The 230686-nt window shown below is 29.5% G+C and carries 183 protein-coding genes, 9 tRNA genes and 2 pseudogenes (2 of these 194 running past the window's edge); 117 read left to right on the top strand and 77 right to left on the bottom strand.

Translation table 11 applies throughout. The features are described from left to right. The 5 genes from BW723_RS10030 to BW723_RS10050 all read right to left on the bottom strand — a co-directional run. Positions 1-251 carry the 5' end (the start) of a DUF5683 domain-containing protein gene (locus BW723_RS10030; protein ID WP_068357747.1) on the bottom strand. Its footprint begins 346 nt before the window's first position, so only the first 251 of its 597 coding nucleotides appear in the window; its start codon is at positions 249-251; its stop codon lies beyond the left edge, outside the window. Further along, positions 252-1139: a ParB/RepB/Spo0J family partition protein gene (locus tag BW723_RS10035; protein WP_068357744.1), complete on the bottom strand. Its 888-nt coding sequence runs from the start codon at positions 1137-1139 to the stop codon at positions 252-254. Between the two features lie 5 nt (positions 1140-1144). Continuing rightward, positions 1145-1909 carry a ParA family protein gene (locus BW723_RS10040; protein ID WP_068357741.1) on the bottom strand — a complete coding sequence of 255 codons (765 nt, stop codon included), beginning with the start codon at positions 1907-1909 and terminating at the stop codon, positions 1145-1147. A 177-nt stretch (positions 1910-2086) separates the two neighbouring features. After that, positions 2087-3550, bottom strand: a complete 1464-nt coding sequence (locus tag BW723_RS10045; protein ID WP_068357738.1) for an aminoacyl-histidine dipeptidase — start codon at positions 3548-3550, stop codon at positions 2087-2089. Positions 3551-3641: 91 nt separating this feature from the next. Continuing rightward, the gene (locus BW723_RS10050; protein ID WP_068357735.1) at positions 3642-4274 is read right to left on the bottom strand and encodes an NAD(P)H-dependent oxidoreductase; all 633 of its coding nucleotides are present in this window, start codon (positions 4272-4274) and stop codon (positions 3642-3644) included. A gap of 107 nt (positions 4275-4381) precedes the next feature. On the opposite strand from BW723_RS10050, the gene BW723_RS10055 reads away from it, so the two are divergent. Then, positions 4382-5644, top strand: coding sequence for a DUF2851 family protein (locus tag BW723_RS10055; protein ID WP_068357732.1), 1263 nt, complete (start codon positions 4382-4384; stop codon positions 5642-5644). A 3-nt stretch (positions 5645-5647) separates the two neighbouring features. Here BW723_RS10055 and BW723_RS10060 read toward each other — a convergent pair whose 3' ends face one another. After that, positions 5648-8077: a zinc-dependent metalloprotease gene (locus BW723_RS10060; RefSeq protein ID WP_068357729.1), complete on the bottom strand. Its 2430-nt coding sequence runs from the start codon at positions 8075-8077 to the stop codon at positions 5648-5650. A 274-nt stretch (positions 8078-8351) separates the two neighbouring features. Here BW723_RS10060 and BW723_RS17720 point away from each other — a divergent pair, with 274 nt between their 5' ends. Beyond that, positions 8352-8528, top strand: a complete 177-nt coding sequence (locus BW723_RS17720; RefSeq protein WP_139059065.1) for a DUF4291 domain-containing protein — start codon at positions 8352-8354, stop codon at positions 8526-8528. A gap of 7 nt (positions 8529-8535) precedes the next feature. On the opposite strand, the gene BW723_RS10065 is transcribed toward BW723_RS17720, so the two are convergent. The 6 genes from BW723_RS10065 to uvrA all read right to left on the bottom strand — a co-directional run bounded on the left by BW723_RS10065 (position 8536) and on the right by uvrA (position 20533). Beyond that, the gene (locus BW723_RS10065; protein WP_068357726.1) at positions 8536-10989 is read right to left on the bottom strand and encodes an alpha-ketoacid dehydrogenase subunit alpha/beta; all 2454 of its coding nucleotides are present in this window, start codon (positions 10987-10989) and stop codon (positions 8536-8538) included. 269 nt (positions 10990-11258) lie between these two features. Beyond that, a complete protein-coding gene (locus tag BW723_RS10070; protein WP_068357723.1) occupies positions 11259-12914 on the bottom strand; it encodes a hypothetical protein in 1656 nt (551 codons plus the stop codon). 12 nt (positions 12915-12926) lie between these two features. After that, entirely contained in the window at positions 12927-13607 is a 681-nt protein-coding gene (locus BW723_RS10075; protein ID WP_068357720.1) for a hypothetical protein, read from the bottom strand. A gap of 81 nt (positions 13608-13688) precedes the next feature. Beyond that, positions 13689-16499, bottom strand: coding sequence for a gluzincin family metallopeptidase (locus tag BW723_RS10080; protein ID WP_068357717.1), 2811 nt, complete (start codon positions 16497-16499; stop codon positions 13689-13691). Between the two features lie 476 nt (positions 16500-16975). Further along, positions 16976-17683, bottom strand: a complete 708-nt coding sequence (locus BW723_RS10085; protein ID WP_068357714.1) for an LOG family protein — start codon at positions 17681-17683, stop codon at positions 16976-16978. 27 nt (positions 17684-17710) lie between these two features. Further along, positions 17711-20533, bottom strand: coding sequence for an excinuclease ABC subunit UvrA (gene uvrA, locus BW723_RS10090; RefSeq protein ID WP_068357712.1), 2823 nt, complete (start codon positions 20531-20533; stop codon positions 17711-17713). 226 nt (positions 20534-20759) lie between these two features. Here uvrA and BW723_RS10095 point away from each other — a divergent pair, with 226 nt between their 5' ends. The 26 genes from BW723_RS10095 to BW723_RS10220 all read left to right on the top strand — a co-directional run bounded on the left by BW723_RS10095 (position 20760) and on the right by BW723_RS10220 (position 46408). Continuing rightward, positions 20760-20987, top strand: a complete 228-nt coding sequence (locus tag BW723_RS10095; RefSeq protein WP_068357710.1) for a PspC domain-containing protein — start codon at positions 20760-20762, stop codon at positions 20985-20987. 3 nt (positions 20988-20990) lie between these two features. Next, on the top strand, positions 20991-21989 hold the full coding sequence (locus BW723_RS10100) for a potassium channel family protein (protein ID WP_068357707.1): 999 nt from the start codon (positions 20991-20993) through the stop codon (positions 21987-21989). 1 nt (position 21990) lies between these two features. Then, complete coding sequence (gene rfbD, locus BW723_RS10105; protein WP_068357704.1) at positions 21991-22890, top strand: dTDP-4-dehydrorhamnose reductase; 900 nt, start codon at positions 21991-21993, stop codon at positions 22888-22890. Between the two features lie 90 nt (positions 22891-22980). Then, positions 22981-24567, top strand: coding sequence for an alanine/glycine:cation symporter family protein (locus BW723_RS10110; protein ID WP_068357701.1), 1587 nt, complete (start codon positions 22981-22983; stop codon positions 24565-24567). A 9-nt stretch (positions 24568-24576) separates the two neighbouring features. Next, positions 24577-25488 (top strand): helix-hairpin-helix domain-containing protein, encoded by a 912-nt coding sequence (locus tag BW723_RS10115; protein ID WP_068357698.1) that lies wholly within the window; start codon positions 24577-24579, stop codon positions 25486-25488. An 18-nt stretch (positions 25489-25506) separates the two neighbouring features. Next, the gene (locus BW723_RS10120; protein ID WP_068357693.1) at positions 25507-26673 is read left to right on the top strand and encodes an acyl-CoA dehydrogenase family protein; all 1167 of its coding nucleotides are present in this window, start codon (positions 25507-25509) and stop codon (positions 26671-26673) included. 368 nt (positions 26674-27041) lie between these two features. Continuing rightward, positions 27042-27239: a 30S ribosomal protein S21 gene (gene rpsU / locus BW723_RS10125; RefSeq protein WP_015480739.1), complete on the top strand. Its 198-nt coding sequence runs from the start codon at positions 27042-27044 to the stop codon at positions 27237-27239. 195 nt (positions 27240-27434) lie between these two features. Next, the gene (locus BW723_RS10130) at positions 27435-28331 is read left to right on the top strand and encodes a tyrosine-type recombinase/integrase (protein ID WP_068357690.1); all 897 of its coding nucleotides are present in this window, start codon (positions 27435-27437) and stop codon (positions 28329-28331) included. Further along, positions 28328-28636: a ribosome hibernation-promoting factor, HPF/YfiA family gene (gene hpf / locus BW723_RS10135; protein ID WP_068357685.1), complete on the top strand. Its 309-nt coding sequence runs from the start codon at positions 28328-28330 to the stop codon at positions 28634-28636. Before BW723_RS10130 ends, hpf begins: the two co-directional genes overlap by 4 nt. A gap of 106 nt (positions 28637-28742) precedes the next feature. Further along, positions 28743-28816 (top strand) — tRNA-Thr (locus BW723_RS10140). Between the two features lie 37 nt (positions 28817-28853). Beyond that, positions 28854-28935, top strand: a tRNA-Tyr gene (locus BW723_RS10145). Positions 28936-28949: 14 nt separating this feature from the next. Next, positions 28950-29022 (top strand) — tRNA-Gly (locus BW723_RS10150). 18 nt (positions 29023-29040) lie between these two features. Then, a tRNA-Thr gene (locus BW723_RS10155) sits at positions 29041-29113 on the top strand. A gap of 60 nt (positions 29114-29173) precedes the next feature. Then, positions 29174-30361 (top strand): elongation factor Tu, encoded by a 1188-nt coding sequence (gene tuf / locus BW723_RS10160; RefSeq protein ID WP_068357682.1) that lies wholly within the window; start codon positions 29174-29176, stop codon positions 30359-30361. Between the two features lie 78 nt (positions 30362-30439). Beyond that, positions 30440-30512 (top strand) — tRNA-Trp (locus BW723_RS10165). 18 nt (positions 30513-30530) lie between these two features. Then, the gene (secE, locus tag BW723_RS10170; protein ID WP_015480735.1) at positions 30531-30719 is read left to right on the top strand and encodes a preprotein translocase subunit SecE; all 189 of its coding nucleotides are present in this window, start codon (positions 30531-30533) and stop codon (positions 30717-30719) included. 10 nt (positions 30720-30729) lie between these two features. Continuing rightward, entirely contained in the window at positions 30730-31278 is a 549-nt protein-coding gene (nusG, locus tag BW723_RS10175; RefSeq protein WP_068357679.1) for a transcription termination/antitermination protein NusG, read from the top strand. Positions 31279-31346: 68 nt separating this feature from the next. Continuing rightward, a complete protein-coding gene (gene rplK, locus BW723_RS10180; protein ID WP_068357676.1) occupies positions 31347-31784 on the top strand; it encodes a 50S ribosomal protein L11 in 438 nt (145 codons plus the stop codon). A 20-nt stretch (positions 31785-31804) separates the two neighbouring features. Beyond that, the gene (gene rplA, locus BW723_RS10185) at positions 31805-32494 is read left to right on the top strand and encodes a 50S ribosomal protein L1 (RefSeq protein ID WP_068357673.1); all 690 of its coding nucleotides are present in this window, start codon (positions 31805-31807) and stop codon (positions 32492-32494) included. A gap of 19 nt (positions 32495-32513) precedes the next feature. Then, the gene (gene rplJ, locus BW723_RS10190; protein ID WP_068357671.1) at positions 32514-33035 is read left to right on the top strand and encodes a 50S ribosomal protein L10; all 522 of its coding nucleotides are present in this window, start codon (positions 32514-32516) and stop codon (positions 33033-33035) included. Positions 33036-33081: 46 nt separating this feature from the next. Then, positions 33082-33459, top strand: a complete 378-nt coding sequence (gene rplL / locus BW723_RS10195; RefSeq protein WP_068357668.1) for a 50S ribosomal protein L7/L12 — start codon at positions 33082-33084, stop codon at positions 33457-33459. 198 nt (positions 33460-33657) lie between these two features. Further along, positions 33658-37419 (top strand): DNA-directed RNA polymerase subunit beta, encoded by a 3762-nt coding sequence (rpoB, locus tag BW723_RS10200; protein WP_068357797.1) that lies wholly within the window; start codon positions 33658-33660, stop codon positions 37417-37419. A 78-nt stretch (positions 37420-37497) separates the two neighbouring features. Continuing rightward, entirely contained in the window at positions 37498-41772 is a 4275-nt protein-coding gene (rpoC, locus tag BW723_RS10205) for a DNA-directed RNA polymerase subunit beta' (RefSeq protein WP_068357666.1), read from the top strand. 111 nt (positions 41773-41883) lie between these two features. Then, entirely contained in the window at positions 41884-42195 is a 312-nt protein-coding gene (locus tag BW723_RS10210; protein ID WP_068357663.1) for a DUF3467 domain-containing protein, read from the top strand. Positions 42196-42520: 325 nt separating this feature from the next. Then, the gene (locus tag BW723_RS10215; protein ID WP_083139598.1) at positions 42521-45364 is read left to right on the top strand and encodes a TonB-dependent receptor; all 2844 of its coding nucleotides are present in this window, start codon (positions 42521-42523) and stop codon (positions 45362-45364) included. A gap of 9 nt (positions 45365-45373) precedes the next feature. Continuing rightward, on the top strand, positions 45374-46408 hold the full coding sequence (locus BW723_RS10220) for a phytase (RefSeq protein WP_068357659.1): 1035 nt from the start codon (positions 45374-45376) through the stop codon (positions 46406-46408). Between the two features lie 59 nt (positions 46409-46467). Here BW723_RS10220 and BW723_RS10225 read toward each other — a convergent pair whose 3' ends face one another. The 3 genes from BW723_RS10225 to aroC all read right to left on the bottom strand — a co-directional run bounded on the left by BW723_RS10225 (position 46468) and on the right by aroC (position 49681). Next, positions 46468-47355: a carboxylesterase family protein gene (locus tag BW723_RS10225; protein ID WP_068357657.1), complete on the bottom strand. Its 888-nt coding sequence runs from the start codon at positions 47353-47355 to the stop codon at positions 46468-46470. Between the two features lie 16 nt (positions 47356-47371). After that, entirely contained in the window at positions 47372-48469 is a 1098-nt protein-coding gene (locus BW723_RS10230; protein ID WP_076686381.1) for a heparan-alpha-glucosaminide N-acetyltransferase domain-containing protein, read from the bottom strand. Between the two features lie 147 nt (positions 48470-48616). Then, positions 48617-49681: a chorismate synthase gene (gene aroC, locus BW723_RS10235; protein ID WP_068357654.1), complete on the bottom strand. Its 1065-nt coding sequence runs from the start codon at positions 49679-49681 to the stop codon at positions 48617-48619. 242 nt (positions 49682-49923) lie between these two features. On the opposite strand from aroC, the gene BW723_RS10240 reads away from it, so the two are divergent. Together BW723_RS10240 and BW723_RS10245 are read left to right on the top strand one after the other, a co-directional pair. After that, a tRNA-Ser gene (locus BW723_RS10240) sits at positions 49924-50008 on the top strand. A 190-nt stretch (positions 50009-50198) separates the two neighbouring features. Then, positions 50199-50522 carry a helix-turn-helix domain-containing protein gene (locus BW723_RS10245; protein WP_068357651.1) on the top strand — a complete coding sequence of 108 codons (324 nt, stop codon included), beginning with the start codon at positions 50199-50201 and terminating at the stop codon, positions 50520-50522. Here the strand turns inward: BW723_RS10245 and BW723_RS18160 are convergent. The 10 genes and pseudogenes from BW723_RS18160 to BW723_RS10290 all read right to left on the bottom strand — a co-directional run bounded on the left by BW723_RS18160 (position 50519) and on the right by BW723_RS10290 (position 64691). Further along, positions 50519-50762, bottom strand: a pseudogene (locus BW723_RS18160) (DUF6979 family protein). The gene BW723_RS10245 and the pseudogene BW723_RS18160 sit on opposite strands and share 4 nt — an antisense overlap. 262 nt (positions 50763-51024) lie before the next feature. Further along, a complete protein-coding gene (gene fsa, locus BW723_RS10250) occupies positions 51025-51678 on the bottom strand; it encodes a fructose-6-phosphate aldolase (protein WP_076686341.1) in 654 nt (217 codons plus the stop codon). 9 nt (positions 51679-51687) lie between these two features. Then, positions 51688-53724, bottom strand: coding sequence for a transketolase family protein (locus BW723_RS10255; RefSeq protein ID WP_076686383.1), 2037 nt, complete (start codon positions 53722-53724; stop codon positions 51688-51690). Positions 53725-53780: 56 nt separating this feature from the next. Continuing rightward, a complete protein-coding gene (gene xylA / locus BW723_RS10260) occupies positions 53781-55106 on the bottom strand; it encodes a xylose isomerase (RefSeq protein ID WP_068365391.1) in 1326 nt (441 codons plus the stop codon). Between the two features lie 13 nt (positions 55107-55119). Next, positions 55120-56604: a xylulokinase gene (locus tag BW723_RS10265; RefSeq protein ID WP_068365388.1), complete on the bottom strand. Its 1485-nt coding sequence runs from the start codon at positions 56602-56604 to the stop codon at positions 55120-55122. Between the two features lie 9 nt (positions 56605-56613). Continuing rightward, positions 56614-57651, bottom strand: coding sequence for a glycoside hydrolase family 43 protein (locus tag BW723_RS10270; protein ID WP_068365385.1), 1038 nt, complete (start codon positions 57649-57651; stop codon positions 56614-56616). Between the two features lie 36 nt (positions 57652-57687). Continuing rightward, entirely contained in the window at positions 57688-59121 is a 1434-nt protein-coding gene (locus BW723_RS10275; protein ID WP_068365382.1) for an MFS transporter, read from the bottom strand. Positions 59122-59153: 32 nt separating this feature from the next. After that, positions 59154-61775 carry a glycosyl hydrolase 115 family protein gene (locus BW723_RS10280; protein WP_076686385.1) on the bottom strand — a complete coding sequence of 874 codons (2622 nt, stop codon included), beginning with the start codon at positions 61773-61775 and terminating at the stop codon, positions 59154-59156. 2 nt (positions 61776-61777) lie between these two features. Beyond that, the gene (locus BW723_RS10285) at positions 61778-62899 is read right to left on the bottom strand and encodes an endo-1,4-beta-xylanase (RefSeq protein WP_068365379.1); all 1122 of its coding nucleotides are present in this window, start codon (positions 62897-62899) and stop codon (positions 61778-61780) included. 37 nt (positions 62900-62936) lie between these two features. Further along, positions 62937-64691, bottom strand: coding sequence for a glycoside hydrolase family 43 protein (locus BW723_RS10290; protein WP_068365376.1), 1755 nt, complete (start codon positions 64689-64691; stop codon positions 62937-62939). Between the two features lie 130 nt (positions 64692-64821). On the opposite strand from BW723_RS10290, the gene BW723_RS10295 reads away from it, so the two are divergent. Continuing rightward, complete coding sequence (locus BW723_RS10295) at positions 64822-65850, top strand: LacI family DNA-binding transcriptional regulator (RefSeq protein ID WP_068365373.1); 1029 nt, start codon at positions 64822-64824, stop codon at positions 65848-65850. 35 nt (positions 65851-65885) lie between these two features. Beyond that, positions 65886-66914 carry a LacI family DNA-binding transcriptional regulator gene (locus BW723_RS10300; protein ID WP_068365370.1) on the top strand — a complete coding sequence of 343 codons (1029 nt, stop codon included), beginning with the start codon at positions 65886-65888 and terminating at the stop codon, positions 66912-66914. A gap of 39 nt (positions 66915-66953) precedes the next feature. Here the strand turns inward: BW723_RS10300 and BW723_RS10305 are convergent, their stop codons facing one another. The 4 genes from BW723_RS10305 to BW723_RS10320 all read right to left on the bottom strand — a co-directional run bounded on the left by BW723_RS10305 (position 66954) and on the right by BW723_RS10320 (position 74543). After that, complete coding sequence (locus BW723_RS10305; protein ID WP_068365367.1) at positions 66954-67151, bottom strand: hypothetical protein; 198 nt, start codon at positions 67149-67151, stop codon at positions 66954-66956. A gap of 146 nt (positions 67152-67297) precedes the next feature. Further along, on the bottom strand, positions 67298-70213 hold the full coding sequence (locus tag BW723_RS10310) for a glycosyl hydrolase 115 family protein (protein WP_068365364.1): 2916 nt from the start codon (positions 70211-70213) through the stop codon (positions 67298-67300). Positions 70214-70245: 32 nt separating this feature from the next. After that, positions 70246-72204 (bottom strand): sialate O-acetylesterase, encoded by a 1959-nt coding sequence (locus BW723_RS10315; protein WP_068365361.1) that lies wholly within the window; start codon positions 72202-72204, stop codon positions 70246-70248. A gap of 68 nt (positions 72205-72272) precedes the next feature. Further along, positions 72273-74543, bottom strand: coding sequence for a glycoside hydrolase family 3 C-terminal domain-containing protein (locus tag BW723_RS10320; protein WP_083139952.1), 2271 nt, complete (start codon positions 74541-74543; stop codon positions 72273-72275). Between the two features lie 187 nt (positions 74544-74730). On the opposite strand from BW723_RS10320, the gene BW723_RS10325 reads away from it, so the two are divergent. The 10 genes from BW723_RS10325 to BW723_RS10355 all read left to right on the top strand — a co-directional run bounded on the left by BW723_RS10325 (position 74731) and on the right by BW723_RS10355 (position 86529). After that, complete coding sequence (locus BW723_RS10325) at positions 74731-76884, top strand: alpha-glucuronidase family glycosyl hydrolase (RefSeq protein WP_068365358.1); 2154 nt, start codon at positions 74731-74733, stop codon at positions 76882-76884. Between the two features lie 21 nt (positions 76885-76905). Next, positions 76906-77640: an SDR family NAD(P)-dependent oxidoreductase gene (locus tag BW723_RS10330; RefSeq protein ID WP_068365356.1), complete on the top strand. Its 735-nt coding sequence runs from the start codon at positions 76906-76908 to the stop codon at positions 77638-77640. Between the two features lie 96 nt (positions 77641-77736). Further along, entirely contained in the window at positions 77737-78048 is a 312-nt protein-coding gene (locus BW723_RS17985; RefSeq protein ID WP_237150091.1) for a mannonate dehydratase, read from the top strand. 255 nt (positions 78049-78303) lie between these two features. Continuing rightward, entirely contained in the window at positions 78304-78633 is a 330-nt protein-coding gene (locus tag BW723_RS17990) for a mannonate dehydratase (protein ID WP_226789277.1), read from the top strand. Between the two features lie 20 nt (positions 78634-78653). Continuing rightward, positions 78654-78830 carry a hypothetical protein gene (locus tag BW723_RS17995; RefSeq protein WP_226789278.1) on the top strand — a complete coding sequence of 59 codons (177 nt, stop codon included), beginning with the start codon at positions 78654-78656 and terminating at the stop codon, positions 78828-78830. A 131-nt stretch (positions 78831-78961) separates the two neighbouring features. Beyond that, positions 78962-82102 carry a SusC/RagA family TonB-linked outer membrane protein gene (locus tag BW723_RS10340; RefSeq protein WP_068365353.1) on the top strand — a complete coding sequence of 1047 codons (3141 nt, stop codon included), beginning with the start codon at positions 78962-78964 and terminating at the stop codon, positions 82100-82102. A 10-nt stretch (positions 82103-82112) separates the two neighbouring features. Beyond that, positions 82113-84029, top strand: coding sequence for a RagB/SusD family nutrient uptake outer membrane protein (locus BW723_RS10345; protein WP_068365350.1), 1917 nt, complete (start codon positions 82113-82115; stop codon positions 84027-84029). Between the two features lie 185 nt (positions 84030-84214). Further along, entirely contained in the window at positions 84215-86020 is a 1806-nt protein-coding gene (locus BW723_RS10350; RefSeq protein ID WP_068365347.1) for a carbamoyltransferase family protein, read from the top strand. Beyond that, on the top strand, positions 86021-86170 hold the full coding sequence (locus tag BW723_RS18000; protein ID WP_226789279.1) for a DUF5989 family protein: 150 nt from the start codon (positions 86021-86023) through the stop codon (positions 86168-86170). Then, complete coding sequence (locus tag BW723_RS10355; RefSeq protein WP_068365345.1) at positions 86170-86529, top strand: hypothetical protein; 360 nt, start codon at positions 86170-86172, stop codon at positions 86527-86529. The genes BW723_RS18000 and BW723_RS10355 overlap by 1 nt, the downstream gene beginning before the upstream one ends. A gap of 1 nt (position 86530) precedes the next feature. On the opposite strand, the gene BW723_RS10360 is transcribed toward BW723_RS10355, so the two are convergent. Together BW723_RS10360 and BW723_RS10375 are read right to left on the bottom strand one after the other, a co-directional pair. Next, positions 86531-88183, bottom strand: coding sequence for an SGNH/GDSL hydrolase family protein (locus tag BW723_RS10360; RefSeq protein WP_068365342.1), 1653 nt, complete (start codon positions 88181-88183; stop codon positions 86531-86533). A 1011-nt stretch (positions 88184-89194) separates the two neighbouring features. Further along, positions 89195-90658: a nucleoside hydrolase-like domain-containing protein gene (locus BW723_RS10375; RefSeq protein WP_083139949.1), complete on the bottom strand. Its 1464-nt coding sequence runs from the start codon at positions 90656-90658 to the stop codon at positions 89195-89197. Between the two features lie 125 nt (positions 90659-90783). On the opposite strand from BW723_RS10375, the gene BW723_RS10380 reads away from it, so the two are divergent. From BW723_RS10380 to BW723_RS18105, 22 genes are all read left to right on the top strand, one after another. Next, positions 90784-91554 (top strand): DeoR/GlpR family DNA-binding transcription regulator, encoded by a 771-nt coding sequence (locus BW723_RS10380; protein WP_068365333.1) that lies wholly within the window; start codon positions 90784-90786, stop codon positions 91552-91554. A 56-nt stretch (positions 91555-91610) separates the two neighbouring features. After that, on the top strand, positions 91611-93023 hold the full coding sequence (locus BW723_RS10385) for an L-fucose/L-arabinose isomerase family protein (RefSeq protein WP_068365329.1): 1413 nt from the start codon (positions 91611-91613) through the stop codon (positions 93021-93023). Between the two features lie 28 nt (positions 93024-93051). Further along, on the top strand, positions 93052-93876 hold the full coding sequence (locus tag BW723_RS10390) for a transketolase (RefSeq protein ID WP_068365328.1): 825 nt from the start codon (positions 93052-93054) through the stop codon (positions 93874-93876). Positions 93877-93879: 3 nt separating this feature from the next. Then, positions 93880-94851 carry a transketolase family protein gene (locus BW723_RS10395; RefSeq protein ID WP_068365325.1) on the top strand — a complete coding sequence of 324 codons (972 nt, stop codon included), beginning with the start codon at positions 93880-93882 and terminating at the stop codon, positions 94849-94851. 17 nt (positions 94852-94868) lie between these two features. Next, the gene (locus tag BW723_RS10400; protein ID WP_068365322.1) at positions 94869-95816 is read left to right on the top strand and encodes a D-ribose ABC transporter substrate-binding protein; all 948 of its coding nucleotides are present in this window, start codon (positions 94869-94871) and stop codon (positions 95814-95816) included. 6 nt (positions 95817-95822) lie between these two features. Next, positions 95823-96443 carry a DUF2291 domain-containing protein gene (locus BW723_RS10405; RefSeq protein ID WP_068365396.1) on the top strand — a complete coding sequence of 207 codons (621 nt, stop codon included), beginning with the start codon at positions 95823-95825 and terminating at the stop codon, positions 96441-96443. A 1-nt stretch (position 96444) separates the two neighbouring features. Beyond that, complete coding sequence (locus BW723_RS10410; RefSeq protein ID WP_068365319.1) at positions 96445-97965, top strand: sugar ABC transporter ATP-binding protein; 1521 nt, start codon at positions 96445-96447, stop codon at positions 97963-97965. Next, positions 97962-98936 (top strand): ABC transporter permease, encoded by a 975-nt coding sequence (locus tag BW723_RS10415; RefSeq protein WP_068365317.1) that lies wholly within the window; start codon positions 97962-97964, stop codon positions 98934-98936. The genes BW723_RS10410 and BW723_RS10415 overlap by 4 nt, the downstream gene beginning before the upstream one ends. Positions 98937-98947: 11 nt before the next feature. After that, positions 98948-101623: a DUF1593 domain-containing protein gene (locus BW723_RS17625; RefSeq protein WP_083139943.1), complete on the top strand. Its 2676-nt coding sequence runs from the start codon at positions 98948-98950 to the stop codon at positions 101621-101623. A gap of 4 nt (positions 101624-101627) precedes the next feature. Continuing rightward, entirely contained in the window at positions 101628-103100 is a 1473-nt protein-coding gene (locus BW723_RS10425; protein WP_068365315.1) for an FGGY-family carbohydrate kinase, read from the top strand. A gap of 111 nt (positions 103101-103211) precedes the next feature. After that, positions 103212-105506 carry a nucleoside hydrolase-like domain-containing protein gene (locus BW723_RS18005; RefSeq protein WP_083139941.1) on the top strand — a complete coding sequence of 765 codons (2295 nt, stop codon included), beginning with the start codon at positions 103212-103214 and terminating at the stop codon, positions 105504-105506. Between the two features lie 113 nt (positions 105507-105619). Next, positions 105620-106726 carry an adenylate/guanylate cyclase domain-containing protein gene (locus tag BW723_RS10435; protein WP_068365312.1) on the top strand — a complete coding sequence of 369 codons (1107 nt, stop codon included), beginning with the start codon at positions 105620-105622 and terminating at the stop codon, positions 106724-106726. Between the two features lie 192 nt (positions 106727-106918). Further along, on the top strand, positions 106919-108691 hold the full coding sequence (locus BW723_RS10440; protein WP_068365309.1) for a helix-turn-helix domain-containing protein: 1773 nt from the start codon (positions 106919-106921) through the stop codon (positions 108689-108691). Between the two features lie 199 nt (positions 108692-108890). Then, on the top strand, positions 108891-110144 hold the full coding sequence (locus BW723_RS10445) for a serine hydrolase domain-containing protein (protein ID WP_068365306.1): 1254 nt from the start codon (positions 108891-108893) through the stop codon (positions 110142-110144). 103 nt (positions 110145-110247) lie between these two features. Then, positions 110248-110892, top strand: a complete 645-nt coding sequence (locus tag BW723_RS10450; protein WP_068365303.1) for a hypothetical protein — start codon at positions 110248-110250, stop codon at positions 110890-110892. Positions 110893-110932: 40 nt separating this feature from the next. Further along, complete coding sequence (locus tag BW723_RS10455) at positions 110933-111793, top strand: SDR family oxidoreductase (RefSeq protein ID WP_068365393.1); 861 nt, start codon at positions 110933-110935, stop codon at positions 111791-111793. 128 nt (positions 111794-111921) lie between these two features. Then, positions 111922-112521, top strand: coding sequence for a hypothetical protein (locus BW723_RS10460; protein WP_068365300.1), 600 nt, complete (start codon positions 111922-111924; stop codon positions 112519-112521). 7 nt (positions 112522-112528) lie between these two features. Then, positions 112529-113398 (top strand): alpha/beta fold hydrolase, encoded by an 870-nt coding sequence (locus BW723_RS10465; protein WP_068365297.1) that lies wholly within the window; start codon positions 112529-112531, stop codon positions 113396-113398. Continuing rightward, positions 113395-114528, top strand: coding sequence for a serine hydrolase domain-containing protein (locus tag BW723_RS10470; protein WP_068365294.1), 1134 nt, complete (start codon positions 113395-113397; stop codon positions 114526-114528). Before BW723_RS10465 ends, BW723_RS10470 begins: the two co-directional genes overlap by 4 nt. Positions 114529-114574: 46 nt before the next feature. After that, positions 114575-115819 carry a S41 family peptidase gene (locus tag BW723_RS10475; RefSeq protein ID WP_068365292.1) on the top strand — a complete coding sequence of 415 codons (1245 nt, stop codon included), beginning with the start codon at positions 114575-114577 and terminating at the stop codon, positions 115817-115819. A 198-nt stretch (positions 115820-116017) separates the two neighbouring features. Further along, entirely contained in the window at positions 116018-116395 is a 378-nt protein-coding gene (locus BW723_RS18100) for a serine hydrolase (RefSeq protein WP_317197685.1), read from the top strand. Positions 116396-116433: 38 nt separating this feature from the next. Further along, positions 116434-117054, top strand: coding sequence for a serine hydrolase domain-containing protein (locus BW723_RS18105; RefSeq protein WP_317197686.1), 621 nt, complete (start codon positions 116434-116436; stop codon positions 117052-117054). A 12-nt stretch (positions 117055-117066) separates the two neighbouring features. On the opposite strand, the gene BW723_RS10485 is transcribed toward BW723_RS18105, so the two are convergent. Then, a complete protein-coding gene (locus BW723_RS10485) occupies positions 117067-117768 on the bottom strand; it encodes a response regulator (RefSeq protein ID WP_068365288.1) in 702 nt (233 codons plus the stop codon). A 1068-nt stretch (positions 117769-118836) separates the two neighbouring features. Between BW723_RS10485 and BW723_RS10490 the strand changes: the two genes are divergently transcribed. Beyond that, the gene (locus tag BW723_RS10490; protein WP_068365285.1) at positions 118837-122859 is read left to right on the top strand and encodes a chemotaxis protein CheB; all 4023 of its coding nucleotides are present in this window, start codon (positions 118837-118839) and stop codon (positions 122857-122859) included. A gap of 10 nt (positions 122860-122869) precedes the next feature. After that, complete coding sequence (locus BW723_RS10495) at positions 122870-123283, top strand: response regulator (protein ID WP_139059151.1); 414 nt, start codon at positions 122870-122872, stop codon at positions 123281-123283. A 7-nt stretch (positions 123284-123290) separates the two neighbouring features. Here BW723_RS10495 and BW723_RS10500 read toward each other — a convergent pair whose 3' ends face one another. The 5 genes from BW723_RS10500 to BW723_RS10520 form a co-directional block, all read right to left on the bottom strand. Continuing rightward, a complete protein-coding gene (locus BW723_RS10500; protein ID WP_068365279.1) occupies positions 123291-124046 on the bottom strand; it encodes a sensor histidine kinase in 756 nt (251 codons plus the stop codon). Between the two features lie 16 nt (positions 124047-124062). Beyond that, complete coding sequence (locus BW723_RS10505) at positions 124063-124641, bottom strand: CopD family protein (RefSeq protein WP_068365276.1); 579 nt, start codon at positions 124639-124641, stop codon at positions 124063-124065. Between the two features lie 279 nt (positions 124642-124920). Continuing rightward, positions 124921-125946 carry a ferrochelatase gene (gene hemH / locus BW723_RS10510; RefSeq protein WP_068365273.1) on the bottom strand — a complete coding sequence of 342 codons (1026 nt, stop codon included), beginning with the start codon at positions 125944-125946 and terminating at the stop codon, positions 124921-124923. Positions 125947-126055: 109 nt separating this feature from the next. After that, complete coding sequence (locus BW723_RS10515) at positions 126056-126565, bottom strand: TrmH family RNA methyltransferase (protein ID WP_076686387.1); 510 nt, start codon at positions 126563-126565, stop codon at positions 126056-126058. 16 nt (positions 126566-126581) lie between these two features. Continuing rightward, a complete protein-coding gene (locus BW723_RS10520; RefSeq protein WP_068365183.1) occupies positions 126582-127466 on the bottom strand; it encodes a helix-turn-helix transcriptional regulator in 885 nt (294 codons plus the stop codon). A 202-nt stretch (positions 127467-127668) separates the two neighbouring features. On the opposite strand from BW723_RS10520, the gene hemA reads away from it, so the two are divergent. The 11 genes from hemA (at position 127669) to BW723_RS10575 (ending at position 139629) form a co-directional block, all read left to right on the top strand. Continuing rightward, on the top strand, positions 127669-128904 hold the full coding sequence (gene hemA / locus BW723_RS10525; protein WP_068365179.1) for a glutamyl-tRNA reductase: 1236 nt from the start codon (positions 127669-127671) through the stop codon (positions 128902-128904). Positions 128905-128917: 13 nt separating this feature from the next. After that, the gene (hemC, locus tag BW723_RS10530; RefSeq protein WP_068365176.1) at positions 128918-130531 is read left to right on the top strand and encodes a hydroxymethylbilane synthase; all 1614 of its coding nucleotides are present in this window, start codon (positions 128918-128920) and stop codon (positions 130529-130531) included. A gap of 87 nt (positions 130532-130618) precedes the next feature. After that, positions 130619-131584, top strand: a complete 966-nt coding sequence (gene hemB, locus BW723_RS10535) for a porphobilinogen synthase (RefSeq protein WP_068365173.1) — start codon at positions 130619-130621, stop codon at positions 131582-131584. 63 nt (positions 131585-131647) lie between these two features. Next, the gene (locus tag BW723_RS10540; protein ID WP_068365170.1) at positions 131648-131950 is read left to right on the top strand and encodes a GIY-YIG nuclease family protein; all 303 of its coding nucleotides are present in this window, start codon (positions 131648-131650) and stop codon (positions 131948-131950) included. Positions 131951-132122: 172 nt separating this feature from the next. Then, positions 132123-133412 (top strand): glutamate-1-semialdehyde 2,1-aminomutase, encoded by a 1290-nt coding sequence (gene hemL, locus BW723_RS10545; RefSeq protein WP_068365167.1) that lies wholly within the window; start codon positions 132123-132125, stop codon positions 133410-133412. 110 nt (positions 133413-133522) lie between these two features. Continuing rightward, on the top strand, positions 133523-133900 hold the full coding sequence (locus BW723_RS10550) for a GxxExxY protein (protein ID WP_068365164.1): 378 nt from the start codon (positions 133523-133525) through the stop codon (positions 133898-133900). Between the two features lie 126 nt (positions 133901-134026). After that, positions 134027-135055: a uroporphyrinogen decarboxylase gene (gene hemE, locus BW723_RS10555; protein WP_068365161.1), complete on the top strand. Its 1029-nt coding sequence runs from the start codon at positions 134027-134029 to the stop codon at positions 135053-135055. A 170-nt stretch (positions 135056-135225) separates the two neighbouring features. Beyond that, complete coding sequence (locus BW723_RS10560; protein ID WP_068365158.1) at positions 135226-135711, top strand: DUF6973 domain-containing protein; 486 nt, start codon at positions 135226-135228, stop codon at positions 135709-135711. Between the two features lie 10 nt (positions 135712-135721). Then, positions 135722-136480 (top strand): EI24 domain-containing protein, encoded by a 759-nt coding sequence (locus tag BW723_RS10565; protein ID WP_068365155.1) that lies wholly within the window; start codon positions 135722-135724, stop codon positions 136478-136480. 692 nt (positions 136481-137172) lie between these two features. After that, positions 137173-138081: an oxygen-dependent coproporphyrinogen oxidase gene (gene hemF / locus BW723_RS18010; RefSeq protein ID WP_068365270.1), complete on the top strand. Its 909-nt coding sequence runs from the start codon at positions 137173-137175 to the stop codon at positions 138079-138081. 186 nt (positions 138082-138267) lie between these two features. Further along, complete coding sequence (locus BW723_RS10575; RefSeq protein ID WP_068365152.1) at positions 138268-139629, top strand: dihydrolipoamide acetyltransferase family protein; 1362 nt, start codon at positions 138268-138270, stop codon at positions 139627-139629. Between the two features lie 90 nt (positions 139630-139719). On the opposite strand, the gene BW723_RS10580 is transcribed toward BW723_RS10575, so the two are convergent. The 4 genes from BW723_RS10580 to BW723_RS10595 all read right to left on the bottom strand — a co-directional run bounded on the left by BW723_RS10580 (position 139720) and on the right by BW723_RS10595 (position 144388). Then, positions 139720-140277 carry a carboxymuconolactone decarboxylase family protein gene (locus tag BW723_RS10580; RefSeq protein WP_068365149.1) on the bottom strand — a complete coding sequence of 186 codons (558 nt, stop codon included), beginning with the start codon at positions 140275-140277 and terminating at the stop codon, positions 139720-139722. A 76-nt stretch (positions 140278-140353) separates the two neighbouring features. Beyond that, positions 140354-140917, bottom strand: a complete 564-nt coding sequence (locus tag BW723_RS10585) for a TetR/AcrR family transcriptional regulator (RefSeq protein ID WP_068365146.1) — start codon at positions 140915-140917, stop codon at positions 140354-140356. A gap of 153 nt (positions 140918-141070) precedes the next feature. Then, complete coding sequence (locus BW723_RS10590; RefSeq protein WP_068365143.1) at positions 141071-141757, bottom strand: GNAT family N-acetyltransferase; 687 nt, start codon at positions 141755-141757, stop codon at positions 141071-141073. A 66-nt stretch (positions 141758-141823) separates the two neighbouring features. Continuing rightward, entirely contained in the window at positions 141824-144388 is a 2565-nt protein-coding gene (locus tag BW723_RS10595) for an ATP-dependent Clp protease ATP-binding subunit (RefSeq protein ID WP_068365140.1), read from the bottom strand. Positions 144389-144660: 272 nt separating this feature from the next. Here BW723_RS10595 and gyrA point away from each other — a divergent pair, with 272 nt between their 5' ends. Both gyrA and BW723_RS10605 read left to right on the top strand, forming a co-directional pair. Next, a complete protein-coding gene (gene gyrA, locus BW723_RS10600) occupies positions 144661-147165 on the top strand; it encodes a DNA gyrase subunit A (protein ID WP_068365137.1) in 2505 nt (834 codons plus the stop codon). A 22-nt stretch (positions 147166-147187) separates the two neighbouring features. Further along, positions 147188-148435: a tetratricopeptide repeat protein gene (locus BW723_RS10605; RefSeq protein WP_068365134.1), complete on the top strand. Its 1248-nt coding sequence runs from the start codon at positions 147188-147190 to the stop codon at positions 148433-148435. 51 nt (positions 148436-148486) lie between these two features. On the opposite strand, the gene BW723_RS10610 is transcribed toward BW723_RS10605, so the two are convergent. Beyond that, entirely contained in the window at positions 148487-149254 is a 768-nt protein-coding gene (locus BW723_RS10610; protein ID WP_068365131.1) for a C40 family peptidase, read from the bottom strand. A gap of 14 nt (positions 149255-149268) precedes the next feature. Then, the gene (locus tag BW723_RS10615) at positions 149269-150444 is read right to left on the bottom strand and encodes an acetyl-CoA C-acyltransferase (RefSeq protein ID WP_068365128.1); all 1176 of its coding nucleotides are present in this window, start codon (positions 150442-150444) and stop codon (positions 149269-149271) included. Positions 150445-150579: 135 nt separating this feature from the next. Here BW723_RS10615 and BW723_RS10620 point away from each other — a divergent pair, with 135 nt between their 5' ends. From BW723_RS10620 to BW723_RS10635, 4 genes are all read left to right on the top strand, one after another. After that, the gene (locus BW723_RS10620; RefSeq protein ID WP_068365125.1) at positions 150580-152643 is read left to right on the top strand and encodes an HD family phosphohydrolase; all 2064 of its coding nucleotides are present in this window, start codon (positions 150580-150582) and stop codon (positions 152641-152643) included. Between the two features lie 102 nt (positions 152644-152745). Further along, positions 152746-152828, top strand: a tRNA-Ser gene (locus BW723_RS10625). Positions 152829-152840: 12 nt separating this feature from the next. Then, a tRNA-Pro gene (locus tag BW723_RS10630) sits at positions 152841-152915 on the top strand. Between the two features lie 29 nt (positions 152916-152944). Next, positions 152945-153018: transfer RNA gene (locus BW723_RS10635), tRNA-Arg, on the top strand. Between the two features lie 143 nt (positions 153019-153161). Here the strand turns inward: BW723_RS10635 and BW723_RS18110 are convergent. Next, positions 153162-153242: pseudogene (locus BW723_RS18110) on the bottom strand (transposase); the annotation flags it as partial. 177 nt (positions 153243-153419) lie between these two features. Between BW723_RS18110 and BW723_RS10640 the strand changes: the two are divergent. The 4 genes from BW723_RS10640 (at position 153420) to BW723_RS10660 (ending at position 157584) form a co-directional block, all read left to right on the top strand. Continuing rightward, entirely contained in the window at positions 153420-153638 is a 219-nt protein-coding gene (locus BW723_RS10640; RefSeq protein ID WP_068365122.1) for a hypothetical protein, read from the top strand. A 743-nt stretch (positions 153639-154381) separates the two neighbouring features. Beyond that, a complete protein-coding gene (locus BW723_RS10645) occupies positions 154382-155950 on the top strand; it encodes a sugar porter family MFS transporter (RefSeq protein WP_068365119.1) in 1569 nt (522 codons plus the stop codon). 652 nt (positions 155951-156602) lie between these two features. Then, positions 156603-156821, top strand: a complete 219-nt coding sequence (locus tag BW723_RS10655; RefSeq protein ID WP_068365113.1) for a hypothetical protein — start codon at positions 156603-156605, stop codon at positions 156819-156821. Between the two features lie 268 nt (positions 156822-157089). Further along, the gene (locus tag BW723_RS10660) at positions 157090-157584 is read left to right on the top strand and encodes a hypothetical protein (protein ID WP_068365109.1); all 495 of its coding nucleotides are present in this window, start codon (positions 157090-157092) and stop codon (positions 157582-157584) included. Between the two features lie 117 nt (positions 157585-157701). Here BW723_RS10660 and BW723_RS10665 read toward each other — a convergent pair whose 3' ends face one another. Both BW723_RS10665 and BW723_RS10670 read right to left on the bottom strand, forming a co-directional pair. Further along, positions 157702-157902, bottom strand: a complete 201-nt coding sequence (locus BW723_RS10665; RefSeq protein ID WP_068365107.1) for a hypothetical protein — start codon at positions 157900-157902, stop codon at positions 157702-157704. A 168-nt stretch (positions 157903-158070) separates the two neighbouring features. Continuing rightward, entirely contained in the window at positions 158071-158946 is an 876-nt protein-coding gene (locus BW723_RS10670) for a hypothetical protein (RefSeq protein ID WP_068365105.1), read from the bottom strand. A gap of 233 nt (positions 158947-159179) precedes the next feature. Between BW723_RS10670 and BW723_RS10675 the strand changes: the two genes are divergently transcribed. The 3 genes from BW723_RS10675 (at position 159180) to BW723_RS10685 (ending at position 163578) form a co-directional block, all read left to right on the top strand. Next, complete coding sequence (locus BW723_RS10675) at positions 159180-159671, top strand: DinB family protein (protein WP_068365267.1); 492 nt, start codon at positions 159180-159182, stop codon at positions 159669-159671. A gap of 87 nt (positions 159672-159758) precedes the next feature. Further along, on the top strand, positions 159759-160733 hold the full coding sequence (locus BW723_RS10680; RefSeq protein WP_083139921.1) for a serine hydrolase: 975 nt from the start codon (positions 159759-159761) through the stop codon (positions 160731-160733). A 22-nt stretch (positions 160734-160755) separates the two neighbouring features. Continuing rightward, positions 160756-163578 (top strand): Npt1/Npt2 family nucleotide transporter, encoded by a 2823-nt coding sequence (locus BW723_RS10685; RefSeq protein ID WP_068365103.1) that lies wholly within the window; start codon positions 160756-160758, stop codon positions 163576-163578. Positions 163579-163581: 3 nt separating this feature from the next. Here the strand turns inward: BW723_RS10685 and BW723_RS10690 are convergent, their stop codons facing one another. The 12 genes from BW723_RS10690 to rplS all read right to left on the bottom strand — a co-directional run bounded on the left by BW723_RS10690 (position 163582) and on the right by rplS (position 181343). Next, positions 163582-164898, bottom strand: coding sequence for a serine hydrolase (locus BW723_RS10690; protein ID WP_068365101.1), 1317 nt, complete (start codon positions 164896-164898; stop codon positions 163582-163584). A 2-nt stretch (positions 164899-164900) separates the two neighbouring features. Then, positions 164901-167807, bottom strand: coding sequence for a PEP/pyruvate-binding domain-containing protein (locus tag BW723_RS10695; RefSeq protein WP_068365261.1), 2907 nt, complete (start codon positions 167805-167807; stop codon positions 164901-164903). 268 nt (positions 167808-168075) lie between these two features. Continuing rightward, complete coding sequence (locus BW723_RS10700; protein ID WP_068365097.1) at positions 168076-169071, bottom strand: DUF6695 family protein; 996 nt, start codon at positions 169069-169071, stop codon at positions 168076-168078. Positions 169072-169074: 3 nt separating this feature from the next. Continuing rightward, the gene (locus BW723_RS10705; protein ID WP_068365094.1) at positions 169075-169317 is read right to left on the bottom strand and encodes a DUF6095 family protein; all 243 of its coding nucleotides are present in this window, start codon (positions 169315-169317) and stop codon (positions 169075-169077) included. Continuing rightward, positions 169314-170126 (bottom strand): N-acetylmuramic acid 6-phosphate etherase, encoded by an 813-nt coding sequence (gene murQ / locus BW723_RS10710; protein ID WP_068365091.1) that lies wholly within the window; start codon positions 170124-170126, stop codon positions 169314-169316. Before murQ ends, BW723_RS10705 begins: the two co-directional genes overlap by 4 nt. 292 nt (positions 170127-170418) lie before the next feature. Then, positions 170419-171249: a DUF4249 family protein gene (locus tag BW723_RS10715; protein WP_068365088.1), complete on the bottom strand. Its 831-nt coding sequence runs from the start codon at positions 171247-171249 to the stop codon at positions 170419-170421. 4 nt (positions 171250-171253) lie between these two features. Further along, positions 171254-173635, bottom strand: coding sequence for a TonB-dependent receptor (locus BW723_RS10720; RefSeq protein ID WP_068365086.1), 2382 nt, complete (start codon positions 173633-173635; stop codon positions 171254-171256). Positions 173636-173742: 107 nt separating this feature from the next. Then, complete coding sequence (locus BW723_RS10725) at positions 173743-175197, bottom strand: TolC family protein (RefSeq protein WP_068365083.1); 1455 nt, start codon at positions 175195-175197, stop codon at positions 173743-173745. 2 nt (positions 175198-175199) lie between these two features. Then, positions 175200-176567, bottom strand: coding sequence for an ABC transporter permease (locus BW723_RS10730; RefSeq protein ID WP_068365080.1), 1368 nt, complete (start codon positions 176565-176567; stop codon positions 175200-175202). A 7-nt stretch (positions 176568-176574) separates the two neighbouring features. Continuing rightward, entirely contained in the window at positions 176575-177822 is a 1248-nt protein-coding gene (locus BW723_RS10735) for an efflux RND transporter periplasmic adaptor subunit (protein WP_068365077.1), read from the bottom strand. Between the two features lie 96 nt (positions 177823-177918). Beyond that, positions 177919-180138: an NADP-dependent isocitrate dehydrogenase gene (locus tag BW723_RS10740; protein ID WP_068365074.1), complete on the bottom strand. Its 2220-nt coding sequence runs from the start codon at positions 180136-180138 to the stop codon at positions 177919-177921. 854 nt (positions 180139-180992) lie between these two features. Continuing rightward, positions 180993-181343 (bottom strand): 50S ribosomal protein L19, encoded by a 351-nt coding sequence (gene rplS, locus BW723_RS10745; RefSeq protein ID WP_068365071.1) that lies wholly within the window; start codon positions 181341-181343, stop codon positions 180993-180995. Between the two features lie 258 nt (positions 181344-181601). On the opposite strand from rplS, the gene BW723_RS10750 reads away from it, so the two are divergent. Further along, entirely contained in the window at positions 181602-182291 is a 690-nt protein-coding gene (locus BW723_RS10750; protein ID WP_068365068.1) for a phosphatase PAP2 family protein, read from the top strand. Next, a complete protein-coding gene (locus tag BW723_RS10755; RefSeq protein ID WP_068365065.1) occupies positions 182291-183787 on the top strand; it encodes an ArnT family glycosyltransferase in 1497 nt (498 codons plus the stop codon). Before BW723_RS10750 ends, BW723_RS10755 begins: the two co-directional genes overlap by 1 nt. On the opposite strand, the gene BW723_RS10760 is transcribed toward BW723_RS10755, so the two are convergent. The 9 genes from BW723_RS10760 to BW723_RS10800 all read right to left on the bottom strand — a co-directional run bounded on the left by BW723_RS10760 (position 183762) and on the right by BW723_RS10800 (position 193018). Continuing rightward, the gene (locus tag BW723_RS10760; protein WP_068365062.1) at positions 183762-185255 is read right to left on the bottom strand and encodes a glycosyltransferase family 39 protein; all 1494 of its coding nucleotides are present in this window, start codon (positions 185253-185255) and stop codon (positions 183762-183764) included. The two genes, BW723_RS10755 and BW723_RS10760, sit on opposite strands and share 26 nt — an antisense overlap. Further along, on the bottom strand, positions 185248-185928 hold the full coding sequence (gene trmD / locus BW723_RS10765) for a tRNA (guanosine(37)-N1)-methyltransferase TrmD (protein ID WP_068365059.1): 681 nt from the start codon (positions 185926-185928) through the stop codon (positions 185248-185250). Before trmD ends, BW723_RS10760 begins: the two co-directional genes overlap by 8 nt. Before the next feature lie 83 nt (positions 185929-186011). Continuing rightward, entirely contained in the window at positions 186012-187460 is a 1449-nt protein-coding gene (locus tag BW723_RS10770) for an energy transducer TonB (protein WP_068365056.1), read from the bottom strand. A 27-nt stretch (positions 187461-187487) separates the two neighbouring features. Next, on the bottom strand, positions 187488-188438 hold the full coding sequence (locus BW723_RS10775) for a succinylglutamate desuccinylase/aspartoacylase family protein (RefSeq protein WP_068365053.1): 951 nt from the start codon (positions 188436-188438) through the stop codon (positions 187488-187490). Then, positions 188428-189303, bottom strand: a complete 876-nt coding sequence (gene rimK / locus BW723_RS10780; RefSeq protein ID WP_068365051.1) for a 30S ribosomal protein S6--L-glutamate ligase — start codon at positions 189301-189303, stop codon at positions 188428-188430. Before rimK ends, BW723_RS10775 begins: the two co-directional genes overlap by 11 nt. Next, positions 189303-189740, bottom strand: a complete 438-nt coding sequence (locus BW723_RS10785) for an ATP-dependent zinc protease family protein (protein WP_068365048.1) — start codon at positions 189738-189740, stop codon at positions 189303-189305. Before BW723_RS10785 ends, rimK begins: the two co-directional genes overlap by 1 nt. Before the next feature lie 57 nt (positions 189741-189797). Continuing rightward, positions 189798-191354, bottom strand: a complete 1557-nt coding sequence (locus tag BW723_RS10790; RefSeq protein WP_068365045.1) for an NAD(P)/FAD-dependent oxidoreductase — start codon at positions 191352-191354, stop codon at positions 189798-189800. A gap of 13 nt (positions 191355-191367) precedes the next feature. Then, positions 191368-191742: a hypothetical protein gene (locus BW723_RS10795; RefSeq protein ID WP_068365042.1), complete on the bottom strand. Its 375-nt coding sequence runs from the start codon at positions 191740-191742 to the stop codon at positions 191368-191370. 187 nt (positions 191743-191929) lie between these two features. After that, a complete protein-coding gene (locus BW723_RS10800; protein WP_068365258.1) occupies positions 191930-193018 on the bottom strand; it encodes a M42 family metallopeptidase in 1089 nt (362 codons plus the stop codon). A gap of 133 nt (positions 193019-193151) precedes the next feature. Here BW723_RS10800 and BW723_RS10805 point away from each other — a divergent pair, with 133 nt between their 5' ends. The 11 genes from BW723_RS10805 (at position 193152) to BW723_RS10855 (ending at position 204421) form a co-directional block, all read left to right on the top strand. Then, positions 193152-194039: an ATP-binding cassette domain-containing protein gene (locus tag BW723_RS10805; RefSeq protein ID WP_068365039.1), complete on the top strand. Its 888-nt coding sequence runs from the start codon at positions 193152-193154 to the stop codon at positions 194037-194039. A 100-nt stretch (positions 194040-194139) separates the two neighbouring features. After that, a complete protein-coding gene (locus BW723_RS10810) occupies positions 194140-197796 on the top strand; it encodes an ABC transporter permease/M1 family aminopeptidase (protein ID WP_068365036.1) in 3657 nt (1218 codons plus the stop codon). Positions 197797-197948: 152 nt separating this feature from the next. After that, positions 197949-198242 (top strand): type II toxin-antitoxin system HigB family toxin, encoded by a 294-nt coding sequence (locus BW723_RS10815; protein WP_068365033.1) that lies wholly within the window; start codon positions 197949-197951, stop codon positions 198240-198242. A 1-nt stretch (position 198243) separates the two neighbouring features. Further along, complete coding sequence (locus tag BW723_RS10820; protein ID WP_068365030.1) at positions 198244-198600, top strand: helix-turn-helix domain-containing protein; 357 nt, start codon at positions 198244-198246, stop codon at positions 198598-198600. A gap of 177 nt (positions 198601-198777) precedes the next feature. Next, positions 198778-199284 (top strand): DUF6913 domain-containing protein, encoded by a 507-nt coding sequence (locus tag BW723_RS10825; RefSeq protein WP_226789182.1) that lies wholly within the window; start codon positions 198778-198780, stop codon positions 199282-199284. A gap of 97 nt (positions 199285-199381) precedes the next feature. Then, the gene (gene dapA / locus BW723_RS10830; RefSeq protein ID WP_068365025.1) at positions 199382-200257 is read left to right on the top strand and encodes a 4-hydroxy-tetrahydrodipicolinate synthase; all 876 of its coding nucleotides are present in this window, start codon (positions 199382-199384) and stop codon (positions 200255-200257) included. A gap of 270 nt (positions 200258-200527) precedes the next feature. After that, on the top strand, positions 200528-201394 hold the full coding sequence (locus BW723_RS10835) for an outer membrane protein assembly factor BamD (RefSeq protein WP_068365023.1): 867 nt from the start codon (positions 200528-200530) through the stop codon (positions 201392-201394). 8 nt (positions 201395-201402) lie between these two features. Beyond that, positions 201403-201723, top strand: coding sequence for a DNA-directed RNA polymerase subunit omega (locus BW723_RS10840; RefSeq protein ID WP_068365019.1), 321 nt, complete (start codon positions 201403-201405; stop codon positions 201721-201723). 2 nt (positions 201724-201725) lie between these two features. After that, positions 201726-202937, top strand: a complete 1212-nt coding sequence (gene coaBC, locus BW723_RS10845) for a bifunctional phosphopantothenoylcysteine decarboxylase/phosphopantothenate--cysteine ligase CoaBC (RefSeq protein ID WP_068365017.1) — start codon at positions 201726-201728, stop codon at positions 202935-202937. Positions 202938-203000: 63 nt separating this feature from the next. After that, positions 203001-203894 carry a type IX secretion system protein PorD gene (porD, locus tag BW723_RS10850; RefSeq protein ID WP_226789183.1) on the top strand — a complete coding sequence of 298 codons (894 nt, stop codon included), beginning with the start codon at positions 203001-203003 and terminating at the stop codon, positions 203892-203894. A gap of 53 nt (positions 203895-203947) precedes the next feature. Then, the gene (locus tag BW723_RS10855; RefSeq protein WP_068365014.1) at positions 203948-204421 is read left to right on the top strand and encodes a hypothetical protein; all 474 of its coding nucleotides are present in this window, start codon (positions 203948-203950) and stop codon (positions 204419-204421) included. 57 nt (positions 204422-204478) lie between these two features. On the opposite strand, the gene BW723_RS10860 is transcribed toward BW723_RS10855, so the two are convergent. Further along, complete coding sequence (locus tag BW723_RS10860) at positions 204479-204694, bottom strand: helix-turn-helix domain-containing protein (protein ID WP_068365006.1); 216 nt, start codon at positions 204692-204694, stop codon at positions 204479-204481. Positions 204695-205270: 576 nt separating this feature from the next. Between BW723_RS10860 and BW723_RS10865 the strand changes: the two genes are divergently transcribed. The 6 genes from BW723_RS10865 (at position 205271) to BW723_RS10890 (ending at position 210230) form a co-directional block, all read left to right on the top strand. Continuing rightward, positions 205271-205594, top strand: coding sequence for an outer membrane beta-barrel protein (locus BW723_RS10865; RefSeq protein WP_139059150.1), 324 nt, complete (start codon positions 205271-205273; stop codon positions 205592-205594). A 111-nt stretch (positions 205595-205705) separates the two neighbouring features. Continuing rightward, positions 205706-206032, top strand: coding sequence for a hypothetical protein (locus BW723_RS10870; protein WP_068365005.1), 327 nt, complete (start codon positions 205706-205708; stop codon positions 206030-206032). Beyond that, the gene (locus tag BW723_RS10875) at positions 206022-206327 is read left to right on the top strand and encodes a hypothetical protein (RefSeq protein ID WP_068365004.1); all 306 of its coding nucleotides are present in this window, start codon (positions 206022-206024) and stop codon (positions 206325-206327) included. Before BW723_RS10870 ends, BW723_RS10875 begins: the two co-directional genes overlap by 11 nt. Before the next feature lie 68 nt (positions 206328-206395). Continuing rightward, a complete protein-coding gene (gene recN / locus BW723_RS10880; RefSeq protein ID WP_068365001.1) occupies positions 206396-208051 on the top strand; it encodes a DNA repair protein RecN in 1656 nt (551 codons plus the stop codon). A gap of 145 nt (positions 208052-208196) precedes the next feature. Continuing rightward, positions 208197-209003 carry an enoyl-ACP reductase FabI gene (locus tag BW723_RS10885; protein WP_068364998.1) on the top strand — a complete coding sequence of 269 codons (807 nt, stop codon included), beginning with the start codon at positions 208197-208199 and terminating at the stop codon, positions 209001-209003. Positions 209004-209276: 273 nt separating this feature from the next. After that, positions 209277-210230, top strand: coding sequence for a glycosyltransferase family 2 protein (locus BW723_RS10890; RefSeq protein WP_068364995.1), 954 nt, complete (start codon positions 209277-209279; stop codon positions 210228-210230). Between the two features lie 45 nt (positions 210231-210275). On the opposite strand, the gene BW723_RS10895 is transcribed toward BW723_RS10890, so the two are convergent. Beyond that, on the bottom strand, positions 210276-213065 hold the full coding sequence (locus BW723_RS10895) for a M16 family metallopeptidase (RefSeq protein WP_068364992.1): 2790 nt from the start codon (positions 213063-213065) through the stop codon (positions 210276-210278). A gap of 159 nt (positions 213066-213224) precedes the next feature. On the opposite strand from BW723_RS10895, the gene BW723_RS10900 reads away from it, so the two are divergent. Continuing rightward, on the top strand, positions 213225-214226 hold the full coding sequence (locus BW723_RS10900) for a glycosylasparaginase (protein ID WP_068364989.1): 1002 nt from the start codon (positions 213225-213227) through the stop codon (positions 214224-214226). A gap of 204 nt (positions 214227-214430) precedes the next feature. On the opposite strand, the gene yidC is transcribed toward BW723_RS10900, so the two are convergent. Both yidC and BW723_RS10910 read right to left on the bottom strand, forming a co-directional pair. Further along, complete coding sequence (gene yidC / locus BW723_RS10905; RefSeq protein WP_068364986.1) at positions 214431-216299, bottom strand: membrane protein insertase YidC; 1869 nt, start codon at positions 216297-216299, stop codon at positions 214431-214433. Positions 216300-216440: 141 nt separating this feature from the next. After that, positions 216441-218054 (bottom strand): CTP synthase, encoded by a 1614-nt coding sequence (locus BW723_RS10910; RefSeq protein ID WP_068364983.1) that lies wholly within the window; start codon positions 218052-218054, stop codon positions 216441-216443. A gap of 146 nt (positions 218055-218200) precedes the next feature. Here BW723_RS10910 and BW723_RS10915 point away from each other — a divergent pair, with 146 nt between their 5' ends. The 4 genes from BW723_RS10915 to BW723_RS10930 all read left to right on the top strand — a co-directional run bounded on the left by BW723_RS10915 (position 218201) and on the right by BW723_RS10930 (position 223390). Continuing rightward, positions 218201-218851: a hypothetical protein gene (locus BW723_RS10915; RefSeq protein ID WP_068364980.1), complete on the top strand. Its 651-nt coding sequence runs from the start codon at positions 218201-218203 to the stop codon at positions 218849-218851. A gap of 129 nt (positions 218852-218980) precedes the next feature. After that, a complete protein-coding gene (rpmH, locus tag BW723_RS10920; RefSeq protein ID WP_026775082.1) occupies positions 218981-219142 on the top strand; it encodes a 50S ribosomal protein L34 in 162 nt (53 codons plus the stop codon). A 107-nt stretch (positions 219143-219249) separates the two neighbouring features. Then, positions 219250-222105: a carbamoyl-phosphate synthase large subunit gene (carB, locus tag BW723_RS10925; RefSeq protein ID WP_068364977.1), complete on the top strand. Its 2856-nt coding sequence runs from the start codon at positions 219250-219252 to the stop codon at positions 222103-222105. A 175-nt stretch (positions 222106-222280) separates the two neighbouring features. Next, positions 222281-223390: a tryptophan 7-halogenase gene (locus tag BW723_RS10930; RefSeq protein WP_068364974.1), complete on the top strand. Its 1110-nt coding sequence runs from the start codon at positions 222281-222283 to the stop codon at positions 223388-223390. A 3-nt stretch (positions 223391-223393) separates the two neighbouring features. Here BW723_RS10930 and mazG read toward each other — a convergent pair whose 3' ends face one another. The 4 genes from mazG to ruvX form a co-directional block, all read right to left on the bottom strand. Beyond that, entirely contained in the window at positions 223394-224173 is a 780-nt protein-coding gene (gene mazG / locus BW723_RS10935; RefSeq protein WP_068364971.1) for a nucleoside triphosphate pyrophosphohydrolase, read from the bottom strand. Positions 224174-224248: 75 nt separating this feature from the next. Continuing rightward, positions 224249-224671: a DUF5606 family protein gene (locus tag BW723_RS10940; protein WP_068364968.1), complete on the bottom strand. Its 423-nt coding sequence runs from the start codon at positions 224669-224671 to the stop codon at positions 224249-224251. Positions 224672-224698: 27 nt separating this feature from the next. Beyond that, on the bottom strand, positions 224699-225289 hold the full coding sequence (gene def / locus BW723_RS10945; protein WP_068364965.1) for a peptide deformylase: 591 nt from the start codon (positions 225287-225289) through the stop codon (positions 224699-224701). A gap of 81 nt (positions 225290-225370) precedes the next feature. Beyond that, complete coding sequence (gene ruvX / locus BW723_RS10950; RefSeq protein ID WP_068365252.1) at positions 225371-225781, bottom strand: Holliday junction resolvase RuvX; 411 nt, start codon at positions 225779-225781, stop codon at positions 225371-225373. 187 nt (positions 225782-225968) lie between these two features. Between ruvX and BW723_RS10955 the strand changes: the two genes are divergently transcribed. Together BW723_RS10955 and BW723_RS10960 are read left to right on the top strand one after the other, a co-directional pair. Beyond that, positions 225969-226784, top strand: a complete 816-nt coding sequence (locus BW723_RS10955) for a 2,3,4,5-tetrahydropyridine-2,6-dicarboxylate N-succinyltransferase (protein WP_068364962.1) — start codon at positions 225969-225971, stop codon at positions 226782-226784. Positions 226785-226798: 14 nt separating this feature from the next. Beyond that, positions 226799-227554, top strand: coding sequence for a glycosyltransferase family 2 protein (locus BW723_RS10960; RefSeq protein WP_068364960.1), 756 nt, complete (start codon positions 226799-226801; stop codon positions 227552-227554). 145 nt (positions 227555-227699) lie between these two features. On the opposite strand, the gene BW723_RS10965 is transcribed toward BW723_RS10960, so the two are convergent. Both BW723_RS10965 and BW723_RS10970 read right to left on the bottom strand, forming a co-directional pair. Further along, positions 227700-228503 carry a glycosyltransferase gene (locus tag BW723_RS10965; protein WP_068364957.1) on the bottom strand — a complete coding sequence of 268 codons (804 nt, stop codon included), beginning with the start codon at positions 228501-228503 and terminating at the stop codon, positions 227700-227702. Between the two features lie 10 nt (positions 228504-228513). Next, a complete protein-coding gene (locus BW723_RS10970) occupies positions 228514-229317 on the bottom strand; it encodes an alpha-1,2-fucosyltransferase (protein ID WP_068364954.1) in 804 nt (267 codons plus the stop codon). Positions 229318-229436: 119 nt separating this feature from the next. Between BW723_RS10970 and BW723_RS10975 the strand changes: the two genes are divergently transcribed. After that, a protein-coding gene (locus tag BW723_RS10975; RefSeq protein ID WP_068364951.1) for a CCA tRNA nucleotidyltransferase crosses the window boundary here: on the top strand, positions 229437-230686 show its 5' portion. 166 nt of this gene lie beyond the right edge of the window; 1250 of the gene's 1416 nt are visible here — the first part of the coding sequence; the start codon lies at positions 229437-229439; its stop codon lies beyond the right edge, outside the window.

A 230686-nucleotide genomic window follows, 5' to 3' on the forward strand; every position in this document is an offset into this window, starting at 1 on the left:
ATTGCCAAAGCTCCCCAAACAATTGGGGCTTTCCAATATTTTTTATTGTAAATCTGACCCATTCCAGGAAAAATAGCCGAATAAAAAGCTGCCTTAGATGGCGCTAACGGATCATATACTCCTTGCGAAGTTTTTATGTTGCCTAAAATTTTTACATCGTTAACTTTAACGTCTGTAGAATCTTTTTGAGCAAAAGAATGAACAGCATAAAATGCAATGAAAAGGATAAGTATATTTTTTTTAAAAAGCACTTACTTTAATAAGTTTTTTATTCGTTTAAAATCTTCTTCAGAATGAAAAGGAATAGAAATTTTTCCTTTTCCGTTAGACGCTACAGAAATATCTATTTTATGACCAAAAAACTCGCTAATTTCTTTTTTGCTTTCTCTAACAAAAGGAGGAATTACAATTTTCTTTTTTGGTTTAGCAATAGCTCCTGTTTTTAGGCTCTTTACCAAATCTTCTGTTTGCCTTACAGATAATTTTTCGCGTAAAACTTTCTCGTAAATTGCTAATTGATCTTCTGTATTATCAACATTAATCATTGCACGTCCATGACCCATAGAAATAAATCCATCTCGCATACCAGTTTGTAAAATAGGATCTAATTTTAACAAACGTAAATAGTTTGTAACTGTAGATCTTTTTTTACCAACTCTTGTACTTAGTTCTTCTTGTGTTAACTGAATTTCATCAATTAAGCGTTGGTAAGAAAGTGCAACTTCTATAGGATCTAAATTTTTACGTTGAATGTTTTCTACCAAGGCCATTTCTAGCATTTCTTGGTCGTTTGCCAGTCTTATGTACGCCGGTATTGTTGGGTTTCCTATTAATTTTGATGCTCTAAAACGACGCTCACCAGAAACCAATTGAAATTTATTACCTTCTAATTTACGAACTGTAATTGGTTGTATAACACCTAATTCTCTAATAGAACTCGCTAATTCTCTTAACGCTTCTTCATCAAAATAAGTTCTTGGTTGATAAGGGTTAACATCAATTAACTCTAAATCAATTTCTATAATATTACCCACAACTTTATCTGCATTCTTGTCTGATGCAGAATTAATGTTAGGTGTTTCTTGTAATAAAGCAGATAATCCTCTTCCTAAAGCCTGTTTCCTTGTTGCTTTTGCCATTATTTTTACAAATTCTTTTTTAATAATTCTTGGGCTAAATTTAAGTAATTTATTGCACCTTTACTAGTAGCATCATAGGCAATAATACTTTCTCCATAACTTGGTGCTTCTCCCAAACGTGTATTTCTTCTAATAATTGTATCAAAAACCATACTAGAAAAATGTTTTCTTACTTCATCTACTACTTGGTTAGAAAGTCTTAAACGAGAATCGAACATTGTTAATAACAAGCCTTCTATATCTAAATTAGAATTATGAATATTTTGTACGCTTTTTATGGTGTTTAATAATTTACCTAAACCTTCTAAAGCAAAATATTCGCATTGTATGGGTATTATTACAGAATCTGATGCAACTAACGAATTTAAAGTTATTAAACCTAATGATGGTGCACAATCTATTAAAATATAATCGTAATCATCTTTAATTTGTTCGATAGATTTTTTAAGCATATATTCTCTATTTTGCTTGTCTACCAATTCAATTTCAATAGCAACTAAATCTATATGTGCAGGAATAATATCTACGTTAGGCGAAGTTGTTTTAACAATAGCATCTTTTGCATCTATGGTATGTTCTAAAACTTGATAAGTTCCAAATTCAACTGTTTCTACATCAAGGCCTAAACCAGAAGAAGCATTTGCTTGCGGATCAGCATCAATTAATAAAACTTTCTTTTCTAAAACGCCAAGAGAAGCTGCTAAATTAACACTTGTGGTAGTTTTACCTACACCTCCTTTTTGATTTGCAATAGCAATTATTTTTCCCATAATAACTTTATGTTAATAAAGAGTAAAATTACATTTTTTTCTGTTTTCTGAAATTTAAAGATGTTAACAAAAAGATAAATTCGTAAATATCTGTAGTTTAATAAAATACGAATTTAATTTTACTGTTTTTAAACAATTTTACTCAAAAAAGAGATGCTTTTAATTTATTTTAAATTACTAAGCTTTTATTGGGGTATTTTTTAAAACTTCTTTTAATAGTTTCCAAAATTTTTGGGTCGATGATATTTGCGCACGTTCATCGGGTGAGTGTGCTCCTTTTATATTTGGACCAAAAGAAATCATTTCCATTTCTGGGTAATTTTGTCCTAGAATTCCGCATTCTAAACCAGCGTGACAAGCAGCTACATTTGGTTGCTCATTAAATAATTCAATATAAGTACTCTCTACCGTTTTTAAGATTGATGAATTCATATTTGGTAACCAACCAGGATAAGTGCCAGAAAAATCAACATTAAAATTGGCCAATTCAAAACAAGCTTTTAAAGAATTTGCTAAATCCCATTTATTAGTTTCTGATGATGAACGTGTTAAACATCCTATTTTAATTTCACCGTCTTTAACAATAATTCTAGCAATATTGTTTGAAGTTTCTACTAAACCATTAACATCAGGACTCATTCTATACACTCCATTTAAAGCCGCATAAATAGACTTTATAAATCCTTCTTGCGCATCAACTTCCATTACTTTTTCTGGTGATTCAACTTCCTGAAGGTCAATAGATAAGTTTTGTTCTAGTGTTGAAAACTCTACTTTTATTTTGTTGATAAGTGAAGAGGTTTCAGATAAAAAAGTTTCTTTAGAATCGCTATTTACAACAACAGTTGCAAAACTCTCTCTTGGAATTGCGTTACGTAAACTACCACCATTTACATCAGCAATTCTTAATCCATAATTTTTATAACCATCAAATAATAAACGATTCATTATTTTATTGGCATTACCTAAACCTTTTATAATATCCATTCCAGAATGACCACCATTTAAACCAGTAACCGCAATTGAAAAAGCCGTTGTGTTTTCTGGTAAGTTTTCTTCTGTATAATGTCTTTTAGCAGTAACATCTACACCACCTGCACAACCAATACCAATTTCATCATCTTCTTCTGTATCTAAGTTTAGTAAAATTTCACCTTTTAAAATACCTCCTTCTAAACCCATTGCACCAGTCATTCCAGTTTCTTCATCAATAGTAAAAAGTGCTTCAATTTCTGGATGAGGTAATTCTGTAGAAGATAAAACAGCCATAATTGCTGCAACTCCTAAACCATTATCCGCACCTAAAGTTGTACCATCTGCTTTTACCCAATCACCATCTACATACATTTTAATACCTTCTTTATCAAAATCGAAAACAGTGTCAGAATTTTTTTGATGCACCATATCAATATGTCCTTGCATTACAGTAACTTTTCTGTCTTCCATACCAGAAGTAGCAGGTTTTTTTATGATTACATTACCAACTTTGTCTACAAAAGTTTCTAGGTTTAGGCTTTTACCAAAATCAACCATAAACTGTATAATTCTTTCTTCTTTTTTTGATGGTCTTGGTACTGCATTTAAATCTGCAAAATGATTCCAAACTGATTTCGGAGCTATATTTCTAATATCTTGATTCATAAAGTTGTTGTATTAATAGTCTACAAAAGTACCAATTTTAAAGGCCAATTTAAAGTCTTCTTGTTAAAGAAGACTTTAAATTGAGTAATATTTATTTGATGTCTATAATACTATCATCAATATTTTTTCTAACTTTTTTTAAGTCTTTCATATAATCATCTTCGGCTCTAAAACCAACAGGTATAACTAAAACTGAAGTTAAGTTTTGCTTATTTAACTTTAAGACTTCATCATATTTTTCAGGAATAAAACCTTCCATTGGGCAAGCGTCTATTTTTTCGATAGCACAAACAGTTAATAAATTACCCAAAGCTATATAAGCCTGATTTTTATTCCAAATTGTTAATTCTTCTTGCGTTTTATTAGCAAGTTGATTAGTTAAAAACTCTTTAAAAGGATTGATAATTTCATCTGGAGTTTGTCTAACTTCTTGAACCAAATCAAAATAATTCTCAACCTCCATATTATCATAAATTTTAGGAATACAAATTACCAATAGGTGAGAGGCTTCTAGAACTTGAGGTTGATTCATAGAATGCAAAACCAATTCTTCTTGAATGGCTTTGTTTTGAATTACCGCTAATTTTATCGGTTGTAAGCCGTAAGAAGTTGGTGTTAAGTTAAATGCTTCTTTTAGTGTTTCTATTTGTTGGGCAGAAAGTGTTTTATTTTTATCAAATTTCTTAACAGCATATCTCCATTGTAAACTTTCTATTGTATTCATAAATTTAAAATATACAACAAAAGTAAGGTAATCATAGCTCTTAAATTAAGTTTCTATTGGTAAAATTGATGCATTTATAAATTTTTTGTACCTTGAAAATAAAAAGGATGAACGAAGATTTTTTGTATTATGTTTGGCAATACAAACTTTTTTCTAGTACAAGTTTATCTACTTCAGATGGTTTAAAAATCCATATAAAAAAGGCAGGAACTCATAATAAAAATGAAGGTCCAGATTTTTTAAACGCTCATATTGAAATAGACAATCAGCTTTGGGTTGGTAATGTAGAAATGCATTTAAAATCGTCTGATTGGTATTTGCACAAACACGAAGAAGATGCAAATTATGATGCTGTAATTCTACACGTTGTTTGGGATTATGATGCAGATATTTATATGAAAAACAACAAATCTCTGCCCACTTTAGAATTAAAAAATAGAGTTGATAAAAATATTTTAGAGAATTATAATCGTTTAATTTTTCAAAAACAAAATTGGATTCCTTGTGAAAATCAACTTGAATTCGTTGATAAATTTTTGATTGATAATTGGTTAGAACGTTTATATTTTGAACGTTTAGAGCAGAAATCAATCATTATAAAAGAATTGTTAAATGAATCAAATTATGATTTTGAAGCTGTATTATTTCAGCTTATTGCAAAGAATTTTGGTTTAAAAATAAATGGAGAAGCTTTTTTACAATTGTCAAAATCTATAGACTTTTCTGTGGTTAGAAAAGTACGGTTTAATGAAAATCAGTTAACAGCTTTGCTTTTTGGTCAGGCAGGTTTTTTAGGTGATGAAATTGAAGATAACTATCATCAAGAATTAAAAAAGGAATATGAGTATTTAAAGCATAAATATCAACTAAAATCAATTTCTAAGAATACGTTTCAGTTTTTTAGAATGCGTCCTCAAAATTTTCCTACCATTCGAATTGCACAATTGGCTGCTTTATTTTTTACACATCAAAATTTATTTTCTAGGTTGATGAACATCAGTAAAAAAGAAGAGTTTTACGAAATTTTTAATTTTGGAATTCAAGAGTTTTGGCAAACGCATTATACTTTTGTAAAGGTTTCAAAAAAATCAACTAAAAAATTAACAAAAACTTTTATCGATTTAATTTTGATAAACACCATTCTACCTTTAAAATTTGTGTATTTAAATAATAGAAACGAGTTTTTAAATGATGATTTTCTAAAACAAATAAAATCAGAAAAAAATAGTATTATTTCTAAGTTTTCTGATTTAAAAATTGAAGCTAAAAACGCAATGGAAAGTCAAGCTTTGTTAACGCTTAAAAACAACTATTGCACAAAGAAACGTTGTTTACATTGTGCAATAGGTAATAATTTATTGAGAAAATAAATTTTATTTAGCGTCTAAAATTTCTTTGATTTTAGCCATACAATCTCTGTAATGATACTTTGTAATTCTATTTACACCTCTGTTTTTTGCGATGGTTAATTGAAAGTTTAAGCTTTGCAATTCACCTCTAAGAATAGAAGAAATGTCAGAATTTTTAGTTTCTTTAGAATTTAGTAAAGTACCCATTCTATCAATTAAAGATTTCTGTAGATTACGTCTAAAAACATCAACATTTTTAGTGTAATTTGCTTCAGAAAAAATACCAGTTCTTAAATCACGAATCATACTTAAAGCATCGTAACTTTTAGGGTTTATAATTTCTGCATCAATCATTCTTTCTAATTTTGATGTGTTTAAAAGCGAATACAATTGTCTGGTTTGTAAACGTAACATTGTATTTGTATAACCACTTTCATCAATATTTGCTAAAATTTTAGGATCTAACAACCAATCTTGAGTAGCAAAAGCATTTTTTTGCAACCAAATCATAGCTTCTTTTTGCTTTTCTCTAGCTACAGGTTCGTAAACCAATCCTTCTTGTACAGGTTTTTTATTGAATTCGTAAATACCACCAATATTACCAGTAACGTGACCAACATATCTGCTCCAAACACCTAAAAGTTCTCCATATAATTCAGATAAATCTTCATAGTTATTAGTTTGATCTGATGTCCATTTAGGTAAGTTTTTTGCAACTATTTTTAAGTTTTTTACACCATAAGTAGATGCTTTTACTTGATCATTTCCAATACCTTCTGTTTGTGCTGAAGGATCAAAACGTTGTGCGCCAAATCTATAAATAGGATCATCAGCTTTTTCTTCAATCCATTTGTCTAGCGTTTTAACTTCTTGTTCTGGTGTTTTTGCTGATGGAATTTTGCGATAACCCCAATTAATTGAATAATGATCATAAGGTCCTAATTGACGTACGAATCTTATGTTTTCATCACCTGGTTGCGCTATATAATTATAACGAGCATAATCCATAATTGTAGCAGCAATTCCCATTTTTTGAGTAAATTTTCCAGAACGTAAAGAATCTACAGGATAAGCGTAACTTGCAGCCATATTATGTGGTAAACCTAATGCGTGACCAACTTCGTGAGAAATTACCATGCGCATCATTTCACCAATTTCTTCTGCAGGTGTATCTAAAGTTCTTGCAGAAGGATTTGCAGCACCAGTTTCTAATAAATATCTATTTCTGTAAGAACGTAAATGGTTGTGATACCAAATAATATCACTCTCAAGAATTTCTCCAGTTCTTGGGTCAGAAACACTTGGACCAGTTGCATTTCTTGTTGTGCTTGCAACATATCTAATAGAAGAATACCGAACATCTTCCATGCTAAATTCTGGATCTTCTTCTTTAGTAGGTGCATATTTAGCCATAATTGCATTTTTAAAACCAGCAGTTTCAAAAACTTTAGCCCAATCATCTACACCTTGTTTAATGTATTTTTTTAATTTATCTGGTGTACCAGGGTCTAAATAATATACAATTGGTTTTATAGGTTCTACCAATTCACCACGATTGTAAGCGTCAATATCTTTAGGTTCTAAACGCCATCTTCTAATATATCTTTTGTCGTCTGCTTTTAATGCCTCTGAGCTATAATCTACATTTCCAAGTGAGAAATAACCTACACGTTTGTCATATAATCTAGGCATCATTTTATCTTCTGGTAACACAATCATAGATTGATTTACACGAATTGTAATAGTGTTTGTTCTAGAATTACTTGGTGGTGCATCAGCATCAAAAGTAAAATCTTGTACAACTTCTATATTGTTAGGGTAGCTTTTTATAGAGTTGATAAAACTTCTAGAAGCATCTAATCTTTTTACTTTGTAAGTTCTTCTGTAACGTGCAGGTAATGCAGAAATTGCTTTGATATCTGATGTGAAAAATTTAGTAACATCAACCAAAACAGCTGTTGAATCTGTATTCTGAGTTTTTACATCGAAAGCGTAAATAATTGGTTCTAGGTTATTGACTTTTACAGATTTGTAAATAGGTAAAGAATCATTGGCAACTGCGTTATAAGATTTTACTTTTAATAAAATTTTATTTTGAAATTCTTCCCAAACAACAACTTGGGTATTAATTTTAGAACCAGCATTTACATAGCCACCACCTAAACCAGCAGGGATTTCTTTAATTCTAGTAACCAATAACATTTCTTTTCCTAAATGTGATTTTGGAATTTCGTAAATGAATTTGTTGTTAGTGTTGTGTACTTTAAATAAACCTTCATCTGATTTTGTTTTTGCAGTAACAAAATCTGAATATTTTGGAGTTTTACTTTTTTTAGGTGTTGCTTTTGTGGATGTTTGTTCGGTTTTTTCTTTTTTTGATTTCTTTTTTTGTGCTTTTATTTCTGTTTGAAAAGCAAATACAGAAATCATTGAAAAGAGTAATAGTTTCTTCATAAGTTATGTTAATTGGGAATTGAAACTTCTAAAGTAAGTAAAACTGGAAATAGAAACTCTTTAGGTTTTGTTAAAAAAATAATAATCTTGTTTCGATTTGTTATTTATTTAATATCTTTTTAATAAAATTGATTTTACTTATTAAGTAAATTGTATTTAAAGATAAAATTAAAAGAAAAGTAAAAATATGAACTAAAAAAAGGTAGCATTTCAATGCTTAATTTAGTGGTGATAAAATTGTTGTTTATTAATTTTATAAACTGAAAATTGCTAATTGAAAAAATATGCTAAAGATGGTATTTTAGAAATTGAAGATATTTCTAAATTTATAAAAACACAGCATCAGTTTGTAATCAATCATCAATTAGATCAATTAGTAGTTCCAGAAGAAAAACCTTTTATCCCAAGTAAAAAATCAACATTCAATCATTTAAAATTAAGTAACTTTTAAATGATTATTAATATAAACTTCTAAATTTAGTTGGATTCGATTCGTGCATAATTGCATACACTTTTTCGAAAATATCTTCAACTGAAGGTTTAGAGAAATAATCGCCATCAGTACCATAAGCAGGTCTATGTGGTTTTGATGTTAATGTAGATGGTTTACTGTCTAAATACTGATACCCGTTTTGGTTTTCTATAATTTCTTGTAAAATATAAGCAGAAGCTCCACCAGGCACATCTTCATCAACTACTAATAGTTTGTTGGTTTTAGCTAAGCTTTTTACACAATCTTTGGTTAAATCGAAAGGCAATAAACTTTGAGCATCAATTACTTCGATATCAATACCAACTTGATTTAACTCTTTGGCTGCTTCAAGAACTAAACGTAAAGTTGAACCGTAAGAAACTACAGTTAAATCTTTACCTTCTTTTACAGTTTCTACAATACCAATTGGTGTTTTAAAATCACCTAGATTAGTTGGTAATTCTTCTTTTAAACGATAACCGTTTAAACATTCTATTACCAAAGCAGGATCATCACCTTCTAGTAGCGTATTGTAAAAACCAGCAGCTTTTGTCATATTTCTTGGTACTAAAACGTGGATTCCTCTAACATTATTTATAATTCCTGCCATTGGTGAACCTGCGTGCCAAATACCTTCTAATCTATGACCACGAGTTCTAATAATTAAAGGTGCTTTTTGTTTTCCTAAAGTTCTGTATCGTAAAGTTGCTAAATCGTCACTCATAATTTGAAGTGCGTATAGCAAGTAATCTAAATATTGTATTTCTGCAATTGGTCTTAAACCTCTCATAGCCAAACCAATTCCTTGACCTATTATTGTTGCTTCTCTAATTCCTGTATCAGAAATTCTGATGTTGCCATATTTTTCTTGTAGACCTTCTAAACCTTGATTTACATCACCAATAAAACCAGCATCTTCACCAAAAATTACTACATCTTTATGTTTATTAAGAATGGCATCAAAATTATCTCTCATAATAATTCTGGCATCTACCAAGTTTTTTTCTTGAGCATAAATAGGCGCTTTGTCTAAAACCTCTAAAGCGCTTAAGTCTGTTTCACTCAATAGATGTGTAGAATATTTTTGATAAGCTTCTTTAAAAAATGATTTAATATAAATCTGAATTGCATTTTTTTCAGCCGAATTTTCATCTCTTAAATACCATAAACATTTTCTAACCGTAGATAAAACATCTTTTCTGGTTGGTTCTGATATTGCGTTTAAATCGTTTTTATATTTAGTTATAAAAGGTTTGTTAGAACTTTTAACCGCAGCTTTTTCTAGTAATTCAGACGCATCTAAACGTTCTGATTTTATTTCATTTAAAAAGGCGTTCCAAGCATTTCTTTTTGCGTTGGTTACTTCTTTTTTAGCTTCTTTTTCTAAAATGATTAAATCAGTTTCATCTTCTACAAAACGTAAAACATCTCCATTTTCTGTTTCTAGTTCAAAATCTAAAATCCATTCTCGCATTTTTACAATACAATCGTGGTTTTTTTCCCATTGTAAACGTTCTTTAGATTTATATCTCTCATGAGACCCAGAAGTAGAATGTCCTTGTGGTTGTGTTAATTCTTTTACGTGTATTAAAACAGGTATATGTTCTTCGCTAGCTAGTTTTGCTGCTTTTTGATAAACATCTACTAATTGCACATAGTCCCAACCGTTAATTACAAAAATTTCGTAACCTTTATTTTTTTTATCTCTTTGAAATCCTTTTAAAATTTCTGAAATACTCTCTTTTGTAGTTTGATGTTTTGCGTGTACAGAAATTCCGTATTCATCATCCCAAACACTCATTACCATTGGTACTTGTAAAACTCCAGCTGCATTTATGGTTTCAAAGAACAAACCTTCACTTGTACTTGCATTACCAATTGTTCCCCAAGCAATTTCGTTACCATTAATTGAGAAATTGGTGTTTTTTTGTACACTTTTTTCGTTTCTATAAATTTTTGATGCTTGTGCTAAACCTAATAAACGAGGCATTTGACCAGCAGTAGGAGAGATATCTGAACTAGAATTGTATTGCTTTGTTAGGTTTTTCCAGTTTCCATCTTCTTTTAAACTATGAGTTGCAAAGTGGCCTCCCATTTGTCTTCCTGCGGACATTGGATCTGCATTTATATCTGTATGTGCATATAAACCTGCAAAAAATTGTTGAGGAGTAAATTCACCAAGCGCCATCATAAAAGTTTGATCTCTATAATAACCAGATCTAAAATCGCCTTTTTTAAAGGCTTTTGCCATAGCTAGCTGAGGTACTTCTTTTCCATCACCAAAAATACCAAATTTTGCTTTACCAGTTAGTACTTCTCTTCTTCCTAATAAGCTACACTCTCTACTAATTCGTGCAATCTTATAGTCCTTTAACACCTCTTTTTTAAATTCGTTAAATGAAATTTCTTGAGTGTTTAAAGCGACTGTATTTTGCAACATAGTTTATAGAATTTTTATGATACAAAGATAGTTTTTTTAATTGATATTTAAAAATTTCTATTCTGATTGAGAATATGTTAATAAAGTAGTGTTTAAATTGATTTTTGTTAGTAATTATACAAATAATATCTTTTTGTTTGAATTTATAGGAATCCTCTTATGTTGAAGTAATAATTTATTTATTTTTTTGCACATAATTTTTTTGTTTTATAAGTGCAGAAAAAAAAGAGATACTATTTTCATAATATCTCTTTTTAATTTAAGTTTGATTAAAATAAACTACTACATAGATCAGTTGGAATTTGATAACTGTCATTTATATATTCAGTTTTATCAAAAGCAATAGTTTGATAAAAGTATTGGCCATTAAAATAAGTCCTGAATTCGTAATCTTGATTTAAATTAATATTTCGTAGAGTAATTCTCCCATTATATACATAGCCCATATATTTCCAATAAGTATAACCATAATAGCTTTTTGTTTTCATATAAAGTGGTATAGTTGGGGCTAAAATTTTTCCATTACATTCACCTTTATAATCTACTGTTACATTTACTGGTAAAGGAGGTAGTTTTGCTACAATGCTTGAAACATCTATATTAACAGATCCTACAGTACAAAGATTAAAGGCTTCTGATCTAAATAATATTTCACCCTTGTCATATCTGCTAGATCCGCTATAAACAATCATTTGAATTTTTCTATTTGCAGGTGCATTATTCATATCAAAAGTCTGACCATCATACCAAGAAAATACTTTTCCAGAATATGGAGATATAGGTTGGTTTCCATTTTCATAAAAGAAATCACTAAATAATGTATAACCATTAGAGTTACTTACCCCAGTCATAGCAATATTTATTTTAGCAACACCTTGATAATAATTTGTACATCTTGTTCCTTTATAATCTAGGTTGTACCAAGATAAATGTGTTGTTGTATACTCTACTATTAAATTACCATTATCAGCTTTTACTACACCATCAGTATGATAATCCCATTCACCATTATCTTTACTGTATGACCAAATTGGAATAATGTCTCCTGCTTTTATAGTTACGCCTGTATCTGGGTTAATAAAATTTGAATCTATTTGCATTTTAATAATTATTGGCTGAGAAAAGTTTTTAACTTCTTTATTACCTATAACCATATCTATTGAAGCAAAACCAGCAGTTATAAAATAAGCATCATTTACACTATCACCATTTTCATCTGTAATTTCAGTAGGCATAAATCCTCCAGGAAAAGAGGCTAAAGATTCAGAATCGCTGCTATTAAAATGAACCAATTCACTTTCAATTTCTGAACCAGAAATATCATTACCATCTATATCCTTAAAAACTGTACCAGATTTAATTGTTATTTCTGTATTAGTACCAGCTTTAGTTCCTGTTGTTTCAAATGTGAAATCTTCTGTTAAGGTGTTATTCGCCAAGGTTTTTGTAGCTTTTATATAATCAATACCGGGAGCAGTATTTAATTTATTAACTACGTTGGCACTGATTGAGGCAATTGAATCTGTTGGAGATAAAACTACAGGAATTGTTGTTGTTAAGTAATTGTTTCCTGTAATTTTAACCATAAATTCTACAGTTTCGTTACTTACGTTTTTATTTGGGTTAACAGCGAGTGCAATTGTACCTCCTACTACTTTTGCGGTACTTACATTATTACCAGCATCAGTAACAATTTTGTCTGCATCTTTTCCCATAATTTCGACTTGTAATACATTGTCACCTTCTAGGTTTAATTGGTCTACAGGGTCAAAAACTTCTACAATAACTTGTTGTTTAAATATAGAGTTTTTAATAATGATGTCAAAATCGTCTGTAATTTCATCAAGTCCTTTACAAGACATGATGATTGTGATTGCTACTGCAATAAATGCAATGGCTCTTATTAGTAATTTTCTTGTTTTCATAGTGTTTGTTTTTTAAAATTTGTATGCAATTCTTATTTGTATTCTTGGAATAAATTTAAAATCTTCTAAAGATTCTTGTAGGTTTTCTTTTTGTGATGCTGTGTTTTCTAGTAAGTTTGAGGCAGTAAGATCAATTTTTGGTGATGAAGTAATGTATGAGCCAAACTCAATACCAAATCCTAATCTGTTTTTAGGTATTGCTCTACCAAATCCTATACCTACATAAGGTGCAGTGTCTGTCCAAGTGATATCTGCAATAATTTCTCCTGCATCTTCATTGGTAATTACTACTTCTCCAAAAACAACATCTTCATTGTAGGTTACAACTCCGTTTAAGTTTACTTTATTAAGTATACCTAAACCTGCTGTAAGTTTAAAAGAAGAATTTTTAAAAGGCAAATATTCTATACCAATATCTACAATAGATACTTCTAGATTTGCTAAGATGTCTACTAAGTCACTTTTAATTTCGACATCTTCTTGCTCAAAATCCTCTATTTTAAGAGAGTGCCAAACAAATCTAGCATTTAGCTTGTTGGATAGTTTTCGGGCATATTCTAAGCCTAAACCAGTTGAACCAAAAGAAACGGCTATTGCGTTCTTTTTTTCTTTGACTTCTTTGTCTTCTTGAGCTTTAATTTGTAAGCAAAAGAAAAAGACAAAAATGTAAATTAAGTGTTTTTTCAATTTCATATCTTTTTTTATTTAACAAGGTAAATTTAAAAGTAGTTATGAAAATGGGAAATACCTATCTATAGGTATTTTAGAGTTTTTTTATAGGAATCCCCTTCTAAAGAAATTGTACACTGAACCTAAATTAGCAGTTATAGTAAATCTAATTTTTTCGGCGTAAGCTGGCTGAGATAATTCCCATCCATTATTAGAGTAGAAAGGAAAATATATTTCGAAAAGATGATGAACAAAATTAAAACGTATTCCATTATTATAAGCAAAATAAACCGGATTGTGTTTGTTTTTTAGAAAAGCAACATCATTATAAAATTCTACCCATCTCCATAAACCAAAACTAGAGTTAAAAGCTAACATATATTGGTTGGCAAACCTTGTTGGTAAAACAGATTTAAAACCACCTTCTGCAATAATAAATTGCTGACTAAAAAAACCGCTTCTTTCTGATCGACCAAAATAATTAAGTTGAAATAAATAATCATTAGCTCTATCTAAACCAAAACTAAAATAATCTCCTTCTGTAGAATTTTTTAAAAATGAACCTGCAAATATTCTAAAGTCTAGTTGGGTATTAGAGGTTGATAAAGAACGATACCTAACATCCGCAGCAATTTTAGAAAAATTTTGGGCAACTTCTAAGCTAAAATTATATCTAAATTCTTTTATAATATCAGGGTTTACATAATTGTAATTTAAGCTAAAAACACTGTAACTGTCTTCATCAGTTCTTATTTGATCTAAGGGAATTTCTTTATCAATATGTACTAATTTTGCGCCTAAAGATTCAAAAGTAGCATCTCTTAAATCTTTTCTTTTAAAAATTAAATTTACATAAGGTACAATGGATTCATAAGATAATTCTGGAGCGTAATCTGATGTTGAGCCAGAAATTCCATAAAGAATTTTGTAAATATTAGTGTCTTCGAAATATTGATCGTACCTCACAGAAAAAGAACCTGTTAAAGATCCGCTTTTTGTGGCATAAGAAGGTGCTAATGAAAATTCTAAATTTCTTTTAATTAAAGGTTTATTATGTAAACTTAGACCTAAAGTTAAACCATTATAATAATTATAGCTAAAATTTGGTTGATAAAATACTTGATTATAATATGGGTCTTGTATGTCTTTTATTAAGCTGAATTTTAGAGGTTTGTTAAAAATTTTATCTTTTAATCTTTTCCAGTTATCTAAAGTGTTTAATTCTGGATATAAGTTTTCGTAATTTAAAGCAACTTTGTTAATGTCTTTATTTGGCAAATTTACAGTTGCTGTGTCTTCTATACCAGTAACCCATTTTTTATATTTTATTTCTTTATCCTTTAAACCATATAACAATACAGGTGTGGTAATATTTCGTTTATTTTTTATGGTTACAGCAACACTATCTTTGTTTACAATAAGGTGATTTATAGTATAGTCTATTTTTTTGTTAGTATTTATAAAATCATTAAAAAACCAATCTAATTCTTTATCTGTTTTGTTTGATAAAAGTTGTTTAAAATCATTACTTGTAATAGTTTTTGTTTGATTATTTTGATAAAGTTCTTTAATAGTTTTGTTTAAAATACTATCACCTAAAAAACCTTTTAAGTATCGAAATGCTAAACCAGCTTTGTATTTATTAGCTATTTTTCGGTTAAAATTAGATAAGGAATCTGCAGAGGTAGTTAAAGATTGATCTAAAAATTTACGCGATATAAATTGATATATTAATGGATATTGATCGTTAAAATCTGATTTTGCAAAATAAAAACGTTTTAAAAACCAGGCATCAGAAAACTTACCTATTAGTTTTTTATTCGGATAGAATTTATCAATATATTCCATCATTAAATAGTTTTGTAAACCATCTAAATACCAATTATCTTTCCTTTTGTTAAAAAGCAGTGTGTTTTCTATAAATTTAATACTCAAAGCTTTAAACATTGTAATTTCTGTTTTAAAATCATTTGTAAAAGGGCGCACAAAACTAGGTAATTGTGTTAAGCCATATACAGGATCTTTGCCTTGCGTAATTCTATCAATATAAATTTCTTTATGAGGATATTTACCTAAAAATTTCTCTAAAAAGGCTATGTTTTTATTTAGAAGTTTGGTTGCTGTTTCGTATTTAATCTCTTTATCAAAAACATCAGTATGAACTGCAATTTTTTCAGTTTTATAGGTTTTTAATTGTTTCTTTTTATTGATGCCAAGAATTATATCTGTTTTCTTTTTACCAACTAAATAATAATTGGTTGTATTTTCTTTTTTTGTAACGTACTGGTATAAATTACTCTCTAAAATATAATCTTTTGGTACATTTATATCTACAATAAAATCGGTGGCTTTTTCGTATAAATCGTCAATATTTAAATTGCTCATTAATTCCCATCCGTTATTGTAAACAGCAGGCGTAATATACCAAAAACGCAAATGATATCCTTGCTCTGTTTTACCATAGCCTGTAAAAGAAGCACTTGGAATTTTTACAGCATAGGTTAAAACAATTTTTGCTGTATCTTTTTGAATTAGTGGTTTTTGAAGTTCTATGTTTAAAATATCAGCTTGTTTATCAAGCTCATAAAATTGTGTAGTTTCAAAATTAACTGTAAGGTTTTTTATAGTGGTTTTACCTAATTCCTCTTCTTTGGCAAAGTATAAATCTTTTCTGTAATTTTTAATAAACCTTTTAGATAAAGGCGTTTTACGATCTCTAAAACTATTTGCCCAATTGTGCAAATAAATATTGCTTAAGATTGAATCTGAAGTATTTATGAAAAGAATTTCTTGATTTATGAGCAGCTCGTCTTTATTGGTGTCTAAAGTGGCTTTAATAGTAATTGTGTTTTCTTGAGCATTAGAAAATCCACAATAGAAAAAACAAAGAACAAATATTTTAAGAAACTTTTTCAAATTAATTTTTTACAAATTTTAAGGGTTTAAATGTGTTTGCTTTTAAGTAGTAGATTCCTTTAAAAAAGCTGTTTGTAACTATTGTTAAATGCTCTTGATTTAAGTTTTTATCTTGATGAATTATTTGACTAAGTTGATTGTAAATAATAATTGAATTCACTTTTCTTTAATAGCTGAGGTTATTTTTTTTAACAATATTAGTGTTTATTAATGAAATAAGTTGAAAGTTTTATAAAATTGACAAAGTGCTTTATGATATTTTTACTTTTATAACTATTGGTATATGGAAGCTAAAATTGTTTAATTCTTTTAAAAAAAAGCTTGTACAATTAGAGTTATTAATAGATTAATTGTAGTAATTTCCATTAATACCAATAGTTTTATAAGAATCATTCATATCACCTTGAAAACTATTTTTTAAAATATAGTTCATATAGAAACTTGAATGTGTTTTATCAAAATAACCTTTCTAATTATTAAAAGTTTGGCTTTAATTTATATTTAGCATAGAATTTGTTAAAGTGATCCACAGCTTCTTCTGCAGTATCTACAACTCTAAAAAGATTTAAATCATCTTCGCTAATATTACCTTCTTCAATTAAAGTGTTTTTAATCCAATCTAATAAACCAGCCCAAAACTTTCTACCTACTAAAACAATTGGAAAACGACCAATTTTTTTTGTCTGAATTAAAGTTATTGCTTCAAAAAGTTCATCCATAGTACCAAAACCACCAGGCATTACTACAAAACCTTGAGAGTATTTTACAAACATTACTTTACGAACAAAAAAGTAATCGAAATCTAAACTTTTTCCTGGGTCAATCCAAGGATTATCATGTTGCTCAAAAGGTAATTCTATATTTAAACCTACAGAAAGTCCTTTTCCTCTATTAGCACCTTTATTACCAGCTTCCATAATTCCTGGTCCACCACCTGTAATAACTCCAAAACCACTTTGAGTTAACTGAAATGCAACATCCTCAGCTAGCTTATAATAAGGATGATCTGGTTTTGTACGTGCAGAACCAAATATAGATACACAAGGTCCTATTTTACTTAAACGTTCATAACCTTCTACAAATTCTGCCATTATTTTAAAAATAGCCCAAGAATCATTTGTTTTTATTTCGTTCCAAGTTTTTGGTTGGAATTTTTCTTTAATTTTTCTGTCTTCGTTTACCATCTATCGTCGTTTTAATATTTTATTTAATTAAGCCAATTCCTTTTTTAAGAATTTAGCAGTATAACTTGTTTTATGTTTTGCTACTTGTTCTGGAGTTCCAGTAGCTAAAATTTTTCCTCCTTTTTTTCCACCTTCCATACCAACATCAATAATATAATCTGCCAATTTAATAACATCTAAATTGTGTTCTATAATTAAAACAGTATTTCCTTTATCTGCTAGTTTGTTAAGTACTTCCATTAATACTCTAATATCTTCGAAATGTAAACCTGTTGTAGGTTCATCTAAAATATAAAATGTATTTCCTGTGTCTCTTTTAGATAATTCTGATGCCAATTTAATTCGCTGTGCTTCACCACCAGAAAGTGTTGTAGATTGTTGTCCAAGAGTTATGTAACCCAAACCTACATCTTTAATCGTTTTTAATTTTCTGTGGATTTTAGGTATGTTCTCAAAAAAATCGGTAGAATCTTCAATAGTCATATCTAATACATCAGAAATAGATTTTCCTTTGTATCTAATTTCTAGAGTTTCTCTGTTAAAACGTTTTCCTTGGCAAGTTTCGCATTCTACTTGTACATCAGGTAAAAAATTCATCTCAATTACACGAACTCCACCTCCTTGACAAGTTTCACAACGTCCGCCTTTTACGTTAAAAGAAAATCGCCCAGGTTTATAACCACGAATAGCAGCTTCTGGAGTTTTTGCAAATAAACTTCTAATTTCATCAAAAGTTTTGGTGTAAGTAGCTGGGTTAGATCTTGGTGTTCTTCCAATAGGAGATTGATCAATATCAATTACTTTATCAACATTTTCTAAACCTTCAATTTTTTTATAAGGCATTGGTTTTTTTACACCTCTATAAATATGTTTGTTTAAAATTGGGTAAAGTGTTTCGTTGATTAATGTCGATTTTCCACTACCAGAAACTCCTGTAACACAAATCATTTGTCCTAAAGGAAATTCAACAGAAACATTTTTAAGATTATTACCAGTTGCACCTTTTAATTTAATGGTTTTTCCATTGCCTTCTCTACGTTTTTTAGGTACTATAATTGCTTTTCTACCCGTTAAATAATCTGTAGTTAAAGTTTCGTTTTTTATAATTTCATCATAAGTACCAATACTTACAATTTCTCCTCCGTGTTTTCCTGCACCTGGACCAATGTCTAAAACGTAATCTGCTTTTTTCATCATATCTTCATCGTGTTCAACGACTAAAACAGAATTACCAACATCTCTTAATTTAATTAGAGAATCTATTAATTTTTGATTGTCTCTTTGATGTAAACCAATACTAGGTTCATCTAAAATATATAAAACTCCAACCAATTGCGAACCAATTTGTGTTGCTAAACGGATTCTTTGCGCTTCGCCACCAGAAAGTGATTTAGAGGTTCTGTCTAAATTTAAATAATCTAAACCAACATCTAATAAAAACTGAATACGAGTTCTTATTTCTTTTAATATTTCTGATGCAATTGTAAGTTGTTTTTCTGATAAGTTTTTTTCGATTTTAGAAAACCAAGATGCTAATTCAGTAACATCCATCTGTGCTAAATCACTGATGTTCTTGTCAGTAATTTTAAAATGAAGTGCTTCTTTTTTTAATCTCTTTCCATTACAAACAGAGCAAGTAACTTCATCCATAAAACCTTTTGCCCAGCGTTTTATGCTTGTGCTTTCTGCATTTTTATATTGGTTTTCTATAAATGCAACAATACCTTCAAAATCAATTTTGTAATTTCTAGTAACACCAACAGTTTTAGATTCAATTTTAAAGGTTTCATTACCGCCATTTAAAATTATTTCTAAAGCCTCTTTGGGTATATCTTTAATTGCATCTGTTAATTTAAATTGATAACGTTCTGCAATATTCTGAATTTGTTTAAAAATCCAACTACTTTTCTGTTCTCCTAAAGGTGCAATTCCGCCATTTTTTATCGAAATTGTATCATCAGGAATCACTTTTTTTAAGTTAATTTCTTGAGTGATACCTAATCCATTACATTTATTACAAGCACCTTTTGGCGAGTTAAAAGAAAAAGTATTTGGTTCAGGATTTGGGTATGCAATTCCTGTTGTTGGGCACATTAATTCACGACTAAAATAACGAGGCTTTTCATCATCAATATCAATAACCATCATTATATTATTACCAGAATATAAAGCTGTTTTAATAGTTTCGTCTAATCTTTTTTCTGATGATTCGTTTACCAAAAGTCGATCAATAACTACTTCAATATCGTGCGTTTTATATCGGTCTAAACGCATTCCTTTTTCTATTTCTCTAATTTCGCCATTAACACGAACTCTTAAAAAACCTTGTTTAGAAATTTGTTCGAACAATTCTCTATAATGTCCTTTTCTCGATTTAATTAATGGTGCTAAAATTGCAACTTTTTTATTTTTAAAATCTTTAAGAATTAGCTCTTTTATTTGCTCATCAGAATAGCTAACCATTTTTTCGCTAGTATTGTAAGAATAAGCATCTGCAGCTCTTGCAAATAAAAGTCTAAGAAAATCGTAAATTTCTGTAATGGTACCTACTGTAGAACGCGGACTTTTGTTTGTCGTTTTTTGCTCAATAGAAATCACTGGAGAAAGTCCATCAATTTTATCTACATCAGGTCTTTCTAAACCGCCCAAAAACTGTCTGGCGTATGCAGAAAAAGTTTCTATATAACGTCTTTGGCCTTCAGCATAAATGGTGTCGAAGGCTAATGAAGATTTTCCACTACCACTTAAACCAGTAATTACAACTAGTTTTTCTCGCGGAATTTTTACATCAATATTTTTTAAATTATGAGCTCTTGCTCCGTAAACTTCAATATATTCTTGGTCTTTCAATAAATAGGAAATTTTGCAAAGATGCAAAGTTAATCAATCTGTATTACTTTTTTATTAAAATGCTACTATTGCCTAAACGAGAAATAATATTTTTTCTAAATTAATAGTTTAAATCGCTTTTCTTAACGAATTCTAATTTTTAATATTAAATTTTTATCAAACTTAATTTTAGAGATTTTTAAGATAAATGAACTCATTATAGTATATTGCATTAAAAGTTTTTAAAATGAATTTTATACATTCCATTAGACATTTTTTTGAAAAACACGGTTTTGGTGTGTTTTCTAGATTGGCAGATCGTTTAGGGATTAGAGCAAAAAACGTACGTATATATTTTGTTTATGTAACTTTTTTTACGGTAGGTTTATCTTTTGGATTGTATTTAACACTAGCTTTTTTAATGAAGTTGAAAGATTTAGTTTATACCAAAAGAACATCTGTTTTTGATTTATAATTTATGGGGTTTTTAGCATCTAAAATTTATAAGATACTTTTTTTAGTAGTTTCAATTTTAACTGTCGGAACTGTTGGTTATATGCTTTTGTCGCATTATTCTTTTATTGATGCGCTTTATATGACTGTTATTACTGTAACAACAGTCGGTTTTGGTGAGGTGCAACCTTTTACGCCAGAAGATAAAATTTTTACAATTTTTTTAATTTTAACGAGTATTACTATTTTTGGTTATGCAGTATCAGCATTTTCAGAATATTTGGTTAGCGGACAATTTTTTGAACATTTTAAACATAGAAGAGTGGAAAAACAAATAGCACATTTAGAAGGGCATACAATTGTTTGTGGTTATGGTAGAAATGGAAAACAAGCTATAGTAAAACTCCAAAATTATAATAAAGATTTTGTTGTTGTAGAAAAAAATAAAGAAATGATAGCTTTGTTAGATGAACAAGGTTTGCTAAATATTCATGGAGATGCAACTTTAGATGAAACTTTAATTAATGCAGGTATTCTTAAAGCAACAGCATTAATTGCGGCATTACCTTCTGATGCTAATAATCTTTTTATAGTTTTAACAGCAAGTCAATTAAATAAAAATTGTAGAATAATTAGTAGAGCTTCTGATGAAAGTTCTTACAGCAAATTAAAAATTGCTGGTGCAGATAATGTAATTATGCCAGATAAATTAGGTGGTAATCATATGGCTTCTTTAGTTACTACTCCAGATGTAATTGAGTTTGTAGATCGATTAACCATAGAAGGAGAAACTACTGCGAATTTAGAGGAAATTGATGTTGATGAATTGCCTGTAAAATATATAGGTAAAACTATTTTAGATTTAGATTTAAGAAGAAAAACGGGTTGTACAGTAATTGGTTTTAGAAATCCAGATAAAGATTATATTATAAATCCAGAAGCAGGTTCAGTTTTAATAAATGGTTCACACTTAATTGTTTTAGGCAGACCAGAACAAATAACAAAACTCAGACAGTTATTTTAAAATGAATAAAGTTGTAATTACAGGTAGTAATGGATTGTTAGGGCAGTCTTTGCTAAAATTATTATTGCAGGATAAAGAAAATTACAAGGTTTTTGGATTTTCTAGAGGTGAAAATAGAAGTGGAAGAGAAGATTTTACTTATGTTTCTATTGATATTACTAAAGAAGAAAATCTTAAAAACTCCATAAAAGAAATTAAACCTGATTTTATCATAAATACAGCAGCAATGACTCAGGTTGATGCTTGCGAAAATGATAAAGAAGCTTGCGATTTATTAAATATTACTGTTGTAAAATGGTTGGCTGAGGTTTCATCAGAAATAAATACACATATAATTCATCTTTCTACAGATTTTATTTTTGATGGTAAAAAAGGATATTATAAAGAAACAGATGCTCCAAATCCGTTAAGTTATTATGGATTATCAAAATTAAAATCAGAAGAAATTTTATTAGATTCAAATATAAACTATGCAATTCTAAGAACCATTTTAGTTTACGGAAAAGTATTTGATATGAGCAGAAGTAATATTGTGCTTTGGGTAATAAGTATGTTAGAGCAAGGAAAAGAAATTACAATTGTAAACGATCAATACAGAATGCCAACTTTTGTAGATGATTTGGCAATGGCGTGTAAAATTTCTATGGATAAAAAGGCGAAAGGAATTTATCATATTTCATCAAACAAATTATTAAGTGTTTTTGAGATTACACAACAAGTTGCAGAGGTTTTTAATTTAGATAAAAGTTTAATAAAACCTATATCATCATCAACCTTAAATCAAATAGCAAAAAGACCCGCTAAAACAGGTTTCGATTTAACTAAAACAAATAAAGAATTAGAATTTTATCCAAATTCATTTGAAGAAGATTTGCGCAGATTTAAAGAAAAGTTAATGTAAAAATGACATTTAACGTTCAAAAATTCTTAAAACATCATTTTTTTTATGATATTGCACATCAGTAAATTTAAAACTAACAATACAAATATTATGAAGAAAAAACTTCTTTCTTTGTTGCTTTTAGCAGCACCAATATTAACTTTTGCCCAAGAAAAAGGGTTAGATCAACAAATAGATGAGGCATTTGGTAATGCAACAGGTTGGTTTGTGGATTTTATCTTTTATCAAATTCCGTTTACAGATACAATAAGTATTTATTGGGTTTTATTTCCGCTAATTTTAGGAGCAACTTATTTTACGTTCTACTTCAATTTTATCAATTTTAAAGGTTTTTTTACATCAATAAATATTGTTAGAGGTAAATACGATAGTTTAGAGGGTAGAGAAGATCATAAAGTAGAAATTGCAAAATCAGAATTTACAGACGAAGAAGATAATCCTGATACAATTAGAGTAGAAGGGCATAGTGGAGAGGTTTCTCACTTCCAAGCATTAACAGCAGCGCTTTCTGCAACTGTTGGTTTGGGTAATATTGCAGGTGTTGCAATTGCAGTTTCCATTGGTGGTGCAGGTGCTACTTTTTGGATGATTGTTGCTGGGTTTTTAGGAATGGCATCAAAATTTGTAGAGTGTACTTTAGGTGTAAAATATAGAGATATTGAAGCTGATGGAACTGTATATGGTGGACCAATGTACTATTTAACAAAAGGATTAAAAAATAAAACTCTAGGTAAAGTTTTAGCCGTGTTTTTTGCAATTTTTGTAATTGGTGGTTCTTTTGGAGGTGGAAATATGTTTCAAGTAAATCAAGCTTTTCAATTAGTTGAAAATATTACAGGTGGTACAGAATCATTTATCCACGGTAAAGGTTGGTTATTTGGTTTAGTAATGGCAATTCTTGTAGGTATTGTAATTATTGGAGGAATCAAAAAAATAGCGAAAGTAACAGATAAGATTGTACCTTTTATGGTAGCAATTTATGTTGCTGCATCGTTATTTGTAATATTTGCCAACTTTAGTATGGTGGGTGATGCATTTTCTCAAATCTTTACAGGAGCATTTAGTCCAGAAGGAATTGCAGGGGGTGCAATAGGAGTTTTAGTGCAAGGATTTAGAAGAGCAGCTTTCTCTAACGAAGCAGGTATTGGTTCTGCATCTATTGCGCATTCAGCAGTAAAAACAAAATATGCAGCAAGTGAAGGTATGGTTGCTTTATTAGAACCTTTTATAGATACAGTTGTGGTTTGTACAATGACAGCTTTAGTATTAATTATTACTGGTAATGTTGCTGCAGAAAATGCTTCTTTAAACGATGCGCAAGCAATTTTATTAACTTCTGGTGCTTTCGAATCTGCAATTTCTTGGTTCCCTTATGTATTAACTGTAGCAGTAGTTTTATTTGCATTTAGTTCAATGATTTCTTGGTCTTATTACGGTTTTCAAGGTTGGGTATTTTTATTCGGTAGATCTAAAAAAATGGAATATACTTATAAAGTAATCTTTTGTGTATTTGTTGTAATTGGTGCAGCTGCAAGTTTAGGTTCTGTAATTGGTTTTTCTGATGCAATGGTTTTTGCAATGATGGTACCAAATATGATTGGTTTAATTTTATTAGCTCCTAAAGTAAAAGCGGAGTTAACAAAATATATGGATGCTATAAAAAGTACTAAAGCATAAAATATAAAAATGAAAATTTTAAAATCCCATTTCTGGTATAACAAAAGCCAAAGAAATGGGATTTTTTTATTGGCTATATTTATCATTATTCTTCAAATATTTATTTTTTCTGATATTCTTTTTGATGATGAAAAAATAGATACTAATCAACCAGAGTTAATCGCTTTTCAAAATCAAATAGACAGTTTAAAGTTAGTCGAAATAGAAAACAGAAAGCCTAAGATTTATCCTTTCAACCCCAATTACATTACAGATTATAAAGGCGAACAATTAGGGATGTCTTTAAAAGAAATTGATCGATTACTATCCTTTAGAAAAACAAACAAGTTTGTCAACTCTAAAGAAGAATTTCAAAAAGTAACTAAGGTTTCAGATTCTTTACTGGCAAAAATATCTCCTTATTTTAAATTCCCAGATTGGGTTGTAGCAAGAAATGATAAGAATCAAAAAAATACTTCAAATACCAATTCTAATACTTTCATTAATTCTAAAAAGTACAATTACAAAAAGAAAATAGTTTCAACCACAGACATTAATAAAGCAATAGCAGAAGATTTTAGAACCATTAACGGAATTGGTGCCGCTTTTTCTGAAAGAATTATTAAGTATCGTTCTAAATTACAAGGATTTTCTTTGGATGATCAATTGTACGAAGTTTGGGGTTTAGAAAAAGAAGTTGCAGATAAAGTACTCTCAGTTTTTAAAATTGTAGAGCAACCTATTATTAAAAAAGTGAATGTAAATACTGTGGAATTCAAACAATTATTAAAAAATCCGTACATAGATTACCAGTTGTGTAAAATGATATTTAATTATAGAGATGAAGTTGCTGAGCTACAAGATATATCAGAATTAAAAAATATCAAGGGTTTTCCTTTAGATTTGTATGATAGAATAACCTTATATTTGTTGGCTGAATAAATAAAAAAATCCTGCTCAATGAACAGTATGTATTTTACTGAAGAACACGATGCTTTTCGTGCTAGTTTCAAAGAATTTTTACAGAAAGAAGTTGTACCTTATATCGATAAATGGGAGAAAACTGGAACTATAGATCGTTTCATCTGGAAAAAGTTTGGAGAAATGGGTTATTTCGGATTATCAACTCCAGAAGAATATGGAGGTTTAGATTTAGATTTATTTTATACTGTTATTTTCTTAGAAGAAATGCAAAAAATTAATTCTGGCGGATTTGCTGCAGCAATGTGGGCGCACGAATATTTAGCAATGACACACTTAAATAAAGAAGGTAACGATTCTCAAAAGAAAAAATATTTAGAACCAAGTGTTCACGGAGATATGATTGGCTGTTTGTGCATCACAGAACCATTTGGAGGTTCAGATGTGGCAGGTATGCGATCTACGGCAATTAAAAAAGGAGATAAGTATATATTAAATGGCTCAAAAACATTTATTACAAATGGTGTGCTTTCAGATTATTTAATTGTGGCTGCAAAAACAGATCCAAACGATAAATATAAAGGTATAAGTATTTTTATAGTTGATAGAAATTCAAAAGGGTTATCTGCAACAATGCTTAATAAATTAGGTTGGAAAGCTTCAGATACAGGAGAAATCGCTTTTGATAATGTAGAGATTCCAGTAGAAAATTTATTAGGAGAAGAAGGCAAAGGTTTTCCTTATATAATGCAACATTTTGCTTTAGAAAGATTGCTAATGGGTGTAAATGCACACGCAAGAGCAGAATATGCAGTAGATTATGCACTTAAATATATGGAAGAAAGAATTGCCTTTGGTAAATCTTTAGATAGTTTTCAGGTTTTAAGACATAAAATTGCAGAAATGGCAAGTAGAGTAGATATGTGTAGAGAATACAACTATTCAATTACCAAAAGATTAGATAATGGACAGTATGTGGTAAAAGAAGCAAGTATGTCTAAATTGTTATCAACGAAAATGGCAGACGAAGTAATTTATGATGCACTTCAGCTTTTAGGAGGTTATGGTTATATGGAAGATTATCCGATGGCACGTTTATTAAGAGATAGTAGATTAGGGCCAATTGGTGGTGGTACATCAGAAATCTTAAAAGAGATTATCGCAAAAATTGTTATCGATAAAAAAGAATACAAGCCGGCAACATAGTAATTTTGATAATGATTTTTGTGAAAATTATTTTCAATTATCGCAAAAATGGTTATCGACAAAAAAGAATACAAGCCAGCCACTTAATTTGACTTTAAACTTACAACTCACAACTGAATACTGGATACTGCCAACTATTTTTATAACGTTCCCTAAAGGTCGGGCTTTCACTACTCGCTTTTTTCGTACCTCAAAAGAGCTCAAACAGGTCGTTCAATCCCTAACGCAAAAAGTTACTTCAAAAATTAATTGAAATAAAAAATTGTAATTCATAATTAATAATTACATTTGCAGTCCAAAAATTATAAATCAGCAGTTTAACTGTTTTTAAAAATATATAAGATACTTATGAAGGGAGGTGCCAACCAATGTTAATTATACCTGTAAAAGAAGGAGAGAATATAGATAGAGCTTTAAAACGTTATAAACGAAAGTTTGACAGAACAAAGACTATGAAAAACTTACGTAACAGAAAAAACTTTACAAAGCCATCTGTTGCTAAAAGAGCTCAAAGAATAAAAGCTTCATACGTACAAAGATTAAGAACGCAAGAAGAAGTAGGTTAATGTAACCGAAAAGCAAAATACAAACTCGTATCAAATAATTTTGATACGAGTTTTTTTATGGGTAATTTTTTGTAATTTTACAAAAGACCACAGTTGTTTTGGTGAATAATGCAATATTTTAATAATATTAGATTTCAACTAATTGTACTAATTGTTTAAAATAAATTAAAAATCTCATAAATTATTATCAACTAAATGATAGATTCTTTCTTAGAATATTTATCGCTAGAAAAAAAATATGCTCACAATACGGTTACAGCATATAAAAACGATTTAATTTCATTTAGAGATTTCTTAGAAATTGAATTTAATCAAGAAAACTTATCAGAAGTACATTATAACCAAATCAGAACTTGGATTGTTTCTTTGGTTAATTTAAAAATTTCTAATCGTTCAATTAATAGAAAGGTGAGTTCTTTAAAGTCTTTTTACAAATATCTTCAGAAAACACATCATATTGAAATTAATCCACTATCAAAACACAAAGCTCTAAAAGTTGAAAAAAAGATTCAAGTACCTTTTAATAGTAAAGAAATTAATGAAGTTATAAATTTAGTTTCAGATCAAAGCGATTTTACTTCCGTTCGAAATAGATTAATTGTTGAGCTTTTTTATTCCACAGGAATTCGAAGAATAGAACTTATCAATATAAAAGAAAGAGATATTAATTTATCAGATAGTACAATAAAAGTTCTCGGAAAAAGAAATAAAGAAAGGTATATTCCTCTGTTAAAATCTGTAAGTCAAACACTAATTCAATATTTAAGGTTAAAGCAAGAATTTTCTGTAGGTATAGAAGAGCTTTTTATCACAGAAAAAGGAAATAAAATCTATGAAAATCTTGTTTACAGAATAATAAATTCTTACTTTAGTAGAGTCTCTTCTAAAGAGAAAAAGAGCCCTCACATTTTAAGACATTCCTTTGCGACACATCTTTTAAATGAAGGGGCAGATTTAAATTCAGTTAAGGAATTGCTAGGGCATTCATCTTTAGCTTCAACACAAGTCTATACTCATAATAGTTTAGAGACAATTAAAAGAGTGTATAATCAAGCTCACCCTAGGAGCAACAAAAAGAACAATGAAGTATGAAAGTATTCACACAATCCGTTAATTTTAATGCAGACAAAGAATTAATTAAATTCGTAGACGAGAAAGTATCAACTTTAAGTAGGTTTCATGACAAGATAGTTGATGCAGAAGTTTTTTTAAAGGTTCAAAATACAAGTGATAAAGAAAATAAAATTACAGAAGTAAAAATTAATATTCCTGGCAGTGAGTTAATTATAAAAAGAGAAACTAAAACTTTTGAAGAAGGTATTAATGCGGCTGTAGATAATTTAAAAAGGCAATTAAAAAGATCAAAAGAAAAGCATAGAGATTCATTGATTTCTTAAATTTTAAAAAAAAATAAAAAAAGATTAAAAAAAGTTTTTAAATGTAAAAAAACTTTATACATTTGCAATCCGTTAGAAATAGCGGGTTGTTTTTTGTGCAACAAAAGCCGATGTAGCTCAGCTGGCTAGAGCAGCTGATTTGTAATCAGCAGGTCGTGGGTTCGAGTCCCTCCATCGGCTCAAAAACAATATAAGTTCATTAAAATAGTAAATTGAAGGGGAGATACTCAAGCGGCCAACGAGGACGGACTGTAACTCCGTTGACTACGTCTTCGCAGGTTCGAATCCTGCTCTCCCCACAAATTTACATTTTGCGAAAGTAGCTCAGTTGGTAGAGCGTCAGCCTTCCAAGCTGAATGTCGCCGGTTCGAACCCGGTCTTTCGCTCAAAAAAAAATCAACAAAGCCGGTGTAGCTCAGTTGGTAGAGCGCATCCTTGGTAGGGATGAGGTCACGGGTTCAAATCCCGTCATTGGCTCATTTAAAAAGTATTATTAGACACTAAATATATTTAAACTAAGAATTAAAATCAATAATTATGGCAAAAGGAACTTTTGACCGTTCGAAACCTCACTTAAATATTGGTACAATCGGACACGTAGATCACGGTAAAACAACTTTAACTGCGGCTATTACTAAAGTATTAGCTGATGCAGGATTCTCTGAAGCTAGATCTTTTGATCAGATTGATAATGCACCAGAAGAAAAAGAAAGAGGTATTACAATTAATACTTCTCACGTAGAGTATCAAACTGCTAATCGTCACTATGCACACGTTGACTGTCCAGGTCACGCGGATTATGTAAAGAACATGGTTACAGGAGCTGCTCAAATGGATGGTGCAATCTTAGTTGTTGCTGCTACAGATGGTCCAATGCCTCAAACTAGAGAGCATATCTTATTAGGTCGTCAGGTGGGTATTCCACGTATCGTTGTTTTCTTAAACAAAGTTGATATGGTAGATGATGAAGAGCTTTTAGAGTTAGTTGATATGGAGGTAAGAGAATTATTATCTTTCTATGAATACGATGGTGATGAAGGACCTGTTGTTTCTGGATCTGCTTTAGGTGCTTTAAATGGCGAAGAAAAATGGGTTAATACTGTTTTAGAATTAATGGAAGCAGTTGATAACTGGATTGAAGAGCCTTTAAGAGAGGTTGATAAAGATTTCTTAATGCCAGTAGAAGATGTATTCTCAATTACTGGTCGTGGAACTGTAGCTACAGGTCGTATCGAAACAGGTATTGCTAATACAGGGGATGTTGTTGATATTATTGGTATGGGAGCTGAAAAAATGACTTCTACTATTACTGGTATTGAAATGTTCCGTCAAATCTTAGATAGAGGTGAAGCTGGAGATAATGCAGGTATCTTATTAAGAGGTATTGCAAAAGAAGATATTAAAAGAGGTATGGTAATCTGTAAGCCAGGTTCTGTAACTCCTCATGCTAAGTTTAAAGCAGAGGTTTATGTTCTTAAGAAAGAAGAAGGTGGACGTCACACTCCATTCCATAACAACTACCGTCCTCAGTTTTATGTAAGAACTACGGATGTTACAGGTACAATTAATTTACCTTCAGGTGTAGAAATGGTTATGCCAGGAGATAACTTAACAATTACAGTAGACTTAATTCAGCCAATCGCATTAAATGTTGGTTTACGTTTTGCAATCCGTGAAGGAGGTAGAACAGTAGGAGCTGGTCAGGTTACTGAGTTATTAGACTAATATTTTAGTTTACTAATTATATATAAATTCAAAGGGTGTCCCATTTTAATGGGACGCCTTTATGAATAAATAATAGAGACGGGTTTAGCTCAGTTGGTAGAGCACTGGTCTCCAAAACCAGGTGTCGGGGGTTCGAGCCCCTCAATCCGTGCAAAACAAAATAAGTAAGATGAACTTTATACAATATATCAAAGATTCTTTTGACGAATTAAGTAACCATATGACTTGGATATCTAAAGAAGATGCCCAAAAAACTACTGTTACTGTAGCTGTTTTTACAATTGTATTCGCATTAGCAGTTGCTGGTATAGATTATGTTTTTCAAACTGGATTAGATAACTTTTTCAAATTATTTTAAGAAATAAATTATGGCTGATTCAGTGATGAAATGGTATGTTGTTAGAGCCATTGGAGGACAAGAGAATAAAGTTAAAAATTATATTGAAACAGAGATCTCTAGAGTAGGTTTATCTGATTATGTAAATCAGGTTATTGTACCTACAGAAAAGGTGGTTCAAATAAGAAACGGAAAAAAAGTTAATAGAGAAAGAGTTTATTTTCCGGGGTATATTATGGTAGAGGCTAATCTATCAGGTGAGGTTCCTCACGTTATCAAAGCAATTACTGGTGTTATTGGGTTTTTAGGTGAAACAAAAGGTGGTGAGCCTGTGCCTATGAGAAAGTCTGAAGTAAACAGAATGTTAGGTAAGGTCGATGAACTTTCTGTGCAAGATGAAAATATTGCAATTCCTTATAACCAAGGAGAAACTGTAAAAGTTGTAGATGGTCCTTTTAATGGATTTGACGGAACTATAGAAAAAGTAAATGAAGAAAAGCGTAAACTTGAAGTAATGGTGAAAATATTCGGAAGAAAAACTCCATTAGAATTAAGTTATATGCAAGTAGAAAAGATATAATTGTTACACAAATATATAGATTTATTTTTTGGCTTCCAACTTAAAATAAATCATTAAACATTTTTAAAATGGCAAAAGAAGTTAGTAAAGTAGTTAAGTTACAAGTAAGGGGAGGCGCAGCGAATCCATCGCCGCCGGTTGGACCCGCTTTAGGAGCTGCTGGTGTTAACATTATGGAGTTCTGTAAACAGTTTAATGCAAGAACGCAAGACAAACAAGGTAAAGTTTTACCTGTTGTTATTACTGTTTTCAAAGACAAATCGTTTGATTTTGTTGTAAAAACTCCTCCTGCAGCAGTTCAGTTACTAGAAGCGGCCAAAATTAAAAAAGGTTCAGGAGAACCAAACAGGAAGAAAGTAGCATCAGTTACTTGGGATCAAATTAAAGTTATTGCAGAAGACAAAATGGTAGATTTAAATGCCTTTGAAGTTTCTTCAGCAATGCGTATGATTGCAGGTACAGCTCGTTCTATGGGATTAACAGTAAAAGGTGATGCACCAGCATAAACTTTATAAAAAGTAGTAAAATGGCAAAATTAACAAAAAAGCAAAAAGAAGCTTACGCTAAGGTTGATAAAACTCAATCTTATGATTTAGCAGCTGCTTCAGCGCTAGTCAAAGACATTACTAATGTAAAGTTTGATGCATCAGTAGATTTAGCAATTCGTTTAGGAGTAGATCCTCGTAAAGCTAATCAAATGGTTAGAGGTGTTGTAACATTACCTCATGGAACTGGTAAAGATGTAAAAGTTTTAGCATTAGTAACTCCAGATAAAGAAGCAGATGCAAAAGCAGCAGGTGCAGATTATGTTGGGTTAGATGAGTACCTTCAAAAAATTAAAGGAGGATGGACAGATGTAGACGTAATTATTACAATGCCTAGTGTTATGGGTAAATTAGGTCCTTTAGGTAGAATATTAGGTCCTAGAGGTTTAATGCCAAACCCAAAGACTGGTACTGTAACAATGGATGTTGCAAAAGCGGTTACAGATGTAAAAGCTGGTAAAATCGATTTTAAAGTTGATAAAACTGGTATTGTACACGCAGCAATTGGAAAAGTATCTTTTGATGCTAAGAAGATTGAAGAAAATGCAAACGAGTTAATACAAACTATTATTAAATTGAAACCTACAACTGCAAAAGGAACGTATGTAAAAAGCGTTTTTATGTCTAGTACTATGAGTCCTAGTATTGCTGTTGAAGTAAAAACTGTTTAATACGTTAAAACTTATAATTATGACTAGAGAAGAGAAATCACAAGTAATACAAGATTTAACAGCAGTATTAGCAAACACAAATACAGTATACTTAGCAGATATTTCAGGATTAGATGCACAAACTACTTCTAATTTAAGAAGAGCTTGTTTTAAAGCAGGTATCCAGTTATCAGTTGTTAAAAATACATTACTTGCAAAAGCAATGGAAGCTTCAGATAAAGAATTTGAAGACTTACCATCAGTATTAAAAGGTAATACATCAATGATGATTTCTGAAGCAGCAAATGCTCCAGCAAAATTAATCAAAGAATTCAGAAAGAAAGTAAAAGATAGACCTATTTTAAAAGGTGCTTTTGCAGAAGAATCTGTTTACATTGGTGATGATCAATTAGATTCTTTAGTAGATATTAAATCTAGAGAAGAACTTATTGGTGAAATCGTTGGATTATTACAGTCTCCAGCTAAGAATGTTATTTCAGCATTACAGTCTGGTGGACAAACACTTTCAGGTATTATTAAAACTTTATCTGAAAAAGAATAAGCGCACAAATAAACTATAATAAAACAAAATTTTAAAAACAATTAAAATGGCAGAATTAAAAGATTTCGCAGAGCAATTAGTTAACTTAACAGTAAAAGAAGTTAATGAATTAGCTACTATTTTAAAAGACGAGTATGGTATTGAGCCAGCAGCAGCAGCAGTAGCAGTAGCAGGTCCAGCAGCAGGTGGTGCAGATGATGCAGCAGAAGAGCAAACTGAATTTGATGTAATTTTAACTGCAGCAGGTAGTTCTAAATTAGCAGTTGTAAAATTAGTTAAAGAATTAACTGGTTTAGGATTAAAAGATGCTAAAGGTATCGTAGATAGTGCACCAGCACCAATTAAAGAAGGCGTATCTAAAGATGAGGCAGAAGGTCTTAAAAAATCTTTAGAAGAAGCTGGAGCTGAAGTAGAGCTTAAGTAAAATACATATTCCTGATTTTTGTAAGAATCAAAAACAGGAAAACAAATTTAGGTTTAGGTACTAAAAACTATTGTTTTTAGACCTAAACCATTTTGTGTCTATATTCGTTCTTTACTTTAATTCAGATTTTAATCAAAAAAATATTCTCTTTTGGCAACGAAAAACACTACTGAAAGAATCAACTTCGCAACTTCTCAAATGATTAAAGAGTATCCAGATTTCTTGGATATTCAGGTAAAATCTTTTCAAGATTTTTTCCAACTTCAAACAAAAGCAGAAGAAAGAGGAGAAGAAGGTTTATATAAAACCTTCATGGATAACTTTCCAATCACAGATACAAGAAATCAATTCGTTTTAGAATTTTTAGATTACTTCGTAGATCCACCAAGATATTCTATTCAAGAATGTATAGAAAGGGGACTTACGCACAGTGTACCTTTAAAAGCACGTCTAAAACTATATTGTACTGACCCAGAACACGAAGATTTCGAAACTATTGTGCAAGATGTTTATCTTGGTACAATTCCTTATATGACAAACTCTGGTACCTTTGTAATTAATGGTGCAGAGCGTGTTGTAGTTTCTCAGTTACACAGATCACCAGGTGTATTCTTTGGTCAGTCATTCCACGCAAATGGGACAAAATTATATTCAGCAAGAGTTATACCTTTTAAAGGATCTTGGATAGAATTTGCTACAGATATCAATCAAGTAATGTATGCTTATATTGATAGAAAGAAAAAATTACCAGTTACAACATTATTCAGAGCCATTGGTTTTGAAAGAGATAAAGATATATTAGAGATTTTTGACCTTGCAGAAGAGGTAAAAGTGTCTAAGGCTGGATTAAAGAAAGTATTAGGAAGAAAATTAGCAGCGAGAGTTTTAAAAACTTGGCATGAAGATTTTGTTGATGAAGATACTGGAGAGGTTGTATCAATCGAAAGAAATGAAATCGTTTTTGATCGTGATACAATTTTAGACAAAGAACATATAGATGAAATAATAGATGCAGGTGCTAAAACGGTTTTACTTCATAAAGAAGATAACCATATGGCAGATTATGCTATTATTCATAATACATTACAGAAAGATCCTACAAACTCTGAAAAAGAAGCTGTAGAGCATATTTATAGACAATTACGTAATGCAGAACCGCCAGATGAGGAGACTGCAAGAGGTATTATCGATAAATTATTCTTTTCTGAACAAAGATATAATTTAGGTGAAGTAGGTCGTTTTAGAATGAACACTAAACTTCAATTAAATGAGCCTATAGATCAAAAAGTTTTAACAAAATTAGATATTATAACTATTATTAAATATTTAATTGAGTTAATCAACTCTAAAGCAGAGGTAGATGATATTGATCACTTATCTAACAGACGTGTAAGAACTGTTGGTGAGCAATTAGCAGGACAGTTTGGTGTTGGTTTAGCACGTATGGCTAGAACAATTCGTGAGCGTATGAATGTGCGTGATAACGAGGTGTTTACTCCAATTGATTTAATTAACGCTAAAACATTATCATCTGTAATTAATTCATTCTTTGGTACCAACCAATTATCTCAGTTTATGGATCAAACAAATCCATTAGCAGAGATTACCCACAAACGTAGATTATCTGCACTTGGGCCAGGTGGTTTATCAAGAGAAAGAGCAGGTTTTGAGGTTCGTGATGTTCACTATACTCATTATGGACGTTTATGTCCTATCGAAACTCCTGAGGGACCAAATATTGGTTTAATTTCTTCACTTTCTGTATTTGCAAAAGTGAATAACTTAGGATTTATAGAAACACCTTATAGAAAAGTTGACAACGGAATTGTAGAAAAAGCAGAACCAACTTATTTAAGTGCTGAAGAGGAAGAAGGTATGAAATTTGCCCAATCTAATTTAGAATTAAATGAAGATGGTAGTTTTGTGTCTGATAGAGTTATTGCTCGTGAAGAAGGAGATTTCCCAGTTGTTAGCCCAGATGCAATTGACTATATGGACGTTGCTCCAAATCAAATTGCTTCTATATCTGCATCTTTAATTCCATTTTTGGAGCATGATGATGCCAACCGTGCTTTGATGGGGTCGAATATGATGCGTCAAGCAGTTCCTTTATTACGTCCAGAATCTCCAATTGTTGGTACAGGTTTGGAGCGTAGAGTTGCAAAAGATTCAAGAATTCTAATTAATGCAGAAGGAGCAGGTGTAGTTACTTATGTAGATGCTAATAAAATTACAATTAAGTACGATAGAACTGAAGAAGAAAAAATGGTAAGTTTTGATTCTGATGAAACATCTTATAACTTAATTAAATTTAGAAAAACCAACCAAGGTACTTCTATCAACTTAAAACCGATTGTAGAAAAAGGTGATAGAGTAGAAGAAGGACAAGTACTTTGTGAAGGTTATGCAACACAAAAAGGAGAATTAGCTTTAGGTAGAAATATGAAAGTAGCCTTTATGCCTTGGAAAGGGTATAACTTTGAGGATGCAATTGTAATTTCTGAAAAAGTTGTTCGTGAAGATATATTTACATCTATTCATATTGATGAGTATTCTTTAGATGTTAGAGATACAAAATTAGGTACTGAAGAGTTAACTAATGATATTCCTAACGTTTCTGAAGAAGCTACAAAAGATTTAGATGAAAATGGAATGATAAGAATTGGAGCTGAAGTTAATCCTGGTGATATCTTAATTGGTAAAATTACACCAAAAGGAGAATCTGACCCAACTCCAGAAGAAAAATTATTACGTGCTATTTTTGGTGATAAAGCAGGTGATGTAAAAGATGCATCATTAAAAGCTTCTCCATCTTTAAGAGGTGTAGTAATTGATAAAAAATTATTCAGAAGAGCTGTAAAAGATAAGAACAAGAGATTAAGAGATAAAGAAGCTGTTGCTACTTTAGAACAATCTTTCGTTTCTAAATTCGAAAGTTTAAAAGACGAATTAATTGAGAAATTATTCACTTTAATTAGTGGTAAAACTTCTCAAGGTGTATTTAACGATTTAGGAGAAGAAGTTTTACCAAAAGGTAAAAAATATACTCTAAAAATGTTAAATTCTGTTGATGATTATGTGCATTTAACAGGTTCTTGGACAACTGATAGCGACTTAAATAGTTTAGTAGGTGAATTAGTTCACAACTATAAGATTAAAGTAAATGATTTACAAGGTAATTTACGTCGTCAGAAATTTACAATTTCAGTTGGAGATGAATTACCAGCAGGTATTTTAAAATTAGCCAAAGTTTACATCGCTAAAAAACGTAAGTTAAAAGTGGGTGATAAAATGGCAGGTCGTCATGGAAATAAAGGTATTGTTGCTCGTATTGTAAGAGCAGAAGATATGCCTTTCTTAGAAGACGGAACTCCAGTAGATATCGTATTGAATCCATTAGGTGTACCTTCTCGTATGAACATTGGTCAGATTTATGAAACTGTTCTTGGTTGGGCAGGTCAAAAATTAGATACTAAATATGCAACACCAATTTTTGATGGAGCATCTTTAGATCAGATTAACGGAATTACAGATGAAGCTGGTGTACCAAGATTTGGACACACTTATTTATATGATGGTGGAACAGGAAAACGTTTCGATCAACCAGCAACAGTTGGTATCATTTATATGATTAAGTTAGGGCACATGATTGAAGATAAAATGCACGCGCGTTCTATTGGACCATACTCGTTAATTACACAACAACCTTTAGGAGGTAAAGCACAATTTGGAGGTCAGCGTTTTGGAGAGATGGAAGTTTGGGCACTTGAGGCTTATGGAGCATCAAGCATATTAAGAGAAATCTTAACTGTAAAATCTGATGATGTTATGGGTAGAGCTAAAACATACGAAAGTATTGTTAAAGGTGAAGCTATGCCAGAACCAGGTTTACCAGAATCGTTTAACGTATTAATGCATGAACTTAAAGGTTTAGGATTAGACGTTAGATTAGAAGAATAAATTTTTTCAGTAACCAGTTTTCAGTAGCAATTTGTTACTGAAAACTGAATACTGCCAACTGAATACTTATTAAAAGACATGGCAAGAAAACAAGAGAAGTACACTGTAAAAAAGTTTAACAAAATCTCAATTGGTTTATCATCTCCAGAAGCGATTCTAGAAATCTCTAAAGGAGAAGTTTTAAAACCAGAAACTATAAATTATCGTACTCATAAACCAGAAAGAGATGGTTTATTTTGTGAGCGTATTTTTGGTCCTGTAAAGGATTATGAATGTGCTTGTGGTAAGTACAAAAGAATACGTTACAAAGGAATTGTTTGTGATAGATGTGGTGTAGAAGTAACAGAAAAGAAAGTACGTAGAGACAGAGTAGGTCACATCAATTTAGTTGTACCAGTTGCTCATATTTGGTACTTTAGATCATTACCTAACAAAATGGGTTACCTTTTAGGGTTACCATCTAAAAAGTTAGATATGATTATTTACTACGAAAGATACGTAGTAATTCAGCCAGGTATTGCTAAAAACCCAGAAGGAGAACCATTACAAAAAATGGATTTCTTAACGGAAGAAGAATACTTAGATATTGCTGATGAGTTACCACAAGATAATCAATATTTAGACGATTCAGACCCAAATAAGTTTATAGCTAAAATGGGAGCTGAGTGTTTAATTGATTTATTAGCTCGTATTGATTTAGAGTCTTTATCTTTTGAATTAAGACATAAAGCAAATACAGAAACGTCTAAACAACGTAAAACTGAAGCGTTAAAACGTTTAAATGTTGTTGAAGCATTTAAAGATTCTCAGAAAAATAGAGAAAATAATCCAGAATGGATGATTATGAAGGCAATTCCGGTTATTCCACCAGAATTAAGACCTTTGGTTCCGTTAGATGGTGGACGTTTTGCTACTTCAGATTTAAATGATTTATATAGAAGAGTTATTATCAGAAACAATCGTTTAAAAAGATTAGTTGAGATAAAAGCTCCTGAAGTTATTTTACGTAATGAAAAACGTATGTTACAAGAATCTGTAGATTCATTATTTGATAACACACGTAAATCATCTGCAGTAAAAACTGAATCTAACAGACCTTTAAAATCTTTATCAGATTCATTAAAAGGTAAACAAGGACGTTTCCGTCAGAATTTATTAGGAAAGCGTGTTGATTATTCTGCACGTTCTGTAATTGTTGTTGGACCAGAAATGAAATTGTCTGAGTGCGGATTGCCAAAAGATATGGCAGCTGAACTTTACAAGCCTTTTGTAATTAGAAAATTAATTGAAAGAGGAATTGTAAAAACAGTAAAATCTGCAAAGAAAATAATAGACAGAAAAGAACCAGTTGTTTGGGATATTTTAGAAAATGTAATTAAAGGGCATCCAGTTTTATTAAACAGGGCTCCTACTTTGCACAGACTTGGTATTCAAGCATTCCAACCAAAATTAATTGAAGGTAAAGCGATTCAGTTACACCCATTAGCGTGTTCTGCATTTAATGCCGATTTTGATGGAGATCAAATGGCGGTTCACTTACCATTAGGACCAGAAGCTATTTTAGAAGCACAATTATTAATGTTAGCTTCTCATAATATCTTAAACCCTGCAAATGGTGCTCCAGTTACTGTACCTTCTCAGGATATGGTACTTGGTTTATACTATATGACTAAAGAAAGAATTTCTACTCCAGAAGTACCAATTAAAGGAGAAGGATTAACTTTCTATTCTCCAGAAGAAGTTACTATTGCTTTTAACGAAGAAATGGTAGACTTAAATGCTGGTATTAAAGTAAGAACTCAAGATTTAGGAGAAAACGGAGAGCAAGTAACTAAAATTATTAAAACTACTGTTGGTAGAGTTTTATTTAATGAAAAAGTTCCTGCTGCTGCTGGTTATATCAATGAGGTATTAACTAAGAAAAACTTACGTGGTATTATTGGTGGTATTTTAAAGGCTACAGATATACCTACAACTGGTGCATTCTTAGATGAAATAAAAAATATGGGATATAAATTTGCCTTCCAAGGTGGATTATCATTCTCATTAGGAGATATCATTATTCCTGCTGAAAAACAATCTATGATTGATGAAGCAAATAAAGAAGTTGATGTTATTGTTGGTAACTATAATATGGGTATGTTAACGCAAAAAGAGCGTTACAATCAGGTAATTGATGTTTGGGGTTCTACCAACAACAGATTAACTGAATTATCTATGAAGCGTTTACGTGAAGATCAACAAGGTTTCAACTCTGTATATATGATGCTTGATTCTGGTGCAAGGGGTTCTAAAGAACAAATTCGTCAGTTAACAGGTATGCGTGGATTAATGGCAAAACCTAAAAAATCTACTGCTGGTGGTGGAGAAATTATTGAAAATCCTATTCTTTCTAACTTTAAAGAAGGTTTATCGATTCTTGAATACTTTATCTCTACTCACGGTGCTCGTAAAGGTTTAGCAGATACCGCTTTAAAAACGGCAGATGCTGGTTACTTAACACGTAGATTAGTAGATGTTTCTCAAGATGTTATTATCAACGAAGAAGATTGTGGTACATTAAGAGGATTAGAGGTAACACCTTTAAAGAAAAATGATGAAATCGTTGAGTCTATTGCAGACAGAATCGAAGGTCGTATATCTTTACAAGATGTTTATCACCCAGTAACTGATGAATTAATTATAGAAGCTAATCAATCTATTACATCTAAATTAGCAGATGCTGTAGAAGCTTCTGGTATTGATAGATTAGAAGTAAGATCTGCTTTAACATGTGAATCTACTAGAGGTATTTGTGCTAAATGTTATGGTTTAAGTTTATCTACTCGTAACAAAGTTCAAATTGGTGAAGCAGTTGGAGTAATTGCTGCACAATCTATTGGAGAGCCTGGTACACAGTTAACATTACGTACATTCCACGTTGGTGGGGTTGCTGGTAACATATCAGAAGAAAATAAATTGATTGCTAAGTTTGATGGTGATGTAACTATTGATGATTTACGTACTGTTGTTGGTAAAGACAACGAAGGTAAAGAAGTTGATATTGTAATATCAAGAACTGCAGAAATCAAAATTAAAGATAAGAAAACAGGAATAACTCAAAGTACAAATATTTTACCTTACGGTTCTATTATTTTTGATAAAGAAAGAAAGACAATTAAGAAAGGTGATGTTGTTGTACAATGGGATCCATTTAATGGTGTAATTGTTTCTGAATTTGCTGGTAAAGTTAAGTTCGATAATTTAGAACAGGGTATGAATTACTCTGTAGAAATTGATGAACAAACTGGTTTCCAAGAAAAGGTAATTACAGACTCTAAGAATAAGAAAATTATTGCTTCGTTAATTATAGAAGATGAAGATGGTAATGCATTACGTTCTTACAGTTTACCAGTAGGTGCACACTTAATGGTTGATGATGGAGATACTGTTGAATCTGGACATACTTTAGTTAAAATTCCTAGAAAATCTGGTAAAGCAGGTGATATTACTGGAGGTTTACCACGTGTAACAGAATTATTTGAAGCACGTAACCCTTCTAACCCATCTGTAGTTTCTGAGATTGATGGTGTAGTTTCTTTCGGAAAAATTAAAAGAGGTAATAGAGAGATTATTGTTGAATCTAAAACAGGAGATGTTAGTAAGTATTTAGTTAAGCTTTCTAATCAAATCTTAGTTCAAGAAAATGACTTTATTAAAGCAGGTATGCCTTTATCTGATGGTGCTACAACACCTTCTGATATTTTAAGAATTAAAGGGCCATCTGCAGTACAACAATACTTAGTAAATGAAATACAAGAAGTATATCGTTTGCAGGGTGTAAAGATTAACGACAAACATTTCGAAGTTGTAGTACGTCAAATGATGCGTAAAGTTAAAATTATAGATTCTGGAGATACTCTATTCTTAGAGAATCAACTGATTCATAAAACAGACTTTATCAAAGATAATGATGCTATTTATGGAATGAAAGTTGTTGAAGATGCTGGAGATTCTGAAAACTTAAAGCCAGGTCAAATTATTTCTGCACGTCAATTAAGAGATGAAAATTCTTTATTAAGAAGAAATGACAATAACTTAGTTACTGCAAGAGATGCGAGACCAGCAACAGCTGAGCAAGTTTTACAAGGTATTACAAGAGCTTCTTTACAAACAAAATCGTTTATTTCTGCTGCTTCTTTCCAAGAAACAACAAAAGTATTAAACGAGGCTGCTGTAAATGGTAAAATAGATACTTTAGAAGGATTAAAAGAAAATGTAATTGTTGGTAAGAAAATTCCAGCAGGTACAGGTATGAGATCTTACGATAAAATTATTGTGGGGCCTAAAGATGAAATAGAACAAAGTTTCTAATTTAACGTTTGAACTTTAACGTTTAAAACATATAAGTTGAATTGTTTATAGTATTTTTACTGTAAATAATTCAACTTTTTTTATTGATAATAATTTTACAAACCCATAACTATGGAAGAAAACCAAAATAAAGACGGACAATTAAATATAGAATTAGACCAAGAAGTAGCAGAAGGTACCTATTCTAACTTGGCAATAATTAATCATTCTATGTCAGAATTTATTGTAGATTTTATAAATATTATGCCAGGAGTACCAAAGGCAAAAGTAAAATCTAGAATTATATTAACGCCACAACATGCAAAAAGATTAACAAAAGCTTTAGCAGATAATGTTCGTAAATTTGAGCAACAACATGGAGAAATAAAAGATTATGAGCAACCACCAATTCCTATGAATTTTGGACCAACAGGTCAGGCTTAAAATAGAAAAAAGTGAAACGAAAGTTTCACTTTTTTTATTTTTAAGATTTTTATCAATAAAATTTACAATATTTTTTGTGCAAAACTTTATTGATAAAGGTCTTATAGATAGTGTTATAGATTGGTTTAAATACAAAGTTTATCTAAATAGAACTTTCTTATCATTATAATTTTTCTAAATTTCTTTTAAAATAATTGTAAAACTGAAATTAAATTAACGTTAATCCTGCCTATTTTTCAATTGTAATTTAGCCTTTTCTTTTCATTTTGGTAATCTTTAAAAATTTATCTAAAGTTAATTTTGCTCAATATTTTAACTAAACAAAATGAAACTAAACAAATTAAAATTTATGCTTTTCTCTGCAGTTCTATTCTTGTCTGCAGCAAAGTCTTTTGGACAAACAGGTACGATTCAAGGTTTAATTACTGATGAAAATGGTATTTATGTTCCTGGAGCAAACGTATCCTTAGAAAACCTTGAAAAAGGTGATGTTACTAATTTCGATGGTAGATTTACAATTGTATCAATTCCTGTAGGTACTTATACTTTAAAAGTTACGTATTTAGGCTATAAAGATATGACCAAAGAAGTTATTGTAAAAGAAAACGAAACGACTAAAGTAACCTTAGAATTACAGTCTGGAGGAATTGAATTAGATGAAATTCAGTTTACATCTTATAGATTAAGTGGACAATCAAAAGCATTAAACACTCAAAAAAATAACATTAATATTACCAATGTCGTATCTACAGATCAAATTGGTAAATTTCCTGATGTAAATATTGGAGATGCTGTTAAAAGAATTCCAGGTATTACAATGCAAGTAGATCAAGGTGAAGCTAGAAACATTGTAATTAGAGGTCTTTCTCCGCAGTTAAATTCGGTAACTTTAAACGGAAGTAGAATTCCTTCTGCAGAAGGAGATAACAGAAACATTCAAATGGATTTAATTCCTTCTGATATGATTCAATCTATTCAAGTAAACAAAGCTGTTACTCCAGATATGGATGCAGATGCTTTAGGTGGTTCTGTAAATTTAATAACTAGAACAGCTCCACAAAGTTTTAGATTATCTGCAACTGCAGGTTCTGGTGTAAATACAATTACCAACAAAAGAATTTTAAATGGTTCTTTTTTAGTTGGTGATCGTTCCAAGGATAAAAAGTTTGGATGGATGCTTTCTGCAACCGTTAATGATAACGATTTTGGTTCTGATAATGTAGAAGCAGAATGGACAGATGAGTTCGGTTATTTTGATGGAACTGATGAAGTTGAAATAGAGGTAAATCCTTATACCAATGTGTTTGAACAAAGAACATACTTAGTACAAAGAGTGCGTAGAAGTTTTTCTGCAAATTTCGATTTTCAAATAAATGATAACAATAACATCTATTTTAAATCGATGTATAACTGGAGAGATGATAGAGAAAATCGTTTTAGATTAGAACACGAAATTTTAGATGCAGAAGATATTGAAATTGGCGATTTTGTAATTACTGATAATACTCCAGTAAGGTTTCCTGTAGAAGTTAAAAGACAGTCTAAAGGTGGTATTAATAACGATAGAAATAAAAACAGACGTTTAGAAGATCAAAGAATGCAAAATTATTCTTTAGGCGGTAATCATGTTGCTGGTAATTTAAAAATTGATTGGATGGCTTCTTTAGCAAAAGCATCCGAAGAAAGATTAAATGAAAGATATGCAGAGTTTGAATCAGAATATATCATTAAAAATAATGTGTCAAACTCAGAATTTCCATTTTATTCTCCTGTAGATGCTTCAGATTTTAGTAACCTTTCAAATTTTGAATACGGAGAAATCACCGAAGAAAATCAGTATACAGAAGAAGAAGATTTTAATGTTTTTGTAAATTTTGAATTACCAGCAGATTTTTTTGGTAAAGGAGATGGTTTTATCAAATTCGGTGCAAGAGGTAGATTTAAAACAAAATACCGAGATAATAATTTTTTTGAATATGATTTAGAGAGTGCTTACCCTACTTTAGATGGTATACCAACCAAAGATTATTCAAAAGAAGATTATCTTGCTGGTAGTAGATATCAAGCAGGTTTATTTGCATCAGAAGAATGGTTAGGTGCTTTAGATTTAACAAACGGAGATTCTGTAGATGATGAGTTTTTAAGAGATAATTATAATGTAGAAGAAAATGTTTTCGCTGCTTATGCAATGACAAATCAAAAATTATCTGATAAATTAAGTGTTTTAGCAGGTGTTCGTTTAGAGCATACAAGTTTAACAGCAACAGGTAATAATATTTTAGATGAAGACACTTTAAATGGAACAACTACTAAAGAAAGCTCTTATACAAATGTATTACCAGGTGTACATTTTAAATATGATGCTACAAAAAATACAGTGGTAAGATTTGCTTGGACAAACACTTTAGCAAGACCAAATTACGCAGATATTACACCAACTTTAGATGTTGTAACTGGAGATGATGAAATTTTTGTTGGTAATCCTGATTTAGAGCCTACAACTTCTATGAACTTCGATTTAATGGCAGAAACTTACTTTAAGAATGTTGGTATACTTTCTGGTGGATTATTTTACAAAAGCATAAACGATTTTATTTATACTTTTCAATCAGAAACTACAACAGATCAATATGGAGCAGGTACTTCTGGTTTTGATGTGTATCAACCTTTAAACGGAGATGATGCTTCTATCTTCGGAATTGAACTTGCAATTCAAAGAAAATTAGATTTCTTACCTGGTTTCTTAAAGAATTTTAGTGTGTATTTAAACTACACTTATTTAACTTCGGATGCAAACGGAATTCGTAACGAAGATGGAGATGAAAGAGACGATTTAGATTTACCAAACACAGCACCAAATATGTTTAATGGTTCATTAGCTTATGGGGGTAATAAATTTTCTGTAAGAGTTTCTGCTAACTTTTCTGATGCTTATGTAGATGAAATAGGAGGTAATGCTTTTGAAGATCGTTATTATGATCAACAATTTTTCTTAGATTTTAATGCAACATATGCAATTAACAACAACTTAAGTATTTATGCTGATGTTAATAATATTACAGATCAACCTTTACGTTATTATCAAGGTGTAAGTGATAGAACTATGCAAATGGAATATTATGGAAGAAGAATTACTTTTGGTTTAAAGTATGATTTATTTAAAAAATAAACTTTCTAAATGAAAATATTAAACAAAAATAAATTGGTAAAAGGCGCTATATTACTTAGTGCTTTTTACTTTTTTTCTTGTAATTCTGGTAGTAAATTACCAGCAATTACACCAGATGTTATCACAGAAAAAACGATAAACGATACAGATGATCCTGCAATTTGGGTAAATCCTAAAGATGCGTCTAAAAGCATTGTGTTTGGAACTGATAAAAAAACAAATGGTGCTATTTATGCTTTTGATTTAGATGGAAAAATTATTGAAAATAAAACCATCAGAAATATAAAAAGACCAAATAATGTAGATTTAGAATATGGTTTCAAAATCAACGATTCTACAACAGCAGACATTTTAGTTTTTACAGAAAGAGAAAAACAACAAATTAGAATTTTTTCTGTTCCAGAAATGAAACCTTTAGATAATGGTGGTTTTCCTGTTTTTACTGATAATAATAATCCAGAAAACAGATTACCAATGGGTGTTGCTTTTTACAAGTCTAAATTTGATGGTAGTTTTTATGCCATTGTTGGTAGAAAATCAGGACCAAAAGAAGGATATTTATATCAGTATAAATTGACTGCAGAAAACGATTTGATAAAATCGACTTTGGTGAGAAAATTTGGTAAATTCAGTGGTAAAAAAGAAATTGAAGCTATTGCTGTAGATTCAGAAATGGGTTTTATTTATTATTCTGATGAAGGTGCTTGTGTTCGTAAATACTATGCAGAACCAACAAAAGGTAATGATGAAATTGCTTGTTTTGGTGGGAAGTATTTTTTAGAAGATATAGAAGGAATTGCTATTGCCAAAATGGATAATGGAAAAGGTTATATAATTGTTTCTGATCAACAAAAAGGGCAATTCAATTTATTTGATAGAACTACAAATGAATTTGTAAAAGCAGTAAATTTATCAACCTTAGAAACCGATGGATGTGATGTGGTTACTGTACCTTTAAATGATACTTTTAAAAGCGGATTATTTGTTGCTATGAATGATGAAAAGAATTTCTATTTCTATGATTTTGATAGATTAATTAAATAAAAAACTAAATATTTATAGCTGAAAAGTTGTACTAAATTTTAGTACGACTTTTTTATTTATCAAAATTGAACTTCTGTTTGTCTTTCATTGTTCTGCAAAACATCAAAATATAAAAAATCTAATATTTCATTTTTACATTGATAAATAGGTCTGGAATTCCAACTATGATCACCGTTTTTAACGGAGTACAAATAATAAGATTTACCAATAGATTTTAATTGATTTGCAATTGCTCTAGAACCATATAATTTTAAGTAACCTATATTTTCTTTTTTGCAATAATGATGTGGAGCAATATGATAAGGTACTAAATCATCTTTTTCACCATGAAAAAGCTGTGTTGGTATTGCATTGCTATTCGTTATTTTATCAATAGCTGTAATTGCGCCAGCCATACCAATAATTCCTGCAAATTTAAATTTTGAATCTAGAATCTCATTTTCATAAACGTAAGCTAAATTTAACACTGCTTCTGCACCTGCACTAGAACCTACTAAAATCACTTTACTAATGTCTATTTTAAATTTTCGATTACGTTTTATAATGTATTTTATCGCGTAACTAATATCCTTAGAAACTTCGTTAAAAGCCTGAATTTTTAAATCTGCTTTTATGTTGCAACCAAAACCAATTCCTTTCATTGTTAAACGATAAGAAATAGAAGCTACAGCATAACCATAACTTGCCATTTCTTTTGAGAAATCTACAGCATATTTATCATTTCTATTTCCTCCAGAAAATCCACCTCCGTGAACATAAATAATTAAAGGTTTTAAACCTTTTACTTTTCTGGGTTTGTAAAAATCTAGTTTTAAATTCTTTTCCTTTTTAATTCTTTGGTAGGTAAATTTTCGTTTAGATGTTTTTGCTATTTTTTCTAAATATTTTTTTTGAGAAAAACTGTTTACAGATAACAATAAATAAAAAGGAATTAAAAAATATTTCATAAAATGGTAGTCGCTGTTATTCTGGTTTTCCTTTCAACTTATCATAAATTTTCCTTGAATTTAAATACAAGAAAGTGTTTGATTTTACATAAAAATAAGCCAATAAACAGACTAACATCAAAAATAAAATAGCACCAAAAATCGCTTCAATAGGGTTTAGTGTTTTGCCAATTAAGCTATTTAATCCTAAGCCTGTAAAACTTCCATAAATAATTATAAAATGAATTACATAAATAGATAATGTTTTTTGTCCGATTTTTATAATAAGAGGATTTTTAAAAAAACGTTCTAATCCGTAGAAAAAAGCAAAATATAATAATACATTTCCAAATCGTGTAAAAAGGTAATTATAACTAGCGGAATCCATAAATAATTGAATATGAAATAATTTTGATAAATATGCTAGAATTGAAGATGAATAGAAAATTAATAGTAAACCTAAAAAGATAAATGAAGGAATAACAATTATTTTAAAGTGTTTTTTGTGTAAATATTTATAAAATAAGGTTGATAGAAAAGCACCAAAACAAATGTAACCAAACCAAGGGATTATGGTAAAAACAGAACCATTACTCTTAGAGATATAATTGCTTAAAAATAACGGAATAGAAGAAACATCAAGATTTCTATACATTGGTTCTGTTAAAAATATGAGAGTTCCTAAAACTAATACAATAGCAGAAAAAAGAATTGTTTTTTTATTACATAAAAAGTAAATACCAATTATTAATATTAAGCTAAGACCTATTATTTGTAAAACATCTATCACTAAAAAATAGTTATTAAACTCACCAGATAACCAAGTAAAAAGAGTAATTCTAAGTAGATAGCCAATTCCGATTAAGAAAAAACCTCTCATAATTCCTTTTCGCATTCTTAATTTTTCAGTTCCTTTTTCTTTGGCTTTTAATAAAAGATAAGTAAAAATTAATCCTGAAATAGTAAAAAAAGTTGGCGCTGTTATTCCCCTAAAATAAGCCCAAACTCGGTAAGCAGTATAATTTGAATCTCGATAGGAAACTTCTAAAAGTGTATCAATAAAATGACCTTGCAACATCATTAAAATGGCAAAAGCACGTACAATATCAATAAAATACAATCTATTAGAGTTCAAATTTTATATTTTATACTCTAAAAGTAAACATATAATTAAGAATTTACTAAGGGAAGTAAATTAAAATGATTTTAATATCAAATTAGCAAAATACATCAAATGTTTTGCAAAATTATCAATCTAAATAAATAATAATTATAAAGTATATTATACTGTTCTTGTTCTATTCAGTAATAGAAAATCGGCCAAAACTAAAGCAGTTAATGCTTCTACAATTGGCACAGCTCTTGGCACAACACAAGGATCGTGTCTTCCTTTACCCGTAATTTCTGTAACTTCATTTTCAGAATTTATGGTTTGTTGACTGCTCATAATTGTAGCAACTGGTTTAAAAGCTACTCTAAAATAAATATCCATTCCATTAGAAATTCCACCTTGAATTCCACCAGATAAGTTAGATTTTGTAGAGCCATCTGCGTTAAAAATGTCATTATGCTCAGAACCTTTCATTTTTGCACCACAAAATCCGCTACCAAATTCAAAACCTTTTACAGCATTTATAGATAACATTGCTCCACCTAATTGAGCATGCAATTTATGAAAAATAGGTTCACCTAAACCAACAGGTACATTTTGAGCAACACAAGTAATTGTTCCTCCAATTGTATCACCAGCTTTTCTGATCTCCTTAATTTTAGTAATCATTTTTTCTGCGGATGCTTCATCAGGACAGCGAACAATATTGCTTTCTGTTTTAGCAAAATCTACATCTTGATATGGTTTTTCCATAAAAATTTCTCCTACAGAAGATGTAAAAGCATTTATTTTTATGTTAGATACCAATTGCTTAGCCAAAGCACCAGCAACTACCCAGTTTGCAGTTTCGCGAGCAGAACTTCTTCCACCACCTCTATAATCTCTTAAACCATATTTTTGGTCGTAAGTATAATCTGCGTGAGAAGGTCTGTACACATTGGTATTATGATTATAATCTTTACTTTTTTGATTTGTGTTTTTAATCACAAAACCAATAGATGTTCCTGTGGTTTTACCTTCAAAAATACCTGATAAAAACTCAACAGTATCTGGTTCTTTACGTTGTGTAACAATTTTAGATTGCCCAGGTTTACGTCTATTTAGTTCTTCTTGAATAGCTTCGAAGTCAACCTCTAAACCAGCAGGAAAACCATCTATAACACCACCAATAGCAGTTCCATGAGATTCTCCGTAAGTTGTTACTTTTAATAAATTTCCAAAAGAATTAAATGACATAATTAAAAATTATAATTTTGATGCAAATATAATGAAACTACTCTATTGTTTTTTTGAAGGTAAAAGATATTATAATGATTTCTAAAATCTATTAAATAATGTTAACTGCTGATTTATAGTGTTATAAAATTATATTTTTAAGATATTCAAAAAAAATAAAAATTATTTGCTTTTTTGTTTCACAAAATGAAAAAGGTTTCTATATTTGCATCCGCATTCAGGAAATACCTGATGAGACACTTGGAGAAATGGCAGAGTGGTCGAATGCGGCAGTCTTGAAAACTGTTGACTGTAACAGGTCCGGGGGTTCGAATCCCTCTTTCTCCGCAGAACCCTTGTTAATCTGTTGATTTTCAAGGGTTTATTTTTGGAGTTGACAAAGGGATTGACAGTTCTTTATTTCAAACCTCAATTCTTTTAGTAATGATTCTCTCAAATAATTTAGAATAAAATCTTTTCTTTAACTAAATCTTTTATTTTATTGCTTAATTTTAGATGATAACTAAGATTAAAAATTATGGAAAATCCTTTTGAAATTATAAACCAAAGATTAGGTCGAATTGAATGTTTATTTGAAAATATTAATTCCATAATTTCGAATAAAAATATTAATACCGCTTATCCAGAACTTATAGATGTAAAAGCGCTGGCTGATTATTTAAAAGTTTCAACATCGTTTATTTATAAAATGACGAGTTCAAATCAGATTCCTCATTCTAAAAAAGGTAAGAAAATCTATTTTGATAAAGAAAAAGTGACTAATTGGGCTTTAGAAAGTTCTGTAATGACTCAAGAAGAGATGCAAGATGTAGCGAATAAGTATTCTTTGAAAAGAAATTAAAGAACTAATAAATTACTTTCAAACAATGCTAAAACAACATCCATTTGAGAATTATGAGTTTTACTTATAGCTAAATGCGCTTCAATTTTTAACCATAATTCTTTTTTTAGATAATTCTGGGTTTTTGGATAAAAACGTAACGGCTAACAAAGCATATTTTTTATTCAAATTAGTTTTTGAATTGTTAAGATATTTATTTGCTTTTATACCTTTTACTAAACCATCTTCACACAACCCCAAGAAAGCATTTTTTTACTTCCTTTTTCTCGTGAAGATTTTGTTTGATATAATTCTTTTATTACAATCGGTTGCGTAAATATACATAATAATTTTGCCTAAATACTATTTGTAATTTAATAATATTTAAGTCAATGGTTTATAAGCAAAAAATGAAGGTTTTACTACAATATTATATAATTTAAAAATTATTCAGATAAGTTGCTTTATAAAAAAAAGCCTCCTTAAAAATAAGGAAGCTTTAATTTAAGAAAATTTAGTGGAATTAATTCCCTTTTTTATAATCTTCTAAAAACTTTGCTAATCCACTGTCAGTTAATGGATGTTTTAATAAACCTGTAATAGAAGATAATGGTCCTGTCATAACATCAGAACCTAATTTAGCACAATTAATAACGTGCATTGTGTTTCTAACAGAAGCTGCTAAAATTTGTGTATTAAAGTTATAATTATCATAAATTAATCTTATTTCTGAGATTAAGTTTAAACCATTTGTAGAAATATCATCTAATCTTCCTAAAAACGGAGATACATATGTTGCACCAGCTTTTGCAGCTAATAATGCTTGACCAGCCGAAAAAACTAAAGTTACATTTGTTTTTATCCCTTTATCTGAAAAATATTTACATGCTTTTACGCCATCTGCAATCATTGGTAATTTAACAACAATTTGTGGATGTAATGCTGCTAATTCTTCTCCTTGTTTAACCATTCCTTCATAATCTGTAGCAATTACTTCTGCAGAAACATCTCCTGTTACTATATCACAAATCTTTTTGTAGTGATTTAAAATATTTTTTGCCCCTGTAATGCCTTCTTTTGCCATTAAAGAAGGGTTTGTGGTTACACCATCTAAAACACCCAAAGCTTCTGCCTCTGCAATATCATTTAAATTTGCTGTGTCAATAAAAAATTTCATATTTCTTGTTTATACTGTTTTTAAATATTCTAATACTTGTAGACTTACTTTTTCGCCTGTAAATCCAAATTTATCATCTAACACTGTTGCTGGAGCAGAATAACCAAAATGCTCTAATCCATACACTTTTCCAGCATCTCCTACTAAACCTTCTAAGTTTACTGGTAATCCTGCAGTTAAACCAAATAATGGTTTGTTTTTTGGGATGATGCTATTTTGATACTCTCTAGATTGTAACCTAAAGACTCCTTCAGATATAACAGATGCAATATTTACTTTTAAATTATGCTCTGCTTCTAAAATTTCTGCTGCTGCTACTAAAGTGGCTACTTCAGATCCGTTTGCAATTAAAACTACATCAGGATTTTCTACTTCTTTTACCAAGTAACCTCCTTTTTCAGCGGCTAATGCTTCTTGATATCTAGATGCTTCTTTTGTTGGTAAATCTTTAATTCCTTGTCTTGATAAAATTAAACCTGTGGGTGTGTTTTTATTTTCTAATGCCATTTTCCAAGCCACACTTGTTTCTGCAGAATCTGCAGGACGTAAGGCTAAGAAACTGGGATTTCCCCTGTGGTTTTTCAATTTTTCTAACAAACGAATTTGTGCTTCTTGTTCTACAGGTTGATGTGTTGGTCCATCTTCACCCACTCTAAAAGCATCATGTGTCCAAACATATTTTACTCCTAACTCTTGAATTCCACTCAAACGAATGGCTGGTTTCATATAATCTGAAAAAACAAAAAATGTAGCCACAACAGGTATAACTCCACCATGTAATGCAATACCATTTGCAATACAAGCCATTGTTAATTCTGCAACTCCTGCTTGTAAAAATGAACCACTAAAATCACCTTTTTTTAGTGCTTGGGTTTTCTTCAAAAATCCATCTGTTTTATCACTGTTAGATAAATCTGCAGAAGAAACAATCATGTTTTCTACATGCTCAGCTAAATATGCTAAAACTCCAGATGAAGCAGCTCTTGACGCTAATCCTGCTTTATGTGCTATTCCTTCAAAATCTAAGGTTGGTAACTCTCCTGATAAAAAGAAATCTAATTTTTCAGCTTTTTTAGGATTCGCTTCTCTCCAAATGGAAATCTCAACCTTTTTATCTCTTGCTTCTAGTGTTTTTCTTTCTAATAAATTCTGATAAAATTCACTTACATCTTCATAAATATCAAAAGGACTTTCTGGGTTTGCTCCTAAATTTATTAAAGTTTTGGTATAATCTGCTCCCGTATGACCAATAGGTTGACCATGTAATTCGCATTCACCTTCAAAAGTTTTTCCTTCGGATGTTACACAACCTTTACCCATAATGGTTTTACCAATAATTAAGGTTGGTTTTTCGGTTTGGCTATTGGCTTTTGTTAATGCTTTTCTTATTTCATCGTGATTATGAGCATCAATAGTAATTACTTTCCAACCCCAAGATTCATACTTCATTGCTGTATCTTCTGTAGTAACTTCATCTGTTGGGGTAGATAATTGAATATCATTAGAATCGTAGAACATGATAAAATTATTCAATCCTAAATGACCTGCAATTCTACCAGCTCCTTGAGAAATTTCTTCTTGTACTCCACCATCAGAAATAAAACCATACACTTTATGATTCATCCAATCTCCAAAACGAGCTGCTAAAAATTTTGCTGCAATTGCAGCTCCAACTCCCATAGTATGCCCTTGACCTAATGGCCCAGATGTGTTTTCTATTCCTCTTTGTACATCTACTTCTGGATGACCAGGAGTAATAGAACCCCATTGCCTGAAATTAGCGACATCTTCTTTCTTATAGTTTCCTAAAAGATAGTATTGTGCATACATTAAGGTTGATAAATGACCAGCATCCATAAAGAAACGATCTCTAAAAGGCCAAGTCATATCTGTTGGATCGAAATTAAAGAATTCTGAATATAAGATGTGCATAAAATCTGCACCTCCCATAGGTCCTCCAGGATGACCAGAGTTTGCTTTTTCTACCATTGCAACAGCTAAAGCTCTTATATTATCTGCTGATTGTTGGTCTACTTTTTTATTCATTTTATTAATCTGTGTAATGTAATTTTTTCAAGCTCAATCTTAACCGAAATTTTATTTTATATGTATTGGTTAATAATATTTTCAAACAATTCTTGCTTACCACTTATTAATGGTAATTCTCCGTTTTCAGAAGCTATTTTATATAAATCTTGCATATTTAATCTACCAGCCTCAAAATCTTTACCTACTCCAGAATCAAATGAACTATATCTTTCTTCACGTAATTTATTATAAGAAGATGATTGTAAAATTTTATCGGCAGTTATTAAAGCTCTTGCAAATGTATCTGCACCACCAATATGTGCGTGGAAAACATCATTCGTATCTGTTGAATTTCTTCTGATTTTAGCATCAAAATTTACACCTCCACCTTGTAAGCCTCCAGCTTTTAAGAAAACCAACATTGCTTCAGTAGTTTCTTGAATGTTGTTTGGAAATTGGTCTGTATCCCATCCATTTTGGTAATCACCTCTATTAGCATCTATACTTCCCAACATTCCTGCACCTGCTGCTACTTCTATTTCATGTTGAAAAGTATGCTGTGCTAATGTTGCATGGTTAACTTCAATATTCATTTTAAAATCTTTGTCTAAACCATATTCTTTTAAAAAGCCGATAGCTGTAGCAGAATCAAAATCGTATTGATGTTTTGAAGGTTCCATAGGTTTTGGTTCAATAAAGAAAGTACCTTTAAATCCTTGAGATCTAGCATAATCTTTAGCCATAGTTAAAAATTGTGCCATATGATCTAATTCACGTTTCATATCTGTGTTTAATAAAGACATATAACCTTCACGACCTCCCCAGAAGACATAATTTTCTCCATTAAGAGCAATAGTAGCATCTAGAGCTAACTTAACTTGACCTCCAGCTCGTGCTACAACATTAAATTCTGGATTTGTAGCAGCTCCATTCATATATCTTGGGTTTGAAAAACAATTTGCAGTTCCCCATAATAATTTTACACCTGAGGCAGCTTGTTTTTCTTTATGATAATCTACAATAGTTTGAAGTCTTTTTTCTGATTCTGCAAATGTTGGCCCTTCTTGAACTAAATCATAATCATGAAAACAGTAATATTCAAAGCCCATTTTTGAAATAAATTCAAATGCAGCATCAGCTTTATCTTTTGCAGCCTGAATTGGGTCTGAGGCTGCATCCCAAGGAAAATTTTGTGTTCCAGGACCAAATGGATCTGCACCTTGTCCACAGAAAGTATGCCAATAAGCAATTGCAAATTTAAAATGCTCACGCATTGTTTTTCCTGCAACAATTTGGTTTGGGTTATAGTATTTAAATGCTAATGGATTATCAGAGTTTTTTCCTTCATATTTTATTTGACCTATTCCTTTGTAAAATTCTTTATCTCCTAAAGTTATCATTTTTTTATTTTTTTTAATTATTGTATTTCTTTTCTAAATCGTTTTTCCACAAGTTGTATGCATCTTTATAAATTTGTTTATCATTTAAAGGATGGTAGGTTAGTACTTGTTCATTATCAGAAAATACTTCTTCTAAATTCTTAAAATCTTTATTAGCAACACCAGCAGCTCTTGCAGCACCAATTGCACCAGTGGTATCTATGATATTTATTTCGGTTTCAATAAGAGTTGCTATGGTTTTTGAAAATATTTCTGAACGAAATAAATTATCGCTTCCAGCACGCATTCCTGATAAATTTACACCATCATTTTTTAAAATACTAATACCATAAACAAATGCAAAAGCAATTCCTTCTAAAGCAGCTCTAAAGAGATGTTCATTTTTATGTTTATTAAAGTTTAAGTTGAAAATACTTGCCCCGTTATTTGTATTATTTAACATGCGTTCTGCACCATTACCAAAAGGAATAATTCTTAACCCATCAGAACCAACTGGCACTTGAGAAGCCAATTCATTCATATTATTATAAGTATCTGTTGAGGCTAAATTATTTTTCATCCAACTATATTGAATTCCAGCTCCGTTTATATTTAAAAGTTTTCCAATTCTTGGAGTTTCTTCTGTATAATTTACATGTGCAAAATTGTTGATTCTTACACTTTCTTTAGAATCTGTTTTGTCTGTAACTGCATAAACAACTCCACTTGTACCACCAGTTGCAGCAATTTCACCTGGATGTAAAACATTTAAAGACAACGCATTATTGGGTTGGTCACCAGCTCTGTATAAAACAGGAATGCCTTGAGGTAAACCAGTTTCTTTAGCAGCTTGTTTTGTAACTTTTCCTTGATTTGAAAAAGTTGGAAGAATTGTAGGAATTAAATTAGTGCTTATTCCCATATAGTTAAACAGCCATTCTGCTGGTTTATTTTGTTTAAAATCCCACATCATACCTTCTGATAAACCAGAAATAGTTGTAGTTGCTTCTCCTGTTAACTTTAAGGCAATAAAATCTCCAGGTAATAATAATTTGTTTACTTTTTTAAATGTTTCTGGCTCATTTTCTTTTACCCATTTTAGTTTTGATAACGTAAAATTACCAGGTGAGTTTAAAAGATTGGAAATACATTTATCCTCTCCAGCTCCTATAAAAGCATCATTCCCTATTTTAACAGCTCTACTGTCACACCAAATAATAGATGGTCTTAAAGCTTTATGATTTTCATCTACAATAACAAGTCCATGCATTTGATATGCAATTCCAATTCCAATTATTTTATCAGAAGAAATACTTGTTTGTTTCAATAATTTTTGAGTTACTTTACCAATATTTTTCCACCAAATTTCTGGATCTTGTTCTGCCCAACCTGTTTCTAAAGCTATGATAGCCATTTCCTTTTCAGGATAATTTGTTACACCAGCAGTACGTCCTGTTTTTGCATCAATTAAAGCTGCTTTAACTGATGAGCTTCCTAAATCATATCCTATATAATACATAATTTTTCTTTATCCTTTATAAGGATCTAAAGTTTGTATACTACCATCTTTATTATGCGTTATTTTTGCAACTTTTATAGAACGTAAATGTGTAACGCCTTCTGATAATGATGAATCGTGATAAAACAAATACCATTGGTTTTCAACTTTACAAACAGAGTGATGAGAAGTCCAACCTACAACTGGATTTAATATACGACCTCCGTACTTAAATGGACCATAAGGACTATCTCCAACAGCATAACAGATAAAATGTGTATCTCCTGTAGAGTAAGAAAAATAATATTTTCCATTATGTTTATGCAACCAAGCAGCTTCAAAAAAACGTCTTTCATTATCACCTGATAATAACAAATTTCCTTGTTCATCAACAATTTCTATCTCTTTTGGTTTTTCTTCAAACTCTAATAAATCATCTGTCATTTTAGCAACAAATGGTAATAAAGCAGGTTCATTATCTTCTGGTATATGTGCAGTTGGGTTATCTAGTTCTTCTTTATTAAAAGTTCCATTTCTCCAACGTTGTAATTGTCCACCCCATAGACCTCCAAAATACATATAATAACTGCCATCATCATCTTCAAAAACAGCAGGGTCTATAGAAAAACTACCTTTAATAGCTTCTGGTTGAGGTTTAAATGGTCCTGTTGGAGAATCGCCTACAGCAACTCCTATTCTAAAAATACCATCATATGCTTTTGCTGGAAAATACAAATAATATTTTCCATCTTTATGCGCAGCATCTGGCGCCCACATTTGTTTTTCTGCCCAAGCAACATCATCTACATGTAAAGCAACTCCATGATCTATACTTTCACTATCTACGTTATCCATAGATATTACATGATAATCTTCCATAGCAAAATGACTTCCTAAATCATCAAAGGCTTCTCCTGCATCTACATCATGAGAAGGATATATGTAAATTTTACCATTAAAAACATGTGCAGACGGATCTGCTGTGTAAATATGATTAACAATTGGTTGAGAAATAGCCCTTTTATTTAAATCATTAAAATCTATATGATCTATACTTTCTTCTGGCATAATATTTTATTTATATTGGATTTTATATTTAATTTTTTACAATCTTCTGGCTTTTAAATCGGCTTCAATTCGAATTTCTAAATTTTTATTTATTTCATAGAAAAACAATAGTCCAACACCAATTAAAAACGGAATTGCAGGATATATACTAACGAGCATTTTAATACCTTGTGTAGCTGTTTCTGCTTGAGTATCTGCTTGTGGTTGATAATTATATAAACCTAAAATCCAAGTAACCAAAGACCCACCAATAGTAAGGCCAAGTTTTAAACCTACCATCATTGCAGAGAATATAATAGCTGTTGCTCTTCTGTTGTTTTTCCATTCAGAAAAATCAGCAACATCAGCAATCATTGCCCATAAAAGAGGTATTGTAATTCCATAGAAAAATCCATGTAATATTTGAGAGATAAAGATTAACTCTACAGATTTCTTTGAGAAGAAATAAAACGTAATTATGAATATAGTTGAAACTAATAGAAATACTTTAAAAACATCTCTTTTACCGTATTTATCTGCTAATCTTTTAGAGAGACCAATACCAACTATCATAAAAATAATACCACCAGCATTAAATAAACCAAAACCTGCAGAAACAGGGTCTTCACCAAAAAAATTAACTCCAATATTAGTCATAAAATCTAAAATTGGACTTATAAAAGAAGTTAACTCATTAGGATCTACATAATTTTTAAAGTAATATACATAAGAACCACCTTTCATAGCTAATGTTACAAACACCAATGTTGTTAAAACTAGCATAATAATCCAAGGTTTATTTTTTGATAAATCTTTTAAATCTTCTTTTAAAGTTGATTTTTGTTCTGGTTTAGGAATAACTCGTTCTTTTGTAGTTAAAAAAGTAATTATCAGCATAATTGTACCAATAATTGCTAACCAAGTCATTACTTTTTCTATACCAATAGCTTTATCTCCATTACCAGCAGATTCAATAATTGATAACATAAATACTTGCACAAAGAACTGCGCAAACATAACAGCAACAAATCTGTAAGCAGACATACTGTTTCTTTCTTTCATATTACCAGTAATTACACCACTTAAAGCAGAGTAAGGTAGGTTGTTTGCTGCATAAAGTAAAAGCAGAAAAGTGTAAGTTACAACTGCGTAAACAACTTTTCCTTTGTAAGAAAAATCGGGTGTACTAAATGCTAATAAGGCTACCACTCCAAGAGGAATAGCAGTAAAAAGAATCCAAGGTCTAAATTTACCCCATTTAGAGGATGTTCTGTCTGCTAAGGCACCAATAATTGGGTTAAAACCTAAAGCAGCTACAAAACCAACTGTAAGCATAATTGCAGAAGCATGATTGGTGTCTAGACCATAAATATCTGTATAGAAATACGCTAAATAAGTAATTAATGTTTGAAAAACTAAGTTAGCAGCCAAATCACCAAGACTATAACCAATTTTTTCTAAAATTGATAATTTGTGTGATATTTTATTCATCTTGAAAATAGTTTAGTTAGTTGATTTTTAATTTACTTTGAATTAGGACTTTGAGGAGGCCCAAAATAACTTTTAGGTATATCTTTTTTACCAGTTTCAATTACAATTTTTTGTAAGACTAAACCTTCATCAACTCTATAATAATTTAAGGTATGGTTTCCTGCCTTGTCAATATTAAATTCAGTAGTAATTATCTTAATATTATCACCTACATTATTATGCCAATTACTTGGTACTTTTCCATTATAATTAAAAATTAAAGGATCTGAATCGTAATTTACCTGTGTTGGTTTTTTATCATTTAAAGACAAACCAAAATACATACCTTCTCTTGTTGAATAATTAATTGTTGGAGAAAAATAGGTATGTACTTTAATGTTTCCTTTATTTTTAAAATGAACATCATAAGAAAGTTTAGGTGAGTTTTCAGTTAATGAAACTCTTCCTTCTTTTATTGGTAATGAGATAACTGATGCTCCAGTTTTTCCTAAATTTTCAACAACTTTCCATTGAAATGGACTAGGTTCTGTTTTGTTTGTAAACTTATCAGCATCAAAAGAAATATAATTGTTATTTTCTATAAATCCTTTTGCACCTTTTGGAATATCAACTACTTTTTCTTCATTTTTAATTTCTTTTGTAGTTTTATCAACATCAACTAAAAAAGTTTCTGGAATATTATTTTGCTTTGGAGAATTCCAATAGGTATAACCAATATGCGTTTGTGCCATTATGCCATTCCATTTTCCATTGGCTAATTCTTTATGATAAAATTCTGTGATTAAAGAATCTTTAATAAAAAGCTCTTTTACTTTTTTAGCATACTCATTAGCTTTAATATTATTCTGTTTAGCATAAAATTTATTCTTTTCTGCAGCAATATATAATTCATTTAAAGTGGCAGCACCAACTACAGGATGTTCTACTAAATGATAATAAGCATCTAGATATTCTTTAGGTAATTTTGCCTTTAAGGCAAGCGTTTGTTTTTCTAAACCTTTAAAGTTTGCCAATAATTTATCTGCCTCATTAAAGTTAGTTAAACTGTACTTTGGTATGTTTAATAATTCTGGTTTTCTATGCGCATTGTATTTGGTGTATTTTTTAAGTAAATCTGCTATTTCAAAAGCATATTCTTTTCCAAATTGTTTTGTAGCCCATTCTACATAATAATGTTGTAAATTGTCTGCAGTCCAATTATTAGGGTTCCAAGCAAAATCCATAAAAAACTCTAAAGGGAATTCTGTTGGTTTAATATCGCCAACATTTACAATCCATATTTTATCAACATTATGCTCGTAAGCTAAATTCATTTGCTCCCAAACACGTTCTATTTGCGTTGTATTTATCCACTTATAATTACGAGGACCACCAACATAATCAAAGTGATAATAAATACCATAACCACCTTCTCTTGGTTTAGCATCTAATGCAGGTAATTTTCTTAAATTGCCCCAATTATCATCACATAAAAGTAAAGTTACATCATCTGGCACTTGCATTCCTTTATCGTAATAATCTTGAACTTCTTTATATAAAGCCCACATTTGAGGTGTTTCTTCTGCTGGCTTACCAGTAACATTGGCTATAATTTTTCGTTGTTCGTTTACAACTTTCTCTAATAATTCAGTTGATGTTTCTTCGCTCATTGCTTCATCTCCATCACCTCTCATTCCTATAGTAATTAAAGATTCCCAGTCTTTAGCACGCTCCATTCCAGTTGTCCAGAATTTTGTAAGTTCTTTAGGATTTGTTTTAAAATTCCAATCGCCTTTTGCATAAGGGGCTTTCCATTCTGCATGTGCTCTAGCTAGAGGTTCGTGATGAGAAGTTCCCATAACAATACCTAATTCATTTGCTAATTTTCCATTATTAGGATCATCAGTATAAAAAGCACGAGGAGACCACATTGCTGGCCATAAATAGTTTCCTTTCATTCTTAAGATTAACTCAAATACATGACTGTAAAACTTTGAATTAAATCCTCCAAATTTTGGGTACGCCCAACCAGTTAATCCAGGAGCTTCATCATTTATAAAAATTCCACGATATTTAACTTTTGGTGTTCCTTTTGAATAAGATCCTCTAGTGATATAAATATTTTCTTTTTTCTTTACTGGTATATCTGCCCAGAAATAAAGAGGAGATACTCCAATTTCGTAAGAGACATCAAACATACCGTAAATTGTTCCGCGTTTATCACTACCAACAATAACTAAAGCTTCTTCTACACCTTCAAATGGATTTTGAATAGTTTCGATTAAAAAGGTTTCCCATTTTCCCTTGATTGGTGAAACATTGATCTTTTTTTCTTTAATTAATTGATCAATTAAATTGCTATGTCCAATGGTACCAACAATAATTACTTTCTTATGATTAGGTACTTTGTTTGTAATTAATTTAGGCTTTTTACCTGTAACTCGCTCTATATCTTCTTGAAAAATTTTCGCAATTTTTTTGACACCTATAAAATCAGATTCACTTACATAAATTGGGCTAGAATCAGTATTAGAACTGATTAATAAACCTTGAGATTCATTTATATAAGTGTTTATATTATTTGCTAAATTATCTGTGTTATTTTCTTGTTTACATGACGAAGTGAGTATTATAATACTGATAAAAAGAGTGAGATATTTATTTAATATTCTCATAATTATCTAGATTTTAAACTTAATATTTCATAATAAGCTTTTTTAGGATTATTATTTCTATCAAATAATAAAGTGTAGTCTGACCTTCCTTCTACAGGCCAATTATTTTTCCAAGATTGTTCATCATTTACACCCCAAAATGTTACACGATCAATTTTGTCTTTATGTTTTAAAAACAATTTAAAAATGTTTTTATAACGTTGTGCTAATTGTTCTTGTATTTCCTCTGGAAGACCATCTTTATAAGGGTTCATTCTATCAGAATTTTCTGCTCGTTTATTAATATCTGCTCCAGCATTTTCCCAAGGACTTGGTAATACTGTAACATCTAATTCTGTAATCATTACTTTAACTCCAAGTGATGAAAATTTTACGATGCTATTTTCTATTTCATCTAATGTTGGTCTGGTTAACCCCCAATGGCCTTGCATTCCTATACCATCTATTTTTGCTCCATTTTCTTGTAACATTTTAACCAGTTTTATGGCACCATCTCTTTTTGAAGGTACACACATACTATAGTCATTATAGTATAACTCAGCATTGGGATCTGCTTTTTCTGCAAGTTTAAATGCATCAACTAAATATTGATCTCCTAAAAGATTATAAAAAATTGATTTTCTTAATGTACCATCATCATTAAGGGCTTCATTTACAACATCCCAACCACCAATCTTACCTTTATATCTTCCTGCTAATTTGGTAATGTGGTTTTGCATAAAATCTTTTAATTCAGTGCTGTCTTTAATACCATTAACCCATTTAGGTAATTGGCTATGCCAAATTAGATTGTGTGCTAAAATGAACATATCATTTTTAGTACCAAGCTCTACAAATTTATCTGATATATCAAAACTGAATTCGCCTTTATTAGGTTGAATATGCATAGATTTCATCATATTTTCAGCAGTAATGCTATTAAATTGTTTTTTAATTAAAGAAGCTTCTTTTTCAGAAATTTCACCAATAATTTGTTTAGTATTTAAAGCTGTACCAATTAAAAAATCATCTTTATAAACTTCTTTTAAAGTTATTGATTCAGATGAGTTTTGAGCCTTTTTACAGTTAATTAGAGATAAAGTTAAGCAGGTGAAAAGAATTGTTTTTAAATGTTTTAGTACCATAAATAATTAGTTTAACGCAATCGGTTGCGTAAAGGTATTAATTTTTTTCTGTTTTTGGTACTATTTTTTTAAAATGATTGTTAGAAGCGTACATTGCTAGGTAAGTGCCTACAAAACCACCAGCTTCTTTAGTACTTAATAGTTTAGCATCAATATTTAAAGCAATTGGTTTCCAATTATTGTTGTTGTTTAATTGATAATAAAAACTATAGTATCTATTATTTCCTTCAATCTTAAGTGTGATTTCGTCTAATGAGTTAATGTTAAGTGTTTTTTTATCAATGAATTGTGGGGTTTTGTCTTTTGTTTTAGAATGTGCTTTTTCAACAAATACATCTATAGTTTCATTTGAGTTTTTTTTAACACCTAAATACAAGTAGTGAGATTCATTTTGAAAAGCAACTAATCCTGCAGTTTGGTTTGTGGTTTTAAAGTTGAAATGAACTTTTGTAGCTGCATCAAATTTTAAATGTTGTTGTCTTCTACCAATAAAAGAAAAGTTTTTTTGCTCTTTTATATTTAAATCTCTTAATGGAATTTTAAGATAACCATTTTCTAACTGATGCCATTGTTTTTCTGGTGTTCTAATAAAATTCCATTCTAAACTCAAAGAGGAGTCATTAAAGTTATCTTTCCAATTAAAGTTACCATTGGTAGGTTTTTTATAGTTTTTTGAGAATTCTAGATTTGGTCTTTTATGAGTTGGTAGTATAGGTTGTTTTCCATCAACAAAATATGGCCAATCGTTTTCCCATTTAACTGGTAGTAAAAATGTTTCTCTACCTGTATTGTAAAGATCACCTTCATAAGGTCTACATCCTAAAAAAACTGACCACCAATCTCCATTTGGTAGTTCAACAAAATCTGCGTGACCTGTTGTAGTAATATTATTTTTTCTATTTGGATCTAGATGTTTTTGTGTTAGAATTGGATTGTTTTTATAACCTTCGTATGGGCCAAACACATCTTTGCTTCTAAAAACTACTTCTGTATGATTAAAACCTGTACCACCTTGTGCACAAATAAGATAATAATAATTATTTTTTTTGATAATGTGTGGAGCTTCAATCCAAACTGGTTTTTGGCTTAAATCAGTTCCACCATTTACAATTAGTTTTGATTCGCCTATAATTTTAAAATTTTCAATGTCATATTCAAACATATAAATTGCTCTATGACCATCGTGTAATGTAATATTATTTGGTGGAGGCCCATTATGAGTTATGTAAACTTTACCATTGTCATCAAAAAATATATCAGGATCAATACCATTTACACCCTCTATGAAAATAGGATCGGACCAAGGTCCTGCTGGATCTTTTGAAGTAACTATAAAATTACCTCCAGAAGTAACATTGGTACAAATAACATAAAATGTGCCATTATTATACCTAATTGTTGGCGCAAACATACCTTTAGAAACTCCAGCTTCTTTAAAATCAGCTTGTTCTTTTCTGTTTATAACGTGTCCAATTTGCTTCCAATTAACTAAATCTGAACTTTCAAAAATTGGAATACCTGGAAAATAACTGAATGATGATGTTATTAAATAAAATTTGCCATTTGCGCTACAAATACTTGGATCTGGATAAAATCCTGATAAAATAGGATTGTGAAATTCTCTCATTGTGTCTATTTCTTTTGAAAATATTTCATCTTTTCCATTGTAGTTAAACCATTGAAAGGCAACATTATTATTTAATACAACCGGTTGCATTTTTTCATTTAATTTTTTACAACCAAAAAGGATAGAACATAAAGAAAAGGCTATAAAAATTGTTTTTTTTAACATTTTAAGTGATTTTTTTAGTAAATTTAAAGAGTTTACAATTTACATAATAATATTTAGCTATAAAAAATCTATGCAATGGAATTCGTAAAGTATTTTATAAATACTAAATTTGCCTCTTTAAAAGAATTATATGATTAACAAAAAGGATGTTACTATTTACGACATCGCTTCGAAATTAAATCTTTCCTCTTCAACAGTTTCAAGAGCGTTAAGAAATAGCCCTAGTATTAGTAAAAAAACTATTAGTAAAATAAAGAAAACGGCTGATGAAATGGGCTATCGTCCAAACACATTAGCTGCAAGTTTGCGGGGAAACAAATCTAATTCTATTGGTATTTTAGTTCCTACTGTAAAGCAACCTTTTCTTTCTTCATTAATTAGTGGTATAGAAGTAATAGCTCAAAAAGCAGGTTACAATGTGATTATTGCTCAGTCTCATGATTCTTATGAGGATGAAGTTGCCTTAACTAAGGCACTTTACGGCAGTAGAGTTAGTGGTATTATTTGTTCATTGGCGATGCACACTAAAAAAACTGCACATTTTCAGAAATTTATTGATAAAAAAATACCTTTGGTGTTTGTGGATAGAATTCCAAAAGATAATATTGCCTCTCGAGTAATGATTGATAATTACGCTGCAGGACGCAAAGCTACTATGCATCTTATTTCACAGGGCTGTAACCGAATTGCATATCTAGCAGCAGGTTCTGATTATAGTATTTTTAATGAAAGAAAAAAAGGGTACTTAAACGCTTTAAAAGAAGCTAATCTTCCTATTGAAGAGGATCTTATTGTGAAGCTTGATGATGTTACTTATGAAGATGCTATAAAAGCAACAAATAAACTACTTGATTTAAAAAATCCACCAGATGCAATATTTGCGCCTGCTGATATTTTAGGAGTAGGAGTAATAAAATCTGCAAAGATAAGGGGAATAAAAATACCTGAAGAATTGGCTATTATCGGTTTTAATGATGATCCCATTGCTTCAATTGTAGATCCAGAATTATCTACTGTTTATCATCCTTCTGTAAAAATGGGTGAAATATCAGCCTCTAAGATCTTAGAATATCTTAAAAAACCTAAAAGTGAAGATTTTATGGATATTTCACTTTTAAATACTGATGTTATTGTTAGAGCATCTTCAAAACGAAAATAAATTTAACAACAAATTTGGGTTTTAAACACAATTAAATGACTCTTAAAAAAGATATAACTATATATGACATCGCTTCAAAATTAGAGCTTTCCTCTTCAACAGTTTCAAGAGCGTTAAGAAACAATCCCAGTATTAGTAAAAAAACAATAGATAAAATTCAAAAAGCTGCTAAGGAAATGGGATATCGCCCAAATAAACTAGCAGCGAGTTTAAGAGGTAATAAAACCAAAACCATTGGAGTTTTAATTTCTAAAATAGAAAGACCTTTTCTATCTTCATTAATTAGCGGAATTGAAGTTAAAGCTCAAGAATCTGGGTATAACGTAATTATTGCACAATCTCATGATTCTTATGAGGACGAAGTTAATCTAGCAAAAACATTATACAGTAATAGAGTAAGTGGTGTAATTTGTTCTTTAGCTATGGATACAAAAGATACAAGTCATTTTCAACAATTTATAGATAAAGGAATTCCCCTTGTTTTCGTAGATAGGGTTCCAAGAGATTTTAACACTTTTCTTGTTATGATTGATAATTTTTCTGCAGGTTATAAAGCCACCAAACATCTTATTGAACAAGGTTGTAAAAGAATTGCGCATTTTACTGGATCGCAATTAAGATATATTTATAGCGAAAGAAAGAGAGGTTACATAGCAGCTTTAAAAGATTATAACTTGCCACTTGATGAATCTTTAATTTGTTATTTTGATAACTTAAGTTATAAAGAAGGTGAAAAAATTACAACAGAATTATTATCTCGTGAAAACCCACCAGATGGTATTTTTGCAACAAATGATACATCTGCTGTTGCTGCAATAAAAGCTGCCAAAAAAATGAATGTTAAAATTCCTGAAGATTTGGCTATAATTGGTTTTAATGATGATCCAATAGCAACTATTATAGAACCACAACTTTCAACAGGTACACATCCTGCAGTAAAAATGGGGGTAATTTCTGCAACTAAAGTTTTAGAGTATCTTAAAAAACCTAAAAATCAAGATTTTATGGAAATCACTTTGTTAAATACTGATATTATTGTTAGAGAATCTTCTAAACGTAAATAAACTTAACAACCAAATACTTTAGGTAACTATAAACTTAATTCAAGAAAAATACTTACTAAAATTAAAGCTGCAATCATTGATAAAAAATAAGGCTCCAATACCTGCACAACCACTTGCTAAAGAGTAGACAATAAAAATATTACTTTGAGGAATAACCAATCCTGTGGTTGCTGAACTAACATTATCAGCTACACCAAATTCTTTATTATAACTTTCTTTTTCCATTTGATCAGACATAAAACTACCAATTTAGCCATAAAACCATAGCTTCATGAACAGGATGTGAAAGATCTAAACTATGTGCTAGTTTAATCGTTTTTGTGACTTCTTTTTATGACAAGAAAAAAATGCTGAAACACAAAACAGGATAATAAAACGTTTTATCATTGTTTAATATATTTACTTTCTGGTGCACCTAAATAAGATTGTTTTGTATCACCTGCATCAATAACAAATTTTTGAAATACGATACCTGTATCAACCATCCATATTTTTAAAGTATGTTTTCCTGGTTTATTTACTTTGTGATTAGATATTTTAGTTTTAATATGATCACCAACAGATTTTGTCCACCATTCTGCATATTTCCAATCTGGCATTTCCTCACCTTCATTAATGTTTATTATTTGAGGTTTTTCATTATCGATTGCAATGGCAAATTTTAAACCGTCTTTCTTTTTGAAATCTTGTGTTGGTGAAACTAAAGTTTTAACTTTAAGATCACCTGCTTTAAACACAGTGAAGTCATATTCAACTCTTGGTGTATTCTTACTAAGTATTTGTCTTTCGGCTGTAACAGGTTCAATAATTAAAGATGAATTTGTACGACCAAGATTTTGTATTTCTGTCCATTTAATGTCTTTTGAATTGTGTTTTTTAGTAAAGTTTACGGCTTCAAAAGCAATGACTCCATTGTTTTCTATAAAACCTTCGCCTTTAGTAATTGTACCATTTATAGGTACTTTAATTACATATTCTTTTCCTCCTCCTGATATTATAATTTCACCTATTACTTTTTCTTTAGGAGCTTTTTCCCAGTCAATTGTTACATAAACCTTTTCGTGAAACTCAGTTGTCCCTTTATTTTTTGATAGTTTAATCCAATCCTCTTTTACTTTTAAATTGTAGCTTAAGTTCTCTTGACCTCTATTTATAATATCGATGTAATAATCTTGATTGTTTAATGGATCAAATTCCAGAAAAGTTTCACTGAAAACAAAATCTGCTTCAACATCTAACCAACCCCAAAAAGGTTTCTTTCCATATTCTAAAAAATAACCCAATTCAGCAGTTTTTGGTATTTGAACATATGTTACAGCTGGCATACTGTTTAATGGTGGATGTGCCCAACTTTGGTAACCCATATGTGTTTGAGACATCATATGGTTCCATTTTCCGTTTTCGAGTTTTTCGTGATAATATTTAGTTAATTCTGCATCTTTATAAAATAATTCTTTTACTCTGTCTGCATAGAAATTTGCAGCTGCAGCACCTCTTCTGGCATAGTATTTATTTAATCCAGCTGCAACATACATTTCATTTATGTTTGCACTTAATAAAATTGGCGAATGCACTAATTGGTAGTATGAAGATTTATAATTCTCTGGAAGTTGCTTATAAATATTTTCACTTTTCTTTACCAGGTTATTATATTCTTTCACAATTCTTTCGCCTTCTCTATAATTTTTTACGCTATATGTTTCTGGTTCTAACATTTCAGGTGTACGACGTGCATTGTATTTTGTATACAATGAAAGCAGTTCAGCAATTTCTGAGTTGAATTGATTTCCAAATTGTTGGTGAGTCCATTTTTTATAATAATTTGGTAAATCTTTAGCTTGAATTGCATCAGGATTCCAAGCATAATCCATAAAAAAGCTAATTGGTAATTCCATTGGTTTTATATCACCCACATTTACCAACCATAAATCTTTTACCCCATGCATATAAGCAAGGTTCATCTGTTCCCAAACACGCTCAATTTGTGTCGTATTTAACCAGCGATAAGACACAGGGCTACCAACATAATCAAAATGGTAATAAATTCCATAACCTGCTTTATGATTTAAATCTTCTTTTTTAGGAAGTATTCTTAAATTACCCCAATTATCATCACAAAGAAGCATAATTATGTCTTCATCTACACGCATGCCTTTATCAAAATAATCTTGAACTTCTTTATAAACTGCCCAAACTTGAGGTGTTTGGTTGGCAGGTTTACCTGTTACATCAGCAATAATTTCACGTTGATCTTTTATGATTTCTTCTAATAATTCTACAGCTGTTTCTTCAGACATAGCATCATCACCATCACCTCGCATACCAACAGTTACCACACTTTCGTAGTCTCCCATACGTTCAATACCACCTCTCCAAAATTCTTGTAGTTTTTCTTTATTGGTTTCGTAATTCCATTCTCCACCTCCAAATTTATACCATTCATTATGAGAACGCATTAAAGGTTCGTGATGACTAGTTGACATTACAATTCCATATTCATCTGCAGTTTTTGGATTTAAAGGATCATCTTCATTGAAGATAGTTGGAAGCCACATTGCTGGCCATAAATAATTGGCTTTATTTCTTAGTAATAATTCAAAAATGGTCTCATATAATTTGTGGTTTTGCCCTCCAAATTTTTCGAAAGCCCAATTTCTAAATGCTGGTGCTTCATCATTAATAAAAATTCCACGATATTTTACAGCAGGTTCTCCATCAGTATAAGTTCCTGATTTAATATAAACCTCATTCTTCTTTTTTACAGGAACATCTGCCCACCAATACCAAGGTGAAACACCTAATTGCTCAGACAAATCATAGATTCCGTAAATAGTTCCTCTTTTATCGCTTCCAACAATAACCAAGGCACTTTTAATTCCTGGTAAAGGATTTTTTACAGTTTTAATGATGAATTTTTCCCACTTTCCTTCTAATTCTTTAGGATTAATAATCTTTTGATCGACTAACTGATCTATTAACTCACTTTTTCCTAAAGTACCTGCTATTATCACGTTTTTTTCATTAGAAGTAGTGATAGTTTCTTTTAGTTCTGGTTTATGATCGGTTACTTTTAAAATATCATTTTGTAAATCGTGAAAAGCCCTTATAACACCTTTATGATCATTAGGACTAACAAGTAAGGTTGATGTCTGATTTGAATTTTTTAACACAAAAGCATTTTTACTTTTGGTTGTGGAAACATAGTTTTGATTTTCTTGCGCTATTGAAGTCGAAAAGACACATAAAAACAACAGTAGTATTGAAAATACTTTGCTATTTAATATAGATTTGAATTTCATTTATGAGGAATATTTTAATTTATAATCAGTTATTATAATTTAATTTCAAAAGGACTTGCTGGCAAGCCTTCTTTATTGTAAAAATTAGGGTTGTAAGGGTTGTTTGCCCAAGCATATCTAATATATTTCGGATTTAAAACTTCATCGCTCCAAACAATTAATTTATCGCCTTCAATTTTTGCTTGTGCCCATACAAATTCCTTATCATCCCCAGCAATTGCAAACTCACTTATAGATTCTCCATCCTTACTCATTAATCCACTACCAATATGATTGAATGAAATTGTGATTTTATTTCCTTCAACTTTATGTGATTTATAAATAGGTCCTGAATACACCAAATCTTCATTATAGGCTAATTTTAAACCAGCTAAAGCCATACGTTCACCAACACTTTTTTTATCATCTGGATGAATATCATTCCATTCACCCAAATCAATATTTACTACCATAGCAGAATTTGCTATGGAAAGTGATTTTAATTGTGCATCTCTCAATTCTGCCCAATTACTCTCAGTTGGTAAATAGGAAACATCCATAAAATTGGTAAGTTGAGCATAAATAAATGGAATATTAGGACTTTTAAAAACGGTTCTCCAACTATCTGCTAAAGTGTGCATATAACCTGCATATTCTTTAGGGTTACCAGTATTACTTTCACCTTGATACCATAAAACACCTTTGAATGAATAATTTGTAAATGGTGCGACCATAGCATTATAAAGTATGCTTGGTTCGCCTCGATAATTCATTCTTCTTATTCTTGGTTGGTCTTCTTTTTCTGAAATAGAATTTCTTTTTTTAGGATTAAAAACCTGACCAACTTTATAGCTCCAATAGCCTTTTAAATCTATAGTGTCCTTTTCTGTAAATAAGTAATATGGTTTATCTGGCACAAAACCTCCTTTACCACCATAATTAGTTACTCTTACTACAAAAACATTTTTACCTTTTTTTAGAATATTAGCAGAAACCTTATATCTTCTTTGTGGGTATTGGTATGTTTTATTACCTACTTTTTCCCCATTAATATAAAATTCATCTGCATCTACAATTCTACCTAAATACACTTTTGCTTCCTTGCCAACCATAGCATCTGGAATTGTAAATTCTCTTCTATACCATACTATACCATTTAAATCTCTTATGCCTTGGTCTTCCCAATAACCAGGAATATTTATACGTCTCCAATTCTTAGGAACAAATGTTGGATCGTACCATTTTTTTTCGCCAATAAGACCATTGTCTGATGGTTGAGATGTACTAGCAGGTTGTTTTTTATTTAATTCATCTAGGGTTTTTAAAAAATCAGGGTCTCTATTTTCTTCAATAATTTTTTGAACATTTGGATATGCTTTAAAACCTTCTTCAGGAATCCAAGCTTCAATTCTAGATCCTCCAACACTAGCATTTACCAGACCAATTGGAACGTGGTATTTCTCATAGATTTTCTTTGCAAAGAAATAAGCAACTGCAGAGAAAGGTCTTACTTCCTCACCAATAGCTTTTTGCCAGATTCCGCCTTCTAACTGTTCTTGAGGACCATAAACATTTGTAGTATTGGGTATTTTAAAATGGCGGATTTCTGAATAGTTAGCGGTCTTAATTTCATCTGCATAGATAACATCGTGAATATCTAATTGATGCACCATATTAGATTGACCAGAACATAGCCAAACATCTCCAAATAATATGTCATTTACAGAGATTTTATTTTTGCCTTTAAAAGTCATTTTAAAAGGTCCACTAGCTTTTTGAGGTGGTAAATTAAACCCCCAATATCCCTTTTTGTCTGCTTTTGTTTTATAGTTTTTACCTTTAAATGTGAATGTGATTTTTTCTTTAGGTGATGCCCAACCCCAAATTTTAAGGTCTGTATCACGTTGTAAAATTGCACCATCACTAATTAATCTTGGTAATTTTATTTGACCATAGCTGAGTGTGGTAAGTAAAAAAAGTGCGCCTAATAATATGATTGTATTGAATTTCATTATGAATTGTTAATTTTTAATATTTGTAGTTATTTCATTTCTGTATTTTGTAGATAAGAGCTAACATTTTAGTTAACATAAACAGATAGTTCTTGCATTTTTGGCATTCCTAATTGATCACTTCTAGTCATTGGACTAGAGCCGCCAATATAAATTTTGAATTCACCAGATTCAATTATTCTTTCACCTTCATTATTGACAATCTCAAAAGCATTAGGCGATAATTCAAAATTGACTTCTCTTGATTCATTTTCCTTAAATGTAACTCTTTTTACACCAATTAATTGATAATTTGGTGTGTTTACAGAAGCCTCAACATCAGAGATATAAAGTTGAACAATTTCGTCTGCTTCAATACTACTGTCATTCTTTATATTTACAGAAAGAATAATTTTTTCTTCTTTAGTTAGTTTTTGCTTACTCGTTTTTATATTACTGTATTTGAAATTTGCATAACTCAACCCATAACCAAATGGATATAGTGGTTCTTTGTTCATATATTTATAAGTCCTTCCTTTCATCGAATAATCTTCGTATGGTGGAAGTTGATCTAATGATTTAGGGAATGTGATTGGTAATCTACCAGAAGGCGAAATAGCTCCAAAAAGAACATCTGCAACTGCATTTCCACCTTCTTCACCTGGATACCAAACAAATAATACTGCATCTGCAAGTTCTTGCACCTCTGTAAGGTTTACTGGACTTCCACCAGTAATAACTGCTACAATTGGTTTTTTATCCTCTGAATTTCTATCTGCGGTTTTACGAAGTTCTCTTAAATAATTTATTTGATTTTCTGGCAAGTTGTAATCCAACCTATCTCCTGCTGTTGAAGAATCTAAAGAATCTCCTTCTTCACCTTCTAACTGGCTTGAAACTCCTAAAACAACAATAGTTACATCACTATTTCCTGCATGACCAGTTGCATAATTTATTGGATTTATAGAAGGCTTATTAAGCATTGCTCCTAATCTGTATTGTAGTTGACTCGTTGGCTCAATAGCATTACTAATTCCCTCTAGAATACTAACCATATTTGAGTTTACACCATAATAATTACCTAAAAGTATTTCAATACTAGCAGCATTTGGACCAGTAACAAAATATTTTGACAAATTATTTTTTAATGGTAAAATTCCGTTGTTTTTTAAAAGAACAAAGCTTTTTTGTGCCACCTCTTTAGACAATGCTCTGTGAGATTCATTATTAACAATATCAATTGAAATATCATCAAAGGGATTACTTCCTTTAGGGTCAAATAACCCTAGCTTAAATCTAGTTTTCAATAATATTTCTAACTGTTCATCTATTTCTTTTTCTGTGATTAATCCTTCTTTTACAGCATCATTCAAAGCAGTATACGTATTACCACAATTAAGACTTACACCACTTTTTACTGCCAATGCAGCCGCTTGAACTTTAGTTTTAACTACTCCATGACCTCCTTCATTTGGCTGTTTATAATAATCTACCAACGCACTACAATCAGTTAATACATGTCCTTCAAAACCCCATTTATTTTTAAGAACATCAGTGATTAGGTAATTATTAGAGCAACAAGCTTCTCCATTAGTTTGGTTATAAGCACACATTACAGATTCTACTTTTGCATCTACTAATGCTTCAAATGCAGGTAAATATGTTTCCCATAAATCTTTTTGATTTACGACTGCATTAAATTCGTGTCTCACTTTTTCAGGCCCACTATGTACCGCAAAATGTTTTGCACACGCAGCTGTTTTTAAATACTCAGGATTATTACCTTGCAATCCTTTAACAAAAGAAACACCTATTAAAGAAGTCAAAAAAGGATCTTCACCAAAAGTTTCTTGTCCACGTCCCCATCTTGGGTCTCTAAAAATATTGACATTTGGACTCCAAAATGTTAAACCATTATATTGATTATAATAACCTTTTTTTGAAGTTGCGTTATAGATTGCTCTTGCCTCATCAGAAATAACAGATGAAACTTTATAAGCTAAATCTTTATCAAATGTAGCACCTAACCCAATAGCTTGTGGAAAAATTGTTGCAGCACAAGTTCTTCCAACTCCATGCAAAGCCTCATTCCAGTAATCATATGCTGGTATACCAAGTCTACTTACAGCTGGTGTTCCATTCATCATTTGGTCTATCTTCTCTTCAAGTGTTAATCTTGATATTAAATCTAAAACCCTTTCTTCTACAGATAAGCTAGTGTCGTAAAAAGGAAATAAAATTATGACGTTTTTTGAATCAGAATTTATTATATTTAAATCTTCTTTATTTGGAACATTATTTTCCTGACAAGCAATAAATATCAAAGAGATTGCTAAAATATATCTTAGGTAGTGTTTCATAGTATGTTAAAATCTTTAAATCGAGGTAATGATTTCTTAATTAAAAAAAAGGATTAATAGTTTACGCAACCGGTTGCAATTTAAAATTATTTTGTTAAATTTACAACTTATTAACTCTTTTATTTGGGTTAATTCAAAAACAGGTACTATTAAATGAGTACTATTTAAAATTTCTAAATAATTAACAATGATTAAAACCTTTTATAAAACCTTATTAATTTGTTTGTTTTTATCAATACATAATATTTGTTCTGCAAATGACGGTTATAAGCTATGGCTTCAGTATAATTATATAGAAGATAGTGATATAAGAGATAACTATTTATCACATTTAAATTCTGTTCAATATTTTGGAGATTCTGAAACGATAAATGTAATTAAAGAAGAGATTTCTTTAGCTATGAAAAGCCTTTTTGGCAATGATTATTTAAAAAACATTAACAAAAACGGTCTAATAATAGGAGCGACGTCAAATTTAAATACAAAGATACTTAAGAAGTTAAAAAATGAAATTAGTAACATTCAAAAAGATGGTTTTGTTATTAAGCAAGTAAAAATTGGTGGAATAAAACAAATTGTTATTACAGCTAAAACAGACATTGGTGTTTTATATGGAACTTTTAATTTTTTAAAACGATTACAAACACATCAATCAATTGATAAAATTAATGTTATTGATTTTCCTAAGGTAGATATAAGAATGTTAAATCATTGGGATAATTTAGATAGAACAGTTGAACGTGGTTATTCTGGTTTTTCAATTTGGGATTGGCATCGTTTACCTAATTACATAGATACAAGGTATAAAGATTACGCAAGAGCAAATGCTTCTATAGGTATTAATGGTACAGCTTTAACTAATGTAAATTCAAACGCACTTATTTTAACTCCACATTACATAGAAAAGGTAAAAGCAATTGCAGATGTTTTTCGCCCTTATGGAATTAAAGTATACTTAACAGCTCGTTTTTCTGCGCCAATTGAAATTGGAAATTTAGAAACGGCAGATCCTTTAGATGAAAATGTTGCTAAATGGTGGAAAGATAAAACAGCTGAAATATATAAAGAAATACCAGATTTTGGTGGATTTTTAGTAAAAGCGAATTCAGAAGGGCAACCTGGGCCTCAAAACTATGGTAGAAATCATATTGATGGTGCTAATATGTTAGCAGATGCAGTAAAACCTTTTAATGGAATTGTAATGTGGAGAGCATTTGTTTATTCTGAGCACGATCCTGATGATAGAGCTAAACAAGCATATTCTGAGTTTGTACCATATGATGGTCAGTTTAGAGATAATGTATTAATTCAGGTTAAAAACGGAGCTATTGATTTTCAGCCTAGAGAACCTTTCCATCCAATGTTTGGAGCAATGGCAAAAACTAATTTAATGATGGAATTTCAAATTACCCAAGAATATATGGGTCAAGGAACGCATTTAGTGTATCAACCAAAATTATATGAAGAAGTTTTAAAAGCAGATACTTATAGAGAAGGAAAAGGTTCTTTTGTTGCTAAGGTTATTGATGGTAGTTTGCACAATAAAAAAATAACAGGTATTGCAGGAGTTGCAAATATTGGAACAGATATTAATTGGACAGGGCATCACTTTTTACAAGCTAATTGGTATGGATTTGGACGAATGGCTTGGAATCCATATTTAAAATCTTCTGATATCGCAGAAGAATGGATTAAAATGACCTTTACAAATGAAAAAGCTTTTGTTAAACCAGTCAAAAAAATGATGGTTTCATCTAGAGAAACTGTGGTTAATTATATGACTCCATATGGCTTGCATCATATTATGGCTACAGGTCATCATTTTGGACCAGGTCCTTGGGTTGATAATTTATCACGTCCAGAATGGAATCCTGTTTATTATCATAAAGCAGATGAAAATGGAGTTGGATTTAATAGGACAAATACAGGTAGCAATGCAACAGCTCAATATGCATCAGCAGTAAAAGAAATCTACAATAATATTGAAACTACACCAGAAATTTATTTGTTATGGTTTCATCACATTCCATGGGATTATAAACTGAAAAATGGAGAAACCTTATGGAATGGTTTGGCATTAAAATATCAGCAAGGTGTTAATGAAGTTGAAGAAATGAAATCAACATGGAATAGCTTAAAAAAATATATAGATCCTCAAAGGTTTAAAGAAATATCTATGATGTTTGATGTACAATTAAATGATGCAAAATGGTGGAGAGATTCTTGTTTATTATATTTTCAACAATTTTCAAAAAAACCATTACCTAAAGGAGTGGAAAAATCAAAAATAACTTTAGAATATTTTAAATCTTTAAAGTTTCCATTTGCGCCAGGAAATTAAAATATAACTAAAACTAAAATAATGAACAAAACAGCAATAGTAACAGGAGGTTCTTCTGGTTTAGGGTTTGCAACCGCAACTAAATTTTGTAAAAATGGTATTAAAACATATATAATAGGTATTAATGAAATTCAAACAAAAGAAGCCTGTAAAGAATTAGGAGAGAATGCGATTCCAGTAATTTACGATTTAACAAATTTAGATGGAATACCAAAAATGATTAGTGATATAGCCAAAGAAGGTAGTATTGATATTTTGATAAATAATGCAGGTATAAATCTAAAAAAAGAATTTATAGATGTAACTGATGCAGAATTTTTAAAAATTATACATTTAAATATTTTAAGTGTTTTTTCTGTAAGTAGAGAAGTAGTTAAGGTGATGAAAGATTATGGTGGAGGTACTATTGTTAATATTAGTTCTATGGCATCGCAATACGGGATTCCAAAAGTAATTGCATATACAGCAAGTAAAGGAGCAATTGAAGCAATGACAAGAGCTATGGCTGTTGATTTAGCGCAATATGATGTTAGAGTAAATTGTGTTGCCCCAGGTTTTATAAAAACTAAAATGTCTGATAAAGCTTTTAGCGATGAACCTGCAAGAAGAGATAAAGTTTTATCTAGAACACCAATGGGGATTTTAGGTAAACCATCTGATATTGCAGATACTGTATACTTTTATGCTTTAGAAGAGTCTGGTTTTATTACAGGTACAATTTTACCTGTAGATGGTGGTAATAGTATTGGATTTTAATAACACTTATGTATAAACAGCAACAAACAATGCGTTGGTTCGGACCCCAATGATGTTATTGAATTAAAAGATATAAGACAATGTGGTGTAAAAGGTATTGTTACAGCATTATATGAAATTCCTGTTGGTGCTATTTGGTCAGTAGAAGCAATAAAAAAACACCAAGAAATTATTAGAAAAGAAGGAATGGAGTGGACAGTGGTTGAAAGTTTACCGGTTCATGAAGATATAAAAAAGTCAAATGGTAACTATTTACAGCAAATAGAAAACTATAAAATTAGCTTAGAAAACCTTGCAAAATGTAGAATTAATGTAGTGACTTATAATTTTATGACCATTTTAGATTGGGTACGTATAGATCATACATTTGCAAATCAAGATGGAAGTAAAGCATTGCTTTTTAAATAAGTAGCTTGTAATTATTTCGATCTTTTTATATTGTAAAGACCAAATGTAGAAGAAAATTATAGTGATAAATAAATAAAAACAGCTTTAGAATATGGTAATACTTTAACAAAAACAGAAAAAAGAATTATTTTTTAAAAACGTACTTCTTGGTTTATCAGGTAGTAAGGTTAACTTTAATAGAGAACAGATTCTTGATTTATTAGATAACTATAAACACATTAATAACCAGAAGTTAAGAGAAAATCTAGTTTTTTTTTGTCAGAAATAATTCCAACAGCTGAAGCAGTTGATGTAAATATGGCTATACATCCAGATGATCCACCATTTTCTGTTTTAGGATTACCAAGAGTTGTGAGTACGCAAAAAAATCTAGATATAATTTTTCAATCTGTGCCATCGGTTGCAAACGGTTTGTGTTATTGTACAGGATCTCTAGGAGCTGAACCAAATAATGATTTATTAAAAATTATTGATGATTTTTCAGATAGAATTCATTTTTTACATATTAGAAATGTGAAAAGAGAAAATAAAGATGTTTTTAGAGAGTCAGAGCATTTAATTGGTGATAACCAGATAGGTAAATAATGTAAAAGCTGATTTTATTAATGCAGAATAGAAAAATTGAATTGCCTTTAAGACCATACCATGGTTTTTTACTTTCTTTTGAAGATGATAAAGATCAATACTATAGATATTCTTTAGTAGGCAAATTAAAAGGTCTTGCAGAGTTACGTGGACTCGAGTTAGGCTTGATAAATGAGCTGAATTTAACAAATTTTTAATATTTTTTAAAATATTTAACGCAATCGGTTGCGTAAGTGAGGAAAATGTTTATTTTTGTGAAATAAATATTATTTTCTAAAAATATATTTAAAATGATAATATTAACCATTAAAATTAAATATCTGATAAAATGACTAATTTTACTTTATTAAACCAGGCTAATTATAGTAAGTCAAGAAATTTGTTCTTGCTAGCTTTTAGTGTATGGTTATTTATTTTTTCTATTCCTGCCTTTGCGCAGAGTAATATTAAAGTATCTGGAACAGTAACAGATGCAAATGGCATTCCAATACCAGGAGTTTCTGTAATTATTCAGAATACTTCAACAGGGGCAACTTCGGACTTAGATGGTAAGTATACTATTAATGTATCTTCCAATGGTTCTTTAGAGTTTCATTCGTTGGGGTATTTGACAAAAACGATTCCTGTAAATGGTAGAACATCAATTAATGTTCAATTAGAGGAAGATACTCAACAATTAGATGAAATTGTTGTGGTTGGTTATGGTACTCAAAGAAAAGAATCTGTAACAGGCTCTGTAGTATCTATTAAAGCAGAAGATTTGCAAGAAGTACAAACAGCAAACTTTCAGCAAGCATTACAAGGTAGAGCAGCTGGTGTTAATATTAGTACTACTAGTACAAGGCCTGGTGCTGCTCCACAAATTAGAATTCGTGGTGTAAGATCTCTTTCAGGAAACAACGACCCGTTAATTGTACTTAATGGAATACCTTTTTCTGGTGGTCTTAGTGATATTAATTCAAATGATATTGCTAGTTTAGATATCTTAAAAGATGCATCTGCAACTGCAATTTATGGTTCTAGAGGGGCAAATGGTGTTATAATTATAACAACTAAGGCTGGTAAAAAAGGACAAAAAGCAAAATTTTCATATAATACATATTATGCAGCTAAAGAAGTTTTCTCTAAGTACCCTATGATGAATGGAGCTCAATTAACTCAATTAAGAGCTGATGTAGCAGCAAATAATGGAGGAACACCAATTTATGATTTAGGGGGTGATGAAGACTTAGCAAACGATACAGATTGGCAAGATTTATTATTTGGTACTGGTATTCAAACTACACATGATATTAGTGTGCAAGGAGGTTCTGAAAATGGTACATATAATATAGGAATGGGATATTTTAAAGAAACTTCTGTAGTTCCTGGTGATGCTTTTGAAAGATATTCAATAAGAGCTCAAGTAGATCAAGAAGTTGGTACTTTATTTCGTTTCGGATTAAATTCGGTAATGAATTTTAATAAAACAAGTAGTATTGTAGGTATTAATGGTGTTTTGTCAGCATCACCACTATTAAGTCCTTATGATGCTAATGGAGATTTCTTAGAATCAGTTCGTCTTCAAACAGAAGCAGATGATTCTTGGATACCTACAAGAAATGAAATTAGCAGAGTTGGTAATGGCAAAAAAAATGAACAGCTAGATTATGGTTCTTACAATAATATTTATGGTGAAGTTAAAATTCCATGGGTTGATGGCCTAAAATTCCGACTTAACCTTGGTTTAAACTTTAGAACAAGTAGAGATGGTAGTTTTACTGGAAAAGGAGTATTTAATTATAACCCAAATAATAATTCTTCGGCTAGTTATAATAGTTCAATTACTAAAGATTATGTCATTGAAAACCAATTACTTTTCGATAGAACTTTTGCAGATAAACATCAAGTTAATTTTGTGGGATTATTTTCATCACAACAAACAAAATATGATAATGTAGGTTTAGGGGTGCAAAATATACCTAATGAAACGTCTTTATGGTATAATTTAGATGCAGCTCTTTCAGAAGATATAACAAGTTATGGAACAGGTTTTTCTGCTTCAGGTTTATTATCTTATATGGCAAGAGTTATGTATCAATATGATAATCGTTATTTATTTACAGCAACTTTACGTTCAGATGGGTCATCTAGGTTAGCACCAGGCCATAAATGGGTAACTTACCCTGCTATGTCTTTAGGATGGAACATAAAAAATGAGAAATTTATGGAAGATGTTAATGTTGTTAATCAATTAAAATTAAGAGTGGGTTATGGTGAAACTTCAAACCAAGCAGTATCTCCATACTCAACACAAGGAAGATTATCAACAAGAAATTATAACTTTGGTAGTAATTTTTCTACAGGTTATTTTGTGTCTCAATTACCTAACCCAAATTTAGGTTGGGAATTTTCCGAAACATTTAACTATGGTTTAGATTTTGGTTTATTTGATAACAGATTATCTGGTACAGTAGAGTATTATGTAACAAAAACAAGCGATATCTTATATGGTTTAGGTTTACCAGCAACTTCTGGTGTTAGTAGTGTTACAAGTAATATTGGTAAAACTCAAAATAAAGGTTTTGAATTGTCTTTAAATGGAACAATTATCGATAATCCAGATGGAATTACTTGGGATGTAGGAGTTAATCTTTATACTAATAAGAACGAAATCATTGCTTTAGCAACTGGTGAAGAAAGAAATGTTGGTCAACTTTGGTTTGTTGGATCTCCTGTTAATGTAATTTATGATTATCAGAATATTGGGCTTTGGAATGATACAGATTCAGATTATCAATATTTACAAGATTTCGAACCAGGAGGAAACGTTGGTATGGTAAAAGTAAAATATACTGGAGACTATAATGCTGATGGATCTCCTACAAGACAAATAAATGCAGATGATAGAATAGTACAAGATCCAACTCCAGATTTTCAAGGTGGTTTTAATACAAGATTAGCTTATAAAGATTTTGATGTTAGCATGGTTGGAACTTTTCAAAGTGGAGGTACAATTATAAGTACATTACATTCTTCTAACGGATATGTTAATTTACTTACAGGTAGAAGAAATAACGTAGACGTAGATTATTGGACACCAAATAATACAGGAGCAAAATATCCTGCACCAGGAGGTATACAAAGTGGTGATAACCCAAAATATGGTAGTACTTTAGGGTTTTTTGATGGATCTTATTTAAAAGTACGTACAATAACTGCAGGTTACAATTTTAATCAGCCATTTGTTAAGGACTTTGGTTTTGATAAACTACGTGTTTATGCAACAGTACAAAATCCGTTTGTGTTATTTTCTCCTTTTAATAAAGAGTCTGGTTTAGATCCAGAAACGAATTCAGGCGTTAATTCAAATGGAAGTCGTCAAAACGTATCTGTAAATACTTCTAATATTTCAAAAGGAATTCCTACAGTGGGTGCTAATGCTCCATCTACAAGAAATTTTATGATAGGATTAAACTTAACATTTTAAAAGAATTACAATGAGAAAAATTAAAATAAAAATTATATCAATAGCAATTCTTTCAGCTACTTTGCTATTAGGTTCTTGTACCGAAGAGATTTTACAAGAAGAGCCAAGGGGTGTATTTACTCCAGATTTTTTCCAAACCGAACTTGGTGTTCAAGGTGGATTAACATATTTATATGAAAATTTAAGATACTTATATGGGCAACCATATTATTATAACTCATTAGAAACAGGTACAGATGAGTATACTTATGCACAAAGTGCAGATAATAACTTTAAAAATGCAGATTTATCTGGTGTAGGTAACATAATTTCTGATACCTATACAACAAGTGTTGCGTGGAATACAGTTTTTCCAGCGATAAACACTGCAAGTGGTATTATAGAAAATGCAGCTGCAGTAGGTATTGATGCATCAGTTGTAGCAGAAGCTAAGTTTTTTAGAGCTTTTAACTACTTTTTATTAGTGCAACAATATGGTGGTGTTCCCTTAGATTTAGGTTCTGGAGAATTAGTTTTTAATTCTTCAGCTGTAAGAACATCAATTAGAAATACTGTACCAGAGGTTTATACAAAAGGTATTTTTCCAGATTTAGTTGCAGCTATTAATGAGTTGCCAGATTCTCCAAGATTAACTGGTACAGCTACAAAAAATGTTGCAAGACTACATTTAGCAAAAGCATATTTAACTTATGCTTGGTGGTTAGAAAATCCTAATGGAATACCAACATATCCAGAAACTCCTAGGACAGATCCTGATGGAAAAGATGCTTTGTACTATTTCCAACAAGCATATACAATTGCAATGGATGGTATTAACAATCCTGGTCCATACTCATTACAAGAATACTTTTATGATGTACACGTTGGATCTAATGATCGCCATAGCGAAATGATGTTATATGCAGATCGTACAGAAGAAAGTCCTATTTATAATGGTGCAAGTTTAGGTTGGAGTGGAACAGGAGGTAGTGCAAACACAGCTGTTTGGATGGTAACTTCTAATTACACAACAATTAAAGTAGATGATGTTGCTGCAGTTCAACGTGAAGCAGACCAAAGTTTAGGTAGACCTTGGACTCGTATGGCACCAAGTATCAATGTATTTGAAGAAACATTTGCAGAAAAAGATTTAGATTCAAGATACGACGGAACTTTTGTGTCTAGTTATAGAGGTAACTGGGATAAAGGAGGGAATTCAACTCCTTCTTTAACTGCTGCAAATGGAATGCAAATTACACCTGGAGACGCAGTTATATCTTTCTTAGATGATTATGATGCAACTGTAGATTACAGTGTTAATGGAGGTAACCTTGGTGGTGGTGAAGTGGCAGGTAGGTCTGACTATGTAATTAATTTAAATGAAATTAACCGAAGATTTTATCCAGGTTTATGGAAATTAGGAACATATCGTACAGATAATGAAGGAGGTTTAGGACAACCAAATGGAGCTATTACAAGACCTTTTCCAATTGCTAAGTTTTCAGAATTTTACTTTATTGCTGCAGAAGCATATGTAAAGGGAGCTACTGGAGGACAAACTGCTTATCAATTAATTAATGTTATTCGTGGACGTGCAGGTAAATGGCGTTATGATAATGGTGAAAAGTCAGAAAGAATGGAAGATAACAGTGCTGCAATGATTGCTGCTACGCCTTTAGTTGTAGATTTAGATTTTATTTTAGCAGAACGTTCTAGAGAATATTTTGGTGAAGGTTATAGATGGTTAGATTTAGTGCGTACACAAAAATGGGCAGAGTATGCAGCTTCTTATAAAATTGCAAGTAATGATGCTAGTGATCATTCACCAACTACTACCAATAGAACTATTGAGAAATTCCATTATTTAAGACCAATACCACAAAGTCAAATAGATGATTTAGATATGTCTGATGATGAAAAATCAGCATATCAAAACCCTGGTTATTAAAATATGAAATATGCTATATTTATATAGCTTTCAAAAGAAAAATAATTTTTGAGTTATTTATATTTGAATTGTTGGAAAAAGGTTGTCTTCAAAAATAGACAACCTTTTTTATTATTATATTAGTATAAAATTCAAGTAAAAAATAATTTTTAAAAATATAACACTAAAAGAATAGCTTAGTTTTAATGAAAAAAGTACTTGGTATTTCGGCATTTTATCACGATTCAGCTGCTGCTTTAATAATAGACGGTAAAGTTCTGTATGCGGCTCAAGAAGAGCGTTTTAGTAGAGTAAAAAACGATGCAAATTTTCCTGAAGAAGCTATTAAATATTGCCTTTTTGAATCTGGACTAGCTATTGATGATATAGATGCAATCGCTTTTTATGACAAACCTTTTTTAAAGTTTGAAAGACTTCTAGAAACTTATTATGCTTTTTCTCCTAAAGGTTTTAAATCTTTTGATAAAGCAATGCCAACTTGGTTAAAAGAAAAATTATTTATTAAACAAATCATAAAAAAAAGATTAAAAAAATTAAGTAAAAAAGATAAATTACCTAAGATTACAATCTTTTTTCCAGAGCATCATCTATCTCATATTGCAAGTGCTTTTTATACATCACCTTATAAAAAAAGTGCATTTTTAACAGTTGATGGAGTAGGAGAATGGACAACAACTTCATTTGGTGTTGCCTCAGCTGAAAAAGGTATAGAAGTAATGGGTGAAATTCAATTTCCAGACTCAATAGGTTTGTTTTATTCTTCTTTTACTTATTATTTAGGTTTTGAAGTTAATAAAGGTGAATATAAAATGATGGGACTTGCTCCTTACAGCAACTTACAAACTGAACAAGCAATTAAATTTATTAAAATTATAAAAGAAAATTTAATTGATATTAAAGATGATGGTTCTATTAAGCTAAATAAAAAATATTTTGATTATCCTGTTGGATTAAGAATGGTAAACCCCAAAAAGTGGGAAAAATTATTTGGATTTATAAAGAAAAAACCAGAAGATAAATTAACACAAACACATGCTGATTTAGCTTTTGCTGCACAAAAAGTTACTGAAGAAATTTTAGTAAAATTAATTAACCACATTAAAAAAGTTACAAATACAGATAATTTATGTTTTGCAGGTGGTGTTGCTTTAAATTGTGTTGCCAATTCAGTATTATATAATCAAAAAGTATTTAAAGACATTTTTGTACAACCAGCTGCAGGAGATGCAGGTGGTGCAATTGGTGCTGCATTAATTACATATTATTTGAATTCAAATTCAATATTTAATGGATTAAAAGAACCTTTTAATAATTATTTAGGCCCCAGATATTCTGACTTAGAAATTGAAAGAATATTAAGAAAAAACAAATGCAGTTTTACACATTATGAATCAGATGAAGAATTATTGGAAGTAACAGCAAAATTTATAGCGAATAAAAAAGTAGTTGGTTGGTTTTCTGGAAGAACAGAATTTGGTCCAAGAGCTTTAGGTAATAGAAGTATTTTGGCAGATGCAACAGATAGGGATATGCAATCTGTACTTAATTTAAAAATTAAATTTAGAGAAAGTTTTAGACCATTTGCTCCTGCAGTTTGTGAAGAAGATTTTGATACTTATTTTGAACCGGGTAAGCATTCAAAATATATGTTGTTTACCAATCAATTAAAACAAGATTTAAGATTAAATTTACCCAACAATTTTAATGAACTATCTCTTGAAGAAAAAAGAAATTTACCAAAATCTAAACTACCTGCAGTAACACATATAGATTATTCTGCGAGAGTACAAGTGGTCCAAAAAGAAATGAATACAAGGTTTTGGAATTTAATACAAACTTATAAAAATCAAACAGGAAATGGAGTTGTAATTAATACAAGTTTTAATGTAAAAGATGAGCCAATTGTAAATAAACCTGAAGAAGCTTATATGTGTTTTAAAAATACAGATATGGATGTATTAGTAATAGAGAATTATGTAATTTTAAAGTAAATGGAATTTATTAAAGAATTTTTCCTTTTTTTAAAGGAACGAAAAAAATGGTGGTTATTTCCACTAATATTTATTTTTATGGTTTTAGGTGGGTTAATATTTTTAACTAACGGATCTGCTTTGGCTCCTTTTATTTATAGTCTATTCTAATGAAAAAAGAAAAAACTTTTGAAACCATTATAGTTTTAGCTTTGGCATCTTTAATATGTTTTTTGCTTTTTAATGTAAAATGGCTTGTTTACTTGTCTGTTGTGTTTTTAGTAATTCCATTAATTTCATTAAAAATAGCTCTAATCATTGCAAATATTTGGTTAACTTTTTCTAACTATTTAGGATTAATAATGAACTATATTTTGATGTTTGTATGCTTTTATTTTATTTTAGTTCCAATATCTTTTCTGCAAAAAGTTTTTGGAGGTAATCAAATTCTTAAAAAACAAAAAGGAGATTCGTATTTTATAAAAAGGAATCATCTATTTACAAAAAACGACATTAAAAATCCTTGGTAAATTATTTTTGTTTTAACTGATTTATTTTTTTTGAATAATAATTAGCATAATCTCTATTATTCATTTTTAAACAAATTTCTCTAGCCATTTCATAAACTTTAGTTTGTTCAGGAAATTCTGATATTAAAGATTGGGCTACTTTTAAAGCATTCTTATAATCTTTATTATTGTTGTAAGTATGGTAAGCTTCTCTCATTACATTTTGCCATTCTTCTCTACCTGCATAAAGATTAATTGCCTTTTTTTCCTCGTAAGTTGGTTTTAAAATATAATTATATTGAGCAATTGGGTTTGTACCAGACATATTTAATTTATAAGGCCAAGAATTTTTTAAATCTTGCACAATAAACTTACCTTTAATAGAGTCTATGCGAGTTATTGAAATATCATTAAAAGCTTCATCATAAGAGATAAAATGATTCCAATTATCTAAAATTTTTATCTCTTTAATTTTATTGTAAAAAGCATCTGCCAAAATAAAATTCCCTTTTACATTTGGATGAACGTGTTCTGTTAACACATCATTATCAATAAATCCACTTTTAGATTTTTTTTGCATAGCTTTTCTTGAATCTAGAAGATATACCCCTTGTTTTTTAGATAATTCATTGATGATAATATCATTTACTTTTTCAGGAGCACGAAATCGAAGCATATCTAATTCTTTTGCTAAATGAAAGTATTTTTTAGCTGAATCTTGTTGTTTATTTAAATAAAACTGCCCCATTTTATACGCAGCTTTTGCGTTACTATTTGCAGTTTTAAAAGCTTCACTTTTATTACTTTTTAAATTTTTATCAAATTTATTTTCATTAAAATCATCACTAATAAAAGGTTTTATATCTTTTTTGTTTGATATTACTGTTGATAAAATTACAGGAATATTATTGCTAGCATACTTATCTAAAGCTTTGTTAATATTACTTTTAAATTGATTAATTCCAGCATTATAAACATCAGAATTATAAGGAATTTGTTGTTCTTTGGCCATAACCTCCATTAAAGTGGTTTCTTTAACAGTATATTTTGATTTTTCATTAGGTTTAAAAACTTTTGAATATCCATTTTCAAACAGTTGAAAAAATCTAAAATTCTTTAACTTTAAATAACTTCTAACTATTGCTGGGTAATTACCAATAGATATAGAAGATCCTACACCTAAAGCTCCATAATACTCATTATGACCTGCGTAAATTATTACTAAATCTGGTTTTTGTGCAATTATTTTATCAGATAAATCCCATAAAGTGTATGAATTTACTGCTGTTATACCCGTGTTTATTATTTCTATATTTTTATCAGGAAAAGTTAGTGAAAGTCTATGTTTTAGTATTCTTGGAAAAGAGCCGTTTTTGTAAAAAGGAAAACCAACAACAGTAGATGCTCCTTGAATAAAAACTCTAAAAGTATTTTCGGTTTTTTCTCTTAAAAATAAATCAGATTGATTATCAGAATTGAAACCAGTATTCTTAAAATATTTTTTAGAAATACCAGAATTCATTACCAGATATTCTGTGTTGTTTTCTGAGGTGATTTTATTAAAAAGATTATAATTTTCTCCATAATTAAATATTCCTAAAATTAATTCTAAGATAAAAATTAGTATTAAAGGAAGACTAAGAGCAATAAATTTAAATATAAGTTTATTTTTCAAAATTAAATGATTTGAAAATAATTAGTATTTTAAAGTTTGATTATTAAACAACCGGTTGCAATGTTAAGTAATATATGCATATTATACAAAAAATAATCTTATTATATTAAAAATGAAGTTAACACTAAAACTCTTCCAAACCCTTGTAGTTCTTATTATTATAGGTTATTGTAAGTATAAAAATGATGTTAAAAAGAAAAAAGTTAAAGAAGAAAATCTTTTCACGCTGCTATCTAACAACAAAACTAATATTCATTTTAAAAATACTATTAAAAAAACAACATATTTTATGCTTTAAATTATTATAACACCTACAATGCTGGAGGTGTTGCAAAAGGAGATATAAATATTGATGGTTTACAAGATGTTTATTTTACATAAAATCAAAATTTTAATAAACTTTATGTAAACAAAGTTGGCTTTAAGTTTAAGGATATTAAAACAAAAGCCAATGTTAAAGATGATAAAGGTGAAGCAATTTTTATTTCAGAATTTCCCCAAAAAAAAATAGTAAACATCAAAGCTTAAGAAAAAAGTAAACTGGTAAATTTTATTAAAATTCAAAACCCAAAACTTTGGGAGCCTCCACCAATTTATAATCCTAATCTTTATGAAGCTATTTCTAATTCTAAAGACAATTTTGTAGAATCAGGGTTTATATGAACTCTTAAAATTATAAAGCCTAATTTTCAATTTCCTTCACCAAAGACTAAATCACGTTCTGTTTTGTTTAAATCTGTTCTCAATACAGGGTGATTAATGACTGTAAAACCTTGAGTTTTTTGAAATTTCACATTAGTAACTACTCTTATCTTTGTATATAAGCTTAGTTCGATAACATTTTTTATTTCATTTTGGCTTTTAATTTTACTACATAAAATTACAGTCAATAGCCACAACATTGCAATTAATTACTTTAAATGCTTCATAATTATAGGGTAAATTTGGTTGAAAAGTATAAATATACGCCACGATTACTTAATTTAAATTAATATTTGATTTTCATTAATGTTAGGGATGTATCTCTAAAATAACTCTCTTATATCTTGATAATGAAGGGCTCCCTTTGTCTGAGACCTTAAGTATAATATGAATAGTTTCTGTTTTTTTAACTTTTGGAGCTGTTCCATTAATTCCATGAGAATTTTCTGGTTGTCCTAATTTAAATTCTCCTTTAAATGAACCAGCTTCTAAATAAGGAAACCAAAGAAAACTGAGATTATCTCCATCTGGATCATATGAGTTAAAAGCATCTAAATGAAAGGATTCGCCAGATTTTAATTTTATTCTGTCAGAATGAGATAAAACAGGTATTGGTGGATGATTGGAGTTTTCAAATGTATTTAAACACCAATCCATTCGAGCTGCAAAGTCGTTTTGTAAATCGTCTCTCCAACGCCAAAGTGTTTCTTTATAACCGGTAAAAGAAATCGTATCCAAACCAACAGCTCTACCATATTTTTTTTTAACAAATGGTGTAAATTTATCAATTGCATTAGTCCAAATTTTTCTAGTTTCAGCTGCAATTGCAACAATAGAACTACCATCTTTTCTGTTTTCAAATTTTGGCTTGTAGAATTCATAGCGACCACCCCAACTTCCCCATTCTGGATGTTCAGCATTATTTAAACCATTAGGAATTAAATGTAAAAAAGCAGGAGTATCACCTTCAACTCCCCAAGAAACATCTGGGTAAACAGCACCAAGAGGGCCATGGTTTTGCTGTATGTTCTCTGCAAACCAAGAATTACTTATAGTTTTATTATCAATTCCCTTTACAACAAAATTAATTCCTGTCCATGTTGCTTCACTATAATTATCACCAGGACTTACAATATAAAATAATTTAGGAAAATTATTACGAATCCACAAACCACTATCATCTTGATCAGAAATGGTATATACTCTAAGTTTAGCAATTAACCTTGCAGCTTCTTTTTTACTTTTTGTTTTTTTAATTTTATGAAGAGATTGTGCTAAAGTGTTTACTCCTCCCCAAACAGAAATCCATAAAGGTCTATCATCTTTTTCTTCCAAAATTTTTATAATCCAATCAGACCCTTCAGAATCCATACCTTTTCCTACGCCTGTCATTCCATATTTAGGTAAACCACTTTTAACCATATTTAAAAGTTTTTCTTCTTTAGGAAAACCTTGCTCATGTTTCAATAAATTTGCTTGTATTTTTCCATAAGCATTTATAACTCTTTTTATAGATTCTGGATTTACTTTTGATGTATACCAACATGATGTTGTAGCTACTAATCCTTTAATATCTATTTGATTAGAGTATAAAAATAATCGAACCAAAGATTGTGTGTCATCAGGATCAGCTTCTATATCTGTTAAAATTATAACTCTGTTTTTAACAGGTTCTTGAGCATCAAGTGTAATAATATTGCATGTGAAACATAAAACGGTTAAAAATATAATTGTTAGTGATTTATGTTTTATAAAATAAGGTTGATTTATCATAACTACTAAGTTTTTTATAAATATAAAAACAAATAAACGAAAATAAACGAAAATAAAACAAAGTATATGAAAAAAATAATTATATTTGTAAAGCCTTATTTTAAAAAAAAACTTTAAAATCTAACATGTTAGCTACTCAGCGAAAAGAAAAAATATTAGAATTATTAAATGAAGATGGTTCTGCAAAAGTAAATAGTTTGTCTAAAATTTTTAAAGTATCAGAGGTAACTATAAGGCAAGATTTAGAAAAATTAGAAAAAGAAGGGCTTGTTGTAAGAGAGCATGGTGGTGTTCACCTAAAAAACTTAGAAGGCCAAGTAAAAAGCTTTTCTTTGTCTCAACAAACAAATCTTATACAAAAAGAAAGTATTGCAATTAAATGTACAGAGCTAATTGAGCCAGGAGATACAATAATTTTAGATTCTGGATCAACAACCACAGAGATTGCAAAAAAAATAATAAATATTAATGGGTTAACTGTAATTACAAATGCATTAAATATAGCTTTGATGCTTGGTGCTAATCCTAATATTGAAGTTGTAATGACAGGTGGTGAGTTTAAAGCACCAACTTTGTCTTTAACAGGGCAAAAAGCAGCAGATTTTTTTAAAGGATTAAATGTGCAAAAGTTGTTTTTGGCAACAGCTGGTATTACTTTAAAATCTGGGTTAACATATCCAAGTATTAGTGACTTAATTGTAAAAAAAGCAATGATTGATGCTGCAGAAACCACGTATTTGGTTGCAGATTCAACAAAATTCGGTAAAAGTGCTTTTGCAAGTTTAGGAGCTTTATCTCTTATAGATTATATTATTACGGATGAAGAAATCAATAAAAAATACAAACAAAAATTTAGTGATAATGACATTAAATTAATTATTTCAAGTAAAGAGTAATTTTTTTTTGGATTAAAAATGCAATCGGTTGCGTTAAAATTAAATGAAAGTTAAAAATGATAAAAAAAAATACATTAGGAGTAATCATAGGTAATAGAGATTTTTTCCCAGACAGTTTAGTTGAAAAAGCTAGAACTGAAATTATTGATGTTTTAGGTAAATTAAACATTAAACCAATTCTTACAGAAACAACAGATACTAAATTAGGTGGAGTAGAAACCTATAAGGACTCTCAAAAATGTGCTAATTTATTTAAAAGATATAGTGATGAAATTTCAGGTATTTTAGTTTTGTTACCAAATTTTGGTGATGAAAGAGGTGTTGCAGACACTCTGAAATTAGCAAACTTAAATGTGCCTGTTCTAATTCAAGCGTATCCAGACGAACTATCTAAAATGAATGTTGCAAATAGAAGAGATTCATGGTGTGGTAAAATATCTGTCTGTAACAATTTATATCAATATGGAATTAAATATTCATTAACAAGTCAACATGTTTCTTATCCATCAGACCAAAATTTTCAAAAAGATTTAAATGATTTTGTTGCTGTTTGTAGAGTAGTAAAAGGTATGAAAAACATCAGAATAGGTGCAATTGGTGCAAGACCAGGAGCGTTTAACACAGTTCGTTATTCAGAAAAAATATTGCAAAGAAATAGCATAACAGTAGTGACTGCTGATTTGTCTGAAATTTTAGGAAAAGCTGAAAAACTTACAAAAGATGATGCTTCTGTAAAACGACATATAGAGACAATAAATGCATATGCACCAAAAGGCAAAACACCAGATGCTGCTATGATTCAAATGGCAAAATTAGATGTGGTTTTACAAGAATATGTTGAGGAATATGAGTTAGATGCAACAGCAATACAATGTTGGACATCCTTACAACAGAATTTTGGATGCAATGTTTGTACAAGTATGAGTATTATGTCAGAAAATATGTTGCCATCAGCTTGTGAGGTAGATGTAACAGGAACTTTAAGTATGTATGCAATGCAATTGGCTTCAGGTTCTCCAAGTGCATTAGTAGATTGGAATAACAATTATGCAGACGACTCAAACAAATGTGTGCTTTTTCATTGTGGAAACTGGGCAAAATCATTTTTGCCGAATATTGAAATAAGCAATGCACCAATTTTAGGAACTAGTGTTGGTGTTGAAAATACCTATGGAGCTCTAGATGGTCGAACACCAGCAATGCCGCTCACGTATGGAAGAATTAGTACAGATGATCCTAAAGGAATTATAAAAGCTTATTTGGGAGAAGGTGAATTAACCAACGATCCTTTAAAAACATTTGGAAATAAAGCAGTTGCAAAAATCAACAATCTACAAGGTTTAATGAATTATGTATGTAAAAATGGTTTTGAACATCACGTAGTTATGAATGCATCAAAAACTGGTACTATTTTAGAAGAAGCCCTAGGTAATTATATGGGGTGGGAAGTTTATAATCATAAAGGTTAAATCGATTGATTAAAATTTTTAAATTAAAATGACGATATCAGAATTAGAACGTAAATCAATAGAATTGAGAAAAAAAATTCTCAGTTATATCTACAATGTAAAAGCAGGTCATACAGGTGGCAGTCTTTCTTGTATTGATATTATTAATGTGCTTTATAATAGGGTTTTAAATATTGATGCTAATAATTTTAGTGATTCCAAAAGAGATAGATATATTCAAAGTAAAGGACATTGTGTTGAAGCTTTATTTGTAACACTTGCAGATTGTGGTTTTTTTTCAGAAGAAGATTTACAAACAGGTTGCCAGTATAAATCACATTACATTGGTCATCCTACCAAAAAGGTAAATGGAATTGAACAAAATACAGGTGCTTTAGGTCATGGATTATCCATTTGTGTTGGTGAAGCTTTGGCAGCTAAAATGGATAATAAAAAACATAAAGTATTTACACTTTTAGGTGATGGAGAAATGGCAGAAGGTTCTAATTGGGAAGCATTTCAATCTGCAGCACATTACAAGTTGGACAACCTATTTGCCATACTAGATTATAACAAACAGCAAATTTCAGGTAGTAATAAAGAGGTTATGAATCCTATTTCCTTCAAAGAAAAATTACAAGTATTTGGTTGGGCTGTTAAAGAAGTAGATGGTCATAATATTAAAGAATTAGTACAAACTTTAAATGATGGCCCTTTTGAAAAAGAAAAACCAAGTTTCATAATTGCGCATACTATTAAAGGTAGAGGGGTAAGTTTTATGGAAGGTGTTTTAAAATGGCATCATGGAGTGCCAACTGAAGAACAATATTTACAAGCGCAAAAAGAATTAGAAACTTTAGAACAAGCACTATAAATTATGCAACTAGACGTAATAAAAGATAATTATTTAACGATGGGAAAAGCCAATCAAGTGGTGTTTTCCGAAACCCTTCAAGAATTAGCAAAAGAGGACAAAGAAATTGTTATTATTACTAGCGATTCTCGTGGTTCTGGTAAACTGGTTCCTTTTGCAGAAAAATTCCCTAAACAAGTGATTGAAGTGGGAATAGCAGAACAAAATTTAGTAGGAATTGCATCAGGTTTGGCTTCTGCTGGTAAAAAATCTTTTGCTATTTCACCTGCTTGCTTTCTAACGGCTAGATCTTTAGAACAAATTAAAAATGACGTAGCATATTCAAATAACACAGTAAAATTAGTAGGAATTAGTGCTGGATTGAGTTACGGAATTTTAGGAACAACGCATCATAGCTTACACGATTTTGCTGTACTGCGAGCAATTAATAACATAATTATTGTTGCACCTGCAGATAATTTTGAAACTGAACAAGCGGTTCATGAAGCTGCAAAATTAAATCAACCTATTTATTTAAGATTTGGTAAAAAAGCAATGCCATTTTTAGACGAATCTAATCAAGATTTTAAAATTGGAAAAGGTAGGATTGTAAACCATGGAGACGACATCACCATTATTGCTACTGGCGAAACTGTGTATCCAGCAATACTTGCTGCTAAATCCTTAAAAGAAACTAATAATATCAATGCTAAAGTAGTTTCAATGCATACTATTAAACCATTAGATGTTAAATTATTAGATGATTTAGTGAAAGACAGAAAACCTATTATTACTATTGAAGAACATATGGTAAATGGTGGTTTAGGTGAAGCTTGTGCTTCTTATTTATTTCAAAAGGGAGCAATAAATCGATTCCATATTATGGCAATTCCAGATGAATATACGGTGACAGGTTCACAACTTGAAATTTTTAATCATTATGGAATTTCACAAGAAGGAATTTCAAAAAAAATAATAGAACTTTTGAAGGTTTAATTCATTCAAAAATCAAAATGAAATATCTAAAACACCTATTTTTTATAATCTTTTCAATAGTGCTTTTTACAGGTTGTAAAGAAAAAAAAGAGGTATCAAACGAACCTAGAAAAGTAGCAATTATTGTTTCTACATTAAACAATCCTTGGTTTGTTGTTTTAGCTAAAACAGCAGCAGAAAGAGCTAAAGAATTAGGATATGAAACAAATATTTTTGATTCACAAAACAATACAGCTTTAGAAACAGATCATTTTGAAAATGCAATTTCTTCTGGTTATGATGCCATATTATTTAACCCAACTGATGCAGATGGATCTATTGCCAATGTTCGTATGGCAAAAAAGGTAAATGTTCCTGTTTTTTGTATGGATAGAGAAGTGAATACAACAGATGCAGCTACAAGTCAGATTTTATCTGATAGTTATGCTGGTTGTGTGGCTATTGGAAAATATTTTGTTCAAAAACTAAATAAAAAAGGCAAGTACGTTGAAATTTTAGGTTTGGTAGGTGATAATAATACTTGGAGCCGTTCTAAAGGATTTCACTCTGTTGTAGATCATTATCCAGAACTTGAAATGGTTGCGCAACAAAGTGCAGATTTTGACAGAAACAAAGCTATGGAAGTAATGGAATCTATTCTTCAAGTAAATCCTGATATAAAAGGTGTTTTTTGTGGTAATGATGGTATGGCAATGGGTGTTTACCAAGCTTTAGTTTCTGCTGGTAAAGCTGATGATATTATGGTGTTTGGATTTGATGGTGCAGAAGATGTTGTGAATTCCATTCAGCAAAAAAAGATACTGGCAACAGGCATGCAATTTCCAAAATTAATAGCTAAAACAGCCGCAAATTTTGCAAATGAATATTTTAAAGGTAAAAGAGATTTTGCTCAGAAAGTTCCTGTCGCTGTAGAAATGGTGAATCAAGAAAATGTTGGCAATTATACAGCTTATGGAAGCGAATAAATGATTATGAAAAAATCTAATAAATATATTTTAGGAATTATCATTACAGCAATTGCCTTTTATAATTCTATATATATAAAATCTTTAGAAGAAAAATTAGCCGAAGGAACAGTAATTGAATTCGATGCAAAATCTTACGTAGATGGCATTTGGACTCTAAACCTTTTACCAACATTTAGCACTGCTACAAATCTCAATAATTTTCTAAATCAACTAAAACAAAACCCAACAGCAACATTTGAAAAAGAATCAAAATCTCTTGGTATTGGAAACATCGGTTATTTTAAGGTAAAAGGAGAAGGAACCGTTTTACAGGTTAATGAAAACAATGTGATAATTCAATCAGAAGATTTAAAGGTTGAAATTGAAACCGAATTCATTTTTGGAAATGTCATAAGAGATGCTTCAGGTTTATTTAAAATAAATGATTATAAAGAAACTTCAGATTTCAATTCTATTTCAGAATCAATTAATGGGCGAATAAGAAATGATATCATTCCAAGTTTTAAAAACAAGGTTCAAAAAGGAGATGTAGTGACTTTTTCAGGTGCAATAGAGTTAAACAAAGTGCACTTAGATCTTAATAATCTTGAAATAATTCCGATAACACTAGAAATTAAAAACTAATATGTCTGCTTTACTTGAAGTAAAAAATATCAATAAAAAGTTTTCAGGAGTTACGGCTTTAAACAAGATAAATCTGCAATTGTTTAAAGGTAAAGTTACAGCCTTAATTGGCGAAAACGGAGCTGGAAAATCTACACTTCTTAAAATAATGTCTGGAATTTATACAGATTTTGAAGGTGATATTTTATTTAAAGAGAAACCCGTTAAGTTTTCAAAACCCAAAGACGCACAAGATATTGGGATTTCAATCATTCATCAAGAATTAAATTTAATACCCTATTTAACTGTTACACAGAACATTTTTCTAGGTAGAGAAATGGTAAATAAACTTGGTTTTTTAGAGGCTTCTAAAATGCATCAAAAAACTAAAGAATTACTAGAAAATTTAAAATTGAACGCAGCGCCTGAAGCCTTAATAAGTTCTTTAAAAGTTGGTCAGCAACAAATTGTAGAAATAGCAAAAGCCTTGCTAATCGAATCTGAAGTGGTATTTATGGATGAGCCTACTTCAGCTATAGGAGAGAACGAAGTGGAAACTTTATTCGAAATAATAAATCAATTAAAATCCGAAGGAAAAGCAATAGTTTATATATCACATAAACTTGATGAATTAGATGTTATTGCAGACAATTTTATCGTACTTAGAGATGGCAATTTGGCAGGAAAAGGAGAAATGAATTCTATCTCTAGAGACCAACTCATTAACATGATGGCTGGTAGAGAAGTAAAAGTTAAAAAGAAAGAAGCTAGACCAATTTCTAAAGACGTTTTATTAGAAATAACAAATCTAAAATTAAATAACCCAAACAATCCTGGGCGTCCTCTTTTTCAAAACATCAATTTAAAATTATATAAAGGTGAAATCCTTGGAATTTACGGTCTTATGGGGTCTGGACGCACAGAATTATGCGAATCTATTTTCGGTTTAAATCATAAATTACTAGAAGGAACAATTGCTTTAGAAGGTAAATATACACAGTTTAAATCGCCTATTCAAGCCATCAATAGTGGAATTGCTTTGGTTCCAGAAGACAGAAAATCAGATGGAATCGTACCAGGATTATCAGTTTCAAAAAATTTAAGTCTTACTGTTTTAGATAAAATAATTAAATACGGAATTTTAAATAAATCACTTCAAACTAAATTATATGATAAGCATAAAGAAGCTTTAAAAATTAAAGTGAATTCTGAAGCACAATTAATTAAGAATTTGAGTGGCGGAAATCAACAAAAAGTTATTCTAGGAAAATGGATTGAGAGAAATCCAAAAGTATTAATACTTGATGAACCTACTAGAGGTATTGATATTAATGCAAAAAATGAAATCTACGAATTGGTAGCAAAATTAGCAGATTCTGGAATTTCAATCTTAGTAATTTCATCAGAAATACCAGAAATTTTAGCCATTGCAGACCGAGTTTTAGTAATGGCTGATGGCGAAATATCTGCCGAATTCACAAGTCAAGAAGCAACTGAAAATAGTATTATGAATGCCTGCATTCCAGAAAATGTAAACTTATGATCGCAATTCAAAAATATACCAAGATCTCACAATTGCAATCTTTAATTGCATTGTTTTTAATGTGTTTGGCTTTAGCATTGTTAACAGACAATTTTATGACCACAGATAATTTCTGGAATGTGCTAAGACAAATCTCTGTTAATGTTTGTATTTCTGTGGGTATGACACTTGTAATATTAACCGCTGGAATAGACCTATCTGTAGGTTCAATTTTAGCATTTTGTGGTGCTGTTATTGCGGGATTATTAAAATATGGTCTGCAATTTCCTTCGCAAGATATTTACATAGGTTTTACAGTATTTGGTGCAGTTTTAGCAGGAATTCTTGCTGGTGGTTCTTTAGGTTTTATAAATGGATTTGCTATAACGAAATTTAAAGTTCCTGCATTTGTTGCCACTTTAGCGATGCTTACTATGGCAAGAGGATTTACAATGCTTTGGACACAAGGACACCCAATTACAGGATTAGGAGACACCTTTGGCTTTTTAGGTACAGGTTGGTTTTTAGGCATACCTATGCCAGTATGGATTTCTGGTTTTGTAGTTATTGCTTCAATTATTTTAGTTAGAAAAACGCGTTTTGGAAGATATATTTATGCCATAGGAGGTAATGAAAATGCGGCTCGACTTTCAGGAATACCAATTACAAAAGTTAAAATTTGGGTGTACGCTTTAGCAGGAATGTTGGCAGCTGTAGGAGCAATTCTTGTTACTGCCAGACTTGATTCTGCGCAACCAAATGCAGGTGTAAGTTATGAGCTAGATGCTATTGCTGCAGTAGTTATTGGAGGAACTTCTTTAGCTGGTGGACGAGGAACCATAATAGGAACCGTTTTAGGCGCAATAATAATTGGTGTTTTAAACAATGGTCTTGTTTTAATGAATGTTTCACCTTTTTGGCAACAAGTCATTAAAGGTATTGTAATTCTTCTAGCTGTAATCATTGATAAATCAAATTCTAAGAACGCATAATATTGTCAATCATGAAAAATCTTATTAATCAAATTTTTAGCATTACCGTCTTTGTTTGGGTCATAACAAGTATGGCGTATACTCAAAATGAATTGAAAAAACATCGTGTATTTATGCTATCAGATTTTCCACCAATAGGTGCTGTAAAAGGTGGAGATGTCCCATTTAATATGAAAAGTGACCCTGATGATATGCAATCAATTGTTCGTTTTTTATTATATGCTAATGAATTCGAAATAGAAGGAATAGCCGCAACTGCAGGAACATTTGCAATGACCGCTGAAAAGAAAAACATTTTATCTCTAATTGATGAATACGAAAAAGTATATGAGAATTTAAAATCCCACGATTCAGAATTCCCTACACCAGATTATTTGCGTTCTGTTACTACAGAAGGTAGAGCAAACAACCATGGTTTAGATGTAAAATGGGGAAAAGGCAAACAGGATTGGTCTGATATTATTGGTGATGGACTTGACAGTGAAACATCTAATGCCATAATTACTGCAGTTGATAAAAAAGAAGATAGACCATTATGGATTCATGTTTGGGGAGGTCCAAGAGAAGTAGCACAAGCAATTTGGGATGTAAAACAAACTAGAAGTAAAAAAGAACTAGACCTATTTATTAGCAAACTAAGAATATTTTTAATCGCGTATCAAGATGCTACACATAGCTGGTTAATGGATGAATTTCCTAACTTATTTATTATTGATTCAAGAAAAACGTATCAAGGTATGTTTGGAGGTAGCGATCCTATTTCTAATCTAGATTGGGTAAATGAAAATATTCGTTATAATCATGGACCACTATGTGCTGTATATCCACATGAAGGTATGGGTTGTACTGGTGTTTGCGAAGGTGATTCACCTACTTTTATGCATTTAGTTAGTGCAAATCGTGGAATTAACAATCCAGAAGATCCCTCTCAACCAAGTTGGGGCGGACAATATGTAAGAAAAGAAGGAACAAACCATTATGTTGATGGACCTGGAAAAACAAGTATATCTAACTGGCGACCAGAATATCAAAAGGAGTTTTTAGAAAGAGCAGATTGGTGCATTATACAAAAAGCTAGAAAAACAACGATATCTTTTGCTATTTGGTTAAAAGATTATTTATCTCAAGAGTATCCAAAAGTTGAAATTATTGATAATAAAGATTGGTATCAAGCTGTGATACCAGAACATGATATAACTGTTAGTTGGGCTTATTTACCTCATGAAAAACTAACTTTAAAAGAAGTTCATGGACATTATGAAGGAAAATCTATCTTTATTTCTGAACCAAAAAATGAGAATTGGACTAATGTGTCAAATATAGAGCATACCAAAGGTGCTGGATATTATATTCATAGTTATAATTCATCAACAATGGGAGATTTTGAAGTAGCAAAACTTTCTGTTTTACAGTTTAGAGGTACTGATACTAGTGGTTTTGTTGAAAAAATGATTAAAGCTTGGTTAATTTATAATAATCCAGAAGTAGAAACTGAATTTACAAACTGGTTAAAAGAATACGCACCAAATCAACATCCAGAAAGCAGTTTTATTGAGCACAATGGTTGGTATCAAATTAAAGTTCCTGAACTAGATTTAACAATTAGTTGGGGCTTAACCCCTGAAGAAGAATTTCCTCTTTATAAACGAGAAGGCCTTAGTGAAAATCAAACTATTTTCATAGCTAAAGAGCGCAAAGACAAATGGGCAGAACATGCTTCAATTAAGTATTATCCTGATGTAGGTTATTATATTCCACAATATAATTCTTCTACAATGGCGAGTATAGATGTAGGACGTGTTTCTGTTGTACATTTTGATGGAAGCGATCCAAGGGGATTTATAGATAAAATGGCTAAAGAGTATGCTGATTATCCTGAAAAATCTGAAATTAAATTTGTCTCTTGGCTTAGATCTTATGTTCAAAAGGAATTTCCTGGTAAGGAAATAGCTTATAATGGAGCATGGTATCAAACTATTTTTCCTAATTCTGATCTTACAGTTACTTGGGGAACCATGTCAAGTTCAAAAATGGAATTAAGAGAGCTTCATGGATTACGTAAAGGCAAATCAATTTTTATTGAAAAAAATAAAAGCACTGGTTGGGAATCTATTCCTTCAGTAGAGTATATAGAAGGTGTTGGTTACAATATACCTAAATATGATGAATCAGCAATGGGACATTTTGAAGTAGGATTACAAACCGTTATTCAATACAATGGAGATAATTCTAAAGAATTTACAAAAGTCATGATAAAGGATTGGAAAGATAAAGTTATTGCAGATAGTTCTAATTTTCCATTTATGCAATGGTTATTCAAGTATATTCCAACAGCATTTCCTAATGTAAAAATGACAGATCACAAATATTGGTATCAAGCGCATATTGGCGATGATTTAATTGTAAATTGGTCTTTATTCGGTCAAAAAAATGTTAATCTAAAATATATCGAAGACCATAATTTAACTCAAGGAAAAAACATTTTTATCCAAATAGGTAAAAAAATGGATTGGGTAAATCATCCTAAGGTTACTTATTTTAAAAATGTTGGTTATTATGTAGAAGGATATGTCTCATCACTAATGAGTAATTGGGTAGTTGAAGGTGCTAACATTATACAGTTTGACGGAGATGGGAAAGTGTTTTCTGAAAAAATGGTCAAGGCTTGGTTAAAATCAAATAAATAATAAGATGTACATTTTAGCAATAGATCAAGGAACAAGTAGTACCAAAACCATTATTTTTGATAGTAATGGCAAAGCGCAATGTAAAGCTACAGAACCTTTAAATACTCATTATCTTAAGAATAATAAAGTGGAACAAGAACCAGAAGTTATTTATCAAAACGTTTTAAGTTCTGTAAAAAAATGTTTAGCTAATTTTAACAAAATTGGTGGAGATCTTATAAAAATTAAAACTTGTGCTATTTCTAACCAAAGAGAAACTTTTGTGCTTTGGGATAAAAATGGTAAGCCCTTATATAATGCAGTGGTCTGGCAATGTAAACGATCTATAGATATTTGTGATAGACTTAAAAATGAAGGGTTTTCATCCAAAATAAATGAAAAAACGGGCCTAATAATTGATCCTTATTTTTCTGGAACTAAAGTGATTTGGCTCTACGAAAATGAGATGAAGATTAAAACAGCTATTGACAATGGTGAAGCATATTTTGGGAATATAGATTCGTGGTTATTGTTCAAATTAACAAATGGAGAACAATATTTCACAGATTACACCAATGCATCTAGAACTATGTTTTTTAATCTTAAAGAGTTAAGTTGGGATAAAGAATTGTTGTCAGATTTTGGTTTAGCAAATTTAAATTTACCAGAACTAAAACCATCATCATATCATTATGGTGAAACAAATCTTGATGGATTACTAGATCATAAAATTAGCATTTCTGCTTTAATAGGCGATTCTCATGCTGCAGCATTTGGAGAAGGTTGTTTTGAATCTGGTGATGCTAAAGCAACGTTAGGAACTGGATCTTCCATTTTAATGAATATTGGCAACCATCCTAAAACATCAAAAAATGGAATGGTTACCACAATTTGCTGGAGTAAAGAAGGTAGAGTTGATTATGCGTTTGAAGGCATAATAGTTTCTGCAGGTGCTACCATAGAATGGGTTAAAAATCAATTAGAATTATTTGACAACGTAGATGAATTAGAGAACATTTGTTTGTCTTTAAAAGACAATGGTGGTGTCTATATTATTCCTGCATTTAGTGGTTTAGGAGCACCACATTGGGATATGAATAGGCAAGCAAGCATTGAAGGACTATCTTTTGATTCCAACAAAAAACATATTATAAGAGCTGCTGTTGAGTCTATTCCTTACCAAATTAAAGATGTTATTGTTGCTATGGAAAATGATTCAGGGTCATCACTATCAGAACTAAAAATTGATGGAGGAATCACTTCAAATAAATTTGTAGTTCAGTTTTTAGCAGATCTTTTAAAACGAAAAGTTACCAATATTGAAATTGTTGATGTTTCAGCATTAGGAGCTGCTTATTTGGGTGGATTAAATGCAGGAATTTATAAAAGCATCGAGCAATTAAAATCTTTTAACAATAATTCAAAAACCACATTGGCGAGTAATAATACTTTTAAATTAGAAACTTATTATAACCAATGGAAAGAATTTATAAGGTAATAAATTCAGTAAGATAATTTAGAAGTCTATTGAATTTATTGATATAAATAAAAATATCAAACTAAAGCTTTAATTATTAATTTATCCCTAAGGAACTAAAATCATATACTAATGAAAACTATAAAAAATGATAGCATATTATACAGATTAGTAGCACTTGTTTGTATTACTTGTCTAATTGGCTGTAATTCATCTAAAACAACTACTAATAAAATAGTAAATAAGGATGAAGAAAAAATTAGCTATAAACCAAGAATAATTAATACTACAGATTTGGGTGCAGATCCAGATGATGAGCAATCTATGGTGCGTCAATTAGTTAGTGCAAATGAGTTTGATATTGAAGGTTTAATAGTATCAACTGGCTGCTGGAAAAAAACACAAAAAGATTCTAGAATGTTAGACAAAATTTTAGATGCTTATACAGAAGCTTATCCCAATTTAAAAGTACATGCAGATGGTTTCCCTAAACCAGATTATTTAAAATCTATTTCTGTAATGGGACAATTAGGCTATGGAATGAGTGATGTAGGAACTGGTAAAGATAGCCCTGGTTCAGAATTAATTATTGCTTCTGTTGATAAAGATGATCCACGACCAGTTTGGGTTATGGGTTGGGGTGGTATGAACAATGCTGCTCAAGCCATTTGGAAAGTTAAAGAATCACGTTCTGAAGCAGAACTTGAGAAGTTTTTAAGTAAACTAAGATTGTTCGATATTCTTGGGCAAGATGATGCTGGAGCGTGGATAACTAAAAATTTTCCAGAAGTATTTTACATAAGAGCTGGAAAAGTATATGGTTGGGCACCTCCTAAAAATGGAGATTATCAGAAAAATGACATACAAAGCCATGGGGCTTTAGGAGCTGTTTACCCAGATACAAAGTGGGCAACTGAAGGAGATACACCAGCATTTATGCACGTTTTTCCAACAGGTCTTAATGATCCAGATCAAATAGATCAAGGTGGTTGGGGTGGTCGTTTTAGCTTTACAAAACAAGTAGGTATTAGAAGCATGTCTGAAGTTGCTAAAATAGATAAGAATGCAGAATCGAATTATGATCCATATTTAATGTTTGCTGATACATCAGAGAATGATGCTATAAAACGTTGGAGCAAAGGTTATGATAATGATTTTGCAGCAAGAATGGATTGGAGCATTACACCAAAATATGAAGATGCAAATCATCAACCAATAGCAATTTTAAATGGAGATAATACAAGGCAAGTTCTAAATATATCTGCATCAGCAGGTGCAACAGTAAAATTAAGTGCTTTAGGTTCTAATGATCCTGATGGAAACTCGCTAAACTATTCTTGGTCTTTTTACAAAGAACCAAGTTCTTATAAAGGAAACTTAGAAATTTCTAACTCTTCTTCTGCAGTACCAAAAGTAAAAATCCCAAAAGACGCTACAAATAAAAAAATTCATATAATTCTAGAAATACATGACAATGGAACACCAAGTTTATATGCTTATCGTAGAATGATAATAGATGTAAAACCTGCTTTAAAAAATGAAACTCCCAAAACAGGAATGCCATATGCTCCATTTCCAAACAATGTTTTAGTTACGGAAGTAAAGCATTTTGATAATATGTGTTGGAAAATTGCAGCTGCAGGTGGAACTTGGTATTTTGAAAACGGTAAAACCGATGGTAAAACAGGTTTTAGTAGTGCCTTTGATCAAGCAGGAAATGATTGGATTGGAAATGATGCAGACAAAGGTTATAATAAATCTACGGTAAAAGGAGGAAGGCACGAATATAGAGGTTGGCCAAATTTTGGCGAAGGCAATTTTAATCATCCTCAACGAAAAAGTAGCTCAACTTCTTGGTGGGTAAATGAAAAAGGTGAAGAAATTAATTTTGATAAAAAATTAGTAGGAGAACATTTGATAATGAGAAGTGCTAATGATAAATATGAGCTAGAATATCATTTTTATCCATCGCATATTTCAATAAAAATTTTAAAAGCAGAAGATAGATATGCCTTTTTGTTTGAAGGTCCAATAGGTGGTGAGCAAGAAGCATCAATAGAAAAAGATTTTTATGTTTTAGAAGATGGAATAAAAAGAGAAGTGAAACAAGGAGGTTTAGGTTATTTAGAACCTGAATTTGGAAATAAATTTCCTTCTTCTTTTTTTTATTTAGAAGATTCAGATCCAAAAGATAAGCAAATTTTTTATGCAGGTGTTAAAAAGACAAGTCCAGAATCTGCAGGTGATGAAGGTTGGCGTCAAGGAATTAATATGGTAATTTTTAGTTTTGGTAGAGATGAAGACAAAAGAGCGTATACAGGAACTGATGCAATTTGTGTTTTTGGATTTCATAACAAAGGACACAAATCCATTTCTAAATTCATTAAAAAAAGATTGAATGAGCCTTTCAAATCAGCTAAATATTAATCAGTTTTAAACTAATCTTAGTCTATTATTAATCTTATTTAACACTATAGCTTTGGTGTAAGGTGAAAGCAAAAAAAAACCTTTCGTACATTTGTAATAAATCAATTTAACAGATGTCAATTTTATCACCTAAATACAAAAGAGATTTTTATAAAATTCTTCCTTTTGGAATTATTTGGTTGATTTTCGGTTTAATATTTCTATGGATTGAATATGCTGCAGTAATTGTTTTAGGAGATCAGAAATTTTCTAAATCAACAATTTATCTTACTCCAAAAATTTTTCTTTTTGCAAGTACTAGTATTTTTTTTATTGGATGCTTTGTAGGTTTTTTAGAAGTACGTTTTATCAATAAATATTTTGTTACTAAAAGTTTTCCAACAAAATTAATAGGAAAATTAACTATATATGTAGTTTTAATGCTGGTTATTATGTTCATTTTTTATCATTTAGCAGCAAGTATAGAAATGCAAAAATCTGTTTTTAGTACAGAGGTTTTTGAAAGGTATAAGTTTTTCTTTTTTAGTATTACAAATATAAGTACTAGTATTCAGCTTGCTTTTTCCTTATTTGTTTCATTGCTTTATGCTGAGGTTAGAGACAATTTAGGTCAGAATGTTTTACTCAATTTTTTTATTGGTAAATATCATAAACCTGTGGTAGAAAACCGAACTTTTATGTTTACTGATATGAAAGATTCAACAAAAATAGCTGAAGAATTAGGTAACGTTAAATATTTCAATTTCTTAAGATCTTATTATAACGATTTATCAGCAGCAATTTTAAATCATAATGGAGAAGTTTATCAATATATAGGAGACGAAATTGTAATTTCTTGGCAAAATACTAAGTGTAATGCTGCACAGAATAGTGTAGATTGCTTTTTTGATATGCAACAGAGATTATCAGAAAAAAAGGAAGAATACATAAAAAACTATAATGCATTTCCAGAGTTTAAAGCTGCAATTCATAAAGGAGATGTAACTGTTGGAGAAATAGGAGCCTTAAAAAAAGAAATATTTTTTACGGGTGATGTCTTAAATACAACTGCTCGTATTCAAAATTTATGCAATGAATATAATTCAGATTTATTAATATCTGAGTTGATAGCTAAAGACCTTAAAACTGATAATTTTGAATTGAAACCAATAAACAATGTAGCTTTAAAAGGTAAAGCCAATACCATAAATATTGTTGGAGTTCAAAAAAAAGTAGAGTAGTTTTTATTAAATCTATCAATAATAATTTAAACATAATCAATTTAATAAGTATACTTTTTACTTTGTAAATCTGAAAGACAAGTCATTGTGGAGAAGATGTTTTTTATAAGATCTGTATATGAATTTTTCAAAATAAGTATATCTTGCGTTCAGTTTTATGGCATTTTATTTTATAATAAAAAGTAATTGCAAATGAAAAATAATAAATCCATAGCAGTTTTACCTTTCGTTAATTTAAGTAATGATGCAGGTAATGAATATTTTAGTGATGGAATTACCGAAGAAATTATAAACGCTTTAACCAAAATTGAAAAATTAAAAGTTATTGCCAGAACATCTTCATTTGCATTTAAAGGTAAAAATATTGATGTAAGAAAAGTAGGCAAACAATTAGGTGTATCTACTTTATTAGAAGGTAGTGTTAGAAAAGCCAATAACAGAGTTCGTATAACAGCACAGCTTATAGATACTAAAGATGGTAGCCATTATTGGTCTAAAAATTTTGATAAAGAGCTTGTAGATATTTTTAAATTACAAGATGAAATCAGTTTATTAATTGCCAATGAAGTTCGTAATAATTTTGGGCATTTTGATATTCAAGAGCATTTAGTAAAAAAAGTAACAAATAGCGTAGATGCTTACGAACTTTTTTTAAAAGGCCGTTATTCTCAATTACAATGGACTCCTGAATCTATGCGAACTGCAATAGAATTTTACGATAGCGCAATTGCTACTGATGAAAATTATGCAAAAGCCTATTATGCAAATTTGCAATGTTATGGCTTATTAGCTGCTTGGGGTTTTATGCCTTATCAAGAAGGGATAGAAAAAGCGATAGGATATTTTTTAAAAGCCAAAGAAATAGATACAAAATTACCAGAATATCCTCTATCTTTTGTAGGTAGAAGTTTTTGGGGAGAGTGGGATTTTAAATCAGCTTATACTCACATTAAACAGGTCTTAGAAATTAGCCCTAATCATACAGATGGTTTAGAAGCAATGGCTGAATTATTTATTGCCCATGGATTTTTTAAACAAGCTATTGTTTATGCAAAAAGGTTGTTAGAAATAGATCCATTATCTGCCAATAATCTATATACGCTAGCACACATTTATTATTATAAAAAAGATTTTGAAACTGCTTTAAACTATATAAGAAAAGCAATAAGTTTTGGGCCAGATTTAGAACTCGCTAATCATTTACATGTTTTATGTTTAATTTGGCTGAATAGAAAAGAGGAATTTAATGATGCTGTAAAAAATCAGAAAACAATAGATTTATACAATTTATTATATAGTGTAAAGAACGAAGGAATAATAGAAATACCGAATTTTCAAATTGAAGAATGGGTAGATGCAGAGAAAGAAGATACACAGTTAGCACCTATACAATTGTTTATTTTAGCCAATACTAAGCATCAAGAAATTGCTTTTAATTTGCTAAAAAAATACATAAATCAAAGACGAGGTCAGATTATAAACTACAGATTCGATCCTTTATTAGAAAAGTTAAAAGCAAATACAGAATTCAATAATTTACATCATTCAAAACTTTTTATAGAAGATATAACTTTGGATGTAAAAACCAAAAAGAGCTCTAAGATTTTAGTTGATAAAGAAGAACAAGAAACCTTTAAAGAAAAACTTTTAGACTATTTTAAAGAGAACGAACCGTATTTAAATTCGCAATTAAGTTTAAATATTTTAGCAGAAGAAGTTGATATTCATCCAAATAAATTATCTTTTTTAATTAATGAAATAATGGGGATAAACTTTAACGAGTTTATGAATAAATATCGATTAAATCATTTTAAAAGCATTGCATTAAACCCAAAATTTAAACACATTACTATTTTAGGTTTGGCTTACGATAGTGGTTTTAACTCTAAAAGTGTGTTTAACACTTACTTTAAAAAAATAGAAGGCGTTACACCAAGTAAATGGGTAAAATCTCAAAATATCTAATCACAAAAATTACACTTTTTTAAATATTTAGAACACGAAATATAACTAGTTTATGTTTCGTGTTTTTTTATTTGCGCCAAATTGGTATCAAAAAAAATATAAATTTTAAAGATGTTCTGAATTATAATTTCGAACGATTGGCACTAGCATAATTTCCAATTTTGCAGTATCAAATTTAAAATAATTTAAAAATACCATTATGAAAACACTTAACTATTTTATGATAATTCTAGTATTATCAATTACAACTTTAATGATGTCTTGTACAAATGATGACAACATCGAAAATCCATCTTTAGATGGTATTAAAACAAATGCAGATTTAACTGAATATTTAGAAAGTCTAATTGAAACAAAAGGAGTTCCTGGCTTTTCAGTAAATGTAAGTTTAGGCAATAATATTGCTTTTCAAGAATCTTTTGGTTATGCAAATATTGCCAATCAAACACCTTACACCAATCAAACAGTAAACAACTTAGCATCTATAAGTAAAACGTTTTTAGGTGCAGCTACAGCAAAAGCTATTGAGCAAGGGCATTTTACTTTAGAAACTAATATTAATGATTTATTGCCTATTGATATTATCAATCCTAAAAACCCAACTGCGAATATTAAAATTAAGCATTTGGTTACGCATACTTCTGGTATAGTAGATGTTCCAGACACTTACATCAGCAGTAATTATTTTATTTTAATAGATGAAGATGTAAATACAACAATTGGTAATATTTTGGTGAATGAATTGGGCATTCAGCAAATGGAACAGGTAGATTTAGACGAATATTTAGTAGAAATTTTTGATGAAGATGGAGATTTATACAATCTAGATAATTATTTAGATACAGAACCTGGTGAAACTTGGATATATTCTAATGATGCATCTTCTTTATTGGGCTATATTATAGAGTTTGTTTCTGGTGTTTCTTTTGATGAATATGTGGCGAACTATATTTTAAATCCGTTACAAATGAACAATTCTACTTTTAATATAGATCAAGTCGATTTTCAGAATATGGCAACTTTATATTACGATGTAAATACACCTTTTCCTAATTACGCAAATCATGGTTATGTAGAAGGTGGTTTGTATAGTAATAGCAATGATATGAGCAAATATTTATTAGATATGATGCGTGGAGCAAGAGGTGAATCTGCTACTTTATTTTCGAATCAATATTATGATTTATTATTTTCTGAACAATTACAAGCCGGAATTGTACCAATAGAATTTGCAGAAAATCACGGTTTATTTTGGTATATGAATAATGATTATGTAATGCATGGAGGTAATAGTTTGGGTATTTCATCTCAAATACAATTAAAAAAAGATGGCTCTGCAGGTTTCTTTATCATTTCTAATATGGATGGAACTTTTACAGGTAATTCAGAAAAATGGGAAGAAGTTAAAACACTTGTTACCAATGCAATTGAAGAATATATTTCTAATAATTAATAGAAACAAGTCGATGTTAATTGTTTCTATTTAATAGCAAACCAACCCCATTTTATAAAAGCTCTTAAGCATTCTGAAAAAAAATATTTAAATAAACATTACAATGAAAAAAATCTTAATCATTAGCATAGCGTTTTGCGCAATAAATGTATTTGCTCAAAATAATAAAGAAATATTTGTTAACGATAGTATAGAACACAAGTACAGAATCAGTTTTCCTGCAATAATCTTAGGAAATATTGGAGATGGAGGCAAAAGAACGAATACCCAACACTTTGAGCTTCACATAAAGCGCCAATTGGATGCTAAGAATATAGTTGGAATAAAACTAGCCACGTGGAGATTATTTCAACCTATGGGAATCCAATGGTGGGATGGACTTTTAGATAAATTAGATTCAGAAAGCGAATTTTATCCTGGTTATTTGCGAGAAACAGGTATAGGTGTTTCTTATCAGCGTATGTTATGGAAAGGATTGTTTGCTTCGGTTGAAGTTTTACCACAATACAAAACGTACCTAGACTTAGATCATAATAAAATAGCAAATGGATTTAAGCTTTACACCTCATATCATGTGGGTTATCACTTTGCTTTTGGTAAAAAGAAAAGATTCTTTATAGAACCTCAAATTCATTGTCAAAATTGGGTGTTTGATACTAATACACCTGCAGAATTTAAGGCAATAGATAATCAGTGGAAATCCCATTTCCTTTTTGAACCTAATATTTATGTGGGATTTAAATTTTAAGGTTTCGGGGCATTTAAAACTTTATAAACATAATTATAAAATGAAAAAAAATAATTCACAAACCGTTTTACTTGCAGGAGCTACTGGCTATTTAGGTAGTTTTATTACTAAAGCTTTAGTTCAAGGACAATACAAAATTAAATTAATTGCAAGATCTCCTGAAAGACTTGAATCTCTTGAAAGTGAAACGGTTAAAATTATAAAAGCTGAAGTTACTAAACCTAAATCTCTGAAAGGGATTTGTGAAGGTGTAACTACGGTTATTTCAACTGTTGGTATTACAAGGCAAAAAGATGGCTTAACCTATATGGATGTCGATTATCAAGCCAATCTCAATTTGTTAAACGAGGCCAAAAAAGCAGGAGTTAAGAAGTTTATTTACGTATCTGCAATTAATGGCGATAAGTATAGACATCTAAAAATATTTGAAGCTAAAGAAAAGTTTGTTTCAGAATTAAAAGCATCAGGAATCCATTATACAATTGTAAGACCAAATGGTTTCTTTTCTGATATGAAAGACTTTTTACAAATGGCTAAATCTGGAAGGGTTTATTTATTTGGTGATGGAAATCAGAAATTTAACCCTATTGCTGGTGAAGATTTAGCCAATTTTATTTATGAGTTATTAGATACAAATGTTAAAGAAGTTTCTGTTGGTGGTCCAGATATTCTAAGTTTAAATGACATCAGCAAAATGGCTTTACAGACCTTAAATAAACCTGTAAAAATTACTCGTTTACCAGACGGATTTAGAAAATTTATTATCTGGAGTTTAAGAAAATTTACCAATGTAAAAACTTATGGACCAATAGAGTTTTTCTTAACACTTATGGCAAAAGATAATATTGCACCAAAATATGGTAAGCATAGATTAATCAATTTTTATCAACAAAATTCATAATTCTTAAAACCAAAAATATCAATTTAAATTAGAGTATAAATAAGTACTGAAATATAAATCAGAACGATTCACGCTCAAATCAACTGCATCTTTGCAACATAAAATTTAATATAAACAAACAAATAAAAATGAAAACAAAAATTACAAGTAAAAAAATGATGAACAAATTAACGTTAATTGCATTCGTTTTAATTTCTTTTTTATCACTAGAGCAAAATGCACAAGACATACCAAATAGAGAAAAATTTATTTTCGAATTCGGAATTGGAGGAGGAGTAATTAGCTTAGAAAATAGCGAAGGCACTCAAACTTTTGATAAATCTCAAGGAACTTCGATTTTTCCAGATTTAAAAGTAGGATATATGGTAAAAGAAAATTTAGCAATTACAGCTTCTTTACCTGGTAACATTTATAGTTTTGAAGGAAATGACAGACATTTTGGTGGAATTTTACCTGGTGTACAATATTGGGTTTCTAACAAATGGTGGGTAAATGGTAGTGTTGGTTTGGCAATAGATTCACCTGCTTTGTATGATGTTAATGATGCAAATGATAACTGGGACTTTGGTAAAATGGTATCATTTGGTGTTGGTTATGAATTTTATCAAAAAGAAAACTTTGCAATAAATATTCAAAGTAAAGTATTAATGGGTAGAGTTAATTTAGATAATAATCAGCATAGAGATGCAGCATCATTTGGGGTAAGTGTAGGGTTTAACTGGTTTTAAGAACAGTATGAAATCCAAAATTAAAAATACAGACAAAGCACAGATTTTAAATTTATATTATCAAAAATTAGATAATTTAGGTTTAGAGTTTGAACTACAAACTGTTGAAACAACTTTTGGAGATACAAATGTTATTATTTTAGAAAACAATAAAAAACCACAATTAATCTTGGTGCACGGCTTTTTGGGTTGTGCTCCTTTTGCCGTAGAAACCTTAAAAGGTTTAGAAAAACATTTTAAAATTTATGCTATAGATGTTTTAGGTGAACCTAATTTAAGTGATACCTATTATTTAAATCCAGAAGAAAAAGATCATAGCAAATGGTTTTATGAAGTCATTTCTCGTTTGCAAGTGTATAATGCTTATTTAGTAGGTATTTCTTTGGGTGGTTTTATTGGTTTAAAAGGTTTAATATCAAATTCTAAAAGGTTTAAAAAAGCATTTTTTATAAATCCGACAGGTGTTGTAAAATGGAATTTTTTTAAGACAGCTACACACGTTTTATTACCTTCTATATTATATAAAAAGTTCTATGATCAGAAATATTTATTAAAAATTTACAATAATCTATATCCAAAAAAGGATGTTTTATTGTTAACGTTTTTATCTGAAAAAATAAAAATAACAGATATTGATGCTTATAATTTTCCATTAATTTCTGAAAATGAGGCTAAGTCAATTCAAACACCATTTTACATAATTGCATCAGAAGATGGCGTAATTTATAAAGGTGAAGCATTAATAAAAAAGGCGAAAAAAGTGTATCATTCTTTGCAAGAATTAGTCTTTTTAAAAAATGCCAAACATAATTTGTCTAAAAAAGAGTGTAAAATCGTAATTAATTATATTTTAGAGAACACAAATACTGAAAGATGAAGACCTTAACATTATTTTTAGCGATTTTATTAAATTCAGTTTTACTAATTGCACAAGAAAATCTTGAAGTAAAAGTTAGATATCTTTTTTATAAAGAATTAGCCAAAAATAAAATTCATAATGCTTTTTTAAATGTGCATTCTACATCTAAAAATATAAATATTGATTTGGCAAAAGGCAATTTTGTAAACGGAGATTCAGTATCAAAAAAGAATCCTTTTTATACAGCGAGTATTGGTAAAACATTTACAGCAACCAGTATTGCAATTTTAAAGGATAAAAACAAATTATCGTTTAAAGACAAAATAAGTAAATTTCTTTCTGCGGATGTTTTAAGCCAATTACACATTTTAAATGGGATTGATTATTCTAATGAAATTACCATCGAAAATCTTTTGCAACACACTTCTGGTTTGCCAGATTATTTTGAAGATGAAACAATTGATGGTTCACCTAATGTAATCAACCAGCTTTTTTTACAGCCAGATAAAATCTGGACGCCAATAGAATGTATTCAGTTTACAAAGCAAAAAATGAAACCACTATTTGCACCTGGTAAAGGCTATCATTATACAGATACAGAATATGTGCTTTTAGGTTTAATAATTGAAAAAGTAAGCGGAATGGAGTTCCATAATTTTATCAAAGAGAATATTTTTAAGCCTTTACAAATGGATCAATCTTATTTTAATTTAAGATCAGAGCCAATAAAAAGCACCAATAAAATGGCTGAGATTTATGTGGGTGGTACAGAGATTTCAAGTTTTAAAAGTTTATCTGCAGATTGGGCTGGAGGAGGAATTGTTTCTACAACTTCAGATTTAATTAGTTTTCAAAAAGCACTTTTCAATAACAAAATTTTAGAACCAGAAACTTTAAAAGCGATGCAAAACTGGATACCAGAAACCATGGGAATGTATTATGGTTTTGGTTTAAGAAAAATTGTTTTGAACGAATTAAGTCCGCAATTACCAAAACTAGAATTAATAGGGCATTCAGGTAGTACAGGTTCTTTTTTATATTACTGTCCTGATTTAGATGTTTATGTATCAGGTACTTTAAATCAAGTAGAAGCAGTGCAGAATTCAATTTTGTTAATAGCAAACCTTTTAGTAGAAATTGATAAATAAGTAAATTACATATTAAATTCTGCATAGAATTATAAATTTATTACTAATGAAAAACCACAAAACCACTAAGATTTATTTTTTGATATTTTTCACTATCATTTTTCAGGTCATAAATGCTCAAAAAACAAATTGGCAAACAGATTTAGAAACATACAGTACTCAGTTAGAAGCAAAACATATCGATTTATATAACAAAATTAGTAAACAAGATTTTCAAAAATCGGTAGAAAGAATTCAAAATATTGCGAAATCTGAAGATGATCTTAAGACAATTATTGAATTAATGAAATTAACAAAAAAAATAGGAGATGGGCACACAGCAGTTTCGTTAAGAAATTTAAATGTTCATCAATTTCCTTTTGATGTTCAACTAATAGAAAATCAATGGCGAGTTGTAAAAACAATTTCATCCGAAGAAAATATTTTAAAAACGTCTTTGATTAAAGTTGATGGGGTTCCGATTTCAGAAGTAGTTTCTAAAGTTTCAGAAGTAGTACAATTTGTAGAAAATGAACACTCAAAAATTGTAAGAACTGCTAGTAATTTAACCATAAGTGAATTGTTATATCATTTAAACATCATTAAAAATAAAAAAACAGCACTTTTTACTTTTTTAGATGATTATAATAACGAAATTGAAGTTGAGTTCACTGCATTAAAAAACACTGAATTAAAACAGCTAGATTATGCAACATTCGAAGTTGGTGTGCCAGAAATAACAAAGCCTAAAAATACAAAATTCGATTTTTTGTGGTTTGCTCCCATCAAAAATAAAAATGCGATTTATGTAAATTTTAAAAGCTATCCTAGCTTTGATGAAATGCAGGTTTTTGGAGAAAATTTAGTGAAATATATAACTGAAAATAATACCAAAAATATTGTAATTGATTTACGTAAAAATGGAGGAGGTGATTTGTATGTTGGTGTGGTTTTAGCTTACGCTTTAAATTTAGCAGATACTATCGATTGGAAAAATGGAGTTTATGTATTAACTTCTAATATAACATTTTCTGCTGGTACAAGTAATGCAGCTTTATTTAAACAACTTTTAAATGCCAAAATTGTTGGGCAACCTACAGGTTCTAATCCCACAGGTTACCAAGATATGGATCAGTTTCAATTGCCAAATTCTAAGTTGGTTATTACTTACTCTAAAAGAAGATTTAGGTTATCAGAAAAAATAACACAAGGTATTCAGCCAGATATTTTATTGTATCCTAAATGGGGTAATTATACTTTGGGTAAGGATGATGTACTTTCTTTTGTTATCGAAAATTTTACCTTCTTTTAAATGAAGTTGTATTAATTAAAAACTCGAAATACGTACCAAACTAAAAAGATTTTATTATGATAGAAAATTATATTCTAAAAAATACAATTCAGTATCAAATAATTACAGTTTAGTATGTATTAATTTTAGAACTTATCGTTTTTTATAAACTTTGTAAAAATTAAGCGAAGTTATATATCTAAATTAATCCAACTAAAAATGACTACAAAGAATCGCATAAAGCAAATAGCTCGTATTTTATTTATTTTAGTTTCTATTTCATCACTTTTTTTTGTGCCTTGGATAATTGTAAAAGCTTGGATTATACCTTTACCAAACTCAATGCAAGAACAAGTAGAAGCAGTCACAAATTATGGTTTTGATGGAATGATTGTTTATGTTGATAAAGAAGGGACTCTACCAAAAACATACACAGCAGGTTGGCACGATAAACATAATAAAATTGCAGCAAAACCTGATGCTTTATTTAAGATAGCAAGTATAAGTAAGTTGTACAATGCAGTTGCAATTACCAAATTAGCAAGTAGCAAACAACTGTCTTTAGATGCTAGTTTGGCTAGTTTTTTCCTGAATTAAAAGATAGAATAGAATATGCAGACCAGATTACCTTAAGGATGTTGGTAGCACATAGAAGTGGAATACCTAGTTTTACAAACACACCTAATTTTTGGAATAGAACCGATTTAAATAGAGAAAAATGTTTGGAATTAATTTTAGATCAGCCTGCAAATTTTAAACCAGATGAAGATTATGAGTATTCCAATACCAATTATTTATTAATTAATAACATCATTAGAAAAATAACAAATTCTAAGCATGAATTCGATTATTTTAAAGAAGTAATTTTAGATCCCTTAAAACTTAAAAACACCTATAAATCTATCAATGATATTAATATGGATGATTTAATGAGTGGTTATTATGTTGGGGTAGAAGAAGATATTAAAACTGTAAATTATGATTGTATGATTGCTACAGCACAAGATGTTGGTATTTTTTTAAGAGCTTTAAATAACGGAACTTTATTTACAGAAATTGAGAAAGAAATTTACGATGGTTTGTATGAATATGAACATGGAGGATTAATTCCAGGTTATCAAAGTTTGGCAAAATATCATAAAGAATCAGATGCTGTAATTATTCAATTTATGAATACTACAAAGTTTGATGGTTATGAATATAATTTAATGCAAATTTTTCATAACAGAATGGCAAAAATTGTAGATAAAAACTAGTTAATGAAAAATTTATGCAAATTTTGCATTTAATCTATTTTTTAAATAAGTAGTATTTTTAAGACCTACTTTTCTTGCAGTTTCTTTAAGGCTAATTCTAGGGTTTTGAGAAATTATTTCTTGAGCAACATTTAACCTACATTCAATTAAAAGTTGATTTGGAGTTTGTCCAAAAATTGCTTTGGTTCTTCTTGTTAAGGTTTTTGTAGAAATTTCGAACTTTTCTGCCATAGACTCAACAGAAAAATTAAAGTTGTCTACATTATCATAAAGCAATTTTTCTAGGGTAGATTTAAAACCTTCGTATTGATCCTTAATTTTTATATCAAGATTGTTTTTAGAAGATAATACTGTTTTATGATAAACAATGGCCCTTTCTATTATGCTAATTAACTCTTCTTTAAAAAAGGGTTTGTAGAGGTAATTATCTATACCCAATCTTAACATTCGTTTCTTTTTATCTAAAGATTTTACAGCTGTAATAATTATGATAGGAAATTCATAATGATTTTTTTTGATAGTAGAAACCAAATCAAAACCATCCATTTCTGGCATATTATAATCTGTAATTAATAAATCAATCTGTTCTTTCTCTATAATTGATAAAGCTTCTTTAGCACTTTCTGCTTCTATAATCGTATAGTTATTTAAAATACTAGAAACATATACTCTAGAATTTTTAGAATCGTCTACAAGTAAAATTTTAATTTTCATACATATCAATAATAAGATTTTAATGGAAATATTTATCTTATTAATTGGTGAAATTAACTTATTTGTCTCAAATAGATATTTTTGTGTCGTTATTAGTTAACTCCTTAACAGGAAAAGTAATAGTTATTTGCCAATTTTAAAATTATAATTAGATATAAAAAATGTAGAAAATGAAATTTATGGTTGATTTATTTTTAAATTATAAACTATTCTGATTTTTATTGTTGTTAATCTATGATTTAGATAAAAGTTGATTTTTTTTGTATTAAAATTATTTTCTACTATAAAATCTGTCATTTAAGGAAACTTAGTAAGAAAATGTGATTTCTTGTCTATAATGGTTGTTTTTTGTCGATAATAGTTCTATAAAGTTGTTGATATTCATTGAGTTGTATCTTATTTTTGTTGTATAAATACGCTTTGGGGGAAGTGTATTTAATAAAAGAGCCAACTTTAATGTCGGTTCTTTTTTTTGTGATAAATGATGAATATCGAATATATTATTTTGTATTCTTTTTTAAAATGTCTGAAATTGATACTATTATGGCTGTTATGGTTACCCTAATAGTGTAATTTTTTTTTTAAAATATTATCTTTACAGTGAATCTTTTTAAGGGGAAGATTGTTATGAAAAAGAATCTACGTTTTTATGTCGGTTCTTTTTTTTTTGTGTTGAAAAATTCATAATCTTTTTCTAAGTTTCTTAAAATATATCTTCTTTTTGTCTTGAATCGATATTATTTTGTCTGTTATGGTCGTTTTTTTACCTTTGAAATAAATGGAGATAAACTTATATTTGCAGAGCAGACTTTGGGGGAAGACTGTACAAAAAAAGGAGTCAATGTTTTTATGTTGATTCTTTTTTTTTGGTCAAATTTTCATCAGTAGATCTTTACTTTTTTTCAATACTACTCTAGCTCATACCTAAAAGTTTACGTCAATAGTTTTTAAGTTTATATCATTTTCAATTTAAAAAAACTGTTATATTTATTGTCCGTAATTATTAAAAATAGTGCCCTAATTGGTTGTTCTAAAAAACTTATCTTTATATTAAATAAATTGTAATTGATGAAAGAAGAATCCCATAATAGTATAAATGATAATTTAGAAGTAGTAAACAATTCTTTTATTGTAGGTATAGGAACATCCGCAGGTGGTTTACAAGCTTTAAAAACTTTTTTCGATAATTTACCCGAAGATTTTAATCATGCAATTGTTATAGTACAACATCTTTCGCCAGATTACGAAAGTTTAATGGCAGAGTTACTTTCTAAAAACACAACTTTACCCATACATGAAGTAAAAGAAGGAGTGGTAATTAAACCAGGTAATGTATATTTAATTCCACCTAAAAAAAATATGACCATTAGCAACTCTGTTTTATATTTAACAGATAAGCCAAAAAGGTTCAATTTAAATTTTCCTATAGATATCTTTTTTAAATCTTTAGCAGAAGATCAGAAAGAAAATTCAATTGCTATCGTATTATCTGGAACTGGTTCTGATGGTACAAGAGGTATAAGAGCCATAAAAGAAATGGGAGGTATGATTATGGTTCAAAAACCATATGATGCTAAATTTGATGGTATGCCAAATAGTGCTATTGCAACAGGCTTAGTAGATTATATTTTACCAGTTTCAGATATATCTGCAGAGTTAGATAATTTTATCAAACACCCAAAACCATTTAACACATTTGTAGAAAACGATAATTTTTTGTTTAATAAAGACTTTAATCAATTAATATCTTTAGTACATAAGAAAACTAATATCGATTTTTCTGATTATAAGTTGCCAACTTTAGTTAGGCGAGTTGTAAGAAGAATGAGTGTAAACAAGGCAAATACCATTAGAGATTATTTAAATTTTTCTTTAGGTAATGAAGATGAGCTTGAAATTTTATATAAAGAATTTTTAATTGGTGTAACTCGATTTTTTAGAGATAGAGATGCTTTTGAATATATAGAGAAAAAGATAATACCAGAGTTATTTAAAAACAAAACACAGTTCGATAAAATTAAAATTTGGTCTGTAGGTTGTTCTTCTGGAGAGGAAGCTTATAGTATTGCTATTCTTCTAAAAGAATATATGGAGGAGAATAATTTAGAATTAAATGTTAAGATTTTTGCAACAGACTTAGATAAACAAGTTATTAAGAAAGCTTATTTAGGTGCTTATGCAGAAAGTATTGTTGCAGATGTTTCTTTACATTATTTAAATAAATATTTTGTTAAGAAGGGAGATTTATATCACGTGATTCCAGAAATTAGGAAAATGATAATTTTCTCGCAGCATAATGTTGCTCAAGATCCTCCTTTTACAAAAATGGATTTAATAACCTGTAGAAACTTACTAATCTATTTACAACCAAATTTACAGAAAAAAATATTAGGTAGTTTCCATTACTCTTTAAAACCCAATAGATTTTTATTTTTAGGGCCAAGTGAGGCAATAGGTAACTTTTCTTCTTCTTTAAAAGTGTTATCTAGAAAATGGAGAATATACGAAAATGTAATTCCTACCAAAACTATGAATTTAGATTATTTTTCGAATAATTTAACAAATAAAGGATATCCATTACAACAAAAAGTGAATACAAAGTCAATTATAGATAGGCAGCTAGCAGAAACTTTATCGCATACGCTTTTAGAAGAAACTGGTGCAGCAAGTGCTTATGTAGATAAAGATTTTGAATTACTTAGTGCAGATGGAGAATTTAATAAGTTTTTTAAGTTTCCAGAAAAAAAGCTAAGATCTTTTAACATTTTTAAAATATTACCACAGCCAATTTCTCTAGCATTAAGCACTGCTTTAAGAAAGGCAGAAAAAGAATCTAAAAAGGTTATTTATAAAGATATTGCTGTAAATATAAATAACATTTTACAACATATAACCTTAATTGTAAAGCCTGTTAAAACCTCGCCTACAAGTTTAGAACTAATTTATTTAATCATTTTTTTATCAGAAGTAAATGAAAATAAATTTAAAACTTTAAATGATGATAAAACCTTATTAGAAAAAGGAAAGATATTAAGAAGCTCAGATAATGATAGATTAGCTTTATTAGAGCAAGAATTATTAGATACCAAAGCCAATTTACAGGCTATGGTAGAAGAAATTGAAACTTCTAATGAAGAGTTGCAGAGTACCAATGAAGAGCTGCAAAGTGTAAATGAAGAGCTACATACTGTAAACGCAGAATATCAAGAAAAAATAGAAGAGATTGCTACTATAAATTCTGATTTAGAAAATTTAATTACAAGTACAGATATTGGTACTATTTTTTTAGATGAAAAATTAAACATTAGACGATTTACACCAGCAGTAAAAAAATTCTTTAATATTATCGATAATGATTTAGGAAGACCTATTTCTCACTTTAATTTAAGTTTTGGTAATATCGATAGAAATGTTTTTATAGATAATTTAAATGATGTATTAACTTTAGGTAAATCATTTCAAAGAGAAATTGTTTATAAAGATAAATGGTATTTAAAACGAACCAATCCATTTTTAAATGCTTTAAATCAAATTAAAGGAGCTGTTGTTTCTTTTGTAGACAATACAGAACAAAAGAATTTAGGTAATGAAGTAGCAAGTAAAAATTATTTTCTTGAAAAAATAATAAATGTTACTCCTAATATCATTTATATATTTAATTCTGAAACTCTTTCAAATGAATTTGCGAATGTACAATTAACAAATTATTTAGGTTATTCTGTAGAAGAAGTACAAGCATTAGGAGATAAAGTTTTTCCAACCATATTGCATCCAGAAGATTTAGAACTGGTAAAAAAACACCAAAAAAACTTAAAACACTCTAAAGAAGGAGAAATAATTGAACTCACTTATAGGTGTTTTGATAAAGAAGGTAATTTAAAATGGTTTTTATCTAGAGATACTCTTTTTGAGAAAAACGAAAAAACTGGCGGAATAAAAATAATAGGAGTTGCTATAGATGTTACAGATCTAAAACAAGCTCAAGAAACGCTTAAAACTGCAAATCAAAGTTTAGAAGATGAAGTTAGTTTAAGAACAGAAAAACTTAGAATAACGGAAGATAAATACCATACGCTTTACGATAACGCTCCAGATATGTTTGTATCTGTAAATACAGACAGTAATATTATAGAGTGTAACCAAACCTTAGTAAACAAAACTGGTTTTACCAGAAAAGAAATTTTAGGAATGTCTATATTAGATATTTATCATGAAGATTGTAAACAAGATGCAAAAGAAGCTTTCGATAAATTTATGAATACTGGTAAAGTAACTAATAAAGAATTAAAAATTAGAAAGAAAGATGGTGGGCAAATAGATGTAAATTTAAATGTTGCGTCTATTAAAGATGATGAAGGTAATATTAAGTATAGTTCTTCTTCTTGGAGAGATATTACTGAGTATAAAAATATTATGTCTGAACTAGAAGAATTAACATATGTAAGTACTCATGACATAAAAGCACCTATTAACAATATAAGTTCTTTTATTAGTCTGTTAAAAGAAGATGATTCTATAAAAGATGAAAATTCTTTAGAAGCAATACATTGGATAGAAAGTAACGTAAACAACGCAAACAATACTTTAAAAAACTTAATTTCTGTTGCAAAAGCAAGAACATTAGTTTTAGATAAAATAGAAGATATTTCATTAGAAAAATCTTTTAAAGAGGTAATGTATTTACTAGAGAGTTTAATCGAAAAAAGCAAAGTAAAAGTAACTTATGATTTTTCTGAATGCGATAGCATTAAGTTTTCTGAAGTGCATCTTAAAAGTATGTTGCAGAATTTGTTAAATAATGCCATAAAATATCAATCAGAAGAAAGAGATTTAGAGGTTAATATTAGATCTTTTAAAAAGGAAGGTTACGATTGTATTTCTGTTGCAGATAATGGTATTGGTATTAATTTAGAAGAACATAAAGATTTAGTTTTTGGTTTATTTAAAAGAGCAAGTGATGTTAAAGAAGGCAGTGGGTTGGCTTTGTATTTAATTAAAAAAATATTAGATAAAACCGGAGGAGAAATATCTGTTGAAAGTGAATTAGATAAAGGTGCTACGTTTACACTTTGTTTTAAACAAAATAATTAAAATTATTGATATGAAATATAAATATAATGTAATGTTAATAGATGATGATTTTTCAACAAGTAGATTTCATCAAATTATTTTAGAAAGATTAAATACTACAGAAAATATTATATTTAAAAGAAACGGCCAAGATGCTTTAGATTATTTTAAACGCGAAGGTATCTATGCAGAAAGTGAAGAAGGTTTAATAGATCCTGATATTGTTTTGGTCGATTTAAATATGCCTGTTATGAATGGTTTTCGATTTATTGAATTGTTTACCAAAACTGAAATCTTTAAAAATAAGAGTCCTAAAATTATTGTGCTGTCTACATCTTTAATACCAGAAGAAAAAGAAAAAATTGAAGCAAATAATGATATTTATTTATTCTTAAATAAGCCATTAACCAAAGAAAAGGTAACAGAACTAATGTCAGATATTTAAGGTATTGTTATGCTTTTGGTAAAGTAAAAAAGAAAGTAGAACCTTTATTAATGGTAGATTCTAACCAGATTTTACCCTTGTATAATTCTATAATTTTTTTGCAATCTGCTAATCCAATTCCAACACCTTCGTATTTTTCATCTCGATTTATGGTATAAAAAATATCAAAGATATTTTTAAAATGTACTTCTTCAATTCCAATGCCTTTATCAGAAATGCTGTACACATAATTTTCATCTTTAATTTCTGATTTTATTGTAATTTCTGGAGTTTCATTTTCTTTCGAAAACTTCAATGCATTCTCTATTAAATGTAAAAAAAGTAAATGAATATCATTCTTATAGCAATAAAGTTGATGTTCTTTTAGGTTGATGTTAATTGTAGCATTACTTTCTTCTATTTTATCAGAAAGTACTTCTTTTACAGATTCAATAACATCAGCAATAACAATGTATTCATCTTTAGGATTATTACCAATTAAAGAATATTCTAAAAGCGATGTTATAAAACTTTTCATCTTAAAAGAAGATTTTTTAATAACAGTTAAGCATAAATTACCTAAATCATCTAGGTTTTTTCTACTATCTTCTAAAATACTTAAATAAGAAATAATGTTATTTATGGGCTGTTGTAAATCATGAGTAGCCAAATAAGAAAATTGTTTTAAATCTTTGTTTTGTCGATTTAAAGCAAAGTTTTCTTCTTTTAGCTTTTTATTGGCTAAAAGTAAATCTTCAATTTCCTTTATTTGATCTGTTTTCAACGGATAAATTTTAACACTAATTATTCTCTTCTAAAACTTCTTTTTCTGCTTTGTCCCAAGATTTTTTTGCTCTAATTTTTTTGTATAATCGAATGCTTAACATCAATAAAACTCCGAAAAGAATAATACCTACAACACCCCAAATCCAGTTTATAGCACTTTTTAAAGTTACTAAAAATACAATTGCAAAGAGAATAATGGTTGCAACTTCATTCCAGATACGCAATTGTAATGCAGAATATTTAATAATATCGTTTTGTAATTGCTTGTAAATTCTTTGACAAGAATAATGATAAAAATACAAGGCGAATACAAATGCTAGTTTTACATGCATCCAAGGTTCTGATAAATAATACGGACTTTGATAAAGCATCCAGAAAGCAAAAAAACTAGCTAATATAGCTGATGGCCAAGTAATAATGTACCACAAACGTTTGCTCATTAATTTATATTGTGTTTGTAAAATTTCTTTAGCAGGTTCTAATTTTTTTTCTGCTTCTATATGATAAATAAACAAACGAATAATGTAAAATAACCCAGCAAACCAGGTAACTACAAATATAATGTGTAATGCTTTTACGTAAAGGAAGTCCATAGATTTGTGTTAAGTTTTAAAGTTTCAAAGTTCAAAGTTCAAAGTTCAAAGTTCAAAGTTCAAGTTTCAAAGTTCAGTATTCAGTGTTTTGTGCCGTAAAAAGAGTTGTTTTTTTACTTTTATTTTCGCTGAAAAATTTAATTTTGCTAACTGCTAACTGCTAACTGCTAACTGCTAACTGCTAACTGCTAACTGCTAACTGCTAACTGCTAACTGCTAACTGCTAACTGCTAACTGCTAACTGCTAACTGCTAACTGCTAACTGCTAACTGCTAACTGCTAACTGCTAACTGCTTCTTCCCAGTCGTTAATCCATTTTACCATAACATCTACCCAATCATCATTATCGTTCATACAAGGTATGTGTTTGTAATTTGTACCACCAGCTTCTAAAAAATCTTCTTTACCTTCCATTGCTATTTCTTCTAAGGTTTCTAGGCAATCTGCTACAAAAGCTGGAGTTATAACAGCAAGTTTTTTCTTACCTTCATTAGGGAATTTCTCTAACTCAAAATCTGTATATGGTTTTAACCAAGGATCTTTTAATAATCTCGATTGGAAAGAATTACTGTAAGTGCCTTCTTTTAAATTTAGCGTTTTTGCAATTTCTTTTGTGGTTTCAAAACATTGATGTCTATAACAAGTATGATGTGCAACTGAATTACGTTCGCAACAAGAACCGTCTATTTTACAATGCGAATTTGTTGGATCTGATTTTTTTATATGACGTTCTGGAATTCCGTGATAAGAAAATAAAATATGGTCGTAATCGAAACCTTCTAAATGATTGGCAATATTGCTACTCATTGCCTTAATATAATCGGGTTCATTATAAAAAGGGGGCAAAGTATCTAGTTTTACATCTGGATATTTTTCAGCCAAAATTTCTTCGGCTTTGGTAACCACAGTTTCGTAAGAAGACATGGCATAATGTGGGTATAAAGGCGCTAAAAATATTTCTGTAACTCCTTTGTCTACTAAGTTTTTAATTCCTTTTTCCATTGTCATTGAGCCATAACGCATAGCCAATTCTACAGGAACTTCTACTTTCTGTTTTAGTTTTTCTGTAAATCTTTCAGATATAACTACAAGTGGCGAACCTTCATCCCACCAAATCTTTTTATAGGCAGCTCCAGATTTTTTTGGTCTTGTTTTTAAAATAATTCCGTTTATTAATAAATAACGTTTCCAATAAGGAATATCAATAACACGTTCGTCCATTAAAAATTCGCCTAAATATTTTTTTACATCCTTTGTTTCTGTAGAATCTGGTGACCCTAAATTGTTTAATAAAACTCCTTTCATTTATATAGTTTCAAAAGTTTTAAGTTTCAAAATTTTAATGTTGAAACTTCAATATTATTTATTTTTGCTAACTGCTAACTGCTAACTGCTAACTGCTAACTGCTAACTGCTAACTGCTAACTGCTAACTGATTTGTAACCTCGTACAACGTAATTGCTAAACTGTGTATTACATTCATACTTGAATTTCTACCATACATTGGTATTGCAATTGTTGCATCTACTAAATTAATATTTTCAATTCCATTTCTTTCGTTACCCAAAAGTAACACGATTTTTTTGTGATTTGTAAAATCAAAATCTTGAATATTAATACTTTTATCAGTAATTTCTATACCAATTATAGTGTTACCTTCTTCTTTTAATTGTTGAATTGTTTCCTCAAAATTATGATACAACTCGTAGTTAATTTCTTGAATAGTGTTTCTTGCAGTATTTATAACTTTTCTATTTTCTACGGATGGAGAGTTTTTGTGGAAAAAGATTTTTTCTACACCAAAACTTTCAGAAATACGAAAACACATTCCAATATTTTCTGGAGTTCTAATGGCATCACAAACAATAGTTATCGGAAACTTTTGCTGTTTGTTTTTTACGTCTTTATGTGTTAATTGCTTCACCTAATTTTAATTTTGCTTACTGCTTAAGACTCATTACATATTTTTTTGGTGTTGTACCAAATTTCTTTTTAAAAGCTGCAATAAAATGACTTGCTGTACTGTAACCCACTTGAATGCCAACTTCATTTACGTTGTATTGATTGCTTTCTAACAATCGTCTAGAGTGTTCCATTTTATGATCTAGTAAAAAACTGTACACAGTATCGCCGTAAATTTGCTTAAACCCTTCTTTTAGTTTTTTAATATTTAAACCAATTTCGTTTGCCAATTCTTGTAAACTTGGTGGCTCTGCCATTCTTGCAATAATTATTTCTTTTGCTTTTCTAATTTTTAAAACATTTTCTTCATCAACTAAAAAAGGGCAAAATTCACCTTCTACATTCTCATCTTTCTGAAAATGTAAACTCAGCAATTCGTAAACTTTACCTTTTACATATAAATCTTTAATAGAACTATTAATGTTAGAATTTATAATTTGATGTAAAACAATAGAAACTGTTGGTTTTATTTCGGCATCATCATAATATTTACGATTGCTATTTTCGTCACTTAAAAAAGGAATATGACCAGATTCTTTAGAAAATAAAGAATGAAATTTCTCGATAGAAATCAATAAAGAAATTAAAGTTGTTTTTGGTTGTATCTCTAAATTGATTGGTAATGTTCGCTGCGGATTGTACAATAGTATAGATCTGTTGTCTAATACATCAAAAGAATAAGAACTGTTATTAAACAAAAATTTCGATTTCCCGCGAATGCAAAAATGAATTTGTATAAAAGTGCTATTAATTTCTCTTTCAAAGTTTACGATGTCTTTGCTTTCATTCTGAAAATGAAGTACATAAAAACCTTTTTCAAGAATTATTTCATCTAAAGTACTTTCTCCGACATTTTTAAACATAAAAAAATATTTTAATTCAATTGCTTTTATTTAGAATCGTTCTGTATAAGCTTCGCTTAAATCCTGTTATAGTGCAAAAATAGGGCTTTTTAGAAGTTTTTTAATCAAAAAAAAACTAAAATACATCTAACGTTATTAAAAATACTTTAAGCGACATTTTTTTCTCTATGAAGTTTTTATTTTTGTGCAACTTTTTACAATTATGCAAGAGATCAGGCAAGAGCACTTTTACAATATTGGGGTTAGTTATAAAAAAGCTGATGCAAAAACACGTGGAAAATTTTCTTTATCTAAAGAAAATCAAATAGACCTATTACAGTTAGCCAAAGAAAAAGGCTTTAAAGGTGTATTTGTAATATCTACATGTAATAGAACAGAGATTTCTGGTTTTGCAGAACATCCTTATCAATTAATACAGTTATTATGTTCTTTTTCTGAAGGTACTGTAGAGGAGTTTGCAACCATTTCTAATGTTTACAAAAATCAAGAAGCAATCGATCAATTGTTTAGAATTGGTACAGGTTTAGAAAGTCAGATCTTAGGAGATTACGAAATTGTTGGTCAGTTAAGACAGTCTTTTAAAATGGCAAAATCGTTAAAAACAACCAATGCATATTTAGAAAGGTTATTAAACAGCGTTTTTCAAGCCAGTAAAAAAGTAAAAAACGAAACAAAATTAAGCTCAGGTACTACATCAGTTTCTTATGCTGCTGTGCAATATATCATCAAAAACTTACCAGATTATAACTCTAAAAATATTTTAGTTTTTGGTTTGGGTAAAATGGGAAAACATACTTGTAAAAACCTAGCTCAGTATACTCATAATAAATCTGTTTGTTTAATTAACAGAACAGAAGAAAAAGCAACTGCGTTTGTAAGAGATCATAATGTTATTAGAAAATCGGTTATCGAAAATTTATCTGAAGAAATTAATAATGCAGATGTTTTAATTGTCTCTACAGGTGCAGAAAAACCAACCATTACAAAAGAACATATTGCAGACAATAAAGAATTATTAATTTTAGATTTATCTATGCCAGAAAATGTGGCAAAAGATGTAACAGAATTTAATGGTGTTTCTTTAGTTAATGTAGATGAACTTTCTAAAATTACTGATGAAACTTTAGCTGTTCGTCAGCAAGAAGTACCTTTAGCAGAAGCAATTATAGAAACTCATAAAGCAGAATTTAACGATTGGTTAAATCATAGAAGATTTACACCTGCAATAGCTGCTTTAAAACAATCTTTAGAAAATATTAAAAACGACGAAATTAATTTTCAGAAGAAAAAAATTACTGATTTTGATGAAAGTCAAGCAGAAATCTTAACTTCACGTTTTATTCAAAAAATAACAACACAATTTGTGAAACATTTAAAAGATGAAGAAACATCGGTTTCACAAAGCCTTCAAGTAATACATAAGGTTTTTCAATCTTAATCAAAAAAACTAAATGCAAAAAACCATAAGAATAGGAACTCGCGATAGCCAATTAGCGCTTTGGCAAGCTAATAAAGTACGCAAAGAATTAATTGAATTAGGCTACGAATCTGAGATTGTTCCTATTAAATCTACTGGTGATATTGTTTTAGATAAACCTTTGTACGAGTTAGGTATAACAGGTATTTTTACTAAAAACTTAGATATTGCTATGCTAAATGGCGATATTGATATTGCAGTGCATTCACTAAAAGATGTGCCAACTTCTTTACCAGAAGGTATTGTACAAGCAGCCGTTTTAAAACGTGCTAATTATAGCGATATTTTGGTTTTAAAAGACACAGAAGAGTTTTTTGGTCAGCCAAATGGAATAATTGCTACTGGTAGTATACGTAGAAAAGCAATGTGGTTAAATCGTTACCCAACTCATAAAGTGGTAGATTTAAGAGGTAATGTAAATACACGTTTGCAAAAACTAGAAGATAATGAATGGAATGGAGCTGTTTTTGCAGCTGCAGGATTAGAGAGAATTGGTATAAGGCCAGCAGGTGCAATAAATCTTTCTTGGATGATTCCTGCTCCTGCACAAGGAGTTATAATGATTGCAGCTTTAGAAAAAGATGATTTTGTAAAAGATGCTTGCGAACAATTAAATCATTACGAAACGCAAGTTTGTGTCGGTATAGAAAGAGAGTTTTTAAAACAATTAGAAGGCGGTTGTACAGCACCAATTGGGGCTTTAGCTTATGTTGATGAAAAAACTGAAGAAATTAATTTTAAAGGTGTTCTTTTAAAAAGAGATGGTTCTAAGAAAATTACAGTAAACAAAACTGCAAAAATGGGACGTCATCGTTTTTTAGCAAAAGATTGTGCAGATTATGTAATTAATAGAGGTGGTAAAGATTTAATGCTAGAAGATGAAGAAGTTTCTGCAGTACAAAATGCAGTATTTTCTACCAAAAAACTATCAGAAGCACAAAAGAAAACCTTACCACATACTATTGGTATAAAAGATAGCGATTTTATTAAAATACGTTTCAATAGAATTTCACCAAAGGTGATGAAAAATGAAATTGAAAACGTAATTATTACCAGTCAAAATGGAGTAGAAGCGATTTTAAATTCTTTTACTAAGGATGAAATAAAGTTTAAAGATATTTATTGCGTTGGTAGAAGAACCAAAAAGCTAATTGAAAATAGAATTGGTAAAGTTTCTCACGTTGCAAAAAATGCTAAGAAATTAGCAGAATATTTATCAAAAGAATTAGAAAATAAAGAGGTTACTTATTTCTGTTCAGATTTACGTTTAGATATTTTACCAGCATTCTTAAAAACAAAAGAAATAGTTGTAAATGAAGTAGAGGCCTATAAAACGATGTTAAGTCCAGATAAAATTTCTGATGAGGTTTCTGGAATTTTGTTTTTCAGTCCTTCAGGTATTGAGAGCTATTTACAGAAAAATGCTACAGATAAAGTAGCATTTTGTATTGGAGAAACTACTGCAAAAGAAGCAAGAAAACATTTCGAAAATGTACAAGTAGCGCATTTACCTAGTGTAGATTCTATGTTAGAATTAGTTAACAAATATTACAATGCAGATGATAATCTTTCTGAAGAGGAAGAATAGACTTTATTAATCTTGTATTAGAAAATAAAATATTAATAAAACACACTTTTTTTAAGAGTGTGTTCCCCTTTGGGGAAACAAGGGCTTATGTTTAGGACAAGAAGACTTAGAAAACACGAAGGAATTAGAAGGTTAGTTAAAGAAACTACACTTTCTGTTGATGATTTTGTATATCCACTTTTTATTGAAGAAGGAGAAAATATAGAAACAGAAATCGTTTCTATGCCAGGTATAAAACGTTTTTCTTTGGATAAAATTTCTAAAGAATTAGATGAGGTTGTAGAACTAAAAATTCCTGCTGTTTTATTATTCGGAATTCCATCTGAAAAAGATGATGAAGGTACAGAAACTTGGAATGATAACGGAATTATGCAGCAAGCAATTCGTTTTATCAAAAAGAATTACCCAAGTTTATATGTAATTACTGATGTTTGTTTTTGTGAATATACTTCTCATGGACATTGTGGAATTATTCATGACAATGATGTTGATAATGATGCCACTTTAGTAAATATTGCAAAACAAACCATTTCTCACGCTAAAGCTGGAGTTGATATGGTTGCACCATCAGGAATGATGGATGGAACAATTGATATGATGCGTCAAGCATTAGACAATTCAGGTTTTGTGAATTTGCCAATTATGGGTTATTCTGTAAAATATGCATCAGCGTTTTATGGTCCATTTAGAGATGCTGCAGATTCTGCACCTACTTTTGGAGACAGAAGAACCTATCAAATGGATCCATCAAACAGAGATGAGGGAATGCGTGAAGCCACTTTTGATGATCAAGAAGGCGCAGATATTTTAATGGTAAAACCAGCTTTATCATATTTAGACATTATTAGAGACTTAAAAAATAATTTTGATAGACCAATTGCCTGTTATAATGTAAGTGGAGAATACGCAATGGTAAAAGCAGCTGCAGAAAAAGGTTGGATTGATGGAGAAAGAGTAATGATGGAAAGTTTACTCTCTATGAAAAGAGCAGGTGCAGATATTATTATTACTTATTTTGCGAAAGAAGCTGCTAGAGTATTATTAAAAAAATAAAGTTATTAAATAGAACTGTCATTCCTGCGTAGGCAGGAATCTCAGGCTGAAAACTGAAAATAATTGTTTAAAACTCAACATCAATATTATGTATATATAATTACAAATAAAAAAGATGGAGTTTTATACATTGGTGTTTCAAACGATTTAGAAAGAAGAATGTTTGAACATAAAAATAAGTTAGTTAAAGGTTTTTCGGAAAGATATAATTTAGATAAGTTAATTTATTTTGAAACCTATCAATATGTAGCTGACGCTATAAAAAGAGAGAAAAACCTTAAGAAGTGGAAAAGACAATGGAAAATTAATTTGATAATTGAAGAAAATGCTGAGTGGAAAGATTTATCAAAAGATTGGTTTGATTAAAAAAGAGATTCCTGCCTACGCAGGAATGACAGAAAACCAAAAAATCATTCACATAAAATTAATTTAGATCTATAATTGGTAGAAAGAATAAAAAGTAGTTAAAGAAAATATAAATTGAAATGTTGTTATACCTGCGTAGGTAGGAATCTATAATAAATAGTAGCCAAAAAAAATGAATTTCAAAAAATCGAATAAATTATATAAAAAAGGATTAAAACATCTTGTTGGAGCAGTAAATTCTCCAGTAAGAGCTTTTTCTTCTGTAGGTGGAAATCCTTTATTTATCAAAAAAGCAAAAGGAACTAAAATTACTGATGTTGATGGTAATGAATATGTAGATTTAGTTTTGTCTTACGGACCAATGATTTTAGGTCATAGACATAAAAAAGTACAAAAAGCTGTTGAAAAAGCCTTAAAAAATGGATATTCATTTGGAGCATCAACAGAAAATGAAATTAAATTAGCAAAAATAGTTTGTGATGCTTTTCCAGAAATGGATAAAGTTCGTTTTGTAAATTCTGGTACAGAAGCTGTTTTAAGCGGAATTCGTTTGGCAAGAGCATTTACAGGAAAAGATAAAATTATAAAATTTTCTGGTTGTTATCACGGGCACCAAGATGCATTATTAGTAGCTGCGGGTTCTGGTTTAGCAACCTTAAGTTTACCAGGTTCTAAAGGAGTGCCAGAAGGCGCTGTAAAAAACACTTTAATTGCAGAATACAATAATTTAGAAAGTGTAAAAAAACACTTTGCAGAGCATGATGATATTGCTGGTGTAATTATTGAGCCAATTGGTGGAAATATGGGAGTTGTAATTCCGCAAGACAATTTCTTAAAAGAATTAAAAGATTATTTAGAAACCAAAGGAGCATTGTTAATTGCTGATGAAGTAATGACAGGTTTCCGTTCTAAATTTGGTGGCGCTCAAGAATTATTGGGTGTTACAGCAGATATTACGTGTTTAGGTAAAGTTATTGGTGGTGGTTTTCCTGTTGGTGCTTATGGGGCAAGAAACGAAATTATGGAAAACGTTGCACCTTTAGGAGGAATGTATCAAGCAGGTACTTTGTCTGGAAATCCAATAGCAATGGCTGGAGGAATATCAACCTTAACTGAGTTGAAAAAACAAAATCCGTATGAAAAGTTCGAAGAAATTGGAGCTATTATAGAAGTAATTTTGCTAGAAACTGCTAAAAAATACAATGTAGATTTAACAGTAAACAGATTTGGTTCTATGTTAAATCCGTTTTTTACAAAAACAAAAGTTACTAATTTTGAAGAAGCACAAACATCAGACACCGAAAAATTTGCAATATTCTTTTGGGAAATGATTAAAAACGGAGTGTTTTTACCACCAAGTCAATTTGAAGCTTGGTTTTTATCATCAGCATTAAAAGACAAAGATATTAAGGTAATAGCTGATGCAGTTGAAGCAGGAATGTTAGCTGTTTCTAAAATGTAATTTAACCGCAAAGGCGCAAAGAAAAGCGCAGAGTTCGCAAAGTTTTTTGAATTATTTCTTAGTGTACTTTGCGAAAACTTAGCACCTTTACGATTTAAAATAATATAAAAATGACCGAAAACGAAATTTCTAAAATCATTGTAGATTGTGCATTAAAAGTGCATAGAAATTTAGGCCCAGGTTTGTTAGAAAGTGCATATGAAGAATGTTTATTTTACGAATTAGAAAAAAGAAATTTAAAAGTAGAAAAGCAAAAACCATTGCCTTTAATTTATGAAGAAGTCAAATTAAATGTTGGTTATCGATTAGATTTATTGGTTCAAGATAAAGTAATAGTTGAGTTAAAAGCTGTTGAAAATCTTACAGATGTGCATTTAGCGCAAGTTTTGACTTATTTAAAGTTATCAGAATGTAAATTAGGTTTGTTAATCAATTTTAACGTAGCTTTAATAAAATACGGAATTAAAAGAGTAGTGAATAATTTATAAATTTTAAACGCAAAGAAGTAAAAGAGAGTTCAGAGTTTGCAAAGAAATTTTAAAATAATTTTTGTTAACGATGTTAAAAAAATCTTAGCGCACTTTGCGAAAACTTAGCGCCTTTGCGTTTAAACGATGATAAAAAACGATTTATTTTTAAGAGCATTAAAAGGAGAAACAGTAGATAGACCACCAGTTTGGATGATGAGACAAGCAGGTAGATATTTACCAGAATTTATGGAAATCAAACATAAATACGATTTCTTTACACGTTGTCAAACTCCAGAATTAGCATCAGAAATTACAGTGCAACCTATTAGAAGATACGGAATGGATGCAGCTATTTTATTTTCTGATATTTTGGTAATTCCACAAGCAATGAACATTGAAGTGGAAATGAAACCAAATTTTGGACCCTATTTACCAAATCCTATTCGTTCTCAAAAAGACTTAGATTCAGTAATTATTCCAGATATTCAAGATTCTTTAGGTTATGTAATGGATGCCATTAAAGCAACCAAAGAAAAGTTGAATGATGAAATTCCGTTAATAGGTTTTGCAGGTTCACCTTGGACAATTCTTTGCTATTGTGTACAAGGTCAAGGATCTAAAAACTTTGACAAAGCCAAGGAATTATGTTTCACTAATCCTGTTGTAGCACATAGTTTATTGCAAAAAATTACAGATACAACAATTGCATATTTAAAGGCAAAAGTTGAGGCTGGTGTAGATGCAGTTCAAGTTTTTGATTCTTGGGGAGGCATGTTGTCTCCAACAGATTATCAAGAATTTTCGTGGCAATATATTCAACAGATTATCGATGCTTTAAAAGATATAACACCTGTAATTGCTTTTGGTAAAGGATGTTGGTTTGCTTTAAACGAAATGTCTAAATCTGGTGCTTCAGCTTTAGGTGTAGATTGGACTTGTTCACCAAGAAATGCTCGTTATTTGTCTGGAGGACAAATAACTTTACAAGGTAATTTCGACCCAACAAGATTGTTTTCTCCACCAGCAACTATCAAGAAAATGGTGCATAAAATGATTGATGAATTTGGTAAAGACAGGTTGGTTGTAAATCTTGGTCATGGTATTTTACCAAACATACCTTTAGACCATGCAAAAGCATTTATAGATGCTGTAAAAGAATACAAAGCATCATAAAATAAGAATTTGGGCGTTACTTTGTTTTGAAAAAAAACAAAGTCGCGCTTTCCATTATATCTTTTTGCAGAAAAAGCAAAAAGGATGTCATTTCAATCGCTAACGCACTTTTTGCTAACTTTTTGAGTTAATGATTAAGTAAATGCTTTTCAAAAATAATTATTGTAGAAATGTCTAAATGGAAAATCATAAAAAGTCTAAATTTTAAGCAAGTAATTGTGCTTTTAGGGTGGTTTTTAAAACATCCAATTTTTATGTATGCTACTTTTAGAGCAACTGTAAAAACGTTAAGAATTGCTCAAAAAAGATTTCCAAATACTCATAATTTCGATAATAAAGCAAACGCTTTTCGTCACGCACTCTGGAATATTTTAATAGCCAAAAAATGTTTAAAATTTAGTTCAGATTTAGAACAAGTTTTAACTTGGACAAAGCAAATTACAGGTTGGCACGAAGAATTTTCACCCAATGAGATTTTGGCAAAAAAAATGGATTTAAAAAATAATCAATTGGGTAGAAAATGGTTTTCGATTCTAAAAAATGAATCAATATTAAAAATTGAAGAATATTTAATAGAGAAATTATGTAGTGCAATTAAAATTAATTTTGATTCACCTTTAGATAAAATTGATAATTTGGTATTTTTGGAAGACTAAATAATTTACTATGTTAAAGAATATAATTTTAGGAATTAAAGAATATTCAGGTGCTTTCGCTTTAATTTCAAAGTTAAAACTTTGGAAATATTTTATAATACCTGTATTAATTAGTTTAGTAACTGCAGTTTTAATTGGTGTAGAAGCTTATGCGCTGTCAGACAATGTTGGCAGTTTTATTGCTAGAATCTGGATTTGGGATTGGGGAAAAGAAACTTTTACTGGTATTAGTAATTTTATTGGTGGAGTAATTGTTCTAATCATTGGTTTAATTCTTTACAAACATATTGTAATGGCATTATCAGCGCCATTTATGAGTCCTGTTTCAGAAAAAATTGAAAAGCATTTTTATGGAGATGTAAAACATTTACACAGAAAAACAACTAATGCAGAGCAATTAATAAGAGGTTTACGCTTAAATATTAGAAATTTAGTAAAAGAATTACTGATTTCTATTCCTATTTTATTACTTAAATTCATTCCAATAGTAAATATATTTTCAACAATTCTATTGTTTTTAGTTCAGGCGTATTATGCAGGTTTTGGTAATATGGATTATACTTTAGAGCGTCATTTAGATTATAAAGGAAGTGTAGATTTTGTAGGTAAAAACAAAGGTTTTGCTATTGGCAATGGAATTGTTTTTATGCTTTTCCTATTAATACCAGTTGTTGGTATTATAATAGTATTGCCATTATCTGTAACTGCAGCATCAACAAAAACTTTAAAATTATTACATAATAAGCACGAGTTGGTTTATGAAAAATAACTAACCTGTAAGGTTTCCCAAACATCCTGCAAGGTTTTAAAAACCTTGTAGGTATATTAAATAGCAATATTATAATTATGAAATTAGAAGTTTTAGAAAAAGATAAATATTATCACATCTATAATAGAGGTATAAATGGTGGGCTTCTATTTAGAAATGATGATAATATGAATTATTTTTTAAAACTAGTTGAAAAATACCTTTCAGAAAAAATTACTATTTTATCATACTGTCTTTTAAAAAATCATTATCATTTTTTAGTAAGAATAAATGTTGATGGTGAGCTTGCAACTCAAGCATTTTCTAATTTATTTAATGCTTATGCTAAGGCATTTAATAAACAACAAGGAAGAACGGGCAGTTTATTCGAAAAGCATTTTAAAAGAAAACATATTTCATCAGAAGAATATTTAAAAAACACCATTTTATATATCCATAAAAACCCAGAGAATCATAAAATTGTTTCTGATTTAAAGAAATACGAATATTCTTCATATAATTCTATTGTCAATAATCAATCGAAAATTATTTCAATAAAAGAAGTTATTTCTTTGTTTGATGACTTAGAAAACTTTGTCTTTATTCATAAAAAAGACTTAGAGATAGAAGAACTTAAAAATTTTGAAAACTTCACAGATTTGGAAAAACAGAATAATACCTACAAGGTTTCTAAAACCTTGCAGGAAGAGAAAATTAGTTACAAAAATAAATTTTACAAATACATAGAAAACCTACAAGACACCATAACTTCTAAATTAGAAGAAGTTGATGGATCAGCTAAATTTCAAGAAGATATTTGGCAAAGAAAAGAAGGTGGTGGAGGTAGAACTCGTGTAATTGAAAATGGAACTGTTTTCGAAAAAGGAGGTGTAAATATTTCTGCGGTTCACGGAGAGTTACCTGAGGTTTTAAGAAATCAGTTTAAAGTAAGAGAGGGTAACTTTTTTGCTTGTGGATTGAGTTTGGTTTTACATCCAAAGAACCCTTTTGTACCTACAGTTCATGCAAATTGGCGTTATTTTGAAATGTATGATGAATCAGGAAATATTGTCACCCAATGGTTTGGTGGTGGTCAAGATTTAACACCTTATTATTTGTTTGATGAAGATGCAACTCATTTTCATACAGTATGTAAATCCGCTTGCGATAAACATCATTCTGAATTTTATCCGAAGTTTAAAAAAACTTGTGATGAATATTTCTGGAATTCCCATAGAAACGAAGCTCGTGGAATTGGAGGATTATTCTTTGATTATTTAAAAGAAGTAGATGGTTTTACGATTGATGATCGTTACAATTTTGTAACTGAAGTTGGTAATAGCTTTTTAGAAAGTTATGTGCCAATAGTAGAAAAAAGAAAAAATATTGAATTTAATCAAGAAAATAAAGATTGGCAAGAAGTTAGAAGAGGACGTTATGTTGAGTTTAATTTAGTGCATGATAGAGGTACTCTTTTCGGATTAAAAACAAATGGTAGAATAGAAAGTATTTTAATGAGTTTACCACCAATTGTGCAATGGAAATACAACCATCAACCAGAAAAAAACTCAGCAGAAGAAAAATTGTTAGAAGTTTTGGAATCTCCTAAAGATTGGGTGTAAAACATTGAATAATTATTAGTGATTATTCCTTTTTAAAAAGGAATATTTAATATTTATGAGGAATAATTTTATTATTTTACGAATAATTAAAATTATATTTTTTTTTGAAATGAATTATAGGTTGCAAAAAATACGAATAAAATCATCACTTTTTTGTACTTTTGCAATCTCTAAAACTAGATAGAAATGGCAAGATTCGAATTAAAGTTACCAAAAATGGGGGAAAGTGTTGCAGAAGCAACGATAACTTCTTGGCTAAAAGAAGTTGGAGACCTTGTTGAACTTGACGAAGCTGTTGTTGAAATTGCTACAGATAAAGTAGATTCTGAAGTACCATCTGAAGTAGAAGGAACTTTAGTTGAGGTTTTATTTGAGAAAGATACAGTTGTTGCGGTTGGCGAAACCATTGCAATTATAGAAACAGATAAAGTTAGTATTCCTAACAAAGTTGAACCTGTTGTTGCCAAAGAAGTTAGCACTCCAGAAGTTGTAGAAGTAGAAAAAACGATAGAAAAAGCTGTAGAAACTGTGGCTACTCCAATCGCAAAATCTTCTGATTCAGGTAAATTTTATTCTCCTTTGGTTAGAAATATCGCTCAAACAGAGGGAGTTTCTATGGATGAGTTAGAAACTATAGTAGGTACTGGTCAAGATGGTAGAGTTACTAAAAGTGATATTTTATCTTATATAGAAAATAAAGGAAATAAAACACCAAAACCTGCACCAGTTGCTGTTTCAAAACCAGTTGAGGTTCCTGTTCAACAAAAAGAAGTAGCAATAGTTGAAAAACCTAAAAAACAAAAGCAAGTTAAAAAAGCTGCACCTGTTTCTTTAAATGGTGGTGATGAAATTATTGAAATGAGTAGAATGGGAAAACTGATTGCCAAGCATATGGTAGATTCAGTTCAAACTTCAGCACATGTACAATCATTTATTGAAATTGATGTTACTAATATCGTAAAATGGAGAAATAAAGTTAAAGATGCATTTCTTGAAAGAGAAGGAGAGAAGTTAACTTTTACACCAATTTTAATGCAAGCAATTGCGTTAACAATTAAAAAATATCCATTAATTAATATTGCTGTTGATGGTGATAAAATCATTAAAAAGAAAAATATTAATCTTGGAATGGCTGCTGCTTTACCTGATGGAAATTTAATTGTGCCTGTAATTAAAAATGCAGATCAATTAAATTTAGTAGGGATGACATCTGCCGTAAACGATTTGGCAAACAGAGCAAGAAATAATGCATTAAAACCAGATGAAGTACAAGATGGTACTTACACTGTTACCAATGTTGGTAGTTTTGGTTCTGTAATGGGTACACCAATTATTAATCAACCACAAGTTGCAATTTTAGCTCTAGGTGCTATTCGAAAAGTACCTGCAGTTATAGAAACTTCAGAAGGAGATTATGTAGGTATTAGACAAAAAATGTTTGTATCTCATTCTTACGATCACAGAGTTGTAAATGGTGCTTTAGGAGGTATGTTTATTAAAACACTAAAAGAAATATTAGAAGCTTGGGATGTGAATCGTGAGTTTTAAAAATGTTAATTAAATTAAAGATATAAAAAAGAGCTTAGTTAATTTAACTAAGCTCTTTTTTATATTATTGATAAATATTAAATTTAGGTATTATACAGTTTGTGGTTCCCAAGCAAATTTTTGAAAAGGAGCATCTACAGGTGTATTTGCAATATGATTTGTGTAATTACTAATTACTTTTTGCGATAAACCTAAGATAATTTCTAATACTTGTTTTTCTCCATAACCAGCAGCATAAAAAGTATTTAAATCTTCTTGAGCTACGTGTCCACGATTACGAGTTACCTTTAATGTAAATTCGTGTAATGCTTGTAATTTTTCTGTTGGTAATTCAGTCTTGTTTCTTAATGCATCGGTAATCGCACTATCAACTTTCATCATATTTGCAATTGCAGTATGGGCAGGTACACAATAATGGCATTCGTGTTCTACGTTTATTGTTTGCCAAACTACAGTTAATTCGTCATTATTAAAAGAAGTGTTTGTAAACAATTTATGTATTGATTGGTAAGCTTCTAAAATTTCTGGAGATTCTGCTAATACACCATGTAAACCAGGTATCATTCCATTAGATTTTAATGATTGTTCTAATAAAGCTTTACTTCCTTCTGGAGTAGTTTCTAAATTGTGAATTTTTAATGTTGTCATAATTTTAATGTTTATTTATTGTTCTATTTGTAATAATATCTAAACAATCGTTTAGTTTTAATTTAAAAAAAATGATTTACAAATTTTTGAAAATCATTTCTATATAATCTTCAATTTCTTTATCGCTATTTACTCTAGATGCTGCAGATAAACCGTGTTTTGCTAAAAGTAAATAATTGACTTGCTTTAAAATGGTTTCCTTGTCTTTATCAGAATTTTGGCTAAGCTTTTCAATGAAAATTTCTTTTAAGTTCGTCATAAAAGATTTCATTTGTTCGTTTATAATTTCGTCATTTTTATCTGAAAACTCATTAAAAGTATTGGTTACCAAACAGCCTTTTTGATTACCTTCTAGATTACAAATCTTAATGGAATTATAAAAAAAAGTTTTAATGTCTTCAACACCATTTTTTGAGTTTTTTAATTCTTCAAAAATGGAGTTTACTTTTTTATTATAGCTTTTTAAACTTTCAATAAAAAGACCTTTTTTGTTACCAAAACTAGAGTATATAGAAAATTTATTAATGCCCATTTCTTTTTCTAGCATTTGCATAGACGTAGTTTCATACCCATTTTTCCAAAATAGGTTCATCGCTTTTTCAACAACTACATCTTCGTTATATGCTTTTTTTCTAGCCATTAGTTCTAATTACAGTACAAAACTAAACAATTGGTTAGAAATAAAAAAATGAATATATGATTTAAGCCAAACCTTAACAAAATTTTGTATTTTTTTACTGCTGATAAACTTTTGAAATAAATATAATTTGATGAAACAGTTGCAAACAAAAATTTACTTTTTAGCATACAACCACCAATTCATATCTCTAGTAAGTTTGTAACCTAGTTTTTCATAAATTCCGATTGCAAGATTTCCTTTATTTGTATGTAGAATTGGTAATTTGTTTTCTTTTAAAATTTCTTTTGATGTATAATAAATGAGTTGTTTAGCAAAACCCCTTTTTGTATAATCAGGATGTGTAACTACTGAACTTACTTCAATAAAATCGTCGGTTTGCATTCTTTGACCGGAAATAGCAACTAATTTATTGTCTTTATAAATACCATAAAAATTACCCATCTTAAATCCTTTTTTTTGATAAAACCCTGGCATTACCAACCAAATTAAATTATAAACTTCTTCAATGTTTTTATCTGTTAATAAAACAATTTTTTCGGTGATATTTACATCAACCAAATTTTCTAAAACCATTTGGCAACCGTTTATTTTTTTCTGTAAAACAATTTTTTCTGAATCGATTATTGGAGTTTGTTTTTCTGATACAAAAAAGAAGTTTTCAGTTTTATCAACATATTCTTTTGAGGCATCTGCAGTTTTATTTTCATCTAAAAAAGCACCAAAATTATTTATTTCAGGATTGTAGAAATAAGCACCATCAAATTCTATTCGAAATTTTTTATGTGTTTCTTGTAAAGAATACCAGACCGGATTTTTTAATTTTTCTTCTAGTGTTACCATTGTTTACAAAATTAAAAAACTCGCAGTTTCTGCGAGTTTTTTTTTATAAATTAAATATAAAATATATTAAGATTCTGTTTCTGTTCTAGTTTCAGGCTTCTTTTCACCTTTTACAATATTAATGGTAAGTTCATCTTTTACATCATCAAAATCCATTATAATAGTATCGCCTTCAGTAAGTTTAGAATTTACTATTTCTTCTGCTAATGCATCCTCTATATATTTCTGAATTGCTCTCTTTAAAGGTCTAGCTCCATATTTTTTATCAAAACCTTTATCAGCGATATAATCTTTAGCTTTATCACTTAAATTTAAAGTGTAACCTAAATCAGAAATTCTGTATAATAGTTTATCTAATTCAATATCGATAATAGAATGAATATCTTCTCTTTCTAAAGCATTAAATACAATTACATCATCTATTCTATTTAAGAATTCTGGAGCAAAAGATTTCTTTAAAGCACCTTCTATAACAGATTTTGCATGTGCGTCTGCTTGTTCTTTTTTAGAAGATGTTCCAAAACCAACGCCACCACCAAAGTCTTTTAATTGACGAGCACCAATGTTAGAAGTCATTATAATAATGGTATTTCTAAAATCGATTTTACGACCTAAACTATCAGTAATATGTCCATCATCTAAAATTTGTAACAACATATTAAACACATCTGGATGCGCTTTTTCTATCTCGTCTAATAAAATTACAGAATATGGTTTTCTACGTACTTTTTCTGTTAATTGACCACCTTCTTCATAACCTACATAACCTGGAGGAGCACCAATTAAACGAGAAATAGCGAATTTTTCCATATACTCACTCATGTCAATTCTAATTAAAGAATCGTCAGAGTCAAATAATTCGCGTGCTAAAACTTTTGCCAATTGTGTTTTACCAACACCAGTTTGTCCTAAGAAAATAAATGAACCAATTGGTTTGTTTGGGTCTTTTAATCCAACTCTATTACGTTGTATTGCTTTCACCACTTTTGTAACAGCTTCATCTTGGCCTATTACTTTACCTTTTATCATTGCAGGTAACTCGTGTAATCTATGGCTTTCTGCTTCTGCAACTCTGTTTACAGGAATACCTGTCATCATAGAAACTACTTCTGCAACATTATCTTCAGTAACAATTTCTCTGTTTAATTTAGAGTCATCTTCCCATTGTTTCTGAGCAGAATTTAACGCTGCTTCCATATTCTTTTCATCGTCTCTTAACTTGGCAGCTTCTTCGTATTTCTGACCATTAACAGCTTTTGTTTTCTTATCGCGAATAATTTCTAATTGCGCTTCTAATTCTAAAACTTGTTTAGGCACTACAATGTTGGTAATATGAATTCGAGAACCTGCTTCATCAAGAGCGTCAATCGCTTTGTCTGGTAGGTATCTATCAGTCATATATCTATTAGTTAATTTTACACAAGCCTCAATAGCGTTATCTGTAAAATCAACATTATGATGTTCTTCGTATTTTCCTTTTATATTTTGTAAAATCTGAATGGTTTCTTCAACAGAAGTTGGGTCTACAATTACCTTTTGAAAACGACGCTCTAAAGCACCATCTTTTTCGATATTTGTTCTAAACTCATCTAAAGTTGTTGCACCAATACATTGAATTTCGCCTCTTGCTAAAGCTGGCTTTAACATATTAGAAGCGTCTAAAGAACCAGTGGCACCACCTGCACCAACAATAGTATGAATTTCATCAATAAAAAGAATAATATCATCATTCTTTTCTAATTCATTCATTAAGGCTTTCATTCTTTCTTCGAATTGACCTCTGTACTTTGTACCAGCAACTAAGCTTGCTAAATCTAGAGAAACAATTCTTTTATCAAACAAAATACGAGAAACTTTTCTATCTACAATTCGCAATGCTAAACCTTCTGCAATAGCAGATTTACCAACACCAGGTTCACCAATTAACATTGGGTTATTTTTCTTTCTACGACTTAAAATTTGTGAAACGCGTTCTATTTCTTTTTGACGACCTACAACTGGATCTAATTTCCCTTTTTCAGCCAAATCTGTTAAATCACGACCAAAATTATCTAGAACAGGTGTTTTCGATTTTTTAGTGGTTTTACTTTTTTGAGTTTGCTCAAAAGGATTTGATTTTTCTGATGCATATTCATCATCAGAAGGTGTTTCTGCTATTGGGTTTGTAGGTAAATCCATATCAGTATCATCTACGTGTAATTGTTTGTATAAAGCTTTTGCTTCATCGTAATTTACGTGATATTTTTGAATCAACTTTGTGGTTGGGTCATTTTCATTACGTAAAACACAAAGTAATAAATGAGCTGTATCAATAGCATCACTTTGGTATAATTTAGCTTCTAAAAAAGTTGTTTTTAAAGCTTTTTCTGCCTGTCTTGTTAAGCGTAAACTAGGTTTATCTGTAACTTCTGTAAATGTTGGGTTTGACGGATTTAATTGCTCCAATTTTTTGCGTAAAAGCATTAAATCAACATCAAATGCTGTTAATATTTCTATCGCTTTTCCTTCGCCTTTTCTTATCAAACCAAGTAAAAGATGTTCTGTTCCAATAAATTCGTGGCCTAATCTTAAAGCCTCTTCTTTACTAAAAGTGATTACATCTCTAACTTTTGGTGAAAAATTATCGTCCATATTTCTTTCTATCTAAAATTGATGTGTTGTAAATTTAGTCCTTTTTTTGTCAAAATAATTACAAAAAAGATGCCATTGTAAAAATCTGACAGTTTGACCTGCAATACAAGATAGAAAACTATTGTAAATCAGGCAAATAAAATAACGTTAAAAATTATTAAAAAATGTTGATAACTCTACTGTTTTGAAAGTAGGAAAACCTTTGAAAAAACAGTAAGAAATAGTATCTTGCCTTGTTTTAAAAATTAGATAGTTATTAATAAGAATTATATATGGCAGAAGGCGAAAAGTTAATTCCAATTAACATTGAAGAGCAGATGAAAGCTGCATACATTGATTACTCAATGTCAGTAATAGTTTCAAGAGCATTACCAGATGTAAGAGATGGTTTAAAACCAGTTCACAGAAGGGTTTTGTATGGGATGCACGAACTAGGAATTAAAGCTACTGGAGCTTATAAAAAATCAGCAAGAATTGTTGGGGAAGTGTTGGGTAAATATCACCCACATGGAGATACATCTGTATACGATTCTATGGTAAGAATGGCGCAAGACTGGAGTGTGCGTTATATGATGGTAGATGGTCAAGGAAACTTTGGTTCTGTAGATGGAGATAGTCCAGCAGCAATGCGTTATACTGAGGTAAGAATGCAAAAAATATCAGAAGAAATGTTAGCTGATATTGAAAAAGATACTGTAGACCATTCTTTAAATTTTGATGATACTTTACAAGAACCTACTGTTCTACCCACTCGTATCCCCAATTTATTGGTAAATGGAGCTTCTGGTATTGCTGTAGGTATGGCAACAAATATGGCGCCTCATAACTTAACAGAAGTTATTAATGGTACTGTTGCTTATATCGAAAATAGAGATATTGAGATAGATGAGTTAATGCAACATGTAACTGCACCAGATTTTCCTACAGGTGGTATTATTTATGGTTATGATGGTGTAAAAGATGCTTTTCATACAGGTCGTGGACGAATTGTAATGCGTGCCAAAGCCAATATCGAAGAAGTTAAAGGACGTGAGTGTATTGTTGTAACTGAAATTCCTTATCAAGTGAATAAGGCAGATATGATTAAGAAAACTGCTGACTTGGTAAATGATAAAAAAATAGAAGGTATTGCTAATATTAGAGATGAATCTGATAGAAATGGAATGCGTATTGTTTACATTTTAAAACGTGATGCAATACCTAATATCGTTCTAAATAAATTGTTTAAATACACCCAGTTACAAACTTCTTTTAGTGTAAATAATATTGCTTTAGTTAATGGTAGACCTGAGCAATTGAACCTAAAACAATTGATTCATTATTTTGTTGAGCACAGACATGAAGTTGTTGTTCGTAGAACAGAATATGAGTTGAAGAAAGCAGAAGCTAGAGCACATATTTTAGAAGGATTAATTATTGCTTCGGATAATATTGATGAAGTAATTAAAATTATTAGAGCTTCTTCTAATGCTGATGAAGCAAGAACCAGTTTAATTGAGCGTTTTGAGTTAACAGAAATTCAAGCAAAAGCAATTGTAGAAATGCGTTTGCGTCAATTAACAGGTTTAGAGCAAGATAAATTACGTGCTGAGTATGATGAGATTATGATAACGATTACTGACTTAAAAGATATTTTATCTAATGAGCCAAGACGTTATCAAATAATTACTGATGAGTTATTACATATTAAAAGTAAATATGGTGATGAGCGTAGATCTATTATAGAATATGCAGGTGGCGATATGCGTATAGAGGATATGATTCCTGATACTAAAGTTGTAGTTACCATTTCTAATGCAGGTTATTTAAAACGTACAAATCTTGAAGAATATAAAGTTCAGAATAGAGGAGGAAGAGGTCAAAAAGGAGCAACTACTAGAAATGAAGATTTCTTAGAACATTTATTTGTAGGGACAAACCATCAATACATGATGTTCTTTACTCAAAAAGGTAAGGTTTTCTGGATGCGTGTTTATGAAATTCCTGAAGGTGGTAAAAACACCAAAGGTAGAGCAATGCAAAACTTGATTAATATTGAGCAAGATGATAGCGTAAAAGCATTTTTGGTAACCCAAGATTTAAAAGACGAAGATTATGTAAATAGTCATTACGTAATTATGGCAACCAAAAAAGGACAAGTTAAAAAGACTTCTTTAGAACAATATTCTAGACCAAGAACAAATGGTATTAATGCCATTACTATTAAAGAAGGTGATGAATTATTAGAAGCAAAATTAACAACAGGAGACAGCCAAGTAATGTTGGCTTTAAAATCGGGTAAATCTATTCGTTTTGAAGAAGCCAAAACAAGACCAATGGGTAGAACAGCTTCTGGTGTAAGAGGTATTACATTGCAACATGAAAATGATGAAGTTATTGGTATGGTTGCAGTAAATGACATGGACAGCAACATTCTTGTAGTTTCTGAAAAAGGATATGGAAAACGTTCTAGTTTAGAGGATTATAGAATTACCAATAGAGGAGGTAAAGGAGTAAAAACTTTAAATATTTCTGAGAAAACGGGTAATTTGGTTGCTATAAAAAATGTTGATGATTCTAATGATTTAATGATTATTAATAAATCTGGAATTATCATAAGAATGGCTGTTGAAGACTTACGTGTAATGGGGCGTGCAACTCAAGGTGTACGTTTAATTAATATTAAAGAAGACGATAGTATTGCAGCTGTTGCCAAAGTAATTAATGAAGAGGATGCAGATGATGAAATAGAAAATGGCACGGATATTGAAAATAGTACAAACGAAAATCAAGAGTAACAATAAATTTAAATATAGTAAAATGAAAAATCAAATATTAGCACTTTCATTAGGATTGATGTCAATTGGAATGTTTGGGCAAAAAAATGAACTAAAAGCTGCAGAGAAAGCCATTAAAAAGAATGACTTTAAGACAGCGAAAGCAGCTATTCTTCCTCTAGAAAGTATGGAAGGTTCTATGGATGCAAAGTATCAAGCTAAATATTATTATTTAAAAGGTGCTGCGTATGGAAAATCTAATGTTGAAAAAGCTGCAGAGGCTTACAATAAATTATTTGAGGTAGAAAAAGCAAGTGGTAGTTCTAAATACACTAAAATTGCTACACCAAAATTGAATGAATTAATTCAGTTTGTTTCAGAAAAAGCAATTAAAGCGTATAGTACAGATAAAGATTATAAATCTGCTACTAAAGATTTTTATTTAACGTATAAATTGAGTCCTGCAGATACTACTTTTTTATATAATGCAGCTGTAAGTGCTTCTTTAGACAAAGACTATGATGCTTCTTTAAAGTATTATAATATGTTACAAGACCTAGGTTATACAGGGATTTCTACGCAATACTTAGCTGTTAATAAAGCAAGTGGTGCTACAGAAAATTTAGGTACTAAAGAGAACAGAGATACAATGGTTAAGTTTGGTACTTACATTAATCCTTCTGATAATACTACTGAATCTAGACAACCAGAAATCGTTAAAAACATTGGTTACATTTTAATTAATCAAGGTAAAAATGATGAGGCAATTGTAGTTATTCAAGAAGCTAGAAAATCAAATCCAAAAGATTTAAACCTTTTATTGAATGAAGCTCAACTTTACATTAAATTAGAAAAAATGGATAAGTTTGGTGAATTAATGCAAGAAGCTATTGCTTTAGACCCAACGAACCCTACACTTTTCTTTAATTTAGGTGTTGTAAATCAGAATGAAAAAAATACTGAAGACGCTATTAAATATTACAAAAAAGCAATTGAGTTAAAGCCAGATTATGGTGATGCTTATATGAATTTAGCAGTAGCAATTCTTGCAGGAGAAGAAGCAATTGTAAATGAAATGAACAAAAATTTATCTAATTTTAAAAAGTATGATGAATTAGAAGGTAAACAAAAAGAATTATACAAAGAAGCTTTACCTTATTTAGAAAAAGCAGATGAATTAGGTAGAACAGAAGATACTGTAAAGTCTATTTTAAATATTTATGATCTTTTAGAAATGACTGAAAAAGCAGATGCTTTAAGAGTTATTTATAAAGAAATGAGAGGTCAATAAATAGCATTTTTAATTAGCATAAAAAACCGAAACTTTTAAGTTTCGGTTTTTTTATATCAGTTTTTTAATAACTCTTAGTTTGTGTGTATGCGTGTGTAAATCGTTGTTAAAAATTCCACTATGGTCTAAAGTATCAATTCTAACCTTACCATAAGCGTGAATAATATGGTAATCTTTTAAGATGATACCAACGTGAATAATTTCTCCTTCTTCATTATCAAAAAAGGCCAAATCACCAGGTTCACTTTCTTCTATAAAACTTAAAACTTCACCTTGTTTTGCTTGTTGATGCGCATCTCTAAATAATTTGTGACCACATAGTTTATATATCATTTGCGTAAAACCAGAACAATCAATGCCAAAAGGCGTTTTACCACCCCATAAATAAGGTGTGTTTAAGAATATAAAAGCAGTTTGTATAATTTCATTTTTAGAATGTGCTCCAGAAAAGACCTTTCCTTCAAATTGAAACTTTTTTTCGTTTATAGAAAAATGCTGATTTTCGTAAAAAGGTAAATGAGCACCTAAAGGAATCGTTAATAAATTACCAGAAACGTCTGTAATATAATCAATAACTTCACCAGCATAAATATGAGTTTGATGACTTATTTTATGAAATAATTCTTCGGATATTTCTTCGAATTGTTTGTTATCTATAAAGCCTTCGTATTCATCAAAAGACAATTTAATTTTACTCCAATTCTTATTTTTTTCAAGAATAGTAAAACACTCACCAAACAAAACCTGACTAACCATTTCTGATTGGTCTGTAGATTCTGCTCGTAAAGGAACAATACTTAAATTACAAATTCCGTACAAATTATTTAATAAAATTAGATGCGTTCTATAATTAATGCGCTTGCACCACCACCACCATTACAAATAGCTGCAGCACCAATTTTGGCATTATTTTGTTTTAAAATAGAGGTTAAAGCAATTACAATTCTTGCTCCAGAAACTCCTAAAGGATGTCCTAAAGAAACAGCACCACCATTTACGTTGGTATTTTTATCAGTAATGCCTAATATTTTCATATTTGCTAAACCAACTACAGAAAAAGCTTCATTAAATTCAAAGTAATCTACATCATCAATATTTAAATTTGCTTTTGCTAAGGCTTTTGGTAAAGCTTTAGAAGGTGCAGTTGTAAACCATTTTGGTTCGTGAGCAGCATCTGCATAACTCACTATTTTTGCAAGCGGAGTTAGATTTAACTCAGCCGCTTTTTTAGCAGACATTAAAACCAAAGCTGCTCCACCATCATTTATAGTAGAAGCATTTGCAGCAGTTACTGTTCCGTCTTTTGTAAAAGCAGGTCGTAAAGCAGGAATTTTTTCCATTTTTACATTCTTGTACTCTTCATCCGAAGAAAAAATAATTGGCTCACCTCTTCTTTGCGGAATGGAAACTGGCACAATTTCATCGTCAAATTTACCTTCGCTCCAAGCTTTTGCAGATCTTTCGTAAGATTGAATTGCAAATGCATCTTGATCTTCTCTTGTAAAACTGTATTCAGTAGCACATTCATCAGCACAAACACCCATAGCAACTTTACCATAAGCATCTACTAAGCCGTCTTTTTGCATACCATCTTCCATTGTAATTGGCCCAAATTTAGAACCAGTTCTTGCATATTGATAATGAGGAATCATACTCATATTTTCCATACCACCAGCAACTACAATGTCAGCATCGCCTAAAGCAATAGTTTGTGAAGCTAACATAATCGATTTCATACCAGAAGCACAAACTTTATTTACGGTTGTACAAGGCACAGTATCTGGTATGCCAGCGTGAATTGCAGCTTGTCTTGCAGGAGCTTGCCCTAAACCAGCAGAAACCACATTACCCATAAATACTTCTTCTACAAGATTGGCATCTAAATTAATTTTTTCTAAAGCACCTTTTATAGCTGTTGCTCCTAATATTGTTGCTGGTATGGTAGATAAACTCCCCATAAAACTACCAATTGGCGTTCTGGCTACAGATACAATTACTACATCTTTCATAAATTATATTTAAGGTGATTTTAAAAAAATAATATGCTAAAATAACCATTTTAAATCAAAATGAAATCTTAATAGAATTGTAATTTTTTGGCTTCGTATATTTACTGTAAGTTTGTTTAATAAATAGTATTGTTTATGAGTGATTTAGTAAATAAAATTTATAGGAATAATACCATCATCTATAAGGTTATTCTGTTTTTAATAACCACAATTGCTATCGTTTATTTATTTCCGAAAGGAGGGCAGTTTAAATATGATTTTAATAATGGACAATTATGGAAATACGATAATTTATACGCAAATTTCGATTTCGCAATTCAAAAAACAAACGAAGAACTTGCCTTAGAAAAAAAACAAATTAATGCGAATGCAAAGTTATATTTTCTATATGACACTAAAGTTTCAGCAACAGTAAATGAGAATTTTAAGAATAAAATAGAGCTGATTAAAACAAATGATTCTTTGTCTTTAAGTGATGTAAATCAACTTGAAAAAATTGGGCAAAATGTTATTGAAAAAGTCTATAAGTATGGTTTTTTAGAAGTTGTTAGCGAGAATAGAGTTAACAATAACAATGAAATTATCGCTTTAAAAAAGGATACCGAAGTACAAGATGTTTTATTTAAAAATCTACTAAAATCAAAAGACGTTTTATCGATTATAAAAAGCGATTTAAGTAACAATCTTGATTTGTATAATAAAAATATACTTATCGATATTTTAGCAAAAATTATAAAACCTAATGTTTCTTTTGATAAAATTTATACAGATAAAGTAATTGAGAAAGAAATAAATAATATTTCTTACACAAAAGGAAAAGTAGAAGAAGGAGAATTAATTATCTCTAAAGGTGATTTTGTAGAAGGAAAAAAACTAGCTATTTTAAATTCTTTAAAAAGTGAATCAGAATCTAAAGTCTGGACAGATTCTAATTACAATTGGATTGTTTTTGGATATACTATTTTAGTTTCTTTAGCCTTACTGATGCTGTTATTGTTTTTGTTTAAATATCGATTAGAAATCTTTGAAAATAATAACAAAGTAACCTTTATCTTTTTTAACGTATTTGCTATTATATTTATTCAGACTTTGGTTATCAAATATAATTCTGAGTATTTATATGTTGTACCCTTAAGTATTTTGCCAATTATTATAAAAGCCTTTTTTGATGCTCGTTTGGGGCTTTTTACTCACGTTTTAACAGTATTGCTTTTAGGTTATATTGTTCCTGATAGTTTTGAGTTTATTTACCTACACATTATTGCAGGTATTGTAACCATTCTTACGGTTTCTGAATTGTATAAAAGAGCCAATTTGTTTATTTCTGTTGCGCAGATTACCTTAATTTATATGCTTACTTATTTTGCCTTTTCCATTATAAAAGAAGGTAATGCATCACAAATAAACTTGACTTATTTTATGTTGTTTGCTGCAAATGGCTTGTTGTCGTTTTTGTCGATTATCATTATTTATATTTATGAAAAATTATTTGGACTCGTTTCTGATGTTACTTTATTAGAATTATCGAATACGAATACCAAATTGTTAAGAGAATTAAATGAAAAAGCACCAGGAACATTTCAGCACTCTATGCAAGTTGCCAATTTAGCAGAAGCAGCTGCAAATGAAATTGGTGCAAATTCTATGTTGGTAAGAACAGGTGCTTTGTATCACGATATAGGTAAAATGTTAAATCCGAAGTATTTTATAGAAAATCAATCAACAGGTGTTAATCCGCATAACGATTTATCGCCAAGAGACAGTTCTACTATAATTACCAATCACGTTATAAAAGGAGTAGAGGTTGCCAAAAAATACAATTTGCCAGATAGAATTATCGATTTTATTAGAACACATCATGGAACAAGTGCAACTTATTATTTTTATAAGAAAGAGCAAGAACTAAATCCTGATATTAAGGTTGATATTAAAAAATTTCAATACCAAGGCCCAATTCCTTTTTCTAAAGAAACTGCAATTTTAATGATGTGCGATGCAGCAGAAGCTGCTTCTAAAAGTTTAAAAAATCCTACAGCTATATCTATCAGCGATTTAATTGATAAAATTATAGATAAACAAATGGGCGATAATCAGTTTTTAAATTCTGATATTACCTTTAGAGAAATTGAAGTGATTAAAAAAGTAATCAAGAAAAAGTTGATGAATATTTATCATTTAAGGATAGAATATCCTGAATAAAAAAAAGTAGCATAAAAAATGAAAAAAGTTTTGGTAAATTATAATTCTAGTATTACATTTGCACTCGCAATTTATTTCAAGCAATCGATGTTTGAAATTTTTGGAGAGGTGGCAGAGTGGTAATGCAGCAGATTGCTAATCTGTCGACCTTTTTGGTCGCCAGGGTTCGAGTCCCTGTCTCTCCGCAAAATTGCACTCGGGGTGTAGCGTAGCCCGGTCATCGCGCCTCGTTTGGGACGAGGAGGTCGCAGGTTCGAATCCTGCCACCCCGACACTGTTTTCGTAGAAACATAAAAACTACGGGCTCTTAGCTCAGCTGGATAGAGCACCTCCCTTCTAAGGAGGCGGTCGAAGGTTCGAATCCTTCAGGGCTCACTTAAACCTTCACAGAAATGTGGAGGTTTTTTGTTTTTAATAGGTTTTGTAAGGGTTTAGGGGATCAAGTTTAAAAGTTGTGTTTAGGCAAAAACTTGTGTTAATCTAAACAGGAAGAATTCTACATTTCTGACACCTCTGAACTAGGTTCTAAAAGCTTTAATTTTCGCATTGAAAGATTCTGCGGATGCATTTGTGCTTCTATTGATAAAATAGTTTAGGGTATTCTTATATTGAAAGTTTAAAATGTACATCAGAAAAAAAACATTAGAAAAACAATAATATAAGTAATCTGCTTATTGGGTAATCTGTATTTTGATAATATCTTTACTGTCTAGTTAAGTAACACATATTTAATTACAAAACATAAAAACATTAATTAATCTATAATTCCCCCGATTATGAAAAGAGATTATAAAAAACACTTCATTATTTTACTAATTTGTGCACTTGGTATGTACGTTTCTGGTAAAAATTTAATAACCATTGAAAGTATTAGAACTTTATTAGATGGATTAAATGCAATGACCTTCTTTACTTGCTTTTTCCCCTTTGTAATTAACGCATTAATTTTAGTGCGCAAGAGCTTAAGAATGTTAATAAAAATTGCAACACATTAAAACTTCAGTAATCCCCCCTATAAAAACTGAAGTGTTATTGATTATTTAAATGTGTTCTTTAACCCCTAAAATGTCTGTAAACAGAAACTAAAAATTGAGATATTATTTTTAGTTTCTGTTTTCTTTTTGCATCTATTTTAGTGAGGTATATCTTACATAGAAAGATTATAATACCTTCAAATTCAATAATTAACTTTAGGATAGAAATAAATCTACAAAACCTCAATAAATCAGTCCAAAATTCGGTTGGCTTTTATAAAGGTTGCACCTTTCAAAAATATTGTAATTCTCAAAATAGATTATGTTAGAATTTGGAAAGAAAAAATAATATTGAAAGGAAAGAATTTATAAGTAACTAGACTTTTTTAGATATGAAAAATATCGATATAAAGTTAATGTTAGTTGTCGCAATTACCACAACTTATGGTCAATACAAACTGTAAATAAAAAACTATTCAGGAGACACTGCTGCTATGGAGTTTAATTTTGATAATAAAAAAAATAATGTAAATAAATTAGAAAATTTGATAGAAATAACTTTTATAATTATCAGATAATAAGAGTGGTTACTACAATCTATGAATACTCATTAAATTATGATACATTTGTTAACTTCAGATTAGGTTTTTTAAATAAAACAATAAAACAATAAAAGTAAAAGTTATTTAGCCTATTGAAGAAATTAATATCAACATTTAAAACTACAGAAATTGTAGGTAAAATAAATTACTTAATTAATACATATGAGCTCATATAAAAAGAATGCCTATAAATTTTCGACTATTGTAGCAATGGGAGGCTTTGTCTTTGGTTTAGATGCGGCCTTAATTTCTGGTACAGTTAAATTTATTTCTCAAGAATTTGGGTTAAATGAAATGCAATTAGGTATGGTAGTAGGTGCACCAGCACTTGGAGTTTTATTAGCTTTATTATTTGCAGGTTATGCTTGTAATAAATACGGTAGAAAAAGCACATTGCAAATAGTTGCAGCTCTGTATGTAATTTCTGCAATTGGTTCTACAATGGCAGCAGATTATTGGAGTTTATTAGCTTTTCGTTTTTTAGGTGGTTTAGCTTTTACCTCGATTTCATTAGCATCGATGTATATTGGTGAAATTGCACCACCAAAATTACGTGGTAAACTAGTAACAATGATTCAGATAAACATTGTAATTGGTTTATCTGGCGCTTATTTTATCAATTATTTAATTCTTCAATTAGGTGTTTCAGATTTAGAGTGGGTAACTAATTTAGGTTTAAAAGAAAATACTTGGAGATGGATGTTAGGTTCAGAAATTTTACCTGCATTGATTTGGTTTTTACTTTTGTTTTCAGTACCTCGAAGTCCTGTTTGGTTATTTTTAAATGAAAGAATTGCAGAAGCAAAACAAACATTATTAAAGTTATTGCCAGAAAATGAAGTGGATGAGCATTTATTAGAAATGAAAAATAGCCAAGAAGTAGGTGTAGAAGATCGTTCTGTAATGGCTCAGTTAAAAAGTGTTTTTAGCAAAGAGTTTAGGGTAATTTTTATCATTGCTATAACTTTGGCAATTGCACAACAAACCTCTGGTATAAATGCAATATTATTTTATGCGCCAACTGTTTTTGAACAAATAGGTTTAGGTACAGATGCTGCTTTTATGCAAGCAATCTGGACAGGTTTAACAGGTCTGTTATTTACAATTCTTGGTTTAGTTTTGGTTGATAAAATTGGTCGTAGACCAATGATAATTGGAGGTATGCTTTGGGTAGTAATAAGTTTAGGTATTGCTTTTTACGGATTTAAAACAGCAACTTACACGTTAACAAAAGAAGCTATTACTGAAATGGCAGAAATTAAAAACCCAAATAGATTAAATGGGATGATAGATGTTGAGTATGGTAGTGATATTGAACTAAAATCGGCACTTATAAAAGCTGTTGGCGAAGATGAAGCAAGACAATACTCAGGATTATTAATTCAAAAATCAGCAAAAATAAATGCTATTTTAATTTTAATTGGTATTTTAAGTTTTATTGCCGCTTTTCATTTTTCTATTGGTCCAGTAATGTGGGTGTTGTTTTCAGAAATTTTTCCAAATTCCATACGTGGTATCGCAATTCCTTTTTTTACTTTAATAACAAGTACAGTAAGTTGGTTAATTCAAGCATTTTTTCCTACACAATTATCCAGTTTTGGTATAAGTAACACCTTGCTTTTTTATGCAAGTACTGTATTTATAGGTATGCTTATTCTGTCTAAATACTTAGTAGAAACAAAAGGCTTGTCTATAGAAGAAATTCAAGCAAAGCTTACAAAAAAAGTATAGTATTATCATTATTAAAAATATTTTAAAATCGGCATTAGTTAATTCTAATGCCGATTATATTAGAATTGAAGTCTAAATATTATTGATTTAAATTCAGCAGAATTAGAAACCCATGAATGAATAATTCGTAATTTTAAAGAATTCACATCAAACGAATTTGATATTTCAAAAAGTTTATCATCATAAAATCTTCTTAAGCAAATAGAAAGTTTATAAAATAACTGCTAAATATCAGTTTTTTTATAAGAAAAATAGAATATAAGTAAATTGCTTATTGTTGTATTTGTAAAACATTTATATATTTGAAGTGTAGTTAAGAAATATAATTGATTAATTACATAAAATTAAAATTGTTATTAACTTATAATCCCCCCATTATGAAGACAAATAATATTAAACAAATCGTTATTCTACTAATTTGTGCAATCGGTTTATACTTTTCAGGTAAGAATTTAATAGTAATAGATAACATTAAGTCTTTGTTAGATGCTTTAAATGTAATGATTTTCTTTACCTGCTTTTTCCCATTTTTAATTACTGGTTTTGCTTTGCTTAGCAAGAGTTTAAAATTTATTTTGAAGTTTTCAACAAACTAATATCAGAATCAAAGACAAAATCATAAAAACATACTAATTTATAATTCCCCCCAATTATGAAAACAGATCACAAAAAACAATTCATCATTTTAATAATTTGCGCAATAGGTTTGTACTTTTCTGGTAAAAACTTAATTGCCATAGATAGTATTAGCAGCTTATTAGATGCTTTAAATGCAATGACTTTCTTTACCTGTTTTTTTCCCTTTGTAATTACAGGTTTAGCGCTTATAAGCAAAAGTTTAAAATACTTGATTAATTTTTCTGCTCACTAATTATATAAAATCTTAGTCTAGCCCTAAAATATAATACCCCATTAATAACTAAGTATAATATGAATTATTTAATTGTGTTGTTTACCCCTAAAATATATGAATAGCAGAAACTTAAGACTATTTTCATGTCTTTAGTTTCTGTTAGAAATATGCTAAGCGAAGCTTGTTTTATATTCGTCTACACATTATTTACATTAATCGAACTTTTATTTTTAAACCTTAAATATCTATTATTTTTGAAGTGTTATTTAAACTTAAAACCCTTACTATGAATTCAATAAAAAAAATTACCGTATTAATTATAGCAGTTATAGGTTTCTTTACTTACTCAAAAGCAGGTAATGATAACACACCAAAATCTAAAGTAATTTTAGAAGAAGTTAATGTTGTAGAACTGCTTTCTAAACAAGAACAAGGTTGCAGACCATCGTCTGAAGTTATGTTCTATGTAGATACAGAAATTGTTAAAAAACATCGTGGTTTTTCAGAAATTAATGCTAAAATATATGTTTTAGATAGAATTACAGGTAAAACTAATTTACTGACTAGTGAAAATATTTTGTTAGCATATTATCAAGATTCAGTATTAGGAAATGCTTTAAATACATGTGATAGTAGTTTAAATGAATTAAAAAATGGTGATAAATTAATTGGAGATAATATAGTTTCTACATACAGTTTTAGTGAATTAATGAAGTATGAAACAATTTATGATAGTTATATAAGATCTACCAATAAATTATTAAACATAAAAAGAATATAAGAAATTAGGTTAGTTGTTTGGTTAAACAAAATAGTCCCAAAGGTTTTACTTTTGGGGCTATTTTTATTTACTTTTCTTTTTTAGGGGAATAGCAATTTTTTATAGTTGAGGGCAATTTTAGAATAATCCAATAATTTTACTTGCTAATCTGGCTAGATAATTTATAAAAAGAATAGTAGAAATAAAGAATAATAATCCAATTACAAAATCAAGAACAGATTTTATTCCATTAATTTGAATCATATATTCACCTGTTCTAAAAATAATTATAGAGGTAATTATAAAAAGAATTATTTGTTGAATTGTACTTTTATACATGGGTAAATTTTTTTTGTTAATACTAATTAAAAGAGCTAAGTTTCACGAAGTCTTCTATTTATAAGAAACAAAATTGTTTAAAAAGTCACAAAAGCAAAAAACCTTTTGAATATTTAATCAATGATTAAACACTCAAAAGGTAGAAATTAAGTTCTCCTTAAAATTAACTTAGCTTCTTTTTTTTCTGTTACTATTTGTATCCACTTTTTTACGAGTTGTGTTTACTTTTCTTTTAGTTTCTGTATTTCTGTTGTTAGAACTAGAAGTTTTTCTACGAATATCAACTTTTCTTTTTGTGGTATTTGAATTTCTATTAATTTTAGTATTGCTATCTGTTTTTCTATTAGAATAAGTACTGTTTTTATTTACAGGTGCTTTTCTATTAGCATCATTTTTTCTGTAAGTATTATTGTTATTTCTTCTAATTTTATTAGAGTTTCTAACCGTATTTGCCGGTTTTCTTCTCTTAATAATAGTACTTCTTTTACCAATTTTAGCATTTGGTCTTGCTCTATAGTAGTAAAAATTTCTATCTTCTCTAATTTGTGTATAGTTTCTTCTAAAATCTCTATGATTAAAATAAGCGTTGTTAAAACTAAATACATCACCAAAATTAATACTAAAACGTATGCCATTGTTGTAATAATAATCTCTTACCATTCCATTAAAAATCGGATTTCCCCAATGATCATAATGAACACTTAAATTACCAACATTGGTTAATCTATTTCTATAATATCTTATCGAAATATGACCAATTCTAGTTACATTTCCTCTAAAATCATAGCTCATAGAAACGTTGTTTACTCTTCTTATTCGACCTCTAAAATCTCTATGAATTTGAATTGGTCTGTTATTAATATGAGATTCAAAATCAAAATCACCATTAGTAAAAACAAAAAACTCTATTCCGTTTTCAAAGAAATTAACAGCATTATTGTAAGAGTAATCTACCCTAAAATTTAAATTTTCTTCACCATTTTTGGCTTCCATTGTAGAAACCATCATGAACATTCCTAATAATATAAGTACACCTTTTTTCATAATATGTGGTTTAAAGGGTTTTGCCTACTCTTATTGCTTTTCGGCTTTCGCATTTGTTGATGTAATTTCAAAAGGCGTGCCAAAAATTATAGTTAGGTGTTAGATAAATAGATGTAAGGTGTTTATATTTATGATTTTCAGTGATTTAAATTTGTAAATAAAAAATTTTATATAAAATGAATACCACAAGTAATTTTTTTTATAATTTACGACTTAGATTTAAAGTATTTTTAATGATAGCAGCTATTGAGCAAAATTTACAAAGAGGAATTAAATTATTAACCACTATTTCTGATGATGAATACGCTAATAATACAATTCCGCCTTATTTTTCTAGTATTGGCTGTCACGTTCGCCATATTTTAGATGTTTTTTCTTGTGTTTTAAATGGTTTTGATGATAAAAAAATTGACCTTACTTTACGAGAAAGAAACGAATATATAGAGTTAAAAACAGCAAGCGGAATTGCTTATTTCGAATTAATCTTACAAAAAATTAAATTACTTTCTAATGATGATTTACAAACTGAGGTAATCATTACTGATGATTTAGGAAAAGGAAAAGTATCTTCAAAATCTACTTTAGGTGCTGTTTTAATGCAAACTCAGAGTCACGCAATTCATCATTTTGCAAGTGTTGGCTACATTGTAAATCAATTAAACATAGAATTACCAGATTCAGATTTTGGTTACAATCCTTCTACACCAAAAAAAGTAGAAAACTAAGAGGTTTTAGAAAACATTAACACTTTTAATTGAGTAGTTGGCATTTGTTTTGTACTTTATATTGATACATAAATTTAAAGATAAAATATGATTTTTTTACAATATAAAAACAACTTGTTTTCAATATTAACTTTGCTATTTGTTTGGCCACTTTTTGCACAAAATAGCACTGATATTTTAAACAAAACTTATGTTTATAAACCAAACCCTTATACGAGTACAAAAGTAGATTTACCAATACATTTAAATAAAACGATTAAGCCTATAAAAGAAATTGAGGATGCAAATTTACAAACTACATTAGAAAATGAGATTTATAAAAATAAAACTTGGAGACGTTTAATAAGGTCGAACCAAATGTCTGTTGCTATTGTAGATTTAAGTGATAGTACTGCATTTAAATATGCAGGTATTAACGATAATTTTATGATGTATGCAGCTAGTTTGCCAAAAATTGCCATTCTTTTAGCGGTAATGGATGCCATTGATAAAGGAGAATTAGAATATACAAATGAGCTAAAAAAAGATTTACGATTAATGATAAGTAAATCGAACAATAGAGCATCAACAAGAAATATTGATAGAGTTGGTTATAAAAAAATTGAAGAAGTTTTAAGAGCCCCAAAACATAAATTGTACGACGAAGAAGTTGGTGGTGGTTTATGGGTTGGTAAAAGATATGCATCTGCAGGTAAAAGATATCCAGATCCTATGAAAGGTTTAAGCCACGCAGCTACCACAAGACAGGTATGTAGCTTTTATTATCAGTTAGCTTTAGGTAATTTAATTAGTGAAGAGCGCTCAAAAGAAATGTTGCAGATTATGAAAACACCAGAGTTGCATCATAAATTTGTAAATACTTTAGATAGAATTGCTCCCAAAGCCGATATTTATAGAAAATCGGGTTCTTGGAAAAATTATCATTCAGATTCAGCGTTAGTTTGGGGGCCAAATAGAAAATATATAATTGTGGCTTTAATTCACGATAGTTATGGTGAGCAAACAATTAGAGATTTGGTAATTCCTTTAGAAAAAGTATTAAAAAATTCACGTTCTTTATAGTTGTAAAAAGAACTATAGAAAATTGAAAAAAATAATATACAAAACATTCGGATTAAGAGATGGAGAAATTTTCATCTCTTTTTTAATGCAGTTGTATATTTTTTTAATCATTACTGTGCTGCTTATTGTAAAGCCCACAGTAAATGCAATGTTTGTTTCTGAATTAGGAGCAGAAAATTTACCTTATGGTTATTTACTTGTTGCCATTACTGCTGTGTTTACTACCTATTTTTATAGCCAAGCCATAAGAAAACACTCGTTGGTTAAAATTACAGTGTTGTCGCTAATTGTATTTAGTGCTGTTTTTATAGTTTTAGGTGTGCTTTTTAATTTAGAGATCATCAATCAATTTATACTCTATTTTTATTACGTTTTTGTATCGCTGTTTGCTGTAGTTGCTACATCGCAATTTTGGATTTTTGCTAATATGGTTTTTAATGCTAGAGAAGCAAAAAGAATCTTTGGTTTTATTGGTGCTGGAGCTATTGCAGGCGGAATTTTCGGTGGCTATTTAACTAGTATTATTGCTGCAAATTTTGGTAAAGAATACACCATTTTCTTGGCTTCAATTTTATTACTGCTTTGTATTCCTATTCTTAATAAAGTATATAAGTTAAGAATTAAATACCTAAACACCTTTAAAAGAAAACAGGTAATTGAAAGTCAAGATCGTTTAGAAAGTTCTTCTTTAAAACTAATTTCTAAATCAAAACACTTAACTTTTTTAGCCATTATTACTGGTATAGGAGTTGTTGTTGCAAAATTAGTCGATTTTCAGTTTAGCGATTTTGCCAATAAAGCCATTTCTGATTCAGATGATTTGGCTGCATTTTTTGGTTTCTGGTTTTCTACATTTAATGTGGTGGCTCTAACCATTCAATTATTTTTAACCAATAAAATATTAAATAAATTAGGGGTTTCTTCATCGCTTTTAGTATTGCCATTAACCATTGGTTTAAGTAGCTTATTATTTTTAACTTTTCCGGAATTATGGGTATTAATTATCATAAAAGGAATTGATGGTAGCTTTAAACAAAGTTTGAATAAAGCAGCTGTAGAGCTATCTATAATGCCTATTCCTTTGCATATTAAAAATCAGGCAAAATCATATATTGATGTTGCTGTTGATAGTATTGCAACAGGATTTTCTGGTTTTTTATTAATTTTTTTCATCAAAGAATTAAATTTAAGTTCGTCATATATTACTGTAATTGTGTTGCTTTTTGTTTTTATTTGGATAGTACTCATCTACAAATTAAGAGAAGCTTATTTCGAATCTTTTAAAAAAAATATTCAGAAAAATTTATCTTTTATCAATAGTAAAAAAGAAAAACCAAAAAAAGAAAACAATCTTTTAGATATTAAAAATGTTTTTGAAAAAGGTAATGAAGAAGAAATCTTAGCAATGTTCGATCGTTTAAAAGATTATAAATTTAAGATTTTTCAAAATCCAGTAATTGAGCTTTTAAAGCACCCATCATCTAAAATAAAAGTAGCAGCAATCGATTTTTTAGATGCTTTTGATGATAATAATATTCTAAATAATGTAGCTGAGTTTATTTATGATAAAGATGAAACTTTAGTATATGTGGCTTTAGATTATGTTTTAGAGCATTCAGATCAGAGAGATACTGCTTTTTTTAATAGGTTTTTAGATCATGATGAAGAATACATTGCAAATGGCGCTTTATTAGCCTTGGCTAAACAGAGTAGAAATAATTATAATTTAGGCAATTATTATCACTTAAAAAACAGATTAGAGCTTAAGATAGATAAGTATATTGTAAATAGAGCTGCTGTTAGAAAAGAAATTATAGCAGGTCTTTTATTAAGTATTGCCTATGCTGGTTTAGAAAATCATTATAGCTTTATTGCAGCACATTTAAAAAATCAGAAACCTTATATAATAAAATTTGCAACTATAGCTGCTGGTATTACTTCTCAAGAGATTTTTATAAAAGATTTATTGAATTTATTAGATAAAAAAAGACATAGAAAAAGAGCCATCAGAGCTTTAAAAAGTTATGGGCCTAAAATAATAGATGTACTTCAAAAATTAGAAAAAGAAGAAGATTTAAATTCTAATATAAGAAAGCACGTTCCTAAAATTGTTGGGGCTTTTCAAAATGAAAAATCAGTAACTATTTTAGAGAAAATTGTAAAAAGTGTAAACTCTACAAGTAGATTAGAGGCAACCAAAGCTTTAATAAAAATCTACAAAAAAGATGCAGATTTAACATTATCTAAAAGAGTAATTAGAAAACATATTACTAAAGAAACTTACTATTACAAGCATATTTTAGAAGCCAATATTTCTATTCAACACCTTATTAATAAAGATTTAGTTGATGAAATTAATAAAGAAAACCAAACCGTTTACGAAGGCAGAAAGATATTAAGTGATGCTTTAGAGCAAGAACTTAAAAAATCATTCATGATTATTTTTAATTTGTTGAGTTTGTTATACTCAGAAGAAGATATTCAAATTACATTTAATGCCATAAAAAGTAATCACAAAGAAGCAAAAATTAATGCTTTAGAGTTGCTAGAAAACCTTTTAGATAGTAGTTTAAAGGCAGTAGTTGTACCTGTTTTAGAGCACGAAGTTCTAGATAAAAATCATTACAATGCCACTGCAATACCATTTACAATTCTTTCGGAATTAGAATTGCTAAAAAAGCTAATGAAAGTAAGCGGAAGTGGTGTAAGACTAGCAGCAGTAAATTATATTACAAATGCTAAAAATAAAACATTAATACCTGCATTATTACCAATAAAAAAGTATCGCAACAAAATTGTAAAGCAATTGGCTTACGATACTTTAAAAATGTTAAGAAATTTATAGTTTTTAATTACCAGAATTCTCGTCTTTATCTTCTATATATTTTTCTTCTTTAATTTCTGGTTTATTCATATTGGCAGTTTCGTTTACAACGTCATCTATTTTACTTGCCAAGTACATGTGTTCTCCAGCTGAATTTTTGTTTAACACATTGGTCATTAAACAGACAATATATTTTATTCCATTATCATGCTCTACAATAATTACAGAGTTCATATAATTAAAAACATTACCAGCATAACTAGCACAATTTGGGTCTTTTTCTCTATCGCATTTATAATAACTACCCGATTTAAAGTACACAGCAGCATCATCTAATCTTGGCGATCTTGCATATCGAATTCTACGATCTGTTAAATACAATATTCGTTTCATTTCTAAACTAGAAGCTTTATCAATTACTTTACCTTGTTCTAGTTTTACTAAAAATTTCATTAATCCTTTTGGTGTGCCAATACTACCACCTTTTCTACCTACATATTTTCCTGGTGGTCTTGTAAATAAACCACCCAATTTCCATTCATTTTCTTCAATTCCTAAATCTCTTAAAGGTTGATTTACAACTGTATTTGCTAAGTTTGTTAAAGAATCTCTAGGCGTTTCTTTAAAATATTTTTCTGCTTTTTCTTCATTTAAAAAGAAATATTCTTGGCCAAAAGCAGCCATTAACATAGCTTCTCTATACATAATACTTGCTGCACCATTATTACTTACAGAAACCATATGATCTAACCACTCAAACAAAGAAAATTCATCACTTGCAATAACTTGTCTTTTGGTTAATTTATCATTTTCGATATCATAAATAGGTATGGTATGATGATCTCCTAAACCCCAATATCTACTAGATACTTTTATATTTTTTAAGTAAGCAACTCTTTCTTCATAAGAATCTGGACATAATTTTGCGACTTGATCAAAAATAGCTAATAAAACTGCAATTTTACCCACACTTCCTGGTTGATAACCTACATTTTCTCTATGTTCTGCGTATCTTAATTCATCAGGATTACTCATATCCATAATGGCTAAAGAATAAGCACCTTGAGATGTAATGCGTTTTATTTTTCGGTCAAAATCGTTATCAACTTTAAAAAGTTCTTCTACACTATCTGTGGTTTTATGGGTTAGATTCAATTTTATATCTGCCCATTTTTTATAAGCTCCTTTTGGTATTCTTGTGTATTTTACACTGTCTTTTTGAAACTGTCTTATTTGATACAATCTTTTAATGCCTGTATACTCATAACCATCAATAGGATAGTAGCTAATAAAGCCAAAAGAGAAAACAATACAAATAAGAATTAGGATATATTTTTTCATAGTTATATTTTTTGGTTGATGTTAATTTTTGTTGAATTTGCTATTTTTGGCGTAATTGAATTTAAATACTCAGAACTTTTGGCTTGTTTGTTTTCTACAAATGGTCTTATTTGAAACAACCATAATTTGTTATCTTTAAAACCAAATTCTACATCATAAGCCTGATTTTTATCTTCTGATTTTTCGCCTATTTTTTGTCTTACTTTTGATGCTATTTTTCTAATTTCATAAATATTATCATCATTTAGAATTTCTTTATCAAAAGAAGTGTAGTATTTTTTTGTACCACCATAATTTGGTAAACGTATGTAATCTGCTTGTCTTGCAGGTGCTAAAAGGTAATTTTCTTTTTTTGTGATTAATCTTGTTTCTGCAGATTGCCCATCTACAGCACCACCTGCACCTCTAGAAAAAGCGACAGTTAAATCATCAGCTGTACCAGAATTGATTCCTTTTGTAATCATAACTCCAGAGTAATCTACATCTACACTGGGTATAATTAAGATTGATGGATACACATTTTCTGGATTTAATAAATATTTTTGTCTCCATTTAAAACTTCTTTCTGTATACGCAGAAGCCCAAACACGTTTAATTCCTTGTAAAATTTTATCTTCTTCTTTAATATTAAATAGAGTTAAATTTAAACCTGCACCTGTAAATTCTTTTAAATCTTCCATATTTGTATCACTTCTTAAAAATACGGGTACGTTACCCATATCATTTTTAAAAGCTGTCTGAAAATTCAATTTTAAATCTTTTACAAAACTTTTATCTAAGTCAATATTTAAGATTGATTTATGCAGTTTTACTAAAGAAGTTAGTAAGTATTGTTCAACCATTTCATCAGAAGAACCGTTTTTCTTTTTTGCATCAGCTTCTTTAAAAGTAGCATTTAAATATTCCCAATAGGTCTTGTTTTCATTTGGCATTTGCAAATTCATATGCGCTTTAAAAACGCCAAAAGGTATAATTAAACCTTCTACAACCTGATCAGGAAAAAGTTGTTTTAGCTCACCTAAATTTGCAGCTTTTGGGCCACATAATTTTCCAGAATCAGTAGCATTAACAGTTCTCATATTTATCACTTTAGAAACATCTAAACGTATATCTGCAACTGGTACTTCAATCATATTTTTGCTACGTTCCACTTTTTCGAAAAGTTTTTTTTCTTCATTGCTCATATCATCTTCTTCTTTAAGAATTACATTTCCTTTATGAGAAACTGCATAAAATACTTTTTTACCATTGTCTTTTTTTAAGGCTGATAAATTTTCATTTGATAATGCAGCATTTGGTATTCCTAAATTTCTTGCTAATAATTGAACGTGAGAAACTAAATTTCCTTCAGAAACTGTCATAATTCCTGCAACTGGTTTTAAATCTGAAGGCGGATTTTGAAAAATATAAATCTTGTTGGTCTGTACTTCTATAGCATCAGGATTACCATCAACCACAACCAGTTCTCCAAAGGCATAACCAGGATTTAAACCTCTAATGGCACTTTGATTGTCTATAGACATTACCTTGTTATTAATGTTAGAAATTTTGGCAACAAACGTACCTAATTTACTAACAGTTTCTCCTAAACTCAGAGCAATACTATTTCTAACTCTATCATCTATAAAACCATATGCTAAAGGCTCAAAATGGGTGTAATTTAAAACATCTTCGTTGTAATTTGCTTTAATTAAAGAAGCGCTCCATTCTACAATACTTCTAGAAGTATTTAATACATTGTTCAATTCTTCAATTGTAATGTTTTCTTTATTTGTAGAATTTTTTAAGTTATTTTCAACTTGGTCATATTCCCAAAATTCTAATAAACCAGTACCTAAAGATGCACAAGTTAGCGCCTCTATTTTATGAATAGTTTCTGCTAAATTTTCAGTTTTCCAGTTCTGAGTTTCTATCAACAAAATATTTTCTAATTGATTGCTAATATCAAGTAATTGTAAACGGTCTTTTACAGATTTAAAATCTAAAATGGTACCTCTAATATTGGCTAAAATACTGGCAGACTTTTCCACTATTTTTCTAGAAGAATTGTGATCATTAAAATAGGTAGAAAAGTTTTTAATTTCTTCTACAACCATTGCATTTCCATTTAAACTAGCAATTTCTTTATCAATCTTTTTAAAATCTAAAGGAGCGTAAAATTGCTCCATTGTTACTACTAAATCTTTTAATTTTTTCTTTTCTTTAAGTGATAATTTACTGTCATTTTTTTGAATAAAATGCTCCACTAATTTAATATCTGTTTTCTGCGGATTTCCGTGGATTTTAATTCTGATATCCATAAAACTCGGAATTTCTTCCGCCAGAATTTTAGATTCACTTCTCATTAATTGCCCAATATTGGTGTCTCCATTATGAGGAATGTCTTTTAATGCTTGTCGAATTAAATAGTAATTTGTTTTTATAAAATTGTCATCATTTAAAACGGTTTCAAAAAAGGCTTTTCCCCAAGCTTCTTCATCTTCAGATTGAATTGCGCCTCTGTAATATTGCCCTTTTCTTAAAATCCATCCATTATCTATACTTTTTAAATAGTTGCCAATTTGATATTGCTTTAATCTGCTGTAATTATGGTTGGCATCTAAAAATTCATTGGTTTTTATAGCCGCTAAAATTTCTCCAAAATACAAATGATTTGTTTTTCTTAAATCTAATGCAGATTGTTTAAAACTTGCGTGTTGTATTCCATCAATATCATCAGGACAAGGATCTTTTGCATCTCTAATACTACCATCTTTACAAAACCATTTTATTCTGTAATATGGGCCTCTAATATCATTTTTATAAGTTTCTACTAATTGCTTTATTGCTGAAGTTGTTTGTTCTTGTGCAAACGAATTTGAACCGAAAACAAAGAAAATTAGAAGTACTTTAAGAATATTTTTCGCCATTTTTTTAGTTGATTTATTCAAAGTTAGTTCTAATTTTTGAATAAAATAACAAATGAAATCTATAGAGTTCAGATAATTTTGATATGAGTTAAAACTTTTTTTAAAACTCATATTTTGCTGTTTATAGAATGGTTTTCAGTCACTTTGGGTCAGTTTTAAACAATCTAAATTCAGAGAATATAAATGTAGTTTTAAAATATTAGTGATATTTTAATAGAAGAAATTTAAAGTTTAAAGAATTTAGTAGCAACTGTAGTTATAAAAAGAATTACTTTTTAATAGTAAAAATAAAAGCCTCACCATTTTGAATAACAAACATTTCTTGGCAGTTTGTAGGGTGTAGAAATTCACACTTCCCATCCGTAGAAAAAGAATCATTATTGATTGTAAATTCGCCTTCAAAATCTTTTATTCCAGTTGAATTATATCTGGCAATTAAATAATTTTTATTATCAATTTGTTTTTCGATATGAAACCAAGCACCACTTCCAATTCCACCTAACCAAGTACCATTTTCTAATTCAAAAATAGCTTTGTTTGGTTTTTCGGTTCCTATTAAATTCGGTTCAATATCAAATTTATTTAAAAAAGAATCTTTGTATTCTTTAAGAATAGATCTGTTTTTATAAAGTTTTATTTCTTGTTGATAAACATTGTAAATAGTTTTGGTTGATGTGGCTTTAATAACATTACCAATTGGGCTAGGCGTAACCAGATTAGAAGTTTTTAATTGCAATTTAATTTTTTTATTGGTTAAAGATGCAATCAAAGTATCAGTTACAAAACGCGAGCAATTACTACCATTTTTCACAAAAACACCATAAGGAATTTCTTTTCTTTGAATGAAAGAGTTTATAAACTGAGAAGCTAAATTATAATTAATATCTGTGTTTATGGATGCAATTAATCGTCCATCTCCATGAGTTTTTTCTGGATGCTTTTCTAACCAAAGTAAAATTTCTTGTAAGTTGATTAATTCCTCTTTTTCAAACTCAGCTTTTATCGGTATTTCTAATTCAGCATCAGTTTCTTTGCATCTAACTCTACCATTTCCATAAGTAGTAATATATCTGCCAAAATCATAATAATTGATTTTAGTTTTCCCTTTTTTCAACAATAATAAAGCTGCATGACCAGCTTGTACAGCATGTTTGCTACCAATACCAAGTTTAGGCCAAATTTTACTAGAAGGCTCCCAATAAGCAGGTCTTACAACAGTATCTGGGTAAGAAAGAATTATAATTATGCCATTAGATGAAGACATATTTTATTTGGTAAATAAAGCACTTTGTATAACTCTAAACGTCTTAAAAGCAAAGTAAATCGCAAAAATTGTTAATACAATTGCGAGTAATAATATTAAGTAAGACAAGTATTCGTTAGGAGTGCCTTCAAATTTTTTTAACGCTTTAAATCCCATTGTTAAAGAAATAGGAGCAGCTATAAAAAGGAAAATTAAAATACCTAAATACTTTAAACCTTTGGCTAATAAATTTACATCTGTACTCATGAGTTATAGTTTTTTATCGCATTTCTAACATTACCAAATTCAGCTAATAATTCACCTGCTTTTTCTTGGTCGATATTTAATTCTTTGGCTAACATTTTTTGCCCTCTTTCTACTAATTTATTGTTAGAGAGTTGCATATCAACCATTTTGTTGCCTTTTATTTTTCCCAATTGAATCATTGTAGTTGTAGAAAGCATATTCAAAACCAATTTTTGAGCAGTTCCAGCTTTCATTCTAGAGCTTCCAGTTACAAATTCTGGCCCTACAATTACTTCTATAGGGTATTGAGCTGTTAAGGATAATGGACTATTTTTATTACAAGAAATTGCGCCAGTTATAATGTTATTTTCGTTACATTTTTCTAACGCCGAAATTACATAAGGTGTAGTTCCAGAAGCTGCTATACCCACTACAACATCTTGATCAGAAATGTTATGCGCTTGCAAATCTAACCAACCTTGGTTTGTAGAATCTTCTGCAAATTCAACTGCTTTTCTAATGGCAATATCTCCACCAGCTATTAAACCAACCACCAATTCGTGAGGAACACCAAAAGTGGGCGGACATTCAGAAGCATCTACAATACCTAATCTGCCAGAAGTTCCTGCACCAATGTAAAAAAGTCTCCCACCATTTTTTAATTGATGAACAATTTGGGTTGTTAAAGCTTCAATTTCTGGCAGCGCTTTTTCTACGGCTAATGGCACAGTTTTATCTTCATTATTAATGTTACTTAATAATTCTGAAATCGACATTTTTTCTAAATGATTGTATTTAGAATCTTGTTCTGTAGTTTTTGTAAAATTCATCAATCAAAAATACAGATTTCTATATGAAATTGACTATTATTTTTTGGGCGTTTTAACGGGCTTTACACTATATCTTTTTTTATGAAAAATAAAAAAAGGATGTCGTTTCAATCCCTAACGCAAAGGCAAGTTTATAAAAGGAATTTAATTTTTGCGGCAAATCTCTAGTTTAAGTATTTATTTGAGAAAAAGAATAAAAGTCTAAATGGATAATTAACAGCATTGTTAGTTTTAGAGAATATTGGTTGAAACAAACATTTACAATTTTTTTTAAAAACCTAGCAGGAAAGTTTTACTCGTTTTCGACTAAATCTATGGTGTAAGTATCGGTTTCAGAAATATGAAAATAGCCTAAAGGGAAATAATCATCATTAGTCGTATTAATTATATTACCTAATAAAGAAGCAGGTGCAGATTCAAAAGGACCTCCAGAATTTTGACCACTTTGACTAATTAACACCTCAAAATATGTGAAATATTCTTTTGTAATTCCGTGCATTTTAATAGTTACAGTAGTTGGTACTTCAATGTCATCTTCTTGATAGAAAGAAGAAAAATTATATAAAGAACCATTAAAAAAACGATCATCCAAAGCCAAAAATATGTTATTTGTATAATCTAATAAATAATAATTTTCTAAAGTTTCATCATCTTGGAATTCTATTTTTAACTGAATTTCATCACCTGTAAATAAGGTTTCATCACCTTGAACAACAGATACAAAAGGAGTAGATTTTATTTTAGTTGCTTGGGCTTTGTAAGTTTCATTTTCATAAATTACAGTTAATTCATAAGCTGTATCATCTGCAGGAATAAAAGCATTTGTAGGTTCATAATTTCCATCAGCATTGGCATCAGAAAAAGGAATAATCGAATTGTCTGATAAATTGGTTAGAAATACATTTGCATTGGTAACTGTTGGTATTTCATCATTAAAATAATCTGCTGATAAACTTAATTTTACAACAGTGTTTGCGGTTACTGGGTTTTCATCAAACAAAACCTCAAAAGTTGCATCTATCACTAATTTTGGAGCAATTGATGGAACATCAACGTCTATAACTTTTTCACAATTTGCGAAAAAGAAGCATAATAAAATTGGTAGTATAAATCTCTTTTTCATCGTTCTAAAATTTAAAATTATAAGTTACAGAAGGGACCATTCCAAAAATGGAAGTTTGTACAGCTTCATTTCTTAATGTTTCTCTATTCTGACTAAAGTTTATAGAAGCTGCATTTTGACGTCCATAAACATTATAAATACCAAAAACCCATTCACCTTGCCATTTTCTGTTTTTGTTTTTTTCTGGAGTTAAAGTTGCAGAAAGGTCTAGTCTATGATAAGCAGGAAGTCTGTCTGCATTTCTTCGATTATCATCATAAATGGGTACATTTAAACCTTCAAATTCGTATTGGCCTACAGGATAATTGGTAGGTTGCCCAGTTTGGAAAACAAAATTGGTATTAAACTTCCATTTTTCATTCAATTCGTAACTCCCATTTATAGAAAAATCGTGGGTTTTATCATAAGGTGTACTGTACCAATTTCCGTTATTAATTCCGGGTTCATTTGCGGTTCTACCTTCAGTTTGCTGTTCAGATCTAGATAAAGTATAAGCAAACCAGCCTTTAAATTTACCTTCATTTTTTTTGAATAATAACTCTAAACCATAAGCTCTTGCTCGTCCGTTTAAAATAACAGTTTCAATTTCGTTATTTGCAATTAAATTTGCCCCATTTATATAATCGATTCTGTTGTCTATATCTTTATAAAAAGCTTCTGTTTCTATAGAATAATCGCCATCTTTTAAAGATTTAAAATAGCCCACTGCATATTGGTCTAATAGCTGAGGTTTAATGTATTTTCCACTTGGTGTCCAAACATCTAAAGGAGTAGGAGAAGAGGTGTTAGATAACAAATGTAAATATTGTACCATTCTATTATAACTTGCTTTTATAGAAGTGCTTTCGTCTAAAATATAAGACATAGAAACACGAGGTTCAAAATTATTGAAAGTAGCTATAGCATCACTTCTAGTGTAAGATTCTGTACCAATTGCTTCTGCAGATTCATATTTTTTGAATTGTTCATCATAAATAACAGGTTCATCGTTTTCATAAATATTTAATTCATTTTGCCCTAACCTTGTAAAATTGCTAAAACGAACTCCATATTGTAATCTTAATTTATCGCTTAATTTATGTTCTGCATCTACATAAATAGCAAATTCATTGGCATATTTGTCAATTAATTTTTCTTGCTGAATTCCAGAATCTTCTCTGTTAGGCTTTATTTCACCAGGATTAAATTTGGTATAAATATTATTAATACCATAACTCAATTTTGTTTTATCACTTAAATAATGGTTAAAGTTGTATTTTAAATTGTAATTCGTGATTCCAGAATCCCAATCAAAACCTACAAAATCTAAAGTTAATCCATAGAAATAATCAGAATAAATTAAAGAAAGGTTAGAGAATAATTTATCAGAAAAAAGATGATTCCAGCGCAAATTGGCAACTTGATTACCATAAGTATTTACAAAACTATCGTTAATTCCGAAAACGTCTTTACCGAAATAACCAGAAAAGAAAACGCTGTTTTTATCGTTAATTCTATAGTTTAATTTGGTATTTAGGTCGTAAAAATAGGCTTTGTTGTCATTATCGATAAGCGGTAAAAATAAGTGTGCATAAGAAGATCTACCACCAATTAAAAAAGAAATTTTCTCTTTTTTAATTGGCCCTTCAATTAATAATCTACTAGAAACTAGTCCGATTCCACCAGTAATATTAAAGTCTTTACTATTTCCTTCTTTTTGATAAATATCTAAAACTGATGATAATCTTCCTCCATATTTTGCAGGAATACCACCTTTATATAATTTAACATCTTTAATTACATCAGGATTAAAAACTGAGAAAAAACCAAACACGTGAGAGGAGTTAAAAACCACTGCTTCATCTAGCAATATTAAATTTTGATCTGCTGCACCACCTCTTACATTAAATCCAGAAGCGCCTTCTCCAGCACTAGTAACTCCAGGTAGTAGAATTAGAGATTTTATAATATCGGCTTCGCCTAAAACCACAGGAATCTGTTTTATAGTTGCTGCAGTAAGTTTATTTACACTCATTTGTGGCGATCTTACATTCAGTTTTTCGATGTTACCTTCTATGATAATTTCATCTAAATTTTCAGCTTCTTCAAGTAATTTAAAGTTTTTAGTCAGTTTTTTGTTTAGGTTGATGTTTTCTACAATAGTTGTAAAACCTAAATAACTTACTTGAATTTTATAAATACCTTCTGGTATGGTTATGGAATAAAAACCATATTCGTTTGTGGTGGTACCTGAGTTGAGTTCAGGGATATAAATCGAAACACCAATTAAGGTTTCGTTACTTGCGTTGTCGTAAACAGTACCACTTACTGTATATTTCTCTTGACTAAAAAGAGAAAAAGAAAAGAGTAAACAGACAAATAAACATAATTTTTTAGTGGATATCATTTATATCTTATTTAAGTTACATCAAAAGTATTAAATAGATAAAACAAAACTATTAAGATACCTTAAGAAAAGGTAGTTGATATTGATAATAAAACGTTAAAATAGTACTAATCATAAATAAGGTCTTTAACTTTTATTTTTTCGTTTTTAATAAAATCGTACAAAGTTAATCGTCTTAATGTGTAGTAATCTGTCCAGAATTTCTCTAAAGAATTTAGGTAACTTAAAACAGAATTGTCTTTTTCTTGTAGTGCAAGGTTTAAGTCTGTAATAGTAATTTTACCCAAAATAAATCTTTTTTTGGTAATTTCGTACCTTTTAATTGCAATTTCTTGTGCTTTTTTAGCAGTTTCTAAAAAGTTACGTTGGTTTTGCCAGTTTAGCGTGTGTAAGTAAATTTCTTGTTCAAATTCTTGTTCATCTTGCTCAACGTTAGTATTTACTAAATCTTTATTTGCTTCAACTAATTTTCTACGAGATTTAGATACGCCCCAATCTAAAATAGGAATACCAATAGATAAAGAAACATTTTGTTGCTGATTATAATCTTGAAATAATTCGTTAAAAACATCGCCTTGTTGCGAAATTCCAAAATTAGCATTTAATCTTAATTGCAACCTGTTGCTACCTTTAACCTCTGCAACATCTTGTTCGGCTTGCAATCTTCTTCTTCTAAATTCTATAACGGCTTTTCTGTTTGCTTTTGCTTCTTCTAAAGCTTTTTCTACAGTTACTGTAAATGTTGATAATTCCTTTGGTGTATCTAATAAAATATTTTCGTTTTCTAAATCTAAATAACGAGATAAATTTTGCGAAGTTCTTTTGATGTTAATTTGATTTGTAGTAACATCATTCTTAGAATTTAACACAGATAATTCTATTTGTAATAAATCGTTTTCAGCAATTTTACCCATTTTAAATCTACCTTTAGAAATCTGAAATAAAGTATCTTGATTAGATAAATTAGATTGTGCAATTCTTGCTTGAACTTGGGCTTTTAACAATGCAAAATATCTTCTGGTAGTATTTAAAGAAATATCTTCCATGCCTTCAATTAAGTCTCTTTTTGCTTCTTCATACATTAAAGGTTCAATTTTTTTATCCCATTTAAATTCATTGTAGAACAATGAATTCTGACTATAATTTATAGAAAAAGGAATTACAGAATATCTAGTGGCATCATTTGTAAAAAGATCTACCCTTTCTAATTGAGAACTAAATGATAATGTACCTCCTGTAAAGGCTAAATTCTGGTTTAAAGATAAAACACCTTCTAATCTAGATTGATTGGTTTGTACAAAAATATCTTCTCCTTGATCGTTTGTTAATCTATTTATTGAATTTGAATAAGAAGGTAAAGTTGCATCTAAACGCAATTGAGGCAAAAATCCTGCTTGATAGTTTCGATAACGCCAATAACTCGCTTGGTTTTGATTGATTAAAGCCTTGTATTCTGGAGATTTTTTTTGAGCAATTTCAATAGCTTCTTCTAAAGTAATTTGTTGTTGACTTTGCACTGAAATTGATAGCAAAAAGCAAAAAGTAATAAGAATTTTTTTCATAGTTATTCGTGTCTAATAGCTTCTATTGGGCTTTTATTAGCTGCAGATTTTGCAGGTGCAATTCCAAATATTAATCCGATTAATGTAGCAACAAAAAAGGATAATAAAATAGAACTAACAGATAATATTGTTTCTATGCCTGTGGTAATTTCTAAAATATAGGAGGCTAAAACGCCTAGTACAATACCTATAATTCCACCACCAATACTCACTAAAACAGATTCGGTTAAAAACTGAAGAATTACATCTTCTTGAGTTGCGCCAATAGCTCTAATAATTCCGATTTCTTTTGTACGTTCAAGAACGGATGCTAACATAATATTCATAATTCCAATACCACCAATTAATAAAGAAATACCAGCAATTATACTTAAAACGATATTAAAAATTTGTTTGGTTTTTTGTTGCTGTTTTAAAAGTTGAATGGGTATAGAAATTTCAAAATCTAACATATCATTATGTCTTCTTTTTAACATTCTACTTAAAACATCTGCAGTAGCATTTAATTCTGATGAGTTGTTTACTTGAACAATTAATTTATCAATTTGATGATAATTACCTCTAGGTATTTTCTTTTGAGGTCCATCTTGACCGCCAAAAATCATAACATTACCTTCTGGTAAAGGTTTGTCACTAATTATTTTACGATCTTTATACCGAACTAAAAAAGTTTTAATAGGTATGTAAACATCTTGGTTTAAATCTCTAATTCCTAAATTTTCTTGTGCATTTTCTGATATAAATTTTTCTTCAATTACACCAACAACTTGCAACCAAACATCTTTAACTTTTATTTGTTTGCCAATTGCACTTTCTCCAGTAAAAAGTTTTTTCTCAATTTTTTTACCTATAATACAAACAGGCAAAGAATTTTCTGATTGAGCTGTAGAAAAGTTTTTACCACTTTCTATACTAATATTTGATGTTTCAAAAAAATCTGAAGAAACCCCAATCAATTTTACAGGGCTTTGTCTTCCTTTTTTTATCACATAAGTTTCTAAAATTATTTCTGGACTTACTTTTTTTACAGAAGGTATATTTCTTTTAATGCTAGCAACATCTAACATGTCTAATCCTTTAGAAAAACGTTTAGGAGTTATGCCTTCGGTTTCAACCTCTTCCTCATCACTATCACCTTCTTTTTCATCTGGTATTGGTGTAATTACAATATTATTTACACCAACTAATTCTAGTTGAGCTAAAATTTCTTTTTCTGCTCCATTACCAATGGCTAACATTGTAATAACTGCTGCTACACCAAATATTATACCTAAAGAGGTTAATAAAGTTCTAACTTTATTGGCTAAAATTACGCGAACAGCTTCACTAAAATTAGATTTTAGTTTTTCTATATAGATTTTATCAAACATAAAAAAACTAGTTTAATTTTGCTATTTGTGCAGTTTCATAACCTTCTGGTTTATTTAAATAAACTACATCTTCTTCAGATAAACCATTAGTAATTATAACAGAATCATTATTAGAATCACCTATTTCAACTTCTGTTTTTGTAACTGAAAAGCCAGATTTTTTATATACATAAGTAATTGAATCTTTAGAAAAAATCGCTTCTAAAGGTATACTTAAAACATCTTTTCTTTCGAAAGTTAATATTTTGTTTGATGTTGTCATTCCTGGTCTAATATTATTATTAGAGCCTTTTAATTTTATTAAAACCTGAAAAACTTTAATATCAGAGCCTCGTTTTTTTTCTCCAACATTTGCTACAGCTGTAACAATTCCTTCCATTTCAATATCAGGAAAAGCATCAAAACCAACTTTTACAGGTAAATCTTTTTTTATTTTTCTAATATCTACTTCATTTGCATAAGTTTTAGATTCCATTTTGGTTAAATCTGGTAAACTTGCAATTGTTGGATTCCAAGGGCTTATTGTTGAACCTACTTTTTTCTTAGTACCATCCCAGTTTTTATCATAAGTAATCATACCATTTCCATCAGAAAAAATTGTAAAAGATTTTAGTAGTTTTAGTAAGTCATCTAATTTTTTTCTAGTCTTAGAAACTTGCGTACCAACTTCTACCATTTTGGCATTAGCTTGTCTTTTTTTAATTTTATAATTCTCTAATTTTTCTTTTAAATCTCTTTCTGCTTTTTCTAAGTTGATTTCTAATTTTTTTATAGTTGCAGGTGGTTCGTAAATAGATTGTTTTAGCTCTAGCGTAGTTTCTTCCATAGTAAAACGCAAATCTTTTATAGAATTTCTTTCTTGTTTTAAAGATAGAGTTGTGTCTAATTGTTGTTGTGTATATTTAGATAAGGCAGTTTCTAGATTTAGTTGCTCATCAAGAATTTGTTCATTTACACTACTTGGGTCTAAACGACCTACATAATCGCCTTGTTTAACAATAGTACCTTCTGCTACTAAATCTTGAATTTTAAGATTGTTTAATCTAAATTTTCTAAGATTGTCTGGTCCTTTAATTTTTTTTAGACTTGTAGATTGTGCTTCCCCAGAAGTAATAACTTCACTAAGAAAATTGCCTTTTTTTACTTTAGAAGTAAGGTATACATCACCATCAGCAGAAGGTGAAAAATAACTATAAGTAAAGTAAATTAAAATTAATACAATAATAGATATTATGGCAATACGCTTCTTTTTCATTTGGTTTTATTTTGAGAGAAAACCAAAGCTAATTAAAAAAGGAGTGCTAAATAGCACTCCTTCTGTTAATTTTTTATCAAATTTTTTGTTAAATGTTTAACTTAGTATATTATTAAGTATAGAATTAGGTCTCATTGCATTTACTACCAACTCTTCATTTGGTTGATAATAACCTTCTATATTAACAGATTCACCTTGAATTTCATTTAAACCCGCAACAATTTTATCTTCGTTTTCTGATAAAGATTTTGCTATCGATGTAAATTCTGCTTTTAATTCAGCGTTTTTATTTTGGCTAGCTAAACCTTCTGCCCAATATTTTGCTAAATAAAAATGGCTACCTCTATTATCTAATTCGCCTACTTTTCTCGATGGCGATTTATCATTATCTAAGAATTTGTCTGTAGCTTCGTCTAAAGTTTCTGCTAAAACTAAAGCTTTTGCATTATCGTTTGTGTTACCTAAATGCTCTAAAGAAACTGCTAATGCTAAAAACTCACCTAAAGAATCCCAACGTAAATGGTTTTCTTCTAAGAATTGTTGTACGTGTTTAGGGGCAGAACCACCAGCTCCAGTTTCAAACAATCCTCCACCATTCATTAAAGGAACAATAGAAAGCATTTTTGCAGAAGTACCCACTTCTAAAATTGGGAATAAATCTGTTAAGTAATCACGTAAAACATTACCAGAAACAGAGATAGTGTCTTCTCCTTTTACAATTCTGTCTAAAGTAAATTCTGTTGCTTTTATAGGCGATAAAATTCTAAGATCTAAACCTTCAGTATCGTGATTTGGTAAATATTTATTTACTTTTTTAATGATTTCTGCATCGTGTGCTCTGTTTTCATCTAACCAAAAAACTGCAGGAGTTTCAGAAGCTCTAGCTCTTGTAACTGCTAATTTTACCCAATCTTGAATAGGTAAATCTTTTGCTTGACACATTCTCCAGATATCACCTTCTTCTACACTGTGCTCAATTAAAGTCTTACCTTCTGTATTAGTAACAATAACTTTACCATCAGAAGCTATTTCAAAAGTTTTGTCATGAGAACCATATTCTTCTGCTTTTTGTGCCATTAAACCAACATTAGGTACTGTACCCATTGTAGTAGGATCGAAAGCTCCATTCTTTTTACAGAAATCTATAGTAGCAGCATAAATACCTGCATAAGAACTATCAGGAATTATTGCTTTTGTATCTTGTAATTCTCCTTTAGCATTCCACATTTTTCCAGAAGTTCTAATCATTGCTGGCATAGAAGCATCAATAATAATGTCAGAAGGTACGTGTAAATTTGTAATTCCTTTATCAGAATTAACCATTGCTAAAGCTGGTCCGTTTTTGTAAACTTCTGCAATATCAGCTAAAATTTCTTCTTTTTTCTCAGAAGAAACTTCGTCTAAATTACTTAAAACATTTGCAAAACCTACATTTGCGTTTACACCAATTTTATCAAAAGTTTCAGCGTGTTTCTCAAATAAATCTTTATAGAATACTTTTACAGCGTGTCCAAAAATAATTGGATCAGAAACTTTCATCATTGTGCCTTTCATATGTAATGAAAGTAAAACGCCTTGTTCTTTAGCGTCTGCAACTTGTTCTTCTAAAAATGCAAGTAATAATTTTTTACTCATTACTGTTGCATCTATAATTTCGCCATCTAACAAAGAAATACCATCTTTTAAAACAGTTTCTGTACCATTAGCAGCAATATGTTTTATAGCTACAGTTGTTGCATTTTCTACAGTTACAGATTTTTCGTTGTTTGCAAAATCACCAGCAGACATTGTTGCTACGTGAGTTTTAGAATCTGAACTCCAAGCGCCCATAGAATGTGGGTTTTTACGAGCGTAATTTTTTATGGCTTTAGGTGCTCTTCTGTCTGAATTACCTTCACGTAAAACAGGATTTACAGCAGAACCTTTGACTTTGTTATAACGCGCTAAAATAGCTTTTTCTTCTTCTGTTTGTGCATCTTCAGGAAAATCTGGTAAAGCATAACCTAATGCTTGTAATTCTGATATTGCAGCAGTTAATTGCGAAACAGAAGCGCTAATATTTGGTAATTTTATAATATTTGCTTCTGGTTGTTTAGCTAAATCCCCTAAATAGGCTAAAGCGTCTTCAACTTTTTGTTCATCACTTAAATAGTCAGAGAAATTAGCTAATATTCTAGCTGCTAAAGAAATATCTTTAACTTCAATTTCTATGTTTGAAGATTTTGTAAAAGCTTTTACAATTGGTAAGAATGATCTGGTTGCTAAGGCTGGAGCTTCATCTGTCTTAGTGTATACTATTTTAGCTTTATTGCTCATTTTTAGATAAATTTTATTGGTTATTTTTTCTCTACGAAATGGATTTCGTAAAAAAAAGCGGAGCAAATTTATGAATTAATAATGATATTATTATTGATAAGTTATTATTAATTACTATGGTTTAATAAGTATTTAATAATAAATTGTAAGTATTATTACGAATTTTTATTTCTAATAAATATAAAAGCCATATCACACAATTTCTTGTTATAATATGGCTTCTTTAAAATAGTTTCTGAACTGCTATGTATTACTACAGATGGCAAATAAAAGTAAACTTTTATATTTCTTTTTTTTAAGAAATTACTTTCACTATTTCTGGTTTGAAACATCCTTAACATTGTAAAATAAGTGTAACCTTTTTTTACTAATTACGATTATTTCAGATTGCTTTTCCTTATATTTTAATCTATTTATAATTTTAAATACTTAGTTTTTCTAAATTATTACAAAGATTTTACGTTACATTAGATTTCTTTAATATTATTAGAACTTAGTATTAACTTTCGTTTTGTATTATTTTCTATTAATTTTAAAGCTTTTTGATGAATCTAAGCTACTTTTCTTAATTTAAAATTATATTTCAAATTATAAATAAATTTAAAGTTTATCGAATAAAGCAATATATAAAGAACGTTACTTTAAAATTTACAGTAATTCTTTTGATCTGTTTTTAAACTTTCATAAGAATTATGTTGTAAATTCTGAAATAAATTTACTTATATTTTATGAATATGAAAAATATTTAACAATAAATTCATTAACATAATATGAACTAGGCTTATTAACAATTGTTAACAAAAAAAGCATTGCGAATATCCGCAATGCTTTTTAATCTTTTTATGTAAGAAGTATTATCTTCTTTTTTCAGTAATTCTAGCTTTTTTACCAGTAAGACCTCTAAAGTAGTAAATACGTGCTCTACGTACTTTACCTCTTTTGTTGATTTCAATTTTTTGAATAGAAGGTAAGTTAACAGGGAAAATTCTTTCTACACCTACAGTACCAGACATTTTTCTGATAGTAAATGTTTCAGAAGTACCAGCACCTCTTCTTTGAATTACAACTCCTCTAAAAAACTGAGTTCTAACTTTTTCTCCTTCTTTAATTTCGTAATACACAGTAATTGTATCACCAGCAGCAAATTCTGCAAATTCTTTTTTGGTTACAAATTCGTCTTGAACAAATTTTACTAAAGATTCCATCTTTTATATTTTATAGGTTTGGTAAAGCAACATTCACGATTCTCGTCAGAGGTTAGTTTAGCGAGTGCAAATTTATACAATTTTATTAAAACCCAACATTAAAAAAAGATTTATTTTCTATTAATTTTTATCACTTTAATTTAAAGAAATAGTTGTGTATTAAAAGATTAGGTGTAATATGTTTATCAAATTTTAAACTTGCCATAATATTACAGTTACAATTGTACAATAGTTTTGAGTAGCTAACAAAAAACAACAATGCAACCAACTGTAACAATTACTCAAAAATCAACGAATAGGTTTTTTACTTCATTATTTAAAGTACATAATAGGTTAGTCGATAACTTATCTGTTGTAAAAAGAGAGATTCTTTTTATTTATACTTTATTTTTTGCTACTTCAATCCTCATTATTTCAATCTTTAATAAATATGCTTTGCATTTAAAGATAAACAAATTGCATTCTTCTTTTTTTGATGTGTTTTTTAAATATGCTACTTTTTTAGGTGATGGTGCAATTTTCGGTGTTTTAGCTATTGTTTTTTTGTTTGTTAAAAGAAAAATGTTTTATGTTTTTGTGGTTAGTGGAATTTTAACTTTACTAATAACGCATTTGTTTAAGAAGATTTTATTTAAAGGTATTTTAAGACCAGCAGCAGCTCTGAGTGATAATACTTTACATTTGGTAGATGGTGTAAAAATGGCAATGTTGAATTCATTTCCTTCTGGGCATACTACAACCGCTTTTGCTATATTTACAATCCTGTGTTTGTATTTTGCAAAATGTAAATCGCAATATTTATGGATTTCTTTAGCTATTATTGCAGGTTTATCTAGAGTTTATCTATCTCAGCATTTTTTAATTGATATATTTTTTGGCTCTTTTATAGGCATCATAATAGGTATTGTAAGTATGTCAATATTTTGTAAAGCAAATAAAGTGAGTTAATGCAAAAATCGTATAGAAATTATGCATTGCTTTTTATTGCAATTAGTACAGTCTTTAGAATATTTTGGGCTAGTCAACTTGAATTTGGCAATGACGAAGTTTATTATTGGTTATATGCAAAATATCCAGATATAAGTCATTTTGATCATCCAGGAATGGTTGGTTTTTTTATTCAATTTTTTTCTTTCAATCTTTTTTTTGATACTGAATTGGTGCTCAGATTAGCCGCAATTTTACCAATAAGTATAGCAATGTATGTTGTTTATTTGATTGGAGTATTTATTAAAGACGAATTTATCGGTTTTTTAAGTGTTCTATTATTCAACATCAGTATTTATGGTTTAATAATTTCTGGAACTTTTATTTTACCAGATGCACCAATGGTTTTGTTTTGGTTGTTGAGCTTTTATTTTTTGATTCAAGTAATTCCAGAATTACCAGAAAAATCAAGCACTTTAAAGCTTTTTTTAGGTTTTTTATGTGTTGGTTTGGCTATTTATTCTAAGTACCAAGCTGTATATTTATTAATAGGTGCTTTTGTTTATGTCTTGTTTTTTAATCGAAAATGGTTAAAAAAAGGAAAATTTTATTTGGCTTTTATATTCCCTTTGTTTTCAGTTTTACTGATATTATATTGGAATTACCAAAATGATTTTATCAGTTATAAATTCCATAATAATCGTGTTTCATTTTTTAATTTGTCTTTTAATAAAGACGCTTTTTTAAGAGAAATTTTAGGTCAATTGATTTATAATAATCCTTATGTTTTTGTTTCTATACTATTAATGTTAGTTGCTTTTTTTAGAAATAAATTCGTTTTTGATACCAAAATCACCAATTTCTTTTTGCTATTTTCTTTGCCATTAATTGCAACAACAATTTACCTTTCTATTTCTAGAGATACTTTGCCTCATTGGTCTGGAGTGTCTTATTTAACACTAATCCCTTTGTTGGCTGTTTATATTTCGAATCATAAAAACATCCAAAGAAATTTAATTCGAGGATTTTGTTTTTTGTTGATATTACTAAGTGTTGTAACCATAGAAATTAATAATGGTTGGTTTTTACCAACACCAAAATCAGCAAAAAAGGAAACTTTAGGAAAGCAAGATGCTTTAATGGATTTGTATGGATGGCAGCAAACTTCAGAAAAAGTGAGTAAAGTTTTAAATGATAAAAAGTTGACGCATTTACCAATTATATCAGAAAAATGGTTTCCAGCAGCACATATTCATTATTATATAGCCAGACCAAATAATATGTTGGTTTATGGAGTAGGTGACTTACCAGCAATTCATAAATATTATTGGATTAATAAAAAACAACCTCCATTAAAAAACAAAGAAGTACTTTATATTACTGATAGTAGAAACTTTAAAAATCCTGAAGAGATTTTTAATCAATATGATGAATTTCAGTTGGTAAAAACGATTTCTATTACAAGAAATAAGAAAGTAGTAAAAAATGTTTTTATTTATTTGTTGATGAAGGATTAGCTTTATAATTTTCGCAATAAAACACCCAAAATTTACGAACTTCTTTACCATTTCTTTTGATGATAATTGGTGCTAATTCTGTTACTTTATCAAAATAATTATTGATTTTTGGATGATTTTCGCCTTTTTTATCCTTGTTTTTAAAACGTTTATCAGAATCTATAAAAATGGCGTTTTTACCATTTAAAGTCGATAAATTATCACCTAAATAATCGAAATGTAAAGCAGGTAAACCAATTATGTTTTGTGCATACACTTTATCATCCATATAAAAGTTTAAACAAGCTGAAGTTTTATAATTATCATCAGAAAAAACAAAAGTATTGGTGTATTCTTCTTGTAATTTTTCAGTTTCTATAGCGAGTTCTTTCCAGCCAACCCAAGTGTCATCACTTTTAATTGGTACTAAATAAAATAATACTTCTAAGGCAACTAATAGGTGAAAAACGATTGAGAAAATAACCTGAATTTTCAACAGTTTCTTATTAATAAACATTCCTGCTAAAATTATTCCTGTAATGTAAGAAGGCATCATCCAATTTAGTTTAACCCAATAAATAGGAGTTAGGCTAAAAAAGCCAACAAAAGTTGGGATAAAAAATGCCAATAAAAACAAGGTTTTAGATTTTGGAAGTTTAAATTTTAAAAGCGCTCTTTTTATAAATTTAAAGGTAAATGTGATAAATACTAAAAATAAAACAGGCAATAATAAAAACAGTTGATGCCCAATTGCACCAAAGAAATAACCAGCATCAAGTTTAAACTCTGTTATAGAACTAGTTCTTTCTGAAGATTGAAATGCAAACGAAGCAAATTCGTTTTGATAGTTCCAATACCAAACAGGAAAAGTAATAGCGACAGAAATTATAATGCTAAGCCAAAACCAAGGAGAAAGTAGTAATTTTCTGTATTTTTTCGAGAAAATTAAAAATAGAATTAAACCAATCTGTAAAACTAAAGCAGTGTATTTACTATTAAATGCAAGGCCCATTGCAATTCCACCAAGAATCCAGTATCCTTTTTTTTCTTCAAAAATTGCTTTGTATAAGCAGATAAGACTCAGTGTCCAGAATAATAATAAAGGAACATCTGGAGTAGAATTGAAAGATAAAATAGATATAAATAGGGTAGAAGCGAGTAAAATGATTGCATTTTCTGCTTTTTGTTTCGATAAAAAGTAAGAAGCTAATTTATAAAAACTGAATAATGTTAAAGAAGTTATTATAAAATCAGTCAGTTTTACAACAAAAACAGATTGCCCAAAAATGTCTGTAAAAAGTCTTAAACAATAACCTATCATCCCTGGATGATCGAAATAAGACAAAGATAAATTTTGCCCATATAAATAATAGTAGGCATCTTGAGGCATTAAGCCCATAAATGGTAATAATATCAACCTAAAAAGTTGAAAACCTAAAACCCAAGAAATGGCTTTGTTATTTTTTATAAATGATAAAAATTTACTCATTATCCAATAAATCAGGTCTTATTTGTTGGGTTCTTTCGTAAGCTTTTTCGCTTCTCCAATCTTCAATTTTTGGAAAATTACCAGACAATAAAACATCAGGCACTTTCATTCCGTCAAAATCTGCAGGTCTTGTATAAACAGGAGGAGACAATAAATTGTCTTGAAAAGAGTCTGTAAGTGCAGATTGCTCATCACCAATTACACCAGGAATTAAACGTACAACAGCATCTACTAAAACTGCTGCAGCCAATTCACCACCTGTTAAAACATAATCGCCAATAGAAATTTCTTTGGTAATGAATTTGTCTCTAATTCTCTGATCTACACCTTTATAATGCCCTGTAAGTATTAAAATATTTTCTTTTAAAGAAAGTGTATTTGCAGTACTTTGATTTAAAGTTTTGGCATCTGGAGTCATATAAATAATTTCATCATATTCCCTTTCTGCTTGTAAATCTTTAATACAATTAGAAATTGGTTCAATCATTAAAACCATACCTGCACCACCACCAAATTGTGTATCGTCTATTTGTTTGTAGTTGCCTAAACCATATTTTCGTAAATCGTGAATTACAATTTTGGCCAAACCTTTTTCTTGGGCTCTTTTTATAATTGAATGATTAAAAGGGCTTTCTAATAAATTAGGTGCAACTGAAATAATATCTATTCGCATAGTGCAAATGTAGGTTATTTATATAGTTTTAAAAATAAGGTTTTTTAAGTTTTGTATTTATCAAGAACAACCTAAATCATTAACTATTTTACGATCATAGTAAAAGGGATACTATATTTAATATTTACAGGTTCACCCCCTTGAGTTCCAGGTTCAATTAGCGGCATTTGTTGCATTACTTTTATCACTTCTTCTTTAATTCTAGGATGAGGAGCTTTAACTTGAATATTTATAATTTTTCCTTTTGTGTTGATTTTAAATGCTATAAATACTCTTTTTCTTCCTTTGCTTAACCCAAGGTTGTTGGGTAAATCTGCATCAAATTTCTTTACAAAATGCATTTGTACTCCTCTGCTAAAACATTTTTTTGCGTCTTCGTAATTTACAGAATTTTCACATCCAGGAAACAAAGGAATTTTTTCTGAACCAATGAAGCTATTTGTTTCTACAACTACTTTACCTTCTTTATATTTTAGTATTTGTAGAAAGTATCTTTTTAAAGGTTCTTTACTTTTAAAATTTAATTTATCAGTAGGATATGCATTAAAAATTTCAATAATTTTTTTGTCTAAAAAGTCTGATCTAGAAGTAGTACTAACATTAAAAACTTTATTCTTTTTATCTAATTCAAAATATAAATTAACTTGATTTTTAATACGACTTAAGCTAGCTATATTTAAATCTATAGTATTTAATTTATCAATAAAAAATTGTGCTAATTCATTTGTAGAATTACGTTTAAAAAGAGAATCGTACTTTACTTCTTTGTTTATTAGTTTTGGAGTTTCTCCTTTTTTATAATTAATTGTAAAACTGTGTAAAGGTTCAATAGGCTTAGCATTTTTATAGCTAATTGTTTTTATTTTAGGAAAATAACTTATGATTTTATCCGTTTCTAAAAGAAATTCTAAAGGAACCTTTGTCTTTTTAGTCATTTTTAATTCACCAGATTTAGTTACTGAGAATTTAATGTAAAGATCAGTTTCTTCTTCTTTAGTATTATCTAAAATACTAAAATCTGCTTTTTCATAAAAAAGTTTTCTTACCTCTAAATTTAGACAAGATTTTATGTCTGGATAAAATTTTAAATCTTCACATTGCTCACAAACAGGAGGTGTTTCTACAACTAATTTAGAACTACAATTAAAAATGTTTTTACTCCCTTTTTTACTTACAATTTGTAGCGAATATCTATTTCTTGTGTCTAAAGAATCTGAGTTAAACTTATCTAAAGAAAATTCTTTAAAAGCACTTATTACAGCTTTATTAAAATCACCAGAACCAAAAGAAGTAATATTTATATGATATGGTTTTCCTTCGTTATTAATAAAAAAAGATAATGTAATATTCTTCTTCTTTGTTTGAAAACGAGCAGTTCTTAATAGTTTTTTCTTAATCTCTTTTTTAAAATACAAAGAAAGTTCGTTTTCAGGATTTGGGTTTGAGAATTTTTCATAATCAAACTCGCTACTGGTTTGCGAAAAGCCAACAAAAAATGAGAAGATTGTAAAAATTAATAAGTAGTTTTTCATAGCTAATTTATTTTGATTTTTAAATAATTATTCTTCAATACTAACATGAAATAAAGCATCGCCTTTATTAACAATCGGAGTTTTATTAATGCAAAAAACGTAGCCATTATGTGGTGCATAAACTCTTTTTTTAAACTCACCAAATGGATCTTGAATAATACCTAAAACGTCTTTCTTTTCTACAAAACTTCCGTTTTTAACCATTACTTTAAGCATACCAGAATGCATAGCACGCAACCATTTCGATTTTTTTACATAGACAGGTGTTTCTCTAACTGTTATTTCTCCTTCAATTAAACCTAAGTGGATTAATACATTTTTAGTTCCGTTTACACCTTCGTTAATAACTGTAGGGTCTAATTCTTTTGTTTTTCCGCCTTCGAATAATAAAACAGTTTTACCCATTTTATGCAAGGTTTCTCTTAAAGACTTTACAATATTATTCGAATACATAATTACTGGCGGATTAAATATTTTTGCCAATTCTAAACCTTTGTCATCATCTTTGTTACAACGAATTTGCGGAACATTATCACGTTGATCTCCACCTGTATGAAAATCGATAACATAATCCACCAAAGGTGCAACTTCCTGTATAAATTGATGCGCAAATTGACTCGCTAAAGAGCCCTTACTAGAACCAGGAAAAACTCGATTTAAATCTCTACCATCAGGGAATTCTCTGGTTTGAATTAGGTAACCAAAAATATTAAAAACGGGTAAGCATATAATTGTTCCGTTTTTTGGTTTGTTAAGTTTTTGGTTAATAATTTCTCTTACAATACCAACTCCATTTATTTCATCACCATGAATACCCGCCATCAATAAAACAACAGGACCAGGATTTTTAGAACGTTCAATAATCAACGGTACTTTTACAGTTGTTCTAGTGTGTAATTTAGCAACTTCTAAATCTAAAACTGTACGTTTTCCTTCAGGAATAATTTCTCCTAAAAGTACAAAAGGGTTATTCTGCATGTATTTCTAAATATCTAATAATTTCTTTAGCAATGTTTTTTCCTGTAGCAACTTCAATACCTTCTAATCCAGGAGATGAGTTTACTTCTAAAACCAAAGGACCTTTAGAAGATTGTAACATATCTACACCAGCAATTCCTAAACCTAAAGCTTTGGTTGCTTTTAGCGCTGTTTTTTCTTCTTCGTCTGTTAATTCAATTACAGTTGCATTACCACCTCTGTGTAAATTAGAACGGAATTCACCTTCTTTACCTTGACGTTTCATGGCACCAATTACTTTACCATCAACAACAAAAGCTCTAATATCTGCACCACCAGCTTCTTTAATAAATTGTTGTGCAATTACTCTTGCGCCTAAACCATTAAAAGCTTCTAAAACAGAAGTTGCTGCATTTTTTGTTTCTGCTAAAACAACTCCTAAACCTTGTGTACCTTCTAATAATTTTAAAACTAAAGGTGCACCACCAACAGAATCTACAACGTGTTCTACATCTTTTGTGTAGTTGGTAAAAACGGTTTTTGGTAAGCCAACTCCAGCTCTTGCTAAAATTTGTAAACTGCTTAATTTATCTCTAGATCTTGTTAATGCTTGTGAAGTTACAGAAGTAAAAACCTTCATCATTTCGAACTGACGAATTACAGCAGTACCATAGAAGGTTACAGAAGCGCCAATTCTTGGTATAATTGCATCGATGTCAGTAATATATTCGCCTTTATAATAAATTTTTGGAGATTTTTTTTCAATCTCAATATTACATTTTAAATGATCTACTACAAACACTTCGTGATTTCTTTTTTTTGCAGCTTCTACAAGTCTTTTTGTAGAGTATAAGTTCGGATTTCTTGAAAGAATTACAATTCTCATTATGCTTTGTTTTTTAATTTATAAGATAGATTTTTCTTTGCAGTATCTATCACAAACTTTTTATTTAAAAATTTTCTTCCTAAAAGTAAAGGAAATTTCATGTCTTTACGTTCACTTAATGTTAAATGAATAGGAATTGTAGTATTAAAAATTACAATTTCAGTTTCTATAAGAAACCTTTTTTCTGTAATTCCGTTAGAACTTTTTACAAGTTTAGAAGCATATTTTTTTGTAGTAAACTCCTTATTATTGTAAAATTCATGATCTGGATCTAATAATTTAAATCGGATAAAACTGTTGTTCTCATGGATTATTTCTTCAATATTAGAACAATGAATTGAAGAAGTGTAAGCACCAGAATCAATTTTAACATCAATATTTTCTAGCGAAAATTCAGGGAAATCTGCTTTATCAACTCTTCCAATAGTTATTTTCATTACTTAATTTATAAGAAGTAAAATTAATAAAACTAATTGATTTATAAAGGTAAAAGATTATAGATTCGCAATTGCTGCTTCTGCACAACGTTCACCATCCATAGCAGCAGAAACAATACCTCCTGCATAACCACCACCTTCTCCACAAGGATATAAACCAATAATTTCTGTATGTTCTAAGTTTTCTTTTCTAGGGATGTTTACAGGTGATGAAGTTCTAGATTCTACACCAACTATATTTGCTTCGTTAGTATAATAACCGTGCATTTTTTGACCAAATACAGTAAAACCTTTTCGTAATCTACTACCAATTATTTTGGGCAACAAAGAGTGTAAAGGTGCAGATTTTAATCCTGGTTGATAAGAACAGTCATTTAAATCCGTAGAGAGTTTTCCATCAACAAAATCTACTAATCTTTGTGCTGGTGCTGTTTGAGATCTACCACCTGCATAAAAAGCAATTTTTTCTAAATCTTTTTGAAACTGTAAACCTTTTAAAGCACCTAAATGCTCGTATTTTTTAAAATCTTTGTCAATATCTAATTCAACAACAATTCCTGAATTGGCAAACTTGTTATTTCTTCTGCTTGGCGACATTCCGTTAACTACAATTTCACCATTTGCTGTGGCTGCTGGTACTATAAAACCACCTGGGCACATACAAAAAGAATACACACCTCTGTTATTTACTTGTTGCACTAAGCTGTAAGCAGCTGCTGGCAATAATTCATCTCTAGCTCCTGTACAACTATACTGAATTTGATCTATAATTTCTTGAGGATGTTCTACACGAACGCCCATAGCAAAAGATTTTGCTTTTAGGGCAATTTCTTTTTTATCTAGTAATTCGTAAATATCTCTTGCTGAATGACCTGTAGCTAAAATAACAGAATTTGCTGTCATTTCTTGTTGGTCATTAATTTCTATAGCTTGTATTTTATTTTTTTTGATAATAAAATTGGTAACTCTACTTTCAAAGTGAATTTCGCCACCAAATTTTAAAATCGTTTCACGTATGTTTTCTATAATTTTAGGTAATTTATTTGTACCAATATGAGGATGAGCATCAACCAAAATTTGATCTGTAGCTCCGTGAAAAACTAGGTTTTCAAAAATTCTTCTAACATCACCTCTTTTTAAACTTCTGGTATAAAGCTTACCATCAGAATAAGTACCTGCACCACCTTCTCCAAAACAATAGTTAGAATCTTCGTTTACAAAATGCTCTTGATTTATGGCACGTAAATCTCGTCTTCTTTCTTTTACTTTTTTTCCTCGTTCTAAAACAATGGGTTTGTACCCTAATTCTATACAGCGTAAAGCAGCATACATTCCTGCAGGGCCAAAGCCAATAATATGAATTTCTTTCGCTTTAGAAACATCTTTATATTCAAAAACGTAATCTGATTTTTCTGGGATTTGTTCGTTGATATAAACAGCTATTTTGTAATTAAAAATGATATCTTTTTTACGAGCATCTATAGATTTACGTAAAACTTTTATAGCAGTTATCTCAGATTTATCAATAGAGAGCTGTTTTGCAGCTTTGTAACTAAGAATATTTTCTTTGCGTTCTTCTATTAAATTTACACGTAACTGAATTTCTTTAATCATTTAAAAACTAAAATTATAATGCTTCTAATTTATTTAAAATACCTTGATATTCAGTGATGCTTTCTTTACAAATAGGTAAAATGTAATTCAGTTTTTCTTTTATTATAATTTCGCTTTCTTCTTCTTTTGCTAATAATTCTAAATTGGCAACTTCATCTAAACAACTTACGCCCATTAAACCAAATGAAGATTTTAAAAAATGACAAATGCCTCTAACATCTTCATAATTTACTGTTACAAGGCTTTTTTTTAAGGTTTCTAATCTAGGTAAAGTGTCTGATAAATAGACACCAATTAACTGTATTAGCATATCTTTATCATTAGCAAAAAAACTTTTAATAGAAGTTAAATCAACTACATTGCTAGTTAATATTTGTTCAATTTCCATAATTATTACGTTTTGGGGGTTAAGTAGAAAGATGTTACAAAGATAAATAAAAATCGTAACACTTCTTTAAAATATGAGTAAATCTAATTCTAAGAATAATAGTAATTTAAACGGTATAAGATAGAAATTTAGCTAATTTTAGATAATACTATTCTAAAATTAGCGAAATTGAAAATTTATCTATTTGTTAATCAAAATAAGAAAAAGTATCGCCGTCTTTAATGTTTAAAAGCGATTCATAAATCATTTTAATTACATTTTCTACATCTTCTCTGTGTACCATTTCTACTGTTGTGTGCATATATCTTAAAGGTAAAGAAATTAAAGCAGAAGCAACACCACCATTGCTATACGCAAAAGCATCTGTATCTGTACCTGTAGCTCTAGATAAAGCAGAACGTTGAAAAGGAATATTTTTTGCCTCTGCAGATTCTATAATTAAATCTCTTAATTTTTGTTGTACAGCAGGTGCGTAAGCAATAACTGGTCCTTTACCAATTTCCATTAAACCTGCTTTTTTAGGCTCAATCATTGGTGTTGTTGTATCATGAGTAACATCAGTAACAATGGCTACGTTTGGTTTAATAGTTTGGGTAATCATTTCTGCACCACGTAAACCAATTTCTTCTTGAACAGAGTTGGTTACATATAAACCAAAAGGTAATTCTTTACCATTTTCTTTTAGTAAACGTGCAACTTCAGCAATCATAAAACCACCCATTCTGTTATCTAAAGCTCTACAAACAAACTTATCTCCGTTTAAAATATGAAATTCATCTGGATATGTAATTACACAACCCACGTGAATACCTAAAGCTAAAACTTCTTCTTTAGTTGCACAACCAGTATCTATGGTAATATTATCTGGTTTAGGAGCTTGTTCATTACTTTTATCTCTAGTATGTATTGCTGGCCAACCAAAAACACCTTTTACAATTCCGTTTTTAGTATGAATATTTACAATTTTACTTGGTGCAATTTGATGATCAGATCCTCCGTTTCTAATCACATAAATTAATCCATTATCAGAAATGTAGTTTACATACCAAGAAATTTCGTCTGCATGACCTTCAATAACAACTTTGTATTTTGCATCAGGATTAATAACACCAACAGCAGAACCATAAGTATCTGTGATAAAGGTATCTACATAAGGTTTTAAATAATCCATCCAGATTTTTTGACCCTCCCATTCATAACCAGTTGGGGCTGCATTATTTAAGTATTTTTCTAAAAACTCTAATGATTTTTCGTTTAAAATTGATTTGTCTGACATAATATCTTTTCTGTTTTGTGTAAAAATAAAACGAATTTTTATGAATATCATTTAAAAAAGGATAAAAAAATGAGGTAAAAGTCCTTATTTTTACATTTGTCACAAATGTGAAAACATCATAAAACCAACAAAAATGAAGCTAGTAATTGAAAATTTAACCAAAACCTATAAAAACGGAGTAAAAGCAATTGATAATTTGAGTATAGAAATTGGTACAGGAATGTTTGGTTTGTTAGGGCCAAATGGAGCTGGTAAATCATCTTTAATGCGAACAATTGCAACCTTACAAAGCCCAGATTCTGGCTCAATTACATTTGGCGATATTAATGTTTTAGATGATAATATGTCTTTGCGAAAAGTATTAGGTTATTTGCCTCAATCTTTTGGTGTGTATCCTAAAATGTCAGCGCAAGAATTGTTAGAATATTTTGCAACTTTAAAAGGAATTTCTAAAAAATCTGATCAGCAAAAATTGATAAAAGAAGTTTTAGAAATTACCAATTTATATGAAGTAAGACATAAGTATGTTGCTGGTTATTCTGGAGGTATGAAACAGCGTTTTGGAATTGCTCAATTACTTTTAAATAACCCAAAATTAATTATTGTTGATGAGCCTACTGCTGGTTTAGATCCTGCAGAAAGACATCGTTTTTTAAATGTTTTAAGAGAAGTAGGTACAAACTGTACTGTAATTTTTTCTACACATATTGTAGAAGATGTTAAGGAATTATGTAATGAAATGGCAATTTTAAATGGAGGTGAAATCTTAAAAAATACAACTCCGCAAGAAGCTACAAAAGAAATTGAAGGGAAAATCTGGAAAAAAATAATTAATAGAGATGATTTAGAAGAGAATGAAAAAATGTTCAATATTTTATCATCTAACTACAATCAAGATAATTCTTTAAATATTAGAGTGTATTCAGAAACAAAACCCTCTGACGATTTTGTGTTAGTGCAACCGCAATTAGATGATGTGTATTTTATTGCTTTAAAACAAGATGAACATGCGTTAGTTTAATAGATTGCTAGATTTTTAGATTATTATAAATACAATTTGAAAATCTAATTATCTAAAAGTCTAACTGTCCTAAAGTCAAATCATCTAACAATCTAAAATTATGTTTTCTACGATATACAAACAAGAACTTAAATACTGGTTTAAAAGTCCCGTTTTTTATATTTTTACTGCAATTTTTTTATTCCTATCTTTTCTTTTATCTGCAACATCTGCAGGTATTTGGGATTCTATTACAGGTACAACTGGTTCGTCTAGAATTGTAAATTCACCAATTAATGTAACAGGTTTATTTGGTGCTTTTACCACTTTAATATTCTTCTTATTTCCATCAATTATTGGAGTTTCTATTTATAGGGATTTTAAAAGTGAAATGCACACCATTTTGTATTCTTATCCTTTTACAAAAGCCAATTATTTGTTTGCGAAGTTTTTAAGCGGAATTACAATTGTGTCTTTAATTGTTTTGGTAATTGCTTTTGGTATGATTATCGGTTTTCGATTTCCTGGAACAAATCCGCAGATTGTGGGTGATTTTAGAATAATGACTTACATACAAGCCTATCTAATTTATGTTTTGCCAAACATTTTATTTTTTGGAGCTGTTGTTTTTGGAGTAGTAACTTTTTCTAGAAATATTGGTGCAGGTTTTATAACTGTTATTATTTTACTGTTTGCACAAGCTGTTGTTGCTAGTATTTTATCTGAACCAGAACAAGCTACTTTGTTAGCGATTTTAGATCCTTTTGGTTCTTCAGCCATAGAATATTATACAAAATATTGGACAGTTTATGAGCAAAATGAAATGCAAGTTCCTGTAAAAGAATTTATTATTTATAATAGATTATTATGGTTGGTTGTGTCTTCTGTAATATTTGGTTTGGTATTTTATTATTTTAAATTTAATCAAAATGCGATTACAATATCCTTTAGAAAAAAGAAATCAGAACGAGTTACTAAAAGAAATTTTAGCGGAATTACACGAATTAATCTGCCAGAAGTAACTCAGAATTTCTCTTTTGTTCAGAATTTAAAAACAATGTGGAGGTTGTCTAACCTCGATTTTAAATTCATTTTTAAAAGTATTCCTTTCTTGTGTATTTTAATTGTTGGAATTTTAATGTTGGTAGGTACTTTATTCAGTTCTAGTGAAATTTTTGGGACTGATACATTGCCTGTTACTTGGCAAATGTTAAGTGGTGGTAATGTGTTTACCTTTTTTGTATTGAATATTTGTACATTTTTATATGCAGGTATTTTGGTGCAAAGAGCAAATACTGCAAAAATTAATCATTTAGTAGATAGTACTCCTGTGCCAAATTGGACACTTTTATTCTCTAAATTAATTGCCATTTTAAAAATGCAAATTGTTTTATTGGCAGTGATTATAGTGTCTGGAGTGTTGTTTCAAACTTACCAAGGTTATTATGATTTTGAAATTGGTCAATATATAAAAGAGCTCTATGGATTAAAATTCTTGAATTATTTAGTTTGGGCTTTATTAGCAATTTTTATACAAACCTTAGTTAAAAATCAATATATAGGCTTTTTTATTCTGTTGATTATTGCAATAGGAACTCCGTTTTTATCATTTATAGGTATTGAGTTAGATATTTTTAAATACAACCAAGGTCCAGGTTTTAGTTATTCTGATATGAATGGTTATGGCTCAAGTTTATCAAGATATTTATGGTATAAAATCTATTGGATTTTAGGTGGTTCTGTACTTGTTATTTTAAGTATTGTAATGTGGGTAAGAGGAATACCAAGTTCATTTTCAGAACGAATTTACTTAGCAAAAGAACGCTTTAAGTTACCATTAAAAATTGCGTTAGGTGTAATTTTAATTTCCTTTTTTACCTTAGGATTTTCAATTTTTCAAGAAACAAAATCAGACAACGAAAACTCATCAACCAAACAAGCAGAATTAGATGCTGTTGAATGGGAAAAAACTTATAAAAAATACGAGGATTATAAACAACCTAGAATTGTTGCTGTTAAAGCTGATGTAGCTATTTATCCGAAGAAAAGAACGTACAAAGCCAAAGCCATTTTTACAATGGTAAATAAAACAGACAAAGCTATTGATAGTATTTTTCTGAATCATAATGCTCTAGAAAATACTTTTGAGTTTAATAAACCAAACAAATTAGTTTTAGAAGACACTGTTTTTAATTTTGATATTTATCAATTGGATAAAAAATTAAATCCTGGAGATTCTTTACAATTAACAGTAAACACAAAAAGTAATGAAAATACAATGTTTCAGCGTAAATCTCCAATCAGAGAAAATGGAACATTTATAAATAATTTTGCTATTTTTCCTTCCTTAGGATATTCTTCTCAAGGAGAATTAAGAGACAATAAAACGCGTAAAAAGTACGATTTACCACCTAATGATTTACAAGCACATCCATCAGATTCTACAGCTTTAGGAGATACATATATTTCTAAAGATTCAGATTGGATCGATTTTGAAGCCACAGTTTCTACTTCTAAAGATCAAATTGCAATTGCTCCTGGATACTTACAAAAAGAATGGATTGAAAATAATCGTAAATACTATCATTATAAAATGGATAGTAAAATTTTAAATTTCTATGCATTTAATTCTGCCAGATACGAAGTAAAAAAAGAAATGTATAAAGGCATTAGTTTAGAGATTTATTATCACAAACCACATACCTATAATCTAGATAGAATGATGAAAGGTTTAAAAGCATCTATAGATTATAACGAAAAATACTTTAGCCCTTATCAGCATAAACAAGCAAGAATTGTCGAGTTTCCAAGAACTGCAGGTACTTTTGCGCAATCTTTTGCAAATACAATTCCGTTTTCTGAAGGTTTTGGTTTTATTGCTGATGTAGATGATGAAAACGATGATGGTGTAGATTATCCTTTTGCAGTTACAGTGCATGAAGTTGCACATCAATGGTGGGCACATCAAGTAATTGGTGCAGATGTTTTGGGTGCTACAATGTTATCAGAAAGTATGTCTGAATATGTTTCTTTAAAAGTTTTAGAACACGAAAATGGTAAAACCAAAATGCGCACCTTTTTAAAAGATGCTTTAGATGGTTATTTAATGCAAAGAACTTTCGAAACCAAAAGAGAAAAACCATTAATGTATAATGATGGGCAAGGTTATATTCACTACCAAAAAGGCTCTATGGTTTTTTATGCTTTAAGCGATTATATAGGAGAAGAAAAATTAAATGGAGCTTTAAAAAAGTATGTGCAAAAAGTGCAATTTCAAGAGCCTCCTTATACAACATCTATTGAAATGTTAGATTATATTAAAAAGGTTACTCCAGATTCTTTACAATATGTAATTAAAGATATGTTCGAAACAATTACGTTGTATAAAAACCGAATTTTAGACGTAAAATCTACAGAACTAGAAAACGGAAAATATCAAGTAGATATTGAGTTTGAAGTTGTAAAATATAGAAATGATGAAAAAGGGAAAAAGTTTTATGGTGAAAAAGTAGGAGATACTTTAACCTACACACCAAAAGACAAAAAGAAGCCAATTTTATCAGTAAAACTAGAAGATTATATAGATATTGGAATTTTTGGAGAAGAAGAAATTGATGGCGTAAATAAAGAAGTAGAACTGTATTTACAGAAACATAAAATAACCCAAATCAATAATAAAATTACAATTATTGTTGATAAAAAACCTGTTGAGGTTGGTGTAGATCCTTATAATAAATTGATTGATACACAGTCTAATGACAATAGACAGAAGTTGTAGTTTTTAAATATTTTGATTAAAATTTAAGTTTTTATCATTTTACTTTTGATTCTAACTCTAGAAGAACAATTTTTAAATATTAAAAGATAAAAAAACAATAAATTACCAAAACGGTAACTTTTTATGTTACTTTTGTATAAAATAATTACAGTGTGAGAATTATTTCAAAACGGACTTTAAGAGATTTCTGGGAAAAGCATTCAGATTCTGAACAGCAATTAAAAGCTTGGTACAGAGAAACTGAAAAAGCAAATTGGGAATCTTTAAACGAATTAAAAAAGGAATATCCAAGTGCTAGTATTTTAAAGGAAAACAGAGTTGTATTTAATATTAAAGGAAACCATTATAGATTAATTGTTAAATTGAATTTAGATTATCAGATTTGTTGGATTAGATTTATTGGAACTCACGCAGATTATGATAAAATAAACGCAAACGAAATTTAAAATGAATATTAAACCTATAAAAAACGAAACGGATTACCAAAATGCTCTTGAGAGACTTGAGGTAATTTTTGACTCAAAAAAAGGGACAAAAAAAGGAGACGAATTAGAAATACTTTCAATTTTAATTGATAAGTATGAAAATGAGACTTCTCCCATAGGTTATCCAGATCCTATTGAAGCCATCAAATTTAGAATGGAGCAAATGGGATTAAAACAAAAAGATTTAGCAGAAGTTGTTGGGTTTAAAAGTAGGGTTAGTGAAATTTTGAACAAAAAAAGAAAATTAACTTTAGAAATGATTAGAAAATTAAGTTTAAAGCTAAACATACCTACAGAAGTTTTAGTGCAAGATTATTAAAACTGATTTACTTTTCTTAATATTCTAATTTTCATAAAATTATTATAATTATTTTAAGATTTTTCATTTAAAGTCTTCGAATTCTTAAATAAAAAATAAAAATGATAAGTTTGTCGCTTTTTTATCAAAAGAAAATAAATAGTATTTTTACATATAATCCAATATTCATATTTCAAATTGAAAAAATCTTTTATAAAAAAACGGTTTAATAAATTATTAAAAGAAAAAGAAGAAAATAGAGTTGTCTGTAATGACGAGGTTTATACAGTTGGTGTAATCACTTCTGATGAAGTTGCAAAATGGTTGAAAATTCAAGATGATATAGAACGAATTTTAGATTTAGGTAATGTAAGAATCTATAATTTTAGACCTTACAGCAAAAAAAATATTCCTTCTTTTAAATTTTTTACAGAAAAAGATTTTAATTGGAAAGGAGAACCAAAAAATAAAACTTTTAAATCTTTTATAGAAGAATCACACGATTTGTTAATTGGGTATTTCAATAAAAATAATTTGTATTTAGAAAATGCAGTTTTGCGTTCTAATGCAAAATTTAAAGTTGGTTTTGCAAATGTAAACGCAAGTTTGTATGATATGGAAATTGTAGAAATACCAACTAATATTGATAGTTTTTTATCAGAATTAAAAAAATATTTAATTGTCTTAAATAAACTCAAAAATTAAACTACAAATTAAAAGTTGTGTTTTCTTTATCAGAAACACTTTTTTCATTACAAATTCAATTTGAAAATTGTAATTTTACCGCTTTAAAAATTTAAGAATGCAAAAATTTATTGGTACAGGTGTTGCTTTAGTCACGCCATTTAATAATGATTTATCTGTAGATGTAGAAGCACTAATAAACTTAGTGAATTTTAATATCGAAAACGGAACTAATTATTTAGTAATCAATGGTACAACAGCAGAAAGTGCAACAATTACCAAAGAAGAAAAACAGCTTATTATCGATGTAATCATAAAAGCTACAAACAAACGTGTACCTTTAGTTTTAGGAGTTGGTGGTAACAATACTTTAGAAGTTGTTAAAGAATTAAAAACTAGAGATTTTACAGGGATTGATGGTATTTTATCAGTAGCACCTTATTACAGTAAACCAACTCAAGAAGGTTTTTATCAGCATTATAAAGCACTAGCAGAAGCAACAGACTTACCTATAATTTTATATAACGTTCCTGGTAGAACTGCTAAAAATATGGAGCCAGCTACAACTTTACGTTTGGCAAAAGACTTTAGCAATATTGTAGCTGTAAAAGAAGCTGGTAATAACCAACAACAATACAATGCATTATTAAAAGACAAACCAGCAGATTTTTTAATTATTTCTGGTGATGATGATTTGGCTTTAGGTGTAACTTTAGCAGGTGGCTCAGGTGTAATTTCTGTAATCGGTCAAGCATATCCAGCAGAATTTTCTAAAATGATTCAATTAGGTTTAGAAGGTAAAAACCAAGAAGCATATAAAATCCATTTTAAAATGATGGATATTATAGATTACATTTTTGAAGAAAATAATCCTGCAGGTATAAAAACGGTTTTACAAGAATTGAATATTTGTAAAAATGATGTGCGTTTGCCACTAGTAAAAGCGAGTGAACAATTACAAACAAAAATAGCAGACTACGTAAAAGCCTTTTAAGTAAACGCTTAATCTTAACAAACTTTTAGTATCAATTTATTAATATTTTAAGTCTTTTTTGCTGATAATTGCAAGACATAATTTATTACAAGAAAAAAAAATTAATTAAAATTATTTTTTCGAGATTTTAAGAAATCTAACTTGTAATAAATTGTAATGTTGAACTGCTTATACTGAACTTGTTTCGGTATTTCAGGAGCAAGAAGAGAAGAATTATTTCATAAAAAATAAATTCTTTTATTATCCATAATTAATTAGTAATTTTGCCGGATGCAAAAATTTAAAAATTTAGCGTATTTAGTAGTGTTTAGTGTAATGTTATTCTCTTGTGGAGAGTATCAAAAAGTACTAAATAAAGGGAGTGTAGAAGACCAGTACAAGATGGCCGTGAAAATGTATGAAACCAAAAAATATGCAAAAGCTTTGCGTTTATTTGAAAAAATAACGCCAGCATATAGAGGTAAACCTCAAATGGAACGTGTACAATATATGGTAGCTCAGTCTAATTTTAACGAAAAAAATTATAGTCTTGCAGGTTATTATTTTGATCGTTTTACAAAAAACTACCCAAAAAGTTCTAAAAATGAAGAAGCTTCTTTCTTATCTGCTTATAGCTATAAGTTAGCATCTCCTGTTTTTAGTAAAGACCCTACAGATACCAATAAAGCATTAGAAGCTTTTCAAAGTTTTATAAATACATATCCTAACTCAGATAAGATTGATGAAGCCAATCAACATTATAAAGATTTAAGATATAAATTACAGAAAAAATATTTCGAAATCGCTAAGACGTATTACACAACAGCAGATTACGATTTTAGAAATTACAAAGCAGCAATTCAGGCTTTTGATAATTTGTTGTCAGATTATTTAGGCTCAGAATTTAAAGAAGAAGCTTTGTACTATAGACTAAAATGTGCGCACGATTTTGTGTTAAAAAGCACAGATAGAAGAAAAGAAAGCAGAATTAAAGATGCTATTGAAGCTTACGAAAAGTTAGAAAGAAATTTTCCTGAATCTCAATTTATGGTAGAATCTAACGAAATGTTAGCGACACTTAAAAAAGAAGAAAAAAGAATTGAAGGCATTGTTGCTCAGATAAAAGAATTACAAAAAGAGAATACCAAAGAGAAATAATATATATTATGGATTATAAAGATACAGAAGCTGCATTAAGTACTATTACTTATAACAAAGACATAATCGAAGCTCCTACTGAAAATATTTATGAGGCAATTTCAATTATTGCTAAAAGAGCAAATCAAATTAATGCTGATTTAAAGAAAGAATTAGTAGATAAATTAGATGAGTTTGCTACTTATAATGATAGTTTAGAAGAAGTTTTTGAAAATAAAGAACAAATTGAAGTTTCTAAATTTTATGAGCGTTTACCAAAACCAACTGCTATTGCTGTTGATGAATGGTTAAAAGGTAAAGTATATCACAGAACTCCAGAAACAGAATAAAAATGTCTGTTTTAAGTGGTAAGAAAATCCTTTTAGGCATTACTGCTGGAATTGCTGCTTATAAAACGGCTTCTTTAGTCCGTTTATTTATAAAATTAGGCGCAGATGTCAAAGTGATAATGACACCTGCGTCTAAAGATTTTATAACACCTCTCACACTTTCTACACTTTCTAAAAATCCTGTTCATTCTACTTTTTATGATAAAGAAGAAGAAAATGAATTATGGAACAATCACGTAGATTTAGGTTTGTGGGCAGACTATTTTTTAATAGCACCTGCAACTGCAAATACAATGTCTAAAATGGCAAATGGTACTTGCGATAATTTATTGTTAGCTACTTATTTATCAGCAAAATGTCCTGTATATTTTGCGCCTGCAATGGATTTGGATATGTACATTCATCCATCAACCAAAAAAAGTTTAGACAAATTAAAAAGTTTTGGTAATATTATAATTCCTGCAACATCTGGAGAACTAGCAAGTGGTTTAGTTGGTGAAGGAAGAATGGCAGAGCCACAAGATATTGTTACTTTTATAGAGAATGATATTTTAGATAAACTACCTTTAAAAGGTAAAAAAGTATTAATTACTGCTGGCCCAACTTATGAGGCTATAGATCCTGTTCGTTTTATTGGGAATCATTCTTCTGGTAAAATGGGATTTGCTATTGCAAAATCTGCTGCAAATTTAGGAGCAGAAGTATTTTTAATTTCAGGTCCAAGTCATCAGCAAGAACAACATTCATCAATAAAAAGAATAGACGTTGTTTCTGCAGAAGATATGTATAAAGCAGCTCATCAATATTTTAATGATGTAGATGTTGCTATTTTATCAGCTGCTGTTGCAGATTACAAACCAAAAAATGTTGCAAATCAGAAAATAAAAAAGAAGGAATCTTCGTTAACCATTGAGTTAGCACCTACAAAAGATATTTTAGCATCTTTGGGTGAAATTAAAAAACATCAGCTTTTAGTTGGTTTTGCATTAGAAACCAATAATGAAATTGAGAACGCAAAAGGCAAATTAAAACGTAAGAATCTAGACTTAATTGTTTTAAATTCTTTGCAAGATAAAGGAGCAGGTTTTGCCACTAACACAAATAAAATTACTATTATTGATAAAAATTTGAATGAAAAACCATTCGAATTAAAGTCGAAAGTAGATGTAGCTGAAGATATAATAAACGAAATTGTCTTAAGAATTAAGAGTTAAAACTCTAAATTAAAGGTTTCTCTAGTTTCTTATATCAAAAAAAATAAAAAAGAACTATTGTATATGATGCGTAAAATTGTTTTTCTTTTTGCTCTTTTCTTCATAACATCAAACATAAATTCTCAAGAATTAAATTGTTTGGTAAACATAAACTACGATCAAATTTCTGGCTCTAACAGACAAGTTTTTGAAACATTACAAAAGTCTTTAATTGAGTTTGTAAATCAAACAAAATGGACAAACAGAATTGTACAAACTGAAGAAAAAGTAGATTGTGCAATGAATATTATAGTTACAGAAAGAAATAACAATAATTACACTGCTACACTCCAAATACAATCTTCAAGACCCGTTTATGGTTCAAGTTATGCAAGTCCTTTATTAAATTTAAAAGACAACGATTTTACGTTTCGGTATAATGAATTTGATCCTTTAATCTATAACAGAAATTCTTTTGATAGCAATTTGGTATCTACCATTGTTTTTTATGTCTATACAATTTTAGGTGTAGATGCGGATTCTTTTTCTAAATACGGTGGTCAAACTGAATTAGAAGAAGCACAAAATGTAATGTTACAAGCACAACAAAGTGGTTTGTCTGCTTGGCAAAATGTTGTGGGTAAGCAAAATCGTTTTTTATTGATTGATAATTTATTAGCACCTAAATTAAAAACTTTTAGAGATGTAATTTACGATTATCACATTAAAGGCTTAGATAATTTTGGTACAAACAAAGAATATGCAAAACAGACCATAGAAGATAGTACTTTTAAAATGGAAAATCTTTACAATAAAACTGTTGGTAATTATTTAATTCGTTTATTTTTTGATGCTAAAGCAGATGAATTAGTAAACATTTATTCTGATGGTCCTAGAACTAGAAATGCTATTAAATTATCGACTGCATTAAAAAGAATTTCTCCTAACAATAATTCTAAGTGGAGAAATATTGAGTAATTTTATTTGTTTATTTCTTGGTATTAAGAATGTGAATTTTATATAAATAGAAAATGCATGCAAGTACACATGGAGCAATAGGTATTGCTATTATAACAGCAACTTATGTAATTACTAAAAGTGAAAAGAAAACTTTTATAATTGGAGGAATTCTAGCCTTTGCTTCTCATTACGTTTTAGATTTCATAGGTGAATCTCCTTATAAAACTATACAAGAAATGCTATTCATTGAAGTTGCTGTTTATTTATGGTCTCTTATATTAATGTTTTTTCTTGGAAAAAAATATCTAAAATTTTCAGTTTTTGCTTTTTTTATGGCCAATCTTATGGATTATATTGATAAGAAAATGTATTTATCTATTTTTTTGCCTAAAGAATATCCTTTTACGTATTATTTTCATTCTAAAAATCAAGTAATATTTCCTATAAGTTATCAAAATACGATTATAGCTGCCATTGTTTCTGTAATACTAATTGGTGTTTGTTTTTTGTGGTTAAAAAATAGTAAAAGGAGACTTTTGCATTAAGTTTTGCTGAGGTTATCTTTAAGAGAGATTAAAATTAGTTATCAACTTGCCTTTTTTTTAATCCTCAAATTCAAAAAAATCTTTTACATCCACTTCTAAAATAGTAGCTATTTTTAACAAGGTATCTACTTTAATATTACTTTTTCCGCTTTCTAAATTATGATAGGCAATTTGGCTTGTGTTTAATCTGCAGCCCATATAATATTGAGAGTATTCTTTTTTTAGACGAGCTAATTTTATTTTCTTTCTAATAGCAATTAATTTTTCTTCCATTTTTTTTTCTAATTTAATAAGATAAACCGAATTGTACAATCCTCATTAATGGTTGATTTTTTTTTCTCCCCATTTATAGGGGGAATTCTCCCTATAAATGGGGAGCTCAAAAACTTATAATTTATAATTTTTTTGATATTGACAAAATAGTTTTTCTGTTTTAAATTTACAGTATCATTGCTATGTTAGACCTTCTTAAATGTTCTGATTGAAACTTTGATTTTCTAAAATATATTATATTTTGAATTGATTTTATAATTATTTTAAAGAGTGAATTTTATTTCACTCTTTTTTTGTTTACCAAATAACTAAAATTTGTAATGAATAAATATTTCACCTTACTTCTAATCTTATTTATAAGTTTAGGTATTGCATCTCAAACTACTAAAAAAAACTTTGTGGTGAAGTCAAATACACTCAAGTAACACATTTTTCGAGAGATTTTCTTTTAACTTTTAATGAAAAAGTTTCTCTTTATAAAGAAATAAATATTGGTAAGAAAAATAAAAAAATAAAGAACACAAATAATGATAATGGATTGCAGAAAAACATTGATATTCAGAGAATCAATGTAGCATAGAAACAACTACAAGCAATTCCGTAACAAATAATCAAAGTTTTTTAGATTTATCATTTCTTTTTAATGATAAGTTAGATTTTGAATTGAAATCAGAAAGTTATTATTTCGATAATTTGGAATCAGAAAACTCATATTATTTTCTAGATTTTGATTTACGATATAAGCTAATAAATTATAAAATAACTTTGGGTTTAACAGGGAAAAACATTTTTAATACTAAGAAATTTAGAAACTATTCAATTAGCGATATTGATGCTACAACAACTGAATATAGATTATTGCCAAGGCTTATTTTGTTAAAAATGGAGTTTAGGTTTTAACTTTTCTTTACTTTTAAAATTGAATAGATATTACTTCTTTTAATCAATTAACCATTTTTTTTGATGAAGAAAACAAATACTATATATTTGTAAAGTAAATACTTTATAAATATGAATAATTTAGAGATTATACATAATTACGATACAGTAATTTCTCAATTAATAGAAGATATAAAAAAAAGCGATTTTAAAACTGCATATTTTTTAAAGCTATTAAATTTAAAAGACAGCTTCTTCTACAAAAAAATGCGTGAAAAACGTTTTACCAACGAAGAAGTTAAATTGATTTCAAAACATTTATATCCAGAACAATATCAAGAGTATAAAGATGCTGTAATTGGTAAGTTATTAGAAAAATCTAAAGCTCAATTAAAAGATGGTTTAGGAGTAAATTTTGAAATAATTTTAGAAAAATCTAAAGAGAAATATGGAGTATAATATTATTGCATCTCCTTTAGCAAATAGCACATATTTACAAAATATAGATTATTTAGAAATGCATTGGTCAGAAAAAGAGGTAATTAATTTTATAACTAAAGTTTCTGATATCATTATCATTTTAAAATTAAGTCCAGAAACTTTTAAAAAATGGGAAAAAGATAAAACAATACATAAGGTAGAAGTTCTAAAACAAATTACTTTATATTACCAAATAGCTACTAAGGATGTAGAGTTATTACTCTTTTTTAATAACCTACAAGACCCAAATAAGCTAAACGAATTTTTACAGTGATTATTAAAAAAAACTAGTTTAGTATTCTTTAAAATTTCACTAATTTTATTGTTTAAAATTAAGAGAACTTGCTCACACAACTTTCAATAAATAACTACGCTTTAATCAATCAATTATCTATTGATTTTTCTTCTGGTTTATCTATAATTACTGGTGAAACTGGTGCAGGTAAATCCATTTTGTTGGGGGCTTTAGGTTTGGTTTTGGGGAATAGAGTAGATTTATCTTCTTTAAAAGACACTTCTAAAAAGTGTGTTGTAGAGGCCAGATTAGATATTGCTAATTATAATTTAAATGATTTTTTTAACGAAGTTGATTTAGATTACGAATCAGAAACCATAATAAGAAGAGAAATTTTACCATCAGGTAAATCTCGTGCTTTTGTAAACGATACACCTGTTCGTTTATCGGTTTTAAACGAATTAAGAACAAAGTTGATAGATGTGCATTCGCAACATCAAACATTGCAATTATCAGATAATAGTTTTCAGTTTTCTATTTTAGATGCTTTAGCAAAAAATAAAGAGAAAATTGCTTCTTACAAAAGAGGATATGCTAAGTTGAATCAGCTTAAAAAAGAATTACAAGAATTAGAAGCTGTTCAAAAAGAAGCAAATCAGCAATACGAATACAATTTGCATTTGTTTAATGAATTAGAAGAAGCTAATTTAAAAGTTGATGAACAAGAAGAATTAGAAGAAAAACTAGAGAAATTAAATAATATAGAAGATATAAAACTTAATTTATCAGAAGCTTTAGAAATTTCGGTAAATGAGGAAATTGGTATCCAAAACTTGTTAAATACGCTAGAAAATCGATTGTTAAAAATTGCATCTTTTTCTAAAGATTATCAAGAATTGTCAGAAAGAGTAACATCAGTAAAAATAGAAATTGATGATGTTGTTACAGAATTAGAAAATGCTAATGAAAACGTCGATTTTAATCCGAATGAAATCGAAGAATTAAACGATCGTTTGCAACTGATTTATAATTTGCAGAAAAAGCATACAGTTTCTACAAATCAAGAATTAATAAAAGTTTTAGAAGATTTATCAGAAAAAGTAAGTCAAGTAGAAAATGCAGAAGAAACCATCAATAATAAACAAAAAGAAATTGATGATGTTGCAGGTAAATTAGACAAACTAGCAGGTTTAATTACAAAAAGTAGAGTAGCTTCAATACCTAAATTAACTAAAGAATTACAATTTTTATTATCAGAATTAGGTATGGAAAACGCAAGATTTTCTATCAAAATAAAACCAACTAAAAGTTATTTTTCTAACGGAAAAGACGAATTAGAATTTTTATTTTCTGCCAATAAAGGTGGTAGTTTTGGCGAATTGAAAAAAGTAGCTTCAGGTGGTGAGTTATCAAGAATAATGCTCTCTGTAAAGAAAGTTTTATCAGAAAACACACAATTACCAACCATTATTTTCGATGAAATTGATACAGGAGTTTCTGGTGAAGTTTCTAACAAAATTGCAGCAATAATGCAGCAAATGGGTAAACACATGCAAGTAATTGCCATAACACATTTACCACAAATTGCATCAAAAGGACAAAGCCATTATAAGGTATTTAAAAAAGAAGTAAAAGGTGTTACTACAACCAATTTAAAGCAATTAACTACAGAAGAAAGAATTAAAGAAATTGCAGAAATGTTAAGTGGTAAAGATATTTCAGATTCTGCTTTAACACACGCAAAAGAACTATTAAGTCTATAAACGTATAAAGATTTTAATGTATTTTTAGTTAAATAAAAGCTTGTATTAAATATATTTGCAAGCTGTTTAATTTGGTAAACTAGAATTTAGATTCTTACTTACAAACAAAACCAACAACAATAATTAATAAAGAATAACAAGTATTATGTACAATTTATTAAAAGGTAAAAAAGGAATTATTTTCGGAGCTTTAAACGAGCAATCTATTGCTTGGAAAGTAGCAGAAAGAGCACACGAAGAAGGCGCAGAATTTGTATTAACAAATGCACCAATTGCTTTAAGAATGGGGCAATTAAATGCATTAGCAGAAAAAACTGGTTCGCAAGTTATTGCTGCAGATGCAACTTCTTTAGAAGATATTACTGCTTTAGTAGAGCAATCTATGGAGATTTTAGGTGGTAAAATCGACTTCGTTTTACACTCAATTGGTATGTCTGTAAACGTTAGAAAAAAAATACATTATACAGACTCTAATTACGATTTTACAGCAAAAGGTTGGGACATTTCTGCACTTTCTTTTCATAAAGTAATGAATGTTTTATACAACAAAAAGGCAATGTCTGAATGGGGTTCTATAGTAGCGTTAACATATATGGCTGCACAAAGAGTTTTTCCAGATTATAATGATATGGCAGACAACAAAGCCTATTTAGAGAGTATTGCACGTAGTTTTGGCTACTTTTTTGGTAGAGATCACAAGGTTCGTGTAAATACAATTTCTCAATCGCCAACACCAACTACAGCAGGTAGTGGAGTAAAAGGTTTTGATGGTTTTATAGAATACGCAGAAAAAATGAGTCCTTTAGGTAATGCATCTGCTCTAGAATGTGCAGATTATACCATTTCTATGTTCTCAGATTTAACTAAAAAAGTAACAATGCAGAACTTATTTCACGATGGTGGATTCTCAAATATGGGAGTAAGCGATCCTGTTATGGAAAAGTTTGAGTAGGTTTTTTAGAAGCTATTTCCAGCTTTACGCTATATCTTTTTTTGAAAAAACAAAAAAAGGATGCCACTTCAATCTGGGCTAAACTTGTTTGCCTACTTTTAGAATTTATAAAGGCTAAATACTTTTCATAAAAAATTAAAAATGCAAATCAATTTCGGTTTGCATTTTTTACTTTTGAACACTGAACACTGAACACTGAACACTGAACACTGAACACTGAACACTGAACACTGAACACTGAACACTGAACACTGAACACTGAACACTGAACACTTGAAACTAAACTTCTCTTTAATAATTCCGGTTTACAATCGTCCAAAAGAAATAGACGAGTTATTGAGTAGTTTATCCAAACAAACTTTTTCAGAAGCTTTTGAGGTTTTAATAATAGAAGATGGTTCATCAGAAAAAAGTGTTCTTATAGTAGAAAAGTATCAATCTCAATTAAATTTAAAATACTTTTTTAAAGAAAACACTGGAGCAGGAGCAAGCCGTAATTTCGGAATGCAAATAGCTTCTGGGAATTATTTTATTGTATTAGATTCAGATGTAATTGTTCCAGAACAATATTTATCAGAAGTGTCAAAAACGTTAGAAGCTAATTATACAGATGCTTTTGGTGGTCCAGATGCTGCTCATAAAAACTTTACAGTTTTACAAAAAGCCATTAATTATTCAATGACATCAGTTTTAACTACTGGCGGAATTCGTGGTAAGAAAAAAGCTGTGGGTAAATTCCAACTAAGGAGTTTTAATTTTGGTATATCTAAAACAGCTTTTCATAAGACACAAGGCTTTTCTAAAATGAAGAACGGAGAAGATATCGATTTAACCTTTAGACTTTGGGAAAATAATTTTGAAACCCAATTAATTGATACAGCTTTTGTCTATCATAAAAGAAGAAGTACTATCAAGCAATTTTATAAACAAACCTTTGGTTTTGGAACAGCAAGACCAATTTTAAATCGGAAATATCCAAATACAGGAAAAATCACCTATTGGTTTCCAAGCGTATTTATTGTTGGTTTAACAATCAGTATTCTATTAGCAATTTGGGGTTATTTAACTTTGTTTAGTTGTTATTACTTATATTTCTTAGCTTTATTTTTCGATTCTTTCATCAAAAATGGATTACGAGTAGGTTTTTTAAGTATCATAACCTCACTAACTCAGTTTTTAGGTTATGGTTTAGGCTTTTTAAAAAGTCAGTTTTTTAGAAAAAAATAAAGCTCCCAACTTCTTGAGAGCTTTAAATTATTATATAGCCTAGATTTATTTTTCAGGATTTAGAATTCCTAAAATATAACCATCAGTTAAATATTTCTTAGCAACCATTTGAATGTCTTCCTTGGTTAATGCATTAACTCTTTCTTCAAAAGAAGTGGCATCAGAAGCATCATTCTTCATATAATCTATGTTTTTAATAAAGTTTAACCAATATCTATTTCTTTTGATACTTTCTTTATAATCTAAAATTTGTGCTTTTTTAGTTTTCATTAAATCTTCTTCAGTTGGGCCATTTTTAGCCATATCTTCTACTTGGGCAAGAGCAATGTTCTTTAATTTATCTACATTTTCTGGAGCACAAGGAAAAGAAATAGAGAAATTATATCTACCATAAGGCATCTTAGAAATATTACCACTAGTTCTAGAAGAATATACACCACCTTCTTCTTCACGTAATTTTTCGGTTAATTTTATACCAACAATTTCTCCTAAACTTTTAAAAGCTAAAGCTTCTTTTTTGTTATAGGTTGTTTCTCCTTGATAAGTTATTCTTACACTACTTTTAGGGTCTTTTCCTTTTTCAACTATTTTAGTATGAGAACCTTTTAAAGGTCTAAATTCATCTACTTTATAAGTTTCTTTAGAATCTTTACCAGGTAAACTAGCAATATATTTCATAGTTAATTCAGCTAATTTTCTTTCATCAATATTACCAACAAAATAGAAATTGAAATCTCCAGCATCAGCAAAACGCTCATTATATTTAGCATAAGCTAAATCATAATCTGCGGCATCATATTTTTCTTCAGAAGGAAAACCTGTATATCTTGAGTTACCTTCGTTCATAAAGTCTGACATTTCTTTTTGGAAAAAGAAATTAGGACTTGCTAATAAATTACCTAAAAAGCTTTTATTCTTATTAATAGAAGATTTAAATGCTTTATCATCTTTATTTAAAGAAGTAAAGTATAAGTGAACTAATTGAAAAAGTTCTTCTAAATTTTTAGGTGAAGCAGAACCATTAAATCCTTCGCTTAAACCACTAATATAAGGTCTAACATTAGCAATTTTACCAGACATCATTTTTCTTAAATCTGACTTTGAATAACCATTTACACCAGCATCAGTTAAGGCAGCATTTGCAAAAGATGTTGCTTTTAATTCCTCATCAGAATATAAAGAAGTTCCTCCATAACTATAAGCAGTAAATAAAATTTCATCGTTTTTAAAATCAGTTTTTTTGTAAGTAACCTTTGCCCCATTTTCTAAAACAAATGTTTTTGTACCTAATTCATCGTTTTTAGTTGCTCCTACAATTTTACCCATTGTTGGTGCATCAGTAATTAAAGAGGCAGCAACTTCTTTATCTTCATAAGGTTTTAATTCTTTAGTTTTTACATTGTTTAAAGCATCTAAAACTTGTTGCTCAGTTACAACTTGTTTAGGACCAGTAATAATGATTACTCTATTATCATCGTGAATAAAATTTTTGATAACCTCATTAATTTCTTCTAGTTGTATTGTAGGTAATAATTTTTTGTTCATATTAAAAGTCCAAGCGATACCTGGAATAGGGCTTTTATCTAAAAAATGATTTACATAAGCGCCTGCAATTCTCCCAGACTCATTTTTATCTCGATCATTATAAGATTTCTCTAAACGAGATAAAACATTTTTTTTAGCTCTTTCTAATTCACCTGTAGTAAATCCGAAACGTTTTGCACGTTCACTTTCTTCTAATAGCGCTTCAAGACCTTTTAATTGACCATCAGCACTTGTGTTTGCTACAGATTGATATGCTTCTCTATTTCTTGCATAAGTACCTCCATGATAGCTAAACCCAAAGATAAAAGGTGGGTTTTCTCCATTTCTTAATTCATCCAAACGATTATTTAACATCTGAGAAAATAAAGATTCTACTATCGATTTTCTAAAAGCTACTACAGTTTCTGTTGGTTTGGTATCTTCATAATCTTTATACATTAATTGAACTCTAGAAAAAGGAGATTCTTTATCAGATTCGATAGATATAAATGTTTCTTCATGATTTTTTATTGAGAAAGATTCTCTTTTTCTTGGGTTTTTAGATGCAGGTATATCGTTAAAATATTTTTTAATTTTATTTTCTAATTCAGCAACATCTACATCACCAACAGCAATAACAGCCATTAAATCTGGTCTGTACCAATCTTTTTGAAAACGTCTAATGCTTTCGTAAGAAAAGTTTTTAATACTTTCTTCTGTTCCAATTGGTAATCTATCAGCATATTTAGAACCGTACATTAATTTAGGCAAATATTTTTCCATCATTCTGCTATCTGCACCACGTCTAGATCTGTATTCTTCTAAAACTACACCACGCTCATCATCAATATCTTTGTCTTCTAACAAAGCGCTACCAGCCCAATCTCTAATTATTTGAAAGCCTTTGTCGAGTTTGGCTTCATCATCACTAGGTATTGGTAAAATGTAAACAGTTTGGTCAAAACCTGTATAAGCATTTAAATCAGCTCCAAATTTTACACCAATAGATTGTAAATAATCAACTAATTCATTTTTTTTGAAGTTTTTAGTTCCGTTAAAGTTCATGTGCTCCATAAAATGAGCTACTCCTAATTGGTCTTCGTCTTCTAAAATAGAACCAGCATTAATTGCCAAACGAAGTTCTACTTTGTTAGCAGGTTTACCATTGTTTTTAATGTAATAGGTTAAGCCGTTAGAAAGTTTACCAATTTTTACACTTTCATCAATTGGTATTTTTTTGTCCATCATCTTTTGTGCATAAAAAGATGTCGTAAAAACGGATAGAAATAAAATAAATAGTACTCTTTTCATAGAATTTTGTGGGTTTTAAGTTAAAATTAGTCACTAATATAGTTACTAAAAATTAATTAAACTAAGTTTTTAGTTCAAAATTAAGAGAATAATATTTTATTTATCTTTATCTTAACTTTTGATTAGCATTTAGAATCAAAATCCATTAGATATTAGAAAATGAAAAGAAGAAATTTTATAAAAAAAGCATCAGCAACTGGTTTAGGTTTGGTTGCAATGTCATCGTCATTTATCAGCAAAGGAAATTCAAAAGAAGATAAGAAAGTTATTTTATCAAATTCAGTTTTAATAAAACCATTAGTTATTGCTACTTGGAGAACTCCTTTGGCTGTAAATACTGCTGCTGCACTTTTAGAAAAAGGTAGTTCTGCTTTAGATGCTGTAGAGCAAGGTTGTAGAATTGAAGAAGCTAACGAAAAAAATCAAACAGTTGGTAAAGGAGGTTTGCCTGATAGAGATGGAAATGTAACCTTAGATGCTTGTATTATGGATGATAAAGGAAATTACGGATCTGTTTTGGGAGTAAAAAATATAAAACACGTTATTTCTGTAGCAAGAAAAGTTATGGAAGATACGCCACATGTTATGTTAGTGGGTGATGGGGCAGAACAATTTGCAGTTAGTAAAGGTTTTAAAAGAGAAAATTTATTGACAGAATCTTCTAAAAAAGCTTGGGAAAAATGGAAGGTTAAATCTAAATACAAACCGATTATCAATATAGAGAATCACGATACAATTGGTATGTTAGCTATTGATAAAAAAGGAAATATTTCTGGAGCTTGTACCACAAGTGGATTGGCTTATAAAATGGCTGGTAGAGTAGGAGACTCTCCTATTATTGGAGGTGGACTTTTTGTTGATAATGAAATTGGAGGAGCTGCTGCAACTGGTTTAGGAGAAGAAGTTTTAAAAACTGTAGGTAGTTTTTTAATTGTTGAATTAATGCGTCAAGGAAAATCGCCACAAGAAGCTTGTGAAGAAGCTATTGCTAGAATTGTTAGTAAACCTAATAGTAACTATAAAAATTTTCAAGTAGGTTATATCGCTGTTAATAAACAAGGAGAAACTGGTGCTTATGCTATTCACGAGTGGTTTAGTTATAATGTCTATCAAAATAAAGAGAATAAAAATATAAAGTCTGATTTTTATAATAAAGGATAATCAGCAGCTTTCAAATAATTTGTCTTTCCTGTATAAGTAGGAAACTCTAAACTATTTAATTTAGGACTCAATAAAATGAAGTTTAGAAGTCTAATTAAATATTGAGGATTCTAAGAAATAGAAATTAATTTCTATAAATAGATAAAAAAACAAAACCCAAAACTAAATCAGTTTTGGGTTTTTAATTATCTAAGGCATTGCCTTTTATTTTTTTTGTTTTGCTTGCTGTTCTTGAGCTTGCTTCATAGCATCATCTATACGTTGTCTGAATTTACTTTTCTTTTTTTCAGGACGTTTTTTGTTTTCTTCTATTTGTGCATGAATTTTATCTTCATCAATCACATAATTCTTAATTACCAACATAATTGTAATAGTTAATAAGTTAGAAATAAAGTAATATAAACTTAATGAACTCGCATAATTGTTAAAGAAAAACAACATCATTATAGGAGAGAAGTAAATCATATACTTCATCATCTTACTCATATCTGGCATACCTTCTTGAGTAGGCGCTTGCATATTTGCTTGCTGACTTTGGTTCATTTTCATATAAAAGAAAATAGCAACAGAAGCCAAAATTGGGAATAAACTTACGTGATCTCCATAAAAAGGAATAGAGAAAGGAAGTTTAAAAATAATATCATAAGAAGATAAATCTGGTGCCCATAAAAAGCTTTCTTGTCTTAAAGCTAAGTTTGTAGGGAAAAATTTAAATAAAGCAAAGAATACTGGCATTTGTAATAATGCTGGTATACAACCAGAAAGCATATTAACACCTGCCTTACGCTGAATTGCCATTGTTTCTTGCTGACGCTTCATTGCGTTTTCTTTCCCTGGATATTTTTCGTTCAAGGCAGTTAATTCAGGACGAATTACCTTCATTTTTGCACTTGATAAATATGATTTATAAACTAGAGGAGACATTATAATTCTAACAACTATCGTCATTAAAATGATAATTAATCCGTAGTTTGATAAAAAGCCTTGTAAGAAATTAAATACAGGATAAAAAACTGTTCTGTTTAAGAAACCAAATATTCCCCAACCTAAATCTGCAGTTTCATCTAAATCTGTACCTTCATAAGATTTTAATAAATTATAATCACTTGGTCCGTAAAACCATTTCATATTATAATTCAACTCTCCACCAGCTAAAGCCAATGGTGTTTTTAATGCAAAACTTTTAGTAAAAACAGTATCAATTTCTTCATTTTCTACTAAGTCTTTAGAAGTTACAGTTGCATTTTCAAAAGGAGTATCTGTTAATAAATTCGACGTAAAAAAGTGTTGTTTATAAGCAACCCAATCTACATCATTAATAACTTCAGTATTACCAGCACTTACATAATCCACATCTTCTTCAGATTTATAATATAAATTAGAATACATTGTATTCTCGGTTTTTATACTTTTTTCGTGTCTATATCCTTTTAAAGACCAATCTAAATTTATAGGATTAGAAGAATTAATTACTGAACTTAAACCTTGAGAACGAATAGAAAAATTAACCATATATTTTTTAGGTTTAATTTCATATCTATACTCTAAAAACTGAGAATCAGAAACTTTAAGTTTCATAGATAAAACTGAATTCTCTCCGTTTTTAGTTAAAGTTGGTTCAAAAAATAAATCTTTTGTATTTAAAATTCTGTTGTCTGTTGTTCCAAAATTGATGTTAAATGATGAGTTATTATCATTTATCATATATAAAGGAAGCGAATCGTGTGTTTTATAGTTCTTGATTAAGGCTTTTACAATCTGTCCACCTTTATTATCAATCGTTAATTTTACAAGATTATTTTGAATTTCTGTTGTACCTTCTGTACCATTAATTGCGCTTTGTGCAAAAGCACCTAGTTTATTAGTTAAGGCAACTTGTTTTAGAGAATCGTTAGCAAAACTTGGTGTTGCAGTTTTGGTAGTTGTTGGTATGTTAACCGTAGTTTCTTCTACATCTGGTGTAGATTTTTGCTCAATATCTTCTGGTTTGTTGGTGTTTAAATACCAAAGCATTATTGCACCAAGAAGAATCATTCCTATAAAAGAATTATAATCGAATTTTTTTTGTTCCATATGTAAATTAATGTCAATTTGTCATTAGCTCAAGAAATAATCCTGAGAAAATCGCGACAAATGTAGTTAAAAAGCAGAATTTAGGTTTATTTTTATGCTTTAAATTATATACTTTTTAATAGTTCAATTAGTATTCCGAAATTATAATTTAGATTGTTTTAAAGCAGCTTTAATAAAATCTACAAATAAAGGATGAGGTTTTAGAACCGTACTTTTATATTCTGGATGATATTGAACACCAACAAACCAAGGATGATTGATAACTTCAACAACTTCTACTAAACCTGTTTTCGGGTTAATACCAGTTGCTTTCATTCCTTTTAATTCAATTTGGTCTTTATAATTGTTATTAAATTCATAACGATGTCTGTGACGTTCACTAATTTTTTCTGATTGATAAGCATTATAAGCCTTAGAACCTTCTAAAAGATTACAATCCCAAGCACCTAAACGCATTGTACCACCTTTTTCAGTTACATCTTCTTGACTTTCCATTAAATTAATAACAGGGTTTTTACAATTCTTTTTCATTTCTGTAGAAAAAGCATCAACTAAACCTAGAACATTTTTAGAAAACTCAATTACTGCCATTTGCATACCTAAACAAATTCCGAAAAAAGGAATATTATTTTCTCTTGCATATTGCACAGCTTTAATTTTACCATCAATTCCACGATCTCCAAAACCAGGAGCAACTAAAATACCATTTACACCTTGTAAAAGTTCTTCATAATTTTCTATAGTTAAACTTTCTGAGTGAATCCAACGTACATTTACTTTTGTTTCGTTAGATGAACCTGCATGAATAAAGGCTTCTGTAATTGATTTATAAGAATCTTGTAACTCTATATATTTACCAATTAAAGCAATTTCTACTTCAGATTTAGGGTTTTTATGTTTTTGTATAAAATTATTCCAAGTTTTTAATTTTGGTTCTTGTTTAGACTCTAAATGTAATTTCTTTAAAACTACAGTATCTAAACCTTCTTCTAACATTAAGTTAGGTACATCGTAAATTGTTTCTGCATCTATAGATTGTATAACATCTTCTTTTTTAACATTACAGAATAATGCTAATTTTCTTTTGATGTCATCAGATATTTGATGTTCTGTTCTACACACTAAAATATCTGGGCTAACACCACTTTGCATTAACATTTTTACAGAGTGTTGTGTAGGTTTTGTTTTTAACTCACCAGCTGCAGCAAGATAGGGCACTAAAGTTAAGTGAATAACTATGGCATTTTCTTCTCCTTTTTCCCATAACATTTGTCTTACAGATTCAACATAAGGTAAAGATTCAATATCACCAACGGTTCCACCAATTTCTGTAATTACAATATCATAATCACCAGTTTCTCCTAAAAGTTGAATTCGGTGTTTGATTTCATCAGTAATATGAGGAATAACTTGTACCGTTTTTCCTAAAAAGTCTCCTTTTCTTTCTTTGTTGATAACAGATTGATAAATTCTACCAGTTGTTACATTATTTGCCTGACTTGTAGGTATGTTTAGGTATCGCTCGTAATGACCAAGATCTAAATCTGTTTCGGCCCCATCATCAGTAACATAACATTCTCCATGTTCGTACGGATTTAGAGTTCCTGGGTCTATATTAATATATGGGTCTAATTTTTGAATTGTTACAGAAAAGCCTCTTTCTTGTAATAATTTAGCTAATGAAGCTGCAATAATTCCTTTTCCTAGTGAAGATGTTACGCCTCCTGTTACAAAAACGTATTTAGTATTGTGCATGGTTACTTTAGGTTTGCGCAAAAGTAGTAACTCTCAATTTTATCACAAATAAAAATGAAGAAAAGATTTTACTAATTTTAAAATTGATTAATATTGATAAAAATAGCTTGGTATAATTTTTGCGAATTTTAAGTAAAAAATGTATTATGAAATTAAGATTATGTTATCTGTTGTTTTTTGTTTTTACCTCTTGTTCAGTTTTATTTCCTGATGGTGTTTCTTATCAAATGCCAGATTACAGCTTTAGTTATTTAACATTTAATAAAAGGCTAGATTATAATGGCAAAAAATATTTATTAAATAGCACACAGTTTGGAGAATCTAATTTTAATAATGCTAGCTACTTAGAAGAGGTAGTACAGTTTTTTAAAAAGCAACTAAGAGATAATGTTAAATTAAAAAATGATTTTAGAAATAGTGAAAATAAAATACTGATACCTTTTATTATAGACTATGATGTTTCTAAAGAAAACATTCAGTTTCTTAAAGAAAGTACAAACATAGATTATATTATACTAAGTAAAGTACTATATTTAGAAGATATAGAAAATAAGTCATTAAGTAATGTTCATAAAAAGAAGATGTATTTTTCTAAGGAAGGCGCTGTTTCTTTTATAAAAATTATTGATGTTAATAATGGAAAGATCCTTTTAGAAATGACCTGTACAGGTAAAATCTCTAAATCTGAGGATAAAGATATGCAAACAGGAGAGAATTTAAATAGATTAAATCTTTATAAAGGCTCTTATGCTTTGGGAGAAAAAACCATGAAAAAGCTATTGAAAAAGATAAAATAAAAATATTTTAATTTTTTTTCAAATACTATTTGTCAAAAATAAAAACAGTTGTATATTTGCACACGCTTTTAGCAAGATAAAATTGATAAGCGAAAAAAATAATAAAGAAGACTTTTAAAAATACATATAATGCCGAAAAGAACGTATCAACCATCAAAGAGAAAGAGAAGAAACAAACACGGTTTCATGGAGAGAATGGCTTCTGCTAATGGTAGAAAGGTATTAGCTCGTAGAAGAGCAAAAGGAAGAAAGAAAATTTCTGTTTCATCTGAAACTAGACATAAAAAATAAATGATTAACAATTGTTAATATATAAGGTGTTACTTTTTTAAGTAACACCTTTTTTTATACCCAAGCACTACTTATTTTTGTAAAACTAATAAACACAATTACTTACAATGCCAAAAAGAGAAGACCTTAAATCCATTTTAATTATTGGTTCAGGCCCAATTGTTATTGGTCAGGCCTGTGAATTCGATTATTCTGGATCACAATCTTTACGTTCATTAAGAGAAGATGGAATAGAAACTATCTTAATAAACTCTAACCCAGCAACTATTATGACAGACCCATCTATGGCTGATCATGTATACTTGTTGCCTTTAACAACAAAATCAATTATTCAAATTTTAAAAGAGCATCCACAGATTGATGCAGTTTTACCAACAATGGGTGGTCAAACAGCATTAAATCTTTGTATAGAAGCAGATGATAAAGGAATTTGGGAAGATTTCAATGTTAAATTAATTGGGGTAGATATTGATGCAATTAATGTTACAGAAGATAGAGAGCAGTTTAGAGAATTGATGAAAAAAATTGGAGTGCCAATGGCGCCTCAAGAAACAGCAACATCTTTCTTAAAAGGTAAAGAAATCGCACAAGAGTTTGGTTTTCCTTTAGTAATTCGTTCTTCTTATACTTTAGGAGGTGCAGGTGCATCTATTGTATATGATCCTAAAGATTTCGATGAATTATTAAGCAGAGGTTTAGAAGCATCACCTATTCATGAGGTGATGATTGATAAAGCTATGATGGGCTGGAAAGAGTACGAATTAGAATTATTGAGAGATAAGAATGATAACGTAGTTATTATTTGTTCTATAGAAAATATGGATCCTATGGGAATTCATACTGGAGATTCTATAACTGTAGCTCCAGCAATGACACTTTCTGATAAAACTTACCAAAAAATGCGTGATATGGCGATACATATGATGCGTTCTATTGGAGATTTTGAAGGTGGTTGTAATGTGCAATTTGCAGTTTCTCCTGATGAAAAAGAAGAAATTATTGCTATAGAAATTAATCCACGTGTATCTCGTTCATCAGCTTTAGCTTCTAAAGCAACAGGTTACCCAATTGCAAAAGTGGCTACAAAATTAGCTATTGGTTATTCTCTTGATGAATTAGAAAACGGAATTACAAAATCTACATCTGCTTTATTTGAGCCTACTTTAGATTATGTAATTGTAAAAATACCTCGTTGGAATTTTGATAAATTCGAAGGTTCAGACAGAACTTTAGGTTTACAAATGAAAGCGGTTGGAGAAGTAATGGGAATTGGTCGTTCTTTTCAAGAAGCACTACACAAAGCAACTCAATCTTTAGAAATTAAAAGAAATGGTTTAGGAGCAGATGGTAAAGGTTATACAGATTACAACCAAATTATAGATAAATTAACCAACGCAAGTTGGGATCGTGTTTTTGCAATTTACGATGCAATTGCTATGGGAATTCCTTTATCAAAAATATATGCTATCACAAAAATTGATATGTGGTATCTAAAACAATACGAGGAATTATTTCAATTACAGAAAGAAATTTCTAAATATTCTATAGATACTATTAATAGAGATTTATTATTAGAAGCAAAGCAAAAAGGTTATGGAGATAGACAAATAGCACATATGCTAGATTGTTTAGAGAGCGAAGTTTATAATAAAAGAGATGAATTAAAAGTACAAAGAGTTTTTAAATTAGTAGATACTTGTGCTGCTGAATTTAAAGCAAAAACTCCTTATTATTATTCAACTTTTGAAAACGAGATTGAAACGCCAAATGGAGAAATTACTATTGCAAATGAAAGTATTGTTACAGAAAAAAAGAAAATTATAGTTTTAGGTTCTGGACCAAACAGAATTGGACAAGGAATTGAATTTGATTATTGTTGTGTACATGGGGTTTTAGCGGCTGCTGAATGTGGTTATGAAACGATCATGATTAATTGTAACCCAGAAACGGTTTCTACGGATTTTGATACTGCTGATAAATTATATTTCGAACCTGTTTTTTGGGAGCATATCTATGACATCATCAGACACGAAAAACCAGAAGGTGTTATTGTACAATTAGGAGGACAAACTGCATTAAAATTAGCTGAAAAGTTAACTAAATACGGAATTAAAATTATAGGAACTTCTTTTGAAGCTTTAGATATTGCTGAAGATAGAGGAAGATTCTCATCTATGTTAAAAGACAATAAAATTCCTTATCCAGAATTCGGAATTGCAGAAACTGCAGATGAAGCTTTAACTTTAGCAGATGAATTAAATTTCCCAATTTTGGTAAGACCTTCTTATGTTTTAGGTGGTCAAGGAATGAAAATTGTAATCAATAAAGAAGAGTTAGTAGAACATGTAGTTGATTTATTGGGTAGAATGCCAAATAATAAATTATTGTTAGATCATTACTTAGATGGAGCAATTGAAGCAGAAGCTGATGCAATTTGTGATGCTGATGGTAATGTGTATATTATTGGAATTATGGAGCATATCGAACCTTGTGGAATACATTCAGGAGATTCTAATGCTACTTTACCAGCCTTTAATTTAGGTGATTTGGTAATGCAACAAATTATAGATCATACAAATACAATTGCAACAGAATTAAAAACAGTAGGTTTAATTAATATTCAGTTTGCGATTAAAGATGATGTAGTTTATATTATTGAAGCAAACCCAAGAGCTTCTAGAACTGTACCTTTTATAGCGAAAGCATATAAAGAACCTTATGTAAATTATGCTACAAAAGTAATGTTAGGAGAAAAGAAAGTAACGGATTTTAACTTTAATCCTCAGTTAGATGGTTATGCAATTAAGCAACCAGTTTTCTCTTTCAATAAGTTTCCGAATGTAAATAAGAAACTAGGTCCAGAAATGAAATCTACTGGAGAAAGTATTTTATTTATTGATAGCTTAAAAGATGATGATTTTTACGATTTATATTCAAGACGTAAAATGTATTTGAATAAATAGAGTTTTCTATTTTGATATTTTAAAAAAGCATCCAAATTTATTTTGGATGCTTTTTTTAGTTAGATAAAAGCGAAGTTTTATTCAAATAAAATATCAACTTACAATTAATTAAAATTAAACTCATTTTTTTGAGACTAAAAAAAATAAAACTACTTTGCAATCACAAAAGAAAAGTATGGAAAAGTTTGATGTTGTTATTGTTGGTGCTGGTACTGCAGGCATAATTTTAGCAAGAGAATTAGGGAAATTTAAAAAGAAAACTCTAGTTTTAGATAGAAAAAAAGATCTTTTAGAATTCTCTTTTAACACTTTAGGTAGTTTTATAGATTTAGATAAGTTTGGTTTAACTACAAATGTTGTTGCTCAAGATATTCATACTGTTTGTTTCCATTCTAATAGTGTAAAAAGAAATTTAAAAACCAATTTATACGTTTTAGATAAGAAAAAAGTACACGAAGAAATTATAAATAGTGTAGATAAAAATTACGTAACTTTTTTAACAGGAGTAAATATAAAGAACATCAATAAAGGTGAAAATGGTAATTTTTTGTCTGTGGTTGATAAAGATAAAAACGAGTATTTAGGAACTGTTTTTGTTGATGCCTCTGGTACAAATGGAATTATCAGTAAAAAGGTAGGTTTAATAGCTAAGAAAACTCTATTAGCTACAGGTGTTGAATATAATGTAGCTTATAAAGGTGATAAAACTGAACTCCATTTGTTAATGGGTAAAGATTATCAAGGAGGTTATGGTTGGATTTTTCCTTTAAAAAACAAAAGAGCCATAATTGGTTTTGGTACGTGTGATGATGATATTGTGAAAGATTTAAAAAATCGTTTACATAGAATTTTAGAATTACCTAAAATTAAGAAATTAGTACAAAAGGATAATGATAACGTAGAAGGAGGTAGTATACCAATAACTCCTGTTTTAGATAAGTTTGTTGTTAATAATTTAATTTGTGTTGGTGATTGTGTTTCTCAAGTAAACCCTATTGTTGGTGAAGGTTACAAGTTTATTTTTGAAGCTGCAATTATGGCGAGTAAAGCCATTAATAAATCAATAGAAGAAAATAATATTGATATTTTAAAAGATTACGAAACAACTTGGAAAAATAGATTTTTGCTGAATTATCAACGCTCAAAACGTGCGCAAGAACGCTTTTTTAAATACTCTAAAAATAATTTATTGATGGATTATACTTTATTTATATCCAAATTTATTAGTGATGAAAGATGTGTTAGATCTTTATCTGGAGAATATGGTTTAGAAAATGAAGTGTAGATTTTAAGAAAAATACTTTTTACTTTCATTCCAATACACATCCATTTCAGTTAAAGACATATCAGCAAGATTTTTACCTTCTTTTTTGGCTGCTTTTTCTAAATATTGAAAACGATTGATAAACTTTTTATTGGTTTTTTCTAATGCGTTTTCAGGATTTACATCAATAAAACGAGCATAGTTAATCATAGAAAATAAAACATCTCCAAATTCTTTTTCGATGTTTTCTTTATGGCCTGCTTTAATTTCATCATTTAGTTCAGTAAGTTCTTCTTGAACTTTTTCCCAAACTTGCTCAGGTTTTTCCCAATCAAAACCAACTCCAGCAACTTTATCTTGAATTCTATTGGCTTTTACAACTGCAGGTAAACTTTTTGGTACACCTTCTAAAACAGATGTATTGCCTTCTTTTAGCTTTAGTTGTTCCCAATTGCGTTTAACATCTTCTTCGTTTTCAACTTTTACATCCCCATAAACATGAGGATGTCTGTCAATTAATTTATCAGAAATTGCATTGGCAACATCAGCAATATCAAAAGCTTTTTTTTCGCTACCGATTTTGGCATAAAAAACAATGTGCAACAAAACATCACCTAATTCTTTTTTAATTTCAGGCAAGTCATTATCAAGAATAGCATCTGCTAATTCGTAAGTTTCTTCTATGGTTAAATGACGTAAACTTTCTAAAGTTTGTTTTTTATCCCAAGGACATTTTTCACGAAGTTCGTCCATAATATCTAACAGACGATTAAATGCAGCAAGTTGTTCTTTTCTTGAATTCATTGATTTTTTAAAAGTTGTAAAACATCAGAAAAACAAATTTCTAAAAATGTTTATGCGAAACAAACTGAAAGTTGCTTATTCTTCTTCGTCAGTAGAAACTTCATCGACAGCTACAGTAGCAAAATCAAAACCAGCATCAACCAATAAATTATACCACTGAATTACTTTTTTAATGTTAGAAGTATAAACTCTCTCATCATCGTAATTTGGTAAAACTTCGGCAAAAAATGCGGTTAATTTATTACCACTTTCTTTGTGAGAAATTGCTTTTTTACCTCCTGTTTTTTCTGATATTGCTTTAAAAACATCTAACAAAGGCATGTCTTCTTCGTAAGTATAAATGGCAATGTTTTCTAACAAACTTACATTTTGAGTAGCGTTTATTGCTAAACGTTTATTGTCTGTTAAGTTTTCTGCAATAATTGCATTTTTAGATTGAGATATTACTTGAAATAATCCTGGTTTACCAGTAACTGATATAATTTTACTAAACTCCATTTGTATATTTTTTGTCTTTATTTAAGACTATTTACCTTTTTTTAAATTTGGGAAACGCATTCTGTAATCTGCATTTATTTTCCCCTTAGAAATGTTTTCTAATTTCTTTTTTATCAATCTTTTTTTAAGTGATGATAACTTATCTGTGAATAAAATACCTTCTATATGATCGTATTCGTGCTGAAAAACTCTAGCAGCTAATCCGTCTAAAACTTCTGTATGTGTTTTAAAGTCTTCATCTTGATATTCTATAGTAACTTTTGGTTGACGATAAACATCTTGACGAACATCAGGTATGCTTAAACAACCTTCGTTAAAAGCCCATTCATCACCTTCTTCTTCTAAAATTTGAGCATTTATAAACACTTTATTAAATGTTTTTAAAACAGCTCTATCTTCATCACTTAAATCTTCATCTTCAGCAAAAGGAGAAGCATCTATGATAAATAAACGAATAGCTTTACCAATTTGAGGTGCAGCTAAACCAACACCAGAAGCATTGTACATTGTCTCTTTCATATTGCTAATTAATTCCTTTAAATTAGGGTAATCAGCAGTTATTTCTGTGCATTCTTTACGAAGAACTGGGTCTCCATAAGCTACAATTGGTAAAATCATTTTGTGTTTTTTATAGTTTGCAAAAGTACAATTTAGATATTCGTAATCCCAAATTTTACTTTCATAAATTCATCTTAATAATTATTGATTGTATAAATACGATTGTAATATAATGGTTGCACTTATTTCATCAACTAAAGCTTTGTTTTTACGTTGTTTTTTCTTTAAACCACCATCAATCATTGTTTGAAAAGCCATTTTAGAAGTAAAACGTTCATCAACTCTTTTTACAGGAATTTTAGGAATTTGCTTGGATAATTTCTCTAAAAAAGGAAGTATTAAAGCTTCACTTTCGCTATCAGAATTATTCATTTGTTTGGGTTTGCCTACTAAAAAAAGTTCTACTTTTTCTTTTGATATATAGTCTTTTAAAAAAGTAAAAAGCTCAGTAGTATTTACAGTAGTTAAACCAGATGCAATAATTTGTAATTGATCTGTAACTGCTATTCCTGTTCTTATTTTTCCATAATCGATGGCTAAAATTCTTCCCAAATGATATACTTTTTTTGCAAAAATAAAGTTTAAACTTTTAATAATATAGATTAATGCAAATAAAATCAATAAGTTAAAATAAAGTGAGTTTTGTATTTTAAACAAACCATTTATATCTGTTTAAAAAACGTATATTCGCTTAGTTTTTTAGCAATCAAATTATATTTGCAAAAATTAATTTATTAAGATGGAAGATATTAGAAAAATTATAGAAGCTGCCTGGGAAAATCGTGATTTATTACAAGAACAAAACACAATAGATACCATTAGAAAAGTTGTTGATTTATTAGATAAAGGAGAATTAAGGGTTGCAGAACCAATAGAAGAAGGTTGGCAAGTAAATGAATGGGTAAAAAAAGCGGTTGTTTTATATTTCCCAATTCAAAAAATGGAAACTTTAGAGGCTGGTATTTTTGAATATCATGATAAAATCCCTTTAAAGAAAAACTTTGCAGAAAGGGGAATTAGAGTAGTGCCAAATGCGGTTGCAAGACATGGAGCATACATTTCTCCAGGTACAATTTTAATGCCTAGTTATGTAAATATTGGTGCACACGTAGATGAAGGAACAATGGTTGATACTTGGGCTACAGTAGGTTCTTGTGCGCAAATTGGTAAAAATGTACATTTATCTGGTGGTGTTGGTATTGGTGGAGTTTTAGAACCTTTACAAGCAGCCCCAGTAATTATAGAAGATGGCGCTTTTATAGGCTCTAGATGTATAGTTGTAGAAGGTGTTAGAGTAGAAAAAGAAGCTGTTTTAGGTGCAAATGTTGTATTAACAATGAGTACTAAAATTATAGATGTTACAGGTAATGAGCCAGTTGAAACAAAAGGTGTTGTGCCAGCAAGATCTGTTGTAATTCCAGGAAGTTATACTAAGAAATTTGCTGCTGGAGAATACAATGTACCTTGTGCATTAATTATCGGAAAAAGAAAAGAAAGTACCAACAAAAAAACCTCTTTAAATGATGCACTTCGTGAGTATGATGTTGCTGTTTAAAGATTAAGAATTCTATGACTAAGATTACTGCTATTATTCCTACTTTAAATGAAGAAATTCATATAGAAGAAGCTATAAAATCTGTAAATTTTGCTGATGAAATTATTGTAATAGATTCATATAGTACAGATAAAACAGTAGTTTTAGCTGAAAAGCATAATGTAAAAATCATCAAACGAAAGTTTGATGATTTTTCTTCTCAAAAAAACTTTGCAATTGATCAAGCTCAACATCCTTGGATTTATATTCTCGATGCAGACGAAAGAGTAACTCCACAAGTTCGAACAGAAATTTTAAATGCTGTTGAGAACCCAAAGGATAAAGTTGGTTTTTACGTTAGAAGAAGTTTTTATTTTGTTGGAAAAAAAATTAAATATTCTGGATGGCAGAGAGATAAAGTCGTTCGCTTGTTTTTAAAAGAGTATTGTAGGTATAAAGGTATTGTTCATGAAACAATTAAAACCAATGGTGAATTAGGTTTTTTAAAAGGTAAAATCGAACATTATGGTTATAGAAGTTATAATCATTCAATAGAGAAAATTCATCATTATGCTTTTCTAAAAGCAACAGATTTACACAGACAAGGCAAAAAAGCTGGTTTATATCATATTCTTGTAAAACCACCTGCAAGGTTTATTATCCATTATATTATTAGACTTGGCTTTTTAGACGGTTTTGAAGGTATTATTTTAGCAAAAACACTAGCATATTCTAGTAGAACTAGATATATAAAATTATGGTTGCTAAATAAAGGAATTAAAGAAAAATAATTTTACAAGCTGTCAAAAATTTAATCATATGTGCTCAGTTAAAATTTGTTTATGTTAAAAAAAACTATGCTTTTTTTTTAATCACTTAGTAAAGGTTAGTTTTTGTATTGTTGTTTGCAAAGATTAAAAAATTAGGTGTTTTTTATTATTTGATAATTCCGTTTTCAGCCCATTTGATATTTTCTTTCTTAACTCGTTGTCGAATTTTTCTGTTTTTTTCCCAAGTTTCTTTACCATCATAACCTCGTTTATGATCTAAGTGTACGCAAATAGCTTGATGACGAATTTGTTTTCCTGTTAAACCGTTATTCATCATTCTCTCACCCATTTCACGATCTAAACCACCATAAGACATATCTTCATTAAACCCGTTTACATCTACAATATGTTGTTTAAAAGTAGAGCTATTTGCTCCATTCCAAGTGGCTTTGGTAGGTGTTATAGTGTCCATCAATATGGCCCAAAAACCTTTTGCACGAAGTTTAATTGATTTGAATGATTTTGTTTGACCTTGTTGTACAAGCCATTCATAATCAAAAGCATTTTGATTGATGATATCTTCTTGCTTAATTTTTAAACTAACAGGCATAGTTAGTTTATAATAACCAGCTGATAAGAAAATATTTTTCTTAGCATATTTTCTGTGTGTTTCAATAAAATCCTCACGAGGCAAACAATCATGATCAGTAAAAATTAAATAGTCACATTTTGTTTGTTTAATTGCATCGTTAAGAATTTTGGTTTTTCTAAAACCTAAATCTTCGTGCCAAACATGTTCAATTTTTAATTGAGTAGCGTATTTTTCAATTAATTTTTTGGTTTCCTCTTTAGATCCATCATCAGCTATAATCAAGGTGAAATCAGTATCCTTTTGAGCTAAATACCCCCAAAATATTTTTTCCAACCAAACTGGGTGGTTGTATGTAGTTATAACAACACCAATGTTCATTATTTTAATTTTAAAGTTTTATCCAATCATCGCAAATAATATTTGTTTCTTTTGAAACATACCATTGCTTTGGTGAGATTACTATTTTTTTTGGGTTTTTATTTAGCCAAGCACCCCACCATGAAAAACTACTGTTAGCAGTAATGTTATTATCGCACAAGCTCATTAAATATATGTCTTCATGAGGTGTGCATTTATGATCAACATAAATGGCGTTTTCAATTTTTAAATTTTCCTTTGTCCAAGAAATATCATCTGAGAAAATAAAAAAAGTGGTTTGTTTTTCTTTTGAAAGAATGAATTCTACAGCCCTTTTGTAATAAGCCAAATCACATACTCCATGAATGGTGTGGTTTTTTGAATTACTCACATAATCTCCACGTCTAACATGTAAGGAACAATTGGGTGTTGTATCTTTTATTTGCTTAGAAAAAACCTCTGTTGAATCAGCATTTTTTCCAGATTTCTGAAATTGCTCCAATAAGATTTCTCTAGTTTCTTTAAAATATTTTTCGGTTTGAAAATACCCTTTTACAAATTCATTTCCTTTTAAATTGATTAAATCATTATTAAAAAGTAAACTCTTTTCTTTTACATTTTTTTTAATTTTTACGAGAGATAAAAACGTTGGAATAATACCAGCAACTTTTAAATCAATATTGTATTTATCAAGTTGATAGCCTCCATGTAATTTATAAGTTTTGAATTTAGAAATATCAATTTTTACATCAAAACCCTTTTGCTGAAGCGATTTTGCATACGCATATTGAAACATTTGATTTCCTAACCCACCAACAATTCTAACAATAATCATTTAAATACTAATTTTGTAAATCTTAAGAAAACAAAAGTACAAATGTTATCACGATATTCTTTTATCAATTATAGGTTTAAAAGGATAGAAAATTATAAATTTGCCTCACTTTTAGAAATATGAAGTATACAGAAGCAATTTCATCAGAAATATTTAGTGTAATCTCTAAAGCATCCAAAGAATTAAATGTAGATTCTTATGTGATTGGAGGTTTTGTGCGCGATTTTTTTCTGAAAAGAGGAACAGCAAAAGACATAGATGTTGTTGCTGTAGGTAGTGGAATCGATTTGGCATTACAAGTGTCTAAACTTTTACCCAACAAACCAAAAGTACAGGTTTTTAAAACGTATGGCACAGCAATGTTGCGTTTTAAAGAGGTAGAAATTGAGTTTGTTGGTGCAAGAAAAGAATCTTACACTGAAGATAGTAGAAATCCAGAAGTTACAGCAGGGACTTTAAAAGACGACCAAAATAGACGAGATTTTACCATAAATGCGTTAGCTTTAAGTTTAAATGATAACAATTTTGGTGAACTTTTAGATCCTTTTAATGGAATTCTAGATTTAGAAAACAAAATAATTCGAACACCTTTAGATCCTGATATTACCTATTCTGATGATCCTTTAAGAATGATGAGAGCAATTCGTTTTGCTACACAATTAAATTTTGAAATAGAATCAGAATCTCTTGAAGCTATTGGTAAAAACTCGCAAAGACTTAAAATAATTACAAGAGAAAGAATAGTTGATGAATTGAATAGAATTTTATCATCGCCAAAACCTTCTATAGGATTTTTATTGTTAGAAAAAACAAAACTGTTGCCACAAATTTTACCAGAAATTGTTGCTTTAAAAGGAGTAGAAGAGGTTGAAGGGCAAATGCATAAAGATAATTTTTATCATACATTCGAAGTTGTAGATAATATTGCAGAACACACAGAAGATGTTTGGTTAAGATGGTCTGCTTTATTACACGATATTGGAAAAGCACCCACAAAAAGATTTTCTAAGAAAGTAGGTTGGACATTTCATTCTCACGAATTTGTAGGTTCTAAAATGGTATATAAAATCTTTAAAAGGTTAAAAATGCCATTAAATAACAAGATGAAGTTTGTTCAAAAAATGGTGTTATTAAGTTCAAGACCCATTGTTTTAGCTTCGGATGTTAATGATTCTGCTGTAAGACGTTTGGTTTTTGATGCTGGTGATGATATTAACTCGTTAATGACACTTTGTGAAGCAGATATTACCACTAAAAATCCAAGAAAATTTAAACGTTATCATAAAAACTTTGAATTGGTAAGAACCAAAATTAAAGAAGTAGAAGAGCGTGATAGAGTTCGTAATTTTCAACCACCAGTTACTGGAGA

The sequence above is a fragment of the Polaribacter reichenbachii genome, assembly GCF_001975665.1.
Classification (GTDB): Bacteria; Bacteroidota; Bacteroidia; order Flavobacteriales; family Flavobacteriaceae; genus Polaribacter; species Polaribacter reichenbachii.

Coding starts and splice junctions, on each gene's coding strand:
- BW723_RS10035 (WP_068357744.1), bottom strand. CDS start 1,139: ATGGCAAAAGCAACAAGGAAACAGGCTTTAGGAAGAGGATTATCTGCT.
- BW723_RS10040 (WP_068357741.1), bottom strand. CDS start 1,909: ATGGGAAAAATAATTGCTATTGCAAATCAAAAAGGAGGTGTAGGTAAA.
- BW723_RS10045 (WP_068357738.1), bottom strand. CDS start 3,550: ATGAATCAAGATATTAGAAATATAGCTCCGAAATCAGTTTGGAATCAT.
- BW723_RS10050 (WP_068357735.1), bottom strand. CDS start 4,274: ATGAATACAATAGAAAGTTTACAATGGAGATATGCTGTTAAGAAATTT.
- BW723_RS10055 (WP_068357732.1), top strand. CDS start 4,382: ATGAACGAAGATTTTTTGTATTATGTTTGGCAATACAAACTTTTTTCT.
- BW723_RS10060 (WP_068357729.1), bottom strand. CDS start 8,077: ATGAAGAAACTATTACTCTTTTCAATGATTTCTGTATTTGCTTTTCAA.
- BW723_RS10065 (WP_068357726.1), bottom strand. CDS start 10,989: ATGTTGCAAAATACAGTCGCTTTAAACACTCAAGAAATTTCATTTAAC.
- BW723_RS10070 (WP_068357723.1), bottom strand. CDS start 12,914: ATGAAAACAAGAAAATTACTAATAAGAGCCATTGCATTTATTGCAGTA.
- BW723_RS10075 (WP_068357720.1), bottom strand. CDS start 13,607: ATGAAATTGAAAAAACACTTAATTTACATTTTTGTCTTTTTCTTTTGC.
- BW723_RS10085 (WP_068357714.1), bottom strand. CDS start 17,683: ATGGTAAACGAAGACAGAAAAATTAAAGAAAAATTCCAACCAAAAACT.
- BW723_RS10095 (WP_068357710.1), top strand. CDS start 20,760: ATGAATTTTATACATTCCATTAGACATTTTTTTGAAAAACACGGTTTT.
- BW723_RS10100 (WP_068357707.1), top strand. CDS start 20,991: ATGGGGTTTTTAGCATCTAAAATTTATAAGATACTTTTTTTAGTAGTT.
- rfbD (WP_068357704.1), top strand. CDS start 21,991: ATGAATAAAGTTGTAATTACAGGTAGTAATGGATTGTTAGGGCAGTCT.
- BW723_RS10110 (WP_068357701.1), top strand. CDS start 22,981: ATGAAGAAAAAACTTCTTTCTTTGTTGCTTTTAGCAGCACCAATATTA.
- BW723_RS10115 (WP_068357698.1), top strand. CDS start 24,577: ATGAAAATTTTAAAATCCCATTTCTGGTATAACAAAAGCCAAAGAAAT.
- BW723_RS10120 (WP_068357693.1), top strand. CDS start 25,507: ATGAACAGTATGTATTTTACTGAAGAACACGATGCTTTTCGTGCTAGT.
- rpsU (WP_015480739.1), top strand. CDS start 27,042: ATGTTAATTATACCTGTAAAAGAAGGAGAGAATATAGATAGAGCTTTA.
- BW723_RS10130 (WP_068357690.1), top strand. CDS start 27,435: ATGATAGATTCTTTCTTAGAATATTTATCGCTAGAAAAAAAATATGCT.
- hpf (WP_068357685.1), top strand. CDS start 28,328: ATGAAAGTATTCACACAATCCGTTAATTTTAATGCAGACAAAGAATTA.
- tuf (WP_068357682.1), top strand. CDS start 29,174: ATGGCAAAAGGAACTTTTGACCGTTCGAAACCTCACTTAAATATTGGT.
- secE (WP_015480735.1), top strand. CDS start 30,531: ATGAACTTTATACAATATATCAAAGATTCTTTTGACGAATTAAGTAAC.
- nusG (WP_068357679.1), top strand. CDS start 30,730: ATGGCTGATTCAGTGATGAAATGGTATGTTGTTAGAGCCATTGGAGGA.
- rplK (WP_068357676.1), top strand. CDS start 31,347: ATGGCAAAAGAAGTTAGTAAAGTAGTTAAGTTACAAGTAAGGGGAGGC.
- rplA (WP_068357673.1), top strand. CDS start 31,805: ATGGCAAAATTAACAAAAAAGCAAAAAGAAGCTTACGCTAAGGTTGAT.
- rplJ (WP_068357671.1), top strand. CDS start 32,514: ATGACTAGAGAAGAGAAATCACAAGTAATACAAGATTTAACAGCAGTA.
- rplL (WP_068357668.1), top strand. CDS start 33,082: ATGGCAGAATTAAAAGATTTCGCAGAGCAATTAGTTAACTTAACAGTA.
- rpoB (WP_068357797.1), top strand. CDS start 33,658: ATGATTAAAGAGTATCCAGATTTCTTGGATATTCAGGTAAAATCTTTT.
- rpoC (WP_068357666.1), top strand. CDS start 37,498: ATGGCAAGAAAACAAGAGAAGTACACTGTAAAAAAGTTTAACAAAATC.
- BW723_RS10210 (WP_068357663.1), top strand. CDS start 41,884: ATGGAAGAAAACCAAAATAAAGACGGACAATTAAATATAGAATTAGAC.
- BW723_RS10215 (WP_083139598.1), top strand. CDS start 42,521: ATGAAACTAAACAAATTAAAATTTATGCTTTTCTCTGCAGTTCTATTC.
- BW723_RS10220 (WP_068357659.1), top strand. CDS start 45,374: ATGAAAATATTAAACAAAAATAAATTGGTAAAAGGCGCTATATTACTT.
- BW723_RS10225 (WP_068357657.1), bottom strand. CDS start 47,355: ATGAAATATTTTTTAATTCCTTTTTATTTATTGTTATCTGTAAACAGT.
- aroC (WP_068357654.1), bottom strand. CDS start 49,681: ATGTCATTTAATTCTTTTGGAAATTTATTAAAAGTAACAACTTACGGA.
- BW723_RS10245 (WP_068357651.1), top strand. CDS start 50,199: ATGGAAAATCCTTTTGAAATTATAAACCAAAGATTAGGTCGAATTGAA.
- fsa (WP_076686341.1), bottom strand. CDS start 51,678: ATGAAATTTTTTATTGACACAGCAAATTTAAATGATATTGCAGAGGCA.
- BW723_RS10255 (WP_076686383.1), bottom strand. CDS start 53,724: ATGAATAAAAAAGTAGACCAACAATCAGCAGATAATATAAGAGCTTTA.
- xylA (WP_068365391.1), bottom strand. CDS start 55,106: ATGATAACTTTAGGAGATAAAGAATTTTACAAAGGAATAGGTCAAATA.
- BW723_RS10265 (WP_068365388.1), bottom strand. CDS start 56,604: ATGTATTATATAGGATATGATTTAGGAAGCTCATCAGTTAAAGCAGCT.
- BW723_RS10270 (WP_068365385.1), bottom strand. CDS start 57,651: ATGCCAGAAGAAAGTATAGATCATATAGATTTTAATGATTTAAATAAA.
- BW723_RS10275 (WP_068365382.1), bottom strand. CDS start 59,121: ATGAATAAAATATCACACAAATTATCAATTTTAGAAAAAATTGGTTAT.
- BW723_RS10280 (WP_076686385.1), bottom strand. CDS start 61,775: ATGAGAATATTAAATAAATATCTCACTCTTTTTATCAGTATTATAATA.
- BW723_RS10285 (WP_068365379.1), bottom strand. CDS start 62,899: ATGGTACTAAAACATTTAAAAACAATTCTTTTCACCTGCTTAACTTTA.
- BW723_RS10290 (WP_068365376.1), bottom strand. CDS start 64,691: ATGTTAAAAAAAACAATTTTTATAGCCTTTTCTTTATGTTCTATCCTT.
- BW723_RS10295 (WP_068365373.1), top strand. CDS start 64,822: ATGATTAACAAAAAGGATGTTACTATTTACGACATCGCTTCGAAATTA.
- BW723_RS10300 (WP_068365370.1), top strand. CDS start 65,886: ATGACTCTTAAAAAAGATATAACTATATATGACATCGCTTCAAAATTA.
- BW723_RS10305 (WP_068365367.1), bottom strand. CDS start 67,151: ATGTCTGATCAAATGGAAAAAGAAAGTTATAATAAAGAATTTGGTGTA.
- BW723_RS10310 (WP_068365364.1), bottom strand. CDS start 70,213: ATGAAATTCAAATCTATATTAAATAGCAAAGTATTTTCAATACTACTG.
- BW723_RS10315 (WP_068365361.1), bottom strand. CDS start 72,204: ATGAAATTCAATACAATCATATTATTAGGCGCACTTTTTTTACTTACC.
- BW723_RS10320 (WP_083139952.1), bottom strand. CDS start 74,543: ATGAAACACTACCTAAGATATATTTTAGCAATCTCTTTGATATTTATT.
- BW723_RS10325 (WP_068365358.1), top strand. CDS start 74,731: ATGATTAAAACCTTTTATAAAACCTTATTAATTTGTTTGTTTTTATCA.
- BW723_RS10330 (WP_068365356.1), top strand. CDS start 76,906: ATGAACAAAACAGCAATAGTAACAGGAGGTTCTTCTGGTTTAGGGTTT.
- BW723_RS17995 (WP_226789278.1), top strand. CDS start 78,654: ATGCAGAATAGAAAAATTGAATTGCCTTTAAGACCATACCATGGTTTT.
- BW723_RS10340 (WP_068365353.1), top strand. CDS start 78,962: ATGACTAATTTTACTTTATTAAACCAGGCTAATTATAGTAAGTCAAGA.
- BW723_RS10345 (WP_068365350.1), top strand. CDS start 82,113: ATGAGAAAAATTAAAATAAAAATTATATCAATAGCAATTCTTTCAGCT.
- BW723_RS10350 (WP_068365347.1), top strand. CDS start 84,215: ATGAAAAAAGTACTTGGTATTTCGGCATTTTATCACGATTCAGCTGCT.
- BW723_RS18000 (WP_226789279.1), top strand. CDS start 86,021: ATGGAATTTATTAAAGAATTTTTCCTTTTTTTAAAGGAACGAAAAAAA.
- BW723_RS10355 (WP_068365345.1), top strand. CDS start 86,170: ATGAAAAAAGAAAAAACTTTTGAAACCATTATAGTTTTAGCTTTGGCA.
- BW723_RS10375 (WP_083139949.1), bottom strand. CDS start 90,658: ATGATAAATCAACCTTATTTTATAAAACATAAATCACTAACAATTATA.
- BW723_RS10380 (WP_068365333.1), top strand. CDS start 90,784: ATGTTAGCTACTCAGCGAAAAGAAAAAATATTAGAATTATTAAATGAA.
- BW723_RS10385 (WP_068365329.1), top strand. CDS start 91,611: ATGATAAAAAAAAATACATTAGGAGTAATCATAGGTAATAGAGATTTT.
- BW723_RS10390 (WP_068365328.1), top strand. CDS start 93,052: ATGACGATATCAGAATTAGAACGTAAATCAATAGAATTGAGAAAAAAA.
- BW723_RS10395 (WP_068365325.1), top strand. CDS start 93,880: ATGCAACTAGACGTAATAAAAGATAATTATTTAACGATGGGAAAAGCC.
- BW723_RS10400 (WP_068365322.1), top strand. CDS start 94,869: ATGAAATATCTAAAACACCTATTTTTTATAATCTTTTCAATAGTGCTT.
- BW723_RS10405 (WP_068365396.1), top strand. CDS start 95,823: ATGAAAAAATCTAATAAATATATTTTAGGAATTATCATTACAGCAATT.
- BW723_RS10410 (WP_068365319.1), top strand. CDS start 96,445: ATGTCTGCTTTACTTGAAGTAAAAAATATCAATAAAAAGTTTTCAGGA.
- BW723_RS10415 (WP_068365317.1), top strand. CDS start 97,962: ATGATCGCAATTCAAAAATATACCAAGATCTCACAATTGCAATCTTTA.
- BW723_RS17625 (WP_083139943.1), top strand. CDS start 98,948: ATGAAAAATCTTATTAATCAAATTTTTAGCATTACCGTCTTTGTTTGG.
- BW723_RS10425 (WP_068365315.1), top strand. CDS start 101,628: ATGTACATTTTAGCAATAGATCAAGGAACAAGTAGTACCAAAACCATT.
- BW723_RS18005 (WP_083139941.1), top strand. CDS start 103,212: ATGAAAACTATAAAAAATGATAGCATATTATACAGATTAGTAGCACTT.
- BW723_RS10435 (WP_068365312.1), top strand. CDS start 105,620: ATGTCAATTTTATCACCTAAATACAAAAGAGATTTTTATAAAATTCTT.
- BW723_RS10440 (WP_068365309.1), top strand. CDS start 106,919: ATGAAAAATAATAAATCCATAGCAGTTTTACCTTTCGTTAATTTAAGT.
- BW723_RS10445 (WP_068365306.1), top strand. CDS start 108,891: ATGAAAACACTTAACTATTTTATGATAATTCTAGTATTATCAATTACA.
- BW723_RS10450 (WP_068365303.1), top strand. CDS start 110,248: ATGAAAAAAATCTTAATCATTAGCATAGCGTTTTGCGCAATAAATGTA.
- BW723_RS10455 (WP_068365393.1), top strand. CDS start 110,933: ATGAAAAAAAATAATTCACAAACCGTTTTACTTGCAGGAGCTACTGGC.
- BW723_RS10460 (WP_068365300.1), top strand. CDS start 111,922: ATGAAAACAAAAATTACAAGTAAAAAAATGATGAACAAATTAACGTTA.
- BW723_RS10465 (WP_068365297.1), top strand. CDS start 112,529: ATGAAATCCAAAATTAAAAATACAGACAAAGCACAGATTTTAAATTTA.
- BW723_RS10470 (WP_068365294.1), top strand. CDS start 113,395: ATGAAGACCTTAACATTATTTTTAGCGATTTTATTAAATTCAGTTTTA.
- BW723_RS10475 (WP_068365292.1), top strand. CDS start 114,575: ATGAAAAACCACAAAACCACTAAGATTTATTTTTTGATATTTTTCACT.
- BW723_RS18100 (WP_317197685.1), top strand. CDS start 116,018: ATGACTACAAAGAATCGCATAAAGCAAATAGCTCGTATTTTATTTATT.
- BW723_RS18105 (WP_317197686.1), top strand. CDS start 116,434: ATGTTGGTAGCACATAGAAGTGGAATACCTAGTTTTACAAACACACCT.
- BW723_RS10485 (WP_068365288.1), bottom strand. CDS start 117,768: ATGAAAATTAAAATTTTACTTGTAGACGATTCTAAAAATTCTAGAGTA.
- BW723_RS10490 (WP_068365285.1), top strand. CDS start 118,837: ATGAAAGAAGAATCCCATAATAGTATAAATGATAATTTAGAAGTAGTA.
- BW723_RS10495 (WP_139059151.1), top strand. CDS start 122,870: ATGAAATATAAATATAATGTAATGTTAATAGATGATGATTTTTCAACA.
- BW723_RS10505 (WP_068365276.1), bottom strand. CDS start 124,641: ATGGACTTCCTTTACGTAAAAGCATTACACATTATATTTGTAGTTACC.
- hemH (WP_068365273.1), bottom strand. CDS start 125,946: ATGAAAGGAGTTTTATTAAACAATTTAGGGTCACCAGATTCTACAGAA.
- BW723_RS10520 (WP_068365183.1), bottom strand. CDS start 127,466: ATGTTTAAAAATGTCGGAGAAAGTACTTTAGATGAAATAATTCTTGAA.
- hemA (WP_068365179.1), top strand. CDS start 127,669: ATGCAAGAGATCAGGCAAGAGCACTTTTACAATATTGGGGTTAGTTAT.
- hemC (WP_068365176.1), top strand. CDS start 128,918: ATGCAAAAAACCATAAGAATAGGAACTCGCGATAGCCAATTAGCGCTT.
- hemB (WP_068365173.1), top strand. CDS start 130,619: ATGTTTAGGACAAGAAGACTTAGAAAACACGAAGGAATTAGAAGGTTA.
- hemL (WP_068365167.1), top strand. CDS start 132,123: ATGAATTTCAAAAAATCGAATAAATTATATAAAAAAGGATTAAAACAT.
- BW723_RS10550 (WP_068365164.1), top strand. CDS start 133,523: ATGACCGAAAACGAAATTTCTAAAATCATTGTAGATTGTGCATTAAAA.
- hemE (WP_068365161.1), top strand. CDS start 134,027: ATGATAAAAAACGATTTATTTTTAAGAGCATTAAAAGGAGAAACAGTA.
- BW723_RS10560 (WP_068365158.1), top strand. CDS start 135,226: ATGTCTAAATGGAAAATCATAAAAAGTCTAAATTTTAAGCAAGTAATT.
- BW723_RS10565 (WP_068365155.1), top strand. CDS start 135,722: ATGTTAAAGAATATAATTTTAGGAATTAAAGAATATTCAGGTGCTTTC.
- BW723_RS10575 (WP_068365152.1), top strand. CDS start 138,268: ATGGCAAGATTCGAATTAAAGTTACCAAAAATGGGGGAAAGTGTTGCA.
- BW723_RS10580 (WP_068365149.1), bottom strand. CDS start 140,277: ATGACAACATTAAAAATTCACAATTTAGAAACTACTCCAGAAGGAAGT.
- BW723_RS10585 (WP_068365146.1), bottom strand. CDS start 140,917: ATGGCTAGAAAAAAAGCATATAACGAAGATGTAGTTGTTGAAAAAGCG.
- BW723_RS10590 (WP_068365143.1), bottom strand. CDS start 141,757: ATGGTAACACTAGAAGAAAAATTAAAAAATCCGGTCTGGTATTCTTTA.
- BW723_RS10595 (WP_068365140.1), bottom strand. CDS start 144,388: ATGGACGATAATTTTTCACCAAAAGTTAGAGATGTAATCACTTTTAGT.
- gyrA (WP_068365137.1), top strand. CDS start 144,661: ATGGCAGAAGGCGAAAAGTTAATTCCAATTAACATTGAAGAGCAGATG.
- BW723_RS10605 (WP_068365134.1), top strand. CDS start 147,188: ATGAAAAATCAAATATTAGCACTTTCATTAGGATTGATGTCAATTGGA.
- BW723_RS10615 (WP_068365128.1), bottom strand. CDS start 150,444: ATGAAAGATGTAGTAATTGTATCTGTAGCCAGAACGCCAATTGGTAGT.
- BW723_RS10620 (WP_068365125.1), top strand. CDS start 150,580: ATGAGTGATTTAGTAAATAAAATTTATAGGAATAATACCATCATCTAT.
- BW723_RS10640 (WP_068365122.1), top strand. CDS start 153,420: ATGAAAAGAGATTATAAAAAACACTTCATTATTTTACTAATTTGTGCA.
- BW723_RS10645 (WP_068365119.1), top strand. CDS start 154,382: ATGAGCTCATATAAAAAGAATGCCTATAAATTTTCGACTATTGTAGCA.
- BW723_RS10655 (WP_068365113.1), top strand. CDS start 156,603: ATGAAAACAGATCACAAAAAACAATTCATCATTTTAATAATTTGCGCA.
- BW723_RS10660 (WP_068365109.1), top strand. CDS start 157,090: ATGAATTCAATAAAAAAAATTACCGTATTAATTATAGCAGTTATAGGT.
- BW723_RS10665 (WP_068365107.1), bottom strand. CDS start 157,902: ATGTATAAAAGTACAATTCAACAAATAATTCTTTTTATAATTACCTCT.
- BW723_RS10670 (WP_068365105.1), bottom strand. CDS start 158,946: ATGAAAAAAGGTGTACTTATATTATTAGGAATGTTCATGATGGTTTCT.
- BW723_RS10675 (WP_068365267.1), top strand. CDS start 159,180: ATGATAGCAGCTATTGAGCAAAATTTACAAAGAGGAATTAAATTATTA.
- BW723_RS10680 (WP_083139921.1), top strand. CDS start 159,759: ATGATTTTTTTACAATATAAAAACAACTTGTTTTCAATATTAACTTTG.
- BW723_RS10690 (WP_068365101.1), bottom strand. CDS start 164,898: ATGAAAAAATATATCCTAATTCTTATTTGTATTGTTTTCTCTTTTGGC.
- BW723_RS10695 (WP_068365261.1), bottom strand. CDS start 167,807: ATGGCGAAAAATATTCTTAAAGTACTTCTAATTTTCTTTGTTTTCGGT.
- BW723_RS10700 (WP_068365097.1), bottom strand. CDS start 169,071: ATGTCTTCATCTAATGGCATAATTATAATTCTTTCTTACCCAGATACT.
- BW723_RS10705 (WP_068365094.1), bottom strand. CDS start 169,317: ATGAGTACAGATGTAAATTTATTAGCCAAAGGTTTAAAGTATTTAGGT.
- murQ (WP_068365091.1), bottom strand. CDS start 170,126: ATGAATTTTACAAAAACTACAGAACAAGATTCTAAATACAATCATTTA.
- BW723_RS10715 (WP_068365088.1), bottom strand. CDS start 171,249: ATGAAAAAGAGATTTATACTACCAATTTTATTATGCTTCTTTTTCGCA.
- BW723_RS10720 (WP_068365086.1), bottom strand. CDS start 173,635: ATGATATCCACTAAAAAATTATGTTTATTTGTCTGTTTACTCTTTTCT.
- BW723_RS10725 (WP_068365083.1), bottom strand. CDS start 175,197: ATGAAAAAAATTCTTATTACTTTTTGCTTTTTGCTATCAATTTCAGTG.
- BW723_RS10730 (WP_068365080.1), bottom strand. CDS start 176,567: ATGTTTGATAAAATCTATATAGAAAAACTAAAATCTAATTTTAGTGAA.
- BW723_RS10735 (WP_068365077.1), bottom strand. CDS start 177,822: ATGAAAAAGAAGCGTATTGCCATAATATCTATTATTGTATTAATTTTA.
- BW723_RS10740 (WP_068365074.1), bottom strand. CDS start 180,138: ATGAGCAATAAAGCTAAAATAGTATACACTAAGACAGATGAAGCTCCA.
- rplS (WP_068365071.1), bottom strand. CDS start 181,343: ATGGAATCTTTAGTAAAATTTGTTCAAGACGAATTTGTAACCAAAAAA.
- BW723_RS10750 (WP_068365068.1), top strand. CDS start 181,602: ATGCAACCAACTGTAACAATTACTCAAAAATCAACGAATAGGTTTTTT.
- BW723_RS10755 (WP_068365065.1), top strand. CDS start 182,291: ATGCAAAAATCGTATAGAAATTATGCATTGCTTTTTATTGCAATTAGT.
- BW723_RS10760 (WP_068365062.1), bottom strand. CDS start 185,255: ATGAGTAAATTTTTATCATTTATAAAAAATAACAAAGCCATTTCTTGG.
- trmD (WP_068365059.1), bottom strand. CDS start 185,928: ATGCGAATAGATATTATTTCAGTTGCACCTAATTTATTAGAAAGCCCT.
- BW723_RS10770 (WP_068365056.1), bottom strand. CDS start 187,460: ATGAAAAACTACTTATTAATTTTTACAATCTTCTCATTTTTTGTTGGC.
- BW723_RS10775 (WP_068365053.1), bottom strand. CDS start 188,438: ATGCAGAATAACCCTTTTGTACTTTTAGGAGAAATTATTCCTGAAGGA.
- rimK (WP_068365051.1), bottom strand. CDS start 189,303: ATGAGAATTGTAATTCTTTCAAGAAATCCGAACTTATACTCTACAAAA.
- BW723_RS10785 (WP_068365048.1), bottom strand. CDS start 189,740: ATGAAAATAACTATTGGAAGAGTTGATAAAGCAGATTTCCCTGAATTT.
- BW723_RS10790 (WP_068365045.1), bottom strand. CDS start 191,354: ATGATTAAAGAAATTCAGTTACGTGTAAATTTAATAGAAGAACGCAAA.
- BW723_RS10795 (WP_068365042.1), bottom strand. CDS start 191,742: ATGGAAATTGAACAAATATTAACTAGCAATGTAGTTGATTTAACTTCT.
- BW723_RS10800 (WP_068365258.1), bottom strand. CDS start 193,018: ATGTCAGACAAATCAATTTTAAACGAAAAATCATTAGAGTTTTTAGAA.
- BW723_RS10805 (WP_068365039.1), top strand. CDS start 193,152: ATGAAGCTAGTAATTGAAAATTTAACCAAAACCTATAAAAACGGAGTA.
- BW723_RS10810 (WP_068365036.1), top strand. CDS start 194,140: ATGTTTTCTACGATATACAAACAAGAACTTAAATACTGGTTTAAAAGT.
- BW723_RS10820 (WP_068365030.1), top strand. CDS start 198,244: ATGAATATTAAACCTATAAAAAACGAAACGGATTACCAAAATGCTCTT.
- dapA (WP_068365025.1), top strand. CDS start 199,382: ATGCAAAAATTTATTGGTACAGGTGTTGCTTTAGTCACGCCATTTAAT.
- BW723_RS10835 (WP_068365023.1), top strand. CDS start 200,528: ATGCAAAAATTTAAAAATTTAGCGTATTTAGTAGTGTTTAGTGTAATG.
- BW723_RS10840 (WP_068365019.1), top strand. CDS start 201,403: ATGGATTATAAAGATACAGAAGCTGCATTAAGTACTATTACTTATAAC.
- coaBC (WP_068365017.1), top strand. CDS start 201,726: ATGTCTGTTTTAAGTGGTAAGAAAATCCTTTTAGGCATTACTGCTGGA.
- porD (WP_226789183.1), top strand. CDS start 203,001: ATGATGCGTAAAATTGTTTTTCTTTTTGCTCTTTTCTTCATAACATCA.
- BW723_RS10855 (WP_068365014.1), top strand. CDS start 203,948: ATGCATGCAAGTACACATGGAGCAATAGGTATTGCTATTATAACAGCA.
- BW723_RS10860 (WP_068365006.1), bottom strand. CDS start 204,694: ATGGAAGAAAAATTAATTGCTATTAGAAAGAAAATAAAATTAGCTCGT.
- BW723_RS10870 (WP_068365005.1), top strand. CDS start 205,706: ATGAATAATTTAGAGATTATACATAATTACGATACAGTAATTTCTCAA.
- BW723_RS10875 (WP_068365004.1), top strand. CDS start 206,022: ATGGAGTATAATATTATTGCATCTCCTTTAGCAAATAGCACATATTTA.
- BW723_RS10885 (WP_068364998.1), top strand. CDS start 208,197: ATGTACAATTTATTAAAAGGTAAAAAAGGAATTATTTTCGGAGCTTTA.
- BW723_RS10895 (WP_068364992.1), bottom strand. CDS start 213,065: ATGAAAAGAGTACTATTTATTTTATTTCTATCCGTTTTTACGACATCT.
- BW723_RS10900 (WP_068364989.1), top strand. CDS start 213,225: ATGAAAAGAAGAAATTTTATAAAAAAAGCATCAGCAACTGGTTTAGGT.
- yidC (WP_068364986.1), bottom strand. CDS start 216,299: ATGGAACAAAAAAAATTCGATTATAATTCTTTTATAGGAATGATTCTT.
- BW723_RS10910 (WP_068364983.1), bottom strand. CDS start 218,054: ATGCACAATACTAAATACGTTTTTGTAACAGGAGGCGTAACATCTTCA.
- BW723_RS10915 (WP_068364980.1), top strand. CDS start 218,201: ATGAAATTAAGATTATGTTATCTGTTGTTTTTTGTTTTTACCTCTTGT.
- rpmH (WP_026775082.1), top strand. CDS start 218,981: ATGCCGAAAAGAACGTATCAACCATCAAAGAGAAAGAGAAGAAACAAA.
- carB (WP_068364977.1), top strand. CDS start 219,250: ATGCCAAAAAGAGAAGACCTTAAATCCATTTTAATTATTGGTTCAGGC.
- BW723_RS10930 (WP_068364974.1), top strand. CDS start 222,281: ATGGAAAAGTTTGATGTTGTTATTGTTGGTGCTGGTACTGCAGGCATA.
- mazG (WP_068364971.1), bottom strand. CDS start 224,173: ATGAATTCAAGAAAAGAACAACTTGCTGCATTTAATCGTCTGTTAGAT.
- BW723_RS10940 (WP_068364968.1), bottom strand. CDS start 224,671: ATGGAGTTTAGTAAAATTATATCAGTTACTGGTAAACCAGGATTATTT.
- def (WP_068364965.1), bottom strand. CDS start 225,289: ATGATTTTACCAATTGTAGCTTATGGAGACCCAGTTCTTCGTAAAGAA.
- BW723_RS10955 (WP_068364962.1), top strand. CDS start 225,969: ATGGAAGATATTAGAAAAATTATAGAAGCTGCCTGGGAAAATCGTGAT.
- BW723_RS10960 (WP_068364960.1), top strand. CDS start 226,799: ATGACTAAGATTACTGCTATTATTCCTACTTTAAATGAAGAAATTCAT.
- BW723_RS10965 (WP_068364957.1), bottom strand. CDS start 228,503: ATGAACATTGGTGTTGTTATAACTACATACAACCACCCAGTTTGGTTG.
- BW723_RS10970 (WP_068364954.1), bottom strand. CDS start 229,317: ATGATTATTGTTAGAATTGTTGGTGGGTTAGGAAATCAAATGTTTCAA.